The 178,389-nt window shown below is 74.4% G+C and carries 176 protein-coding genes, 4 tRNA genes and 1 pseudogene; 87 read left to right on the forward strand and 94 right to left on the reverse strand.

The annotated features are described in order from the left end of the window. The 3 genes and pseudogenes from HK417_RS08430 to HK417_RS25205 form a co-directional block, all read right to left on the reverse strand. A pseudogene (locus tag HK417_RS08430) lies at positions 1-218 on the reverse strand (endonuclease); the annotation flags it as partial. A gap of 117 nt (positions 219-335) precedes the next feature. Then, the gene (locus HK417_RS25200) at positions 336-593 is read right to left on the reverse strand and encodes a response regulator transcription factor (RefSeq protein WP_308123453.1); all 258 of its coding nucleotides are present in this window, start codon (positions 591-593) and stop codon (positions 336-338) included. Then, positions 590-1,003 (reverse strand): ATP-binding cassette domain-containing protein, encoded by a 414-nt coding sequence (locus HK417_RS25205; protein WP_308123454.1) that lies wholly within the window; start codon positions 1,001-1,003, stop codon positions 590-592. Before HK417_RS25205 ends, HK417_RS25200 begins: the two co-directional genes overlap by 4 nt. A gap of 182 nt (positions 1,004-1,185) precedes the next feature. Here HK417_RS25205 and HK417_RS08445 point away from each other — a divergent pair, with 182 nt between their 5' ends. From HK417_RS08445 to HK417_RS08460, 4 genes are all read left to right on the forward strand, one after another. After that, on the forward strand, positions 1,186-2,670 hold the full coding sequence (locus HK417_RS08445) for an AlkA N-terminal domain-containing protein (protein ID WP_308123455.1): 1,485 nt from the start codon (positions 1,186-1,188) through the stop codon (positions 2,668-2,670). Continuing rightward, positions 2,670-3,227 carry a methylated-DNA--[protein]-cysteine S-methyltransferase gene (locus tag HK417_RS08450; RefSeq protein ID WP_222265340.1) on the forward strand — a complete coding sequence of 186 codons (558 nt, stop codon included), beginning with the start codon at positions 2,670-2,672 and terminating at the stop codon, positions 3,225-3,227. The genes HK417_RS08445 and HK417_RS08450 overlap by 1 nt, the downstream gene beginning before the upstream one ends. 44 nt (positions 3,228-3,271) lie before the next feature. After that, positions 3,272-4,345 (forward strand): DNA recombination protein RmuC, encoded by a 1,074-nt coding sequence (locus HK417_RS08455; RefSeq protein ID WP_222265342.1) that lies wholly within the window; start codon positions 3,272-3,274, stop codon positions 4,343-4,345. Between the two features lie 248 nt (positions 4,346-4,593). Then, entirely contained in the window at positions 4,594-5,229 is a 636-nt protein-coding gene (locus HK417_RS08460; RefSeq protein ID WP_222265344.1) for a DUF6542 domain-containing protein, read from the forward strand. Positions 5,230-5,349: 120 nt separating this feature from the next. Here the strand turns inward: HK417_RS08460 and HK417_RS08465 are convergent, their stop codons facing one another. Next, positions 5,350-6,321, reverse strand: coding sequence for a 4-hydroxy-3-methylbut-2-enyl diphosphate reductase (locus HK417_RS08465; RefSeq protein ID WP_222265346.1), 972 nt, complete (start codon positions 6,319-6,321; stop codon positions 5,350-5,352). Between the two features lie 111 nt (positions 6,322-6,432). On the opposite strand from HK417_RS08465, the gene HK417_RS08470 reads away from it, so the two are divergent. The 3 genes from HK417_RS08470 to HK417_RS08480 are packed head-to-tail and all read left to right on the forward strand — an operon-like array spanning position 6,433 to position 9,030. After that, positions 6,433-7,533 carry a hypothetical protein gene (locus HK417_RS08470; RefSeq protein WP_222265347.1) on the forward strand — a complete coding sequence of 367 codons (1,101 nt, stop codon included), beginning with the start codon at positions 6,433-6,435 and terminating at the stop codon, positions 7,531-7,533. A 43-nt stretch (positions 7,534-7,576) separates the two neighbouring features. Beyond that, complete coding sequence (gene xseA, locus HK417_RS08475; protein WP_222265349.1) at positions 7,577-8,812, forward strand: exodeoxyribonuclease VII large subunit; 1,236 nt, start codon at positions 7,577-7,579, stop codon at positions 8,810-8,812. After that, positions 8,809-9,030, forward strand: a complete 222-nt coding sequence (locus HK417_RS08480) for an exodeoxyribonuclease VII small subunit (RefSeq protein ID WP_222265351.1) — start codon at positions 8,809-8,811, stop codon at positions 9,028-9,030. Before xseA ends, HK417_RS08480 begins: the two co-directional genes overlap by 4 nt. Positions 9,031-9,070: 40 nt before the next feature. Here the strand turns inward: HK417_RS08480 and HK417_RS08485 are convergent, their stop codons facing one another. Further along, positions 9,071-9,709: a DUF4245 domain-containing protein gene (locus tag HK417_RS08485; protein WP_222265353.1), complete on the reverse strand. Its 639-nt coding sequence runs from the start codon at positions 9,707-9,709 to the stop codon at positions 9,071-9,073. A gap of 69 nt (positions 9,710-9,778) precedes the next feature. Between HK417_RS08485 and glpX the strand changes: the two genes are divergently transcribed. After that, the gene (gene glpX, locus HK417_RS08490; protein WP_308123456.1) at positions 9,779-10,822 is read left to right on the forward strand and encodes a class II fructose-bisphosphatase; all 1,044 of its coding nucleotides are present in this window, start codon (positions 9,779-9,781) and stop codon (positions 10,820-10,822) included. A gap of 60 nt (positions 10,823-10,882) precedes the next feature. Here the strand turns inward: glpX and HK417_RS08495 are convergent, their stop codons facing one another. Beyond that, a complete protein-coding gene (locus tag HK417_RS08495; RefSeq protein WP_222265357.1) occupies positions 10,883-11,608 on the reverse strand; it encodes a DUF1707 SHOCT-like domain-containing protein in 726 nt (241 codons plus the stop codon). Positions 11,609-11,738: 130 nt separating this feature from the next. Here HK417_RS08495 and HK417_RS08500 point away from each other — a divergent pair, with 130 nt between their 5' ends. The 4 genes from HK417_RS08500 (at position 11,739) to HK417_RS08515 (ending at position 17,202) form a co-directional block, all read left to right on the forward strand. Next, entirely contained in the window at positions 11,739-13,133 is a 1,395-nt protein-coding gene (locus HK417_RS08500; protein WP_222265359.1) for a class II fumarate hydratase, read from the forward strand. A gap of 111 nt (positions 13,134-13,244) precedes the next feature. Further along, complete coding sequence (locus tag HK417_RS08505) at positions 13,245-14,546, forward strand: citrate synthase (RefSeq protein WP_222265361.1); 1,302 nt, start codon at positions 13,245-13,247, stop codon at positions 14,544-14,546. Positions 14,547-14,734: 188 nt separating this feature from the next. Beyond that, on the forward strand, positions 14,735-16,645 hold the full coding sequence (locus HK417_RS08510; protein ID WP_222265363.1) for a D-alanyl-D-alanine carboxypeptidase family protein: 1,911 nt from the start codon (positions 14,735-14,737) through the stop codon (positions 16,643-16,645). 41 nt (positions 16,646-16,686) lie between these two features. Beyond that, positions 16,687-17,202 (forward strand): hypothetical protein, encoded by a 516-nt coding sequence (locus tag HK417_RS08515; protein WP_222265365.1) that lies wholly within the window; start codon positions 16,687-16,689, stop codon positions 17,200-17,202. Between the two features lie 12 nt (positions 17,203-17,214). Here HK417_RS08515 and HK417_RS08520 read toward each other — a convergent pair whose 3' ends face one another. The 8 genes from HK417_RS08520 to HK417_RS08555 form a co-directional block, all read right to left on the reverse strand. Continuing rightward, positions 17,215-17,976, reverse strand: coding sequence for a hypothetical protein (locus HK417_RS08520; protein ID WP_222265367.1), 762 nt, complete (start codon positions 17,974-17,976; stop codon positions 17,215-17,217). Continuing rightward, positions 17,973-18,320, reverse strand: coding sequence for a hypothetical protein (locus tag HK417_RS08525; protein ID WP_222265369.1), 348 nt, complete (start codon positions 18,318-18,320; stop codon positions 17,973-17,975). Before HK417_RS08525 ends, HK417_RS08520 begins: the two co-directional genes overlap by 4 nt. Positions 18,321-18,666: 346 nt before the next feature. Next, a complete protein-coding gene (locus HK417_RS08530; RefSeq protein WP_222265371.1) occupies positions 18,667-19,761 on the reverse strand; it encodes a flagellar biosynthesis protein FliA in 1,095 nt (364 codons plus the stop codon). A 145-nt stretch (positions 19,762-19,906) separates the two neighbouring features. Next, positions 19,907-20,428, reverse strand: a complete 522-nt coding sequence (locus HK417_RS08535) for a hypothetical protein (RefSeq protein WP_261326192.1) — start codon at positions 20,426-20,428, stop codon at positions 19,907-19,909. Positions 20,429-20,565: 137 nt separating this feature from the next. Then, positions 20,566-20,817, reverse strand: a complete 252-nt coding sequence (gene csrA, locus HK417_RS08540; protein ID WP_222265374.1) for a carbon storage regulator CsrA — start codon at positions 20,815-20,817, stop codon at positions 20,566-20,568. 153 nt (positions 20,818-20,970) lie between these two features. Further along, complete coding sequence (gene flgL, locus HK417_RS26415; RefSeq protein ID WP_222265375.1) at positions 20,971-21,882, reverse strand: flagellar hook-associated protein FlgL; 912 nt, start codon at positions 21,880-21,882, stop codon at positions 20,971-20,973. A gap of 5 nt (positions 21,883-21,887) precedes the next feature. Further along, positions 21,888-23,285, reverse strand: a complete 1,398-nt coding sequence (gene flgK / locus HK417_RS08550; RefSeq protein WP_222265377.1) for a flagellar hook-associated protein FlgK — start codon at positions 23,283-23,285, stop codon at positions 21,888-21,890. Positions 23,286-23,322: 37 nt separating this feature from the next. Continuing rightward, positions 23,323-23,808, reverse strand: a complete 486-nt coding sequence (locus HK417_RS08555; RefSeq protein ID WP_222265379.1) for a flagellar protein FlgN — start codon at positions 23,806-23,808, stop codon at positions 23,323-23,325. A gap of 192 nt (positions 23,809-24,000) precedes the next feature. Between HK417_RS08555 and HK417_RS08560 the strand changes: the two genes are divergently transcribed. The 32 genes from HK417_RS08560 (at position 24,001) to HK417_RS08715 (ending at position 54,326) form a co-directional block, all read left to right on the forward strand. Beyond that, entirely contained in the window at positions 24,001-24,996 is a 996-nt protein-coding gene (locus HK417_RS08560) for a sigma-70 family RNA polymerase sigma factor (RefSeq protein WP_308123457.1), read from the forward strand. A gap of 130 nt (positions 24,997-25,126) precedes the next feature. Continuing rightward, on the forward strand, positions 25,127-26,272 hold the full coding sequence (locus HK417_RS08565; RefSeq protein ID WP_222265381.1) for a flagellin N-terminal helical domain-containing protein: 1,146 nt from the start codon (positions 25,127-25,129) through the stop codon (positions 26,270-26,272). A gap of 101 nt (positions 26,273-26,373) precedes the next feature. Further along, on the forward strand, positions 26,374-27,777 hold the full coding sequence (gene fliD / locus HK417_RS08570; protein WP_222265383.1) for a flagellar filament capping protein FliD: 1,404 nt from the start codon (positions 26,374-26,376) through the stop codon (positions 27,775-27,777). 46 nt (positions 27,778-27,823) lie between these two features. Further along, the gene (gene fliS / locus HK417_RS08575) at positions 27,824-28,207 is read left to right on the forward strand and encodes a flagellar export chaperone FliS (RefSeq protein ID WP_222265385.1); all 384 of its coding nucleotides are present in this window, start codon (positions 27,824-27,826) and stop codon (positions 28,205-28,207) included. Next, on the forward strand, positions 28,204-28,557 hold the full coding sequence (locus HK417_RS08580) for a hypothetical protein (protein ID WP_222265386.1): 354 nt from the start codon (positions 28,204-28,206) through the stop codon (positions 28,555-28,557). The genes fliS and HK417_RS08580 overlap by 4 nt, the downstream gene beginning before the upstream one ends. Positions 28,558-28,785: 228 nt before the next feature. After that, the gene (locus HK417_RS08585) at positions 28,786-29,721 is read left to right on the forward strand and encodes a peptidoglycan recognition protein family protein (protein WP_222265388.1); all 936 of its coding nucleotides are present in this window, start codon (positions 28,786-28,788) and stop codon (positions 29,719-29,721) included. A 191-nt stretch (positions 29,722-29,912) separates the two neighbouring features. Further along, entirely contained in the window at positions 29,913-30,260 is a 348-nt protein-coding gene (locus HK417_RS08590; protein ID WP_222265390.1) for a flagellar basal body rod protein FlgB, read from the forward strand. 1 nt (position 30,261) lies between these two features. Then, on the forward strand, positions 30,262-30,666 hold the full coding sequence (locus tag HK417_RS08595) for a flagellar basal body rod protein FlgC (RefSeq protein ID WP_222265392.1): 405 nt from the start codon (positions 30,262-30,264) through the stop codon (positions 30,664-30,666). A 2-nt stretch (positions 30,667-30,668) separates the two neighbouring features. Then, positions 30,669-30,992: a flagellar hook-basal body complex protein FliE gene (fliE, locus tag HK417_RS08600; RefSeq protein ID WP_222265394.1), complete on the forward strand. Its 324-nt coding sequence runs from the start codon at positions 30,669-30,671 to the stop codon at positions 30,990-30,992. Continuing rightward, positions 30,992-32,542, forward strand: coding sequence for a flagellar basal-body MS-ring/collar protein FliF (fliF, locus tag HK417_RS08605; protein ID WP_222265396.1), 1,551 nt, complete (start codon positions 30,992-30,994; stop codon positions 32,540-32,542). Before fliE ends, fliF begins: the two co-directional genes overlap by 1 nt. Before the next feature lie 150 nt (positions 32,543-32,692). Beyond that, positions 32,693-33,769, forward strand: a complete 1,077-nt coding sequence (gene fliG, locus HK417_RS08610) for a flagellar motor switch protein FliG (RefSeq protein ID WP_222265398.1) — start codon at positions 32,693-32,695, stop codon at positions 33,767-33,769. 154 nt (positions 33,770-33,923) lie between these two features. Further along, on the forward strand, positions 33,924-34,784 hold the full coding sequence (locus tag HK417_RS08615) for a FliH/SctL family protein (RefSeq protein WP_261326194.1): 861 nt from the start codon (positions 33,924-33,926) through the stop codon (positions 34,782-34,784). A gap of 47 nt (positions 34,785-34,831) precedes the next feature. After that, on the forward strand, positions 34,832-36,148 hold the full coding sequence (locus HK417_RS08620; RefSeq protein WP_222265400.1) for a FliI/YscN family ATPase: 1,317 nt from the start codon (positions 34,832-34,834) through the stop codon (positions 36,146-36,148). Further along, a complete protein-coding gene (locus HK417_RS08625) occupies positions 36,145-36,603 on the forward strand; it encodes a flagellar export protein FliJ (protein ID WP_222265402.1) in 459 nt (152 codons plus the stop codon). The genes HK417_RS08620 and HK417_RS08625 overlap by 4 nt, the downstream gene beginning before the upstream one ends. Further along, entirely contained in the window at positions 36,591-37,547 is a 957-nt protein-coding gene (locus HK417_RS08630) for an NlpC/P60 family protein (RefSeq protein ID WP_222265404.1), read from the forward strand. The genes HK417_RS08625 and HK417_RS08630 overlap by 13 nt, the downstream gene beginning before the upstream one ends. Beyond that, positions 37,544-38,761, forward strand: a complete 1,218-nt coding sequence (locus HK417_RS08635; protein ID WP_222265406.1) for a flagellar hook-length control protein FliK — start codon at positions 37,544-37,546, stop codon at positions 38,759-38,761. Before HK417_RS08630 ends, HK417_RS08635 begins: the two co-directional genes overlap by 4 nt. 15 nt (positions 38,762-38,776) lie before the next feature. Further along, positions 38,777-39,205, forward strand: coding sequence for a flagellar hook assembly protein FlgD (locus tag HK417_RS08640; RefSeq protein WP_222265408.1), 429 nt, complete (start codon positions 38,777-38,779; stop codon positions 39,203-39,205). A 47-nt stretch (positions 39,206-39,252) separates the two neighbouring features. Beyond that, the gene (locus HK417_RS08645) at positions 39,253-40,485 is read left to right on the forward strand and encodes a flagellar hook protein FlgE (RefSeq protein ID WP_222265410.1); all 1,233 of its coding nucleotides are present in this window, start codon (positions 39,253-39,255) and stop codon (positions 40,483-40,485) included. 157 nt (positions 40,486-40,642) lie between these two features. Further along, a complete protein-coding gene (locus HK417_RS08650; RefSeq protein WP_222265412.1) occupies positions 40,643-40,930 on the forward strand; it encodes a flagellar FlbD family protein in 288 nt (95 codons plus the stop codon). 3 nt (positions 40,931-40,933) lie between these two features. Further along, positions 40,934-41,704 (forward strand): motility protein A, encoded by a 771-nt coding sequence (locus HK417_RS08655; protein ID WP_222265414.1) that lies wholly within the window; start codon positions 40,934-40,936, stop codon positions 41,702-41,704. Continuing rightward, complete coding sequence (locus tag HK417_RS08660; RefSeq protein ID WP_222265416.1) at positions 41,701-42,687, forward strand: OmpA/MotB family protein; 987 nt, start codon at positions 41,701-41,703, stop codon at positions 42,685-42,687. Before HK417_RS08655 ends, HK417_RS08660 begins: the two co-directional genes overlap by 4 nt. After that, a complete protein-coding gene (locus HK417_RS08665; RefSeq protein WP_222265418.1) occupies positions 42,684-43,163 on the forward strand; it encodes a flagellar basal body-associated FliL family protein in 480 nt (159 codons plus the stop codon). Before HK417_RS08660 ends, HK417_RS08665 begins: the two co-directional genes overlap by 4 nt. 176 nt (positions 43,164-43,339) lie before the next feature. After that, positions 43,340-44,305 carry a flagellar motor switch protein FliM gene (locus HK417_RS08670; RefSeq protein WP_308123458.1) on the forward strand — a complete coding sequence of 322 codons (966 nt, stop codon included), beginning with the start codon at positions 43,340-43,342 and terminating at the stop codon, positions 44,303-44,305. After that, entirely contained in the window at positions 44,305-45,051 is a 747-nt protein-coding gene (gene fliN / locus HK417_RS08675; RefSeq protein WP_222265422.1) for a flagellar motor switch protein FliN, read from the forward strand. Before HK417_RS08670 ends, fliN begins: the two co-directional genes overlap by 1 nt. 154 nt (positions 45,052-45,205) lie before the next feature. Further along, the gene (locus HK417_RS08680; protein WP_222265423.1) at positions 45,206-45,634 is read left to right on the forward strand and encodes a FliO/MopB family protein; all 429 of its coding nucleotides are present in this window, start codon (positions 45,206-45,208) and stop codon (positions 45,632-45,634) included. Continuing rightward, on the forward strand, positions 45,631-46,461 hold the full coding sequence (gene fliP, locus HK417_RS08685; protein ID WP_222265425.1) for a flagellar type III secretion system pore protein FliP: 831 nt from the start codon (positions 45,631-45,633) through the stop codon (positions 46,459-46,461). The genes HK417_RS08680 and fliP overlap by 4 nt, the downstream gene beginning before the upstream one ends. Positions 46,462-46,477: 16 nt before the next feature. After that, positions 46,478-46,753, forward strand: a complete 276-nt coding sequence (gene fliQ, locus HK417_RS08690; RefSeq protein ID WP_222265427.1) for a flagellar biosynthesis protein FliQ — start codon at positions 46,478-46,480, stop codon at positions 46,751-46,753. Between the two features lie 6 nt (positions 46,754-46,759). Further along, positions 46,760-47,524, forward strand: a complete 765-nt coding sequence (gene fliR / locus HK417_RS08695; protein WP_222265429.1) for a flagellar biosynthetic protein FliR — start codon at positions 46,760-46,762, stop codon at positions 47,522-47,524. 1 nt (position 47,525) lies between these two features. Then, positions 47,526-48,701 carry an EscU/YscU/HrcU family type III secretion system export apparatus switch protein gene (locus HK417_RS08700; RefSeq protein WP_222265431.1) on the forward strand — a complete coding sequence of 392 codons (1,176 nt, stop codon included), beginning with the start codon at positions 47,526-47,528 and terminating at the stop codon, positions 48,699-48,701. A gap of 123 nt (positions 48,702-48,824) precedes the next feature. Continuing rightward, positions 48,825-50,867 carry a flagellar biosynthesis protein FlhA gene (flhA, locus tag HK417_RS08705; RefSeq protein WP_222265433.1) on the forward strand — a complete coding sequence of 681 codons (2,043 nt, stop codon included), beginning with the start codon at positions 48,825-48,827 and terminating at the stop codon, positions 50,865-50,867. Further along, a complete protein-coding gene (locus HK417_RS08710) occupies positions 50,848-54,096 on the forward strand; it encodes a hypothetical protein (RefSeq protein ID WP_222265435.1) in 3,249 nt (1,082 codons plus the stop codon). The genes flhA and HK417_RS08710 overlap by 20 nt, the downstream gene beginning before the upstream one ends. Then, complete coding sequence (locus HK417_RS08715) at positions 54,093-54,326, forward strand: hypothetical protein (protein ID WP_222265437.1); 234 nt, start codon at positions 54,093-54,095, stop codon at positions 54,324-54,326. The genes HK417_RS08710 and HK417_RS08715 overlap by 4 nt, the downstream gene beginning before the upstream one ends. A gap of 516 nt (positions 54,327-54,842) precedes the next feature. Here HK417_RS08715 and HK417_RS08720 read toward each other — a convergent pair. The 4 genes from HK417_RS08720 to HK417_RS08735 all read right to left on the reverse strand — a co-directional run bounded on the left by HK417_RS08720 (position 54,843) and on the right by HK417_RS08735 (position 58,743). Continuing rightward, positions 54,843-56,141: a PhoH family protein gene (locus HK417_RS08720; RefSeq protein ID WP_222265439.1), complete on the reverse strand. Its 1,299-nt coding sequence runs from the start codon at positions 56,139-56,141 to the stop codon at positions 54,843-54,845. Positions 56,142-56,459: 318 nt separating this feature from the next. Continuing rightward, positions 56,460-56,636 carry a hypothetical protein gene (locus HK417_RS08725; protein ID WP_222265441.1) on the reverse strand — a complete coding sequence of 59 codons (177 nt, stop codon included), beginning with the start codon at positions 56,634-56,636 and terminating at the stop codon, positions 56,460-56,462. Continuing rightward, positions 56,633-57,856 carry a DUF885 domain-containing protein gene (locus HK417_RS08730; protein WP_222265443.1) on the reverse strand — a complete coding sequence of 408 codons (1,224 nt, stop codon included), beginning with the start codon at positions 57,854-57,856 and terminating at the stop codon, positions 56,633-56,635. The genes HK417_RS08725 and HK417_RS08730 overlap by 4 nt, the downstream gene beginning before the upstream one ends. Positions 57,857-57,963: 107 nt before the next feature. Next, the gene (locus HK417_RS08735; protein WP_308123459.1) at positions 57,964-58,743 is read right to left on the reverse strand and encodes an isoprenyl transferase; all 780 of its coding nucleotides are present in this window, start codon (positions 58,741-58,743) and stop codon (positions 57,964-57,966) included. A 115-nt stretch (positions 58,744-58,858) separates the two neighbouring features. Here HK417_RS08735 and trhA point away from each other — a divergent pair, with 115 nt between their 5' ends. Beyond that, positions 58,859-59,686 (forward strand): PAQR family membrane homeostasis protein TrhA, encoded by an 828-nt coding sequence (gene trhA, locus HK417_RS08740; RefSeq protein WP_222265446.1) that lies wholly within the window; start codon positions 58,859-58,861, stop codon positions 59,684-59,686. 33 nt (positions 59,687-59,719) lie between these two features. Here the strand turns inward: trhA and HK417_RS08745 are convergent, their stop codons facing one another. The 4 genes from HK417_RS08745 to HK417_RS08760 form a co-directional block, all read right to left on the reverse strand. After that, entirely contained in the window at positions 59,720-60,970 is a 1,251-nt protein-coding gene (locus HK417_RS08745) for a geranylgeranyl reductase family protein (protein ID WP_308123460.1), read from the reverse strand. 137 nt (positions 60,971-61,107) lie between these two features. Next, complete coding sequence (locus tag HK417_RS08750; protein ID WP_222265450.1) at positions 61,108-61,770, reverse strand: maleylpyruvate isomerase N-terminal domain-containing protein; 663 nt, start codon at positions 61,768-61,770, stop codon at positions 61,108-61,110. 45 nt (positions 61,771-61,815) lie between these two features. After that, complete coding sequence (locus tag HK417_RS08755; RefSeq protein ID WP_308123461.1) at positions 61,816-62,412, reverse strand: hypothetical protein; 597 nt, start codon at positions 62,410-62,412, stop codon at positions 61,816-61,818. Positions 62,413-62,457: 45 nt separating this feature from the next. Next, positions 62,458-64,464 carry a thioredoxin domain-containing protein gene (locus HK417_RS08760; RefSeq protein WP_222265452.1) on the reverse strand — a complete coding sequence of 669 codons (2,007 nt, stop codon included), beginning with the start codon at positions 64,462-64,464 and terminating at the stop codon, positions 62,458-62,460. A 76-nt stretch (positions 64,465-64,540) separates the two neighbouring features. Between HK417_RS08760 and HK417_RS08765 the strand changes: the two genes are divergently transcribed. Together HK417_RS08765 and HK417_RS08770 are read left to right on the forward strand one after the other, a co-directional pair. After that, the gene (locus tag HK417_RS08765) at positions 64,541-67,036 is read left to right on the forward strand and encodes an ATP-binding protein (protein ID WP_222265454.1); all 2,496 of its coding nucleotides are present in this window, start codon (positions 64,541-64,543) and stop codon (positions 67,034-67,036) included. Beyond that, positions 67,033-67,707, forward strand: coding sequence for a response regulator (locus tag HK417_RS08770; protein WP_222265456.1), 675 nt, complete (start codon positions 67,033-67,035; stop codon positions 67,705-67,707). Before HK417_RS08765 ends, HK417_RS08770 begins: the two co-directional genes overlap by 4 nt. Positions 67,708-67,714: 7 nt before the next feature. On the opposite strand, the gene HK417_RS08775 is transcribed toward HK417_RS08770, so the two are convergent. After that, positions 67,715-69,676 carry an amino acid transporter gene (locus tag HK417_RS08775; RefSeq protein ID WP_308123462.1) on the reverse strand — a complete coding sequence of 654 codons (1,962 nt, stop codon included), beginning with the start codon at positions 69,674-69,676 and terminating at the stop codon, positions 67,715-67,717. 482 nt (positions 69,677-70,158) lie between these two features. Here HK417_RS08775 and HK417_RS08780 point away from each other — a divergent pair, with 482 nt between their 5' ends. Next, positions 70,159-70,731, forward strand: coding sequence for an AMIN-like domain-containing (lipo)protein (locus HK417_RS08780; RefSeq protein ID WP_308123463.1), 573 nt, complete (start codon positions 70,159-70,161; stop codon positions 70,729-70,731). 80 nt (positions 70,732-70,811) lie between these two features. Here HK417_RS08780 and HK417_RS08785 read toward each other — a convergent pair whose 3' ends face one another. Continuing rightward, positions 70,812-71,141: a hypothetical protein gene (locus HK417_RS08785; protein ID WP_222265458.1), complete on the reverse strand. Its 330-nt coding sequence runs from the start codon at positions 71,139-71,141 to the stop codon at positions 70,812-70,814. Next, positions 71,138-72,025: a mycothiol conjugate amidase Mca gene (mca, locus tag HK417_RS08790; protein ID WP_222265460.1), complete on the reverse strand. Its 888-nt coding sequence runs from the start codon at positions 72,023-72,025 to the stop codon at positions 71,138-71,140. The genes HK417_RS08785 and mca overlap by 4 nt, the downstream gene beginning before the upstream one ends. 191 nt (positions 72,026-72,216) lie before the next feature. Here mca and greA point away from each other — a divergent pair, with 191 nt between their 5' ends. Together greA and HK417_RS08800 are read left to right on the forward strand one after the other, a co-directional pair. After that, positions 72,217-72,723 (forward strand): transcription elongation factor GreA, encoded by a 507-nt coding sequence (gene greA, locus HK417_RS08795; protein WP_222265461.1) that lies wholly within the window; start codon positions 72,217-72,219, stop codon positions 72,721-72,723. Positions 72,724-72,731: 8 nt separating this feature from the next. Continuing rightward, on the forward strand, positions 72,732-73,064 hold the full coding sequence (locus HK417_RS08800) for an RNHCP domain-containing protein (protein WP_308123464.1): 333 nt from the start codon (positions 72,732-72,734) through the stop codon (positions 73,062-73,064). 109 nt (positions 73,065-73,173) lie between these two features. Here HK417_RS08800 and HK417_RS08805 read toward each other — a convergent pair whose 3' ends face one another. The 4 genes from HK417_RS08805 to ilvA form a co-directional block, all read right to left on the reverse strand. Then, entirely contained in the window at positions 73,174-75,258 is a 2,085-nt protein-coding gene (locus tag HK417_RS08805; RefSeq protein ID WP_222265464.1) for a M3 family metallopeptidase, read from the reverse strand. A 142-nt stretch (positions 75,259-75,400) separates the two neighbouring features. Next, positions 75,401-76,207, reverse strand: a complete 807-nt coding sequence (locus HK417_RS08810; RefSeq protein ID WP_222265466.1) for an ABC transporter permease — start codon at positions 76,205-76,207, stop codon at positions 75,401-75,403. Beyond that, positions 76,204-77,208, reverse strand: coding sequence for an ATP-binding cassette domain-containing protein (locus HK417_RS08815; RefSeq protein WP_222265468.1), 1,005 nt, complete (start codon positions 77,206-77,208; stop codon positions 76,204-76,206). The genes HK417_RS08810 and HK417_RS08815 overlap by 4 nt, the downstream gene beginning before the upstream one ends. Positions 77,209-77,381: 173 nt before the next feature. Continuing rightward, positions 77,382-78,617: a threonine ammonia-lyase gene (ilvA, locus tag HK417_RS08820; RefSeq protein ID WP_222265470.1), complete on the reverse strand. Its 1,236-nt coding sequence runs from the start codon at positions 78,615-78,617 to the stop codon at positions 77,382-77,384. Positions 78,618-78,691: 74 nt separating this feature from the next. On the opposite strand from ilvA, the gene HK417_RS08825 reads away from it, so the two are divergent. From HK417_RS08825 to HK417_RS08835, 3 genes are all read left to right on the forward strand, one after another. Continuing rightward, positions 78,692-80,158, forward strand: coding sequence for a magnesium chelatase (locus tag HK417_RS08825; protein WP_308123465.1), 1,467 nt, complete (start codon positions 78,692-78,694; stop codon positions 80,156-80,158). 2 nt (positions 80,159-80,160) lie between these two features. Next, positions 80,161-82,158: a VWA domain-containing protein gene (locus tag HK417_RS08830; RefSeq protein WP_222265474.1), complete on the forward strand. Its 1,998-nt coding sequence runs from the start codon at positions 80,161-80,163 to the stop codon at positions 82,156-82,158. 148 nt (positions 82,159-82,306) lie between these two features. Beyond that, entirely contained in the window at positions 82,307-82,786 is a 480-nt protein-coding gene (locus HK417_RS08835) for a GNAT family N-acetyltransferase (protein ID WP_222265476.1), read from the forward strand. Here HK417_RS08835 and HK417_RS08840 read toward each other — a convergent pair. Then, positions 82,764-84,134 carry a DUF2252 domain-containing protein gene (locus HK417_RS08840; RefSeq protein WP_222265478.1) on the reverse strand — a complete coding sequence of 457 codons (1,371 nt, stop codon included), beginning with the start codon at positions 84,132-84,134 and terminating at the stop codon, positions 82,764-82,766. The genes HK417_RS08835 and HK417_RS08840 overlap by 23 nt on opposite strands. Positions 84,135-84,214: 80 nt before the next feature. On the opposite strand from HK417_RS08840, the gene HK417_RS08845 reads away from it, so the two are divergent. Continuing rightward, positions 84,215-85,234: an SGNH/GDSL hydrolase family protein gene (locus HK417_RS08845; RefSeq protein ID WP_222265480.1), complete on the forward strand. Its 1,020-nt coding sequence runs from the start codon at positions 84,215-84,217 to the stop codon at positions 85,232-85,234. Between the two features lie 103 nt (positions 85,235-85,337). Continuing rightward, positions 85,338-86,558, forward strand: coding sequence for an acetyl-CoA C-acetyltransferase (locus tag HK417_RS08850; RefSeq protein WP_222265482.1), 1,221 nt, complete (start codon positions 85,338-85,340; stop codon positions 86,556-86,558). A gap of 78 nt (positions 86,559-86,636) precedes the next feature. Here the strand turns inward: HK417_RS08850 and HK417_RS08855 are convergent, their stop codons facing one another. From HK417_RS08855 to HK417_RS08865, 3 genes are all read right to left on the reverse strand, one after another. Continuing rightward, positions 86,637-87,452, reverse strand: coding sequence for a Bax inhibitor-1/YccA family protein (locus HK417_RS08855; RefSeq protein ID WP_222265484.1), 816 nt, complete (start codon positions 87,450-87,452; stop codon positions 86,637-86,639). Positions 87,453-87,572: 120 nt separating this feature from the next. After that, a tRNA-Leu gene (locus tag HK417_RS08860) sits at positions 87,573-87,646 on the reverse strand. An 11-nt stretch (positions 87,647-87,657) separates the two neighbouring features. Beyond that, positions 87,658-88,425, reverse strand: a complete 768-nt coding sequence (locus tag HK417_RS08865) for a uracil-DNA glycosylase (protein WP_308123466.1) — start codon at positions 88,423-88,425, stop codon at positions 87,658-87,660. Between the two features lie 67 nt (positions 88,426-88,492). Here HK417_RS08865 and HK417_RS08870 point away from each other — a divergent pair, with 67 nt between their 5' ends. Continuing rightward, entirely contained in the window at positions 88,493-88,852 is a 360-nt protein-coding gene (locus HK417_RS08870) for a DUF4235 domain-containing protein (protein WP_222265486.1), read from the forward strand. Positions 88,853-88,913: 61 nt separating this feature from the next. Here HK417_RS08870 and HK417_RS08875 read toward each other — a convergent pair whose 3' ends face one another. From HK417_RS08875 to eno, 4 genes are all read right to left on the reverse strand, one after another. After that, positions 88,914-89,864: a Ppx/GppA phosphatase family protein gene (locus HK417_RS08875; RefSeq protein WP_222265488.1), complete on the reverse strand. Its 951-nt coding sequence runs from the start codon at positions 89,862-89,864 to the stop codon at positions 88,914-88,916. After that, complete coding sequence (locus HK417_RS08880; protein WP_222265490.1) at positions 89,861-90,409, reverse strand: DUF501 domain-containing protein; 549 nt, start codon at positions 90,407-90,409, stop codon at positions 89,861-89,863. Before HK417_RS08880 ends, HK417_RS08875 begins: the two co-directional genes overlap by 4 nt. Positions 90,410-90,519: 110 nt before the next feature. Further along, positions 90,520-91,068, reverse strand: coding sequence for an FtsB family cell division protein (locus tag HK417_RS08885; RefSeq protein ID WP_222265492.1), 549 nt, complete (start codon positions 91,066-91,068; stop codon positions 90,520-90,522). A 10-nt stretch (positions 91,069-91,078) separates the two neighbouring features. Then, positions 91,079-92,359 carry a phosphopyruvate hydratase gene (gene eno, locus HK417_RS08890; protein ID WP_222265494.1) on the reverse strand — a complete coding sequence of 427 codons (1,281 nt, stop codon included), beginning with the start codon at positions 92,357-92,359 and terminating at the stop codon, positions 91,079-91,081. 103 nt (positions 92,360-92,462) lie between these two features. Here eno and HK417_RS08895 point away from each other — a divergent pair, with 103 nt between their 5' ends. After that, a complete protein-coding gene (locus tag HK417_RS08895) occupies positions 92,463-93,425 on the forward strand; it encodes a DUF3592 domain-containing protein (RefSeq protein WP_222265496.1) in 963 nt (320 codons plus the stop codon). Between the two features lies 1 nt (position 93,426). On the opposite strand, the gene HK417_RS08900 is transcribed toward HK417_RS08895, so the two are convergent. Continuing rightward, the gene (locus HK417_RS08900; RefSeq protein WP_222265498.1) at positions 93,427-94,362 is read right to left on the reverse strand and encodes a MazG family protein; all 936 of its coding nucleotides are present in this window, start codon (positions 94,360-94,362) and stop codon (positions 93,427-93,429) included. 33 nt (positions 94,363-94,395) lie between these two features. Further along, positions 94,396-97,995, reverse strand: coding sequence for a transcription-repair coupling factor (gene mfd / locus HK417_RS08905; protein ID WP_222265500.1), 3,600 nt, complete (start codon positions 97,993-97,995; stop codon positions 94,396-94,398). Positions 97,996-98,267: 272 nt separating this feature from the next. On the opposite strand from mfd, the gene HK417_RS08910 reads away from it, so the two are divergent. The 8 genes from HK417_RS08910 to HK417_RS08945 all read left to right on the forward strand — a co-directional run bounded on the left by HK417_RS08910 (position 98,268) and on the right by HK417_RS08945 (position 105,944). After that, on the forward strand, positions 98,268-99,293 hold the full coding sequence (locus tag HK417_RS08910) for a glycosyltransferase family 4 protein (protein ID WP_222265501.1): 1,026 nt from the start codon (positions 98,268-98,270) through the stop codon (positions 99,291-99,293). A 1-nt stretch (position 99,294) separates the two neighbouring features. Continuing rightward, entirely contained in the window at positions 99,295-99,804 is a 510-nt protein-coding gene (locus tag HK417_RS08915; RefSeq protein WP_222265503.1) for a serine O-acetyltransferase, read from the forward strand. Further along, positions 99,798-100,559, forward strand: a complete 762-nt coding sequence (locus HK417_RS08920) for a WecB/TagA/CpsF family glycosyltransferase (protein WP_222265505.1) — start codon at positions 99,798-99,800, stop codon at positions 100,557-100,559. The genes HK417_RS08915 and HK417_RS08920 overlap by 7 nt, the downstream gene beginning before the upstream one ends. Then, a complete protein-coding gene (locus HK417_RS08925) occupies positions 100,556-101,878 on the forward strand; it encodes an O-antigen ligase family protein (protein WP_222265507.1) in 1,323 nt (440 codons plus the stop codon). Before HK417_RS08920 ends, HK417_RS08925 begins: the two co-directional genes overlap by 4 nt. Beyond that, complete coding sequence (locus HK417_RS08930; protein WP_222265509.1) at positions 101,875-102,783, forward strand: glycosyltransferase family 2 protein; 909 nt, start codon at positions 101,875-101,877, stop codon at positions 102,781-102,783. The genes HK417_RS08925 and HK417_RS08930 overlap by 4 nt, the downstream gene beginning before the upstream one ends. 166 nt (positions 102,784-102,949) lie before the next feature. After that, positions 102,950-104,266 carry a hypothetical protein gene (locus HK417_RS08935; RefSeq protein ID WP_222265511.1) on the forward strand — a complete coding sequence of 439 codons (1,317 nt, stop codon included), beginning with the start codon at positions 102,950-102,952 and terminating at the stop codon, positions 104,264-104,266. Continuing rightward, positions 104,263-104,901 carry a hypothetical protein gene (locus HK417_RS08940; RefSeq protein WP_222265513.1) on the forward strand — a complete coding sequence of 213 codons (639 nt, stop codon included), beginning with the start codon at positions 104,263-104,265 and terminating at the stop codon, positions 104,899-104,901. Before HK417_RS08935 ends, HK417_RS08940 begins: the two co-directional genes overlap by 4 nt. Further along, a complete protein-coding gene (locus tag HK417_RS08945) occupies positions 104,898-105,944 on the forward strand; it encodes an aminoglycoside phosphotransferase family protein (protein WP_222265515.1) in 1,047 nt (348 codons plus the stop codon). The genes HK417_RS08940 and HK417_RS08945 overlap by 4 nt, the downstream gene beginning before the upstream one ends. 70 nt (positions 105,945-106,014) lie before the next feature. On the opposite strand, the gene HK417_RS08950 is transcribed toward HK417_RS08945, so the two are convergent. From HK417_RS08950 to HK417_RS08970, 5 genes are all read right to left on the reverse strand, one after another. After that, on the reverse strand, positions 106,015-107,595 hold the full coding sequence (locus tag HK417_RS08950) for a lipopolysaccharide biosynthesis protein (protein ID WP_222265517.1): 1,581 nt from the start codon (positions 107,593-107,595) through the stop codon (positions 106,015-106,017). Positions 107,596-107,774: 179 nt separating this feature from the next. Beyond that, positions 107,775-108,011 carry a hypothetical protein gene (locus HK417_RS08955; RefSeq protein WP_222265519.1) on the reverse strand — a complete coding sequence of 79 codons (237 nt, stop codon included), beginning with the start codon at positions 108,009-108,011 and terminating at the stop codon, positions 107,775-107,777. Positions 108,012-108,193: 182 nt separating this feature from the next. Then, positions 108,194-108,808, reverse strand: coding sequence for a maleylpyruvate isomerase N-terminal domain-containing protein (locus HK417_RS08960; protein WP_222265521.1), 615 nt, complete (start codon positions 108,806-108,808; stop codon positions 108,194-108,196). Between the two features lie 23 nt (positions 108,809-108,831). Further along, on the reverse strand, positions 108,832-109,437 hold the full coding sequence (locus HK417_RS08965; RefSeq protein WP_222265523.1) for an arsenate reductase/protein-tyrosine-phosphatase family protein: 606 nt from the start codon (positions 109,435-109,437) through the stop codon (positions 108,832-108,834). A gap of 55 nt (positions 109,438-109,492) precedes the next feature. Then, on the reverse strand, positions 109,493-110,869 hold the full coding sequence (locus HK417_RS08970) for a polysaccharide biosynthesis tyrosine autokinase (RefSeq protein WP_222265525.1): 1,377 nt from the start codon (positions 110,867-110,869) through the stop codon (positions 109,493-109,495). Positions 110,870-111,157: 288 nt separating this feature from the next. On the opposite strand from HK417_RS08970, the gene HK417_RS08975 reads away from it, so the two are divergent. Continuing rightward, a complete protein-coding gene (locus HK417_RS08975) occupies positions 111,158-111,988 on the forward strand; it encodes an SGNH/GDSL hydrolase family protein (RefSeq protein WP_222265527.1) in 831 nt (276 codons plus the stop codon). A gap of 169 nt (positions 111,989-112,157) precedes the next feature. After that, complete coding sequence (locus tag HK417_RS26115; RefSeq protein WP_222265529.1) at positions 112,158-116,504, forward strand: PKD domain-containing protein; 4,347 nt, start codon at positions 112,158-112,160, stop codon at positions 116,502-116,504. Positions 116,505-116,820: 316 nt separating this feature from the next. Here the strand turns inward: HK417_RS26115 and HK417_RS08985 are convergent, their stop codons facing one another. The 7 genes from HK417_RS08985 to HK417_RS09015 all read right to left on the reverse strand — a co-directional run bounded on the left by HK417_RS08985 (position 116,821) and on the right by HK417_RS09015 (position 123,317). Beyond that, entirely contained in the window at positions 116,821-117,285 is a 465-nt protein-coding gene (locus HK417_RS08985; protein WP_222265531.1) for a hypothetical protein, read from the reverse strand. 121 nt (positions 117,286-117,406) lie between these two features. After that, positions 117,407-118,912: a sugar transferase gene (locus HK417_RS08990; protein WP_308123467.1), complete on the reverse strand. Its 1,506-nt coding sequence runs from the start codon at positions 118,910-118,912 to the stop codon at positions 117,407-117,409. Between the two features lie 179 nt (positions 118,913-119,091). Continuing rightward, positions 119,092-119,817 carry an aminoacyl-tRNA hydrolase gene (gene pth, locus HK417_RS08995; protein ID WP_308123468.1) on the reverse strand — a complete coding sequence of 242 codons (726 nt, stop codon included), beginning with the start codon at positions 119,815-119,817 and terminating at the stop codon, positions 119,092-119,094. Continuing rightward, positions 119,774-120,442, reverse strand: a complete 669-nt coding sequence (locus HK417_RS09000; protein ID WP_222265532.1) for a 50S ribosomal protein L25/general stress protein Ctc — start codon at positions 120,440-120,442, stop codon at positions 119,774-119,776. Before HK417_RS09000 ends, pth begins: the two co-directional genes overlap by 44 nt. 275 nt (positions 120,443-120,717) lie before the next feature. Further along, positions 120,718-121,698, reverse strand: a complete 981-nt coding sequence (locus HK417_RS09005; RefSeq protein WP_222265534.1) for a ribose-phosphate diphosphokinase — start codon at positions 121,696-121,698, stop codon at positions 120,718-120,720. Positions 121,699-121,708: 10 nt separating this feature from the next. Next, positions 121,709-123,208, reverse strand: coding sequence for a bifunctional UDP-N-acetylglucosamine diphosphorylase/glucosamine-1-phosphate N-acetyltransferase GlmU (glmU, locus tag HK417_RS09010; protein WP_308123469.1), 1,500 nt, complete (start codon positions 123,206-123,208; stop codon positions 121,709-121,711). 33 nt (positions 123,209-123,241) lie between these two features. After that, positions 123,242-123,317: transfer RNA gene (locus HK417_RS09015), tRNA-Gln, on the reverse strand. 91 nt (positions 123,318-123,408) lie between these two features. On the opposite strand from HK417_RS09015, the gene HK417_RS09020 reads away from it, so the two are divergent. Next, positions 123,409-124,089, forward strand: a complete 681-nt coding sequence (locus tag HK417_RS09020; RefSeq protein WP_308123470.1) for a TetR/AcrR family transcriptional regulator — start codon at positions 123,409-123,411, stop codon at positions 124,087-124,089. Positions 124,090-124,144: 55 nt separating this feature from the next. Here HK417_RS09020 and HK417_RS09025 read toward each other — a convergent pair whose 3' ends face one another. From HK417_RS09025 to HK417_RS09060, 8 genes are all read right to left on the reverse strand, one after another. Further along, entirely contained in the window at positions 124,145-125,113 is a 969-nt protein-coding gene (locus HK417_RS09025) for a 4-(cytidine 5'-diphospho)-2-C-methyl-D-erythritol kinase (RefSeq protein ID WP_222265536.1), read from the reverse strand. A gap of 30 nt (positions 125,114-125,143) precedes the next feature. Further along, positions 125,144-126,022 carry a 16S rRNA (adenine(1518)-N(6)/adenine(1519)-N(6))-dimethyltransferase RsmA gene (gene rsmA, locus HK417_RS09030; protein ID WP_222265666.1) on the reverse strand — a complete coding sequence of 293 codons (879 nt, stop codon included), beginning with the start codon at positions 126,020-126,022 and terminating at the stop codon, positions 125,144-125,146. A gap of 115 nt (positions 126,023-126,137) precedes the next feature. Further along, positions 126,138-127,238 carry a resuscitation-promoting factor gene (locus HK417_RS09035; RefSeq protein ID WP_222265538.1) on the reverse strand — a complete coding sequence of 367 codons (1,101 nt, stop codon included), beginning with the start codon at positions 127,236-127,238 and terminating at the stop codon, positions 126,138-126,140. 353 nt (positions 127,239-127,591) lie between these two features. Further along, complete coding sequence (locus HK417_RS09040) at positions 127,592-128,425, reverse strand: hypothetical protein (protein ID WP_222265540.1); 834 nt, start codon at positions 128,423-128,425, stop codon at positions 127,592-127,594. Positions 128,426-128,558: 133 nt separating this feature from the next. Continuing rightward, entirely contained in the window at positions 128,559-129,425 is an 867-nt protein-coding gene (locus tag HK417_RS09045) for a TatD family hydrolase (protein ID WP_222265542.1), read from the reverse strand. Then, positions 129,422-131,224, reverse strand: a complete 1,803-nt coding sequence (gene metG / locus HK417_RS09050) for a methionine--tRNA ligase (RefSeq protein WP_222265544.1) — start codon at positions 131,222-131,224, stop codon at positions 129,422-129,424. The genes HK417_RS09045 and metG overlap by 4 nt, the downstream gene beginning before the upstream one ends. A gap of 38 nt (positions 131,225-131,262) precedes the next feature. Beyond that, complete coding sequence (locus HK417_RS09055) at positions 131,263-131,895, reverse strand: hypothetical protein (RefSeq protein WP_222265546.1); 633 nt, start codon at positions 131,893-131,895, stop codon at positions 131,263-131,265. 102 nt (positions 131,896-131,997) lie between these two features. Further along, a complete protein-coding gene (locus HK417_RS09060) occupies positions 131,998-133,575 on the reverse strand; it encodes an amino acid permease (RefSeq protein WP_222265548.1) in 1,578 nt (525 codons plus the stop codon). Positions 133,576-133,643: 68 nt separating this feature from the next. On the opposite strand from HK417_RS09060, the gene corA reads away from it, so the two are divergent. Together corA and HK417_RS09070 are read left to right on the forward strand one after the other, a co-directional pair. Then, positions 133,644-134,780 (forward strand): magnesium/cobalt transporter CorA, encoded by a 1,137-nt coding sequence (corA, locus tag HK417_RS09065; RefSeq protein ID WP_308123471.1) that lies wholly within the window; start codon positions 133,644-133,646, stop codon positions 134,778-134,780. A gap of 121 nt (positions 134,781-134,901) precedes the next feature. Then, positions 134,902-135,783 carry an endonuclease domain-containing protein gene (locus HK417_RS09070; RefSeq protein ID WP_222265550.1) on the forward strand — a complete coding sequence of 294 codons (882 nt, stop codon included), beginning with the start codon at positions 134,902-134,904 and terminating at the stop codon, positions 135,781-135,783. A gap of 53 nt (positions 135,784-135,836) precedes the next feature. Here HK417_RS09070 and rsmI read toward each other — a convergent pair whose 3' ends face one another. Then, complete coding sequence (gene rsmI / locus HK417_RS09075; protein ID WP_222265552.1) at positions 135,837-136,670, reverse strand: 16S rRNA (cytidine(1402)-2'-O)-methyltransferase; 834 nt, start codon at positions 136,668-136,670, stop codon at positions 135,837-135,839. 104 nt (positions 136,671-136,774) lie between these two features. Between rsmI and HK417_RS09080 the strand changes: the two genes are divergently transcribed. Further along, complete coding sequence (locus HK417_RS09080; RefSeq protein ID WP_222265555.1) at positions 136,775-138,298, forward strand: dolichyl-phosphate-mannose--protein mannosyltransferase; 1,524 nt, start codon at positions 136,775-136,777, stop codon at positions 138,296-138,298. Positions 138,299-138,302: 4 nt separating this feature from the next. Here HK417_RS09080 and HK417_RS09085 read toward each other — a convergent pair whose 3' ends face one another. From HK417_RS09085 to HK417_RS09115, 7 genes are all read right to left on the reverse strand, one after another. After that, complete coding sequence (locus HK417_RS09085; RefSeq protein WP_261326197.1) at positions 138,303-139,004, reverse strand: PIG-L deacetylase family protein; 702 nt, start codon at positions 139,002-139,004, stop codon at positions 138,303-138,305. Further along, positions 138,997-139,584 (reverse strand): hypothetical protein, encoded by a 588-nt coding sequence (locus tag HK417_RS09090; protein WP_222265557.1) that lies wholly within the window; start codon positions 139,582-139,584, stop codon positions 138,997-138,999. Before HK417_RS09090 ends, HK417_RS09085 begins: the two co-directional genes overlap by 8 nt. A 114-nt stretch (positions 139,585-139,698) precedes the next feature. Beyond that, positions 139,699-140,421: an HAD family hydrolase gene (locus HK417_RS09095; protein WP_222265559.1), complete on the reverse strand. Its 723-nt coding sequence runs from the start codon at positions 140,419-140,421 to the stop codon at positions 139,699-139,701. Continuing rightward, entirely contained in the window at positions 140,418-141,566 is a 1,149-nt protein-coding gene (wecB, locus tag HK417_RS09100; RefSeq protein WP_222265561.1) for a non-hydrolyzing UDP-N-acetylglucosamine 2-epimerase, read from the reverse strand. Before wecB ends, HK417_RS09095 begins: the two co-directional genes overlap by 4 nt. After that, positions 141,563-142,624 (reverse strand): ATP-grasp domain-containing protein, encoded by a 1,062-nt coding sequence (locus HK417_RS09105; RefSeq protein WP_222265563.1) that lies wholly within the window; start codon positions 142,622-142,624, stop codon positions 141,563-141,565. Before HK417_RS09105 ends, wecB begins: the two co-directional genes overlap by 4 nt. Beyond that, entirely contained in the window at positions 142,621-143,736 is a 1,116-nt protein-coding gene (locus tag HK417_RS09110) for an archaeosortase/exosortase family protein (protein WP_222265565.1), read from the reverse strand. Before HK417_RS09110 ends, HK417_RS09105 begins: the two co-directional genes overlap by 4 nt. Continuing rightward, positions 143,733-145,160 (reverse strand): glycosyltransferase, encoded by a 1,428-nt coding sequence (locus HK417_RS09115; protein WP_222265567.1) that lies wholly within the window; start codon positions 145,158-145,160, stop codon positions 143,733-143,735. The genes HK417_RS09110 and HK417_RS09115 overlap by 4 nt, the downstream gene beginning before the upstream one ends. A 278-nt stretch (positions 145,161-145,438) precedes the next feature. Between HK417_RS09115 and HK417_RS09120 the strand changes: the two genes are divergently transcribed. The 4 genes from HK417_RS09120 to HK417_RS09135 all read left to right on the forward strand — a co-directional run bounded on the left by HK417_RS09120 (position 145,439) and on the right by HK417_RS09135 (position 150,542). After that, the gene (locus HK417_RS09120; RefSeq protein ID WP_222265569.1) at positions 145,439-146,224 is read left to right on the forward strand and encodes an enoyl-CoA hydratase/isomerase family protein; all 786 of its coding nucleotides are present in this window, start codon (positions 145,439-145,441) and stop codon (positions 146,222-146,224) included. Positions 146,225-146,308: 84 nt separating this feature from the next. Next, entirely contained in the window at positions 146,309-147,376 is a 1,068-nt protein-coding gene (locus HK417_RS09125) for a LacI family DNA-binding transcriptional regulator (protein ID WP_222265570.1), read from the forward strand. 50 nt (positions 147,377-147,426) lie between these two features. Continuing rightward, the gene (locus HK417_RS09130) at positions 147,427-149,088 is read left to right on the forward strand and encodes a glycoside hydrolase family 13 protein (protein ID WP_222265572.1); all 1,662 of its coding nucleotides are present in this window, start codon (positions 147,427-147,429) and stop codon (positions 149,086-149,088) included. Between the two features lie 167 nt (positions 149,089-149,255). Then, a complete protein-coding gene (locus tag HK417_RS09135) occupies positions 149,256-150,542 on the forward strand; it encodes a hypothetical protein (RefSeq protein ID WP_222265574.1) in 1,287 nt (428 codons plus the stop codon). Positions 150,543-150,603: 61 nt separating this feature from the next. Here the strand turns inward: HK417_RS09135 and HK417_RS09140 are convergent. The 5 genes from HK417_RS09140 to HK417_RS09160 all read right to left on the reverse strand — a co-directional run bounded on the left by HK417_RS09140 (position 150,604) and on the right by HK417_RS09160 (position 154,881). Further along, a tRNA-Ala gene (locus HK417_RS09140) sits at positions 150,604-150,680 on the reverse strand. A 67-nt stretch (positions 150,681-150,747) separates the two neighbouring features. Continuing rightward, on the reverse strand, positions 150,748-151,500 hold the full coding sequence (gene sepX / locus HK417_RS09145) for a divisome protein SepX/GlpR (protein WP_222265576.1): 753 nt from the start codon (positions 151,498-151,500) through the stop codon (positions 150,748-150,750). Positions 151,501-151,732: 232 nt separating this feature from the next. Next, on the reverse strand, positions 151,733-152,299 hold the full coding sequence (locus tag HK417_RS09150; protein WP_222265578.1) for a GNAT family N-acetyltransferase: 567 nt from the start codon (positions 152,297-152,299) through the stop codon (positions 151,733-151,735). A 52-nt stretch (positions 152,300-152,351) separates the two neighbouring features. Continuing rightward, on the reverse strand, positions 152,352-153,836 hold the full coding sequence (gene glp, locus HK417_RS09155) for a molybdotransferase-like divisome protein Glp (RefSeq protein WP_222265580.1): 1,485 nt from the start codon (positions 153,834-153,836) through the stop codon (positions 152,352-152,354). A 106-nt stretch (positions 153,837-153,942) separates the two neighbouring features. Further along, positions 153,943-154,881, reverse strand: a complete 939-nt coding sequence (locus HK417_RS09160; protein ID WP_222265582.1) for a UTP--glucose-1-phosphate uridylyltransferase — start codon at positions 154,879-154,881, stop codon at positions 153,943-153,945. A 26-nt stretch (positions 154,882-154,907) separates the two neighbouring features. On the opposite strand from HK417_RS09160, the gene HK417_RS09165 reads away from it, so the two are divergent. From HK417_RS09165 to HK417_RS09175, 3 genes are all read left to right on the forward strand, one after another. Next, positions 154,908-155,498 (forward strand): 5-formyltetrahydrofolate cyclo-ligase, encoded by a 591-nt coding sequence (locus HK417_RS09165; RefSeq protein WP_222265584.1) that lies wholly within the window; start codon positions 154,908-154,910, stop codon positions 155,496-155,498. 111 nt (positions 155,499-155,609) lie between these two features. Further along, positions 155,610-156,848: a CaiB/BaiF CoA transferase family protein gene (locus tag HK417_RS09170; protein WP_222265586.1), complete on the forward strand. Its 1,239-nt coding sequence runs from the start codon at positions 155,610-155,612 to the stop codon at positions 156,846-156,848. Next, positions 156,845-158,362 (forward strand): acetyl-CoA carboxylase carboxyltransferase subunit alpha/beta, encoded by a 1,518-nt coding sequence (locus HK417_RS09175; protein WP_222265588.1) that lies wholly within the window; start codon positions 156,845-156,847, stop codon positions 158,360-158,362. Before HK417_RS09170 ends, HK417_RS09175 begins: the two co-directional genes overlap by 4 nt. 74 nt (positions 158,363-158,436) lie before the next feature. On the opposite strand, the gene HK417_RS09180 is transcribed toward HK417_RS09175, so the two are convergent. The 4 genes from HK417_RS09180 to HK417_RS09195 all read right to left on the reverse strand — a co-directional run bounded on the left by HK417_RS09180 (position 158,437) and on the right by HK417_RS09195 (position 161,136). Then, positions 158,437-159,465: an LLM class flavin-dependent oxidoreductase gene (locus tag HK417_RS09180; protein ID WP_222265590.1), complete on the reverse strand. Its 1,029-nt coding sequence runs from the start codon at positions 159,463-159,465 to the stop codon at positions 158,437-158,439. A 43-nt stretch (positions 159,466-159,508) separates the two neighbouring features. Then, positions 159,509-159,985, reverse strand: a complete 477-nt coding sequence (locus HK417_RS09185) for a MarR family winged helix-turn-helix transcriptional regulator (RefSeq protein WP_222265592.1) — start codon at positions 159,983-159,985, stop codon at positions 159,509-159,511. Positions 159,986-160,040: 55 nt separating this feature from the next. Then, the gene (locus HK417_RS09190) at positions 160,041-160,499 is read right to left on the reverse strand and encodes a DUF5313 family protein (RefSeq protein ID WP_222265594.1); all 459 of its coding nucleotides are present in this window, start codon (positions 160,497-160,499) and stop codon (positions 160,041-160,043) included. 79 nt (positions 160,500-160,578) lie between these two features. Continuing rightward, positions 160,579-161,136 (reverse strand): MarR family winged helix-turn-helix transcriptional regulator, encoded by a 558-nt coding sequence (locus HK417_RS09195; protein WP_222265596.1) that lies wholly within the window; start codon positions 161,134-161,136, stop codon positions 160,579-160,581. A 217-nt stretch (positions 161,137-161,353) separates the two neighbouring features. On the opposite strand from HK417_RS09195, the gene HK417_RS09200 reads away from it, so the two are divergent. The 3 genes from HK417_RS09200 to mscL all read left to right on the forward strand — a co-directional run bounded on the left by HK417_RS09200 (position 161,354) and on the right by mscL (position 162,960). Next, positions 161,354-161,677 carry an FmdB family zinc ribbon protein gene (locus HK417_RS09200; protein ID WP_222265597.1) on the forward strand — a complete coding sequence of 108 codons (324 nt, stop codon included), beginning with the start codon at positions 161,354-161,356 and terminating at the stop codon, positions 161,675-161,677. A gap of 110 nt (positions 161,678-161,787) precedes the next feature. Continuing rightward, positions 161,788-162,453: a Flp pilus assembly protein CpaB gene (gene cpaB / locus HK417_RS09205; RefSeq protein WP_222265598.1), complete on the forward strand. Its 666-nt coding sequence runs from the start codon at positions 161,788-161,790 to the stop codon at positions 162,451-162,453. A gap of 45 nt (positions 162,454-162,498) precedes the next feature. Then, complete coding sequence (mscL, locus tag HK417_RS09210) at positions 162,499-162,960, forward strand: large conductance mechanosensitive channel protein MscL (RefSeq protein WP_222265600.1); 462 nt, start codon at positions 162,499-162,501, stop codon at positions 162,958-162,960. A 12-nt stretch (positions 162,961-162,972) separates the two neighbouring features. Here the strand turns inward: mscL and HK417_RS09215 are convergent, their stop codons facing one another. Beyond that, entirely contained in the window at positions 162,973-163,146 is a 174-nt protein-coding gene (locus HK417_RS09215; RefSeq protein ID WP_222265602.1) for a hypothetical protein, read from the reverse strand. A 26-nt stretch (positions 163,147-163,172) separates the two neighbouring features. After that, positions 163,173-163,730 (reverse strand): YbaK/EbsC family protein, encoded by a 558-nt coding sequence (locus HK417_RS09220; protein WP_222265604.1) that lies wholly within the window; start codon positions 163,728-163,730, stop codon positions 163,173-163,175. A gap of 91 nt (positions 163,731-163,821) precedes the next feature. Between HK417_RS09220 and HK417_RS09225 the strand changes: the two genes are divergently transcribed. The 3 genes from HK417_RS09225 (at position 163,822) to HK417_RS26420 (ending at position 165,464) form a co-directional block, all read left to right on the forward strand. Beyond that, complete coding sequence (locus HK417_RS09225) at positions 163,822-164,181, forward strand: VOC family protein (protein ID WP_222265606.1); 360 nt, start codon at positions 163,822-163,824, stop codon at positions 164,179-164,181. Continuing rightward, entirely contained in the window at positions 164,178-164,594 is a 417-nt protein-coding gene (locus HK417_RS09230; RefSeq protein WP_222265607.1) for a PaaI family thioesterase, read from the forward strand. Before HK417_RS09225 ends, HK417_RS09230 begins: the two co-directional genes overlap by 4 nt. A gap of 225 nt (positions 164,595-164,819) precedes the next feature. Next, positions 164,820-165,464, forward strand: coding sequence for a phosphotransferase family protein (locus tag HK417_RS26420; protein ID WP_308123473.1), 645 nt, complete (start codon positions 164,820-164,822; stop codon positions 165,462-165,464). On the opposite strand, the gene HK417_RS09240 is transcribed toward HK417_RS26420, so the two are convergent. The 16 genes from HK417_RS09240 to HK417_RS09315 all read right to left on the reverse strand — a co-directional run bounded on the left by HK417_RS09240 (position 165,445) and on the right by HK417_RS09315 (position 176,132). Next, positions 165,445-166,371 (reverse strand): MSMEG_6728 family protein, encoded by a 927-nt coding sequence (locus HK417_RS09240; protein ID WP_222265609.1) that lies wholly within the window; start codon positions 166,369-166,371, stop codon positions 165,445-165,447. The two genes, HK417_RS26420 and HK417_RS09240, sit on opposite strands and share 20 nt — an antisense overlap. Positions 166,372-166,410: 39 nt before the next feature. Continuing rightward, complete coding sequence (locus HK417_RS09245) at positions 166,411-166,719, reverse strand: ParB/RepB/Spo0J family partition protein (RefSeq protein ID WP_222265611.1); 309 nt, start codon at positions 166,717-166,719, stop codon at positions 166,411-166,413. A gap of 3 nt (positions 166,720-166,722) precedes the next feature. Continuing rightward, entirely contained in the window at positions 166,723-167,568 is an 846-nt protein-coding gene (locus HK417_RS09250) for an NAD-dependent protein deacetylase (protein WP_222265613.1), read from the reverse strand. Positions 167,569-167,621: 53 nt separating this feature from the next. Then, positions 167,622-168,068: an SRPBCC family protein gene (locus HK417_RS09255; protein WP_222265615.1), complete on the reverse strand. Its 447-nt coding sequence runs from the start codon at positions 168,066-168,068 to the stop codon at positions 167,622-167,624. Between the two features lie 202 nt (positions 168,069-168,270). After that, positions 168,271-168,648, reverse strand: coding sequence for a hypothetical protein (locus tag HK417_RS09260; RefSeq protein WP_222265616.1), 378 nt, complete (start codon positions 168,646-168,648; stop codon positions 168,271-168,273). 66 nt (positions 168,649-168,714) lie between these two features. After that, the gene (locus tag HK417_RS09265; protein ID WP_222265618.1) at positions 168,715-169,425 is read right to left on the reverse strand and encodes a response regulator transcription factor; all 711 of its coding nucleotides are present in this window, start codon (positions 169,423-169,425) and stop codon (positions 168,715-168,717) included. A 196-nt stretch (positions 169,426-169,621) separates the two neighbouring features. Next, positions 169,622-170,029, reverse strand: a complete 408-nt coding sequence (locus tag HK417_RS09270) for an ATP-binding protein (protein WP_222265620.1) — start codon at positions 170,027-170,029, stop codon at positions 169,622-169,624. Position 170,030: 1 nt separating this feature from the next. Further along, entirely contained in the window at positions 170,031-170,360 is a 330-nt protein-coding gene (locus HK417_RS09275; protein WP_222265622.1) for an STAS domain-containing protein, read from the reverse strand. After that, positions 170,348-171,874, reverse strand: coding sequence for a PP2C family protein-serine/threonine phosphatase (locus HK417_RS26120; protein ID WP_222265624.1), 1,527 nt, complete (start codon positions 171,872-171,874; stop codon positions 170,348-170,350). The genes HK417_RS09275 and HK417_RS26120 overlap by 13 nt, the downstream gene beginning before the upstream one ends. 70 nt (positions 171,875-171,944) lie before the next feature. Next, positions 171,945-172,808: an LLM class flavin-dependent oxidoreductase gene (locus HK417_RS09285; RefSeq protein WP_222265626.1), complete on the reverse strand. Its 864-nt coding sequence runs from the start codon at positions 172,806-172,808 to the stop codon at positions 171,945-171,947. A gap of 14 nt (positions 172,809-172,822) precedes the next feature. Beyond that, a complete protein-coding gene (locus HK417_RS09290; RefSeq protein ID WP_222265627.1) occupies positions 172,823-173,236 on the reverse strand; it encodes a TIGR03668 family PPOX class F420-dependent oxidoreductase in 414 nt (137 codons plus the stop codon). A 29-nt stretch (positions 173,237-173,265) separates the two neighbouring features. Then, positions 173,266-173,339, reverse strand: a tRNA-Arg gene (locus HK417_RS09295). 666 nt (positions 173,340-174,005) lie between these two features. Beyond that, on the reverse strand, positions 174,006-174,353 hold the full coding sequence (locus tag HK417_RS09300) for a histone-like nucleoid-structuring protein Lsr2 (RefSeq protein WP_222265629.1): 348 nt from the start codon (positions 174,351-174,353) through the stop codon (positions 174,006-174,008). Positions 174,354-174,388: 35 nt separating this feature from the next. Further along, positions 174,389-175,168, reverse strand: coding sequence for a hypothetical protein (locus HK417_RS09305; protein ID WP_222265631.1), 780 nt, complete (start codon positions 175,166-175,168; stop codon positions 174,389-174,391). 14 nt (positions 175,169-175,182) lie between these two features. Beyond that, positions 175,183-175,824: a hypothetical protein gene (locus HK417_RS09310; protein ID WP_222265633.1), complete on the reverse strand. Its 642-nt coding sequence runs from the start codon at positions 175,822-175,824 to the stop codon at positions 175,183-175,185. Positions 175,825-175,958: 134 nt separating this feature from the next. Continuing rightward, positions 175,959-176,132, reverse strand: coding sequence for a hypothetical protein (locus HK417_RS09315; RefSeq protein WP_222265635.1), 174 nt, complete (start codon positions 176,130-176,132; stop codon positions 175,959-175,961). A gap of 735 nt (positions 176,133-176,867) precedes the next feature. Between HK417_RS09315 and HK417_RS09320 the strand changes: the two genes are divergently transcribed. From HK417_RS09320 to HK417_RS09330, 3 genes are all read left to right on the forward strand, one after another. After that, complete coding sequence (locus HK417_RS09320) at positions 176,868-177,026, forward strand: hypothetical protein (protein WP_222265637.1); 159 nt, start codon at positions 176,868-176,870, stop codon at positions 177,024-177,026. 23 nt (positions 177,027-177,049) lie between these two features. Then, positions 177,050-177,502 (forward strand): hypothetical protein, encoded by a 453-nt coding sequence (locus tag HK417_RS09325; protein ID WP_222265639.1) that lies wholly within the window; start codon positions 177,050-177,052, stop codon positions 177,500-177,502. Positions 177,503-178,176: 674 nt separating this feature from the next. After that, positions 178,177-178,389, forward strand: a 213-nt coding sequence (locus HK417_RS09330; RefSeq protein WP_222265641.1) for a helix-turn-helix domain-containing protein, incomplete at its 3' end; no start/stop codon positions are given.

The raw sequence follows: 178,389 nt of genomic DNA on the forward strand, positions 1-178,389 counted from the left end.
AGCCGACCATGCCCGCGCAGCCAGGCCGGCATCGTCTTCAGCCCGTCGAACTCCGCCGCACCCGCCTTCTCGCACTCCCGCACCGTGCGGGTCACCTCGGCGGCCAGCCGGTTCTGCACCTGCAAGAGATCCTTGAGCCGGACCAGCAACGGCGGGCCGAACATGCCCGACAGGTCCTCGGCCGCGAGGGCGTCCAGGGCCGACTGCAACTCGCCCACGACACCTCCCGACAGCTTCGAACGTGTGTTCGAGTATACCGGCCTGGAGTCGTCTCGGCAGGGTGAACCCGCAGGTCAAGGGCCTGTCCACAGAAGTTGGCGCGGGGTTGACAGGTGTCAGTGCGAGGCGCCACCGGGGCCGGGCAGCAGACCGCGCTCGACGGCGACCAGCACGGCCCGCGTCCGGTCGTCGACACCGAGCTTCGCGAACACCCGCAGCAGGTGGGTCTTCACCGTCGCCTCGCCGATGAACAGGTCCCGGCCGATCTCCGCGTTGGTCAGCCCGCGGGCCACGCCACCCAGGACCTCCAGCTCGCGCGCGGTCGGCGCCTCGGCTGCGGGCGCGCGCATCCGCGACAGGAGCTTGGCCGTCACCGGCGACGCGAGCACCGTCTCGCCGCGGGCAGCCGCACGCACGGCGTCGGCGAGCTGCCGCAGGGGCGTGTCCTTGAGCAGGTAGCCCGTCGCGCCGGCCTCGACGGCCCGGACGATGTCGCCTTCTCCTCCAGCCCGTCCGCGGTGAGCAGCTCGGCGGTCGGGCGCGGGTCGGCGTGGTGGGCCGCGAAGTGGTCCAGCGCCTCGCGGACGGTGAGCGCCTGCGCCGCGCCCTCCCCTTGGCTGACCACGCCGATCCGGGCCCGCCATGCGCGCCCTGCCGACGCCGGGTCCTCCCCCAGCACCACGACGTCCCCGCCGTCCCGGCGGCGGACGCCCTCCAGCACCTCGATCGTCGTGGTCTTGCCCGCCCCGTTGGGTCCGCACGCTGATCGCCGGGCCGGCTGCACCGGACCAGGCCGGCAGCGGCGCCACCTCTGTCGTCGTCATGGGGACGACCCTGTCGGCGCCCGGGCGTCCGCGGGACCGCCGAGCCGTGGGTCCGTCGTCCACCGGTCGGTGGACGCCGGAGGTCCACCGCGGCGTCCGGAAACCGCCAGTCGGGCACCCGGATCGGTGCGATGCTCGTCGCGTGGACGAGCTCCTGGACATCGAGCACTGCTACCGCGCGGTGGCCAGCCGGGACGCGCGCTTCGACGGCTGGTTCGTGACCGCGGTGCACAGCACCGGCATCTACTGCCGCCCCTCGTGCCCGGCCCGCACGCCGTTGCCGAAGAACGTCTCCTTCCACTCCACCGCGGCCGCGGCCCAGGCGGCCGGCTTCCGCGCCTGCCGGCGGTGCCGGCCCGACGCCGTCCCCGGCTCGCCGGAGTGGGACGTCCGGGCCGACGTCGTCGCCCGCGCGATGCGCCTCATCGCCGACGGCGAGGTGGAGCGGGCGGGGGTCGGCGGGCTGGCCGCCGCGCTCGGCTACTCCGAGCGCCAGCTGCACCGGCTGCTCACTGCGGAGCTCGGCGTCGGCCCCCTCGCGCTGGCCCGCGCCCAGCGGGCGCAGACCGCGCGCCTGCTGCTGGAGACCACCCGCCTTCCGGTGTCCGACGTCGCCTTCGCGGCCGGCTTTGCGAGCATCCGGCAGTTCAACGACACGGTGCGGTCGGTCTTCGGGACGACGCCCACCGGACTGCGCCCGGCCAGCCCCCGCACCGACGGCGGTGCCCCCGGCTGGCTCACCCTGCGATTGGCCGCCCGCGCCCCGTTCGCCGCCGACGAGGTGCTGCACTTCCTCGGCGCCCACGCCACCCCCGGACTGGAGGAGTGGGACGGGACGACGTTCTCCCGGGTGCTCGACCTGCCGCACGGTCCGGCCGTCGTCCGGCTGTCCCCGGCGCCCGACGGCGGGCCCGCGGTGCTGGCCCGGCTGCGGCTGGCCGCGCTGCGGGACCTCGGTCCCGCGGTGACCCGCTGCCGCCGGATGCTCGACCTGGACGCCGACCCCACCGCCGTCGACGAGGTGCTCGGCGCCGACCCGGCGCTCGCGCCGCTCATGCGCACCGCGCCCGGCCGCCGCGTGCCCGCCGCACCCGACGCCGCGGAGCTCGCCCTGCGCGCCGTCCTCGGTCAGCAGGTGTCGGTGGCCGGCGCGCGCACGCTCACCGCCCGGGTCGTGGCCGCCGCGGGCCGTCCGCTGGACGAGCCGGTCGGCACCCTCACCCACACCTTCCCGCGCCCGACGGACCTCGCCGGCGCCGACCTGACCGACGTGGGGCTGACCGGCGCCCGCCGGCGCACGGTGCACGCGCTCGCCGCGGCCCTCGCCGACGGAACGGTCGCCCTCGGGCCCGGGGTCGACCGGGAGGAGGCCGCCCGCGCGCTGATCGCCGTTCCCGGGATCGGACCGTGGACCGCGGCCCTCGTCGGCCTGCGCGGGCTCGCCGACCCCGACGTCTGGCTCCCCGGCGACCTCGCGGTGCGCCGCAGCCTCACCGCCCTCCGCATCGACGACCGCAACGCCGCCGCACGCTGGCGGCCGTGGCGGTCCTACGCCGTCCAGCACCTCTGGGCGCTCGCCGTGCCCAGCCTGTTCACCCGCGGCCCCTCCATCGAACGGAGCGCCTGATGAAGACCCCACCCGCCCGGTACGCCACCATCGCCACCCCACCGGGCCCCTTCACCGTCGTCGTCGCCACCGGCGAGGACGGCGAGGACGTCGTGCTGGCCTCCGGCTGGACCGACGACGTCGCCGAGCTCCTCTCCGTCGTCCACCGCTCGCTGCGGCCCACCTGGGTGGAACGGGCGGACCGGCTGCCGGTGCTGGCGGCCGTGGAGGCCTTCGACGAGGGCGACGTGACCGCCATCGACCCGGTGCCGGTGCGGCAGCGCTCCGGCCCGTTCCTGCAGGACGCCTGGGAGGTGCTGCGCACGGTGCCGGCCGGCCGGCCGGACACCTACGCGGAGTTCGCCGTGCGCTGCGGGCGGCCGTCGGCCGTCCGGGCCGCCGCCGGCGCCTGCGCGCGCAACGCGGCGGCGCTGTTCGTGCCCTGCCACCGGGTGCTGGCCACCGGCGGCAAGCTGGGCGGATACCGCTGGGGGACGCCGGTCAAGCGGTGGCTGCTGGATCACGAGGCGGCGCACGCCACGGAGCCCAGCGACACGCCCGAGCTGTACACCGTGTGACCGTCCGCCCGCGAACTGTCGGACTCGTCCGGCAGTCTGCGGGCATGGACGCCGCCTCCCTGGTCCTCGGGCTCCTCCTCGGGGCGCTGCTGGCCACCGCCGTCACCCTCGCCGCCGTCGCGCTGCGCGGCCGCCGACGACCCGCGGCCGACGCGCTGGAACCGGTGCACGAGTCCCTGGACCACCTGCACCGGCTGCTGGCCGGCATCGAACGCGACCGCGCCACCGCCCACGGGGAGCTGCGGGAGCAGGTCGGGGCGGTCGGCCAGACGTCGGTCCTGCTGCGCCAGGAGACGGCGGCGCTGGTGACGGCGCTGCGCACGCCGCACGTGCGCGGCCGCTGGGGCGAGCTGCAGCTGCGCCGGGTGGTCGAGGTCGCGGGCCTGCTCGAGCACTGCGACTTCGTCGAGCAGCCGACCAGCACCACCGACGAGGGCGCCCGGGTGCGCCCCGACCTGGTGGTCACCCTCGCCGACGGGCGGCACGTGGTCGTCGACGCCAAGGTGCCCTTCGCCGGCTACATCGAGGCGGTCCAGGCCATCGACCAGGCGGTGCGCGACCAGCGGGTCGCCGACCACGCGCGGCAGCTGCGGACCCACGTCGACGCCCTCGCCGCACGCCGCTACCCGACCGCCTTCGGCAGCGCCGCGCCGTTCACCGTGCTGTTCGTGCCCTCCGACGGCTTCCTCAGCACGGCGCTGGAGGCCGAGCCCACGCTGCTCGAGCACGGGTTCGCCCGGGACGTCGTGATCGCCACCCCCAGCACCCTGCTCGCCCTGCTGCGGACCGTGGCCTACTCCTGGCGGCAGGAGCGGCTGGCCCAGGACGCCGCCGCGGTCCTCGAGGTGGGCCGCACCGTGCACGCCCGGCTGAGCACGCTGTCCGGTCACCTGTCCCGGCTCGGCTCGGCGCTGGGCTCGGCGCTGACCCGCTACAACGAGACGGTCGGCTCCTACGAGCGGTCGGTGCTGGTGGCCACCCGCCGCTTCGACGACCTCGGCGTCGCGGCGAGCCCCGTGCCCGTCCCCGCCCCGGTGGAGGGGACGGTCCGCGCGCTGCGGCCGGTGCTGGACGACGAGCCCGGCCGGCACACGGACCGCGACGACCTGACCGGCTGACCGCGCCCGCCACCCTGCCGTTCCGGAACAGGAAGAGGACGATGGGACTCCTGAGGCCCTGATCCACACAATCCGCCACCGCGGTGCGTCGACACGAGCGACATCTGCCCCACCGCTCCCCGCAGGGTCCAGCGTTGACTCAGGACGGGCCGTTACCGTGGCCCGACCGGCGAGGGCGCTGCTCCTCGTCGTCGACGAGGAGGTGCACCATCGCTCCGGTCACTGTCGATGCCAGACGGGAGGATGCCGTGCGGCCAGAACGCGGCGATGCCGGCGCGGCCGCGCGTCGCGGCCATCCGTCGCCGGGCGCCGTGAACGGCACGCCCCGCGGGCGTACCGAGCGGGAGCGGCCGGCTCGCGACGTGGACCCGCGCACGCCCGGAGGGCGCGCACCGGAAGCCCGCGCCGGCCAGCCGCCGCGCCGCGGCTCGCTCCCTGACGTCCCGGGCCGCCCGCCGCAGCCCCGCGACGTCCACCGCAGTGGTGGGGGCAGCCCGCCGTCCCCGCGGTCCTACGGAGCCGCGCAGTCCGGCCCGCGCCTGCCCGGCGCGCTCGCCGTCCTGGGCGTCTTCCTGGTGACCCTGGCCGCCGCCGCAGCGGACAGCTACATCGGCATCGGGCTCGGCCGGATCACCCTGGTTGCCCTGACCGCCAGCTCCGCGGCGGCCACCCTGCTGGTCCGCCGCCGGGACCTGGTCACCACGCTGATCGCGCCGCCCATGGTCTTCATGGCCGTCGCCCTGCTGAACATCGCGCTCGCGCCGTCGGTCACCTTCACCCTGCCGACCATGGCCACCCTGCTCATCCAGGGGTTTCCGGCCATGGCGATCGCCACCGGCGTCGCCCTGGTGCTCACGCTGGTCCGGCTGGTCACCCGCCGCTGACCGCCAGGTCAGACGCGGGCAGGCCCGGTCCCCGCGGGGGGATCGGGCCTTCCTGCGCAGCCGGCCCCCTCCCGGGGCCCGCCCCGAGCTCGCAAGGGGCGGGGAGGACGGGGTCCTTCTTCAGTCGGTGTCGACGGCGAGCGCCGCACGGCGCGACTTGAGCTCGTGGGGTAGCGCGAACACCAGGCGCTCCTCGGCGGCCTTCACCGTCTCGACGTCCGGATAGCCGCGCGTGGCCAGCCAGTCGAGCACCTCGCTCACCAGGATCTCGGGGACCGAGGCGCCGCTGGTGACCCCGACCGTGCCGACGCCCTCCAGCCAGGTCTCGTCGATCTCGGAGGCGAAGTCGACCAGGTGCGAGTCGCGGGCGCCGGCCTCAAGCGCCACCTCGACCAGCCGCACCGAGTTCGAGGAGTTCGTGGACCCGACCACGAGGACCAGGTCGCACTCCCCGGCCATCTGCTTGACGGCCTGCTGCCGGTTCTGGGTGGCGTAGCAGATGTCGTCGCTGGGCGGGCTCTGCAGACCGGGGAACCGGGACTTCAGCGAGTCGACGGTGGCCAGCGTCTCGTCGACCGACAGCGTCGTCTGGGACAGCCAGACGACCTTCTCCGGGTCGCGGACCTGGACGTTGGCGATGTCCTCGACGCCGTCGACCAGCTGGGTGTGCGCCGGAGCCTCGCCCATCGTGCCCTCGACCTCCTCATGCCCCCGGTGGCCGATGAGCAGGATGTCGTAGTCGTCCTTGGCGAAGCGCTTGGCCTCCATGTGCACCTTGCTCACCAGCGGGCAGGTGGCGTCGATGGTGTGCAGCGACCGCGCCTCGGCCTCGGCCTTCACCGCCGGCGACACCCCGTGCGCGCTGAAGACGACGACCGATCCCTCGGGTACCTCGTCGGTCTCGTCGACGAAGACCGCGCCCCGGCGCTCGAGGGTGGCGACGACGTGCTTGTTGTGGACGATCTGCTTGCGCACGTAGACCGGCGCACCGTGGATCTCCAGGGCCCGCTCGACGGCCACCACGGCGCGGTCCACACCGGCGCAGTAGCCCCGGGGATCGGCGAGCAGGACGCGTCCGCGCGGTTCAGCCATGCCGCCATGGTAAGTGCGCGAACCGCCCGGGCCCTGGACACGAGACGGATACCACGCTCTCCCGCGCCCGGTCGGGCTGCCGTCGCCCTGCCGGTGCGGCACGCTGAGGACATGGCTCGAGAGATCCCCGAGGCCGTTCGCGCGGTCGCCGGCCTGGCCGCGACCGTGCTGGACGAGGCCCGCAAGCTGCCCGAGACCCTGCCCGGCCTGCCGGTGCGGCTGATCGGGCTGGCCATGCAGACCTCGCTCCGGCTGCAGCAGCAGTACTCCGGGCTCGTGGCCCGCGGGGACGAGGTGCTCACCGGGTTGCGCGGCGACGCCGAGCCCGGTCTGGCGACCTTCGACGAGGACCTCCCCGAGCCGGCGGCCCCGGCCTCGGTCCGCACCTCCGCCTTCGACCGGGCCGCTGACCCGGCGGTCGAGGAGGAGACCGAGGCGGACGCGCTCGCTGACGCGCTCGCCGACGACCTGGCGGTCGCGGACCTGCCGGTCGCCGACCCCGGGACGCTCTCCGGCGACGTCGAGTCCGCGGTGCTCGCGATCACCGCGGACGACGACACCGACCTCAGCCCCGGCGAGGTCGCGGCGCTGCCGGGCGACCCAGCGGCCGACGCGGTCACTGCCGTGGTCGACGAGCTGGCCGGGGCGGTCGCCGACGAGGTGGTCGAGGAGCTGCCCGACGCCGTCCCGGACGAGGTCCTCGAGGACCTCGTCGCGGACGTCGCCGAACCCGCGGAGTTCGGGACGGCGGTCCCGGACCAGACGACGGTCGAGGAGGCTGTCGCCGGCGAGCCCCCGGCGGCGACCGACGTCCCGAGCCTGGCCGACGTCACCCCGGACACGGCTCCGGAGGACACCGCCACCCTCGAGGACGCCACCATGGACGTGGCCGCGCTCGATGAGGCCGAGGAGGAGCTGGTCGACCTCGGCGGCCCCGACGCAGCCGCCAGCGTCACCCCGCCCAGCGCGTCGGACGACGGCGCCGCGCCGGGCGAGGGCGCCGAGGACGACGCTGCCGCCGCGGCGACGAGGCCCCCGGTCGCGGGCTACGAGTCCTTCAGCATCCCTGCGCTGCGGGGCCGCCTGCGCGCCTACCCGGCCGAGACGGTCGCCGACCTGCTCGACTACGAGCGGGCCACCCGCGCCCGCGCGCCGTACGTCACGCTGCTGCAGAACCGGCTGGAGAAGCTGAACGCCGACCGCGGTCGATGACGGGCCCCGCGACGCCTGAGCTGTGCATGGCACCCTCGACCGGGTGACGTCCCCCTCCTCCCCCGAGGCGCCGTGGCCGGTGCGCACCGTCGCCCGCAAGGTCGCCGAGTGGATCGGCCGGCTCGGTGAGGTCTGGGTCGAGGGGCAGGTCGCCCAGCTGTCCCGGCGGGGCAGCGCGGCGACGGTCTTCCTGACCCTGCGGGACCCCGCCGCCGACCTGTCCGTGCCGGTCACCTGCCACCGGGACGTCGCCGACCGGCCCGGTCTGGAGCTCACCGAGGGCGCCCGCGTGGTGGTGCGCGCGCGGCCCGACTACTACGTCGCCCGCGGCTCGTTCTCCCTCCGCGCGACCGAGATCCGCGCGGTCGGCCTGGGCGAGCTGCTCGCCCGGATCGAGCGGATCCGCCGGCTGCTGGCCGCGGAGGGACTGTTCGACGCCGCCCGCAAGCGCCCGCTGCCCTTCGCCCCGGCCGTCGTCGGGGTGATCACCGGCCGGGACAGCGCCGCCGAGCGCGACGTCCTGGTGACCGCCCGGCGACGGTGGCCCGCCGTCCGCTTCGCGGTGCACAACTGCGCCGTCCAGGGCCCCACGGCGGCCGAGTCGGTGATCGCCGGGGTCCAGCGGCTGGACGCCGACCCCACCGTCGAGGTGATCGTGATCGCCCGCGGCGGCGGCTCGGTGGAGGACCTGCTGCCCTTCTCCGACGAGGGCCTGGTGCGGGCGATCGCGGCGAGCCGCACCCCGGTGGTGACCGCGGTCGGCCACGAGACCGACACGACCCTGGTCGACCACGTCGCCGACGTCCGCGCCGCGACCCCGACCGATGCCGCCCATCGTGTGGTGCCCGAGATCGGCGAGCAGCGCCGCCTGGTCGACGGCCTCCGGGCCCGCGCCCGGCACCTGCTCGCCGCCCGGCTCGAGCAGCAGGAACGCTGGCTGGACTCCGTCCGCAGCCGGCCCGTGCTCGCCGACCCCACCCGGCTGCTGGCCGGTCGGGCCGACGACGTCGCCGCGCTGCGCACCCGCGCCACCCGCACCGTCACCCACCGGGTGGAGGTCGCCGAACGCGACCTCGAGCACGCGCGGGCCCGGGTCACCGCGCTGTCGCCGGCGGCGACGCTGCAGCGTGGGTACGCGGTGGTGCAGCGGGCCGACGGCGCGCTGGTGCGCGACCCGGCCGAGGTGGGCGACGACGAGCGGCTGCTGGTCCGGGTCGCCGGCGGGCGCCTCCCGGTGCGCGTCGACCGGACCGCCACCGGGGAGGATGGTCAGCCATGACCACGCCCGACCCGACCGCCGAGCCGACGCAGACGTACGAGCAGGCCCGCGAGGAGCTCGCCGACGTGGTGCGCCGGCTGGAGGCCGGCGGGCTCACCCTGGAGGAGTCACTGGGTCTGTGGGAGCGCGGCGAGCAACTGGCCGAGCTCTGCCAGCACTGGCTCGACCGCGCCCGCGAGCGCCTGGCCGCCGCCGCCCCCACCGACACCCCCCAGTGACCTCTCCGGCCTTGTTGGCCAACATGGCCGGAGGGACGGGTCAGGGCGTGTAGGGCTCCAGCGACCCGGCGAGGGTGCCGAGCTCCTCGTCCGACGCCGACCCGGTGACCGCGAGGGTCGCCGTCCCCTCGTCGCGGGTCAGCGCCGTCTCCTCACGTTCGGTGGTGATCCGCTGCCAGGTCTCGCCGTCCACCTGCTCCTCCCCCTCGAGCGTGGCGTCCTCGAGGACGTCGGTGAGCGCCTCGGCGGCCGGGTCGTCACTGACCACGTACTCGGCGTACTCGCCACCGGGGGTGTACCAGCCGATCTGCAGGGTGATCGGATCACCGGTGGACGCCGAGCCCGCGTTGGTGCGCACGCTGGTCGGGCGCCAGCCCTCGGGCAGGCCGCGGGGCACCAGCAACTCGTAGGAGGCCAGCTCGGCGGACGCGCGCTCGGCGCTGGTCGTGTCGACCTCCCGGACAGGGTCCTCGGGGTTCTGCCGGAGCGCCATGACCCCCACGATGAACAGGCAGATCAGCACGAGCGGGAGCAGCGACCGCAGCATGTTCGCCGGGGTGAACCGCCCCATGCGGTCGACCGCCGGCGGAGGTGGCGGCGCCTGTTGGGTGACGGTGGTGGCGGCGCCCGGCGGGATCTGCTCGTCGGGACGCTGGCCGGACTGACCGGGATGGGGCATGCCCCTAGGATCGCAGCAACGCTCCCCCACCCTGCCGGGCAGCGTCGCCGGCGTCGCCCAGGAGGTCCCGTGTCGCTGCCCTTGCCCGACGGTCCGCTGCCCTCGCGCCGGTCCACCGTCCGTGCCGACCGGCCCGCGCCGGACCGGAACCTCGCCCTCGAGCTCGTCCGGGTCACCGAGGCGGCGGCCATGGCCGCCGGCCGGTGGGTCGGCCGGGGCGACAAGAACGGTGGCGACGGCGCCGCGGTCGACGCGATGCGCGCCCTCATCGGCACCGTGAGCATGCGGGGCGTCGTCGTCATCGGGGAGGGCGAGAAGGACGAGGCCCCGATGCTCTACAACGGTGAGCACGTCGGCGACGGCTGGGGCGCGGAGTGCGACGTCGCCGTCGACCCGATCGACGGCACGACGCTCATGGCCAAGGGCATGCCCAACGCCATCGCCGTCATGGCCGTCGCCGACCGCGGGGCCATGTACGACCCCTCCGCCGTCTTCTACATGGACAAGATCGCGACCGGCCCGGCTGCCGCGCACGCCATCGACATCACCGCGCCCGTGGCCGAGAACATCCGCCGGGTGGCCGAGGCCAAGCGGATGCACGTCGGGGACGTGACCGTCGTCATCCTCGACCGGCCGCGCCACGAGCAGCTGGTCAAGGAGGTGCGGGAGGCCGGCGCCCGGATTCGGTTCATCACCGACGGCGACGTGGCCGGCGCGATCGCCGCGGCCCGTGAGGGCACCGGCGTCGACCTGCTCATGGGCGTCGGCGGCACACCGGAGGGGATCATCACCGCCTGCGCGCTGAAGTGCATGGGCGGCGCGCTCCAGGGCCGGCTGTGGCCGCGCGACGACGCCGAGAAGCGGCGGGCGATCGACGCCGGGCACGACCTGGACCGGGTGCTGACCATCGACGACCTGGTGCGCGGCGACGTCTTCTTCGTGGCCACCGGCATCACCGACGGCGAGCTGCTGCGCGGCATCCAGTACCGCGCCGGTGGAGCCACCACGCAGTCCCTGGTGATGCGGTCCCGCTCGGGCACCATCCGGATGATCGACAGCCTGCACTCGCTGGACAAGCTCAGCCAGTACTCCGCGGTGCCCTTCAACGAGTAGCGGCAGGCCCCCGCGCCCCCCGGGACGGGCTCGCGGCGGGACCCTGCACGGGGTCCCTCCTCAGAGGCGGGGCAGCGGCGGCAGCGGGGGCATGGGTGGCGTCGGCGGGAGCGGAGGCGCCTGCGGTCCGGGGAGGCGCCGGGCGGCCAGCCGGTCCAGGACGGCGCGCCACCGGCTCGCCGACTCCCCCGGGGCCAGGCTGCGCAGCTTCAGGTCACCGAACACCGTCCAGCCCCGCACGATCACGCGCGGCGTGCCGGCCAGCCGCGGGACCGCCGCCAGCTGCGTCTTCCGGTCGCCGAACACCGTCCAGCCCTCGATCTCGGCGGCGACCCCCTCACTGACGATCACCTCCACGTCCCCGAAGACGGTGCCCAGCTGCAGGTGCACCTCCTCGGCGGAGGTGCGCAGCCCGCGCAGGTCGATCCGCACGTCCCCGAAAACGGTGCTCGCCCGCTCGGGGACCCCGGTGGTCGCGGTCAGCTTGACGTCGCCGAAGACGGTGGCCACCTGTCCGGGGGTGCGTTCCCCGACGATCTCGCCCACCGCCGGGATCTCCGACGCGGGGGCCGGCAGGTCGGCCAGCAGGGCCTGGAGCTCGGCGCTCGTCGTGGCGGCGTACGCGCCGTCGACCCGCTGGCTGAACTCGTCGAGGTCGATCCGTCCCTCGCCGACCGCCGCCTGCAGCCGGGTGACGACCACCTCCCGCTCGGCGTCGGAGACGCGGAGCACCGGAGCGTCCGACGGCTGAACCCGTCGGGGCGGGATCTCGGGATCCTGGCTCATGCCCGGACCCTAGCGTCGGCCGCGGCCGGCCCGGTCCGACCGGGCACGCCCGCACGGCAGGGACCCCTCCGCCGGGTGTCCTAGGGTCCGTGCCGGAGCACCGACACCACACCACCACACGGGAGCACACGTGGCCACCGAGACGGACTACCGCGTCGAGCACGACTCCATGGGGGAGGTCCGCGTCCCCACCTGGGCGAAGTGGCGGGCCCAGACCCAGCGCGCCGTCGAGAACTTCCCCATCTCCGGGACCCCTATCGAGCGCGAGCTGATCGCGGCGCTGGCCTCCATCAAGGGCGCCGCCGCGACGGTCAACGCCTCCCTCGGGGTCCTGCCGCAGGAGACCGCCGACGCGATCTCCGCCGCCGCCGCCGAGGTGGCCAGCGGGAAGTGGGACGAGCACTTCCCCATCGACGTCTTCCAGACCGGCTCGGGGACGTCGAGCAACATGAACACCAACGAGGTCATCGCCACCCTGGCCACGGAGGCCTCGGGCACCGCGGTGCACCCGAACGACCACGTCAACGCCTCGCAGTCGTCCAACGACGTGTTCCCCTCGGCCATCCACGTCGCCGCCACCCGCGCCATCGTGCGCGACCTCATCCCGGCGCTGCAGCACCTGGAGGCCTCGCTCACCCGCAAGGCCGAGGAATACGCCACCGTCGTCAAGAGCGGCCGCACCCACCTGATGGACGCCACCCCGGTGACGCTGGGCCAGGAGTTCGGCGGGTACGCGGCGGCGGTCCGGTACGGCGTGGAGCGGCTGCAGGCCTCGCTGCCCCGCGTCGGCGAGCTCCCCCTGGGCGGCACGGCGGTCGGCACCGGCATCAACACCCCGCCCGGCTTCGCCGCCGCGATCATCGACAAGCTCGCCGCCGACCTGGACCTGCCGCTGTCGGAGGCCCGGGACCACTTCGAGGCGCAGAGCTCCCGGGACGCGCTGGTCGAGGCCTCGGGTCAGCTGAAGACCATCGCGGTCGGGCTGGTGAAGATCGCCAACGACCTGCGCTGGATGGGCTCGGGCCCGCGCACCGGCCTCGGTGAGATCCAGCTGCCGGACCTGCAGCCGGGCAGCTCGATCATGCCGGGCAAGGTGAACCCGGTGATCCCGGAGGCGGTGATCCAGGTGGCCGCCCAGGTGATCGGGAACGACGCCGCCGTCACCTACGCCGGCACCACCGGCGTCTTCGAGCTCAACGTGACCCTGCCGCTGATGGCCCGCAACGTCCTGGAGTCGATCCGGCTGCTGGCCAACGTCAGCCGGCTGCTGGCCGACCGCTGCGTCGACGGCATCGTCGCCAACGTCGAGCAGTGCCGGGAGTACGCCGAGTCCTCCCCGTCGATCGTGACGCCGCTGAACAAGTACATCGGCTACGAGGAGGCGGCCAAGGTCGCCAAGCAGTCGCTGGCCGAGCAGAAGACGATCCGGCAGGTCGTGGTGGAACGCGGCTACGTGGAGGAGGGCAAGCTCACCGAGGAACAGCTGGACGCCGCCCTCGACGTCCTCTCCATGACCCACCCCTGAGCGACGACCCCACCCCGGGCAGGCTCAGGACGGGCTGGGGACGGGGGCCGGGTGGCGTGCGCACGCCCCCGGCACCCCGTCCCCGGCGGTAGGCAGTAGCGTTCGCGGTTGATGAGCGAGACAGCGAGCACCGACGACGTGGCCCTGCGCTGGAGCGGCGGTGAGCTCCCCCTGCGGGAGGTCCCGGCCACCGAGGGCGCCTCGGGCCTGGACACCAGCAAGCTGCTGTCCACGACCGGCAAGGTCGCCCTGGACATCGGCTTCGTGAACACCGCGGCGTGCACCTCGGCGATCACCTACATCGACGGTGACGCCGGGATCCTGCGCTACCGCGGCTACCCGATCGACCAGCTGGCCGGCAAGGCGAGCTTCATCGAGGTCACCTATCTGCTGATCTTCGGCGAGCTGCCGAACGCCGACCAGCTGGCTGAGTTCGACAGCCAGCTGCGGCGGCACACGCTGCTGCACGAGGACCTGAAGCAGTTCTTCAACGGGTTCCCCCGCGACGCGCACCCGATGCCGGTGCTGTCGTCGGCGGTGAGCGCGCTGTCGACCTTCTACCAGGACTCGCTGGACCCCTTCGACCAGCGCCAGGTGGAGATCTCCACGCTGCGGCTGCTGGCCAAGCTGCCCACGATCGCCGCCTACGCCTACAAGAAGTCGGTCGGGCAGCCGTTCCTGTACCCGGACAACTCGCTGGGTCTGGTCGAGAACTTCCTGCGGATGACCTTCGGGCTGCCCGCCGAGCCGTACCTGGCCGACCCGGAGCTGGTCCAGGCGCTGGACATGCTCTTCGTCCTGCACGCCGACCACGAGCAGAACTGCTCCACCTCCACGGTGCGGCTGGTCGGCTCCTCCCAGGCCAACCTGTTCGCCTCGGTCTCGGCCGGCATCAACGCGCTGTTCGGCCCGCTGCACGGCGGTGCCAACCAGGCGGTGCTGGAGATGCTCGAGTCGATCCGCCGCGAGGGCGGGGACATCCCCCGCTTCGTCGAGCGGGCGAAGAACAAGGAGCCCGGCGTCAAGCTGATGGGCTTCGGGCACCGGGTCTACAAGAACTACGACCCGCGGGCGGCGATCGTGAAGCAGGCCGCCGACACCGTGCTGAGCAAGCTCGGGGGCAACAACGAACTGCTCGACATGGCCCGCCAGCTGGAGGAGATCGCCCTCTCCGACGACTACTTCGTCGAACGCAAGCTCTACCCGAACGTGGACTTCTACACCGGGCTGATCTACCGGGCGATGGGCTTCCCCACCCGCATGTTCACCGTGTTGTTCGCCCTCGGCCGGCTGCCCGGCTGGATCGCGCAGTGGCGCGAGATGATCGCCGACCCGGTGACCAAGATCGGCCGCCCGCGGCAGGTCTACACCGGGGAACCCGAGCGGTCGTTCCTGGAGATCGCCGACAGGTAGAGGACCCCGCACGTCACCTGGCCCCCGTCGTCCGAACCGGACGGCGGGGGCCTCGTCGTCTCACCCCCCAGGGTGAGAGGCACCCCCCGAAGCGGTGACGTCCCTCAGGACACGCCCCTGCCCCGTCGATGGCATCAGGACACCGGCTGAGCTGGCCGGGCCGATCCAGACGGACCAGGGGGACGACGGTGGCCGCACCGCGAGCACAGGGCGCTGTCCAGCGACCCGGTGCCCCCCGACCCCGCGTCCCGGCCACCCGCGCGTCGGCCGCCGCCCGGACGAGCGCCCCGCGCACCAGCACCGGCCGGACGACCGCACCCCGTGGCACCACCCCGCGCCCCCGGACGGCTCCCGCCCGCCGCCCGGCGCACAAGCGACGGCGCACGACCGCCCCCCGCCGCAGCGGCAGCGCGCGGCACTGGCTGCACCGCCTCGGTGTGGTCGCCGGCGCCACCCTCGCCATCGTCACGGCCCTCGGCACGCTCGAGCAGCCGCCGACCGAGGCCGGGCAGGTCCCCACCGCACCGACCGGCTCGGCGGTGGCCGCCGCGGCGACGCTGACCGACGCCGTCGCCCGCCACCGCGCCGCGCTCGCCGACGCCACCCGCTACGAGGAGCACGCCCGCCAGGAGCGCGACGCCGCCACCGCCGCCCAGGCCGAGGCCGCGGCGCAGCAGGCGGCCGTCGGCGAGTGGGTCACCGCCCTGTACCAGCGCAGCACCACCGAGCGCTGGCCGCCGGCCGCGCTCTCGGTGCACGACCCCGCCGCCACCCCGGACGTCCTGCACGCCCAGGGGCTCGCCGAGCACCTGGCCGACGAGCGGGACGCGCAGGTGGACCGGGCCGCCGAGGCCGCCGTCCGCGCCGCGGAGCACACCGACGCGGCCGACGGCTCGGCCGACGCCGCCGCCACCGCCCGGCAGCGGGCCGCCGCCGTGCTGACGGAGATCCGCGACCTCGTGGGCGATCTGGACCCCGCGGTCGCCGCCGAGTGGGCCGCGTCGAGCACCACCGCCACCTCCGCCGAGCAGGACGCCCGCAACGACGCCGCGCTGACCGGCTGGCAGGCCTACCTGGGCGCGCTCACCGCCGCCGGGGTGTCCCCGCCGGCGGCCGCCGACCTGCTCGACCCCTCCTCGCTGCCGACCGGCCTCGCTCCCGCGCAGGACGCCGCGGGCGCCACCGTGCCGGGCGTGGCGGCCACCTACGCCACCGGCCGCACCGTGACCGTGCTGCCGGCCGAGACGATCGCCGCGGTCAGCGCCGCCTTCGCCCAGCTGGGCAAGCCGTACGTGCCCGGGCAGGCCGGCCCCGACGGGTACGGCTGCGGCGGCTTCGCCGCCGCGGTGTGGACCACGGCCGGCCTCGGGCTGACCAGCGACCTGGCCGAGCAGTGGGCGCGCGGCACCCCCGTGGCGGCCGGTCAGCTGCAGGTCGGGGACCTGGTCTTCGCCACAGACGCGGCCACCGGGCTGGACGACGTCGGCCTCTACGTGGGCGGCACGAGCGTCCTGTCCGCCTCGGCCGACCGCTGGCAGGTCGCCGTCCACGAGGTGGCCGACCTGTCCACCGCCGTCCGGGTCACCGTGCCCGCCGGCTCCCCCACCGCCCTCCCGGTGGCGACGACGGCGCCCGCCACCTGCAGCGCCCCGCGCCCCGGAACGGCCGGGGGCGACCCCGCGCCGGTGAGCGGCGCGTGGGGCGGGTGGAGCAACGGGCAGATCTCCCGCGACCAGCTGTGCGCCGTCGGCCCCTCGCACCGCCTACGGTGTGACGCCGCCGCCGCCTACACGGCGATGTCCGCCGCCTTCGAGACCACCTTCGGCACGCCGCTGTGCATCACCGACTCCTACCGGTCGCTGGACGCCCAGGCCGACGCGCACCACCGCAAGCCGAGGATCACCGCGGTGCCGGGCACCTCGAACCACGGCTGGGGCCTGGCGGTCGACCTGTGCGGCGGGGTGAACGTGTTCGGCACCGCGCAGACCGCGTGGATGCAGGTCAACGCCGGGCACTTCGGCTGGGTGCACCCGGACTGGGCGGCGGCCGGCAGCTCCAACCCGGAGCCGTGGCACTGGGAGTACGGCGTCCTCGCCTGAGGTCCACGGAAAGCCGTTGACCGCCTCGCGACGATGTCCCCGTGCGGATGACCTACCGGCGCACGGCCGACCGGCGGCCGGTGGAGACCCTGGTCGAGCGGGACGACGGCGTCGTGTTCGCGATGCGCGGGGCAGGCGGTGGCGCGGGTCTGCCCCACGACCTGGTGCACGCGGTGGTCGAGACCGAGCTGCAGGTCCGGGACGGCGTCTGGGGCTGCGCCGCCGACGGCGTGGTGTGGGGCAGCATGCGGCACGTCTCCGGTCGTCGGCCCCCGCACGCTGCCGAACGGTCGGCGCGGCTCAAGCGGGAGCGGACGGCGGCCGTGCAGCGGGCCGAGCTCGTGGCCGACGTCGCAGCCCGGCTGGCCCGGGGCGCCGAGGTCCTCCCCAGTCAGCTCGCTGCGCTGGACGTGCCGCCGGCACGGCTCGAGGCGGCCGTGGCGGCGCTGCGGATCGCGGCCGAGCGGTGGGCCGAGCTCACGCCGGGCGAGGACCACGTGGTCGAGTGGCTGCCCGCCCCCCGGCGACGTGCCGTACCCGCGGGGCGGCGGCGCTGAGGCGCGGCGGACTCAGGACCAGCCGAGGTCGGTGAGCTCGCGCCAGGGCACCGTCGCGCACGCCTCGGTGGCCTCGGCGACCAGCCGTCGGGCCACGCCGGTCTCGGCGCAGGCGACCGGCCGGCCCGGCGTCACGACCAGGTGCGCCTCCCGCAGCCGCAGGCCGCGCGCGGCCATCTCGGCCAGCATCCGCTCGGGCTCCACGAGCAGGGCGGTGTCCCCGCCCGGGACGCCGGGCGCGGTCCACAGCGCGACCGGCCCGACGAGCCGGACGGCGGACTCCAGCACCGCGGACCGGCCGAGCGCGGCCGACCGGATGCGGTGCACCGCGGGCAGGGTGACCTCGCGCGAGGGGCGCCACGGCGCGAGCCGCCCCTCCCGGGCCACCACGACCCGCCAGCCCAGGACGCAGGCCTGCGGATCGGTCCAGTCCAGGACGGCGAAGCCCACGGCCGCGGCCACCGAGTCCGGGACCGGCCGGTGGGCCAGCCACGCGCCCAGGGCGGCGGAGACCCCCTCGGGAGTGGCCGGGACGGAGGCCCGGGCCATCTCGACGGCGAGCTCGGCGAGGTTCACGCGGGTGCGGCGGCCGGCCTCCTGGAGCTCCAGCAGCGGATCGCGGCCGGCGCCGTCCACGATCCCGAGCCGCAACCCGGACTCCGCGGCGACGTCCTGCAGCCCGGCCACGGCGTCCCGCAGGTCGGTCACCCCGACCTCGGTGCGCCGCAGCCGCTGCAACAGCCCCGCCGGGGCACCGAAGACCGTTCCGCTCACCTGCTCCGTCCTCCCGTCAGCGCGTCCCGGGCCACCGGCGCGAGGCCGGGCAGCGTGAGCACGCTGGCCAGCTCGACGGCGGACAGCCGCACCGGGATGACGTCCTCACCCCAGCCGGTGGCCCGCCGGACCCGCGCCACGGGCGCCGGCCAGACGGCCTCGCGGGCCGCCGCGACGTGCAGCTCGGTGAGCACCTCGCCCAGGTGGATGGCGGCGACCGGGTGCACCGGCGCCCCGGCCAGTGCGGCCCGGACCGCCCGCTCGACCTCGGTGCGGTCGGCTGCGCTGAGCCAGTGGGGCACCAGGACGGCGGGTGCCGCGTCCTCGACCGGGGGGATGCTCACGCGATCTCCTCACAGGCGCTCGCCGACGACGACCAGCGGCTCGGAGGACCGGTCGGGCGACCGCTCCCCGCGAGGCGGGCGAGGCGGTCCGGCGCGGTCACGAGGGAGATATCGGCAGGTCGACCTGCCGGTGGACCCGGCGCGCCCACATTTCGGGGCAGCGAGCCCCGAGCCCCCGAACGCGACCGTCCCCCTCCTCCGGGATCGGGGGAGGGGGACGGTACGTCGGGGTCGGCCCCCTTCCAGGGGCCGCCGCTCCTCGGCCCCGTCCAGAGGCTCGCTCTGAGCCTGCGAAGGGCGGGGGGACGGGGCCTTCCAGGAGTGGCGGGAAGAAAGGGGTCCTCCTTCAGCTGCCGAGCTCGACGAGCCGCTGCTTGAGGACCTTCTCGGCCCGGTCGGCGTGCACGTTCATGTTGCGCACCGAGGTGTTCAGCTCGGTGGACAGCTGGGTCTTGGTCCGGCCGCCCCAGGTGGTGAGGTACCAGGTGGTCCAGCCCAGCACGTTCGCCTGGGCGGCCCGCTGGTCACGCCGCGCGGTGGGGTCGGGGGCGCAGGCCGCGGTCAGCGCGTGCGAGAGCAGGGTCTGCTCCGCCTCGCCCATGATCTCGTCGGGCACCTCGGTGTTGTCGGGCACGACGAACTCGGCGCCGTCCGCGCCCCCGTCGAGCGACTGGAGGTTGCGCAGCCCATTGAGGGTCGCGACGGTCTGGGAGTTCCGGCGCAGGGTGGCCACGCTCTGGCCCATGAACGCCGCCAGCTCCCTCTCGCTGGGGCGCCGCTGGTGCTCGGCGGTGAAGGCGGCGATCGCCTTCTGCTGCTTGTTCTCCGTGTCCGCGGCGGTCCGGCCGTAGGCGTTGCGGCCGAGGTCGTGCACCCACTTGGACAGCTGGGTCGCCAGGTACGCGCCGAACGGGACCGACTTGGTCTCGTCGTAGGTCGACACGGCCTTGAGCACCCACTCGGCGACCTGCTGGTCGACGTCGTCGTTGTCGGGCAGGTGCAGCCGGATCGTGCTCATGTTGCGCTGCAGCCGCTTGAGGCTGACCCGGCAGTAGTGCCGGCACAGCTCGTCGAGGAACGCGGGAGGCAGGTCACGGGGAGCGCGGCGGCGGACATCGGTCTCCGGCCGCAGGCCGACGGTCCCGTACCCGGCGTCGGCGCACCAGTCGCGGATCACGCCGGCCAGGGACTCGGCGGTCCCCCGCGCGCCGTCGACGCGGTAGAGGCCCTCACCCTCGTCGTAGGTCACGGTGACCCCCGCGGGGAGGGCCGCCCGGAACCGGGCGAGCGGCAGCTCCCGGTCGGTGCGGAAGTGGACCCGGTCGCGCGGGGTGATCGGCGCCAGGGCCCAGCCCTCGGACTCGGTCAGGCCGCCGAAGACCAGCGGGTCGCGGGAGCGGGTGCGGTCGTCGACCGCGGGGATGGCAGCGTGCAGGGACACCGGTCCTCCTGAGGGGAAGTGCAGGTGGGCGTGGTGGGGGGGCGGCTCGTCGGAGCGAGCCGAACAGAACGGCGCCGGGTGATCTGGCCCCGCGGCAGGGGCCCGCCGCGAGCTTGCGAGGGGTGGGGGGCAGCGGGGTCCTTCTTCAGGCCGGGACGGCGAGCGTGGCGTGCTCGGCGAGGAGCTCCACCGGCAGCGGGGTGCGCGGGGCGGGGATGCGCGGGGCGGGGCTGCGCGGCGTGCTGCGCGGGCGGTCCGCGAAGGCCAGGACGCCGGCCGCGGCGGCCTGCTCGGTCCCGCTGGGCTCCCCGACGTAGACCGGCATGAAGTCGTAGAGGTCGGTGAACAGGCCGTCGACGAAGGCGTAGGCGGCCTGCGCCTCGGCGGAGAACTTCGCGATCTGCTCCCGCGGCCCGAGCTCGACGCCGACGGTGACCCGCACGGCGCGGGCGTCACCGGCGAGGCCGGTCAGGGCGAAGGACACCGTCTCGTGCCGGGCGGCCAGCGCGGACAGCGCGGCCAGGCAGCGCCGGGTCGCCGAACGACGGGGGCGCAGCTGCACGTGCACCACCACCGTGTCCGGGGTCGCGGACTCGGCAGCCGGCAGGCGCAGGTCGGTGGACAGTGCGACCTCGTCGGACCGACCTGCAGTTGCGCTGAGTTCCATCGTGCTCTCCCCCTGTGACTGGCGTTGGGGAGAGACTTGCGCACCATCACGTGCCGCAACGGCGAGACTCGCCGTTCTGTTACTACTGAGGCAGACGGGATTGAGCGGTAATTGGCCCGCTTTCGGGCTTTCCTATGTCACTTCTTGTCTGAAGCCCGGACGGAGTCTGGCGCGAATGTCGACAGGGCGCTCAGCGCGTCCGCGGCCACCTCGGCCGCCAGGCTGTTCGCCTCGGCGATCTGCCGGTAGACCTCCTCCCGGTGGATCGAGACCTCGCGGGGCGCCTTGAAGCCGAGGCGGACGGTGCCGCCGCGCACCTCCACGACGTAGACCTCGATGTCCTCCCCGATGCGGATGCTCTCGCCGACGTTGCGGGTGAGTGTGAGCACTGGTTTCCCCTCCATGGGTGTGTGTCGCCATCCGTGGCACGCCCCGCGCTCCGGCGGGGCACTCCCGGGGTCCCTACCCCGGCAGTTGGTGCAGTCCCTTCATCGGCGTCCCGGCTCCCGGACCGCACTGGCCGACGGGCCGGGACCGCCCGGTCAGCGGAGGAACTCCATGAGCGTCGGCTGCAGGATCTTCGCCGTCACCGCCAGCGATGCCTGGTAACCGAGCTGCTGGGCCGACAGTTCCATGCTGGCCTTGGGGATGTCGACGTCCTCGATGTCCTTCCGCTGCGCGTTCAGTGCCAGCTCGCGGGTGATGTTGAGCTCTGCAGCCTTCTGCACGCGGGAGCTGCGGGCGCCGACGGTCGCCTGCGCGGTGCTGATCCGGTCCTGGGCGGCGTCGAGCGCGGCGAGGTCGGCCGACAGCGCCGCGACGTCGACCGGGCTGGTGTTCAGCTTGTCCGCGATCCCCTGGACGACCGCGAACAGGTTCGCCCCGTCCGGGCCGAAGACCTCCGGCCCGGTGACGTCGACGCGCAGCACCTCGTTGTCGCTGATCCGCCGCAGGACCGGGTGGTCCTGGGTGGAGCCCTCGCCCTGCCCGAGCCCGGCGTAGCTGCCGTCGGGCTGGTAGGCGACCGCGCCGCTGGTGACCCCGCCGAAGATCGGCCGGCCGTTGATGCTCGTGTTGGCCACGCCGAGCATGTCCGCACGGAGAGCCGTGAGCTCGGTCGCCAGCGCCGCACTGGACGTGGCGTCGTTCCCGCCGGTGTTCAGGCCCTGGACCGTCAGCGCCTGGACCCGCTTCAGCAGGTCCTGCAGGCCCTGCAGCGCCGAGTCGGTCTGGTCGAGCCGGCTCTGCGCGTCGGTGATGTTGCGGTCCTGCTGCGCGACCCGGCCGAGGTCGGACCGGACCTGCATCGACTTGTTGGTGTCGATGGGCGAGTCCGAGGGCCGGTTCAGCACGCGGCCGGTGGCCAGCTGGTTCTGCACCTTGACGAGGGCGGTCAGGTTGTTGTTCAGCCCGGTGAGGCTGGAGTTCACCATCGCCTTCTGGGTGATGCGCACTCAGGTCACCGCCCCACGAGGCCGGTGTTGTTGATCAGGGTGCTGAGCAGCTCGTCCATCGCGGTGATCATCCGGGCCGCCGCCTGGTAGCCGTGCTGGAAGGTCAGCATCTGCGTCATCTCCTCGTCCAGGCTCACGCCCGAGACCGCCTGCCGGTTGGTGTCGACGGTGCTGGTGATCGTCGACTGGATCGTGACGTTGCGGGTGCTGACCGACGCCTCCACCCCGAGCTGGGTGATGAGCTGCCGGTAGTCGCTGTCCACCCCACCGGTCTCCCCCACCCGGGCCATCGCCAGCGCGTGGGTGCCGTCGGTGGACACCTTCCCGGGGACCGACGACGCGGCCAGCCGACCCGGGTCGGTGATCGCGACCGAGAGGTTGGCGGCCGTGACCGGCCCGCCGCCAGAGCTCACCAGCAGGTCGCCGCCCGGGGCGCCGTAGGCGTCGGTTCCCGTCGCGTGCGCCGCGTTGACAGCGGCGGCGAGGTCGGCAGCCGTCTTGTCCAGCGCGCCGCGGTACTGCGGGATGACCGTGCTGAGCACGTCCACCTCACCACCGGCGGTGCCGCCCACCCGCACCTTCGTCCCGCCTGGCACCGTGACGACGGCGAGCGGCGAGCCGGCCAGCTCGTCGGCGGTGGTGGCGCCGGTGACGGCGAGCTCGATCCGCGCGGTGCCGGACACCAGGGCGGACCCGCCCACCAGGACGTCCACCATGCCGTCGACCCCGGGACTGGCGGTGGCGCCGACCTTCTGGGCCAGCGACAGCACCAGGGCGTCGCGCTTGTCGGCCAGCTCGTTGGTGGTCACGCCGGCCTGGCTGGCCCGCTGGATCGACCGGTTCAGCGCGCTGATCTGGGCGGTCGCGGCGTTGACGTCCTCGACCAGCGTCGCGAGATCCTCGCGCGTCTGCCCCCACTGTGCGTCCAGCGTGGCCCGGGTGGTCTGCAGGCTGCCGACGACGGTGGCGGTGCTCTCCAGGACGGCGCGCCGCGCGGCCGGGATGTCGGTCGCGGTGGACAGGTCCTCCCAGGACGACCACATCTCGGTCAGCGAGGTCTGCAGGCCGTTCTCGCCGGGCTCGCGGAACGCGTCCTCGATCTGGGCGTACGCCGAGCTCTGGACCGTGTACCGCGCGTTGGTGGCGTGCTCGGCCAGCGCCCGGTTCTCCGCGAAGCTGTCCCGGATCCGCGCCACGGTGTCAGCGTTGACGCCGCCCCCGACGTTCTTGCTGACCGAGAAGAAGGCCGGCACGGTGCTCGCGCCGATCGACTGGAGCTCGGCGCGCTGCCGGGAGTAACCGTCGGTGTTGACGTTGGCGATGTTCTGCGCCGTCACCTCCAGGGCGCGCTGCTGGGCGGCCAGCGCGGTGTTCGCGGTGTTGAGGGTGGAGAGGGCGCTCACGCGCGTGCTCCCGTCGTCGTCGGGGCGGTCCCGGTCGTCACATCGCACCGTCCAGCGTGACGGCGCGGTAGGCGTTGCCCGCCTGGCGGCCGGAGTGGGTGTACGTGCCGGCCGAGGGCATCCGCGCGGCCAGCAGGGCGTCGCCGATGGCGGCCAGGCCGCCCTCGACGAGCTCGCGGTTGGCGTCGGACAGGCTGCGCAGCTCGGTGACGAGCACCAGCAGGGCCTCGTGGTGCTTGGTGTAGAGGTCGGCCCACGGCTCCGGCGCGGCGTCGGCCAGCTGCCGGAGGGAGGGGTTCGCGTCCAGGCCGAGGCGACCGGCGATCTGCTCGGTCGCCGCGGCGCGCTCGATCTCCAGGCCGCGCAGCTGGTCGAGGACGACCTCGATCTCGTGTGCGATCCGCGGCAGCCAGCGCGTCTTGCCGGTGAGGATCAGGTACTGCTTCTCCTCCGCCTTGAACAGCAGCAGGTCGAGCAGCTCGTGCTCGCGCCAGAGCAACGTCGACAGGTGCTGGTGGTCCATGCCGGCCGCCCTTCCGTCGTCGTGTGCGGTACGCCAGCGGCCCCGGTGGTGAGGCGCTGTCGAGATCCCATCGGCAGCGCGGCGCGGAGTGTTCAGCCGAGATCATCGGCGGGCGCCCGGATTTCGTCGCCGGACACGGTCCCGAGGGGGCTCCCCTGTGCCGAGAAGGAGGACGTGACAGGAGCCCGCCCCGTGGTCAGCGACCGCCGGCACCCCGATGCCGACGCGCTGGTGACCACCCACCTGCCGCTCGCCCACTTCGCCGTGAACGCGGTGGCCTCGCGCATCTCGCTGCCGGGTCACGTCAGCCGGGACGACCTCCTCTCCTGCGCCTCGGTGGCGCTGGTCGAGGTGGCCCGCCGGTTCGACCCGTCGGCCGGCGCCACGTTCGCGACCTACGCGCTGCCCCGGCTGCAGGGCGCGGTCCTCGACGAGCTCCGCTCCGGGGACTGGGCCAGCAGGTCCGTGCGCGCGGCCGCCCGGCGCACCGACGCGGCGGCCGACGCGCTGACCATGAGCCTGGGCCGGCCGCCGACCAAGGAGGAGCTCGCCGAGAGCCTGGGCGTCGCCCGCTCGGAGCTGGACTCCCTGCAGGTCGACGTGCACCGCGCGGTGATGGTCAGCATCGACGCCGAGACCGGTGCCGACGGCGGGTCGCTGGACCTGCCGGACACCGGGGACTCACCGGAGCGGGCGCTGATCCGCGGGGAGCGCACCCGGCACCTGCACGAGGCCATCCAGGCCCTGCCCGACAAGCTGGACGAGGTCATCGAGCGCAACTTCTTCGGCGGCGAGTCCCTGACCGACATCGCCGACTCCCTCGGCGTCACGCTGTCCCGGGTGTCGCAGATGCGCGCCCGGGCGCTGACCCTCCTGCACGCGGCGATGAGCGAGGTGTGGGAGGGCCGGCCGGTGGCCGCCGGTGGCGGCGTGCGCGCCCGCAACCAGCAGCGCGCCTACGTCGACCGGGTGGCCGCCCGGCAGCTGGCCGAGCGCCCGTCCGCCCACCCCGTGCCCGCGCCGGCCCGGGGGGTCCCCCGCCCGGCACCGGTCCCGGTCGGTGTCGCGGTCGCCACCGCGCTGGAGCCGGCCACCCCGCTCGCCGTCGCCGGCCCGGTGCCGGCCCCGCGGTTACGCGCCCGCTACGACTGGTCGGTCGCCGGCGGGAACGCGGCCCGACCGGCCTGAACGGGCCCGCCGGAAAAAGATCCGGCATTCGGGTCAAGTCCCACCCGTAACCAGCCGTTACCAGTCGTGTACCGCCCCGCAGCACGGATGCAGCGGGTTACCAGTAAGACCCCATCCAAGGAGGATCACCATGGGTCTGAGCGTCAACACCAACATCTCGGCGATGAACGCCTACCGCAACCTGTCGACCACCAACGACTCGATGAGCAAGTCGCTCGAGCGGCTCTCCTCGGGTTACCGGATCAACCGGGCGGCCGACGACGCGGCGGGTCTGGCCATCTCCGAGGGGCTGCGCTCCCAGATCGGCGGCATCTCCCAGGCCGTGCGCAACACCCAGGACGGCGTCAGCGTCGTGCAGACGGCGGAAGGTGGCCTGAGCACCACCACCTCGATCCTCCAGCGCATGCGCGACCTGGCTGTGCAGTCCGCGAACGACAGCAACGACGACAACTCCCGCGCCGCCATCAACGCCGAGACCACGGCGCTGAAGGCGGAGCTCACCCGGATCGCGGACAAGACCACCTTCAACAACGTGAACCTGCTCGACGGCAGCTTCACCGGCAAGCAGTTCCAGGTGGGCTATGCCTCCGGTGACACCATCAGCGTCGACATCAACTCGACGGGCGTCACGCCGGCCAAGACCAGCTTCGTCAACGGTGGCGCCACCGCCACCGCCGCGGCTGCGACCTTCGCGGTGGGCACGGTCAGCGTCACGACCGCTGCCCTGACGGCCAGCACCGACGCCAACGCGATCGCCACCGAGCTGAACGCCGACGGCAACTTCGCCGCGTCGTTCACCGCTGCGGTGGACTCGAACACCGGCGGTCTGACCATCACCGCCAAGGACGCTGCACAGACCGGTTCCATCACCATCGGCGGCGGGCTGGCCGCGACCGCCGGGGCCACGGCTCCGACTGTCTCGGCTGCGGGCACGGCCACCGGCGGCTTCGACGCCACCGACCTGGGCGTCGCCGGCATCACCCTGGCCACGAAGGCGGGCGCCAACGCCGCCATCACGGCCATCGACGAGGCGATCACCCAGGTCTCCAGCGCCCGCGCCAACCTCGGTGCGCTGCAGAACCGGTTCGAGCACACCATCAACAACCTGAACACGACGAACGAGAACCTGACGGCGTCGGAGTCCCGGATCCGCGACACGGACATGGCCCAGGAGATGACCAACTTCACGCGTACCCAGGTCCTCACCCAGGCCGGCACCTCGATGCTGGCCCAGGCCAACCAGTCCACCCAGAGCATCCTCAAGCTCCTGGGCTGATCCGGTAGCACGACCAGCACCACCCACTGAGGGGGGAGGCCCCGGCCTCCCCCCTCAGTGCGTGCACGACCGTCCCCCGTCGAGAGAGGAAACGCAGCCCCATGAGCGGCATGAGCGTGAGCGTCGGCCTCGCCTCCGGGACCGACTACAAGTCCTTGGTCAACCAGCTGATGCAGATCGAGGCGCAGCCGCAGACCCTGCTCAAGAACCGGCTGGCCACCGCGCAGAGCCAGGCGTCCGCGCTCCGCCAGGTCAACACGAACATGGCGGCCCTGGCCGGCGCCGCGAAGGCCGTCACCGCGGCCGCCGCCTGGACCGCCGCCAAGGCCACGAGCTCCTCCAGCGCCGTGACCGCCAGCGCCGCCACCGGCGCGGCGCCCGGCTCGCTCACCTTCGCCGTCGACCGGCTGGCCACCGCGCAGTCCATGGTCAGCGGCCAGAACTGGACCACCAGCAACGACGCCTTCGGCCTCAGCTCGCCGTTCACGGTCACCAAGGGCGGCGTCGCGACGGACATCCCCCTCACCGACGGCAACAGCGACGGCACGGTGAGCCTGGCCGAGGCCGTCTCCGCCATCAACAAGGCCGACGCCGGGGTGACCGCCACCGCGGTCAACACGGGGGCCGGTTACCGGCTGCAGCTCACCGCCACGGCCACCGGGGTGGCCAACGGCTTCTCACTCAGTCCCGCCACCATGACCGGCGGCGGCTTCACCGCGCTCGCGGCGGCCCAGGACGCCCAGATCACCGTGGGCAGCGGCAGCGCCGGCGCGTACTCGGTGACGTCCGGGACGAACACGTTCAGCGGGGTCCTGGACGGCACCACCTTCACCGTCGGCTCGACGACGTCCTCGGCCACGGTCACGGTGGGCAGTGACACCAGCGCCGCCGTCACCGCGGTGCAGGCCCTGGTGACCGCGGCCAACAACGTGCTCTCGACCATCGACAACCTCACCGACGCGACGGCCAACCCCAACGCCCCCCTGAAGGGCAACTGGTCGCTCACCAAGCTGGCCGGCGACGTCCTCACGTCGGTCTCCAGCGCGGTGGGCACCGCCGGCTCGGCCGGTTCCCTCGGGCTGCAGCTCACCAGCGCCGGCACGCTGAAGTTCGACGCCGGCGTCTTCCAGTCCAAGCTGGAGGCCAACCCGGCCCTCCTGAAGACGGTCTTCGGGGGCGAACTCGCCGCCGGCACCGACCTGATCGCCGGCACGGGGGACGACACCCTGGTGACCGACGGCGTCGCCGCCCGGCTGCAGCGGCTGGCCCTGCGCGCCAGCGACTCGGTCAGTGGCAGCATCACCAGCCTGGCCCAGGGGCAGGACACCCGCGTGGACGACCTGCAGGACCAGATCGACGCGTGGGACCTCCGGCTGGCCTCACGGAGGGCGACCCTGAACGCCCAGTACACCGCCCTCGAGACCGCGCTCGGCACACTGCAGAGCCAGTCGACGTGGCTCAGCTCGCAGATCAACTCGCTGCCCAGCTGGTCCTCCGATTCCTGAGTCGTCGAGCTCCCCGTCCGGCTTCCCCTCCCAGGAGACCCTCCCGATGACCGCTTCCCTCCGCGCCCGCTACCTCGGCAACTCGATCGCGACTGCGTCGCCGCAGCAGCTGCTCGTGATGCTCTACGACCGGCTCGCCCTCGACCTCGAGCGCGCCGAGTCCGCGCTGACCACGGGCGACCGCACCGGTGCCGACGAGCAGCTGAAGCACGCCCAGGAGATCGTCATCGAGCTGCGGGGGAGCCTCAAGGTCGACGTGTGGGAGGGCGCGCCCCGGTTGGCCGCGCTCTACGACTGGCTGCTGACCGAGCTCATCCAGGCCAACATCAAGGGCGACCTGCGCCGCGTCGGTGACTGCCGGCGGATCGTGGAGCCGCTGCGCGAGGCCTGGCGGGGTGCGGCCGCGGCCCTCGCGGCCGGCACCGCATGACCGGCGAGCGGCGCCGGTCGTCCGACCCGACGCCGAACCGGGCCTGGAACGAGGCGCTCGACGCGCTCGAGGGCGACGTCCTCGCCGCGGAGCAGACGCTCGCCCGCGACCGGGCCGAGGAGATCGCCGCCTGGGGCCGGCGGTCCACGGACTGGATCCCGCCGTCCGGCCTCGGCCCGCTCCCCGATGACCTGCGCGAGCGCGCGGCCCGGCTGCTGCAGCACCAGCTGGCGGTGGCCGAGGATCTGGTGGAGCGCATCACGCAGTCCCGCAAGCAGCGCGACGTCGCCGCGCGGATGAACTACGGCCCCTCGCGGCCGGTCGCCTCCTTCATCGACCGCGGCCTCTGACGCAGGGCCCCTCCCCTCCGGCGGTCGTCCAGCGCGCTGGCCCCTCCCCTCCGCCACGCACTGTGACGCAGGGCACCCGGTGGACGCTCGGATGGTGTAACTCCGCGCCACGGTCGGGTGGCGTCGCTCAGGTCCGCCGCTGGTCCGCCCGATGGTCTCGGTGCACCGCGAGGACGGGTCGACCGACCCGCGCCTCTCCGGGCACCACCGGCCGCACGGGAGGAACGCATGGCCCGCATGCCGGGCGCGATCTGGGATCCGCTGGCCAGCAACTGGTCGAGCCAGCCCCGGATGACCGCCCACGACGTGATCTGCATCCACACGATGGTCGGCAGCCTGGAGGGCACCGACTCGTACTTCACGACCGGGAACGGCGCCGGCTACCTCGGCACCGAGTCGCACTACGGCACCGGTGGCCACGGCGAGATCCGCCAGTGGCAGGACACGGCCCACCAGGCCGACGCCAACCTCAGCGGCAACCCCTACGTCATCAGCATCGAGAACGCCGACCGTGGTGCGCCGTTCCCGAACTGGGACATCGGCGACGGCTCCCAGGTGCCGCCGTTCACCGAGGCCCAGATCGAGGCCAACGCCAGGATCCTCGCCTGGGAGTCGTCGCCCGCGGCGCACGCCACCTGCCCGTCGACCTGGACGTGCCGCACGGCCGGCATCCCGCTGCAGCTCATCCCGAACACCCGGCGCGAGCACCGCGGCGTCGGCTACCACCGGCAGGGCATCGAGCCGTGGCTGGTGGACGGTGGCGTGCGGTGGAGCAACGCCACCGGCAAGGTCTGCCCCGGCAACGCCCGGGTCGCGCAGGTCCCCCGGATCATCGAGCGGGCCCGGCAGATCCGGGCCGGTGCCACCACCCCGATCGAGGAGATCAAGGAGTTCGACATGGCCGTCCTCATCACCGCCGCCTCGTCCGCCGACGGCAGGGTCAAGCGAGCCCCGGCGATCCACACCGGCCTGGGCGGCTTCATCGGCCTCGGCAGCGACGCCGAGATCAGGAACGCCCGGGCCGAGTTGCGTGAGATCTGGGTGGAGTCCTACACCTGGGACGCCCTGGCCCAGGAGAAGACCACCATGCTGGCCGGCGCCCGCGCCGCGGTCGAGACGGTCGAGCTGCAGAGGCAGATCCTCGCCGCGCTGCAGGCCGGCTGACGCACCACGTGACCATGGGCGCCCGCCTGGGCGCCCATGGTCACGGTCGTTCCCGGGACTGCCGAGAACGGCGGAGCACGGAGCGCACCACCCGCCACGGATCGGCGGACCCCACCCTCAGGACCTCCCTGAGGGTGCGTCCCGTCGTTCCCGGAGGTACCTGTGCTCCGACGCTCGCCCACGAGCGCCCGGTGATCACCGACACGACCATGACGGCGCTGCACGCCGCCCTCAGCGGCCTGCAGCAGCGTCAGGAGGTCACCGCCGACAACATCGCCAACATCGACACGCCCGGCTACCTGGCCGGCCGGGTCGACTTCGAGTCCACCCTGCGCAGCGAGCTGGCCAGCGGCCATTCCGCGACGGTCGGCGACAGCTCCGTCCGGCAGTCCACGGACCCGACCCGCACCAACGGCAACAACGTCAACCTGGACGCCGAGGTGACGATCGCCACCGAGACCGGGCTGCGCTACCAGTTGGCGCTCAACGCGCTCAACGGCAAGTACGACGTGCTGCGTTCGGCCCTGCGGACGTCGTGACATGAGCACCTTCGACTCGTTCCGCATCGCCGGGTCCGGGCTCTACGCCAACCGCAAGTGGATGGACGCGGTCTCGGACAACATCACCAACATCAACACCGCCACCTCGACCGATCAGAGCGCCTTCCAGGAGCGGATGATCGTGGTCGAGGCCGCCGACTACGGCTCCGGCCAGGGCGGCGTCCGGGTGGCCGGTGCCGAGTTCGGCTCCGCGGAGGGCCGGCTCGTCCACGAGCCGGACAACCCCCTCGCCGACGCCGACGGCTACGTCCGGTACCCGGACATCGACCTCGGCGACCAGATGACCCAGTTGATCATGGCCCAGCGCAGCTACCAGGCGAACCTGGCCTCGATCGAACGCGCCACCGACGCCTACCAGGCGGCGCTCCAGCTCGGGAAGGGCTGACCATGACCTCGCCGATCAGCGGCATCTCCTCCGCCCTCTCCGGGATCCAGGGACTGGGCGCGGCCTCGGCCCTGGCCGGGCCCACGTCGGCCGCCCCGACGTCCGGCACCGACTTCGCGTCGGTGCTGACCGGGGCCGTCGACGAGCTCAACAGCACCCAGGCCACGGCCGACTCCCTCGCCGCCCAGGCCGCCACCGGCGACCTGGACGACGTGCACGACTACATGATCGCCAGCGCTGAGGCCCGGCTGGCCACCGACACCGTGGTGACCCTGAAGAACTCCGCGGTCGCCGCCTTCACCGAGATCATGAGGATGAACGTCTGATGCCCGCCGCCCTCGCCGGCCCGCTCGACCGGGTTCGCTCGCTGTGGTCGACGATCAACGTCGGCCAGAAGATCGTCATCGGCCTGCTGGTCGTCGGGCTGGCCCTGGGCGGCGTCTTCTTCTACCGCTGGATCACCGCGCCGACGCTGTCGCCGCTGTTCAGCAACCTGTCCTCGGCCGACGCCTCGGCGATCGTCGAGCAGCTCAACGCCGAGGGCGCCAGCTACGAGCTGACCGACGGCGGCCAGACGATCATGGTGTCGCAGGAGCAGGTGTACGACCTGCGGTTGAGCATGAGCGGCCAGGGCCTCCCCGCCGGCGAGGACACCGGGTACTCCCTGCTCGACGAGCAGGGCATCACCACCAGCGAGTTCCAGCAGCAGGTCACCTACCAGCGGGCCCTGGAGGGCGAGCTGGCCAACACCCTCGAGGCGCTCGAGGGCGTCAGCTCCGCCGTCGTCCACCTGGCCATCCCCCAGGAGGACGTCTTCGCCACCGACGAGGCCGAGCCCACGGCGTCGGTGCTGCTGGACCTCAAGCCCGGCGCCTCGCTCAGCGGCGAGCAGGTGCAGGCGGTGACGAACCTGGTGTCCTCCAGCGTGGAGGGCATGACCCCCGAGCAGGTGACCGTCGCCGACTCCAGCGGCGCGGTGCTGTCCGCCGCGGGCGAGGGGATCACCGCCGGCGCCGGGGACGCGCAGTCCCAGGCCGAGCAGGACTACGAGGCCCGGCTGGCGGCCAACGCGCAGACGATCCTGGACACCATCGCCGGCCCGGGCAACGCCAAGGTGTCCGTCCGCGCCGACCTGGACTTCGACAAGACCAACACGACGTCGGAGACCTACGACTACAACGACGACACCCCGGCGCTGTCGGAGTCGACCACCGTGGAGAGCTACACCGGCACCGGCGCCGCGGTCGGCGGCGTGCTCGGGGCCGAGGACGTCGCCGCCGGCGGCGGGGACAACGCGTACGACAAGCAGTCCACCACCTCCAACAACGCCGTCGACAAGACCGTCACCACCACCGAGGGTGCGGTCGGCACGGTGGACCGGCTGACCGTCTCGGTGGTCATGGACAACGCCAACGTCGGCGGCGTGGACGTCAACACCGTGCAGGACCTGGTCGGCAACGCCGTCGGCCTGGACGCCGCCCGCGGCGACGCGATCACGGTCGCGTCGATGGCCTTCGACACCACCGCCGCCGACGAGGCCGCCGCGGACCTGGCGGCCGCCGAGGAGGCGGAGGCGACCGCCCGGATGTGGTCGATGGTCAAGACCGGCGGGATCGCGCTGGGCATCGCCCTGCTCGTGCTGGTCGTCTGGCTGCGCTCGCGGCGCGACCGCGAGGAGTACGAGGAGCTGGAGGAGGAGCTCGACTTCGAGCCGATCCAGGTGGAGAGCGTCCGCGACCCGTCCCTCGACGACCGCGCCGCCCAGCTGGCCGCCGCCCAGCGGGAGCGGGTCCGCGGCGAGATCTCCGAGATGGTCAGCGAGCGGCCCGACGAGGTCGCGACCATGCTCCGCGGCTGGTTCGCCGACGCGAAGTGAGCTCCGGTCCGGGGGCGCCGCACCTGTGGGTGCGGCGCCCCCGCCGCCTTCTCCGGACCCGTCCGCCGTGCCCGGACCGCCCCGTCCGGCGACCGGACTGCCGATGAAGAGAGCGGCGCCGACGGCGCCCGAGCACAGGGAGAGTGAGCAGTGAGCATCGCCAGCGTGGAACAGATGATCGGCATGCCCCCGGCGGTCGCCGGCGCTGCACCGGTCGCGCCGCGCAGGGAGATGCCCGGGCTCCGCAAGGCAGCCCTGTTCCTGGCCCAGCTGTCCAAGGAGGAGGCCGGCGCGGTGCTCGCCGAGCTGCGGCCCTCCGAGGTGGAGAAGCTGACCGGGGAGCTGATGCGGCTGCAGGGCGTCGACTCCTCCGACGTGGACGAGGTGCTCGGCGAGTTCCACCACCTCATGCAGGCGCGCCAGTTCGTCGGCACCGGCGGTCTGGAGTTCGCCCGCGAGGTGCTCGCCGCGGGGCTGGGCGAGGAGAAGGCCGACGGCATCCTGTCCCGGCTCAACGTCGTCTACACCGAGCTGCCCTTCGCCTCGCTGCGCAACAGCGACGTCCGGCAGCTGGTCACCTTCCTCAAGGACGAGCACCCGCAGGTGATCGCGCTGGTGCTCGCCCACCTCCCGGCGCCGCAGTCGGCCGAGGTGCTCTCCGGCTTCCCGCCCGACCAGCAGGCCGACGTCGCCTACCGGATCGCCGTCATGGACCGCACCTCCCCGGAGATGGTCCGGATGGTCGAGGAGGAGCTCGGCCGGCGCATGGGCTCGCTGCTCGCCTACCAGGACATGTCCACCGTCGGCGGGGTGGAGACCCTGGTCGAGATCATCAACCGCTCCGCCCGTCCTACCGAGCGGTCGATCCTGGAGTGGCTGGACAAGAGCGACCCCGAGCTGGCCGAGCGGATCCGCTCGCAGATGTTCGTCTTCGAGGACATCGTCACGATCGACGACCGCTCCCTCCAGCTGGTGCTCCGCGAGATCGAGGCCAACGACCTGGCCACCGCCCTCAAGGGCGTGCGGCAGGACGTCCGGGACAAGGTCGTCCGCAACCTCTCCGAGCGGGCCGGCGAGAACCTGCTCGAGGAGATGGAGCTGCTCGGCCCGGTCCGCAGCCGGACCGTCGAGGAGTCCCAGGCCAAGATCGTCGCCGTCATCCGCACGCTGGAGGAGCAGGGCGCTCTGACCATCTCGCGGGGTGGTGAGGATGACTTCGTCGCGTGAGAACGGACCCCGTCCCCCCCTTGAAGGACCCTCCTGCCCCCCGCCACTCGCAGGCTCGCGGCGGGCCCCTGCAGGACGGCCGATCGAAGCTCGGGGCGGGACCCTGGACGGGGCCATCGGGAGCATCGCGGCGAGCGCCGGCTCACGTGAGTCCTTGCTGCTGCGCGGGACCTCCGCGGCCGACGCCGTCCCGTACCAGCGCACCGGGGAGCAGCTGCCCTGGGGACGCCGCCGGTCGGACCGGCCCGCGGTGCCCACCACACCCGCCGCGCCTGCCCCCGAACCCGCCGTGACGGCGGCGGTGACCGCCGCGGTGACCGCCGCCGTCACCCGGTCGTCGACGGCCGCACCGGTCGACGAGCCGCGCCCGCAGGCCCGGTCGTGGGTGCTGCCGGGGAGCGCGAACGACGACGTCACCCCGAGCACCCGCACCGGCCTGCGGCTCGGCGAGGTCTACGCCGAGCAGCTGGCCCGGCTGCGCGAGGAGGCCCGTCGCGAGGGCTGGGCCGCCGGGCACGCCGAGGGCCTGGTGGCCGCCGAGCAGGTCGTCGCCGCCGCCGAGCGCGCCGCCGAGGAGCGCCTGGCCGCCGTCCAGGCCCGGTGGGAGGGCCGGCTGGCCTCCGCGACCGCCGCGATGGCGGCCGCCGCCGAGCGGCTGGACGGGGTCGCGGCACCGGTGCTCGACGACCTGCGCGACGGCGTCCTGGACGCGGTGACCGCGCTGGTCGGCGAGCTGCTCGGCCGGGAGCTCGCGATGGCCTCCGCGCCCGGGCTCGACGCGCTCCGCCGCGCGCTGACCCTCTCCCCCACCGACGTCCCGGTCGTCGTGCGGCTGCACCCGGACGACCTCACCGAGGTCCCCCCGGACGCGCTGGCCCAGCTGCCCGCCTCCGTCACCGTGCTCGGCGACCCGGGCGTGGAGCGCGCCGGCGCGGTCGCCGAGGCCGGCGCCACCCGGGTCGACGCCCAGCTCAGCAGCGCCCTCGAGCGCGTCCTGGCGGTACTCCGCTCGTGAGCGCCGGACTGGCTCCCTCGCAGGGTCCCACCGCGAGCTTGCGAGCGGTGGGGGGCGAGGGGGTCCTTCCTCTGCTCGACCGCGCCCGGGCCGCCGCCCGGCCGGTGGTCACCGGCGTCGTCACCGGCGCGATGGGGCTGACGCTGACCGCGGAGGGCGTCGCCGCCGCCGTCGGCGACCTGGTGGAGATCTCCCCCGGCCCGCGCGGCCTGCTCGCCGAGGTGGTCGCCGTCCAGCGGGAGCGGCTGACCTGCATGCCGCTCGGCGACCTCTCCGGCATCCGGTCCGGCGCTCCGGTCCGGCCCACCGGCCGGCCGCTGCAGGTGCCCGTCGGCGAGGCGCTGCTCGGCCGCGTGCTCGACGGCCTCGGCCGGCCGCTGGACGGTGGACCGCCGCTGGGCTCCCTGGTCTCCTGGGTCGACCTGACCAGCGAGACCCCCAACGCGCTGCGCCGGGCCCGGGTCAACCGGCCGCTGGCCACCGGCGTGCGGGCCCTGGACACCCTCGTCCCGGCCGGCCGCGGGCAGCGGCTGGGCATCTTCGCCGGCTCGGGCGTGGGCAAGTCGACGCTGCTGTCGCAGATCACCCGCGGCACCGACGCGGACATCCGGGTGATCGGGCTGATCGGTGAGCGTGGCCGCGAGGTCCGGGAGTTCATCGAGGAGGACCTCGGTCCGGAGGGCCTGGCCAACTCGGTGGTCGTCGTCGCCACCTCCGACCAGCCGCCGCTGGTCCGCCTCAAGGCCGCCTTCGTGGCCACCCGGATTGCCGAGGGCTTCCGCGACCAGGGCCGCGACGTGCTGCTGATGATGGACTCGATCACCCGCACGGCGATGGCCCAGCGCGAGGTCGGGTTGTCCGCCGGCGAGCCCCCGGCCACCCGCGGCTACCCGCCCAGCGTCTTCGCGATGCTGCCGAAGCTGCTGGAGAAGGCCGGCACGGCGACGACCGGGTCGATCACCGGCCTCTACACGGTGCTCGTGGACGGCGACGACCACAACGAGCCGATCGCCGACACCGCCCGCTCCATCCTCGACGGGCACGTGGTGCTCACCCGCAAGCTCGCCACCGCCGGCCACTTCCCGGCGATCGACGTCCTGGAGTCCATCTCCCGGGTCGCGACCGCGGTCACCCCGGCGCCGCAGATGACCGACGCCCGGGAGCTGCGCCGGATGCTCGGTGCGCTGCGCGACGTCCGCGAGCTCATCGAGATCGGCGCGTACCAGGACGGCACCGACCCGCTGGTCGACCGGGCCCGCCGGCTCAGCCCGCACATCGACGCGTTCCTGCGCCAGTCCACCGACGACTCCACGCCGCCGGCCGAGGCGTGGGCCCGCCTGCACGCCCTGGTGACCGGCGCGTGAAGCAGCCGGCCTTCCGGCTCGAGCCGGTGCTGCGGCTGCGGCGGACCGAGGAACGCGCCGCGTCCCTGGCCGCGGCGGCCGCCGCCCGGGACGCCGCCGCGGCGGCCGAACGGGCCGTGCAGGACGCCGAGGCGCTCTCCACCCGGTCGGTGCCCCGCGCCGCCTCGGGCGCCGCCTTCGTCGCCGCGATGGTCGCATCGGCCACCGCGGCTGCCGATGTGTCAGAGGCGCGGGCGATCGCCCGCGCGCGGAGCGAGCAGGCCGAGGCGGTCCGCGCCCGCTGGACCGCCGCGGCCCAGCGCACCAAGGGGCTCGAGCGGCTGCGGGAGCGGCACCTCGACGCGCTGCGGGCGGCGGCGGAGACCGCCGAGGCGCGCACGGTCGACGACCTGGTCACCGGTCGGCACGGCCGGCGGCCGCAGGACGGCGAGGAGGGGACGACGTGGACGGACTGAGCGCGGTGTACAGCCGGATCGGCGAGATCCAGGCCCGCTTCTCGGTGACCCCGGCCGCCTCCTCGAACGCCCAGTGGGCCAGCGCGGCGGCCGCCGCCGGGCTGACCGGCACCAGTGGCACGGCCGTGGCCGGCGCCGCCGGGAGCGGCAGCGGGTCCGCGGTTGTGCAGGCGGCCAGCAAGTACCTCGGTGTCCCCTACGCGTGGGGCGGCACCGACCCGAGCACCGGCCTGGACTGCTCCGGGCTGGTCCAGCGGGTGTACAGCGACCTGGGCGTCAGCCTGCCGCGCACGTCGTCCCAGCAGGCCACCGCCGGCCGGGCGGTCGCCTCGCTGGACGAGGCCCAGCCCGGTGACCTCGTCTTCTTCGACAACTCCGCGTCCCGCGGCGGCATCGACCACGTCGGCATCTACATCGGCAACGGCCAGATGATCGCCGCCCCGCAGGAGGGCGAGGTGGTCAAGGTGCAGTCCGTCGGCAACCCCTCGGTGATCCGCCGGGTGCTGCCGGACACGGCCGCCGCGCCGGCCGCCACCGCAGCCGTCAGCGGCGCGGGCAGCCTGGCCGGTGTCCCCTACGCCGACCTCTTCCAGCAGGCCGGCGCGAAGCACGGCGTCTCCCCCGCGCTCCTGGCGGCGGTGGCGAAGACCGAGTCCGGCTTCGACAGCGCCGCGGTCTCCCCGGCCGGCGCGCGCGGCCTCATGCAGTTCATGCCCGCGACCGCCCGCAGCCTCGGCGTGGACACCGGCGACCCGGCCTCCTCGATCGACGGGGCGGCCCGGTACCTCGAGGACCTGACCCGGCAGTTCGGCTCCACCGAGCTGGCGCTGGCCGCGTACAACGCGGGCCCCGGCACGGTGACCCGCTACGGCGGCATCCCGCCCTACGGCGAGACCCAGTCCTTCGTCCAGAAGGTGACGACCACCGCGGAGGCCTGGTCATGACGGCACCGACCGTCCTGCCCGCCCTACCGGCGGTCCCGGCGACCGCGGGACCGACCGGGTCGGCGACCACCGGCGGCGGCTCCCCCGCCTTCGCCAGCGTCCTCGACGACGCGCTCACCTCCGGCGGGCAGCAGTCCGGCCCGGCGGCGGAGGACACTCCCGAGGAGGACCGGGCTCCCGGCCAGGACGGCACCGTCGTCCCCGTCGCCGTCCTCACCCTGCCGCCGTGGCTGCTGCTGTCCGCGGCGCCGGCGTCCGCCACACCGGTCGTCGCCTCACCCGGCACCGCTCCGGACGCCGTCGCCTCGACGGCCGTCGCACCGGACCTCCTCCCCGCGGCCGGGGGCCCGGCCACTGCTCCGTCCGGTCCGGTGCCGGCGTACGCCGCCGTCGCGGACGCGGCAGCCCCGGTCCCCGCACCACCGGTCCCGACCGCCGTAGCCGCTGCCCTCGCCGGCGCCGTCGTGTCGTCGGGCTCCTCTCCCGCCGACGTCCCCGCCGGGCCGGCGACCGCCGCCGACGCGGTGGTCAGCGGACCGGCCCTGCCGCTCCCCGCACCCGCCGAGACCCCGGCCGACGCCGACGCGGACACCGGCGCCGACGACGGCGGCGGGGACCCCGCCGGTGCCGCGGCGCCGGAGCAGCCCGCACCCGACGCCGACCCGCTCGCCGCCTTCGGCACCACCAGTGCTCCGGCTCCCGCGACGGCGACCGCGGGGACGTCGACCGCCCCGTCGTCCGCCGACGCGGACCAGCCGGTCGCCACCCAGCTCGGCCGTCAGCTCGCCGTGCTGACCGAGGCCCCCGACGGCACCCAGACCATGACCCTGGTCATCACGCCCGACGAGCTGGGCCCGGTGTCGATCCAGGCCACGATCACCGACGGGACGATCGACCTGACCCTGCTCGGCGCGCACGAGCACGGCCGGCAGGCACTGGCCGAGGCCCTGCCCGACCTGCGCCGCGAGCTCGAGACCGCCGGCCTGTCCGTGAGCCGGCTCGAGGTGGGCACCGACGCCGGCCGCGACGGCGACTCCTGGCAGCGCGCCGGCCAGCAGCAGCTCCCCGACCCGCGGGGCGGCTCGCAGGGCCAGCCCGGCCGGGCGCCGGCCGACGGCCGCGGCTGGGTGCGGGACGACGACCAGAACGGTGCCGGCACCCCCGTCCGCACCGCCGACCCGTCCACGTCACGCGGCGTGGACGTCCGCGTCTGAGAGGGAGGTCCCAGGATGACCGACGCGATCAGCGGCAGCGCCCCCGTGGCCACCAGCACGGCCACCACGCAGATCAGCAAGAACGGGTTCGACTCGGAGACCTTCTTGCAACTGCTCGTCGCCCAGCTGAAGTACCAGGACCCGAGCAACCCGACGAGCAGCAGCGAGTTCATGGCCCAGACGGCCACGCTCGCGCAGGTGCAGAGCCTGAACGAGATCGCCGACCAGAACACGCAGGCGCTGACCCTGCAGCGGTCGCTGAGCGCCGGCGCGCTGGTCGGGCACACCGTCTCCTACACCGACACCGACGGCACCACGAAGACCGGGACCGTCACCTCGGTGAAGATCAGCAGCGACAGCAGCACGGAGTCGAAGGCGGTCGTCGACGGCGTCGACATCGCGCTCGGCCGCCTCTCCGAGGTGTCGCTGCCGGCCACCGACTGACGGCCGTCCCTCTCCCCTGACCCTCCCCTCGCCCGAGGAGCACTCCCATGCTGCGTTCCATGTTCTCCGCGATCTCCGGCTTGAAGACCCACCAGACCAAGCTGGACGTCGTCGGCAACAACATCGCCAACGTCAACACGGTCGGCTACAAGTCGAGCCAGACCGTCTTCCAGGACACCCTGTCCCAGGTGCTGAGCAACGGCTCCGCGCCGACGCAGGGCACCGGTGGCACGAACCCGGCCCAGGTCGGCCTGGGCGTCCAGCTGGCCGGCATCACCACCAACTGGACCCAGGGCTCCACCCAGAGCACCGGCCGCTCGACCGACTTCCTGATCAGCGGTGACGGCTTCTTCGTGACCCAGTCCGGCAACGAGCAGCTCTACACCCGCGCCGGCTCCTTCGACTTCGACGGGCAGGGCCGGCTGGTCACCCCCGACGGCGCGATCCTGCAGGGCTGGATGGCCAAGGACGGCGTGATCGACGCCAACGGCCCGACCGTCGACCTCACGGTGCCCTACGGCGCGGTGATGCCGCCCAAGGCGTCCGCCACCGGCGGGTTCAGCGGCAACCTCGCCAGCGGCACCAAGGCCACCGAGGGCATCGAGACCCCGATCACGATGTACGACGCGCTGGGCAACGCGCACCAGATCACCGCCACGTTCACCAAGACGGCCACCGACAACGAGTGGACGGTCGCCCTCACCGACGAGAACGGGGACGCCGTCCTGACGCCGGACGCCACCATCGCGTTCGACCCGGCCACCGGCGAGATCGACGACCCGGCCGCCGCCGTCCTCGACGTCACGCCCAACGCGCCGATGGACGCGAGCTGGCCGGGGCCGATCACGCTGGACTTCACCGGCATCACCCAGTTCGGGGCCGACAGCGCGGTGAAGGCCCTGCCCACCGACGGCTACGCCACCGGCAGCTTGCAGTCCTTCTCGCTCAGCGCCGACGGCACCATCGTCGGCGTCTACTCCAACAGCCTGCGGCAGGACGTCGGCAAGCTCGCGGTGGCCACGTTCGCCAACCCCAGCGGGCTGGAGAAGTCCGGTGGCTCCTCCTACCGGGTGGGCAACAACTCCGGCGTCGTCACGATCAGCGCCGCCGGCACCGGCGGGGCCGGCACGCTCGCCGCCGGCGCGGTGGAGATGAGCAACGTGGATCTCTCCGAGGAGTTCACCAGCCTGATCATCGCCCAGCGTGGCTTCCAGGCGAACAGCCGTGTGATCACCGCCTCCGACGAGGTGCTGCAGGACCTGGTCCAGCTGAAGCGCTGACCCCAACTCGACCCTGACCAGCCCGAACGGCCCGGTCCCCCCGTCGGGGTGACCGGGCCGTTCGGCTCAAGCAGGCGTCCGGGCACGCCGAAGACATCAGTGCGGCTGCGACGACGCCCCGCACCGGCGACCGCCGCCCCTGACCCTGGAGACACCCGTGATCCGTCTGACGCGCCTCAACGGCGAGCACTTCGTGCTCAACGCCGATCTGATCCAGCGCGTGGAGGGCCACCCCGACACCGTCCTCACGCTCGTCGACGACACGAAGTACGTCGTCACGGAGAGCGTCGACGAGGTGATCCGCGAGGTCCGCGACTACCGCGCCGGCATCCAGGCGATGGCCTTCCAGATGGACCGGGGCACGTACCGCCCGCCCATCGCCCCCGACCTGCAGGGCGCCGAGAACTCCTCGGTCGTGCCCTTCCCGAGCCGAGAAGAGCGCTGACCCATGGATCCCGCCACCCTGATCGGGTTCGTCATCTCGCTCATCGCCCTGGTCGTCTTCATGATCCTCGAGGGCGCCGACCCGACCTCGCTGATCTTCCTCCCGGCGATCGTCCTCGTCGTCGTCGCGACCTTCGGTGCGGCAGCGGCCAGCCAGACGATGAGCGACCTCACGAAGATCCCGGGGTGGTTCAAGATGGCCGTGCTGCCGGCCAAGGTGCCGCCGCCCACCGAGAACATCCAGATCCTGGTCGGCCTGGCCGAGAAGGCCCGCAAGGAGGGACTGCTCGCCCTCGAGGCCGAGGTCAAGAAGGTCGACGACGCGTTCCTCCGGCGCGGCCTGCAGATGAGCATCGACGGCACCGACCCCGAGGACCTCCGCGCCGTCCTGGAGAGCGAGATCGCCGCCAAGAAGGCGGAGGACAAGGTCGCCGCCAAGTTCATGAACAACATGGGCGGCTACGCGCCGACCATCGGCATCCTGGGCTGCATCGTCGGCCTGATGAACGTGATGGGCAACCTCAGCAACCCCGAGGCGCTGGGCCCGATGGTCTCCGCGGCGTTCATCGCCACGCTGTGGGGCGTCATGGCCGCCAACTTCTGGTTCCTGCCGATGGGGGCCAAGATCACCCGGGTCAGCGAGCTGCAGGCCGCGCAGATGGAGCTGCTCGTCGAGGGCATCGCCGAGATCCAGGCGGGCACCAGCCCGCGGACCGTGCGGCAGAAGCTCACCTCCCTCGTGCCGCCCAGTGAGCGGGAGCGCGAGGCGGCATGAGCAAGAGCGCCGGCCACGGCGGGGGCAAGCGCCGGGCCAAGAAGCACGAGGAGCACGAGGAGCACGAGAACCACGAACGGTGGCTGGTGTCCGGCTTCGACATGATGACGCTGCTGTTCGTGCTGTTCGTGGTGCTCTACGCGATGAGCTCGATCGACGTGGCCAAGTTCACCGCCTTCGCCGACGGCGCCCGCGAGGGAGCCGGCGCCCCCGTCACCATCCTCAACGACGGTGCGGCCATCGACGCGCCGACCGAGAACGACAGCCCGCTCAAGCCGGTGCAGGTCGCCGAGGAAGCCGCCATCGACGGCACCGAGCAGACCGACGCGGAGAAGGCCGCCGCGGAGGCGGTGGCCGCCCAGCAGGCCCAGCAGACCGCCGCGGAGGCGCGCGGCGCGTACGACCAGCTGGCGCAGGCACGGGACGCGCTCGCCGCGGCGCTGGCCGCGGCCGGACAGCCCGCTGCCGCCCAGTTCGTCATCGACGAGCGCGGCCTGGTGGTCCACGTGGTCTCCGACCCGGTGCTCTTCGCCCCCGAGTCGGCCGCGCTGCAGCCGCAGGGGGCCGTCGTGCTCGACGCGATGGCACGGACGCTGGACACGCTGCCCAACCAGATCCGGGTGGAGGGGCACGCCAACTCGCTGCCGGTCACCCGCGGCGGCCCCTGGCCGTCGAACTGGGAGCTGTCGGCGGTCCGCGCCACCACCGTGCTCCGGCACCTGTCCGAGGTCGACGGCGTCGCCGAGGACCGGATGTCGGCGGCGGGCTACGGCAGCACCCGGCCCCTCGTGCCGGACACCGACCCGAGCTACGTGACCGTCAACCGCCGGGTCGACGTCATCCTCCTGTCCACCGCCTCGGCCGAGGCCAACGCCCTGCTACCGGGCATCGAGGCCGCCGTGCAGTCCGCTGCCCAGGCCGTCACCGCCGCCGCCGGCGGCACCACCACCGACAGCACCGCCTCCGAGGGGAGCCACCCATGAGCAGCACGAAGAAGAAGCCCGAGCCGGCCGACGACGGCGAGGAGGCCCGCGGCGGCAAGAAGAAGTTGCTGATCATCGCCCTGGTGGCCGTGCTGGCCATCGGCGCGGGGGCGTACTTCTTCCTCTTCAGCGGCAGCGGCGAGGCCGAGGCGGAGGTCGTGCCCGAGGCCGGCAGCGTCGTCCTGAACGTCGAGCCGGTGGCCATCAACCTCGCCGGGGGCAGCTACCTCAAGCTGGGCATGGCGCTGCAGTTCTCCCTCGCCTACGACGAGGCCGCCGGCGGCGGCCACGGTGGCGGGGCGACGCCGGACGGCTCCAAGGCCCTCGACATCGCGATCGCCCAGTTCTCCGGCGCGGCGCTGCCCGACGTGCAGAACAACCGCGAGGCCATGAAGGCGACCCTGGAGCACGCGATCATCGAGGCCTACCACGGGGACGTGTACGAGATCTACTACACGGAGTACGTGACCCAGTAGAAGGAACCCCCTTCCCCCCAGCACTCGCAAGCTCGTGCTGGGCCCCTGTGAGGGGGCGTCCCTGCACCTCGGGGGCTTCCACCAGCCACAACCCGGACCAGCCGGTGCCGCTCTCCGCGGCACCGGCTGGTCCGCTCCGGTCAGGGTCGGCCCGCCGCCCGCCGATGAGGACATGCGTGAGCCTGTCCGACACCGTGGCCGAGGCGCCGCCCGTCCCCCGGGGCCCCGACGGGCAGGGGCGGGCCCGGCGACGGGAACCGCGCACCTACGACTTCCGTCGGCCGACGAAGCTCTCCCGTGAGCACGTCCGCATCCTGCAGATCGCCCAGGAGTCCTTCGCCCGCCAGGCGACCACCACGCTGACCTCCTTCCTGCGCACCGGCGCCCGGATGGAGCTGGTCGGGATCGAGCAGTTCTCCTACGACGACTACATCGCCACCCTGCCGCCCTCCTACTTCCTGGCGGTCTTCACCCTCGAGCCGCTCCCCGGCAAGGGCGTCCTCGCCTATCCGCTGGACACGGCCATGGCGATGGTCGACCACATGCTGGGCGGCTCCGGCGGCGACGAGCAGCCCAACAGGCCGCTGACCGGGATGGAGTCCGCCCTCACCGGGCACCTGATCGAGCGGCTCCTCGGCGAGCTGGCCGAGGCCTTCGCGGCCATCACGCCGCTGCAGCCGGTCCTGGACGGCGTCGAGTACAACCCGCAGCTGGCCCAGGCCGCCTCCGGCTCGGAGACGGTCATGGTCGCGACGTTCGGCATGCGGATCGGCTCCCGCGAGCCCGACGCGACGCTCCTGCTGCCCTTCACGTCCTTCGCCGCTGCGCTCAACAACGCCGCGTCCCCGCAGCTGTCGGAGTCCGCGCGGCACAAGCGGCAGCGGGCCTACGAGGCCCTCACCGAGCGGCTGGGCGACGTCCCGGTGGACGTGAGCGTCCGGTTCAACCCGCTCGAGGTGCCCTCGGGCGACCTGCTGTCCCTGGCCGTCGGGGACGTGCTGCTGCTGCGGCACGCCCAGGACAGCCCGCTGCAGGTCACCACGAACGACGTCACGTTCGCGCACGCCCTCCCGAGCAACCACCGGCGCCGCCTGGCCGCCGAGATCGTCCCCCACACCGCGCCCGGCGGAAAGGACCACTGATGACCACCGCCTTCGGCACCGACTCCTCGTCGGACTCCGAGACCATCGCCACCGCGGTCGCCGCGGCTGCCCAGGCCGCGGCGGCCGCACTGCCCGCCTCGCTCGACCTGCGGGCCGGGGCACCGGTCAGCGACCCGGACGCCGTGCCGCTGCCGGCCGAGCCGGGCGCCGCGGTCACCGCCGCCCTCGGCGGGGAGGTCAGCGGCGACATCGTGCTGGTCCTGTCCGCGGAGATCGTCGCGGCGCTGACCGGCTCGCCCGTGGGGCCGATGGACGTCGCCACCGCGCTGCGCCCGGCCCTGGAGGCCGCCGCCGCGGCGCTCGGCCGGGTCCGGGTCGCCGCCGAGCGCGTGGAGGACGTCCTCCCGGCCCTCGACGGCCTGCGCGACAAGGGCGTCTTCCTCGCCGTTCCGCTCGCCGCCCACGGCGAGGTGGTGGCCACCCTCGCGCTCCAGGTGACGCTGCCGCAGGTGCGCGAGCGCCGGGGCAGCCTGGACCTGCTCCGCAACGTGGCCATGGAGGTCACCGTGGAGATCGGCCGCACCCGGATGACGGTGTCCGAGCTGCTCTCGCTGCACCCCGGCGAGGTCGTCGAGCTCGACCGCGCCGCCGGTGCGCCGGCCGACCTGCTGGTCAACGGCACGCTGATCGCCCGCGGCGAGATCGTCGTCGTCGACGAGGACTTCGGGCTGCGGATCAGCGAGATCGTGACGGACGCCGGGGATCCCGGGAGGCCGACCTCATGACCGCGAGGACGACGGCGCAGCGAGCACCGCAGGGAGATGCCGGGAGCCGACAGGGCGTGAGCATCGCAGCGAGCGCCAGCGAGCGAGGAGCGGAGCGCGCGCGGAGGCGACTCATGACTCCGACCGAGGAGCGGAACGGAGGCGGAGTCGAGTCATGACGTGGATGGTCATCCGCCTGGTGCTGTCCCTGGCGTTCGTCGCCGGCGTGCTGCTGTTCGCGACCCACCTGGCGAAGAAGCGCGGGCTCGGCCAGGGCAGCGGGCTGATCGAGGTCGTCGCCCGCCAGCGCATGGGCCGGACGAGCAGCGTGTCCGTCCTCCGGGTCGCCGGCCGGGTGCTCGTCGTCGGCACCACCGACGACCACGTCACCCTGCTCACCGAGGTCGACGACGAGGACCTGGACGCCGCGCTCGCCGCGCAGGGCGGCCCCGCACTGCCCGGCTCGGCGGCCGAGGGGCACGCACCCCGGGCAGGCCTCGCCGCCCGCACCGGGTCCGGTCCGCTCGCCGGGTCGGTCCTGGACCGGGGCACCTGGACGTCGGTCGTCCAGGAGCTGCGGGAGCGGACGGTCCGGCGGTCATGACCCTCGCCCTCCGACCCCGGCGCCCGTGGCTGCTGCTGGCCGTCGCGCTGGCCGGGGCGGTCGTCGCGCTGGTCGCCCTGGTGGCGCTCGCCGGACCGGCCGCCGCCGCCCCGACCGCCCCGACCGCCCCGGTCGAGCCGACCGCGCCGATCGCCCCGGTCGTCGACAACGGCGGCGTGGACATCTCCGTCGGCGGCAACAGCCCGAGCACCGCGGTCACGCTGATCCTGGCGATCACGGTGCTGTCCATCGCCCCGTCCGCGCTGCTGCTGGTCACCTCGTTCACCAAGATGCTCGTGGTGCTCTCGCTGACCCGCAACGCGCTGGGCCTGGCGACCGCACCGCCGAACCAGGTCCTCACCGGTATCGCCCTGTTCCTCACGATCTTCGTGATGGGCCCGGTGTTCGGCGACGTCAACGAGGTCGCCGTCCAGCCCTACCTGAGCGGCGCGGTGACCGCCACGCAGGCCTATGACGCCGGCGTCGAGCCGCTGAAGACCTTCCTGCTGGACAACACCCGCGACGAGGAGCTCGAGCTGATGGTCGGGCTCTCCGGCGAGGAGAAGCCGGCCGACGCCGAGGCGGTGAGCATGCTGACCCTGATCCCGGCGTTCGTGCTGTCGGAGCTGAAGTCGGCGTTCATCATCGGGCTGGTCGTCTTCATCCCGTTCCTGGTGCTGGACATGCTGGTCAGCGCCGCGCTGATGTCCATGGGCATGATGATGGTGCCGCCCACGGTGGTCGCCCTGCCCTTCAAGTTGCTGCTGTTCGTCGTCGTCGACGGCTGGTCGTTGATCACGACGGCGCTCGTCGGCTCGTACGGATGAGGCGGGGTTCGTAGACATGTCCGATGCAGACGTCACCGAGATCGCGACCCAGACGATGATCGTGGCGGCCAAGGTGGCCGCTCCCATCCTCCTCACCGCCCTGCTGGTCGGCTTCATGATCTCGCTGTTCCAGGCAGCGACCCAGATCCAGGAGCAGACCCTCTCCTTCGTCCCGAAGATGATCGCCGTCGCCATCGCCATGGTCGTCACCGGCAACTGGGTGCTCTCGGAGCTGGTGTCCTTCACCAACCACCTCTTCGAGTCGCTGCCGCGGTTGCTCGGCAAGGGCTGAGCCGCGGTGGACCTCCAGGTCCCCTCCGTCACCCTGGCCGCGCTCCTCCTGGCCACCGTGCGGGCCGCGGGGTTCGTCATCATGGCGCCGCCGTTCAACTCCCCCGGGATCCCGGCCGCGGTCAAGGGCGCCCTCTCCCTGGCGTTCTCCCTGGTCGTCTTCCCGCAGCTCAGCGAGCAGATCCCGGAGGTCACGGCGGGGTTCCTGATCATCGCGGCGCTCACCGAGGCGATCATCGGGGCGGCGCTGGGCCTCGTCGTCCAGGTGCTGTTCACCGCCGTCCAGATGGCCGGCGACATCATCGACCTGGCCGGCGGGTTCTCCCTCCAGCCGGCCTTCGACCCGCTGTCGATGACCAGCCACTCGGCGATCGGCAAGCTGCACTACCTGCTGGCCGTCACGCTGCTGTTCACCAGCGGCGGGCACCTGATGCTGGTGCGCGGGTTCGTCACCTCCTACCAGGGCATCCCGGTCGGCGGGTCGATCCCCACCGACCAGATCGGGTCGGCCCTGGTGACGGCGTTCTCGATGATGTTCCTGGCGGCGCTGCAGATCGCCGGGCCGATGGTGGCCGTGCTGCTGCTCGCCGACATCGCCCTGGCGCTGCTCACCCGGGCGGCGCCGGCGCTCAACGTCTTCGCGATCGGCTTCCCGGTCAAGATCATGATCACCCTGGTGCTCCTGGGCCTGACCTTCCCCCTGCTGCCGCCCGCGCTGGACTCGCTGATGGACACCGCGGTGCAGGCCATGACCGCGTTCCGGAGCGGGTGACATGGCCAAGGACGGGCCGGGCGGGGAGAAGACAGAGAAGCCGACACCGAAGAAGCTCAAGCAGGCGCGCAAGGACGGGCAGATCCCGCGGACCCAGGAACTGGGCACCTGGGTCGGCGCCGCGGCGGCGAGCTTCCTGCTGCCGATGCTGGTGGGCAACGCGTTCACCTCCGTCCAGGAGCTGTTCCTGCACGTGGGCACGGTGGTCGAGCGCCCCGATCCGGCACAGCTCTCGGTGCTCCTCGGGCAGGCGCTGGGCGTCTTCCTCGCCGCCGTGCTGCCGCTGGCCCTGGGGATGATGCTGGTCGGCACGGTCGCCTCCGTGGCCCAGGGCGGCGTCACCCTGTCCGCGAAGGGGCTCAAGCCCACGCTGGGCAAGTTCAACCCGCTGCCGGGCCTGAAGCGGATGTTCGGCACGCACGGCGTGTGGGAGGCGATCAAGGCGGTCATCAAGACCGCCGCCATCGGCGTGGTCATCTACACGACGTCGGACAACGCCCAAACGCTGGTCTCCGCCTCCGGGTCGCTGCCGCTGTCGGAGATCACCCGGGTGTGCGCCGACTCGGCGGTGCTCATGTTCCGCGTCGTCGGCCTCACCGGCCTGGCCATCGCGCTGGCCGACTACATGGTCGTGCGGCACCAGACCATGCAGAAGCTCAAGATGAGCCGCTACGAGATCGAGCAGGAGCACAAGCAGTCCGAGGGCGACCCGCACATGAAGGCCGCGCGCCGGGCCACCCAGTTGGCCATGTCGCGCAACCGGATGATGGCCGAGGTCGCGGAGGCCGACGTCCTGCTCATCAACCCGACGCACGTCGCCGTCGCGCTGAAGTACGAGCCGCAGAAGGGCGCGCCCCGGGTCGTGGCCAAGGGCGCCGACGAGATCGCGACGAAGCTGCGCGAGCGTGCCCAGGAGGCCGGCGTGCCGATGGTCCAGGACATCCCGCTGGCCCGCGCGCTGCACGCCAGCTGCGAGCTCGGCCAGGAGGTGCCGGCGCAGCTGTTCACCGCCGTCGCCCGGGTGCTGGCCTTCGTCATGCAGCTGACCTCCCGGGGCGTGCGCGGCGGCGTCCACCGCCCCGGCTTCGAGCCGCCGGACACCGTGGACCTGCCCCGCGCCGGGCGTCGCCGCCAGCCACCGGCGTCCAACCTCGTGAGGCAACTGGAGCGCCAGTGACGGGCGGGACGACGCCCCGCCCCGGTCCCGGTGCCGACCGGTTCCCGCCCTGCCGAGAAGACCCGTACGGGGCGCTGCGTGCACCCCCGGTCACCAGCGTCACCGGCACAGGAACGAGGTCTCGTGGGCAAGCTGACGAAGGCAGCCGTCCCCATCGGGGTCGTCGCGATCGTCCTCATGCTGGTCGTGCCGCTGCCCGCGCCCGTGCTGGACCTCCTGCTGGGGCTGAACATCGTCGGCTCGCTGCTGATCCTCCTGGTGTCCATGCAGATCAAGCGGCCGCTGGACTTCGCCGTCTTCCCGTCGCTGGTCCTCATCGCCACGCTGATGCGGCTGGCGCTGAACGTCTCCTCCACCCGCCTGGTGCTCACCGACGGGTACGCCGGCAAGGTCATCGAGGCCTTCGGGCACTTCGTGATCGGCGGCTCGCTGATCGTCGGCCTGGTGATCTTCGTGATCCTCACGATCATCCAGTTCGTCGTCATCACCAACGGTGCCGGCCGGGTCGCCGAGGTCGGCGCCCGATTCACCCTCGACGCCATGCCGGGCAAGCAGATGGCCATCGACGCCGATCTGAACGCCGGGCTGATCAACGAGGCCCAGGCCCGCAAGCGGCGCAAGGAGGTCACCTCCGAAGCCGACTTCTACGGCTCGATGGACGGCGCCAGCAAGTTCGTCAAGGGCGACGCGATCGCCGCGATCATCATCACGCTGATCAACCTGATCGGCGGCTTCGCGATCGGCGTCATGCAGCTCGGCATGTCGATGACCGACGCCGTCGCCACGTACTCCCTGCTGACCGTCGGCGACGGGCTGGTCTCGCAGATCCCCGCGCTGCTCATCTCCACGGCCACCGGTCTGATCGTCACGCGCTCGGCCTCCGAGGGCGACATGGGCAGCGACCTGATCAGCCAGCTGAGCCGCAACAAGATGCCGGTGCGCATCGCCGGCGGCGCGTCCCTGGCGCTGTGCCTGATTCCCGGCCTGCCCAAGCTGCCGTTCCTGGTCATCGGTGGCCTCTTTCTCTTCCTGTCCGCCCGGCTCGAGGACACGCCGGACGAGGACCCCGACGAGGTGGCCGCCGCGCAGCAGGCCGACGAGCCCCAGCCGGACTCCCCCGAGGAGATCGCGGACAAGATGCGCGTGGACCCGCTGGAGCTCGAGGTCGCCTTCGACCTGGTCGAGCTGGTCGACACCGCCCGCGGCGGGGACCTGCTGGACCGGGTGAAGGCGCTGCGCCGGAAGGTCGCGATGGAGACCGGCCTGGTGATCCCGCTGGTGCGCACCCGCGACAACCTGGACCTGCCGGCGTCCCAGTACGTCATCTGGCTCAACGGCGTCCCCGCGGCCAGGGGGACCTCCCCGGCCGGGACGGTGCTCGCCATCGGCGACCACCTCGACGGCCTGCCCGGCAAGCCCACCCGCGAGCCGGTGTTCGGCCTGCCCGCGAAGTGGGTGCCGGCCGAGCTCCAGCGGCAGGCCGAGATGGCCGGGGCCACCGTGGTCGACCGCTCCTCGGTCATCACCACCCACCTGGCCGAGGTCGTCCGGCAGAACGCCTCGCAGCTGCTCGGCCGTGAGGACGTGAAGGTCCTGGTGGAGATGGTCCGCCGCACCCACCCGGCCGTCGTCGACGAGCTCACCCCCGCGCTGCTCAGCCTGGGCGAGGTGCAGCGTGTGCTGCACGCGCTGCTGGACGAGGGGGTGTCGATCCGCGATCTGGTGCGCATCTTCGAGGCGCTGTCCCTGCGGGCCAAGAAGTCCACCGACGTCGACGGGCTGGTCGAGGCCGCCCGCGCCGCGCTCGGTGCGGCCATCAGCCACCCCTTCGTGACGCCGGACGAGCGGCTGCACGTCATCACGCTGGAGCCCTCGTTCGAGCAGCGGCTGCTGGAGGCCATCCGCCCGACGGAGGCCGGCCAGGTGCTCGCCCTCGACGGCCACACCGTCGACGCCCTGGTGCGCGGCTGCACCAACCTGCTCGACGAGGCCGACCGGATGAGCCTCTCCCCCGTCCTCGTGTGCTCACCCCAGGTCCGAGCCGCACTGTCCCGCCTGGTCCGCCAGGTCCTGCCGCGGCTGTCGGTCGTCTCGTACAACGAGGTGTCCCGCACGGCCCAGATCGAGTCCCTGGGAGTGGTGAGCGGTGCCGTCGCAGTCCGTTGAGGCAGCCACGCGTGAGGAGGCCATCGAGGCCGCGCGCGAGAAGTTCGGGCCGTCGGCGCGGATCGTCGGCGTCCGCCGGATCCGCTCCGGCGGGATGCTCGGCTTCTTCGCGACCGAGCGGTTCATCGCCGAGGTCGAGGTGAGCGCGCGGCCCGCTGCGCCTGCACCGGCCGCCGCCCGGCCCTCCCTCGACGACCGGGCGAGCGAGCTCGCCGACCTGTTCCGCAGCGGCCCGGCGGACGAGCCCGCCGTCGGCCTGTACGGGCGGGCCGGCTCCGGCCGGGTCCCCGTGGCTGAACCGGCTGCCGCCCGCACCGCTCAGGCCGCCGGGTCGCTGGGCGATGCGCTGGTCGAGCGGATGTCGGCCATCCGCACCGCTGCGCCGCGCACCGGTGGCTTCCGTGCCGCGGCGGTCGCCGACCGCCCGGCGACGTCGCGCCCCGCCCCCTCGCCGGCCCGGTCAGCGGCGGCTGCGTCCACCGCCCGGTCCGCGGCGGCTGCGTCCTCGACCGCCCGGTCCGCGACGGCGCACCCGGCGGCGTCCCGGTCGTCGGCGGCGCGTCCGGCCACCGCCCGGTCCTCCTCCGCCGCCCGCCCCGCTGGCGCACGGTCCGGAGGCGGCACCGCCAAGCCGTTCACCCCGGCCCGGCACACGCTGATGCTGTCCCCGGAGGAGCTGGCCGGGCCCGTGGCGGAGCCGGCCGTGGAGCCGGCGGGCCCGGTCGATGCGCCGTCGCCGTTCGCGGCCGCGCTGACCCGCATGGTGACCAGCGACCAGCAGGTCCGGGCCGCGGTCGACGACGCCGCCGAGGCCGCCGCCGAGGCCGCGCGCCTGCAGGCGGAGGCCGAGGCCGCCGCGGTCGAGGCCACCCGCCAGGAGGCCCAGCGCATCCAGGCCGCCGCCGCCGAGGCCGTCGCCGCCGAGGCGGCCCGCATCGAGGCCGAGCGCATCGAGGCGGCCCGCCGGCAGGCCGCCCGGATCGAGGCCGTCCGCCGGGAGGCCGCGCGGCTGGAGGCCGAGCGCATCCAGGCCGAGGCCGCAGCCGCTGCCCGGGCCGCCGAGGAGGCCGCCCGCCTGCAGGCCGAGGCCGAGGCTGCTGCCGCCGTCGAGGCCGCGCGCCTGCAGGCCGAGGCCGAAGCCGCTGCCGCCGCCGAGGCGGCCCGGATCGAGGCCGAGGCCGAGGCCGCCGCCGCCGCGGAGGCCGCCCGGCTGCAGGCCCAGGCTGCCGCGGCCGCACGTGTCCAGGCCGAGGGGGAGGCCGCCGCCGCCGCGGAGGCGGCCCGGATCGAGGCCGAGGCCGAGGCCGCCGCTGCCGCCGAGGCCGCGTGGCTGCGCGCCGAGGCGGAGGCGGCTGCCGTCGCGGAGGCCGCCCGGCTGCAGGCCGAGGCGGAGGCCGCCGCGCGCGCTGCCGCGGCCGCCGCTGCGGAAGCCGCCCGCATGGAGGCGCAGCGGCTCGAGGCCGAGCGGGCCGAGGCCGAGCGGGCCGAGGCCGCCCGGATCGAGGCCGCCCGGATCGAGGCCGCCCGAGTGGAGGCGGCCCGCGCCGAGGCCGCCCGCGTCGAGGCCATCCGGCGGCAGGCCGAGGCCGCCGCCGAGGCCGCCCGCATCCAGTCCGAGGCCGAGGCCGCCGCCGAGGCGGCGCGGCTGCAGGCCGAGGCCGCGGCCGCCGAAGCCGCCCGCCTGGAGGCGGAGGCCGCTGCCGCCGAGGAGCTCGCCGCCGCGGAGGCCCTCGCCGCCGCCGAGGCGATGACCCCCGAGGAGGTGGAGGAGGTCTCGCTCTCGATGGTCGAGAGCGTCCGTAACCTCGACCAGGAGCGCGCCGACCTCGTCGAGGAGGTGCTCGCGGCCAACGGCAGCGGCCGTGGCCGGCACCGTTTCCCGGAGGACCTCGCCGACGACCGGGAGGCGGTGGCCGTCGCCGAGGCGACCGCGGTGATCGCCGCCGTCGCCACCGGTGAGCTCGCCGTCCAGCCGCCCGCCCCGGCCACCGCGCTCGCGGCCGAGCAGGTGCGCGACGTCCCGGAGCCGTGGCTCTACGACGACGGCACCCAGCACACCGACGCCTACGGCAACGCCTACGACACCGGGACGTACAGCTGGACCGACCCGTGGGGTCCGGCCGCCGCGGCCCCCCTCGTGGTGGACGCGGTCGTGGTGGAGGACACCCCTGCCGACCCGTTCCCGGTGACCGGCCCGGCGACCGCCGAGGCGGAGGCGGTCGTGTCCGCCTCGCTCGTGCGGACCGCCAGCGACCCCGCCCCCCTGCCGCTGGACGCCACGACGTTCTTGCCGGCGCTGTCGCTGATGCCGCCCAGCACGGGCGGTGCGACGAGCGGCCGCCCCGCGGTGCCGCCGGCCCGCCGGGGACGCCCGCCGGTCCCTGCGCCGCGGCCGAACGGCCGGATCGCGGAGACCCAGCCCACGCCGCTGCCCGCGGTCTCCGGGCCGGCCACCGGTGCCGGCCGGTCCGCCGACCCGGGGACCCGGCTGGCGACCGTGACCCGGCTGGTCCCGCAGCACGCCCGGACCCTCGTGCCGATGCACCCGCACGGCCCGGACGAGCTGCTCCTGCGGCTGCTGACGCTGGGTCTGCCCGGCTTCCTGCTCGGGGACGACTTCACCGCCGACGTCGCCGCGCACGGGGTGTACGCCGCGCTGACCCGGACCCTGGCCGACCGGCTGCCGCCCGCCCCTCAGGCGCCCACCGAGCCCGGTGAGGTGCTGCTGGTCGTCGGCCCCGGCGCGGAGACGCTGGCCGCGGCCCGGTCGCTGGCCGTGTCGCTGCACCTGGACCCCGAGACGGTGCAGTGGGCGTCCTCCGGTGCGCTGGCCGGACTCGCCCCCGAGCACAGCCGGATCACCTCACTGGAGACCGCGCTCGTCCGCCGGCGGGAGAGCACCTCGGCCGGGCGGGTCACCGTCGTCGCCGTGGACGCGCCGCTGCGCACCGCCGGGGGTCCCTGGCTGGAGCACATGCTCTCGGTCTGGGCGCCCACCGCGGTCTGGGCGCTGCTGGACTCGACGCGCAAGCCCGAGGACCTCGTTCCCTGGCTGGAGGCGATGCCGCGGGTCGACGCCGTCGTCGTGCAGGACACCGACGCCACCGCTGACCCGGCCGCCGTTCTCAACCATGTCGGCATCCCGATCGCCCTCGTCGACGGCGCCCGGGCCACGGCGCACCGCTGGGCCTCGCTGCTGTGCGAGCGCCTGGAGGAGATGCGCGGATGATCAGCCCGCTCCGCGGGGACGTGCTGCTCGTCGGCTTCGTGCTGGCGATCCCCGTCCTGCTGCTCGGGCTGCGGGGCGACATGGCACTCGCGGAGGTCGTCGCCCGGCTGCCGTGGTGCCTCGGGGCGGCCTGGGCGGCGGTCGCGCTGGTGCGGTGGGCCAGCACGCCGCGTCCGCAGGCGCCGACCCGTCGCGCGCCGGCCGAGGAGGAGCCCCGCCCCAGCGCCTGAGGCCGAGCCGGTGCACCACAGCGCCCCTCATTGCACGGTGATCACCCGCGCTGCAGCACGGGCAACGCGACGCAAGAGCGTGCAGTGCGGCGTCCACAGTCGATCCGCTCGTCCACAGAGTGCCGAGGGAGCCGCCGCGAGCCTAGCCGTGCGGCCACGTGGGCCGGTGAGCACCGGAGCCGAGCCCACGTGGCTGGTCCTGCAATCGCAGGCGCTGACCGACGACGAGATCAGGCGCCGGCGACGGCAGGGCGGGTGGTCGACCCTGCAACGCGGCGCCTACCTGCCGGGCGTCGAGCAGCCGGGAGGACGCCCTGCGGGACGAGGGGTGGGGCAAGGTGCGGTGCATCTGGGCCGACCTGGCCACGCCGTCCGCCCTCGTGGCCCGCTGGACCCGCGCCCCCGGGCGCGGGCCGCGCTGATCCCGCATCGCACGCTCTTCGTCCGCGTTGCTCCTGCCGCAGCTCGTGCAGAGCGCACAGAAGGCGTGCAATGCGGGCACGGCCCGCCCGGGCGTCAGAGCGGGAGGTCCTCCAGCATCTCGGTGACCAGGGCCGCGATCGGCGAGCGCTCCGAGCGGGTCAGGGTCACGTGCGCGAAGAGCGGATGCCCCTTGAGCGCCTCGATCACCGCGGTGACGCCGTCGTGCCGGCCCACCCGCAGGTTGTCCCGCTGCGCCACGTCGTGGGTCAGCACGACCCGCGAGTTCGTGCCCAGCCGGGACAGCACCGTGAGCAGCACGCCGCGCTCCAGCGACTGCGCCTCGTCGACGATCACGAAGGAGTCGTGCAGCGACCGGCCGCGGATGTGGGTGAGCGGCAGGACCTCGATCAGCCCGCGTGCCAGGACCTCGTCGAGCACTGCCGGGGACACCAGGGCACCGAGGGTGTCGAACACCGCCTGGGCCCAGGGCGCCATCTTCTCGCCCTCGCTGCCGGGCAGGTAGCCGAGCTCCTGGCCGCCGACCGCGTACAGCGGCCGGAAGATGACCACCTTCTTGTGCGCCCGCCGCTCCATGACCGACTCCAGGCCGGCGCACATCGCCAGCGCTGACTTGCCCGTCCCGGCCCGCCCGCCGAGCGACACGATCCCGACGTCGGGGTCGAGCAGCAGGTCCAGGGCGATCCGCTGCTCGGCCGAGCGCCCGTGCAGCCCGAACGCCTCCCGGTCGCCGCGGACCAGCCGGACGTGCTTGTCCGGGGTCACCCGGCCCAGCGCGGAGCCGCGCGCGGACAGCAGCACGAGCCCGGTGTGCGTGGGCAGCTCCGCGGCGGCGGGCACGAACACCGAGCCGGTGTCGTAGAGCGCCTTGATCTCGGACTCCTCGAGCGCGAGCTCGGCCATGCCCGTCCAGCCGGCGTCGATGACGCCCGAGTCGCGGTACTCCTCGGTCGCCAGCCCGACGGCGGCGGCCTTGACCCGCAGCGGGACGTCCTTGGTGACCAGGCAGACGTCCCGGCCCTCGGACCGCAGGTTCAGCGCGACGACCATGATCCGGCTGTCGTTGCTGTCGCTGCGGAAACCGGCCGGCAGCGCCGACGGGTCACTGTGGTTCAGCTCGACGTGCAGCGTGCCGCCCTGGTCGCCCACCGGGATGGGCGCGTCGAGCCGCCCGTGCTGCACCCGCAGGTCGTCGAGCTTGCGCAGCGTCTGCCGCGCGAACCAGCCCAGCTCGGGGTGGTCCCGCTTGGCCTCGAGCTCCCCCACCACGACCAGGGGGAGGACCACCTCGTGCTCGGCGAACCGCAGCAGCGCCCCCGGGTCGGAGAGCAGCACGGAAGTGTCGAGGACGTAGGTGCGGCGGCTTGTGCTCACGAGTCGGCTCCCCTGGGGCACACGGCGCGCCCCGGCTCGAAGGTGGCCGGGTCCCGGCGCAGGGGCCGGGACGCGGCCCCTCTGGTCGACGACGCGCTCGTCACCACCACCGGGCCTCCCGTGGACGGCGAGGCGGGCTCCCCGTCCACCGCGGACGTTAGGCCCTCCCACCGACAGGAACATCCCCTTGACACGCCAACGGGTGACACGTGAGGCGTCGTTCTCCAGCCGGACTCCTGCCGGAAACGTCGGACGGCGAACCCCGGCCCAGCACGCCGGGGACGATGGGGAGCGCGGCGGCGGGCGACGTCTCGGGGCTCAGCCGTCCCGGCGAGGCCGGGCGGCGACCGCGGCCCAGGCGACGGGGACCAGCAGCACCGGCCACTGCACGGACAGGTCGCCGAACCGGAGCACCCCGAGCAGCAGGAACAGGAACAGCCAGCCCGCCGTCCAGAGGCCCAGCCGACGGCACCGCGCGGGGTCGCGGCCCCTCACGCCGGTGCGGCGGCGAGCTCGGCGGTGACGACGGCCGGGGTGAGCGGCTCGTCGAGCAGCCGCAGGAAGCGGTCGGCGACGGTCTGGTCCGCGGGCCGCGCGTCCAGCCACCGGCTGAGCAGGGCGTGGCCCTCGACGTAGGTCGAGATGTAGGCCCGCCACAACGGGTCGGTGAGGAAGCGCAGCTGCTGCGCGGCGCGGTCGTGGCTGACCAGCGCCCAGCGCTGCAGGTGGGCGATCACCTCGTCGGCGTCCGCGCCGCGGTCGTGCAGCAGGACGGCGGCGTCCTGGCGCACCCGGTTCAGCGGTGCGGCGGCCGTCGCGATCCGCTCGGCGAGCTCGCCGTCGAACCGCAGTCCCAGGTCACCCAGGACCTCCGCCGACCACGCGCCCCACCGGTCGCCGATCGCGGCGTCGACACCGAGGTCGGCCAGGCCCTCGGCCATCAGGCACTCCGGGGTGTTGACCAGGAAGACGGTGTGCTCCAGTTGCCGGTCGCGCTCGACCAGGCCACGCTCCTTGCGGCAGTGCTCGGTGTGGTGACCGGGATAGGACTCGTGCGCCACCAGGTGCGGCAGCTGGCTCAGCCGGTGCGGCAGGTCGGCGTTGATCGCCACCCGGGACCGGTAGTCGCCCTCGTAGTAGTTGAACCCCGACCACGGCTTGTCGGTGACCACCTCGTAGCGGACCGTCTCGACCTCGGGCAGTCCGTACTGCCCGCGGACCCGGTCGCGCAGCGCGGAGGACAGCGCGTGGACGGCGACCTCCAGCCGCTCCGGCGGGCACTCCTCGCGCCGCCGGTACCGCGCGTACCGCTCGGTGAGGGTGCCGCTGCCCGGCAGGAGCCGGCCGAGCTCCTCGTGCGCGACGGCGTACTCCGCGGGGTCGCCGAGCTCGACCGAGACCTGGAAGTAGGCGCGCACCTCGTCGAGGTAGCCGACCGGCTCGCCGCCCATCCTGCGGGCCGTGCACTCCAGCCCGGTGAGCTGCCCGCGCAGGTAGGCGGTGCGGTCGGCGGGCAGCGCGGTCGAGTCCAGCTCGGCGAGCAGCGCGCGGGCCTGGTCGCGCAGCTGGGTGGGCGTGGGCGCCGGCTCGTTCCCGACCTGCGCCCGCAGCCGGGGGTCGCCGGTGTAGGCGTCGACGAAGCCGGGCTCGAGCCGGTCGAAGCGGAGTCCCAGCCGCACGTACTCGAGGGGGACGTCGACCGCGCCGGCTGCCATGTCCCGGAGTCTGTCAGCCGGGCCCTCAGCCGCCGAGCATGCGGGGCCACTTCCGCCCCGGCTCCGCTCCTCGGTCGCCGGCGCTCCCTGCGATGCTCACCGCGGCGTCAGCCGCCGAAACGGCGGTGCCGGGCCGCGTAGTCGCGCAGTGCCCGCAGGAAGTCCACCCGGCGGAAGTCCGGCCAGTACACGTCGGTGAAGTGGAACTCGGCGTTGGCCGTCTGCCATAGCAGGAAGCCCGACAGCCGCTGCTCGCCGCTGGTGCGGATGATCAGGTCGGGGTCGGGCTGGCCGCGGGTATACAGGTGCTGGGCGATGTGCTCGACGTCGAGGACCTCGGCCAGCTCGTCCAACGTCGTCCCCCGCTCGGCGTGCTCGGCCAGCAACGAGCGGACCGCGTCGGCAATCTCCCGGCGGCCGCCGTAGCCGACCGCGAGGTTCACGGTGGCCCCCGGCCGGCCGCGGGTGCCCTCCTCGGCCTGCTTGAGGACGGCGGCGGTCTCGGGCGGGAGCACCTCCAGGGACCCCACCGCCCGCAGCTGCCACCGCCGGTCCGGGCCGGCCAGGTCGCAGGCGACGTCCTCGATGATCCGCAGCAGCGGCGTCAGCTCCGCCTCCGGCCGGGATAGGTTGTCGGTGGAGAGCAGGAAGATCGTGACGACCTCGACGCCGACCTCGTCACACCACCCGAGGAAGTCCACCACCGTGACCGCACCCTTGCGGTGCCCGTCGTTGACGTCGTCCAGGCCACTGGCCCGCGCCCACCGGCGGTTGCCGTCGGCGAGGACCCCGACGTGCCGCGGGATCTCGGCTCCCACGAGCTCGCGGGCGAGGCGGCGTTCGTACAAGGTCGTGAGGACGCCGCGGACCTGAGCACGCACCCCCACGTCCTGAAGGGTAGGCGGCGCCCGGATTCCTGCCGAGTCGGGCGCACCGAGCGCGTCCGCACGGTCACAGTGCCGCACGTGGCGGGCAAACCTACGGTTCCGTAACCTCGGTTTCATGAGCGCTCCCGCCGACCACCGCGACAACGCCCGCGTGCGCGCGGACGGCGCCGAGCTGGAGGCGCCGCTCGACGAGGCCGTGCGGGCGGTCCGGGACGAGGGCGAACGCGTCGAGGCCGTCGAGACGGACGGGCAGTGGCGAGTCGCCGACTACGGCGACCCCGACTTCACCCACCCCGACACCCGCCCCCGGATGCGGGGTTGGCTGCACCTGTTCGCCTTCTTCGGCTCGATCGTGGCCGCGGCGGTGCTCATCCCGCTCGCCTCGGTCGAGGGGCTGCGGTCGGGACTGTCGGTCGCCGTCTACTGCGTGACCATCTGGGGCCTGTTCGGGATCAGCGCGCTGTACCACCGGCGCCGCTGGTCACCGCGGGCCTGGAAGCTCATGAAGCGTGCCGACCACTCGATGATCTTCCTGTTCATCGCCGGCACCTACACGCCGTTCTGCCTGCTCGCGGTCCCCGAGCCGCTCGGCTGGTGGATCCTCGGGATCGTCTGGGCCGGGGCGCTCGCGGGCGTCGCGCTCAAGATGGCCTGGCCGACGGCCCCCCGCTGGGTCGGTGTGCCGATCTACCTCGCCCTGGGCTGGGTCGCCGTCTTCGTGCTCGTCGACATCCTGCGGCTGGTGGGCGTCACCGTCATCGTGCTCATGACCGCCGGCGGGCTGCTGTACAGCGCGGGCGCCATCGCCTACGCCCTCAAGCGGCCCAATCCGGTGCCCCGGGTGTTCGGCTACCACGAGGTCTTCCACGCGATGACGATCGTGGCCGCGATCTGCCACTACATCGCCGTCTACTTCGCGATCTACAACTCGCCCTACGTCTGACGGCCCTCCTGCCCCCACCCTGCAGAAGGGCCGTCAGACGAACGGCTGGCGCTCGTCGAGCCGCAGCGAGACCCGCCCGGCGAGGCGCCAGGCGCGGGCCACGAGGTCGCGGTCGGCCTCGGTGACCAGGTTGCCCATCACCCGCAGCGCCACGGTCATCAGCACCCGCGAGCGCATCCCGACCGGGCCGGCGGCCGGCAGCAGCCGCGGCACGGTGAGCAGCCCGGCCAGCCGGCGCGCGATGGAGAACGCCTCGCCGTAGTGCCGTCGCAGGGTCGCCGGCCACGCCCGGGACCAGTCGCCCACCCCGAGCAGGTCGACGACCGACCGCCCGGTCTCCAACCCGTAGTCGATGCCCTCGCCGTTGAGCGGGTTGACGCAGCCCGCCGCGTCGCCGACCAGCGCCCAGTTCCGCCCGGCCACCCCGGAGACGGCGCCGCCCATCGGCAGCAGCGCGCTGGCCGGCGCCCGCACCTCACCGTCGAGCTGCCACTCCTCGCGCCGGGCGGCGGCGTACAGCCCGAGCAGGCTGCGCAGCCGCACGTCCGCCGGCCGCCGCGCGGTCGCCAGGGTGCCGACGCCGATGTTCACCTCGCCGGCGTCCGCGCCCAGCGGGAACACCCATCCGTAGCCGGACAGCAGCTCCCCCTCGGCGCCGCGCAGCTCCAGGTGGGAGGAGATCCAGCCGTCGTCCGCCCGGCCCGACCGGACGTAGCCGCGGGCGGCCACGCCGTAGGCGGTGTCGCGGTGCCATTCCCGGCCGAGGACCTTGCCGAGCGGGGAGCGCACGCCGTCGGCGACGACCAGGCGGCGGCAGCGCACCGTCGTCGTCGAGCCGTCGGGACGGCGGAACACCACGGCCCGTACCCGGTCGCCGTCCCGCTCGACGTCGACCGCGCGGGCGCCGTCCATCGGCGTCGCGCCGGCGTCCGTGGCGACGTCGCGGATCCGGGCGTCGAGCTCTGTCCGGGGTACCGCTCCCCCGTGGTCGGGCAGCGATCCGCCCGGCCAGGGCAGCAGCAGCTCCTGCCCGAACCCCGACGCCCGCAGCCCGCGGTTGCGGCCCTTCGAGCGCACCCAGTCCCCGAGGCCCAGCAGGTCCAGCTCGGCCATCGCACGCGGCGTGAGCCCGTCGCCGCAGGTCTTGTCCCGGGGGAAGACGGCGGCGTCGGCGAGGACCACGTCGGCTCCCCCGCGGGCCGCCCAGGTGGCCGCGGCCGAGCCGGCCGGACCCGCTCCCACCACGAGGACGTCGGTCGTGGTGGGTCCTGCGGTCTCCGGCACGACGTCCAGTGTCCCTGACTGTGGCCCTCCTGCAGGGGCCCGCCCCGGAGCCTCCATGGCCCTGTCCAGGGCACCGCCCTGAGCTTGCGAAGGGTGGGGAGGACAGGGTCCTTCTCGGGGGGCAGGCGGGTCCTTCTTCAGCCGAACAGCGGGAAGCGGGCGGCTCCCGGACCCAGTTCCAGCCGGTCGGCCGCGCTGAGCCGTTCCCGGCCGGTGCCGCGGCGGGCGGCGGTGACGTCGTCCCACCGGGGTGGGAGCGGGCCGGGGGCCAGCCCCTCCAGCACGCGCCGCACCTCGGCCAGCGGCTCGTCGGCCGGCCCCGGACGGTCCAGGTGGGCGACGAGGTCCAGGTGGTGGACGGCGGCCTCCACCACGAGCGTGGACAGCAGGTCGGCCACGGTCAGCACCCGGCCCTGGGTGCGCACACGGTCCGTGGCGCCCACCCGCCCGGCGGCCACGACCACGGCCGCGGCCGTCTCGGCGTACCGCTCGGCGATGGCGGCCAGCCCACCCTGGGTGCTGGCGGCGATCCGGGTGCTCCAGAGCTCGTCGTCGTCCCCCGGGGACGGTGGCCGCCACGCCGTCCAGTAGCTCACCGCGTCGGTGTCGGCGGGCGCCGTCGCGGGCGTGGCGAGCGCAACCAGCGCCCGGCGGGCGTCGCCGAGCAGGTGGAAGCCGAGGTCGACCGGGGTCCAGCCGGCACATCCGGTGGGCTGCCAGCCCTCGTCCTCGGTCAGCGCGGACAACAGCGAGGACAGGTCCTCGTAGGCGATGCCCAGGAGGGCCGTCGGACCGGTCATCGGCCCACCCTGGCACCTCGGCAGCCGGTCCGGAGCCCCGCCGGATCAGCTGACCTGCGGACCGCGGGCCCGGACCTCCTCGACCGACGCCATGGCCTGCCGCAGCTCGGCGAGCCAGTCGTCGGCGTGCTGCCCCACGAGGCGCACCGCCCAGACCAGCGCCTCGGAGCGGGACCGGGCCACCCCGGCGTCGACCAGCGTGTCGAGGACCAGCCGCTCGGGCTGGCGCAGCCGGGTCATCACCGGTACCGAGAGCGTGGTGAACAGCTCCCGGACGTCACCGCAGCTGGCGCCCCAGGCGACCGAGCGCCCGTAGCGGTCCTGGGCGGCGTCGGCGATGGCCATGCGCTGCCCCCGGGTCTGCTCGCGGAACCGGGCGATCCGGCCGGCGCGCGCGGCCGCCGGGTCGCCCTCTCCCGCGTCGGGCTCGGGGACGGCGCCGACGACGGTGATCTCGTCCCGGTCGATGATCAGCTCGACCGGGCCGGTGAACCACTCGTCGGGCAGCCGGCCGGCGAACCAGCCGGCGACCTCGGCGCGCTCGACCGGTGGCGACGCATCGGCCGCGCGGCCCCGCGCCCGGCCTCGGCCCATGCCCGGGAAGCCCTCGGGCGGGAAACGGTGGTGACGGTGTCCGTACACGGTGCCCTCCTCGTCGATGGCGACACCATCACTGTAATCGTGTAATCAGTAGCCGGACCCGGTCATCGCTGCGCTCAGAGCGGACACGTCGGTGACCGGTGCCGTGCAGACGAACCCGCGGCAGACGTAGGCCGCCGGCCGGCCGCCGACCACCGGCCGCTGCGCGAGCAGAGGCACGTCCGGCATGTCCGGCTCGCCCGCGACGACGACCGCCCCGGGGCTGGCCGAGGCGCGCGCCGCGGCGGCCAGCGCGTCCCGCTCCGGGCCGGCCGGCCCGCTCACCGCGACCTCCAGCGGGCCGGCGAGCAGCGCCTCGCCCACCGCCGCGGCCCAGCCGGCCGCCCGTGGCGCCTGTCCCACCAGCCGGGCCAGCGAGGCGAGCGCCTCCTCCGCGCGGGCCCGGTGGTCGGGGCGGCCGGCCAGCGCCGCGAAGGTGACCTGGGCACCGGCGGCCGCGGCGATGCCGGCCGGCGTCGGACCGTCGGCCGGGTCGAACGGCCGGTGCACGAGCGCCTCGGCGTCGGCCGCCGTGTCGTACCAGCGCCCGTCCGCGTCGACGAACTGGGTGGCGACGACGTCGAGAAGCTCCCCCGCCCAGGTCAGCCACCGCCCCTCGGCCGTGGCGGCGTGCAGGGCGAGCAGCCCCTCGGCCAGGTCGCCGTAGTCCTCGAGCACCCCGGCGTGCGCCCCGGCCCCGGCGTCCCGGGAGGCCCGCCGCAGCCGCCCGTCCACCCAGTGGACGTCGTGCAGCAGCTCCGCCGCCCGGCGGGCAGCGGCGACCAGCTCGGCGTCCCGCGTGAGCGCGCCGTGGTCGGCCAGCGCGGCGATCGCCAGCCCGTTCCAGGCGGTCACCACCTTGTCGTCCCGCGCGGGCTGCGAGCGCCGGGACCGCGCCTCGGCGAGGGACGCGCGCACCCGGGCCAGCCGGCCGTCGTCGTCCGGGTCGCGCAGCAACTGCAGGGTGGAGGCGCCGTGCTCGAAGGTTCCGCTGCGGGTCACGGCGAAGAGCTCGGCGGCCCAGGCTCCGTCGTCGTCCCCGAGGACGTCGACCAGCTGCTCCGGTGTCCACACGTACGTGAGGCCCTCGACGCCGTCGGTGTCGGCGTCCAGCGCGGACGCGAACCCGCCCTCCGGGGTGCCGAGGTCGCGGAGCAGGAAGGCGGCGGTCTCGTCGGCGACCCGGCGGGCCCAGTCCAGGCCGGTGGCCCGCCACAGGTGCGAGTAGACGCGGAGCAGCAGCGCGTTGTCGTAGAGCATCTTCTCGAAGTGCGGCACCACCCACTCGGCGTCGACCGAGTAGCGGGCGAACCCGCCGGCCAGCTGGTCGTAGATGCCGCCGCGCGCCATCGCCTCCGCGGTGTGCACGGCCATGCCCAGCGTGTTCTGGTCGCCGCGGCGGGCGTGCGCCCGCAGCAGGAACTCCAGCAGCATGGACGGCGGGAACTTGGGTGCGCCGCCGAAGCCCCCGTGCCGCCGGTCCGCGTCGTCGGCCAGCCGGGCGACCGCCTGGTCGAGCAGGTCCGCGGAGAGCGGGGCCGGCGCCCCGAGGTCGAACCGGCTGGAGATCCCCTCGACGATCCGCGTGCCGGCGTCCTCGAGCTCCTCCCGGCGGGTCGCCCACGCCTCGCTGACCGCGGACAGCACCTGCCGGAAGGCCGGCATCTGCGGGTGCGGGCGGGGCGGGAAGTAGGTGCCGCAGTAGAAGGGGGCGCCGTCCGGGGTGGTGAAGACGGTCATCGGCCAGCCGCCCTGGCCGGTGAGCGCCTGCGTGGCGGCCATGTACACGCTGTCGACGTCCGGGCGCTCCTCCCGGTCGACCTTGACGCAGACGAAACCGGCGTTCATCTGCGCGGCGGTCGCCGCGTCCTCGAAGGACTCGTGCGCCATGACGTGGCACCAGTGGCAGGCCGCGTAGCCGACCGAGACCAGCACCGGGACGCCGCGCTCCCGCGCCTCGGCGAAGGCCTCCTCACCCCACTCGCGCCAGTCGACCGGGTTGTCGGCGTGCTGGAGCAGGTAGGGGCTGGTCGCGTTCCGCAGCCGATTCGCCATGTCCCTCACCGTTCCCTCCCGGGTCTGCGTCCGAACCAGAACGCCGGTGCCGCCACGGCACCGCAGCCGGTCGATCATGGACGCCGTGGCCCGCGGAACCCTGCACGTCCACCTGGGCGCTGCTCCTGGCGTCGACACGGCCTCCGCCCTGCTCGGCGAGGCGCACCGGCGGCGGTCCCGGGGCACCGATGTCGTCGTCGGGCTCGTCTTGACCTCCGGCCGGCAGCGGACGACCGAGCAGCTCGAGGGTCTGGAGGTGCTGCCGCGCCGGGAGGTCCCCCAGCGCGGCGGGACCGTGACCGAGCTCGACGTCGACGCGGTGCTGGCCCGGCACCCGGAGGTCGTCGTCGTCGACGAGCTGGCGCACACCAACGCGCCGGGGTCGCGGAACCCGCGGCGCTGGCAGGATGTCGAGGAGATCCTCGACGCGGGCGTCCACGTGCTCTCCACGGTGAGCATCCAGCAGCTGGAGAGCCTCGCCGACGTCGTCGAGCAGATCACCGGCGTCACCCCGCACGAGTCGGTGCCCGACGCCGTGGTCCGCCGCGCCGGCCGGATCGAACTCGTGGACGACGTCCACCCCGGGCCGCAGGTGGACGCCGCGCTGAACGGCTGCGCCCGCGTCGGCAGCCCGAGCGCGCTGCGCGAGCTGGCCCTGCTTTGGCTGGCCGACCGGGTGGACGAGGGGCTGCGGCGCCACGAGGCCGAGCACCACATGGACCACGTCCGGGAGAGCCGCGAGCGAGTGGTGGTGGCGCTGACCGGGGGCGCCGAGGGCGAGACGCTCATCCGCCGGGCTTCCCGAGCTGCCCAGCGCTCCGGCGGCGACCTCGTCGCCGTGCACGTGCTCGCCTCGGACGGCCGCACCGGCGCCTCGCCCTCCGCCCTGCGCACGCTCCGCGAGCTGGTGGAGAGCCTGGGCGGCAGCTACCACCAGGTCGTCGGCGACGACGTCGGTCGGGCCCTCGTGGAGTTCGCCCGCAGCGTCGACGCCACCCGACTGGTGCTCGGCACGAGCCGTCGCTCCCGCTGGGCCCGCGCCCTCCGCAGCGGGATCGGCGCCCAGGTGATCGCCGACTCCGGCGAGATCGACGTGCACGTCGTCACCCACTCCGCGGCCGGCTCCCGCGGGTGGCGGCTGCCCCCGCTGACCGGGTCCCTCACCCCCCGCCGCCGGTGGCTCGGCCTGACGCTCGCACTGCTCGGCGTGCCGGCGGTGACCGCGGTGTGCCTCGCGGCCGGTCCCGCGGTCTCGCTGCCGGTCGTCGTGCTGGCCTTCCTGTTGCTCGTCCTCGCCGTCGCCCTGATCGGGGGGCTCGGGCCGGCGGTGGTGGCCGCCGTGCTGGGCGGGCTGGTGGAGAACTGGTTCTTCGTCGCCCCCACCCACCAGTTCACCGTGCACGAGGTCGACGACCTGGTGGCGCTCCTCGGCGGGCTGACCGTGGCCGTGACCGTGGCCACCGTGGTGGACCGTTCCGCACGACGGGCCACCGTGGCGGCCCGCTCGCAGGCGGAGACGGCGATGCTGACCTCCCTGTCGCGCGCCGTGCTGGCCGGTGACCGGGGGCTGCCGAGCATGCTGGAACAGATCCGCGAGGCGTTCGGGTTGCGGGCCGTGACGATGATCGAGCGGAAACGCGACGGGGACCTCGTCGTCGGCACGTGCGGCCAGGCCGACGGCGACGCCCCCGACGATCCCGTCGAGGACGTGCCCGTCACCGAGACCCTCGTGCTGCGACTCACCGGCCGCTGCCTGCCCGCCAGCGACCGGCGGGTACTCGTCGCCTTCGCCGAGCAGGCCGCCGTGGCACTCCAGCAGGGCCGGCTGGCCGCGCAGGCCGCCGAGGCCGACCGTCTCGCCGCCGGCAACAGCATGCGCTCCGCCCTGCTCGCTGCCGTCAGCCACGACCTGCGCACCCCGCTGGCCGGGATCAAGGCCGCCGTGTCGGCCCTGCGCTCCGACGAGGTCGACCTCGACGACGCCGACCGGGCCGAGCTCGAGGCGACCATCGACGAGTCGGCCGACCGGCTCTCCGACCTGATCGACAACCTGCTGGACATGAGCCGCCTGCAGGCCGGGGTCGTCAGCCCGGCGTTGAGCCCCTCGGACGTACCGGCCGTCGTGCACCACGCACTGAGCGGGCTCGACGGAGCCGATCGCGCCCGCGTCGAGATGGACTGGCCGGACGACCTACCGCCCGTCCGGGCCGATCCCGGCCTCCTCGAGCGGGTGGTCGCCAACCTCGTGAGCAACGCGGTGCGTCACGCCCCCACCAGCCCGGTCACCGTGGCCGCCGGTGCGTCCGGGGGGCTGCTCGAGGTGCGGGTCGTCGACCGCGGACCGGGCGTTCCCCTGGCCGACCGCGACCGGGTGTTCGCGCCGTTCCAGCGGCTCGGCGACGCGCCCGCCGGTCAGGGCGTCGGCCTCGGACTGGCGGTGGCGCGCGGCCTGACCCAGGCGATGGACGGAACCCTGACCGCGGAGGACACCCCGGGCGGAGGCCTGACGATGGTCGTCTCCCTGCACGCGGACGCCGTCCCCACCCCTGCCGCTCCCGTGGCGGCGCCATGAGCCTCGTCCTGGTCGTCGACGACGACCCCCAGCTGACCCGGGCCCTGCGGATCACCCTCCGCGCATCCGGGTACGAGGTGGTCACCGCGCCCGACGGGCGGACGGCGCTCCGTGAGGCGGCCGCGCGCCATCCCGCCCTCGTCGTCCTCGACCTGGGCTTGCCCGACCTGGACGGCACCGAGGTCCTCGCGGAGCTCCGCCCCTGGTTCACCGGGCCGGTGCTCGTGCTGTCGGCCCGGGCCGACAGCCGGGACAAGGTCGGTGCGCTGGACGCCGGCGCGGACGACTACGTCTCCAAGCCCTTCGACCTGGGCGAGCTGCTGGCCCGGCTTCGGGCGCTCCAGCGCCGGGGTGTCCCGGAGCCGGAGGCCTCGGTGGTGCGGTCCGGCGCCTTCACCGTCGACCTGACCGCCCAGCAGGTGACCGTGGACGGCGCTGTCGTCCGGCTCACCCCGACCGAGTGGGGCCTGCTCTCAGAGCTGGTGCGCGCGCCCGGCCGGCTGGTCGGCCAGCGACAGCTGTTGCAGGCGGTGTGGGGACCGGCGTACGAGAAGGAGACGCACTACCTGCGGGTCTACATGGCTCAGCTGCGCCGGAAGCTGGAGCCGGACCCGGCCCAGCCACGCCACCTGCTCACCGAGCCGGGGATGGGCTACCGCTTCACGCCGTGACGGCCGGTCAGCCCACGTGGACACGCGGACGGCGCGTGCGGTCGGGCTCGGCCTCACGGAGCACCTCGCGGGTCACCGGGGCCACCTCGCCCGCGCCGGTGAAGACGAACCGCAGCAGGTTGAGCAGCGGATTGCCCTCGGTCCACTCGAAGTAGATGTGCGGGACCCGGTTCGTCTCGTCCCGGACGTACAGCAGCAGTGCCGCCAGCGCGTTCGCGATGCTGGAGCTCCCCATCCGGAGCACGCGGTACTGGTCGTGGGCGATCTCACCCCGGACGTCGAGCGCCGTCTCGAACTCCGAGGGGTCGGTCAGCGTGACCTCGACGAAGATCATGTCGTCGTCGGGCAGGTCGTTGTCGCCCTGGATCTGCCGGAGCTTCTCCCGGTACTCGGCCGCGTCCAGGGCGCCCGGCTCGTTGGCGACCAGACGGATCTTGCGCCGGGCACAGTCCCGGACGAACAGCTCCGCCTTCGGGTCCAGCCGGACCTCGGTGACCCGCAACTCGAGGGAGCGCGCCAGCCGGGAGACGAGGGAGAGCACCACCATCCCGGCGATGAAGCAGGCGGCGATCATCACGCCGTCGGGACGTTCCACGACGTTGACGCCCGTGGCGTAGACGAAGATCGCAGCGATGACGGTGAAGCCGATGGTGAGCCGCCGCTGGCCCGCCCGGCGTGCGGCCAGGGTGACGGCGATCGCGGCGGAGGTGATCAGCGCCAGGACGCCGGTGGCGTAGGCGCCGCCCTGGGCGTCGACGTCGGCGTCGAAGATCCAGGTGACCAGGAACGCCACCGCGGTGAGGACCAGCACCATCGGGCGGACCGCCCGGGCCCAGTCCGGTGCCATGCCGTAGCGCGGCAAGTAGCGCGGGAGCAGGTTGAGCATGCCGGCCATCGCCGAGGCGCCGGCGAACCACAAGATCGCGACGGTGGCCGCGTCGTAGACGGTGCCGAAGCCCTCCCCCAGGTGCTCGTGCGCCAGGTACGACAGCGCGCGGCCGTTCGCCTCCCCACCCGGCTGGAACTGGTCCGCCGGGATGAGCAGCGTCGTGATCAGGCTGCTGGTGATCAGGAAGACGGTCATGGTCAACGCCGCGAAGGTGAGCAACCGCTTGGTGCCGCGGATCCGGCCGACCGGGCGCTCATCGGTGTCGCCCGGATCGCCCTGCACGTGTGGCGCGACGGCCACGCCGGTCTCGAAGCCGGACAGTCCGAGCGCCAGCGCCGGGAACACCAGCAGCGCGGCCGCGACCATCATCACCGGGCTGCCGTGCTGGGTGGTCAGCGCGGCCCACCAGTCGGTCACCAGCACCGGCGCCGTGGCCACCTCCCGCAGGCCCGCGGCCACCACGACCACGTTCAGCGCGAGGTACACGGCGACCAGGCCGACAGCCACCCCGATCGCCTCGGCAAACCCCTTGAGGAACACCGCCCCGAGCAGCGCGAGCAGTCCCAGGGTGACGGCCACCTCGTGCCCGTGCAGCGCCGAGGGCACGAGCGGGTTCTCCACGATGTGCGCCGTGGCGTCCGCCGCCGACAGGGTCATCGTGACGATCCAGGACGTCGCGGCGAAGCCCAGCAGGGCCAGGACGAACAGCTTCCCCTTCCAGAAGGGCAGCAGCCGCTCCAGCATCGCGATGGACCCCTCGCCGTGCGGACTCTCCTCGGCCACCCGCCGGTACACCGGCAGGGCTCCGAAGAGGGTCAGCGCCACCAGCACCAGCGTGGCGAGTGGCGAGAGCAGCCCGGCCGCCAGCGCGGCGATCCCGGGCTGGTAGCCCAGGGTGGAGAAGTAGTCGACCCCGGTGAGGCACATGACCTGCCACCACCGATGCGTCTTGTGCGTCGTGGCCGGGTGCGCGTGCGGGCCGGGGAAGCGGCGCCTCTTGGGTGCGTGACCCTGCAGCAGCCAGTCCCGCAAGGGTGACGGGCGTTCCACCGGCGCCTGTGTCTCGGTCGAGGTGGCCACCTGCGCTCCTGTCCCCGTCGGAGTGGGCACCGGACTCGGGTGGAATCGACGGTACGGCCGGCAGACGGCCAGGGACGTCCATCGACCGGGTCGCGGGCGTAAGGATTCCGTCAAGATCCGGCGTGGGGCTGATCGCCACGGAGCGCGACCGATGACCGTGGACGGCGCTCTCCCGATCCTTCGCGTACCGCCGTGACACGCGAGGACGGCGGCTGGATCGACCTGTCGGTCGGTGGCCCGGACACCGAGCTGGTCACTGCCGACGTGTCCGTCGGTACCGCCACCCACCGAGCCCCGCAGAGCGATGGCTCACCGCGCCGAGCGACGTTGTGGCTGCGATCCGTCAGGACACCCCGGCCGGCACAGAGAACTGACAGTCGAACTCGCGCGACTTCATCGCTTGTGGTGAGGGCCGACATCTGGTAATGGCTGGGCGTGTCTGCGGATGCTCTGGGTGGTTCGCATCACACCTGGAGGAACCCGTGAACCGACCCCGCACCCTCTCCACCCTGATGGTCGTCCTGACCGCGGTCGCCGCGGTCCTGGTCGGCCTGGTCACCCCCGCCGCCGCGGCTGCGCCCTACTGCGGCATCACCTGGGGCTCACTCACCAAGGTGAGCACCGCGGCCGACTCGGAGGTCCTCACCGACGTCCGCGCCGGCCGCCACGCCTGCTTCGACCGCCTGGTGATCGACCTGACCGGGCAGGACAACTCGTTCCGCTCGTACGACGTGCGTTACGTCGGCCAGGTCACCGAGGACGGCTCCGGCCGCGTCGTCCCGCTCCGCGGCGGCGCCGATCTGCAGATCGTCGTCCGGGCGCCCGCCTACGACGAGAACGGCGAGACCTACCGGCCCGGCAACCGCGCCGAGCTGGTGCGGGTCAACGGCTGGACGACCTTCCGCCAGGTCGCCTGGGCGGGCTCGTTCGAGGGTCAGACCACCCTCGGGCTCGGCGTCCGCGCCCGGCTCCCCTACCGGGTCTTCACGCTGGCCGGCGCGCCGTACTCCGACCAGGGTCCGCGGCTCGTCATCGACGTGGCCCACCGCTGGTGACCCCCGCCCGGCCTCCGGGCCGGTGCACGACAGGTCCCGCCGGTCCCGGCCCCAGGTCGGGGCCGGCGGTCCGTGCGGACTCAGGCCGGAGGTGGCTGGGAGCGGTCCGGCGTCCCGGACTCGTCGTCGCGCGGCGGCTCGATGGCCCGGGGGGCGCGGCGGAGGGTGTCCAGCAGCCCCTGCCCCGGGGGCTGCTCCTCCAGCAGCTCCGCGGGGGTGTCCGGCACCTGGTCGGCCGGGTCGAAGCTGGAGGGGACCTTCTTCAGGTGCCGGCCCATCGACCGGCCGAGCAGCAGGACGGCGATGAGCAGCAGCACGATCAGCAGCAGCCCGAAGGGGCCGCCCTTGCCGACGTCCTCGGGGAGCTGCTCCTCGGCGGCGGCCAGCACGTCCACCCAGGCGCCGGTCATGCCGCACGCTCCGCGGTGCGCAGCCCCGCGAACAGGTCGTCCTCGGGCACGGTCGCCTCGATCACGGACCGGGCCAGCTCGTAGTCCTCGGTCGGCCAGGTCTGGGTCTGCAGGTCGAGCGGCACGGAGAACCACCGGCCGGTCGGGTCGATCTGGGTCGCGTGCGCGACCAGCGCGGCGTCACGCACCGGGAAGTACTCCGCGCACGGCACCTGGGTGGTGACCCGGTGACTGATGTCGTGGGCCGGGTCCCAGCTCTCCAGCCACTCCGTGTAGGGCGACTCCGCGCCGGTGGCCAGCATCGCCTCGTGCAGCGCCTTGGTGCGCGGCAGCGTGAACCCCATGTGGTAGTAGAGCTTGCTCGGCTGCCAGGGCTCTCCGAGGTCGGGGTAGCTGTCCGGGTCATCGGCGGCGTCCCAGGCGTGCATGGTGATCTCGTGGACCTTGACGTGGTCCGGGTGCGGGTACCCGCCACGCTCGTCGTAAGTGGTGATCACGTGCGGCTTGAACCGGCGGATCAGCTCGACCAGCGGCGCAGCGGCCTCCTCGGTGGGCACCAGCGCGAAGCAGCCCTCCGGCAGCGGCGGCAGCGGGTCGCCCTCCGGCAGCCCGGAGTCGACGAAGCCGAGGAACTCCTGCTCGACGCCGAGGATCTCCCGGGCGTGGGCCATCTCCTGCTCGCGGATCTCCGCGATCCGCTCCCACACCTCGGGGCGGTCCATGGCCGGGTTGAGCACCGAGCCCCGCTCCCCACCGGTACAGGTGGCCACGAGCACGCGGTGGCCCTCGGCCACGTACTTGGCCATGGTGGCCGCGCCCTTGCTGGACTCGTCGTCGGGGTGCGCGTGCACCGCGAGCAGGCGCAACTGGTCCGGTTCGGTCACGCCGACATTGTCCCCCGAGCCCGCGCGAGCGTCGAAGGGCCCGGAGTGGGACCGGCCACTCCTCCCGGCTGCACCCGCCCGGCCGGGGTGCCGATCGATGCGACCCCCTCGAGATCGGTGTTAGGTTGCCCGGATTGACCAAACCGCCGGCTAGTTACCGCGGGCCACGCAAAGAGCACTGGGAGTCATCCGTGTCCACCCCCACTGACGAGCAGGACCAGGGCGTCTGGCTGACGCAGGAGGCCCACGACCGGCTGAAGGCCGAGCTCGACCAGCTGGTGGCGAACCGTCCGGCCATGGCTGCCGAGATCAACGCCCGACGTGAAGAGGGCGACCTCAAGGAGAACGGCGGGTACCACGCGGCCCGCGAGGAGCAGGGCAAGCAGGAGGGCCGGATCCGGCAGCTCACCGACCTGCTGCGCAAGGCGCGCGTCGGCGAGCCGCCCACGACGGCGTCCCGCGCCGCCGTCGGCACCGTCATCACGATCGCGTTCGACGGCGACGAGGACGACACCGAGAAGTTCCTGCTCGGGTCCCGGGAGATCGCCGGGACGACGCAGCTGACCGTCTACTCCCCGGAGTCCGCCCTCGGGGCGGCCATCATCGGCGCCGACCCGGGCGCGACGGTCACGTACACGGCGCCCAACGGCAAGGACATCTCCGTGAAGGTCCTCGCTGTCGAGCCGTTCGTCCCCTGAGCGCCGCGGTGACCGGCGGGCGCGCCCGCTCGCGCCGGGCCGAGAACACCGGCTTCGTCTGCGTGCACTGCCAGTCCCGGGTCCCGGCGAACACCGACGGGCACTACCGCAACCACTGCCCCCGGTGCCTGTGGTCGCTGCACGTCGACGACGAGCCCGGCGACCGGGCGAGCGACTGCCGCCAGCCGATGGAGCCGATCGGCCTGGTGGAGAAGTCCGGCAAGGGCTGGCAGGTGGTGCACCGCTGCACGCGGTGCGGCCACCGCCAGCCCAACCGGCTGGTGCGGGACGGCGAGGCCCCCGACGACCTGGACCTCGTCCTCTCCCTCCCCTGGCTGTGAGCGCCGGGCGTGAACCCAGGTCACCTGATGGAACCCGTCCTCCTCACCAACACTGGGGCGGGAGGACCGGTGCTGACCAGGAACCTGATCCACGCTGCGCGGGGGCGGGTCAGGTGGTGGGGGCGAGGCCGCGGCGGCGGAGCAGCGGGCCGGTGTCGGCGTCCCGGCCGCGGACGGCGCGGAAGGCGCCCAGCGGGTCGACCGAGCCGCCGCGCGACAGCAGCCGGCTGCGGAAGAGGTCACCGTTCTCCCGCCGCAGGCCGCCGTTCTCCTTGAACCACTCCACGGTGTCGGCGTCGAGCACCTCGGACCAGATGTAGGAGTAGTAGCCGGCCGAGTACCCGCCGGCGAAGACGTGCTGGAAGTAGGTCGTCCGGTAGCGCGGCGGAACGAGGTCGTAGGCGACGCCGGCGGCCTGCAGCGCCTCGGCCTCGAACGCCTGCGGGTCGGGGACGACGGTGTCCGGGCCGATCCGGTGCCACGCCTGGTCGAGGAGGGTCGCGGCCAGGTACTCGAGCGTGGCGAAGCCCTCGCCCCACAGCGCCGCCGCCTCGATGGCCTGCACCGTCTCGGCGGCCAGCGGCTCGCCCGTCTCGACGTGGGCCGCGTAGTGCGTGAGGACCTCCGGCCACAGCGCCCACATCTCGTTGACCTGGCTGGGGTACTCGACGAAGTCGCGCGGGACGCTGGTCCCGGAGAAGCGGGGGTAGGTCACCGACGAGAACAGCCCGTGCAGCGCGTGCCCGAACTCGTGGAAGAGCGTGGTGACCTCGTAGAGCGTGAGCAACGTCGGCTGCCCGGCGGCGGGGCGGGTGACGTTGAGGTTGTTGAAGACCACCGGCCGGGTGCCCAGCAGCGCCGACTGGCTGACGAAGGAGCTCATCCACGCGCCGCCGCGCTTGCCCTCCCGCGCGTAGAAGTCGCCCAGGTACAGGCCCACCGGCTCCCCGTCCGGCCCGGCGACCTCCCAGACCCGGGTGTCCGGGTGGTAGCCGACCAGGTCCGGCCGGGGGGTGAAGGTGTAGCCGTAGAGCAGCTCCGCGGCCCGGAACACGCCGTCGACCAGCACCCGGTCCAGCTCGAACCACGGCCGCAGCGCGGCGCTGTCGACCGCGTAGCGCTCCGCACGGACCCGCTCGGAGTAGTACGCCCAGTCCCAGGCGGCCAGCTCGACCCCGTCGGCGGCCGCGAGCCCGGCGAGTACCTCCGCCTCGGCCTTCGCGTTCGCCACGGCCGGCGGCACGAGCTCGGCGAGCAGCGCGTCGACGGCGGCCGAGCTCTTCGCGGTCTGGTCGGCGGCGATCAGGTCGGCGTGGGTGTCGAACCCGTGCAGGCGGGCCCGGACCGCCCGCAGGTGGGCGATCTCGACGGCCACCGGACCGTTGTCGTGCTCCCCGGCCGAGGCGCGGGTCACCGAGGCCTCGAACAGCCGCCGGCGCACACCCCGGTCGCGGAGCTTGGCCAGCGCCGGTTGTCCGGTGGGCAGGACCAGGGTGAGCAGGTACGCGCCCTCGTGCCCCCGCTCGGCCGCGGCGCCGGCGGCCGCGGCCACCTCGGCCTCGGACAGCCCGTCGAGCTCGGCGGCGTCGCGCACGAGCACGGCGGCCGCCTCGGTGGCCAGCTGCAGGTTCTGGTCGAAGCGGGTGTCCAGCTCGGCCAGGCGCTGGTTGAGCTCCCGCAGCCGGTCCCGGCCGGCGTCGTCCAGGCCGGCGCCGGACAGCACGAAGTCCAGGTGGTAGCGCTCGACCAGACGCAGCGACTCCTCGTCCAGGCCGGCCTCGGCGCGCCCGGCGTGGACGGCATCGACCCGGGCGAACAGGGCGGGGTCGAGCCGCAGCGCGTCGGAGTGCGCGGCGGCCAGCGGCGCGTACTCCCGCTCGATCTCGCGGATCCGCTCGTTGGAGACGGCCGAGGTCATGTTGGCGAAGACCCGCGCGGCGCGGCCGAGCAGCTCACCGGACCGCTCGAGGGCCACCACGGTGTTCTCGAAGCTCGGCTCGGCGGGGTCGGCGACGATCGCGGCGACCTCCTCCCGCTGCTGGGCCATCCCGGCCAGCAGCGCCTCGCGCACGTGCTCGGGGGTGATCTCGGCGAACGGCGGGAGCCGGTACGGCAGCGCCGACGGGGCCGCCAGCGGGTTCGACGCGGACAGGGGCGCGGAGGCCGGCGCGGAGGCCGGGACAGCGGTGCTCATCACCCGCCATCCTCGTCCTCCGTCGCCGGGTGGCCTCTCTGCAGGGTCCCGCCGCGAGCCTGCGAGCGGTGGGGCCCGGCCCCGGCCAGGAGCCCGCCCCGAGCGTGCGAGGGGTGGGTGGGACGGGGTCCTTCTACCTTCCTCAGCGCGTGGAGGTGCGCACGTACAGCCGCACCGACAGGGGGACGAAGACGATCAGGATCACCACGGCCCACAGCAGGCTGTAGAACACAGGGTGCTGCAGTGACCAGGCCTCGGCCAGCGGCGCGCCGGCCGGCACGTTGCCGAACAGCTCCCGGGCGCCCTGCACCACCGTGGACACCGGGTTCCACTCGGCGAAGGTGCGCAGGACCGAGGGGAAGCTCTCCAGCGGCACGAAGGCGTTGGACACGAACGTCAGCGGGAAGATCACCATGAAGCTGGCGTTGTTCACCACCTCCGGGGTCCGCACCAGCAGCCCCACCACCGCCATCAGCCAGCTGACCGCGTAGGCGAAGGCGAGGAGCAGGACGAAGCCGCCCACGGCCTCGCCGACGGAGGTGTTGATCCGCCAGCCCACCACCAGGCCGGTCAGCGCCATCACGACGATCGAGATGGCGTTGAGCCCGAGGTCGGCCACCGTGCGCCCGATGAGCACCGCCGAGCGGCTCATCGGCAGGGACCGGAAGCGGTCGATCAGCCCCTTCTGCAGGTCCTCGGCGATGCTCGCCCCGGTGATCGTGCTCCCGAAGACGACCGTCTGCGCGAAGATCCCGGGGAGCAGGAACTCAGCGTAGCTGACGTCGCCCGGCACGTCGATCGCGCCGCCGAAGACGTAGCGGAACAGCAGCACGAACATGATCGGCGACAGCGTCGCGAAGACGATCAGGTCGGGCACGCGCTTGACCTTGATCAGGTTGCGGCGGGTGATCGTGACGCTGTCGGAGACGGTCTCCGCCAGGGTGGTCATCGGTTCGCTCCTGCACTGACGGTGGTGGCGGACTCGTCCTGCTCGTCGGACGGCTCGTCGCCCTCGGCGGCGTGCCCGGTGAGGGTGAGGAAGACGTCGTCGAGGTCGGGGCGGCGCAGTCCGATGTCGAGGACCCCGGCGCTGTGGCCGTCCAGCCGGCGCAGCGCCTCGGCCAGCGCGTCGACGCCCCCGCTGACCGGCACGGAGAGCCGGCGGGTCTGCGCGTCCAGGCGCGGCTCACCATGGGTCAGTGGCCGCAGCGCCTCGGCGACCGCGCCCAGCTGCCCGGCGTCGGCGAGGGTCATCTCCAGCCGCTCGCCGCCGACCTGCGCCTTGAGCTCGTCGGCGGTGCCGCGGGCGATCACCCGGCCGTGGTCGATGACGACCATGCGGTCGGCGAGCCGGTCGGCCTCCTCCAGGTACTGGGTGGTGAGCAGGATCGTCGTCCCCTCCCCCACCAGGTCGGCGATGAACTCCCACATCCCCAGCCGGCTGCGCGGGTCGAGCCCGGTGGTGGGCTCGTCGAGGAACAGCACCCGGGGACGGGCGATGAGCGAGGCACCGATGTCGAGCCGCCGGCGCATGCCCCCGGAGTAGGTCTTGGCCGGCCGGTTGGCCGCGTCGGTGAGCTCGAACCGCTCGAGCAGCTGCTCCGCCCGCCGGCGTGCCTCCCGTGCGCTGAGCCGGTACAGCCGGCCGACCATCTCCAGGTTCTCCCGGCCGGTCAGGTACTCGTCGACCGCGGCGTACTGGCCGGTGAGCCCGATCATCGAGCGCACCTGGGCCGCCTCGGTGACCACGTCGAGACCGGCGACCTCGGCCCGCCCGCCGTCGGGCAGCAGCAGCGTGCTCAGCACCCGGACGATCGTGGTCTTGCCGGCTCCGTTGGGGCCGAGCAGACCCAGGACGGTGCCCTCGGACACGGTGAGGTCGACCCCACCGAGCGCGGTGGTCTTCCCGAACCGCTTGAGGAGCCCCTCGACGACGACGGCGTAGCTCATGCCGGCGACCGTAGGCCGGGAGTCCGACGGTTCCGACCGCTTTTCCGCGATCCACCGGGAACCGCTAGGACCCGCCACCTAGGCGCTCACCCTCCGTCATTCGCTGGCCGCGCACCGTGATGATATGGGGCGGCTCAGACGGGTCGGGCGGACGGAACTCGTCGGCGGGGCGGTCAGTCCGTCCGGACCGGGTACCCCGCGGCGACCAGCGCCGCCAGCACCTCGCGGGCGTGGTCGGGGCCGCGGGTCTCCAGGTGCACCGCGACCTCCACCTCGCCGAGGTCCAGTTGCGCCGTCGTCCGCTCGTGCTCGACCGTCAGCACGTTGGCCTGCAGACCGGCCAGCTCCTGCAGCAGGGCGGCCAGCGAACCCGGCCGGTCGGGCACGTGCACCCGCAGGTTGAGGTAGCGGCCCGCCGCGGCCATGCCGTGCTGGACGACCTTCAGCATCAGCAGCGGGTCGATGTTGCCGCCGGAGACCACCGCCACCACCGGGGGCGCGAACGCCGCGGGGTCGGCGAGCACGGCGGCCACCGCGGCCACCCCGGCCGGCTCGACGACGAGCTTCGCCCGCTCCAGGCAGAACAGCAGTGCCCGGGACAGGTCTGCCTCGCTGACGGTGCGCACCTCGTCGACCAGCCCGGCCACGTGGGCCAGGGTGAGGTCCCCGGGCGCGGCGACGGCGATGCCGTCGGCCATCGTGCTCATCGCGGTGAGCGGCACCGGGTGGCCGGCCGCCAGCGACGCCGGGAACGCGGCCGCCGAGGCGGCCTGGACGGCGACGACCCGGACGCCGGGACGGCGGTCCCGCACCGCCGCGGCGATCCCCGAGACGAGCCCGCCGCCGCCGGTGCAGACCACGACGGTGGCCACGTCCGGGCACTGGTCGAGCAGCTCGAGGCCCACCGTGCCCTGCCCGGCGATCACGTCGGGGTGGTCGAACGGGTGGATGAAGACCTTCCCGGTCTCGGCGGCGAGGTCGATCGCGGCGGCGAGCGCCTCGGTGAGCGTCGCGCCGACGAGCCGGGCGTCGGCGCCGTAGCCGCGGGTGGCGGCGACCTTGGGCAGCGGCGCGGACTGCGGCATGAACACGGTGGCCTGGGTGCCGAGCTCGCGGGCGGCCAGCGCCACCCCCTGGGCGTGGTTGCCGGCGCTCGCCGCGACCACCCCGCGGGCCCGCTCCTCGAGACTCAGCCGGGAGATCCGGGTGTACGCCCCGCGGATCTTGAACGAGCCCCCGCGCTGCAGGTTCTCGCACTTGAGCCACACCGGGCCGCCGACCCGCTCGGCCAGCGCCCGCGAGTGCTCCAGCGGGGTCCGCCGCACGACGCCCTCGAGCAGCCGGGCGGCAGCCTCGACGTCCGCGCCGCTCACCAGGGGGACCGCACCGACCTCATCGACGTCCGACACGTCCCGATCCTCGCAGTCGGGAGGGAGGACGGGAGGACACCCGGCTGTCGCAGCCCCGTCGTACCGTGGTCGAGGTGACGGACGCCGCACCGCTCGGGACCGCTCCGGCCCCGGCTCCCCCCGCTTCCACGACCCTCGGCGAGCTCCGCGAGCGCGGGGCCGCCTTCCGGCCCGTCAAGGCCGAGCTCCGCGACAACCTGCTGGCCCGCCTGGCCGCCGGGCAGCGCTCGCTCCCGGGCATCGTCGGGTTCGAGGACACGGTGGTGCCCGAGGTCGAGCGCGCCCTCATCGCCGGACACGACCTGGTCCTGCTGGGCGAGCGGGGGCAGGGCAAGACCCGGCTGATCCGCACCCTGGTCGGCCTGCTCGACGAGTGGACGCCGGTGCTGGTCGGCAGTGAGCTCAACGAGCACCCGCTGCACCCGATCAGCGTCTGGGCGCACCGGCAGATCGCCGAGCACGGCGACGACACCCCGGTCGGCTGGCTGCACCGCAGCGAGCGGTTCGGCGAGAAGCTGGCCACGCCCGACACCAGCGTCGGCGACCTCATCGGCGACGTCGACCCGATCAAGGTCGCCGAGGGCCGCACGCTGGGCGATCCGGAGACGGTGCACTACGGCCTGGTGCCGCGCACCAACCGGGGCATCTTCAGCGTCAACGAGCTGCCGGACCTGGCCGAGCGCATCCAGGTGGCGCTGCTCAACGTGCTCGAGGAGCGCGACATCCAGATCCGCGGCTACCGGGTGCGGCTGCCGCTGGACCTGTTCCTGGTCGCCAGCGCGAACCCCGAGGACTACACCAACCGCGGCCGGATCATCACCCCGCTCAAGGACCGGTTCGGCGCCGAGGTGCGCACCCACTACCCGCTCGAGCTCGCCGACGAGCTGCGGCTGCTGCGCCAGGAGGCGCACACGACCTGGCTCGGCGGCGAGGGCTTCGACGCCCCGATCGTGCCGGAGCACCTGGTCGAGATCATCGCCCGCTTCACCCGTCTGGTGCGCGAGTCCACCCACGTGGACCAGCGCTCGGGGGTCAGCGCCCGGTTCGGGATCGCCGGGCTGGAGACCGCGGCCGCCTCCGCCGTCCGCCGCGCCGCGGTGGCCGGCGAGAGCCGGCCGGTGGCCCGGGTGGTCGACCTGCCCAGCATCGTCCCGGCCAGCCGCGGCAAGGTGGAGTTCGCCGACTCCGGCAGCGACCCCGACGACGACCGGGAGCTCGAGGTGCTCGAGCACCTGCTGCGCCAGGCGACGGCGCAGACCTTCCGCGCCCGCTGCGGCGGGCTCGACCTCACCGGCCTGCAGGAGCACTTCACCAGCGGGGACACGGTGGAGTCCGGCGAGCTGGTGCCGGCCGCAGCGCTGCTGGGGCAGCTGGGCACCGTGCCCAACCTGGCTCAGCTGCTGGGCCGGCTGGGGGTGCCCGAGGGCGAGGAATCCGCCGAGCAGGCCGCGGCCGCGGTGGAGTTCGCGCTCGAGGGGCTGTGGCTGACCCGGCGGCTGGCCAAGGACAGCGACGGCACCCGCACGGTGTACGGGGCCTAGCGATGGCCCGCGGACGCCCGGGCCGGGGGTACCGGTACGGGAGGTGGCACGGCGGCCCGGACCCGCTCGCGCCGCCGTACGACGTGGCCGCCGCCGTCGACGAGATCGGCGACCAGGTGCTGTCGGGCAGCGGTGTCCGCGAGGCGCTGCGCGACCTGCTCCGCCGCGGCCTGGACGGGCGCCGGGGCCTGGACGCGCTGCGCCGGTCGGTCCGCGACCGGCTGCGTCAGGCGCGGCAGGCCGGGCGGATGGACGGGACGCTGGAGCAGGTCCGGGAGCTGCTGGACCAGGCGGTGGAGGCCGAGCGGCGGGCGCTGTTCCCCGACCCGGACGACGCCGCCCGGCTGGCCGAGGCCGAGCTCGACGCGCTGCCGCAGGACACCGCCGGCGCGGTGCGGGCGCTCAAGGACCACCAGTGGCGGTCCCCGGAGGGCGAGGCCGCCTACCGGCAGATCGAGGACCTGCTCCGCCAGGAGGTCCTGGACAGCTCGTTCCAGGGCATGAAGCAGGCGCTGCAGGCCATGCAGGACGGCGACAGCGCCGCCATGCAGGCCGTCAAGGACATGATCGCCGACCTGTCCGCGCTGGTTGACGCGCACAACCGGGGTGAGGACACCGAGCAGCGGTTCCGCGAGTTCATGGACAAGCACGGGCAGTTCTTCCCCGACGACCCGCAGTCGGTCGAGGAGCTGATCGACTCCCTCGCCCGCCGGGCCGCCGCCCAGGAGCGGATGCTCGCCGGGATGTCGCCCGAGCAGCGCGCGGAGCTGCAGGACCTGATGGGCCAGGTGATGGAGGACCTGGGCCTGCAGAGCGAGATGGCGCACCTCAACGACGCGCTGCGCCGGGCCCGCCCCGACCTGCCGTGGGGGCAGCGCGGCCCGGTGCCCGACGGCGAGCAGTCCCTCGGGATGGGCGACGCGACGACGGCGGTCGCCGAGCTCGCCGACCTGGAGGCGCTGTCCCAGCAGCTGTCCCAGGGGTACGCCGGGGCCTCGCTGGCCGACGTCGACGAGGAGCTGCTGGAGCAGGCGCTGGGCCGCTCCGCCGTCGACGACCTGGCCGCGCTGCGCCAGCTGGAACGCGAGCTGGAGCGGCAGGGCTACCTGCAGCGGTCCGACGGGAAGATGCAGCTGTCCCCCAAGGCGGTGCGGCGGCTGGGCGCCACCGCGCTGCGCCGGGTGTTCGCGAAGCTGTCGGCCACCGGCCGGGGCGAGCACGACGTGGCCGACGCCGGCGCGGCCGGGGAGCTCACCGGCGCGTCCCGCGAGTGGCTGTTCGGCGACGAGCAGCCGCTGGACGTCGTCCGGACGGTCCGCAACGCGGTGCTGCGCACCGCCGGCCAGCCACGTCCCGAGCATCAGCGGCGGGTGCGGATCGCCGTCGAGGACTTCGAGGTCGTCGAGACCGAGCGGCGGACCGGCGCCGCGGTGGCGCTGCTGGTCGACCTCTCCTACTCGATGGCGCTGCGCGGCACCTGGGGTGCGGCCAAGTCGACGGCGATGGCCCTGCACTCGCTGGTGACCACCCGCTTCCCGCAGGACGCGATCGAGATCATCGGCTTCTCCTCGACGGCGCAGGTACTGCGTCCCGAGACGCTGGCCGAGCTCAGCGTGGACACCCTGCAGGGCACCAACCTGCAGCACGGGCTGATGCTGGCCCGGCGCTTCCTGGCCCGGCACCGCGACGCCGAGCCGGTGGTGCTGGTGGTCACCGACGGGGAGCCGACCGCGCACCTGGAGGACGACGGCACGCCGTACTTCTGCTGGCCGCCGATGCCCGAGACGATCGCCCGCACCGTCGCCGAGGTGGAGCGGGTGGCCCGCTCGGGCGCCGTCCTCAACGTGTTCGCCCTCGACCCGGAGCCGGGGCTGGTCGAGTTCGTGCACGAGATCACCCAGCGGGCCGGTGGCCGGGTCTTCCAGCCCGACAGCGAGCGGCTGGGCGAGTACGTGGTGGCCGACTACCTGCGCGTGCGGCGCGGCTCCCGCCGCCGCTGACGGAAGGACCCCCTTCCCCCCGCCCTTCGCGAGCTCAGGGCGGGCCCCTGGAAGGGGGCCGTCTCCCCCACCGCTCGCAGCTCGCAGCGGGACCCTGCAGAGGGGGCCACCTCCAGGACGCGCCTCGGCGGTCGGGGACACTGGGCCGGTGAGCACGGAAGCCGGCCGGGCCCTGCAGACGGGCACGATCACCATCGAGCAGGTCGACGCGGCGGCCACCTACGAGCTGCGCGCGCAGGAGCTCCGCGAGGGCCGGGCGGCGGAGATCGAGGAGGACGACGCCCGGTACACCCTGCACCTGGCCGCGCGCCTCGACGGCGGCGAGATCGTCGGCGTGGTCCGGTTCCACCCGCGCGACTGTCCCTGGGTGGGCGCGGCCGAGGCGCCGTGGCAGCTGCGCGGCATGGCCACCGACCCGCGGGTACGCGGGCACGGCGCCGGCCGGGCGCTGGTCGCCGAGGGCCTGTCCCGGGTGGCCGCGCGCGGCGGGGACCTGGTGTGGTGCGACGCGCGCGCCTCGGCGGTCGGCTTCTACGCGAAGCTGGGCTTCACGATCGTCACCGACGAGTACGACCTGCGGCCGGTCGGCCCGCACCGGGGCATGGTCATCGAGCTGCCGATCCGCTGACCGGATAGGCCCCGCTGGAGCTGATCCCGGGGATCAGGCCGGCCCGGAAGGCGTCGACGAACAGCCGGTGGTCCTCCTGCGTCCGCCGGGCGTAGGAGTGCGCGAACCGGACCAGGTCCTCGACGAACTCCTCCCGCCGCGCCCCGATCAGCGCGGTGATCGCCTCCTCGGTCTGGAAGGGCACCAGCGTGTGGTCGCTGTCTGCGTCGCCCACGCAGTGCAGCTTCGCCGTCGCCCGGCCGAGCTGGACGAGCACCGGGCGGATCTCCTCCGGCTCGTTCAGGTCGTCCCACTCCAGGTCGCTCTCGTAGGGCGAGAGCTCCTGCACCACGAAGCCGACCCCGCCGATCTCGGTGTGCCCGAGGAACTGGGAGGCGTTGGCCTGCAGCGCCCGCTGGCTCACCGCCGTCCGGTGGCCGTGGTGCTCGAAGTACCCGCTGACCTCGGGGTCGTCGACCACCCGGCTGGGCGCGGCGACGTTGCCCTGCTTCAGCGACAGGACGACGTCGTTCTCCAGCGCCTGGTCGTAGCCCTCGATGAGCACGCTGTACGCGGGCAGGCCGGCACTGCCGATGCCGAAGCCGCCGGTGCCGACCACGTCCTTGACGTCGTAGGCCACGTCCCGCGCGCGCCGCGGCGGGTACACGGTCCCCCGCCAGCGCTCCAGTGCCCGCAGCACCTCGGCCCGCTCGCCGTCCTCCAGCCGGCGGTTGCGCGGCAGGTCGGCGAAGCGCCGCTCGTGGCGCTCCACGACGGTCAGCCGGTCCAGCAGGCCCACCCGGGTGCGGGACGTCGTCCCCAGGATCAGCTCCTGCACCGCCCCCTCGGTGTTGTCCCGGGTGAGGGCGAAGGAACGGTCCTCGTCCGACCGCGTGAACGCGTCCACCTGATCGAGGTAGCTGCTCAGGTACACCCGCAGCAGGTCGCCGATGACGTCGTCGCCGAGCGCCTTGCGCCAGGCCAGCAGCGCGAAGCTCGCGCAGAACCGCCGCAGGTCCCAGCTGACGTGCCCGACGTAGGCCTCGTCGAAGTCGTTGACGTCGAAGACGATGCGCCCCTGACCGTCCATGTAGGTGCCGAAGTTCTCGGCGTGCAGGTCACCCTGGATCCACACGCGCGACGTCCGCTCGTCGGACCAGGGATCCTCCTCGGTCGCCACATCGGCGTAGAACAGGCAGGCGGAGCCGCGGTAGAAGGCGAACGGGTCGGCCGCCATCTTGCGGAACTTGCTGCGGAAGGCATCGGCGTCGGCAGCCATCAGCTCGGCGAAGGCGTCGACGAGGACGTCGACGATCTGCTGCTGACGCTGTGCGTCGTCCGTCGGGGTGAGGTCAGCTCGGGCGGCCACGGCCCCACGCTAGGCGGTGGCTAGCCTGGCGATCAGCAGCTCCGCTGTGGGTTCGCGGACGAGGCGAGAGGACGAGCCGGGTGACGCGTGCGAGCAGGGCGCGGCGGCTCGCCGCGGGCGCCTTCTACGGGGGCAGCGGCCTGGGCCTGGCCGGCGCGGGGCTGGTGACCCTGCTGCGCCACGAGGCCCGGTCGGCTCGACGCCGGGTCGTGTCCCGCACCCCGAAGGCCGATCCGCCCACCGGCAACGGTCTCTACGGCCGGGGCCGCGGCAAGCCGATCGTGCTCGCCGTGCTGGGTGACTCCAGCGCCGTGGGACTGGGCGTGCACTCGGCCAACGAGACCCCCGGGGTGCTCGTCGCCGCGGCGCTGGCCGAGCTCGCCGAGCGCCCGGTGCGGATGGTGCGGCTGGCGGTCTCCGGAGCGCAGTCCAAGGACCTCGCCGCCCAGGTCGAGCAGGCGCTCCCGGAGCGGCCCGACGTCGTGATGATCATGATCGGCGGGAACGACGTCACCAGCCGCACCCGGCCGGCCACCTCCGTGCGCCACCTCGCCGAGGCGGTCCGCGCGCTCGTCGGCGCCGGCTGCCACGTGGTCGTCGGCACCTGCCCGGACCTCGGCACGATCCGGCCCATCGCCCAGCCACTGCGCCTGGTGGCCCGGCGCTGGAGCCGCAACCTGGCGGCGGCGCAGACGATCGCCGTCGTGGCGGAGGGCGGCCGCACCGTGTCGCTGGGCTCGGTGCTCGGCCCCAGCTTCGCCAGCGACCACGGCCTGTTCAGCCCGGACGAGTTCCACCCCTCGGCCCCCGGCTACGCCGCCGCGGCCGCGGTCATGCTGCCGTCGGTCGCCGACAGCATCGGGGTCTGGCCGGCCGCCGCCGACCGTGGCCTGCGGCTGCGCCGGGACACCGTGCGGCCGATCGCGAAGGCCGCCGCCCGGGCCGCCGGCCACACCGGCACCGAGGTGCAACCCACCGAGGTGCGCGGCCAGGAGAGCGGGCGGCGCGGGCCGTGGGCGCGGCTGCGCCGACGCCGGCCGCCGGAGATCCCCACCCCCAGCCAGGCCGACCAGGCGGCCCGGGCCGGCGCCGAGACCTGAGCCGCGGGGCTGCGGGGCGGGCCGGCTACCCGGGGGTAGGTTCGGGGCAGATCCGTCGTCCGCCGCCGTCCCGCCGGTGGCGTCCCTCACCGTGGAGGACCGCATGCCCGAAGCCGTCATCGTCGCCGCCGCCCGCTCGCCGATCGGCCGCGCGTTCAGGGGCTCCCTGAAGGACCTGCGGCCCGACGACCTGACCGCGACGATCGTCCGGGCGGCGCTCGACCAGGTGCCCGCGCTCGACCCGACCGACATCGACGACCTCATGCTCGGCTGCGGCCTGCCCGGCGGGGAGCAGGGCTACAACATGGCCCGGATCGTCGCCGTGCTGCTCGGGATGGACCACCTGCCCGCCACGACGATCACCCGCTACTGCTCCTCGTCGCTGCAGACCAGCCGGATGGCGATGCACGCGATCAAGGCCGGCGAGGGCGACGTGTTCATCTCCGCCGGGGTGGAGATGGTGTCCCGGTTCGTGAAGGGGACCTCCGACTCCCACCCGGACACGCAGAACCCGCACTTCGACGCCGCCCAGGCCAAGGCGGCCAAGGCCGCCGAGAGCGGCGCCGACTCCTGGCGCGACCCGCGGGAGGACGGCGAACTCCCCGACGCCTACGTCGCGATGGGGCAGACCGCGGAGAACCTGGCGCTGCTCAAGGACGTCTCCCGCCAGGAGATGGACGAGTTCGCGGTGCGCAGCCAGAACCTCGCCGAGCAGGCCATCGCCGACGGCTTCTGGGAGCGGGAGATCACCCCGGTGACGCTCGCCGACGGCACCGTCGTCAGCAGGGACGACAGCCCGCGGGCCGGCACCACGCTGGAGGGCATCGCCGGGCTCAAGCCGGTCTTCCGCCCTGACGGTCGGGTGACCGCCGGCAACGCCTGCCCGCTCAACGACGGCGCCGCGGCGCTGGTGATCATGAGCGACCGCAAGGCGGCGGAGCTCGGGGTCGCACCGCTGGCCCGGATCGTCTCCACCGGGGTCACCGGCCTGTCGCCGGAGATCATGGGCTACGGCCCCGTCGAGGCCTCGAAGCAGGCGCTCGCCCGGGCGGGGATGACGATCGACGACATGGACCTGGTGGAGCTCAACGAGGCGTTCGCCGCCCAGGTGATCCCCAGCTACCGGGACCTGGGCATCGACATCGACAAGCTGAACGTGCACGGCGGCGCGATCGCCGTCGGCCACCCGTTCGGGATGACCGGCGCCCGGATCACCGGCACCCTGGTGAACGGCCTGCGCGCCCGGGACGGCCAGTTCGGCCTGGAGACGATGTGCGTGGGCGGCGGCCAGGGCATGGCGATGGTCATCGAGCGGCTGTCCTGAGAACGGCCCCCTGCAGGGGGTCGGGACGACGAAGGCCCGGCCCCCTCGGGGGGACCGGGCCTTCGTTCGTTCAGGAGGTCACTCGCGGAAGTAGCTCAGCAGCCGCAGGATCTCCAGGTACAGCCAGACGACCGTGACCAGCAGGCCGAAGGCGATGTACCAGGCGAACTTCGGCGCGACGCCGCGGCGGATCGCCTCGTCGGCCATGTCGAAGTCCAGCAGCAGCGAGAACGCCGCGACACCGATGATCAGCAGGCTGAAGCCGATGGCGAGCGCGCCGCCGTCCCGCAGCCCCAGACCGCCCGGGGTGAAGAACGAGGCGACCAGGTTGACCAGCATCAGCGTCAGGACGCCGAACATCGCGCCGACGACCCAGCGGGTCAGCTTCGGGGTGACCCGGATGGCGCCGGTCTTGTAGACGACCAGCATCCCGAAGAACACACCGAAGGTGCCGATCACCGCCTGCATGACGATGTTGCCGCCGAAGTTGGCGTTGTACAGCTCGCTGATCGCGCCGACCGCGACGCCCTGCAGCGCCGCGTAGGACAGCGTCGCCGCCGGGTTGGCGATCTGCTTGAACGAGATCACCAGGCCGAGGACCAGCGCCGCGATGACCGCGGGGAACACGAGGGCGAGGCCGGTGTTCCCGGGCATCGCCCAGGTCAGGGCGGCGGCCAGCACGGTCACCAGGAAGGTGACGCCGGTCTTGGTGACGACGTCGTCCATCGTCATGTAGGCGCGACCGGTCGCCGCGTACGGCGACGGGGCGGCGTAGGGGTCGTACTGGGTGGGCGCCCCGCCGTACGTCTGCTGCGGGCCCGCGCCCCAGCTCGCGTACTGGCCGGGGCCCGCCGCCGGGAACCCCCGGCTGAAAGCGGGGTTGCTGCTGGGCATCGTCATCTCCTCGAGGTGACTTGTCGGTCCGTGGGGTACAGCCTCGTACACCCCACGCTGTCCGGTCCAACGCCGGCACCCCCCGGGTAGTTCCGAGTGCCTCGGCACCACCCGGACGGGTGCCCCCGGTCGGGTTCGAACCGACACTGGGACCCTTTTAAGGGGCCTGCCTCTGCCGATTGGGCTACGGGGGCCGGCCCGGACCCTAGCCGCCGGCGGCGGCCAGCTGGCGCGCCCGGGCCAGCACGGCGTCCAGCATCGGCTCGGTGAGCCTGCCGGTGAAGGTGTTCTGCTGGCTGACGTGGTAGCTGCCCAGCAGGGTCAGTGTTCCCCGCGGGCCGGCGAGGGCCACCTCCACGCCGTGCCCGAAGGCGGGCCGCGGGCGCGGCAGCTCGTAGCCGGCGGCGCCGAGGACCGGCCACAGCGCCGTCCACCCGAACCCCCCGAGGACGACGACCACCCGCAGCCGCGGCAGCAGGGACAGCTCGCGCGCCAGCCACGGCGAGCAGGTGTCCCGCTCCTCGGGGGTCGGGGCGTTCGCCGGCGGCGCGCACCGCACCGCGGCGCAGACCCGCACGTCGGTGAGCTGGAGCCCGTCGTCCTTGTGCACCGAGGTGGGCTGGTTGGCCAGGCCCGCCCGCCACAGCGCGGCGAAGATCCAGTCGCCGCTGCGGTCCCCGGTGAACACCCGGCCGGTGCGGTTCCCGCCGTGGGCGGCCGGCGCCAGGCCGACGACGGCGATGCGGGAGTTCGCGGGCCCCAGCCCGGGCACCGGCCGGCCCCAGTACTCCTCGGACCGGAAGGACGCCCGCTTGACCCGGGCCACCTCCTCCCGCCAGGTGACCAGCCGGGGGCAGGCGCGGCAGCCGGAGATCCACTCGTCGAGAACCGGCAGCTCCCGCGTGCTCCGCGCCGCCCGCACCACACCGGCCGCGCTGCGGGTCACCGGGTAGCCGTCTGCGTCGCGTGCCACGGCGGTCAGCAGACCACGACGGCCCACCCGGTCCGCACCGGCCCCCGGCGCCAGGCATGATCACGGCATGGCGACGAAGGGCACACGGCAGCCGGTGCGGGAGCTGGGGACGGGGCGGACGGTGGAGAAGGCGGCGAAGGTGAAGCCCCCACTCCTCTACAAGCTGCTCGGCCCGGCGATGGCCATCCCCTCCGGGATCCTCGTGAAGAAGGCCGCCGACACCGCGTGGCTCAAGGTCCGCGGCTACCCGCCGCCGAAGAACCCGGCGGCCCCGGGCGTCACGTGGCCGGATGCGCTGGCCTGGGCCGCCGTCTCCGGCGTGCTGTACGCGTCGGGCCGGTTGGTCGCCGCGCGCGGCGCCGCCGCCGTCTACACGAAGCTGACCGGGCACGTCCCGCCCGGCGCGAACGCCGCCAGCGCCGCGTAGCCCACCGGCCCCCTCCAGGCCGTCCCCGAGCCTGCAAGGAGCCCAGGCGCGGGTCCTCCCGCTATGCCTCGGAGAGGCGGAGGGCGATGCCGTCGAGGATGTCGTGCTCGCTCACGACCACCTCGTCCAGACCGAACCCGTCCATGATCTCGCGGAGCACCAGCGCACCCGCGCCGATCACGTCGACCCGGCCAGGGTGCATCACCGCGTACGCCGCGCGCCGCGCGCGGGTGTCGGTGAGCAGGGCGGCGGTGACCGCGCGGACGGCGTCCACGGTGATCCGGGAGCCGTGGATCGCCTCCGGGTCGTAGGCGGGCAGCTCGAGGGCGAGCGCGGCGACCGTCGTCACCGAGCCGGCCAGGCCTACCAGGCTGGCCGCCTGCTCGACCGGCACGACCGCGCGCACCAGGTCCAGCGCGGCGCGGATGTCGGCCTCGGCGGCCTGCACCTCGGCAGGCAGCGGCGGGTCGCCGTGCAACCGGCGCTCGGTGAGCCGCACGCACCCGACGTCCACCGAGTGGGCCGCCCGGACGCCACCGGCGTCGCCGAGCACGAACTCCGTCGACCCGCCGCCGATGTCGACCACCAGGAACGGCGGCCGCGGCGCCGGGGAGCCGTGCGCCCGCGCGGCCGCGGCGAGCGAGGCCGTGGCGCCCAGGTAGGACAGCTCGGCCTCCTCCACGCCGGTCACCACGTCCGGGAGCTGGCCCAGCGTGGCCAGCACCATCTGCTCGAAGTCCGACCGGTTGGCGGCGTCCCGGGTGGCGCTGGTGGCGACCATCCGCACCCGCTCGGCACCGAGGTCGCGGGCCTGCTGCACGTACTCCGCGAGCACGGCCCGGGTGCGCTCGATCGCCTCGGGCGCCAGCCGCCCGGTGGCGTCGACACCCTGGCCGAGCCGGACGACCTCCATCCGGCGGAGCAGGTCGGTGTGCGGCCCCTCCGGCGGCACGTCGGCGACCAGCAGGCGGATGGAGTTCGTGCCGCAGTCGACGGCGGCGACGCGGCTCATCGGATGTCCTCCGGGTCCTCGGGGGACGGCTGGGCGCAGGGTCCCGCGGCCCACCACTCCCCCATCCCGGCGACCGCCCGGTCGCCGATCGGGTTCACGCCGGGGCCGGCCGCGAGGGCGTGACCCGCCAGCGCGTGCAGGCACTTCACCCGATCGGGCATCCCGCCGGCCGTGGTGCGGGTCGGCAGCACCCCGCGGTCGTCGCGGGTGGCCAGGTAGGACTCGTGGGCGGCCCGGTAGGCCGCGGCGAGCTCGGGGTCGGTCGCCAGCTCGGCCTGCCACTCCTTCATCCGGCCGCCGGACTCCAGCCGGCTCGCGGCCGCGGACGCCCGGGGGCAGGTCAGGTAGTACAGCGTCGGGAACGGCGTGCCGTCCTCGAGCCGCGGCGAGGTCTCCACCACGTCCGGCTGGCCGCACGGGCAGCGGTGCGCCACTCCGACGAGGGCACGGGGCGGGCGGCCCAGCTGGCGCGCCACGACCACGCGCTCCTCCGGGGTCACCGGCGGTGAGAGCGGGGTGACGGCGGGGTCGACGGGCTTGTCCACCCGTCGAGTCTGCGGCAGGGCGTCAGCGCCTCGAGCACGACCCCCCACCGGCTCTCCTGCAGGGGCCCGACCCGAGCGTCAGCGAGGGGTGGGGGCAGGAGGGTCCTTCCTCAGCTGCCCGGCGGCGTGGGGTCACCGTCGGCCGCGGCCAGCGACCCGAGCAGCCCCTCGTACCAGGGGACCTCCGCGTCGGTGCCGGCCTCGCCGGCGGGGGGGTCCGCGGTGTCGCCCGGGTCGCCGGCGTCACCGACGACGACCAGCCGGTCCCCGGGCAGCACGTAGGTGAGCCGTTCCCGGGCCCGCTGGGCGATGTAGGCGGGGTCGGACTGCCGGTCCAGCTGGGCCTGCAGCTCGGTCGCGCGGCGGGACAGGTCCTCCCGCTCGGCGGCGAGCGCGGCGAGCTCCTGCCGGCCGGCGACGTACTGCCGCACCGGGCCGGCCAGGGTGAGCGCGAGCAGCAGCACGAGCACACCGAGGACCACCGCCCGCCCGCTGAAGCGGGGACCCCGACGGGTCGCGGTGGACCGGGACGCGCTGCGGGTGGTGCGCCGTCCGGGCCGGCTGTCGGCCGCGGCACGCGAGCCCGCCCGCACCGGTCGCGAGGTGGTCCGGCGGCGTGGGCCACCGGACCGGCCGCGGCGGGTGCGGGCGGTGCTCATCCGGCGCCGGTCAGCCGCGGGCGAGGCGCGGGAACGCAGCGGCGCCGGCGTAGCGCGCGGCGTCGTCGAGCTCCTCCTCGATCCGCAGCAGCTGGTTGTACTTGGCCACGCGCTCGCTGCGGGCCGGGGCACCGGTCTTGATCTGCCCGCAGTCGGTGGCGACGGCGAGGTCGGCGATCGTGGTGTCCTCGGTCTCGCCCGAGCGGTGGCTCATCATCGAGCGGTAACCGCTGCGGTGGGCCAGGTTGACCGCGTCGAGGGTCTCGGTGAGCGTGCCGATCTGGTTGACCTTGACCAGCAGCGCGTTGGCCGCGCCGCGCTCGATGCCGTCGGCCAGCCGGGCCGGGTTGGTGACGAACAGGTCGTCGCCGACGATCTGCACCCGGTCGCCGAGGGCCTCGGTGAGCGCCACCCAGCCGTCCCAGTCCTCCTCCGACAGCGGGTCCTCGATCGAGACGATCGGGTAGGCGTCGACCAGGCCGCGGTAGTACTCGGTCAGGTCCGCGGAGCTGAGCGTCTTGCCCTCGAACGCGTAGCCCGCCTCGCTGTGGAACTCGGTGGCCGCGACGTCCAGGGCGAAGGCGATGTCGGTGCCGACGGCGTACCCGGCCTTGTCCACCGCCTCGGTGATCAGGTCGAGGGCGTCCCGGTTGCTCGGCAGGGAGGGCGCGAAGCCGCCCTCGTCGCCCAGCCCGGTGGCCAGTCCGCGCTGCTTCAGCACGGACTTCAGCGCGTGGTAGGTCTCCGCGCCGACCGCCAGCGCCTCGGCGAAGCTGGCCGCGCCGATCGGCGCGATCATGAACTCCTGCACGTCGACGTTGCTGTCGGCGTGGGCGCCGCCGTTGAGGATGTTCATCATCGGCACCGGCAGCAGGTGGGCCGACGGACCGCCGACGTAGCGGAACAGCGGCAGGCCGGCGGACTCCGCGGCGGCCTTGGCCACCGCCAGGCTCACCCCCAGGATCGCGTTCGCGCCGAGCCGGGACTTGTCCGGGGTGCCGTCGAGGTCGATCAGCCGCTGGTCGATCAGCCGCTGCTCGGCGGCGTCGTACCCGACGAGCTCGGGACCGATGACGTCCAGGACGCCGTCGACGGCCTGGGTCACCCCCTTTCCGCCGTAGCGCTCGCCGCCGTCACGCAGCTCCACGGCCTCGAAGGCGCCGGTGGAGGCGCCGCTGGGGACCGCCGCGCGGGTGATCGTCCCGTCGTCGAGGGCGACCTCGACCTCCACGGTGGGGTTGCCGCGCGAGTCGAGGATCTCCCGCGCACCTACTGCATCGATGCTGGCCACGGCGAGCAGCCTAGTCAGCCCGGCGGGTCGACCGGGACCCCCGCGTCCCACCCGGTCGCGCGTCGTCCGGCACCCCCGCCCCGGCCTGCGACGATGACCAGCGATGACGACGCCGACCGCACTCCGCCCGCACCGCCGGGCCGTCCGCCAGCTGCTCCTGGGGCTGGTCCCGGTGCTGGTCGTGGGGCTGGTCGCGCTGGGGGTCCTGGGCGCCCGGCTGCCCGCGCTGCGGGCCCCGCTGGCCGCCGCGTCGGCCACCGCCACCGCGACGGTCACCGATGTGGGCGGCCCACCGGACGGCCGCGGGCTGACCGTCTCCTTCCCCGACGCGGAGGGGCGCGAGCGCACCGGACGGCTCGAGCTGCCCAGCGCCCTGGCCGTTCCGGTCGGCGCGCAGCTGACGGTGCGGTACGACCCCGACGCCGCGCCGGGCGGGACGACGACGGTCCACGCGGACGGCGACGCCGCCTCCGCTGCCGTCGCGGACGTCGTCTTCGGGCTGGTCGCGGTGGTGCTCGTGCTGCTGGTGGTCGCCGGCGTCACGCTGGCCCGGATGGCCGGTCGGGCCCGGCTCCGGCGCCGGCCGGCGACCCGGGCGACGGCGACGCACGTCGTCGTGCGGCGCGGTCTGCTGGTGCGCAGCTGGCTGGAGCTGACCACCCCCGCCGGCCTGCGCCGGCTGCCGGTGTACTGGGCGCCGGAGGTCGACCGGCTCGCGCCCGGCGCGGTGGTGGAGGTGCGCGGCGACCCGGCCCGCGACCGGCTGGTGCTGCCGGTGCTGGACGGCGCGGAGGTGTGGCCCTCCGGGCGGGTGCGCCGGGACGAGCCGGCCGGCGAGGTGCGCCCGGCGCCGGTCGACCCCGCGGCGGCCGAGGTGGGGATGGGCCGCCAGGCCCGTGCCGACGGCGTCCTGCCGTTCCTCGCCCCCGTCTTCGGGCTGCTGTGGGCCTACGTCGACGGCACCGGGGTGGGCGGCTTCGCGACGGCGACGGCGCTGTCGGCCGCCGTCCTGTTCTGGCTGCCGCAGCTGCTGGGCTCCGACCCCCACGCACCCGGGCGCGGGTGAGTCACCCCTCGGCGGCGCGGGCGTGCGCGGCGGCGTCCAGCTCACCGGCGTAGCGCCGCACGGCCTCGCGCAGCGCGTCCTCGACGTCCCAGCCGCGCTGCTCGGCCGCGACGACGACGCCCAGCAGGCGCTCGCCGAGCGCCTCCGGGCTGTCGACGGTCAGCTCCCCCGGCGGCGGCGTGGGCAGCCCCGCGCGGGTCGCCCGGCGGGCGAGCGCCGCGCCCCAGGACGCGGCCGGCTGCGAGCGGGAGACGCCCTCGGTCGGCGACCGGCGCTGCTTCTCGGCCTTCTTGATCTCCTCCCAGCCCGCCTCGACCTGCGCCACGTCCCGGGGACCCGCGTCGGCGAACACGTGCGGGTGCCGGCGGACCAGCTTGCCCACCAGGTCCCCGGCCACGTCGTCGACGTCGAAACCCGCGCCGGGCGCGGCCTCCGCGGCGACGCGGGCGTGGAAGACCACCTGCAGCAGGACGTCGCCGAGCTCCTCGCGCATCGCCACCGGGTCCTCGTCGACGATCGCGTCGTAGGCCTCGTGCGCCTCCTCCAGCAGGTAGCCGCGCAGCGAGGAGTGGGTCTGCTCGGCGTCCCACGGGCAGCCGCCGGGTGAGCGCAGCCGGTCCATCACGGCCACGACGTCGAGCAGCCGGACACCGGGCGGCTCGGGGGCGCCGTCCACCCGGGGCACGCCCTCGAAGCCGGCGGCCTCCTCGGCGGTGGCCAGCAGCACCGTGCCCGGCACCGGCGCGGCGGCCGCGGCGGCCTCCGCCGGGTCGGGCACGTCGGTGACCGGCTCACCCGCAGCCCGCAGCGCGGCCGCGGTGCGCGCCGCACCCGGCAGGGCGAGGACCAGCGGGGCACCGGTCACGGCACGCCAGCCGGCGGGCCCGAGGAGACCGGGGAGCCGGGGGCTGACGGTGACGAGGAGCGCGACGGGCACCCGGCCAGTCTCCTCCGGACGCGGCGACGGCCCTCAGGCCCCCTGCAGGGTGCCGGCGCGAGCCTGCGAGTGCTGGGGGGCAGGGGGTCCTTCGGGCTCGAGCACCGCGGACAGCAGCGCGTGCAGCTTCTCCAGCAGGGCGACGTCCCGCAGCGGCGTCCGCCGGTCCGGGCCCACCGGCACCTTGATCGACACCGTGCGCACCGCGGGCTTGTAGGTCGCGCCGTCCGCCAGCCGGTTGAGCTTCATCTGCTGGGACTCGCGCAGCTCGACCGGGCTCACCCGGACCGCCTTGCCCTGCATCGACACCTCGGTGACCCCGAGCCGGCGCATCGCCGCCCGGAACCGGGCGACCGCGAGCAGGTTGAGCACCGGCGCCGGCGGGGCGCCGTAGCGGTCGGTCAGCTCGTCGAGGACGGCCTGCGCCTGGTCCTCGTCCTGCACCGAGGCCACCTTGCGGTAGGCCTCCATCCGCAGCCGCTCCCCCGGCACGTAGTCGTGCGGCAGGTGCGCGTCGACCGGCAGGTCCACCCGCACCTCGACCGGCTCGGCGGGCGCCTCCTCGCCGGACAGCTGCGCCCGGTAGTCGGTGACCGCCTCGCCGACCAGGCGCACGTAGAGGTCGAAGCCGACCCCGGCGATGTGCCCGGACTGCTCGCCGCCGAGCAGGTTGCCCGAGCCGCGGATCTCCAGGTCCTTCATCGCCACGGCCATGCCCGCGCCGAGGTCGGTGTTGTGCGCGATCGTGGTGAGCCGGTCGACCGAGGTCTCGGTCAGCGGCCGCGACGGGTCGTAGGTGAAGTAGGCGTAGGCCCGCTCCCGGCCACGGCCGACCCGGCCGCGGATCTGGTGCAGCTGCGAGAGCCCGAAGGTGTCGGCCCGGTCGACGATCAGGGTGTTGGCGTTCGGGATGTCCAGACCGGACTCGACGATCGTGGTGGCGACCAGGACGTCGTACTCCTTCTCCCAGAAGCCGACCATGATCCGCTCGAGCTGGTGCTCCCTCATCTGCCCGTGCCCGACGGCCACCCGCGCCTCGGGCACCAGCGAGCGGATCTTCGCGGCGGCCTTCTCGATCGACTGCACCCGGTTGTGGATCACGAACACCTGGCCGTCGCGCAGCAGCTCGCGGCGGATCGCGGCGGCCATCTGCTTGTCGTCCCAGGCGCCCACGTAGGTGAGCACCGGGTGCCGCTCCTCCGGCGGGGTGAGGATCGTGGACATCTCGCGGATGCCGGTGAGGCTCATCTCCAGGGTGCGCGGGATCGGCGTCGCGGACATCGACAGCACGTCGACCGCCGTCCGCATCGTCTTCAGGTACTCCTTGTGCTCGACGCCGAAGCGCTGCTCCTCGTCGACGATCACCAGCCCGAGGTCCTTGAACCGGGTGGTCGGCTGCAGCAGCCGGTGGGTGCCGACCAGGACGTCGACCTGCCCGTCGGCGAGCTGGCGCAGCGTCTCGGCGGTCTCTGCGTCGGACTGGAACCGGGACAGCACCTTGACCGTCACCGGGAACTGCGCGAACCGCTCGGAGAAGGTCTTGAAGTGCTGGTTGGCCAGCAGGGTCGTCGGCACCAGGACGGCGACCTGCTTGCCGTCCTGCACGGCCTTGAACGCCGCCCGGACGGCGATCTCGGTCTTCCCGTAGCCCACGTCGCCGCAGATGATCCGGTCCATCGGGACCGGGTTCTGCATGTCCACCTTGACCTCGTCGATCGCGGCGAGCTGGTCGGGGGTCTCGTGGAACGGGAAGGCGTCCTCCAGCTCGCGCTGCCACACCGTGTCCGGGCCGAACGCGTGGCCCGCGGTCGCCATCCGCGCCGAGTACAGCCGGATCAGCTCCGCGGCGATCTGCTTGACCGCCTTGCGGGCCTGGTTCTTGGTCTTGGTCCAGTCCGCGCCGCCGAGCTTGGACAGCGCCGGCGCCTCGCCGCCGACGTAGCGGGTGAGCTGGTCGAGCGAGTCGGTGGGCATGAACAGCCGGTCCGGTGGCTGGTTCCGCTTGGACGGCGCGTACTCGACGATCAGGTAGTCGCGCTGCCCGCCGTTGACGGTGCGGCTGACCATCTCCACGTACCGGCCGATGCCGTGCTGCTCGTGCACCACCAGGTCGCCGGGCTGCAGCTGCACCAGGTCGACGGCGTTGCGGCGGCGGGCCGGCATCTTGGTCGCGTCGCGCATGCTGGTGCCGCGCTGGCCGGTGAGGTCGTGCTCGGTGACCAGCGCCAGCCCGACGCCGGGGAAGGCGAACCCCTCCTCCAGGTTGCCCTGCGTGACCAGGACCGGCCCGGACTCCGGCGTGGACTCCACCCCGGGCACGAGGCGGGCGCCGAGGTCGGCCTCGGTGAGCTGGTCGGCGGCGCGCTGGGCGGGGCCGGGGCCGGCGAAGGTGAGCACGACCCGCCAGCCGTCCCGGCCCCAGCGGCGGAACTGGTCGAAGGCCCGCTCCTGGTCGCCGTGGAACCGCTCGACGCCGGTCGCGTCGAGGGTCACCTGGGCCGCGTCGGCTCCGTCCTCCCCCAGCCCGCCGCGCAGGGTGAAGACCCCGGTCGTCCACCACGGCAGCCCGCGGCCGCGGGCGGCGGCCTCCACGTCCGCGAGCTCACGGAAGGACGAGGCACCGAGGTCGACCGGGGCGTCACCGGCGGCCGCGGCGGTCTGCCAGGAGGCGGCGAGGAACTCCTCGGCGGTGCGCACCAGGTCCGCGGCCCGGCTGCGCACCCGCTCGGGATCGCAGACCAGCACGTGCGTGCCCCGCGGCACCAGGTCGGTGAGCAGCTCCATGGCGTGCCCGCCGATCAGCGCGGGGATCAGCGACTCCATGCCCTCCACGGCGATGCCCTCGGCGAGCTTGCCGGCCACCTCCGCCAGCTCCGGGTGGTCGACGGCCAGCTGGGCGGCGCGGGCGCGCACCTCCCCGCTGAGCAGCAGCTCCCGGCAGGGCGGTGCCCACAGCCGCTCGGGGCGCTCGTCGAGCGAGCGCTGGTCGGCGGCGGAGAAGTAGCGCAGCTCGTCGACCTCGTCGCCCCAGAACTCCACGCGCACCGGGTGCGGCTCGGTGGGCGGGAAGACGTCGAGCAGGCCACCGCGGACGGCGAACTCGCCGCGCTTCTCGACCAGCTCGACCCGGGTGTAGGCGGCGTCGGCCAGCGCCCGCGCGACGTCCTCGAGGTCCGCCTCCTGCCCGGGTGCCAGCTCCACCGGGATCAGCTCGCCCAGGCCCGGCGACAGCGGCTGCAGCACGCTGCGCACCGGCGCCACCAGCACGTCGATCCCGGCGCCCTCGGCCGGGTGGGCCAGGTCGCGCAGCACCGCGAGCCGGCGGCCGACGGTGTCCGCGCGGGGGCTCAGCCGCTCGTGCGGCAGCGTCTCCCAGGCCGGGAACACCTCGACCCGCTGACCGGGGACGAAGCAGCGCAGCAGGGTGGCCAGCGCGTCGGCGTCCCGCTCGCCCGCGGTCACCACGAGGACCGGCACCCCGGCGCCCGGCCGGCCGGCGGCGAGGGCGGCGGCGATCAGCGGCTGCACCGGCGGCGGCGCGGTGACCGCCAGCTCGGCGGAGCCGGCCTTGTCCACCACCGCGGTCAGGCCGGGATCGGTCAGGACGACGTCGAGCACGCCGCGCAGGCTCACGGTTGAGGTCCACTCCCGGATCGGTGGCCGCACACGACGCGCCGGGTGCGCGCGGGGGCCGCCAGCCAGGTTAGCCCCGCCGCAGGTCACCCGCGCGGCTCGCTCGGGAGCCGCGGACCACGTCCCCGGCCGTTCCCGGGCCCGGCCGCTCTCCCCGAACGGGGGAAATAGCCCCGCAACTGCTCACCCATCGTGGTGGTGAGCAGCGACAGAGGGTCACCGCCGTTCCTAGCGTCCTGTGGACGAACTGATCGACTACGGGGGAACTCCAGGTGAACAACCGACCATTGCACGTCCTGCACGTGGGTCCCGACGTGGACAGCACGGGTGGGATGGCGTCGGTCATCGGCCTGCTCTGCGGCGCCCCGGGCACCGACGTCCGGAGCTCGTCCGCGACCACCTGGAGCCCGGCGTCCCGCACCCGCGGGCTGGTCCCGACGGCCCGCCTGCTCGGCCGGCTGGCCTTCGGTCCCCGGACCGCCCGGCCGGACTGGGTGCACGCGCACCTGAGCGAGGGCGGCTCCTTCGTCCGCGAGGGCGCGGTGCTCGTGGTCGCCCGGCTGCTGGGCATCGGCACGGCCGCGACCCTGCACGGCGCGCAGTTCATCGTCTTCTCCCGGCGCCACCCGCGCCTGGTGCGGCGCGTGCTCGCCGGCTGCCGCACGGTGTTCCCGCTCGGCCCGCACGCGGCGGCCCGGGTCGCGGAGCTGTCCCCGGCGACGCGGGTGCGACCGGTGCTCAACCCGCTGGACCTGGCTGAGCTGGCCGGCGTCCCGGCCAGCTCGCGCGCCGCGGACGTCGTCTTCGGCGGTGAGGTGGGCCTGCGCAAGGGCGTGGACCGCCTCGTCGCCGCCTGGCCGGAGGTCCGGCGCGCGCACCCGGAGGCCACCTGTGTGCTGTGCGGCCCGCTCGGCGACGTCCCGGTGACCGACCTGCCCGAGGGCATGACCTACCTGGGGGCGCTGCCCCGCACCGAGCTGCTCGGCGTGCTCAAGTCGGCCCGGGTCGCCTGCCTGCCGTCGCGGGACGAGGCGCTGCCGATGTTCGTGCTCGAGAGCCTCGGGCTGGGCGTCCCCGTCGTGACCACGCCCGTCGGGGAGATCGACCAGCTCGGCGAGGCCCAGGGGGTGGCCCTCACCGACGGCGACCCGGCCGGCCTCGCGGCCCGGCTGGTCGCCCTGCTCGCCGAGCCCGACGAGCGCGCCCGCTGGGGCGGCCGCGGCGCCGGCTGGGCGCGGGAGAACTGCAGCGTGGAGTCCGTCACCCGGGTGCTCGCCGACTCCTACCGGGCGGCCTGAGATGAGCCAGAAGAGCGTTCTGCAGGACTGGAGCGCGAACCGCGGACGCCCCGGCATCCAGATCGTCCTCGCCCTGTTCCGCACCGCCCAGCTCGCGCGGGGCGAGGGCGGGGCGCTGCGGCGGCTGGTCAGCGCACCGGTGCTGCTCCTCTACCGGATCGTCGCGCTCCGCCTGTTCGCCGTCGACATCCCCGTCTCCACGGAGGTGGGCCCCGGCCTGGCGATCCACCACGGGATGGGGCTCGTCGTGAACCGGGCGACCCGGATCGGCGCCGGCGTCACCCTCCGCCACAACACGACCCTGGGCGCGCGTCGCACCGACGACGACTGCCCGGTCCTCGGCTCCGGCGTCGACGTCGGACCCAACAGCGTCCTGCTCGGCCCCATCGAGATCGGCGCACACGCCCGCATCGGCGCAGGGAGCGTGCTGCTCCGAGACGTCCCGCCGGCGGCGACCGCCGCCGGCAACCCGGCCCGCGTCCTGCCCACCCGAGGAGACACCCCATGCTGACCTTGTCGACCTCCCTCCCGCAGACCCGGGTCGCCGCGTTCTGGCGCGCGTGCCAGGAGGAGGGACGCCTCGCCCGCACGCTGGACGACGTCTTCGCCACACCGTTCGAGTACCGGCCGGTGCGCGTGCAGACGGTGAACCTGCAGCACGTGCACCAGATCGTCACCTCCGACGTCGCCGTGGAGGCCGCCCTCCGCGCCGACCTGATCACCGCGGACGGCTGGCCGCTGGCCGTGCTGGCCGGTCAGATCGGGGAGCACTGCGAGCGGGTCACCGGCCGTCAGGTCGTCGACGCCCTGCTGCGGGACCGGGCCCAGGACGGCCGCCGGGTGGCGCTGCTGGGCTCCCGGCCCGAGGTGGCGGCCAACTTCGGCCGGATGCTGGCGCGCAACGGCGTGACGCTGGCCTACGGCCGCCACGGGGACGCACGCACCTGGGACGTCGCGGAGATCGCCGCCGAGATCAACCGGCAGGACTGCGACGTCGTCCTCATCGCCCTGGGCGCCCCCAAGGGCGAGGTGCTCGGGAACGTGCTGGCCGGTCAGCTGACCCGCGGTCTGATCGTGGGCGTCGGGGGTGCCGTGGAGATGGCGACCGACGACATGCCCGCCGCACCCGAGTGGGTCGGGAAGACCGGCCTGGAGTGGGCCTACCGGCTGCTGCACGAGCCCCGGCGGCTGGGCCGGCGCTACCTGGTGGAGAGCCCCCTGGCGCTGCTCGCCCTGGTGCTGGTGCTGACCCGGGTCTGGCGGTGACCGCTCCTGCGGAGCCGCGCCTGCGGATGGGGGCGCTCTGGCCGCTGGTCCCCGCGGTCGCCGTCGTCGCCGTCGTGGCGGGCGCGCTGACCAGCCCGCTGCTGACCGCGGTCGGCGCCCTCGGCCTGGGCGTGCTGGTGGTGAGCGTGCGGTGGCCGCTGGCCACCGGCATCGCCTTCCTGATCGCCGGGCCGATGTACCTGTCCGAGTTCGAGGTCGGCCCGATGACGCTGGACAACGTCGCGGTGCTGTACGGATCGGCGCTCGCCGTCGTCTGGCTGCTCGGCCGGACCTGGCAGGTGCCAACGGTCGCGGCGTGGCCGATCTCCCTCGCCGTCGCCGCCGCCGTCGCCGCGGTGGCCAACGGTGGCGCCGGCGCCGCCGGGATCGTCCGGTTCGCGTCCCTCGCGGTCACCGCCGTGGTCGTGGCCAACGCCGGGCCGCACGCCCGGCGCATGGCCGCGGCCGGGCTGGAGGCGGCGGTGACGCTGGGGGCGCTCGTCCTGCTGGCGCAGCCGCTGACGAGCTTCCCGGACCCGTACCAGACCTGGGGTGAGGGCGTCGGGCTGCGCTACGGCGGGCTCTTCGGGCACCCGAACTTCGCCGCCTACACGGTGAGCCTCGTGCTGCTCTACCAGCTCTACACCCGGCGGTTCACCGCGTGGCGCGCCGCGTCCGCCGTCAGCCTGCTGCTCGCCCTCGTGCTCACCGGCAGCCGGGCCGCCCTGCTGGTGTTCGCGCTGCTGATGGTCCCCGCGCTGTGGCTGCGCGCCCGGCGGTTCTTCCTGCTCCTGGTGCCCGCCGTCCTGGCGCTGCCGTTCGTCGGCCAGACGATCATCACCCGCTTCGAGGTCATCAGCCAGACCGGCGGGCTGTCGGGGAGCAACGCGTCGGGATGGCGTTTCGGGCAGTGGGCCGACGCCCTGGCGGCGACGCGGGGCCACGAGTTCCTCGGCATCGGCTGGGGTCAGACCCGGGAGGTGCTCACCGACAACCTGGGCGCCCACAGCACCTACATCCAGATCTGGCTGGAGGTGGGCCGGGTCGGCGCCGCCCTGGCCGCGATCGGGCTCGTGCTGCTGATCCGGTCGGCCCGCTCGCACGTCGCCCGGATCCTGGTCGCTTACGCCGCCCTGACCGGGATCTCCGACCCGGTCCTGGTCTACCCCTGCTGCGCGACCGCGCTCCTGGTCCTCCTCGCCGCCCTGCACACGCCGGCCGGCGAGGAGGCCACCGCCCCGGACGGCGGGGAGGCCGCCGCGCCGGACACCCCGACGCCGTCCGTCCCCGCCCGCCGACCGGAGGTCCTGTCCCGATGAGCCTGACCTGGGACGTCCTGATCCCGGCGTACAACGCGGAGGCCAGCATCGGCGCCGCCGTGGCGTCGGCGCTCGCCCAGCCGGTGCCGCCGCAGCGCGTCCTGGTGTACGACGACGGCAGCTCCGACCGGACCGTCGACGCGGCCCGGGCGGCCGGCGCCGAGGTCCTCGTCGGCCCGGAGAACCGCGGGGTCGGTCACGCCCGGCAGGAGCTGCTGGAGGCCGCGCAGGCACCCTGGGTGCACATGCTGGACGCCGACGACCGGCTCCTCCCGGGGGCGTACCGGCTCTTCGAGCAGGCCGACGCCACCCACCCCGACGCCTGGCTGCACGGCTTCGGGGAGGTGCCCGCGACCGGCCCGGGGGCGGAGGCCGGCGGGCTGCAGGGTGACCGGCCGGTCGACGTGCTGCAGCTGTGGCTGCGCAACCGGTTCATCACCTCCTCCACCCTCATCCGCCGCGCCGCGGCGCTGGAGGTCGGCGGCTTCCCCCGCACCCGCCAGGTCGAGGACTACGCCCTCTGGCTGACCCTGGCGGCCGCGCCGGGCGCGCAGGGACGGCTGTGGACCTACGACTCGCCGGTCACCGCGCGCACCTACGACGGCGGCTCGCTGACCGGGGACGTCACCGGTGCGGTCCGCGCCGAGCGGCAGCTGCTCCCGCAGCACGCGGCCGGCGCCCTGGCCGGGGTGCCCGGCGTCCTGCGCCCGACGCTGACCGCCGCGCGGCTGAGCACGCTGTGGTGGCGCGGGCTGTCCCGGCACACCGACTACGGGCGGCCCGCGTCGTCCTACCTGCCGGCGCGTGAGGTGGTGCCGGGCACGGTCCTCCCGGCGGTCCTCGGGTTCGTCGGCTCCGGACCGGCGCGCCGGTGGGTCCGGGCGGCGGCCGGGCTCGCGCGGTAGCGCGGATCGCCTCCCCCTTTGGGCTGACCACACCCCGGCGCGCCCGGGCTGGGCTGTCCTGCCCGATTAGTGTTCGAAGTGGACCAGTCCGGTCACCGTGAGTGACCGCTGCCGCCGCCGCCAGCGCGGCTCCTGCCGTCGGTCCGCGGCGCGGATCGGAGGATCGATGAACGACATGGTGCGGAACGCCGTCGCCCCCGGCGGGCCGACGGCGCCCGATCGTCCCGAGCCGCACCCCGTGCTGGCCCGCGCCTTCCGGGCCCTCGACCACGGCGGGGTCGCCTGGGCGCTGGTGCGTGGAACGGACGACCTGGCCCGGCCCACGGGAGACGTGGACCTGCTCGTCGACGCCGGGTCCCTGCCGCTCCTCGACGGCCTGCTGGCGACCGCGGGCCTGCGCCGGCTCGGGGTCCGCGGACACGGCAGCCACCGCTTCTACTTCTCCTATGACCCGGCCGCCGACCTGTGGATCAAGCTCGACGTGGTGACCGTCGTCGCGTTCGGCCGCCACCAGCAGCTGCACTCGCCGCTCGCGGCCGGCTGCCTGAGCCGCCGCCGGCGGGAGGGCTCCCTCTGGCGGCTGGCGCCCGCGGACGAGGCGTGGCTGTTCCTGCTGCACCTGCTGCTGGACAAGGGGCACATCGCCCCGGCCCGCCGGGACCTCGCCAGGGCCGCCGCCGGGCACGCGCCGCTGGGCACGCCCGTCGCCCGCGCCCTCGACGAGGTGGCCGGACCCGGGTCCGCCGCACTCGTCCTGGCGGCCGTCGACGGCGACGGGGTGACCGCCGGTCGTCAGCTGTTCCGGAACTGGACGCGGCGGTCCCCGGTGCCGGTCGCCGCCCGGTACGCCGCCCGGCGGCTGGCCCGCCGGCTCGCCGTCGCGGCGCCGGGCCACCCGGCGGGTCTGGTCGTCGCCGTCCTCGGGCCCGACGGGGCCGGGAAGAGCACGCTGACCGACGCCGTCCGCAGCACCTTCCCCACGCCCGCCGAGACCGTCTACATGGGCCTGTGGCAGGAGAGCCCCTGGGACGCCCGGCTCCGGCACCTGCCCGCGGCCCGGCTGGCCACCCGGATCGGCCGGGCGCTGCGCACCAGTGCCACCGCCCACCTCCACCGGCGGCGCCGGCGCCTGGTGCTCCTCGACCGCGCTCCGCAGGACGCGCTGCTCCCGGGCGCCCCCACGCCGGGACGCGGCGGCCGGATCGTGTCCGCGCTCGCTCTGCGGCTGGGCCCCCAGCCGGACCTCGCGCTGGTGCTGGACGCGCCCGGCGCGGTGATGTTCGCCCGCAAGGGCGAGCACTCCGTCGAGGTCCTCGAGGCCCGGCGGCACGACTACCTCGCCCTGGCCCCGGCCTTCCGCCACAGCGCCGTGCTGGACGCGACGCAGCCGGCGGACCAGGTCCGGCGCCGGGCGCTCGCCGCGATCTGGGACGCGCTGACCGGCCCCGGCACGGCCGCGCGGGCCCGCGGCGGGTCGCAGTGACCGCCACGCCCGCAGTCGGCCACGCCGGCACCGGCACGGCCGTGGCGCCGTCGCCCACCGGCGGGACGCCGCTGCGCGCCTGGCACCGGCTGGACTGGCGGTTCCTGCTCCCGGAGTGCGAGCCGCAGGTGATCGCCTGTTCGGGCGCCCTCGACGAGGACCTGGTGTCCGGCCTGCCGTTGATCGCCCCGACGGTGCACACCGTGACCTCCCCGGCGGGATGGGCCGCCCTCGCCGGGACCTGCGACCTGGTCGTGCTGGCCTCCCCTGCGCCGGCGGACCTCCGCCCGGCCGTGGCGGCGCTGCGCCCCGGCGGCTGGTTGTACGCGGAGGTCCGGCGGGGCCGGCCGTCGTCCCGGGGACCGTGGACGGTGCGGGGCTGGCAGCGGGCCGTGCGGCGCGCCGGACTGGGAGAGGAAGCGGCCCACTGGCACGTCCCCACCATCGCGACGTCCTCCCGGATCATCGCCCTCGACGCGCGGGTCGTCCTCCGGGACGTCCTGCTGCGCACCCGGCGCCGGCGGTTCGGGACGGTGCTGTCGCTGGCGGCCCGCGCGGCGCTCCGGCTGGGGCTCGTCCCGGTCCTGGTGCCCGAGGGCAGCGTCGTCGCCCGGCGCGCCGAGGAGGAGCAGTGAACCTGATCGAGCGGGTGCTCTCCGAGCGGTACGACGAGCTGGGCCTGGCCGCGGTCGGGATCCCCCGGCGGATGCAGACCGCGCTGCTCACCCCGCGGTTCCCTGCCTCGCGGCACGTCGTCGCCCTGGTCTTCAGCCCCGGCGACCCCCGGCCGCGGGCGGTCGCCAAGCTGCCCCGGCGGCCCGGGGACAACCTCGGCGTGCTCCTCGAGGCCGACGTGCTGCGCCGCGTGGCGGAGCTCGCGCCGAGCGCCGGCACGGCCGTTCCCGTCGTCCTCGGCACCGTCGACGTCGGCCAGCAGGTGCTGCTGGTGGAGACGGCCGTCGACGGCGTCGAGCTCGACCCGCCGGCGGTCCGGCGGGACCGGGACCTGGCCGTGCGGGCGGGCACCGCCTTCATCGACGGCCTGCCGGTGATGACGCCCGCCGAGCAGAACCGGAACTGGTACGACGCGGCCCTCACCCGGCCGCTGGACGCCCTCGCCCGCGCGGTCCCCCTCGGCGGGGAGACCGCGGACCTCGTCGCCCGGACCCACGCCGTCCTCGAGCCGCTGCGCGAGGTCGCCCTCCCCGCGGTCTTCGAGCACGGGGACCTGAGCCACCCCAACCTCTTCCTCGGCGCCGAGGACGGCCTGCGCGTCATCGACTGGGAACGGGCGACCGCGGCCGGGGTGCCGGGACACGACCTGGTCTTCTTCCTGCAGTACATCAGCGAGTCCAGCCGCTCGGCCGTCGACCGCGACGCCCAGCGCGCGGCCCTCGACGCCGATCTCTGGGCGCCGGACGGCTGGGCCCGCGCCGTCCTCGCCGCCCACCTCGAGCGGCGCGGCGTGCCGGTGGAGTTGCTCGACGCGCTCGTCGTCGGCAGCTGGGCCCGGACGGCGGCCGGCCTGGTCGCCCGCCTCGTCCCCGAGGACGACGGGCCCGGCGACGGCGAGCCCCTCAGCCCGGCCGCGCTCGCCGGGACGGTGCGCGAGAGCCGCGACGTGGACCTGTGGTGGCACGTGCTGGGCCGGGCCGAGGAACAGGCCGTCCGCAGCTGACCGTCCGGGGCCCGACCCCGGCCGACGGCAGGGCCCGGGGCGGCGGCGCCACCCGGGGTCCTGCGCGGTGCTACTCCGGCTCGGCCACCCCGGACGGCTCCGGCGACGGAGTGGTCCGGCGGCGGGCGACCACGTCGCGCAGCTGCCGCACCAGCGACGGGCTGACCAGGGAGAGGACGGCCACCCCGGTCGCGGCACCACCGACGACCACCACGGCCAGGGCGGCAGCGGGTGGCAGCGGCAGCCGGGCGAGCAGCAGGCCGACGACCACGATCGCCGCCCCGGTAGGCAGCGCGGGGGCGATCGCGGCGGCGATGTCCCGCCAGCGCAGCCGCAGGACACGCGCCGCCACGCCCTGCATGAGCAGGGCGAAGGCGAACGACGTGACCACCTGTGCCCAGGCCACGCCCTCCATCCCCCACCACCGGGCCGCCAGCAGCAGCGCCGGCACGAGCACGGCGAGCCGGATCAGCGAGAGGTACACCGACACGCTCGGCCGGCCCAGCGCCTTGTAGATCTCGGTCGCGCCACCACCGCCGACCGCGCGCAGCGCGGTGTAGATGGACAGGGCGACGAGCGGGACCACCGCGGCGTCCCACTGGTCGCCGAACAGGACCGGGACGACCAGGGGGGCCGCCACCGCGAGCCCGGCGCCGGCGCACACGCCGTAGAGCGAGAAGACGCGGACGCTGAACAGGTAGCCCTCGCGGAGCCGGTCCGGGTCGTCCCGCATCCGGCTGTAGAGCGGGAAGACCACGGCGGTCAGCACGTAGAAGACGTTGAGGATCACCAGCTCGGGCAGCCGGAACGCCAGCGTGTAGTAGCCCAGTGCCACGGCGCCGGCGATCCGGCCGACCACCAGGTAGTCGATGTCGAAGATCAGCCGGGCCAGCAGCGAGCTGCCCGCCACGGGGAGCCCGTAACCGAGGACCGCGCGCACGTCCTGCCGCGTCGTGCGCCAGAGTGCGAGGTCGGGCCGGTTGTCGAGCAGCAGCCAGCCGGTGACGGCGTAGGTGGCACTGCCGGCGACGGTCCCCCAGGCCAGCGCCCACGCGCCGTACCCGGCGAAGGCCAGGCTGACGGAGACCAGGCCGGTGGCGAGGGTGCGGAGCACGGTGGCCACCGACACCCGGTGGAACAGCAGCTCCCGCCGGAGCAGGGCCTCGGGGACGGCGCCCAGGGACGCCGTCAGCAGCGAGCAGGCCAGCAGCCGTACCAGCGGGGTCATGTCCGGCCGGCCGAAGAAGGAGGCGATCAGCGGGGCGCCGGCCACCACGATGGTCACCAGCACGAGGCCGGCGACGAGGGAGCACAGCATCGCGGCGCGGGCCACCGCCCGCGAGCGCGGCAGGTAGATCAGTGCCTGCGCGACCCCCGCGTCGGCCACGGCCTCGGCGTAGACGATGAGCACCAGCGACAGGGCCACCAGGCCGAACTCCTCCGGCGCGAGCAGCCGGGCGAGGACGATCGTGGTGAGCGCGACCGTCAGCTTGCTCAGCACCTGGGACATGCCCAGCCAGGCCGCGCCCCGGGCTCCGGCGCGGAGCAGGCCGGAGGTCCCGCCGGTCCGCGTCGCGGGCAGGGCCGGGGTGCCGGCCGGGGGCGGGGTGCCGGCCGGGGGCGGGGTCGCCGTCGTCTGGTCGACCGTCATGCCCGTCCGACCTCGTCCCACCGACCGTTCAACCGACCCGGAGAAGCCGCGCATGGGCGGGAACGTGCAGGTGAGCAGCCCATGGAACCGACCCTACGCAGCACACCGGCCGATCGGTCGGTCCCCGGCGGAGCCCTCACCCGTCGGGATGACGCCCCTTGGAGCCCGGATCCGGTCGGTCAGCGGTCCGCCGTCAGCAGACCGGCACGGGCCCGGGACCGGCCACCCGGGGGCAGCAGCGGCACGTGCGGGCCGGGGCGGTCCCAGGGGCAGGTGAAGCTCCCGCGCACGTACCCCTCGGCCAGGCCGCGGCGCTGCACCGGCACGTGGTGCACCCGGCCGAACCCGCCGCAGCGGCAGAGGACCACCCGGTCCGCGTCCCGGCGGACGGCGTCCAGCACCTCGACATGATCCATAGGGATCGCACCGTCCATGAGGTCACTCTCCGTGATCGCAGACTCCGCCGGGGCCGGCCGGTCGGTCGGTCCCACTACCCACGGTAGGGGCCGCGGCCGGTTGCACGGGCTCCGCTCAACCGATCGGAGGACGTCGTCCGGACCGGATCCAGCGGGTTCACACGCCCGGGTGACGGGCGGCGCTAGAGGACCGACAGGCCGCCCGGCGGGACCGGTCGTCCCGTGGCGGCGAGCAGCAGCGGCCCGGCCCGTCCGTCGGCGACGGCGAGGTCGGCGATCAGCTGCAGCGCCTGCGCCGCCGCCGTCGCGGGGAGGTCCAGCGGCACCCCCAGCGCGGTGGCCAGGTCGGCCGTGTGGACGACCAACTCGAACGTGCGCGTCGGCAGGTAGTCCGACAGCCGCATGCCGCCCGCGATCGTGGTCAGGAGCTCGCTGCCGGTCCGGGCCTCGACGAGCGGGAGCACCCGCCCGGCGATCTCGGCCACGGCCTGGGCGGGCTCCACGCCCAGCGCGACCCCGGCCTCCCGTCCGCGCGCCGCGACGGCCGGGCCGGCGGCGGCCTCCCGGGTCACCCGGAAGTAGTCACCGGCCGAGGGGACCTCGACGGCCGCGGCGGGGCGGGCCAGGTAGGTCTCGACCGTCAGCAGGGAACGGCTCGTGTGGCCGACCAGCGCGCGGACGTCCCACTCACCCAGGCCGGGCTGCTGCCACCGGTCGCCGACCAGCGACGTCGTCCGCACGAACCACCCTGCGGCGTCGGCGAACGCCCGGCGCGAGTCGTCCCACGGGAAGGGCATGCGCGCAGGCTAGCGCCGGCAGCTCAGTCCGCGGCGGTGAGCCGGGTGCCGAGGTCGACCGCCCAGACCCGCAGCACCGGGTGCAGGTACCGCTCGATGGCCTGGACGACGTCCTCGTGGACCTCCGGCGACCCGTTGATCGGATCGGGGACGTCGTCGGCCTCGTCGCTGCGGCGCCGGGTGCGGGCCGCGGCCAGCCGCCGGGCCAGCGGCTGGTCCGGCGCGGGGGTGTCCCCGAGCAGCCCGACCAGCTCCGCCGCCTCGGCCAGGGTGAAGGTGCGGGCCAGCGCCCGCGGGTCCACGCCGAGGACCAGGCGGCGGTGCTCGCGGGTCATCGTCAGCACCAGGTCGGCCTCGGCCACCATGGGCCGGGTCAGCCGCCGGGCGGCGTAGCCGTCGACCTGCCCGCCGAGCCGCCGCACGACCGCGGCGCTGTGCGGGTGGACGGGCGCGCCGACGACCGCGCGGGTGCCGGCGCTGTGCACCTGCACCCGATCGGCGGCGTCCCCCAGGAGCTCCGCGAAGTCGCGCCGGGCCAGCCGCTCGGCCGCCGCGGAGCGGCAGATGTTGCCGGTGCAGACGAACAGGAGCCGGCCGGCCGGCGTCCCGCCGGGAAGGGTGCCGGTCACGGCAGCAGCCCCCCGCGCGTCGCGCCGAGGGGCTGCTGCCGTGGACTGGGGAGCGTCATCCGGCCGGCGCCGGGGTGGGCTCGGCGGCGTAGTCGTTGTCGTAGCCGTAGGTCGAGCTGATCTCGTCCCGGGGCGGGACGATGTTCAGCACCGTGCCGAAGGTCTTGGCGCCGACCCGCTCGAGCGTGGCCCGCGTCTGCTTCAGCTGGTCCTGGGTCGTGCTGCCGTGCCGGACGACCAGGAGGACGCCGTCGGTCAGCAGGGCCAGGCCGGTGGAGTCGGCGACCGGCAGGAGCGGGGGCGCGTCGACGATGACGTAGTCGTAGTCGGTCCGCAGCTTCGCCAGCAGCGAGGCCATGCTCGCCGAGGCCAGCAGCTGCGCCGGGTTGGGCGCGGCCGGCCCGGCGCCGATGACGGTCAGGGCGCCGTCACCGAAGGGCTGCAGGACGTCGTCGAGGTCGGCCTGCCCGGTGAGCACGTGGGTGAGGCCGACGCCGGCCACCAGGCCGAGGTAGCTGGTCACCCGCGGACGCCGCAGATCGGCCTCCACGATCGCCACGCGCTGACCGGCCTCGGCGAGGGTGATCGCCAGGTTCACCGCGACGGTCGTCTTGCCCTCCCCCGCCACCGAGCTGGAGACCATCAGCACCCGCGGCGGCTGGTCGACGTCGAGGAACTGCAGGTTGGTCTGCAGCTGGCGGTAGGCCTCCGCGGCCCGGGAGCTGCTGTGCGGCTCGATGTGGTGCTGGTCCTTGAGCTCCTCGTCCTTGAGGACGACGGCGATCACCGGCGCGCCGCTGAGCGCCGCGGCGTCCTCGGGCTCCTTGACCGACCGGTCCAGCCGCGCCCGCAGGACAGCGGTGCCCGCCCCGAGGAGCAGGCCGAGGACCGCGCCGACGGCGGCGTTGACCAGCGGTCGCGGCGCGCTCGGGGAGCCCGGCAGGTCGGCGGCGCCGAACACGGTCACCTTGACCGGCGAGACGGTCGACCCGGCCGGGGTCTCCAGCTCCTGCACGAGGTCGATGAACTCCGCGCCGACGGCCTGGGCGATCGCCTGGGCGCGCTCGGGAGAGGGGTCGGTGACGCTCACGTCCAGCACGACCGTGCCGGCCACCGGGGTGGCCTCGATCCCGCCGGCCAGCGCCCCGGGCGTCAGGTCCAGGCGCAGCCGGTCGACGACCCGGCCGGCCAGCTCGCCGCTGGTCAGCAGCTCGGCGTAGGAGGCGATCCGCTTCTCGGCGAACTGGTTGCCCTGGTACACGTCCGACGTCGAGGACGAGTCCGTCGTCGAGACGAACAGCTGCGTGTGCGACGTGTACACCGGGGTCGCCGACAGCGTGATCGCCGACGCCGCGGCGGCCCCCAGGACCAGGCCCAGCACCGGCAGCCACCAGGCGAGCCGCAGGGCCCGCGTCATCTGCTTGAAGTCCATCTCACGTCCTCGATCGTTCCCATGGCAGCCGGCGGACGAGCAGTCACGCCGGGCCTCGCACCGTTTCGGACGATAGGGGCGCGGAGCCTCCCCGCCCCGCCGTTCGGCCGGCTTGTCCTCCCATGGGGTGGTCCTCGGCGGCGGAGGACCCCCCTGGTGGTGGCCGCGCCTTCCCCGGGTCGTCTCCCGTTGCGAGCATCGCCGGGCGGTGCGTGCCACGGGGACGCACCGCCTCCCGGCCGCCCGCGCGGCCGACCCCGTCGTCGCCTCTCCCCGGATTGGGTGTCCATGAAGATCACGGTTGCCGGTTCCTACCTCTCGGTGGGCCGTCTGATGCGGCTCCGGCTGCCCTCGAGCCGGCCGCCCACGTGGGCCGTGGTCGCGCTGGTCTGCTGCCTGGTCGCCCTCGCGGTGCTGCTGCCTCTGGCGTTGCGCACCGCGTCGGCCCCGCCGGCCTCCGCCGCCGCGGCCACCCGGCCGTCGACGACGGCACCGGCCACGACGGCACCGGCCCTGTCCGCCGCCGCGACGTCGGGCGAGGTGCCGGTCGTCCGGCCGGCCGACCGGCCGCTGCGGGTGCTCTTCATCGGCGACTCGCTCATGTGGGGCTCCTTCGCCAGCGACGAGAGCCTCACCTATCGGGCGCGGATCACCGCCGCCCTCGGCGCCGGTGGCCCCGTGGACGCCGTGTCGGTGGCCCGCCCGGGTCTGCGGGCGGCGAAGGCGGCCGTGGCGCTGCAGAAGCACCAGGGACCCTTCGACCTGGTGTTCGTCGAGATCGGCGCGAACGACTCGGTGGCGATCACGCCGGCGCAGTTCGGTGCCGACTACGCGGACCTGCTCGACCAGGTGCGCGTGCTGGCCCCGCAGGCCGGGCTGGTCTGCGCCGGGGTGTGGAACGGCATCGACGAGGCGACCCCCTTCGACCGCGAGCTGCGGCCGGTGTGCGCCGAGCACCAGGGCGTCGTCGTGCCGATGACCCGGCTCTACGTCGACGAGACGCTGCGCGGACCCGAGGGATCGGTGCTGCCCGACGGCGCCGTCCGCGACCAGTTCCACCCCAACGACCTCGGGCACGAGGCGATCGCCGCGGCCGTCCTCGCCGTCGTCGGTCACTGACCGTCACCCGAGTGGGTGCGTGACCTGCACGAACGGGTCCCCTCACCCTCCTTGGGGACGATCCGGTGACTCTCGGTCGCCTAGCTTCGGAGAGATCAAGCGGCATCCGGGGACGCGACGTCACACGACGTCCCGCACGGGGCCGGCTGGAACGGGGAGTTCGGTAACCGTGGGTGTGCTGCGCAGATTCGTCGTCACCGTCATCGTGACCCTCCTGGCCGGAGGTGCGGTCGTGGGAGCGGGGGCTGCCTCGGCCGCGACCGGTGACTACGGCCACCAGGGCCCGTCCTACAGCGGCGCGACGTACGTGCCGACCTCGGACAAGCCGCAGAGCAAGCTCTGGTACGCCCAGGGGTCGTGGTACGGGGTCATGTTCGACACCGTCTCCACGACCTGGCACGTCTTCCGGCTGGACCGGTCGACCCAGAAGTGGTCCGACACCGGCGTGCAGGTCGACGACCGGCGCGACACCCTCGCCGACGCCCTCTGGGACGGCACCCACCTGTACGTCGCGTCGCACGTGGTGACCATCTCCAGCGACACCGGGGGCAGCGCCTCCCGGTCCAGCAGCCCCGCCCGGCTGTACCGCTACAGCTTCTCCGGCGGGACGTTCTCGCTCGACGCCGGCTTCCCGGTCGCCATCAACGACCACTCGAGCGAGTCCCTCACGCTCGACAAGGACAGCACCGGCACGCTCTGGGCGACCTGGACGAAGGTCACCGCGAGCGCCTCCGGCGGGTTCACCGCCGCGGTCTACGCGAACAGCACGGTGGGCAACGACGCCACCTGGGGCACCCCCTTCGTGCTGCCGGTCACCGGCAGCGCCGTGTCGCAGGACGACCTCTCCAGCGTCGTCGCCTTCGGCCAGAACAAGATCGGCGTCCTCTGGAGCAACCAGCTCGACGGCAGCGTCTACTGGGCGGTCCACGACGACGGCGCGGCGCGCGACACCTGGCGCGGCAGCGCGGCGATCCGGGGTAACAAGGCCGCCGACGACCACCTCAACATCAAGGCTGTCCAGTCCGACGCGTCCGGTCGGGTCTTCGCCGTGGTGAAGACCAGCCTGGACGGCGCCGCGGGCTCGCTCTCGACGGACCCGCAGCTGCGCCTGCTCAGCTTCAAGCCCGGCACCGGCTCGTGGTCCGCCACGACCGTGGGCACCCTGGCGGACTGCCACACCCGGCCGCTGCTCATGCTCGACGAGGAGCACCAGTCCGTGCACGTCCTCGCCACGGCCCCGACCAGCGGTGCCTGCGCCTACCCGGGCGTGCCGGGGACGATCTACGACAAGACCGCCTCGATGGCCGACCCGGTCTTCGCCGCCGGCCGCGGCACCCCGGTGATCCGCGACGTCGCGAACCCCACGATGAACGATGTCACCTCCACCAAGCAGAGCGTCTCCACCGCCACCGGCCTGGTGGTCCTGGCCAGCGAGAAGACCACGCAGCGGTACTGGCACGCCGACGTCCCGCTCACCGGCGCCCCCGCGGTGGCCCCCACGGCGAGCTTCACCGCGTCGCCGGCCAGCGGGACCGCTCCCCTGCCGGTGCAGTTCGGTGACACCTCGACCGGCGGCGCCAAGTCCTGGGCCTGGGACTTCGGCGACGGCACGACGGCCACCACGCAGAACCCCTCGCACACCTTCACCGCGCCCGGCACGTACACGGTGACCCTCACGGCGAGCAACGCCGCGGGCACCAGCGCCCCGTTCTCGCAGACGGTGACCGTGACGGCCGCGCCGACCCCCTCGGGGGCGGTCTCGGCCGGCGCCTCCTCCACCGCGCTCAGCCTCACCGCCGAGACCGCGGTGACGATCCCGCGCCCGGCCGGCGTCCGCGCCGGTGACGTGCTCGTCGCGCAGATCACCGCCGACGGCACCCCCACCATGGCCACCGTGCCGAGCGGGTGGACCTCGGTGCTCGCGGCGCCGCTGGGCGTCAGCGCCGCCCGGGTCTTCGCCTACTACCACGTGGTCACCGACCCCGCGGCCGAGCCGGCGAGCACCACGTGGCAGCTGTCCGTGGCCCAGAAGTGGGGGGCGGGCATGACGGCCTTCTCCGGGGTCGACCCGGCCGCGCCGTTCGACACGGCCGCCCGCACCAAGATCGACGTCAGCTACGCCAGCACCACCCTGACCGTTCCGGGCACCACCACGGTCACCGACGGCGCGATGCTGATCGGCGGCGTGGGGCTGGACAACATCTCGAACCCGGTCACGGCGCCGTCCGGCTGGGCCGAGGCGTGGGAGAGCACCGGCGCCCAGGTGTCGGAGCTGGCGCACCGCCAGACCGGCACCGCCGGCCCGTCCGGTGACATCACGTGGACGCTGAGCAAGGCGACCGCCGTGGGCGGCTGGGTCCGCGCCCTGAAGCCGCTCGCGGGGGCGGCGCCCGTCGCCGCGCCGACGTCGTCGTTCACCTCGTCGGCCACCACCGGCCAGGTGCCGCTGCCGGTGCAGTTCACCGACACCTCCACGGAGTCCCCGACCTCGTGGACGTGGGACTTCGGTGACGGCACCGGGTCCAACGAGCAGCACCCGACGCACACTTACAGCACCGCGGGCACGTACACGGTGTCGCTCATCGCCGGCAACCGCGCGGGCACGGGCGCCAAGGTCACCGCGACGCTCACCGCGACCCCGGCCGCGGTGGCGCCGACGGCGGCGTTCACGCCGTCGGTGACCACCGGGCAGGCGCCGCTGCCGGTCCAGTTCACCGACGCCTCCACCGGCAACCCGACGGCGTGGGCCTGGGACTTCGGGGACGGCGGCACCGCCACCACCCAGAACCCCGCGCACACCTACACCGCCGCCGGCACCTACACGGTGACGCTGACCGCCACCAACACCACCGGCGCCAGCACCCCGGCCCGGCAGACCGTCACGGTCACCGCCGGCACCACCACCCCGCCGCCTGCCGGCGGCGCCGGGATCACCACCGGGGCGTCGACCACCGCGGTCTCGGCCACCGCCGTCCAGGGCGTCAGCATCGCCCGCCCGACCGGCCTGCGCGCCGGGGACGTGCTGATCACCCAGATCACCGCCGACAACGCACCCAACCTGAGCACCGTGCCCACCGGCTGGACCTCGGTGCTCACCGCACCGGTCAGCATCGGCGGCGCCCGGCTGTTCGTCTACTCCCACCTGGTCACCGACCCCACCGCCGAGCCGGCGAGCTACGCCTGGCAGCTGTCCGCGGCCCAGAAGTGGGGCGCGCTGACCACCGCCTACTCCGGCGTGGACACCACCACCGTCTTCGACACCGCGGCCACCACCGCGGTCGACAAGACCTACGCCGCCGCCAAGCTCACCCTGCCCGGCGTCACCACCACCACCAACGGTGCGGTGCTCATCGGCGGGATCGGCATGGACAGCGGCTCGGCCGGGGTCACCGCCCCGACCGGCTGGACCGAGACCGCCGAGATCAGCGGCGGGCAGACCACCGAGCACGCCGCCAAGACCCAGCCCACCGCCGGGCCCAGCGGCACCGCCACCTGGACCCTGCCCAAGACCACCGCCGTCGGCGGCTGGCTCCGCGCCCTGCGCCCGGCCGCCGGTGGCGGCACCACCCCGGTCCCGGTGGACCCGGGCCCGGGCACGCCGACCCCGTCGGCGCCGACGGCGGCGTTCACGCCGTCGGTGACCACCGGGCAGGCGCCGCTGCCGGTCCAGTTCACCGACGCCTCCACCGGCAACCCGACGGCGTGGGCCTGGGACTTCGGGGACGGCGGCACCGCCACCACCCAGAACCCCGCGCACACCTACACCGCCGCCGGCACCTACACGGTGACGCTGACCGCCACCAACACCACCGGCGCCAGCACCCCGGCCCGGCAGACCGTCACGGTCACCGCCGGCACCACCACCCCGCCGCCTGCCGGCGGCGCCGGGATCACCACCGGGGCGTCGACCACCGCGGTCTCGGCCACCGCCGTCCAGGGCGTCAGCATCGCCCGCCCGACCGGCCTGCGCGCCGGGGACGTGCTGATCACCCAGATCACCGCCGACAACGCACCCAACCTGAGCACCGTGCCCACCGGCTGGACCTCGGTGCTCACCGCACCGGTCAGCATCGGCGGCGCCCGGCTGTTCGTCTACTCCCACCTGGTCACCGACCCCACCGCCGAGCCGGCGAGCTACGCCTGGCAGCTGTCCGCGGCCCAGAAGTGGGGCGCGCTGACCACCGCCTACTCCGGCGTGGACACCACCACCGTCTTCGACACCGCGGCCACCACCGCGGTCGACAAGACCTACGCCGCCGCCAAGCTCACCCTGCCCGGCGTCACCACCACCACCAACGGTGCGGTGCTCATCGGCGGGATCGGCATGGACAGCGGCTCGGCCGGGGTCACCGCCCCGACCGGCTGGACCGAGACCGCCGAGATCAGCGGCGGGCAGACCACCGAGCACGCCGCCAAGACCCAGCCCACCGCCGGGCCCAGCGGCACCGCCACCTGGACCCTGCCCAAGACCACCGCCGTCGGCGGCTGGCTCCGCGCCCTGCGCCCGGCCGCCTGACGCACGACCCGCACCACCGGGGCCCGTTCCCCGTTCCCGCCCACCCGGCGGGGACGGGGAGCGGGCCCTCCGGCGTTCCGGGCCCTCCCTGAGGCGCACTGCACGCGTTTCCCACACTCTGCTCGTGTGGCAGCACGGGCGATGCGGAGGGAGCACGTGCAATGAAGGTCTGCCGGGGGGACGGGAGGCCGGCCACGCTGGTTGCCGGGCCCGTCGGACCCCTCGAGGGCGCGGTGCACGCGCTCCCTGGGCGTGGCATGTGCCGCAGGGCGTGCGATGCGGAGGAGGTGCGTGCGATCGGGCCCGCGGCGGCGGGTCAGCGGGCAGCAGTCGCCGGTGAGCTGGTCGCAGCCTCCGGGACGACGGCGCCCCGGCGGCCCAGCCACCGGTCGGCCAGCCGGACGGTGACCACCGGGACCAGGGCGATCGTGACGAAGACGGCGGCGGTGCCGGCGCCCACACCCAGCCACTGCGCGAGCCCGAACCCGGTCGTCGCGCCGATCTCGGCGCCCGCCACGCCCACGGCGGGCACGCACAGGAACAGGGCCCCGGCCACGGGCAGCAGCCACCGCGCCCGGTGCGTGGTGAGCCCGGCGACCGCGCCGCCCGGGATCATCGCCAGCACGTAGACCAGCAGGATGAAGAACGTCCCGCTCACGGTGAAGGAGCTCGACCCACCGGACGTGAGACTCACCAGCGCCATGAGTGCCCGGGAGGCCACCCCCAGCGCCGTCCCGGCGACCACCGCCGCCGCCACCCCCGCACCCAGCCTGACGAGCACGCGGCACCCCTTCCCCGATCCGATGGCGGCGGGACGATACCGGTGTCGCGGCGGTCCCGGGGCGAGAACGACGACGGGGCGGCGCCGGCAGTTCGCCGACGCCGCCCCGAGGACGGTGCGATCAGTACGCGCCGCGGGACGCCAGCACGGCGGAGACGGTCTTGCGCAGGATCGACAGGTCCAGGGCCAGCGACCAGTTCTCCACGTACCGCAGGTCCAGCCGCACGGCCTCCTCCCAGGGCAGGTCGCTGCGACCGGAGATCTGCCACAGTCCCGTCAGCCCGGGCTTCACCAGCAGGCGGCGGCTCACCGAGCGCTCGTACTGGGCGACCTCGCGCGGCAGCGGAGGCCGCGGACCGACCAGGGACATCGTGCCGTTCAGCACGTTGACAAGCTGCGGCAGCTCGTCGAGCGACAGCCGGCGCAGCACCCGGCCGACCCGGGTGACCCGCGGGTCCTGCCGCATCTTGAACAGCAGCCCGTCGGAGATGTTGGCGTCCTGGATCGCGGCCAGCCGCTGCTCGGCGTCCACGACCATGCTGCGGAACTTGAGCATCGTGAAGTGCCGCCCGTTCAGCCCCACGCGCTCCTGGCGGTAGAGCACGGGGCCGGGGCTGTCGAGCCGGACGGCGAGCGCGAGGCCGAGCAGCACCGGCGAGAGGACGACGAGGGCGCCGGCCGCCGCGAGGCGGTCGACACCGCCCTTGACGACCCGCCGCCAGCCCTCGAAGTGCGGCTCCTCGACGGAGAGCAGCGGGAGGCCCTCGAACGGCCGGATGTGCAGCCGCGGGCCGGCCACCTCGATCAGCCCGGGGGCCACGAGGAGCTCCAGGCCGGAGCCCTCGAGCTCCCAGGACAGCTCGCGGAGGTACTGCGCCGCCGTCTCACTGGAGGAGGTGACCGCGATCGTGTCGGCGCCGACGCTGCGGGCCATCTCCAGGACGCCGTCCAGACCGCCGACCGGCATGCCGGTGATCTCCCCGACGCGGATCCGGTCGGGCTCGGTGACGCACGTGGCGACGACCTGCAGCCCGGCGGGCCGCTCGGCCTGCAGCCGGTCGACCAGGCTCAGCACCGCGCCGCCGCGTCCCACCACGACGACCCGCTTGAGGCAGGCCCCGCGCCGGCGCAGTGCCCGCAGGGCGGAGCGCGCGGCGACGCGGAACCCGAGGGTCATGAGCACGAGGCCGGGGATGCCGAACACGACGAAGAAGCGGCTCAGCTCCAGCTCCGCGGCGTAGGACACGAAGCTGAACAGGGCGAGCACCACGACACCGGCCCGCACGACGCGGCGGAACTCGTCGCTGCCGGCGCCGATGACCCGCTCGGCGTAGGCCCCGGTGGCGGCGAGCAGGGCCGGCCACAGCGGCACCAGCGCCAGGCAGGCCGCGATGAGGACGGGGGTCGCCACGCTGGACTGGCCGTCCCGGGTCGCCAGGACGGCGGCACCGGCCACGGCGGCGGCGGTCGTCTCGAGCGCGACCAGCGCGGCGACGAACCATCGGGTCCACGCCGTTCCGCTCCGGCGGACCGGATCGGCGTCGGACGGCCTCGACCGGACGCCGGCCGGCTCGTCCGGACCTGCCTCCAGAGGCAGTCCGACAGATGCGCCAGCGGTGTCCAGCACGGCGCGTCCCCCCTCATCAGTTCTCCATGTCCGCTGCCGGCGAGGTCCAGGCGCCCCACCCGCACGCGATGGTGGGGCGGGCTGAGCAGCGGGACCCCGACGGCTCGGTGCAACGATCACGCTCGGTCACCGCAACCTCAAGCGAGGGCTGGGCATTTCACCCGATCGGGAGAGGTCGATCACCCGCGGGCGGTCGCCCCTGGAGTCCGGGGGTGGACGACGTTCTGCGCCGCCTCGAGCCCCTGCGCGAGCAGCAGTTCGGTCGCGTCGGCCGCCTCGCCGACCAGCAGGTCGAGGGTCTTCCGCTCGGTGGCGGAGAAGTCCTTGAGCACGAAGTCGGCCGGGTCCTGACGTCCGGGCGGGCGGCCGATGCCCACCCGCACGCGCAGGTAGTCCTTGGTGCCGGTGGCCCGGGTGACCGAGCGCAGGCCGTTGTGGCCACCCTCTCCCCCGCCGCGCTTGAGCCGGACGGCCTCGAAGGGGATGTCCAGCTCGTCGTGCACGACCACCAGGTCGGCGACGGGGAGGTGGTGGTAATCCAGCAGCCCGCGCACCGCACCACCCGACTCGTTCATGTACGTCAGCGGCTGGGCCAGCACGACGCGGCGACCCGCGAGCCGCCCCTCACCGGACAGCGTCCGCGCCCGCGGGCCCTTGCCGGCGGACAGCTTCACCCCGGCGCGGGTCGCCAGCTCGGCCAGCACCATCGCGCCGACGTTGTGCCGGTTGCCGGCGTAGCCGGGCCCGGGGTTGCCGAGGCCGACGACGAGGAACGGCCCCTCGGACGCGGGAGCAGGAGACGCCGCAGGGGCGCCGGCGGTGCCGGCGCCCCTGCGGGTCGGGCTGTCGGTCAGGAGTACCTCAGGCCTCGTCGGCGTTCGCAGCCTCGATCGACTCGCCGCCACCCTGGTCGGAGGGCTCGCCGACGACGTCGCCCTGCGGCGCCTCGGTGCCCTCGCCGGCCAGGTCGGCCTCGAGCTCGGCGGCCGACGGCGCGCCCAGGAAGCCGATCACGAGGGCCTCCGGGTCGGTGACCAGCGTCGCGCCGGCCGGCAGGGTCAGGTCGCCCGCGGTGATGTGGCTGCCCGCGGTGCGGCCGGTGACGTCGACCTCGATGGACTCCGGCAGGTTCGTGGCGTCGGCCTCGAGCGAGACGGTGTTCAGCTGGTGGTTGGCGATGGAGTCCACACCGGGCTCGCCGACGACGACGATCGGGACCTCGACGGTGGTCTTCTCGCCGCGGCGGACCAGCAGCAGGTCGACGTGCTCGTGCACGCGGGTCAGCGGGTCACGCTGCACGGCCTTGGCCAGCGCGAGCTGCTCGGTGCCGTCGAGGACGACGGTGATCAGGGCGTTGCTGCCGCCGTTGCGCAGCACCGCGGCGAACTCGCGGGCCGGCAGCGACAGGTGGACGACGTCCTGGCCGTGCCCGTACAGGACGGCGGGGATGCGGCCCGCACGACGGGTTCGGCGGGCGCTGCCCTTGCCGAACTCGGTGCGGGGCTCGGCGACGAGGCGGAAGTCAGCCACGGTGGTGTGCTCCTCAGCAGGTGGATCGGGTCTGGGTGCTCAGCGCACGAGCGCGGCACACCCTTGCCGGGGCACACGCACGTCGATCACGGAGCACGGTGGAACCGTCTCCCTCGCCGGGCAACGACCCCACAGTACCCCAGCCAGGAGAGCACCCTCCCCGCCGGGGACGAACCGCCGTCACCAGCGAGGGAATGCCGGACCCCGAACGGGCAACGGCTCAACTCACCAGGGGGACGGCACCTGGCCGCGGTGCGATCCGGAGGATCGCAATGTCACGAAGCCCCGCCGAAGAGGCTGGTGACGGAGCCGTCCTCGAAGACCGCCTTGATCGCCTTGGCGAGCAGCGGGGCGATCGAGAGGACGGTGAGCTTGTCGAAGTGGCGCGCGGGCTCGATCGGCAGCGTGTTGGTGACGATGACCTCGCTGACCTGGCTGTTCTTCAGCCGGTCGACCGCGGGGCCGGAGAGGACGCCGTGGGTGGCGGCGATGACGACGTCGGCTGCTCCCTCGGCGAACAGCGTCTCGGCGGCCTTGGTGATCGTGCCGCCGGTGTCGATCATGTCGTCGACGAGGATGCAGACCCGGTCCTTGACCTCACCGACGACCCGGTTGGCCACGACCTCGTTGGGGCGGGTGATGTCGCGGGTCTTGTGGATGAAGGCCAGCGGCGTGCCGCCCAGCTTGTCGCTCCACCGCTCGGACACCCGGACGCGGCCGGAGTCCGGGGAGACGACCGTCAGGTCGCGGTCACCCCACTTGCGCTTGACCTCCTCCACCAGGACGTCCATGGCGAAGAGGTGGTCGACGGGCCCGTCGAAGAAGCCCTGGATCTGCGCGGTGTGCAGGTCGACGGCCATGAGCCGGTCCGCGCCGGCGGTCTTGAACATGTCGGCGACCAGCCGGGCGGAGATCGGCTCGCGCCCGCGGTGCTTCTTGTCCTGCCGGGCGTAGGGGAAGAACGGCGCGACGACGGTGATCCGCTTGGCCGAGGCGCGCTTGAGCGCGTCGACCATGAGCAACTGCTCCATCAGCCAGGTGTTGATCGGCGCGGTGTGGCTCTGCACCACGAAGGCGTCGCAGCCGCGCACCGACTCCTCGAACCGCACGAACAGCTCACCGTTGGCGAACTCGTACGAGGCGGTGGGGGTCGGGGTGACCCCGAGATGGCCGCCGATCTCCGTGGTCAGCTCCGGGTACGCGCGCCCGGAGAAGAGCATCAGGCTCTTGTTGGTGGTCTGCCGGATGGCGCTCATCTGTCCGCCCCTACTGGTCGGCACCCGGTGCGGTGGCCGAGGACTGCTCCCCGCCCGCGTCCTGTGCTCCTGCTGCTCGCTCCGCCGCTGCGGCGGCCTCGGCCGCGGGCGTGCCCGGACGCCGGCGGCTCACCCAGCCTCCCACATTGCGCTGTGCGGCCCGGGCCACGGCCATGGACCCCGGGGGGACGTCCTTGGTGATCACCGAGCCGGCGGCGGTGTAGGCACCGTCGCCCACCGTGACCGGCGCGACCAGCATCGTGTCGGAGCCGATCCGCACGTGGTCGCCGACCGTCGTGTGGTGCTTGGCGACGCCGTCGTAGTTGACGAACACGGTCGCCGCGCCGACGTTCGATCCGCGACCGATGGTGGCGTCGCCGACATAGGACAGGTGCGGCACCTTGGAGTCCTCGCCGACCTCGACGTTCTTGGTCTCGACGAACGCGCCGACCTTCGCGCCGCGTGCCAGCCGGGTGCCCGGCCGCAGGTAGCTGAACGGTCCGACGGTCGCCGCGGCACCGAGGACGGCGAGCTGGCAGTGCGACCGGACGACGGAGGCGCCCTCCCCCACCTCGCAGTCCAACAGGGTGCTGTCCGGGCCGACGACGGCGCCCGCCGCGACGGTCGTGGCGCCGAGCAGCTGCGTGCCCGGGTGCAGCACGGCCTCCGCGGCGACCTCGGCGGTGACGTCGACCCAGGTCGTCCGGGGGTCGACGACGACGACGCCGGCCCGCATCAGGTCGTCGAGGACCCGGTCGTTCATCGTGCGGCGGCGGGCGGCGAGCTCACGCTGGTCGTTGCAGCCCAGGGTGTCCTCGGCGTCCTCGGCCCGGTACCCACCGACCTTCGCGCCGTCGGCGACGAGCAGGCCGAGGACGTCGGTGAGGTACTGCTCCCCCTGCTGGTTGCCCGACCCGACCCGGGTGAGCGCCTCGCGGACGGCGGCGGCGTCGCCGACGTAGACCCCGGCGTTGACCTCGCGGACGGCGCGCTGCACGGGGTCGGCGTCCTTCTCCTCGACGATCGCGCCGACCGCCCCCGCGTCGTCCCGGACGATCCGGCCCAGACCCGTCGGGTCGTCGACCTCGGCGGTCAGCACGGTGAGCACGTTGCCCGCCTCGGTGTGCGCGCCGACCAGGGCGGTGAGGGTCTCCACGCGCAGCAGCGGCGCGTCGCCGTTGACGATGAGCACCGCTCCGTCGACCGGGCCCAGCGCGTCGAGCGCGACGGTCGCCGCGTGACCGGACCCGCGCTGCTCCTCCTGCACGACCGGCCGGGCGTGCGGGGCGACCTGCGCCAGGTGCTCGGCCACGGCCTCCCGGCCGGACCCGACGACGACGACGGTCTGCGTGGCACCGAGCGGCTCGGCCGCGGCCAGCACGTGCCCGAGCATCGACCGCCCGCCGAGCTGGTGCAGCACCTTGGGCGTGCGCGAGCGCATCCGGGTGCCCTGGCCGGCGGCGAGGACGACGACGGCGTCCACGGTGGTGGTCGGGTTCTGCTGGGTCACGGGACTCCTCGCGACGAGTGTTCGGTGCGGACGTGGCTGGGGGACTCGGACTCGAACCGAGACTTCCCGGCTCCAAAGGCCGGCGGGCTGCCGATTACCCCATCCCCCATCGCCGGCCGCGCGAGCGCGCCTGCGTCCTGAGCCTAGGGCGCACCGCCGGGCGGGACACTCCCGGTGGCGCCCAGGGGCACGATGGGGCGGTGACCACCTCGGGGACCCCGGCCGGCGACGCTCCCGCGGCCCCCGCCCGTCCCCGGGTGCGGATGACCGGCGCGCAACGGCGGCAGCAGCTGCTCGACGTCGGCCGCGAGCTGTTCGCCGAGCGCGGGTACGAGGCCACCTCGATCGAGGAGATCGCCGCCCGCGCCGACGTCTCCAAGCCGGTCGTGTACGAGCACTTCGGGGGCAAGGAGGGGCTCTACGCCGTCGTCGTCGACCGGGAGATGCAGCGCCTGCTCGAGCGCTTCACCTCCGCGTTCTCGATCGGCGGGCACCCGCGGGAGCTGCTCGAGCGCGCCGCCCTCGTGCTGCTGGACTACATCGAGGAGGAGACCGACGGCTTCCGGGTGCTGGTGCGGGACTCCCCCGCGACCGGCACCGAGGGCGGCTTCAACTCGCTGATCAGCGAGGTCGCCAGCAAGGTCGAGCACATCCTGGGCGACCACTTCCGGCTGCGCGGCTACGACCCCCGGCTGGCCGAGCTGTACAGCCAGGCCCTGGTGGGCATGGTCGCGCTGACCGGCCAGTGGTGGCTGGACAGCCGCTCACCGGGGAAGCGGGAGGTGGCCGCGCACCTGGTCAACCTCGCCTACAACGGGCTGTCGCACCTGGAGCCCGAGCCGGCGCCGGTCGGCCTGCCGTGGCTGGCCTCCGGGGACTGAGGTCCCGCCGTCCGGCAAGGTCCGCCGCGAGCTGGCCAGTGGCGAGGGTCCTTCGTCAGCCGACGAGGCGGGCGCCGGGCACCGGGCCGTGCACGGCGCGCACCGTGCGGAACACCCCGGCTCCGGCCAGCTCAGCCGCCAGCCGCACGGCGGACTGCTCGTCGTCGGCCAGCGCGGCCACCGTCGGACCCGATCCGCTGATCAGCGCGGCGCGCGCTCCGGCGTCCGTGGCCGCCCGCATCGCCCGGCGGAGGTCCGGCCGCAGCCGCAGCGCCGGAGCCTGCAGGTCGTTGCTCAGCGCCGCGGCCAGCGCGGCGGGCGGCCCGCTGCGCAGCGCCGTGATCACCGGCTCGGTCGGCACGGCGGCGTCCCCGGCCGGCAGGGTCCCGGCCGCCCGCAGGCTGTCGAGCTCGGCGTAGACCGTCGGCGTCGACAGGCCCTCGCCGGCGATGCCGAGCGCCCAGTCCCACCGGCGGCGGGCCAGGACGGGCGAGAGCTGCTCGCCCCGGCCGGTGCCCAGGGCCACCCCGCCCAGCAGGCTGAAGGGCACGTCGCTGCCCAGCTGGGCGGCCAGCCCCGCCAGGTCGCCGCGGGTGGCGTGCGTGTTCCACAGCGCGTCCAGCGCGACCAGGGTGGCGGCGGCGTCGGCGCTGCCACCGGCCAGCCCCGCGGCGGCGGGGATGGACTTGTCGATCTCCAGGTGCGCGTCGGCGCGGACGCCCGCGTGCCGGGCCAGCAGCTCGGCGGCCTGCCACACCAGGTTCCGCCGGTCGCTGGGCACGCTGGCCGGTCCCCGGCCGGACGCAGCGCCCTCGCCGCGGACGGTGAGGGACAGCCCGTCGCCGGGCCGCACCGTGACGGTGTCGAACAGCGAGACGGCCAGGAACACCGTCTGCAGCTCGTGGAAGCCGTCGGCGCGCAAGGGCCCCACCCCGAGGTGGACGTTGACCTTCGCCGGGGCACGGGCGGTGACCGCGCCGTTGCCGGCGATGCGGCCGGGTCCGCCGGACGTCGCGTTGCTCACCAGCTCACCCTGCCACGCCGCCGGGCCAGGTCAGCGGGGTTCCGGCGGCACCGGGTCCGTCGCCGCGAGCCGGGCGAAGTCCTCGACGGACAGCTGCTCGCCGCGGGTGGTCGGCTCGATGCCGGCGGCCCGCAGCCGCTGCTCGGCCGCGGCGGGGCTGCCGGCCCAGCGGGCCAGGGCGGCCCGCAGGCCCTTGCGGCGGGTCGCGAAGGCGGCGTCGATGGCGGCGAAGGTCGCCGTCCGGTCGCCCGGCGGCGGAGGACGGCGGGTGAGGGCCACCAGTCCGGAGTCGACGTTGGGCACCGGCCAGAACACCGGCCGCGGGACGTTGCCGGCCCGGCGGACCGTCCCGTACCAGGCCGCCTTCACGCTGGGCACCCCGTAGGCCGCCGTCCCCGGGCCGGCCGCCAGGCGATCGGCCACCTCGGCCTGCACGAGCACCAACGCGGTGCGCAGGGTGGGCAGCAGCTCCAGCAGGTGCAGCAGCACCGGGACGGCGATGTTGTAGGGCAGGTTCGCAACGAGCGCGGTCGGCGGGGGTCCGGGGAGGTCGGTCACCCGCAGCGCGTCCGCGGTGACCACGGTCAGCCGGTCGGCCAGGTGCGGCAGCCGGTCCGCCACGGTCCGCGGCAGCTGGTCGGCCAGCCGCGGGTCGATCTCCACGGCGGTGGTGTGCGCCGACGCCGGCAGCAGCCCGAGGGTCAGCGAGCCCAGGCCCGGGCCCACCTCCAGGACGACGTCGTCCGGTGACAGGTCGGCGGTCCGCACGATCCGTCGGATGGTGTTGGCGTCGTGCAGGAAGTTCTGGCCGAGGGTCTTGGTCGGCCGCAGATCGAGCTGCTGGGCCAGGTCCCGGATGGCGGCCGGGCCCAGCAGTCCGTCCGGCTGCTCGGGAGTGCTGCTCAGGATCGGCCCTGCCGCAGGGGCCGGCCGCGAGCGTCCGAGGCTCCCTTCAGGGCACCACCCCGAGCGTGCGAAGGGTGGGAGGAAGGGGGTCCTTCCAGGGGGGCCGTGGGGGCCTTCATCAGCCGAAGAGGTGGCGGCCGCAGCCCCACTGGCCGGCGCCGCTGCGGGCGTAGAGCGCCTGGGCGCGGGCGGTCTGCTCGTCCGCCGAGGCGTCGATCGGGTTGCCCGAGCCGCCGACCGAGCGCCAGGTGCTCAGCGAGAACTGGTAGAGGCCGTAGTAGCCGGCCGGGTTCACCGCCCGGGGGTTGCCGCTGGACTCGCACCGGGCCAGCGCGGCCCAGTTGAGCCCGTCGGCGGTCGCGGAGACGGCGGTGGCGGTGGCCGCGGGCTTCGCCTTGGTGCCGACCGTGACGTGCTCCTCGACCGGCGGCGTGGTGACGGCGGTGCCGACCTGCTCGCGGCCGGTCTCGACGCCGTCGGTGACCGTGACCCGCCAGGTGACGGTCTGCTCGCCCTCGACGCCCTTCTGGGTGACCGTGCGGGTCCCGACGAAGGCGTTCGGGTCGGGGGTCTCGACGGTCCGGTAGTCCACGGACTGCACGTCGGTGACGTCGGCGACCTGCACCCGGGTGACCTGCAGGACCATCTGGTCCAGCAGCGGCTGGTCCGGGTAGAGGGAGGTGCGGTCGGTCTCCGACAGCGCGATCCCCTGCTCGGCCAGCAGGTCGGCGGCGGTGGCGGCGGTCGTGGTGAGGACACGCTGCTGGCCGTCGGCGAGGAGCGTGACGTCCTTGCTCGTGGTGATCGCCAGGTCCATCCCGTCCAGCGGGAGACGCTCGGCGCGGCTCGCGGACAGGACGAGGTCCTCGGCACGGTAGCCGAGCTCGTCGAGCAGGCCGTCGACCGACAGGGCGGTCGTGTAGAGGTCGCTGCGCACGCCGTCGACGGTGAGCGCGAGCGGACGGGCCCGGTTGAGGACGATCGTGTCGCCGTCACCGACCACGCTGTCCACGCCGGGCAGGACGACGTCGTGGGAGGCCGGGTCCAGTCCCTCGTCGGCGAGCACCTCACCCGCGGTGTCGGCGTAGGTGTCGACCTCGCGGGCCTGACCGTCGACGGTGAGGGTCACGGTCTTCTGGGCGAGGAAGTAGGCGGCGGAGCCACCCACCAGGCCCAGCAGGACCAGGACGAAGAGACTGAGCTTCAGCGTTCGGCGCACGACACATCCACAGGTCAGGGGACCCGGGCAGGGGAACGCGGGCAGCAGCCAGCGCACCCCACCCGAGGCGGGTGCTCGTCACCGTGCTGCCCGATGGTCTCCCGGGCCCGTCGGACGGGCCCTGCGGAGCGCCTGGGTGTTCCCCACCCCGGCTGATCGGTCACAACACGGTAACGAACACCTGACGGAAGCCAACGGTGCGACCACAGGAAACCAACATGTCGACCCAGCTCTCCGCAGGCACGCCGACACGTTCGGTGATGCACACGCCGTTGTGACGCCTGTCAGGTCCTGTGACAGGAGTGACGATGCCCACAGAGTGACGTACGCCCGGGTGGGTTCCGGGCGGCTCCTCAGGTCAGTGCCGGGGAGTTCTGCCGCACCGGCCGCAGCCAGGTGAGCAGGAACGCCGCGACCGCCAGCCCCGCCGCCAGCGCGGAGAACCCGCCGGCGACCAGGGCGACGGGCAGCAGCCCGCTGCCGTCGGAGGACACCCGGTCGTCCAGGCCGATCGCCGCGCGGAGCAGCAGGGCACCCAGCGGCAGCAGCGCGAGCACGCTCGTCGCGGCCACCACCAGGTGCGCGGTCCAGGTGCGCTGGGCCTCGTCGATCGGGACGTCGGCGCCCTCGGCCGGCAGCGGCCGGACCAGGATCCGCAGCAGCGCGGCCTCGGCGATCAGCCAGCCGGCCACCGGCAGCGCCACGGCGGTCGCGGTGACGGCGGTCCCCAGGTCGTCGGCCAGCAGGACGGCGGCCAGCACCACCCCGGCGACGGCGGCCCGCATGGTCCACAGCAGCCACAGCGAGATCTGGTCGCGCCGGGCCGGGCGCCGCGCGGGGGACGTGACCGTCCAGCGCGGCCGGGGCCGGGTGGCCTCGGCGAGCAGCACGCCGGCCAGCAGGCCCGCGGCGAGTGCGGGGACCCAGAGGAAGACCGAGGCCTCGGCGAACAGCACCACGGTGGTGATCACGGCGGCCACGCCGGCCAGCCAGCCCAGCCGGCGCACGCGCCGGGCGTGCGTCGCCTGCCGGGTCAGGTAGGCGGACGCCCCGGGGCTGGCGGGGACGAACTCGACGGCCGCGGCGGCGACCGCTCGACGGTCGGCGGCGAGCACCCACCCGCGGACCAGCAGCGCGGCGGGCGCCATGAGGGCGATGAAGAGCACGACGGCGATGAGGCGGCCCACGCGCTCAGTGTCCCCCGAATCAGCTCGAGTGGCGCCATCGGCCCCGCTGCAGGGCTCCCGCCGAGGTGCGGGACCGGCCACCCTCCAGGGGCCCGACGCCAGCGTGCGAGCGTGGGGGAAGGGTGACCTTCGGCTACCAGCGGCCGAAGACCCGCTCCGCGGTGGCGGTCAGCGCGGCGCACAGCCGCCCGAGGTCGGTGCCGGTCACGTCGGCCAGCGCGCGGACCGTGTGCGGCACCAGCCGGGCGGCGTTGGGCCGCCCCCGGTACGGCATCGGGGTGAGGAAGGGCGCGTCGGTCTCCACCAGCAGCTGGTCCAGCGGGACGAGCGCGGCCGCCTCCCGCAGGGAGCCGGCGTTGGCGAAGGTCAGCGTCCCGGCGAAGGACAGCACGTAGCCCCGCTCGACGCACCGGCGGGCGAACCCGGCGTCCCCGGAGAAGCAGTGCAGCACGGTGTGCTCGGGGGCACCCTCGTCCTCGAGCACCCGGAGCACCTCGTCGTGCGCGTCCCGGTCGTGGATCACCAGGGCGACGCCGTGCCGCTTCGCGATGTCGATGTGCGCCCGGAAGGACGCCTCCTGCGCCGCCCAGCCGTCCGCCCCGGTGCGGTACCGGTCCAGACCGGTCTCCCCCACCGCCCGCACCCGCGGCAGCGCGGCGAGCCGGTCGATCTCGGCCAGCGCGTCGTCGGTGGCCGCCCCCGCGCCGGCCTCGTTCGGGTGCAGGGCGACCGTGGCGAGCACCTCGGACCGGCGGGCGGCGAGCGCGGCCGACCACTGGGAGGAGGCGACGTCCACCCCCACCTGGACCAGCCGTGGGACCCCGACCGCGACCGCCGCGTCGATCGCCTCGTCCACCTCGGCGTCGGTGGGCGCCCGGTCCTCGCCGCCGACGGCGATGTCGAAGTGGGTGTGGCTGTCGACCGCCGGGGACGGCAGCGGCTCCGGGGACGGCGGCAGCTCACCGCGGCGGTTGGCCCGCGAACCCGCCGACCGGCTCACTGCCCGCCGCCCTGCTCCAGCCGCGCCAGCTCCTCCTCCACCACCGACTCGTCGAGCTTGGTGAAGACCGGCTTCGGCGGGGCGAGCGGGGTGCCCGAGGGCGGCAGCGGGGTGGGGCCCCAGACCGCCTGCCCCTCGTCGTAGTCCCCGGTGATGATCGGGTAGGGCGAGCCGTCGTCCAGGTCCTCGGTCTCGACCACCTGCGGCTGGGGTGACCACACGCCCGTCCCCCCGAGCAGCTCGTGCACCTGCTGCGCCGAGTGCGGCAGGAAGGGCGTCAGCAGCGTGTTGCAGTCCTTGATCGCCTGCAGCGCGGTGTGCAGCACGGTGTCCCGGCGGGCCGGGTCCTCCTTGAGCTTCCACGGCGCCTGGTCGGACAGGTACTTGTTCGCCTCGCCGACGATCCGCATCGCCTCGGTCACGGCCGCCTTCTGCCGGTTGCGGCCCAGCAGGTCGCCGATCGTCCCGAACGCGCTGCGGGTGGTGTCCAGCAGCGCACGGTCGGCGTCGGTCAGCTCGCCCGGGGCCGGGATGGCGCCGACGTTCTTGGCCGCCATCGACACCGAGCGGTTGACCAGGTTGCCCCAGCCGGCGACCAGCTCGTCGTTGTTGCGGCGGCGGAACTCCGCCCAGGTGAAGTCGGTGTCCTGGTTCTCCGGGCCGGCGACGGCGATGAAGTACCGCAGCGCGTCGGCGTCGTAGCGGGCCAGGAAGTCCTTGACGTAGATGACCACCTGGCGGGAGGAGGAGAACTTGCGTCCCTCCATGGTCAGGAACTCGCTGGAGACCACCTCGGTCGGCAGGTTGAGCCGGCCGTAGGAGCCCGGCGTCCCGCCCTTGTCCCCCTCGCCGTTGTAGCCCTGCAGCTGCGCCGGCCAGATCTCGGCGTGGAAGACGATGTTGTCCTTGCCCATGAAGTAGTAGGCGTCGGAGTCCGGCGACTGCCACCACTGCCGCCACGCCTCCGGGTCCCCGGAGCGGCGGGCCCACTCGATGGACGCGGAGAGGTAGCCGACCACGGCGTCGAACCACACGTAGATGCGCTTGTCCGGCCGGTCCCGCCAGCCGTCCAGCGGGATCGGCACGCCCCAGTCGATGTCCCGGGTGTAGCTGCGCGGCTTCAGGTCGTCGAGCAGGTTGACCGCGAAGTTGTGCACGTTGGGCCGCCAGCTGTCCCGACTGGCCAGCCAGTCGCCGAGCGCCCGGGTGAAGGCCGGCAGGTCGAGGAAGTAGTGCTCGCTCTCGACGAACTTCGGCGTCTCCCCGTTGATCCGGCTGACCGGGTTGATCAGGTCGGTCGGGTCGAGCTGGTTGCCGCAGTTGTCGCACTGGTCGCCGCGGGCGCCGTCGTAGCCGCAGATCGGGCAGGTGCCCTCGATGTAGCGGTCGGGCAGGGTGCGGCCGGTGGACGGGCTGATCGCGCCCAGGGTGGTCTGCGGGAAGACGTAGCCGTTCTTGAGCAGGCCCAGGAAGATCTCCTGGCTGACCGCGGCGTGGTTGACCGTCGTCGTCCGGGTGAACAGGTCGTAGCTCAGCCCGAGGCTGGCCAGGTCGTTGACGATGACCCGGTTGTTGCGGTCGGCGATCTCCCGCGGTGTCACGCCCTCCGCGTCGGCCGCGACCGTGATCGGCGTCCCGTGCTCGTCGGTGCCGCTGACCATCAGCACCTTGTCGCCGCTCATCCGGTGGAACCGGCTGAACACGTCGGAGGGGACGCCGAAGCCGGAGACGTGGCCGATGTGCCGCGGGCCGTTGGCGTAGGGCCACGCGACGGCGGTCAGGATGTGCCGATCACTCACGGGACGAGACTAGTGAGCGCGGTCCAGTCTGTTCGCCGTCAGGGGACGTCGGTGACCGCGGCGGTGCTCGGGGCCACGGGCTCCGCGGGCGCGCCGACGACGGCGACCCCGGCCAGCGCCAGGCCGATGCAGGCCACGGTGATCCCGCGCAGCAGGCGGTGCTGCGCGACCGGAGCCGGCCGCGGCGGGAGGGGACGGCCGCCGGCCGCCAGCCAGGCCGACGCCGACGGAGCACCGGCGAGCAGCAGCTTGCCGGTGGGGACGGCGAGGGCGAGAAGCGCGAGCGCGGGCAGCGGGAGCCCGGCGAACGGGTCCAGGCCCGGGACCTGCACGCCGGCCAGGCCCGCGACGAAGAGGACGAGGACGAGGACGATCTCCGCGGAGGCGACCGTGGTCAGCAGTCCGCGGCCGGCGCCGTCCAGCAGCGAGGCCCCGCCGCCGGCGCACGCCACGACCCAGCTCGCCAGGACCAGCAGCGTCCCCGCGACCAGCCAGCCGGAGGGCCGGATCGCCGTCCCGAGGACGCCGTCGAGCCCGGTCAGCCCGACGGCGAGCAGCCCGAGCGCCTCGACGACGGAGAGCCCGGCGACCGCGAGGACCGGAGCCGGCACCCGCGGTGGGGTGGCCGGGCGCGGGGTCGGCGCGGCGACGTCGGGGGTGGTGCTCGGCACGGTGAACTCCCTGACCGGGGACGGGTGTCACCGATCAGGTCGGGCGTCGGCGGGGTGTCCAGCAGGGTGCGGCGGTGGCGCCTCACCCTCAGGGGTGAGGGTTCAGTCGGTGGCGCGGTTGCGCGCGGTCTCCCGCTCCCCCGCCGTCGCCGGGTCGAGGCTGCCCCCGGCCGCCAGCCGGCTGCGCCGCCGTCCGTAGACGAAGTAGAGGCCGATCCCGAGGGCCATCCAGACGACGAACCGGAGCCACGTCTCGCCCGGCAGGTTCGCCATCAGCCAGAGGCAGGCCGCCGCCGAGACCCACGGCAGCACCTGGACCATCGGCACCCGGAAGGTGCGGGGCAGCTCCGGCCGAGTTCGACGCAGGACCCAGACACCGATCGACACGAGAACGAAGGCGAACAGCGTGCCGATGTTGACCAGCGAGGCGAGCTCCTCCAGCGGCACCACGGCGGCGAGGAACGCGACGAAGACCCCGGTGACGATCGTGATCTTGTAGGGCGTGCCGTAGCGCGGGTGCACGGCGGCGAAGGCGGGGGGCAGCAGGTGGTCGCGGCTCATGGCGAACAGCACCCGCGACTGGCCGAGCATGAGGATCATGACCACCGACGTCAGCCCGGCCAGTGCGCCGAGGGAGATGATCCCGGCGAAGATCGGCAGCCCGACGCTGGAGAAGGCCTCGGCCAGTGGTGCCTCGGCCGACAGCTCCGAGTAGCGCTGCATGCCGACGACGACCAGCGAGACCGCGACGTAGAGCGCGGTGCAGATGACCAGCGAGCCGATGATCCCGCGGGGCATGTCCTTGGCCGGGTCCTTGGTCTCCTCCGCCGCGGTGGCCACGATGTCGAAGCCGATGAAGGCGAAGAACACGATCGACGCACCGGCGATGACCCCGCCCCAGCCGAAGGTGCCCGGCATGAAGCCGAACAGCGTCTGGACGAGCGGCGCGTCCCAGCCGCTGGCGTCCGCCGCCGGGGGCTGCGCCGGTGGCACGAACGGCGTGTAGTTGGCCGCCTTGACGAAGAAGACGCCGACGGCGATCACGAGCAGGACGATGGCCACCTTGATCGCCACGATCACCGACGTCACCCGGGAGGACAGCTTGATGCCGAGCACCAGCACAGCTGTCATCACCGCGACGATGACGATGGCCGGGATGTTGAACCTCGCTTCGTCCCCGGCGATGGACGTCGGAAGCGGGACCCCCAGGTCGCCCAGCAGCTGGTTGAGGTAGCCGGACCAGCCGACCGCCACCGTGGCGGCGCCCAGCGCCAGCTCCAGGACCAGGTCCCAGCCGATGATCCAGGCGACGAACTCGCCGAAGGTGGCGTAGGAGAAGGTGTAGGCCGAGCCTGCCACCGGGACGGTGGAGGCGAACTCGGCATAGCAGAGCGCGGCCAGACCACAGACCACACCGGCGATCACGAAGGAGATGGCGACGGCGGGGCCGGACTGGTCACGGGCGACGACCCCGGTCAGCACGAAGATGCCGGTGCCGATGATCACCCCGACCCCGAAGACAGCGAGGTCCAGGCCGGACAGGTGCCGCTTGAGCCGATGACCCGGTTCGTCGGTGTCCCGAATGGAGTCCTCGACGCTCTTGACCCGCGCCCGGTTGGTGGCCACCCGGTCCCCCTCTCGAGCGGCCGGCGTGCGGGACGCCGCCCGGCTGGTGATCATGGTCTGGAGGCAGGGTCCCACGGGTCCCGCCGTCCCGCACGGCGCGCGACGGACCGGGCCACCGGCAGGTGACCGCCCGCCACGACGAGGAGGTCCCGGTGCCCGACACCGAGCGCACGACCAGCACGACGACCGCTGCACCCACCGCGCTGGCGCCGACGCTCCGGCCCCGGCCGGCGCGCGCGCCGCGGGAGGAGCTCCGGACCCGGCAGAGCGACGACCCGGTCGTCGACTGCGCCGTGTACGTGGGCGGCCAGCGGCAGGACGTCGATCCCGCCCGTGCCCTGGAGGTGGCCCGTGAGCGCGGCGGCTTCGTCTGGCTGGGGCTGCACGAGCCGACCGAGGACGAGCTCACCGCGATCGCCGCGCACTACGGCCTGCACCCGCTCGCCGTGGAGGACGCCGTCTACGCCCACCAGCGGCCGAAGCTGGAGCGCTACGACGACCAGCTGTTCATGGTGTTCAAGACCGCCCGCTACGTGGAGCACGAGGAGCTGACGCCCACCAGCGAGGTGGTCATGACCGGGGAGATCATGACCTTCCTCGGCCCGGACCACCTGATCACCGTCCGGCACGGCAGTCACGGTGAGCTGGCCGCGCTGCGGCGCGCGCTCGAGCAGCAGCCGGAGCTGCTGTGCCACGGGCCGGCCGCCGTCCTGTACGCGATCGCCGACCACGTCGTCGACGACTTCGTCGAGGTGGCCGAGGCCGTGGAGGACGACGTCGAGGAGCTGGAGGTCTCGGTGTTCAGCCCGTCCCGCTCCGACGACACCGGGCGGATCTACCAGCTCAAGCGCGAGCTGATGCAGCTGCGCCGGGCGGTGGGACCGCTGGAGGTGCCGCTGACGACGCTCGCCGAGCGTCCGCTGGACCTGGTGCCCGAGGCGATGCGCTCCTACTTCCGCGACGTGCAGGACCACGCACTGCGCACCCGCGACCAGGTGACCGGGCTCGACGAGCTGCTGTCGAACATCCTGCAGGCGTCCCTGGCGCGGACGTCGGTGTCGCAGAACGAGGACATGCGGAAGATCTCGGCCTGGGCCGGCGTGATCGCGACCCCGACCCTCATCGCCGGGATCTACGGGATGAACTTCGAGCACATGCCGGAGCTGACCTGGCGCTTCGGGTATCCGCTGTGCCTGCTGCTCATGCTGGCGATCTGCGCCGGGCTGTACTCCGGCTTCAAGCGCAGCGGCTGGATCTAGCGCGGGGGCCGCCGTTGTGCGCTGATGGCTGCCTCATCCCGGCTGAGGCACCTCCGAGCGCACGACGGCGGGCTGTGGACGGCGCCGGCGCGGCTCCCGCCCGATCCGTCACCGTGGTCGGGTGCCCGTTCCGGCTGTCGTGCCCGACCCGCTGCGTCGACGCCCCTTCCGCGGCACCGCGGCGATCTCCCGCGGACTGCTGACCCGCGCGCAGCTGCGCAGCAGCCCGTGGCGGCGGCTCTTCCGCGACGTGTACGCGCACCAGGACCTCGAGCCGACCCACGAGCTGAGGATCCAGGCGGCGGCGCTGCTGTACCCGCACGCCGTGGTGAGCGGCCGCAGCGCCGCCGTCCTCTGGGAGGTGCCGCTGGCCGGTCCGGACGACGACGTCGAGCTCTCCTCGTTCCCCGGCGCCACACCGGTGCGCACCGCGGGGATCCGCATGCGCCGCGCCGACCTGGAGGAACGGCACGTCCTCCGGCATGCGGGCATGTGGGTCGCCAGCCCGGAGGCGACGGCGGTGGAACTGGCGGGCGGACGGGACCTCGACGATGCCGTGGCCGCCGTCGATCAGCTGGTGGTGCTGGGCGGTGCGGACCTGACCGACGTGCGCCGGCTGGCGGACGCCGCCCTCGGCCCCGGGTGCCGTCGGGCGCGCCAGGCCTGCGCACTCGCCGACGGCAAGGCAGAGTCACCGCAGGAGACCCGACTCCGGCTGCTCATCGGGCGCAGCGACCTCCCGACCCCCGTGGCCCAGTACCGCGTGCGGGCCGGTTCGCGGTTCGTGGCGAAGGTGGACTTCGGCTGGCCGGAGCACCGCGTCGCCGTCGAGTACGACGGGCTGTGGCACAACGACCCCAGGCAGTTCGTCCTCGACCGGCAACGGCTCAACCGGCTCACCGCAGCAGGCTGGCGCGTGGTCTTCGTGACCGCGGCCGACCTGCACCGGCGGGACCAGCTCATCGCCCGCATCGCCCGCGCGCTGACCACCGTTGTGCGCTGATGGTCGCCTCGAGCCCGGATGAGGCAGCCACCAGCGCACAACGGCGCGCGCCCTCAGGGGGACTTGGCGGCGACGACGGCGTCGTAGACCACCCGGCGCGGCATCCCGGTCCGCTCCACCACCGCGCGGATCGCGTCCTTGCGGGTGGCCCCGGCGGCCTCCTCCGCGGCCACGTCGGCGGCGAGCTCCGCCGGCCCGAGCGTCACCGGCGCGGGGGTCGCGCCGGCCACCACCAGGGTGACCTCCCCGCGCACGCCGTCGGCGGCCCACGCGGCGAGGTCCGAGAGCGAGCCGCGGCGCACCTCCTCGTGGGTCTTGGTGAGCTCCCGGCAGACGGCGGCGGCCCGGTCGTCGCCGAAGACGGCGGCGAGGTCGGTGAGCGCGTCGGCCAGCCGGTGCGGCGACTCGAAGAACACCATCGTGCGGCGCTCCCCGGCCAGCGGCGCCAGCGCGGTGCGCCGCCCCTTGCGCGGCAGGAAGCCCTCGAAGCAGAAGCGGTCGCAGGGCAGGCCGGACACCGCCAGCGCGGTGACGACGGCGGAGGGCCCGGGCACCGAGGTGACCTCGACGCCGGCCTCGATGGCGGCCCGCACCAGCGTGTACCCCGGGTCGGACACCGAGGGCATGCCGGCGTCGGTGAGCAGCAGGACGGTGGCCCCCTCGGTCAGCGCGGTGACCAGGCCGGGCAGCCGCTGCTTCTCCACCGACTCGTGGAAGGTCACCACCCGCCCGGTGAAGGTGACCCCGAGGTCCTGGGCCAGCCGGTGCAGGCGCCGGGTGTCCTCGACGGCGAGCACGTCGGCCTCGGCCATCGCCGTCCGCAGCCGGGAGCCCACGTCGCCGGGCTGACCGAGCGGAGCGCCGCCGAGCACGAGTCGTCCGAGCACGCGCCGAGCCTGTCACGCCGGTTGCCGTGACCCCGCCTGCAGGGGCCAGGCGCGAGCTCGCGAGTGCCGAGGGGCAGGCGGGTCCGTTCACTACCCTGGCCGTCATGGCGGTGCTGGCCCCGGAGCGGCTCGACGAGGCTCCCGGGGACCCCTGGCCCCGCCGGTTCCCGCCGCTGCCGCGCCGCCGCCGGCAGGTCGTCCCACCGCTGCCGCACGACCGCCTGCTGGCCGCGGTGCTCACCGCGGTGCTGGGCGTGGCCACGTTCGTCACCCGGCTCTGGGACCTCGGCTACCCGGCCGACCGGGTCTTCGACGAGGCCTACTACCCGCCCGAGGCGCACGAGATCCTCGAGCTCGGCTACGAGTACAACCGCGGCTACACGTTCATCGTCCACCCGCCGCTGGGCAAGGTCCTCATCGCGGCCGGGGAGCAGCTGTTCGGCTACAACTCCTTCGGCTGGCGGGTGCCGAGCGCGGTCGCCGGCACCATCGCCGTCGTCATCCTGGTGCGGCTGGCCCGCCGGCTGACCGGATCGACCCTGCTCGGGCTGGTCGCGGGCCTGCTGCTGGCGCTGGACGGCTTCTCGTTCAGCCTGGGCCGCATCGGTCTGCTCGACGTCTTCCTGCAGGTCTTCGTGGTCGGCGCGGTCGCCTGCCTGGCGGTCGACCGGGACGCGGTGCGCCGGCGGATCCGGAACGGCGCTGACCGGGTCACCGCCACCGGCTTCCACCTCGGCCCCCGGGGCTGGCGCCTCGCGGCCGGCGTGCTGTTCGGCTGCGCCGGGGCGGTCAAGTGGAGCGGCGTCTACTTCCTCGCCCTCTGCGCCGTGCTGTCGCTGTGGTGGGACCGGTCGGCGTGGCGGGAGGCCGGGGTGGCCCGGCCGGCCGCGGTGGCGCTGCGGCGGGGACTGCCCGGCGCGACGTGGGCACTGGCCGTGCTCCCGGTGCTCACCTACCTGGCCACCTTCACCGGCTGGTTCCGCGGCGAGAACGCGCAGGGCCGGCACTGGGCCGCGCTGCACCCGGACACCGCCGTCCCGTGGGTGCCCGACGCGCTCCGGTCGCTGTGGCACATGCACGGTGAGTGGCTGCGCTTCCACAACGGCCTGTCCAGCCCGCACCCCTGGGAGTCCGGCCCGTGGTCGTGGCTGGTCACCGGCCGGCCGATCCTGCTGTGGAACCCGCAGGGACTCACCGCCGCCGACGGCGGCCAGGTGGTCCGGTACATCCTGATGGTCGGGACGCCGACGCTCTGGTTCCTCTTCGTCCCCGCGATGCTCTGGCTGCTGTGGCGGATCGTCGCCCGGCACGACCCAGCCGCCCTGGTCGCGGCCACCGGCATCGCGGCCGGCTGGCTGACCTGGTTCGTCAACCTCGACCGGACGATGTTCCTCTTCTACATGGCCCCCGCGGTGCCGTTCTTCGTGCTCGCGGTGACCCTGCTGCTGCAGGACGTCATCGGTCCCCGGGAGGCGAGCGCGTTCCGCCGTCAGGTGGGTTTGGCCGCGGTCTGCCTCTACCTCGCCGTCGTCGCGATGACCTTCGCCTTCTTCTACCCGGTGCTCACCGGGCAGCCGCTCTCGCACACCGAGTGGCTGCAGCGGATGTGGTTCCCGTCCTGGTTCTGACCGGTCAGTACAGCGCGACCGACAGGGGTGCCGAGCGCGGCCGCCGGGAGGCGTGCGACAGCTCGTCGACCGGCGGCAGCGGTGCGGGCGCCAGGTCGATGACCATGCGGGTGGGCGCGAACGCCTCCGCGTAGCCGATCCGGGCCTGCGCTCCCCAGTGCCGGGCCGAGGCGACGACGGCGTCGGGCTCGACCATCGCCGACATCTCCACCTGCGAGGCGTGCGCCCGCAGCGCCGCGAGCTTGCCGGACAGGAAGGCCGTCACGTCGACGAACGTCGTGGGGCTGAACGTCAGCGTCGACGGGCTCTGGTAGTGCAGCACCCGCGAGAGCCGGCGGGCGGCCGACAGCGTCGCCGCGGCGACCGCGCGGTGGTCCTGGTGGCTGTCGTCGGGGGCGTGCACGTACACGACCTCGGCGTCGGTCTCCTCGATCGCGCGCTCCACGATCGCGACCGTGGCGGCGTCCGGGGTGACCGTGCAGTCGCGCAGCCCGCCCCACATCAGCCGGGCACCCAGCGTGCGGGCGGCCTCCTGCTGCTCGGCGCGCCGGCCGACGACCGCGGCGTCGTCCCCGGGCCCGTTCTCGCCGCCGGTCATCACCAGCATCGTCACCGCGTCACCGGCGGCGGAGTGGGCGAGCAGCGTCGCGCCGCAGCCCAGCTCGACGTCGTCGGGGTGCGCCCCCACCGCGAGGACCCTACGCATCGTCGCCACCGTCCCGGACCGGCGCGCCGACCCCCGCCAGCGCCCGCCGGCGGGCCCGGTGGACGGCGAACGCGCCGACCAGCCCGGCGACGGCCACGGCGATCGCCGGCCCCGTCCCGTTGCCCTCCTCGGGCAGCTCGGTCGACGGCGGGCAGGTCGTCACGCCGTTGGTCCAGGCCCAGCCGAAGAACACGAACTTCCCGTCGAGGTACCAGGAGGGACCGCCCATGTACTCGGACTTCGTCAGCGTCACGGAGAAGGCGCCGTGCCTGGTACCCGACACGAAGCTGGTCGGCTGGCCGCCGTTGTACTTCGCGGGCGAGATGGTGTTCCAGGTGCCGACGGGGATCGGCTCGGTGCTCCGCGCGGAGTTGGTGTAGCCGAGGACGGCCGTGTACGTCCCGTCGGGGTTCTGCCGGAGGCAGTCGAGGACGGGCGTGATCGTCCCGTCCCCCGGGGCGGCCGAAGCCGTGCCCGGGACGGCGAGCAGCCCCACGAGGGCGAGGACCGCGACCAGCGCGGCACGGGCCAGGCGGGCGCGTCCACGCCGCTGCCTCGATGACCTTCTCGGGCCGTCCATCACATGCGTCCTCGGCTCCGGGGCGGTGGACCCGCCCGACCTGGACCCATCGGCACGTCGGGCGGGCGGCTCGAGGCCCCGGTCCGGGAGCCCCCCGATCGGGGGACTCGTCGGCTACCGGGCGGGGACCGCGCCCAGCACACCCAGGGCGAGCGCGGCGGCCGCGGGGAAGGAGTCGGTGACCGCCCAGGCGGGCGGCTCGTCGGGGGCGGACGCGTACTCGCCCTGCCGGACGCGGATCGCGCGGGCCCCCACCGCCGCGGCGACGGCGACGTCCTTGCCGGGCCGGTCGCCGATCACCAGCAGCCGGTCGGGGGGCAGGCCGAGCCGTGCCGCGACCGCGAGGAGCCCCGCGGGGTGCGGCTTGCGGGCCGGCCGCCCGCCGACCGCGTCGGAGACGACGACCACCGGGAGCAGCGGCTCCAGGCCGGTCGCCGCCAGCTTCGCCGCCTGGATGCGCGGGTGGCCGTCGGTGAGGCACGCCAGCGGCGCGGCGGCGGCGAGCGCGCGCAGCGCGTCCTCGGCTCCGGGGTAGGGCGTCAGCCGGGCCGGGGTGTGCGCGGTGAACGCCGCCACCAGCGCCGGGACGTACCCGGGCAGGTCCGCGGCCGGCACGCCGACGGCGAGCAGGGCGCGGTCGATCGTGCCGCCGGTGTCCGAGCCGGCGGCGAGCTCCTGGCGCAGGGCGGCGGTGACGGCGGCACCGTCCAGCCCGGCGCGCTGCGCCTCGGCTCCGACCGCGGTGGCGGCGGAGGCCAGGTAGTCGGCCTGCGGGTAGAGCGTGTCGTCGAGGTCGACCACGACCCCCAGCGGCGGCGGTCCGGTCCAGCCGGTCACCACGGCAGCCGGCCGTCGGTGAAGTCGGGCTCCTCGAGGGCCAGCAGCGCGTCGGTCCGCTCGTCGGCCAGGACGGCGGCCACCTGCGCGCCGGTCGTGCCGTCGCCGTACGGGCACGGGACCGTGACGGCCCGCCGCTGTCCCTCCGCGCTGGTGTGCGCGGCGGCCGCGCTCAGCACGGCGGCGGCAGCGCGGTCGTCGGTCAGGCCGGCGAGGGTCGTCGTCCCCGCCTCGACCCCCTCCCAGCGCGGGGTCGAGCCGCGCAGCACCACGACCGGGACGCCGAGGTACGCGGCCTCCTCCTGGATGCCGCCCGAGTCCGTCACCGCCAGGCGGGCCGACGCCAGCGCCGTGAGCAGCTCGTCGTGGTCGACCGGCCCGGTGCGGGTGATGCCCGGGTGGTCGAGCGCCCCGGTGAGACCGGCCGCGGCGAGCCGGGCGGCCGTGCGCGGGTGCACCGGGAAGGTCACCGGCCCGACCTCGTCGGCGAGCGCCCGCACCACGCGGACCAGGCGGCCCAGCCGCACCGGGTCGTCCACGTTCGTGGGCCGGTGGGCGGTGACCAGGACGCCGGCGCGCTCGGCCAGCGGCACGCGCCGGACGCCGCGCGCGACGAGGGTGTCGATGGCCGGGTTGCCGACGACGAACACCCGCTCCGCGGGGACGCCCTCCGCGGCCAGGAAGGCCGCGGCCCGCCGGGTGGGCGCGAGGTGCACCTGGGCGGCCGCCGCGGCGACCCGCCGGTTCACCTCCTCCACGCTGCGCGGGTTGAGGCTGCGCAGCCCCGCCTCGAGGTGCGCGAAGGGCCGGCCCGCGGCGCGCGCGGCGAGCGCGTAGGCCGGCACGGTGTTGGTGTCCCCGAGGGCCAGCACCACGTCTGGCACGAACCGGGCGACCGCCCGGTGCGCATCGGCGTGCAGCGCCCCGGTCCGCTCGGCCGGGTCGGCCGGCAGCCGGAAGCGGTGGTCGGGGGCCAGGCCCAGGGCCGCCTGCAGTCGCGAGCTGAGCGCGGGGTCGGTGTGCTGGCCGGTGTCCACCACGCTCACCCGGTGGCCGGCGCCGCGCAGGGCGGCGACGACGGGGGCGAGCTTGACGACCTCCGGCCGGGTGCCGAAGGGCACGAGCACGTGCCGGTTCCGGCTCACGCGGTCACCACCACCGGCGCGCAAGGGTCGACGACCGGGCTGCCGTCCTCGCTGGCGTACGTCTCGGCGAAGTAGCGGCTCATCGAGACGCCGGGCCGGAACGACAGGTCCGGTAGCGGGGCGTCCGGCTCGCGCACGCCGGCGAGGTACGCGCTGACGAGGTCGGCGCCGGCGGCGAGCGTCAGCGGCAGCCCCCCGGAGAATCGGGGGTTGATCTCGACGACGGTCACCTCGCCGTCGTCGGCGACGAAGCCCTGCACGTTCGCCGGCCCGGTGAGCCCGACCGCGGCCAGCGCACCGGCGACGACGTGCACCACCGCCGGGGACTCGAACGTGCGGCCCTTCACCGAGATCCCGGCCTTGATCTCCTCGCGCCACCGCGGCACGGCGGTCCGCAGCCGGCCGTCGCGGCCGACGAGGGCGTCGGCGGTGAACTCCCGGCCCGGGATGCGGGTCTGGGCGATGAGGTCGGCGTCCTCGCGGAGCGCGGTGGCGACGTCCGCCCGGTGGTCGAGCAGCCGCACGCCGCGGCTGCCCCGGCCGGCCTGGGGCTTGACGATCCACGGGCCGGGGACGGCGGCGACCTCCTCGGCGCACGCCGCGGTCGCCGGGTGCGGCACCCCGGCGGCCACCATCCGCGCGGCGAAGGCCGCCTTGTCGCAGCACAGGTCCGCGGCGGCCGGTGCGGGCAGCCAGGTGGCCACCCCGGCCGCGGCCAGCCGGTCGGCACCGGCGGTCAGCCGCGGCAGCTCCTCCGCGACGGTGCCGACCAGGGCGTCGGCCCCCCACGTGGTGGCGACGCCGACCAGGGCGTCGACGAAGCGCGGGTGGTCCCCGCGGGGCACGGTCACGGCGACGTCCGCCAGGGCTCCCCCGGCGGCTGCGGGGTCGGCGTCGGCGGCGACCACGCGGTGGCCGAGGGCGACCAGGCGCCGGATCACCGCGACGCCCGCCGGTCCGCCGGCCCCGGTCACGAGCACGGCGGCAACGCGGCCGGCCGGGTCTCCCGTCGGCGGGAGACCCGTGGCCGGGCGGGGCTGGGGCAGGGCGGAGGTCATCGGTCGTCCCGGGTCGTCGGAGGGAGGAGGGTCGTGGCGGCGGGCACCCCGACGGCGGGGCGGGCCGCCAGGAAGGGCAGCGTGTCGTCGGCGGGCCAGGTGGCCGCGGGTCCGGGGTGCTGCAGCAGCCATCCGCGGGCCCACAGCCGCAGGGCCGAGACGTCGGGCCCGGTCACCGGCTCCCACTGCCGCGCGGCGATCGCCTCGGCCAGGACGTCGAGGACGAGGGGGTCGTCGTCGTAGGTCGCGACCGCCACGAGGGAGGCGGCGTGCGCCCCCAGTCCGTCGCCGGCCAGCGCCCGGACCCGGTCGGCCCGCTCCGCGGAGGGCAGGTGACCGATCCGGTAGTCGATGCGCCCGGCCTCCCGGCGCGCGGCCAGCCACCGCGCGACCCGCCGGGGCAGCACGTGGCGGTACATGATCCCGGTGAGGTTCCACCGCCGGGAGATGTCCGGCGTCCGGCCCTCCGGCAGCCGGTAGCCCAGTCCCGGGCGGGCCCAGCTGTCCGGCCGCTGGGCGGTGTGCCGGCCGGCGACGTCCTGCTCGGCGCGCTCCGCGGTGGGCAGGGTGATGCACACCATGAGCAGGAAGCCGCCGAGGGTGGCGGCCAGGTTCCACACCGTCCCCACCCAGTCGTGGAACAGGACCAGCGCGGGGGTGCCCCAGAACAGCCCGGCGAGGGTGGAGCCGGCCAGCCGGAGGTTGTTCAGCGCCAGCAGCGCGGCGACGGCGACGACCAGCCCGGCGATCGCGTGGTGGCGCCGGCCCCGCAGGACGGTGACGGTCAGCGCGGTCAGCCCGAGCACGGAGAGGATCGACGAGCAGGACTCGGTGACCTCGGCCAGGATGATCTCGCCGTCCGGACGGAAGACGAGAACGTGCCGCGCCAGGCCGTCCGACACCGACTCCACGCCGACCAGGTTGAGCACGCCGGCCACCCATCGGGCCTCCAGGACCTGCAGGAAGCCGGCGCCGTACCGGAAACCGACCGCGCAGATCAGCCCGGCCAGCACCAGGTCGAGCAGCACCGGCACCAGACGCCGTGCGCTCAGCCGGTTCCGGTGGTCGCGGTGGCGACCCTGTGCCGCCGGGTCCACGGCTGCGCTGGTCATGACGCACGGCCTCTCGTCGTCGCGGCGGACACGGCCAGGGGCGCGGGCGCGTCCACCTTGACCGTGGAGGTCGCCCCCGACCGGGAGGTCTTCACCCAGCTGTAGGGGCGCCCGAGCATGCCGTCCAGGTAGGCCCGGGTGGTGATCCAGATGGAGAGCGCGAACGCCGGGAGGAAGCCGATCAGCCGCCAGGCGGCCCGCCGCTCCACCCGGCCGATGAGCAGCCCCACGGAGAGCTCGGCCAGCGGCCCGATGAACAGCAGCATCGACAGCGGCAGCAGCCCGACGATCGGCAGCTCGCCGATGTCGAACGCGCGCAGCACGGTGAGCAGCAGGCCGATCCCGGCGAGCAGCGGCACGTGGTAGACGAGGAGGAAGAGCGTCGTCTCGATCTTCTCCACGAGGGACAGGTACGGCGACCGCATGAGCGGGCGCCAGTAGTCCCGGAAGCACTTTTGGTGGCCGCGGGCCCACCGGTAGCGCTGCGTCCAGAAGCGCCGGGCGCTGACCACCGCCTCCTCGAAGTCGACGGCGGAGAGGTCGTAGCGGACACGCTGGCCGGCCATCAGGACCCGGAGGGTGAGGTCGGTGTCCTCGGTGACCGTGTGCGGGTTCCACCCGCCCAGGGCGCGCAGCGTCGACATGCGCACCGCGCAGTTCGCCCCGCCGTACGCGGGCAGCTCGAACAGGGCCTGCCGGCCGTACTCGTTGACCAGGTAGCCGGAGAGGAAGTCGACGAAGACCGTGCCGGCCAGCTGGGAGTCCCGGCCGTTGCGGATGACGCAGCGGCCCATCACCGCGCCGACGACCGGATCGCGGAAGTGCCGGACCAGGCGGCGCAACGCAGCCGGCTCCGGCTCGTGGTCGGCGTCGAAGACGACGGCGATGTCGGCGTCGACCAGGCTCAGGGCGTCGTTCAGCGCGCCGGACTTGCCGCCACCGGAGCCGAGTGGGCGGTGCAGCACCCGCAGGCGCGGGTCGCGCGCGGCCCAGGCGTCCAGCCGGGCGCCGGTGCTGTCGTCCGAGCCGTCGTCGACGACGACGAGGGTGAGCCGGTCGGCCGGGTAGTCTAGCGCGAACAGCGCGGTCACCATCCCGTCGACGACGAGCTCCTCGTTCTTGCAGCCGACGAGGACGGCGACCGACGGCGTGTACGTGGTCAGCCCCACCTCGGCGGCGAGCATGTCGCGCTCGGCCCAGCGGGCGGCGGCCACCGCGAAGGCGAGGTGCCGGCAGAAGTAGATGCCGAAGACGACGTTGAGCACACCGGCGACGACGCCGAGCGTGCGGTCGAGGCCGAAGCAGAGCGCGACCAGGGCGAACCCGACGGCGTAGGCCACGAGCACGAGCCGCCGCTGTTCCGGTGGTGCGGCGTGCGTGCTCCGGGGCTGCGCGTCGTCGACCACGGCGGTTCCGCTGACCACCGCATCCCCTTCCGCCGTCGAGAGAACCCGAGGTCCGCCGCCCAGACCTCGTCCGGTCGGGTCATCGGCACCTGCGGCGGGGAACTGAAGCCCAGGTCGTCCCCCGCGCCGGTCCGGAGCGGTCGTGTCTGGCCGGTCCCGGTCCTGTCGCCCGGGCCGACGCAGAACTGACCGGCCCCGGGCCCGGAGGCAGCCCGCCGCGCGTCCCTGAGCAGGGCACCGTCCGGCTCGGGAGGCCCTAGCGTGAGGGCCACGCGACTCGCCCCGGGAGGACGACGATGACCAGCCCAGCCCTGGTGACGACGGCGGTCGACGGGGACGTCTGGCGGATCACGCTCGACTCCGCCGCCACCGGCAACGCCTTGGACCTGCCGATGACCGAGCAGCTGCTGGCGGCACTGGCCGGCCGCCCGGGAGAGGCCCGCGCGCTGCTGCTGCTCGGGACCGGCCCGCGCTTCTGCGTCGGCGGCAACGTGACCGCGCTGGCCGCCTCCGACGAGCTGCCGCAGCTGATCGGGCAGCTGGCGCAGCGCTGGCACGAGGTGGTCCGGACACTGCTCTACACGCCGGTGCCGGTGGTCGCCGGCGTGCACGGGGAGGTGGCGGGCGCGGGGATCGGGCTCCTGGGCGCCTGCGACATCGTCGTCTGCGGCCGGAAGACCAGGCTGCGGCCCGCCTACGGCAGCCTGGGCCTGTCCCCCGACGGCGGCACCTCCTGGGCGTTGACCCGCGCGCTGGGCGCGCCGCGGGCACTGGAGCTGCTGCTCACCGACGGCTCGCTCACCGCCGCCGACGCGCACCAGGCCGGCCTGGTCGCGCGGCTGGTGGACGACGAGCGGCTGACCGACGCGGCGGTGGCCCTGGCCCACGAGGTCGCCGCCGGGCCGATCCGGGCGATGGTGCGCACCCGCGGGCTGGTCCGCCGGGCGGCGATCCGCACCCTGGAGGAGCAGCTGGACGAGGAGGCCCGGCTGATCGAGGAGTCCGCCGCGGACTCGGAGGGCCGGGAGGGCGTGCGCGCCTCAGCCGAGAAGCGCCGACCGGACTTCCGCCTCGCCACGTAGCGCGCGACGGCGCTTCTCAACCGGTACAGTGGAGGTGAGTTCTCAACCGGTACAGAAGCCATCGTCGAGGGGGTGCTCCGCACCATGGGCCGAGCGACCCTGCAGACCATCGCCGACCGGGTGGGGGTGAGCCGCGCGACGGCGTCCAACGCGTTCTCCCGGCCCGACCAGCTCTCCGCCTCGCTGCGGGCGACGATCCTCGCGGCGGCCGAGGAGCTCGGCTACACCGGCCCCGACCCGACCGCGCGGATGCTGGCCCGCGGGACCACCGGCGCGGTCGGCGTCCTCCTCCCCGAGTCGCTGCGGCACGCCTTCACCGACGAGGTGCTGACCGCGTTCCTCGGCGCCGTCGCCGACGCCCTGGCCCCCACCGGACTGGCGCTGACCCTGCTGCCGCCGAGCGGGGCGGGGGACGCCGCACCCGCCCGGGACGTCCCGATGGACGGCGCCCTGGTCTGCTCCTGCGAGCCGGGGTCCCCGCCGGTCGACCGGCTCGTCCGCCGCGGGATCCCGCTGGTGCTGGTCGACCAGCCGGCGGCCGCGGACGCGGCGGTGGTCCACGTCGACGACCGGCAGGGCGCCCGCCGCGCCGCGCAGCACCTGCTCGACCTCGGGCACCGGTCCGTCGGCGTCCTGACGGTCGGGGTGGACGACGGCCCGCGGCTGCTGACCCCGGCGCGGGCGAAGGACGCGGTGACCGGCCACGTGGCCCGGGAGCGCCTGCGCGGCTGGCTCGACGTCCTCCGGCCGGCCGGCGTGCGGATGACCGTGGCGGGCCAGTCCCGCGCCTACGAGGACGCCTCCCCCGCCGCCCGCCTGCTGCTCGACGTCGAGGACCCGCCGACGGCGGTGCTGTGCTTCTCCGACGCGATGGCCGCCGACCTGGTGCGCACCGCCGGGCAGCTCGGGATCCGGATCCCCACCGACCTGTCGGTGGTCGGCTTCGACGACAGCCCCCTGGCCCGCCGGCTGCAGCCGGCGCTCACCACGGTCCGGCAGGACGTCGACGCCAAGGGCCGCGCCGCCGCGGCCGCCCTGCAGAGCGCCATCGAGCAGTCCCGGGCCGGCCGCCCGGGACCGGTCCCGCAGGTCGTGCTGCCGGCCGAGCTGGTGGTCCGGGGGACGACGACCCCACCGGCGCGGTCGGCCTAGTCCCCCTGTTCTCCCGAACCCGTCCCCGCACCACCCCACGAAGGAGCCCCGTGCCCCCCACCACCCCCGACCGGTCCGCCGACTGGTGGCGCCAGGCGGTCGTCTACCAGGTCTACCCGCGCAGCTTCCGCGACCTGGACGGCGACGGCCTCGGCGACATCGCTGGCGTCACCGAGCGACTCCCCTACCTCCAGCGGCTGGGCGTGGACGCCGTCTGGCTGAGCCCCTTCTACCCCTCGGCGCTGGCCGATGGCGGCTACGACGTCGACGACTACCGCGACGTCGACCCCCGCCTGGGCACCCTCGGGCAGTTCGACGAGCTGGTCGCCGAGGCCCACCGCCGCGGCATCAAGGTCATCGTCGACATCGTGCCGAACCACACCTCCGACCGGCACGCGTGGTTCCAGGAGGCGCTGGCCTCCCCGCCCGGCTCACCGGCGCGCGACCGCTACGTCTTCCGGGACGGCTCCGGCCCGGACGGCAGCCGGCCGCCGTCGGACTGGATGTCGCACTTCGGCGGCCCGGCCTGGACCCAGGTGCCCGACGGGCAGTGGTACCTGCACCTGTTCGCCCGGGAGCAGCCCGACCTCAACTGGGCCAACCAGGAGGTGCGGGAGGACTTCCTGCACACGCTGCGCTTCTGGTCCGACCGGGGCGTCGACGGGTTCCGGGTCGACGTCGCGCACGCGCTGGCCAAGGACCTCAGCGAGCCGCTGCGCAACTACGGCGGCACCCACCCCGATGCGCTGACCGAGCTGCCGCTGGACGGCTCGCACCCGCTGTTCGACCGCGACGAGGTGCACGAGATCTTCCGCGAGTGGCGCAAGGTCCTCGACTCCTACGACCCGCCGCGGTCCGCGGTCGCGGAGGCCTGGGTGACCACCAGCCGCCGGGTGCTGTACGCGCGACCGGACGAGCTGGGGCAGGCCTTCAACTTCGAGTTCCTGGTCTCCCCCTGGTCGGCGGCGCAGTTCCGGGTCGAGATCGACGGCGCGCTGTCCGCGGCGGCTGCCGCCGGCGCATCGGCGACCTGGGTGCTGTCCAACCACGACGTCGTGCGGCACCGGTCGCGGTACGCGCTGCCGGCCGGCACCGACCTGAACGCCTGGCTGCTCAGCGGGGGCACCGCCCCCGAGCCGGACGACGAGGCGGGCCTCCGCCGCGCGCGGGCGGCGACCCTGCTGATGCTCGCGCTGCCCGGCTCGGCCTACGTCTACCAGGGCGAGGAGCTGGGCCTGCCGGAGGTCGCGGACCTGGCCCCGGAGGTCCTGCAGGACCCGATCTGGGCCCGCACCGGTCAGGTGGAGAAGGGCCGGGACGGCTGCCGCGTGCCGCTGCCCTGGACCCGGACGGGGGCCTCGTTCGGCTTCGGCGGCGAGCACCCGTGGCTGCCGCAGCCGGCCGGGTTCGGCGAGCTGTCGGCGGAGGCGCAGGACGGCGTCGCGGGGTCCACGCTGGAGCTCTACCGGGCCGCGCTGCGGTTGCGGCGCGAGCTCGGCGGGGACGAGTCGCTGCAGTGGGTCGACGCCGGCCCCCCCGCCCTGACCCACCTGCTGCACCTGCGCCGCTCCACCGGCTGGGAGAGCGTCACCAACCTCGCCGACGCCGACGTGGCGCTGCCGGCGGGCGAGGTCGTGCTCGCCAGCGGGCCGCTGGGCGAGGGCACCCTGCCGCCGGACACCACCGTCTGGCTGCGCCGCACCAGCGACTGAGGCGACGCCGGCGGCCGGGACCACCCCGGCCGCCGGCCGACCCCGGAGACCACTGGGTCCGGACACCTGGGTGACGACGGGCCGGACGGCGGCGTCACCCGGAGCAGCGGGTGCGACCGCCCCCGACCGCGTCACTAGCCTGCGGGCTCCGTCGTCGGGGGGTCTGCATGACCGCGTCGCCGAGTGATCCGGCCGAGGCCCGCTCCGCCGCCCTGGCGGCCGCGCGCGCCGGCGTGCCCCAGACCTCGAGCAGGCCGCTCGAGGGCACCCTGGACGCGAGCGGCGGCCCCGGCCACCTCGCCTCCTGGACCGCGCGCCTGGCGCTCCTGTCGGTGGCCGGGACGGTTGCCGACGCCATCGCGACGGCCGTCCGGGGATCGACCGGCGGATCCCGCCGGGTGCTGCTCGTCGAGGACCGGGCCCTCGCCCAGCGCGACTGGCCGTACGGCCACGTCCTGGCCGACCTCGCCCGGCACCGGGTCACGCTGGCCCGACAGGAGGACGTCCTGGCGACCGTGATCGACGCCCTCCTGCCGGCCGGGCGGCCACCGGCGACCGGAGGACCCGCCGACCGTGAGCGACGGAGGGAGCTGGGCGACACGGTCGCCGTCCCCTTGACGGAGGGAGTGGCCGCGCACGCGGCGTCCGCTGCGGACCTCGTCGGCCTGCTGTGGTCGGGCCACACCGTCACGAGCGCGAGCACGGAGACCTCGAGCAGCGTCCTGACCGCGGCGGTCGCGGCCCGGCTGGCCGAGCAGTCCGACCTGGAGGTGCTCGTCGAGGGCTTCCACCTCGTGCCGGCGCGGGGCCCGGTGCACGAGGCCCTCGATCGCGTCCTGGCGGCGGACGCCGACCTGGCCCGGGCGCAGGCGCGGCTGCGGACCCTGCTGGCGGCCCGTCCGGCCGACGATCCGGACCCGCAGCTCGAGCACGCCCGGGAGCGCGACCGGGAGACGACGGACCTCCGAATGTCCTGGGCGGCGGCTCTGGCCGGTCTCATGACCGCGCCGGAGGACGGCCTCGCGCCGCTCGCCGCGGCGGCGGTCCAGGCCGCCGTCCGCGGGGTCGCCGGCACGCACGTCGTCCACCTGTCCCTGGACAGCAGCGGGACCGACGTGGTCAGCCGCCGGAGCCTCTTCGGCCCGAGCGGCCGGCTCTGGTTGATCGGCGGCGTCACGGTCTCCTGGCTGCTGCTGAGGCCGACGGGTGACGCCCTGCGGGAGGCGGGCAGCGCCCATCAGGGCTGGCGCACCGAGTACGACCTGAGCACCGGGGCCTCCGTGGGTGCGGAGATCCCGGACCCCCCGGGCGGGACGACCGGCCGGCTCAAGACGCCCGGGCTGTTCTCCGCGTCGCCCGAGCGGGCTCCTCGTCTCATCGTCAGCGGACTCGCCCTGGTGGGCGGGCTGTGGCTCCTGGCCGATGCCTTCAGCAAGGTCTTCCTGACCGGCTGAGTCTGAGCCGACGGGCCCCGGAACGACTCAGGCCGGGCCCGTACGGGCCCGGCCTGAGTGCTGGTGGAGCTGAGGGGATTTGAACCCCTGACCCCCTCGATGCGAACGAGGTGCGCTACCGGTCTGCGCCACAGCCCCGTGGTGCGGCACCAGACTACCGCCCGACCGCGCCGCCCCTGCCAGGGGGGCAGGGCCGGCGTGCCGCTCAGCCGTGGGCCACGCGTCGCGGCTGGTAGTAGTCGATGTCGGCGAACCCGATGTCCTCGTCGTCCAGCCCGACGACGGCGCTGTGCTGCCATCCGGCCGGCGCCGGGGTGCGGGCCGCGACCACGCGGCCGGGGCGCAGCGGACGCACCGGCGCGAGCGGCACGCTCCGGTGCGGCTGCGCGCCGGGCGCCTCCGCCTCCTCGGCGGGGGCGACCGAGTCCGGAGCCGACCGCGCCGCCGGAGCGGCCGGACGGGCCGCCGGACGCTGCTGCGCCGGGGAGGCCGCCGGACGCTGGACCGCGCGCTGGGCCGGACGCGGGGCGCGCTGGGCGACCCGGGCGGCGCGACGGGCGGCAGCACGGCGCTCCCGCTGCGCGGCGGCACGGGTGACCATGAGGTACGCGACCACGGCCAGGTCGAGCAGCACCTGAGGAGCCCACAGCCAGGCGCTGTAGGTCAGCGCGCCGACCAGCGCGAGCAGCGCGAGAGCGGCCAGCCCGGCCAGGGTGCGGCGGCGCACGGCGTGGACGTCGACCTGCAGTTCACCGGTGCCGCGCAGCGCGTCGCGGTCGATGCTGACCCGGTCGGTCGCGGCGTGCAGCACGGGGTCCACCGGACGCCGTCGCTGCAGGGTCCGCCCGGAGTCGGCCGCTCTCGCTGCGCCGTGGGAGTCACCGCGGGTGACCACCATGGGCACCAGGACGACGAACCACAACACGACGAGAGCGGCAAGGAGCACGCCCGATCCCATCCCAACACCCCGATCCATCCCTGGCCCTGCGGAACGACCCCATCCCTGGGGCCACACGAGTCACACGAGCAACTCGGGACTCACCGTAAGGGCGGGGTCCGCCGATGACCGGGACGTCTTCCGGTGTGTCGGCGCAGAGATCGAGCTGCACCGGCGTGTCGACATCCGGGATGGGGACACGGAATGTAACGGATCGTCATCACGCAATGACGAGGAGTCGACAAGCGGTCTCTCAGCGGGGTGCGCGGTTCCGCCACCGGGCCAGCACGCTGTCGGGCAGGTCATCGGCCAGCAGTGCGTAGGCCACGTGGTCCCGCCAGGCGCCGTCGATGTCCAGGTAGTCGCGGAACAGCCCCTCCGGGCGGAAGCCGAGCCGCTCCACCAGGCGGCGGCTGGACCGGTTCTCCGGCCGGATGTCGGCCTGCAGCCGGTGCAACCCGGCCGGCCCGAAGGCGTGGTCGCAGGCCAGGGCCACCGCCAGCGACGCGACCCCGCGACCGGCGACGGCGCGGTCTATCCAGTAACCCAGGTGCCCCGACCTCATCGCGCCCCGGACGATGTTGTCCACGGTGACCTGGCCGGCCAGCCGGCCCTCGTAGTGGACCGCGAACGGCAGCGACACCCCGATCCGGGCCCGCCCGCCCGCGGCGCGGCGCATGGCGCGGTAGGTGGTCGGCGTGTGCCGGTCGGCCCACGCCACCGGGGCGGAGGGTTCCCACGGCCTCAGCCAGGCCTCGTTCTCCAGCCGCAGCCGGACCCACTCCCGGGCGTCGGCGCGGCGCAGCGGGTGCAGCTCCACCGGACCCCAGGCGAGCCGGGCCGGCCAGCCGGGGTGCGGTACGGGGTCCGTGTCAGCCCCCGAGGAGCATGGGCATGACGGTCACCAGGCCGCCCGCGGCGACCTCGGTGACGTCCTCGTCCACCACGATGAGGCAGTTGGCGCGTGCCATCCGGGCGAGCACGGCCTGGTCGCCGTCGCCGATCGGCTCGACCACGTAACCCCCGTCGGGGTGGCGCAGGACCTGGCCGTGCAGGTACTGGCGGTAGCCCAGCGGGGAGAGCAGCCGCTGCGCCGAGACCGCCTGCACCGTGCGGCGGAACAGCTGCCGCTTGCCCAGCATGAGCCGGATCGCCGGCCGGACGAACACCTCGAAGGCCACCAGCGCCGCGACCGGCTCGCCGGGCACGCAGATGACCGGGACGTCGTTCGGACCGAGCTTCCCGAAGGCGTGCACGGGTCCGGGGTGCATGGCCACCTGGGTGAACGCCAGTCCACCGAGCTCGGCCAGCGCCTCCTGCAGCACGTCCGGCCCGCCGGTGGCGAACGTGCCGGCGATCAGCACGACGTCGCTGCGCAGCGTCTGGCCCTCGATCAGCTCCACCATCCGGCGCCGGTCGTTGGGCAGGATGCCGGCCCGGTACGCCTCGGCCCCGGCGTCCCGGGCGGCGGCGGCCAGCGCGTAGCTGTTCACGTCGACGACCTGCCCGGGGGCGGGCGCGGTGTCGATGTCGACCAGCTCCTCCCCTGCGCAGAGCACGGAGAGCCGCGGCCGGGGACGCACCGCCACCCGCTCGCGGCCCACCGCCGCCAGCAGACTGATCTGGGCCGGGCCGATGGGAGTGCCGATCTGCACCGCGGTGTCGCCGTGGGCGACGTCGTCCCCGACCCGGCGCACGTAGCTGCCGGCGGCCAGCGCGGCGTACACCTGCACCCGGGCAGCGCCCTGGTCGGTCCAGGCAGCCGGCACGACGACGTCCGCGCCGGTCGGCAGCATCGCGCCGACGGCGACGCGTACCGCGGTGCCCGGCGTGATCGACAGGCGCTCGGCCCGGCCGGCCTCCACGTCCCCGACGACCGCGAGGTCGGTGGGCTGCTCGACCGTGGCGGTGGCGACGTCCTCGGCGCGGACGGCGTACCCGTCCAGCCCGGCCTGGTCGAAGGCGGGCAGGGAGCGCTGGCTGGTGACCAGCTCAGCGCAGAGCAGGCCCTGCGCGTCGAGCACCGCCAGCTCGATCGGCTCGGGCTGCGGGACCGCGCTCAGGATCGCGTCGAGGTGGTGCTCGACGGTGCGCAGCCGCACCCCGGAGACGTCGACCGACCCGGTGTCGGCGTGCGGGTCGGGCGTGCGGTCACCGGTCGCGATCGCCGGTGAGGGCACCCGCTCGGAGTTGAAGACCGAGCGGTCGACCTGCACGGTGTCGTGCGCGACCTGCGGTGCCGGGCCGGAGATCCCGGTGTCGCGCGGCGGTGGCACCGGCTGCCCCGAGGTCAGGTCCAGCTGGGTCGTCTCCCGGCTCCCGCCGGGGAACCACCCGCCTGTGTTGTCGTCGCTCATCCCCACCACCGTCGTGACACCGTCACCGGTCCTCCTCCGCGACCGGGAACCGGCCGGAGCCGCCGCTCGACGGACCTGTCCCGATGGTGCCCTGTCCGACGTCGGGTCAGGCCGGCGACGCGCCCTTGCCGTCGAGGTCGGCGGCGAACTCCCGCAGCCACGGGGCGAACGCCGGGCCGAGGTCCTCGCGCTCGACGGCCAGCCGGACGACGGCCTTGAGGTAGTCCAGCTTGTCGCCGGTGTCGTAGCGGCGGCCGGAGAAGACCACGCCGTGCACCGGCACGCCGTCCTCCACGAGCCGGAGCAGCGCGTCGGTCAGCTGGATCTCCCCACCGCGGCCGGGCGGGGTCTGCCGGATCGCCTCGAAGACCTCCGGCGGCAGCACGTACCGGCCGATGATCGCCAGCGAGCTGGGCGCCTCGTCGGCCGGCGGCTTCTCCACCAGGCCGGTGACCCGGAAGACGTCGTCGCCGGTGGCCTCACCGGAGACGGTGGCGTCCTCGACGGCGACCGCGCCGTACTTGGAGATGTTCTCCGCGCCGACGTCGAGCAGGGCGATCACCGCCCCGCCGTGCTCGGCCTGCACCGCCAGCATCTGCTCGAGCAGGTGATCGCGGGCGTCGATGAGGTCGTCACCGAGCAGGACGGCGAAGGCCTCGTCGCCGACGAACGCCGCGGCCTGCAGCACCGCGTGCCCCAGCCCCCTGGCCTCGCCCTGCCGGACGAAGAAGACCTGCGCCACGTCGGTGGACTCGTGCACCGACGCCAGCCGGGCCTGGTCGCCCTTGGCCTCGAGCGCGGTCTCCAGCTCCGGGGTCCGGTCGAAGAAGTCCTCGATGGTGCCCTTGTTCCGGCCGGTCACCATGAGCACCTCGCCGAGACCCGCGCGGGCCGCCTCCTCGACGATGTACTGGAGGGCGGGCCGGTCGACGACCGGCAGCAGCTCCTTCGGCACGGCCTTGGTGGCGGGCAGGAAGCGGGTGCCCATCCCGGCGACGGGGATGACCGCCTTCGTGGTCGGGCGCGGAGGAGTCGGGCTGGGCATGCGGGGAGCCTAGCTAGCCTGCTCTGGTGCCGGACTCCCCCCGAGTGGTGAGCGAGAAGGCGACGCTGCGCACACTCCTGCTGGCGCAACGGGCCGCCCGCCCGCCGGCGGACCGGGAAACGGCGGCCCGGGCGCTGGCCGCGGCGCTGGCCGACCGGCTCGCCGGGGCCGGAGTGGTCGCCGCGTACGTGCCGACGGCGGAGGAACCCGGCCACGGCCACCTGGTCGAGGCGCTGGCCGACCGCGTGGACCGGCTGCTGCTGCCCGTGGTGCCACCCCGGGGCCGCGAGCTCTCCTGGGCCGAGCACGACGGCGGGTTCGCGCCGGGCCGGTTCGGGCTGCTGGAGCCGACCGCTCCCCCGCAGCCCGCGGTGGCGCTCGGCCGGGCCGACGTCGTCGTCGTCCCGGCGCTCGCGGTCGGCCGGGACGGCACCCGGCTGGGCCGCGGCGGCGGCTACTACGACCGCGCGCTGGCCTGGGCCCGGCCGGACGCCGTCCTGGTCGCCGTCCTCTTCGACGGGGAGCTGCTCGACGCGGTGCCGGCCGGCGAGCACGACCGCCGGGTCTCCGCGGTCGTCACGCCGTCGGCCGGGTGGCAGGAGCTCGGCCCGGCCTGACCCGGCGGGGCGGTCGCCCCCCGGCTGCGGACCAGGCCCGCCGGGCGTGCCGCAGGTCACTGGCAGACTGCCGCTTGGCTGCACCCGACCCACCTTGAGGAAAGAGGCATCGTGAGCGGACCACTGGACGGCGTCCTCGTCGTCGACCTGACCCGGGCCCTCGCCGGCCCGCACGCCGGGATGATGCTCGGCGACCTCGGCGCCCGGGTGATCAAGGTGGAGACCCCGGCCGGCGGGGACGACAGCCGCGGGTGGGGCCCGCCCTTCGTCGACACCCCCGGCGGCGGGCGCGAGTCGACCTACTTCTTCTCCGCGAACCGGAACAAGGAGTCGATCGCCCTCGACCTCAAGGACCAGGCGGACAAGGCGGTGCTCACGGACCTGGTGCGCCGCGCCGACGTGCTGCTGGAGAACTTCCGGCCCGGCACCCTGGCCAAGCTCGGCTTCGGCACCGACGTGCTGGCCGACCTCAACCCCCGGCTGGTCACCCTGGCGATCAGCGGCTTCGGCCACGACGGCCCCGAGGGCGGGCGGGCCGGCTACGACCAGATCGCCCAGGGCGAGGCCGGGCTGATGTCCATGACCGGCTCCGGTCCCGACGACCCGCAGAAGGTCGGCGTCCCGATCAGCGACCTGCTGGCCGGCATGTACGGCGCCTACGGCGTGCTGGCCGCGCTGCTCGAGCGCGAGCGCACCGGCCGCGGGCAGGTGGTGCGCACGTCGCTGCTGTCCGCCGTCGTCGGCGTGCACGCCTACCAGGGGACGGCGCACACCGTGGGCGGGATGGTGCCGCGCGGGCAGGGCAACCACCACCCTTCCATCTCCCCCTACGGCCTGTTCCACTGCGCCGGCGGCAGCGTGCAGCTGTCCTGCGGCAGCGAGGGGCTGTGGCAGCGGCTGTGCACCGAGTTCGGGCTCGACCCGGACGCGCCGGGCATGGCCACCAACGGCGAGCGGGTCGCCCGGCGCGGTGAGGTCATCGAGCTGCTGGAGCGGACCTTCGCCGACATCCCGGCCGAGGAGCTGCTCGCCCGGCTGTCGAAGGCCGGAGTCCCGGCGGGCAAGGTGCGCACCCTCGACGAGGTCTACTCCTGGGACCAGGTCGAGTCGCAGGGGCTGAAGATCTCGGTCGAGCACCCCACGGCCGGGACGCTGACCCTGCCCGGGCCGCCGTTGCGGTTCTTCGCCGCCGGCCCGGACGGGGAGTCCGAGACCACCCGGCGGGACCACCGGCCGCCGCCGGTGCTCGGCGCCGACGGCGAGGCGATCCGGGCCTGGCTGGCCGGCTCCGACGGCGTGCCGCAGCCGGCGGACGACGACGCCGACGTGGAGGACGGGCACGCCACGTGAGTCGCCGCCTGGACGCCCGCGCGCTGCGCGACCTGGTCCTCGACCCCGGGTCGTGGCAGTCCTGGGACACCCCCGTCCCGGCCCGGGACGCCGAGGACGACTACGGCCGCGAGCTGGCCCGGGCCGCGGAGAGGTCCGGGCAGGACGAGGCCGTCGCCACCGGCGAGGGCACGCTGCGCGGACGGCGGGTGGCGGTGGTGGCCGGCGAGTTCGGCTTCCTCGCCGGGTCGATCGGCATCGCGACCGCCGAGCGGCTGATGGGCGCGATCGAGCGGGCCACCGCCGAGGGACTGCCGCTGCTGGCCGCCCCGGTGTCCGGCGGCACGCGGATGCAGGAGGGCACCGTCGCCTTCCTCCAGATGATCGGCATCACCCAGGCGATCGCCCGGCACAAGGAGGCGGGGCTGCCCTACCTCGTGTACCTGCGTAACCCCACGTTCGGCGGGGTGCTGGCGTCCTGGGGCTCGCTCGGGCACGTGACCATCGCCGAGCCGGGGGCCGCGGTGGGCTTCCTGGGTCCCCGGGTGTACGAGGCGCTGTACGGGGAGCCGTTCCCGGAGGGCGTGCAGACCGCGGAGAACCTGGCCGAGCACGGGCTCATCGACGGCGTCGTCCCGCACGAGGAGCTCGCCGACGTCGCCGACCGGGTGCTGAGCGTGCTCGCCGCCCGGGAGACCTGGCACCGCGGGCTGCACGTCGAGGGTCCGGTCGAGGGCGACGGCACGGACCAGGACGACCCCGAGGACGGCCGCAGCGCCTGGGACGTCGTCACCGCCTCCCGCCGTCCCGACCGGCCGGGAGTGCGGCAGCTGCTGCGCACCGCGGCGACCGACATCGTCACGCTCTCCGGCACCGGCGCCGGCGAGCGGGACCCGGGGCTGCTGCTGGCGCTGGCCCGCTTCGGCGGAGCGCCGTGCGTCGTGCTGGGCCAGGACCGCCGCGGGCAGTCGCTGTCGGCGCCGCTGGGGCCGGGCGCGCTGCGCGAGGCCCGCCGGGGCATGCGACTGGCCGCGGAGCTCCGGCTGCCGCTGGTCACGCTGATCGACACCCCGGGCGCCGCGCTGTCGGTGGCCGCCGAGCAGGGCGGGCTGGCCGGGGAGATCGCCCGCTGCCTGGCCGACCTGGTGGTGCTGGAGGCCCCGACGCTCGCGGTGCTGCTCGGGCAGGGCACCGGCGGCGGGGCGCTGGCGCTGGTGCCGGCGGACCGGGTGCTCGCCGCGGCGAACGGGTGGCTCGGCCCGCTGCCGCCGGAGGGCGCGTCGGCGATCGTCCACCGCACCGTGGACCGGGCCGACGAGATGGCTGCCTCGCAGGGGGTGCGGGCCACCGACCTGTGGCGGGACGGCATCGTCGACCGGGTGGTGCCCGAGCGGCCCGACGCCGCCGACGAGCCGGTGGAGTTCTGCCTCCGGGTGGGCCGGGTGCTCGCCGAGGAGCTGGCCGGTCTCCTGGGGCGGGACGAGCGGGAGCGGATGCGCAGCCGCTCCCGCCGCTGGCGGCACCTGGGCCGCTAGAGACCCCGCTGCCCCCACCGCTCGCGCGGCCCCGTCCAGGGCGCGCCCCGAGCCTGCGCGGGGTGGGTCCCTCGTCAGGCGGCTCGCTCGGCGGCCGGCAGGCCCCAGGCGGCGGCGACCAGCTCCAGGCTGCGCAGCCGCTCGGCGACCCCGTGCGTGGACGCGGTGACCATCAGCTCGTCCGCGCCGGTGTCGGCGGCGAGCCGGCGCAGCCGGGCGACCACGGAGCCGGGGTCGCCGATGAGCGCGTTGCTCGGCATCGCCTCGGCGGCCGCCCGCTCGGGGTCGACCTGGGCCTCCTCCGGGCTGGGCACCGGGCGCAGCCGGTTGGTGCGGATCGCCAGCCGCATGAGCTGCCCGGGCAGCGCGAGCCGGCGCGCGTCGTCCTCCGTCTCGGCGGCCAGGGCGTTGGCCGTGACGATGGTGTACGGGCGCTGGAGGACCGGCGAGGGTTCGAACGACTCCCGGTAGAGCTCGACGGCGGCCACGGTGTTGGGGCTGCCGAAGTGGTGGGCGAAGGTGAACGGGAGCCCGAGCTGCCCGGCCAGCTGGGCGGAGTAGCCGCTGGAGCCGAGCAGGACCACCGACGGCGCGCCCACCGGCGCCGGGGTGGCGGTGAACCGCTCGCTGAGGCCACCCTCGACCCGCTCGTCACCGAAGAGCCCGAGCAGGTCCAGGAGGTCCTGCGGGAACTGCTCGGCGGAGAGCAACGCGGGGTCGCGGCGCAGCGCGAGGGCGGTGTGCTGGTCGGTGCCCGGGGCGCGCCCGATGCCCAGGTCGATGCGGCTCGGGTGCAGCGCCTCCAGCAGCGTGAACTGCTCGGCGACCACCAGCGGCGCGTGGTTGGGCAGCATGACGCCCCCGGAGCCGACGCTGATCCGCTCGGTGACCGCGGCCAGGTGGGCGATCAGCACCGGCGGGCTGGTGCTCGCCACGGCCGGCATGTTGTGGTGCTCGGCGACCCAGATCCGGCGGTAACCCAGCCGCTCGGCGGCCCGCGCGACCGCGACGGTGTGCGACAGCGCCTCCGCCGTGCTCTGGCCCGTGCCGACGGTGGCCAGCTCGAGGACGGACAGGGGCAGCGGTGCGGTGGACTCGGACATCGAACCGGGCAACGCGGCGGCAGGGCGGTGCCTTCCCCCGGGATCAGTCGACGGCGCGCAGCGTGTGGTCGGGGTCCAGTCGCTCGATGACGGCGGTCAGGGCCTCCTCCAGCGCCAACGTCTGCTCGCGGGTGAGGGCGGCGAACACGCCCTCCCGCACCGCGGCGACGTGGCCGGGCGCCACTCGCTGGACGACGTCCCAGCCGGCGTCGGTCAGCACCGCGACGTTGCCCCGGCGGTCCTCGGTGGCCCGCACCCGGTGCACCCAGCCGCGCTCCTCCAACCGGGCCACGGTGTGCGAGAGCCGGCTCTGCGACTGGTTCGCCACGCGGGCGAGGTCGCTCATCCGCCGGCTGCGGTCCGGGGCCTCGGAGAGCATCGCGAGGACGACGTACGCGGCGTGGGTGAGCCCCGCGTCACGCTGCAGCTGGGCGTCGAGCGTGCGGGGCAGCAGCTCGGCGACCGCGAGCCAGGCACGCCAGGTGCGCTGCTGCTGCTCATCGAGCCACTCGGTGGACACAGCGGAACGGTAGACCGGCGGAAGCCAGCGGGACGGCGGGCCTGCTGTGGATCGGTCAGCCCCCGGCGCGCCGCCGGTAGCGGTCGGCGCGCTTGGCGGCCGCGACCCGCTTGCGTTCGGTCTCCTCCTGCTGCCGCATCAGACCGGTGCTGTCCCGGGCGGCCTGCGCAGTTCCCGCCGGATAGCCGGCCTTCATGACCCGGTGCTCCGTGGTCTCGTTCATGTAGGCCAGCGAGTAGAGCATCCCGAGGAAGAGCCCCCCGCCCGCCGCGGCGAGCCGCAGACCCCACGGGGCCGGCAGGAGCACCACCACCGCGACGATCGGGACGCTCATCTGGACGAGGCTGCGGACCACGTGGCGCAGCCACCACGTGTCGGTGGTCGTGTCGTGCAGCACCCAGCCGCGGTGGCGCTCGGGCAGCCGGCCGCCGAAGGCGTACCAGAGCCACCGGTGGGGAGCCGGGCGGACGACGGGCCCGGTCGACGCGCCGCGCCCCCCTGCGGGACCTGTCATGACGACTCTCTCCTGCTCGACCGTGGCCACGCCTCGATTGTCCCCAGCCCAATCGTTGGGGTACCAAGTGTCACCCGGATCACATGCTCTCTCCGCCGGCGGCTGCCGGTCCCCGGACGGCGCGGTCTACCCGGGCCGCCCCGGCGGTCGCCGGTGTCGCCGCCAGCGCCCGCTGGCTGGCCGCGATCACCCGGGTCAGCGCCCCCTGGAGCGCGACCAGCTCCTCGACCGGCATGCCGAGCCGCTCGACGATGCCGGCCGGGACCGCCTCGGCCTCGGCCCGCAGCGCGCTGCCCTTGTCGGTCAGCGTCAGCGCCAGGTTCCGCTGGTCCCGCGGGTCCCGCGGGTCCCGCTCCCGGCGGAGCAGGCCCGCCGCCTCCAGCCGCTTCAACAGCGGCGAGAGCGTGCCGGGGTCCAGTTGCAGGAGACCGGACAGGTCCTTGACCGATAGCGACCCGTGCTGCCCCAGCGCGAGCATCACCAGGTACTGCGGATGGGTCAGCCCCATCGGCTCGAGCACCGGCCGGTACACCGCGACGACGTTGCGGGCCGCGACCGACAGGGCGAAGCACACCTGACGCTCGAGGACCAGCAAGTCCACGGCTCCCGGTGCGGCCGACGGATCGTCGCTCGTCATCGGCCCAGCGTAGGACGGCGAGGAGCCGGGCACCGGCGCCGAGCAGGCCCGACCCCTCCGCCACCTCGACGCGCACGCGCCTGCACCCGGGCCAACCACGCCGGGGAGTGACACTCGCCGACACACGTGGACGACCACCACCACGACGGCGCACAATTGGCAGTCGACGGGGTCGAGTGCCAGCCCGGCCCAGCATCGGACGAGGAGCGCCACCACCGTGCCCACCTACCAGTACGTCTGCGCCAACCCCGAGAGCAAGCACGAGTTCGAGGTCGTGCAGTCGTTCAGCGACCCGGCCCTGGCCACCTGTCGGAACTGCGACGCCCCGGTGCGCAAGGTCTACGGATCGGTCGGCGTGGTGTTCAAGGGCTCCGGCTTCTACCGGACCGACAGCCGCAAGTCCGAGAGCTCGTCGACCAGCACCACCTCGTCGACCCCCAGCTCGGCAGGCTCCTCGGGCTCCGGCTCGTCGTCGAGCAGCACGTCGAGCTCCTCATCGGGCGGCACCTCCTCCGGCAGCGGCGGCAAGGCCGCCAGCTGAGGACACCACGGACGGCGGCTCCGCGCCGCCGCCCGTCCACAGGCCGACCGGTTCTCCACAGGTCCCGGCGCCGGCCGGACGGCGGATCCCCGGCTCCCTAGCGTCGCGGCATGCCCCGCTTCCGCCGCCCCCGCTCCCCGGCCCGCCTGCTGCGGCAGGTCGCCGCGGCGACGCTCGCCTGCCTGGCGCTGGTCCTCGCGCTGCGGCCGCCCGGCCCGGGCTCACCGGCCCCGCGCCCGCTGGTGCAGGTCGCCGTCGCGGTGGCCGACCTGCCCGCCGGCGCGACGCTCGGCCCCGGCGACCTCACCACCGCGGCGCTGCCGGGCGACGTGGTGCCCGACGGATCGACCCCGCAGCCCGGGACGCTCACCGGGCAGGTGCTCGCCGCGCCGGTGCGCAGCGGTGAACCGGTCACCGACGTCCGCCTGATCGGGCCGGGACTCTGGGCCCAGGTGCCGCCGGGCGAGGTCGCCGCCCCCGTGCGGCTCGCCGACCTGGCCGTCGCCACCCTGCTGCGCGCCGGTGACCGGGTCGACGTGCTGGCCGCCACGGCCGTCCCGGGTGAGCTGGCCAGCGGACCGGACGCCGGCGGCACGACGGTCGTGGTGGTCGCTTCCGGCGCGCTCGTGCTCGCCGCGCCGCCCGCCGCCACCGACCCGGGCGGGGAGGCGGCCGGCGACGGCCTGCTGGTGCTCGCGGTCCACCCGGACACCGCGGCGCGCCTCGCTGCCGCCGCGGCCACGTCCACCCTCACGGTTACCCTCGGCCGGCCGTGACCGAGCGGACCCGCAGCGTGCCGGTCCCGACCGAGGGGTGCGTGGGTGTTCAAGGGCTTCAAGGACTTCCTGCTGCGCGGGAACGTCGTCGAACTGGCCGTCGCGGTGGTGATCGGCACCGCGTTCACCGCGGTCGTCACCTCGTTCACCGAGTCGTTCCTGCAGCCGCTGATCGGCCTGGTGGGTGGCGGCGGCGTGAAGGGCGGCACCGTGACGGTCGACGGGCAGGACTTCACCTGGGGCTCGTTCGTCAACCAGATGATCACGTTCGTGCTGACCGCGGCCGTCATCTACTTCGTCGTCGTCCTCCCGCTGAAGACGATCACGGAGCGGCGCAGGCGCGGCGAGGAGGCGGGACCGGTGCCGCCCACCCAGGTGGAGCTGCTCGCCCAGATCCGCGACCTGCTGCGCGCGCAGCAGGACCAGCCGGCGGGCCCGGCCCGCTCGCCGGGGCGGCACGCCGACCCCCCGGGCCCCGGCACGACCACGCTGCCCGGCCGGGGCTGAGCCGGTGGAGGCTCAGTCGCTGCCCCAGTGCGGAGGCCGGTCCTCCAGGTAGCGGCGGTCCTCGTCGTCCGGCTCGGTCCGCCGTTCCCCCCAGCCGACGTCGCTGTCGTCCGGTGCCCGCTCGGCCCGCGCCGGGACGACGGTGCGGGGACGTTCCTCCCCCAGGGGGTGCTCGGGGACTGCCACGGCCCGAGCCTAGGCCGGGAGCCGGGTCAGTCCACCGGCTGGCCGAGGCCCTCGAGGACCTCGGCGCCCGGCAGCGCGGCGAGCACCTTCCCGGAGACGGCGAGCTTGCTGCCCCGCGTCCCCGATCCGATCACCACCAGGTCGCTGGCGGCGACGGCGGCGTCCACGAGCACCGGCCAGTCCGCGGGCAGCCCGATCGGCGTGATCCCGCCGTAGGCCATGCCGCTCTCGGCGACCGCGACGTCCTGCGGGGCGAACGACGCCTTGCGCGCCCCCAGGTGACGGCGCACCAGGCCGTTGACGTCCGCCCTGGTGGTGGCGAGCACCAGGCAGGCGGCCATGGTCGTCTGCCCGGACCGGCGGGCGGCGACCACCACGCAGTTGGCCGACGCCGTGAGCGGCACCTCGTAGACGTCGGTGAACGCCGCGGTGTCGGCGGCCTCGTCGTCGATGGCGGCCACCCAGACGGGCTCGGCCAGCGACGGGACCGCGGCGGCGACCGGAGCGCCGAGCAGGTCCAGGTGCTCGGCGGCGGGCTGCCAGGTGAGGGTGCCGAGCTGCGGGGCGGGGAGGGGTTCGGCCATGGCCCGATCGTGCCCGAGCCGCGCGCGCCGCCCCGCCGGGGGGCCGGATGGCGAGTGGTCGCCGCTCCACCGGGCGGGAGAGGATGCGGCCATGATCGGTCAGCTGCACTCGGTGGTCCTGGACGCTCCCGACGCCCACGCGCTCGCGACCTTCTACGCCGGCCTGCTCGGCATGGATGTCCACGGGCAGCCCGGCGACGACTGGGTCACCATCACCGGGGCCGGCTACCGCATCGCCTTCCAGCAGGCGCCGGACCTGCAGCCGCCGGACTGGCCGGACCCGGCCCGCCCGCAACAGTTCCACCTCGACATCCGGGTCGCCGACGTCGACGCCGCGGAGCCGCAGGTCCTCGCGCTGGGCGCACGCCGCCTGCCCGGTGGCAGCGGGGACTTCCGGGTCTACGCCGACCCGGTCGGACACCCGTTCTGCCTGGTGTGGGACGCCCAGTGAGCGGACTGCCGTCGGTCGACCCCACCACGGCCAGCGCGTTCACCACCGCGACCGGCCTCGAGATCACCGAGGTCACCGGCACCCGGGTCGCCGGCCACGTCGACCTCGGGCCCGGGCACCACACCCCGTGGGGCATCGTCCACGGCGGCGTCTACTGCGCGATCGTCGAGTCGGCGGCCAGCGTGGGCGCCAGCGCCGCGGTCGCGGACCGGGGCCAGTTCGCCGTCGGGGTGTCGAACCAGACGGACTTCCTGCGGCCGATGACCGCCGGGCGGCTCGACGTGCTGGCCGAGCCGATCCAGCAGGGCCGGACGCTGCAGCTGTGGACGGTCACGCTCACCCGCGCCGAGGACGGCAAGATCGTGGCCCGGGGCCAGATGCGGCTGCAGAACGTGCCCCTGCGCGGCGCGTGAGCCACCGCCCCGCCCGGGCGGTCGCCGCCGCGGTCGCGGTGGCGCGGTCGCACGGAGTGCGGGCCGACGACCCGGTCGTCCTCCACGACGGGGTCAACGTCGTGGCGTGGCTGCGCCCGGCGCCGGTGGTCGCGCGGGTGGCCACCCTGACCCCGCTGCTGCGGCCCGCGATCGGCCGGCCGTTCGCCCGGGAGGTCGAGCTGGCGCGAGCCCTGGCGGCCGCGGGTGCCGCCGTGGTCGCGCCGTCGGACCTGGTGCCCCCCGGGCCGCACGAGCACGACGGGCTCACCCTGTCGTTCTGGGAGCACGTCGAGGTCCTGCCCGACAGCGCCACGGCGGTACAGGCGGGCCGGTCACTGGCCGACCTGCACGCCGCGCTCGCCGGGATCCGCCCGCGGTGGGACGGCGCCGCGCTGGACACCCCCTTCGACGACCTGGGCACCTTCGCGGCACGCGGCGCATCGCTGGGCGCCGTACCCCGCCCTGCTGCGCGAGGTCCCCGCCCTCGCCGGCGCGCTGCGGCCGCGGGTCGCCGGCCCGGACACGACCCTGCACGGCGACGCGCACCCCGGGAACCTGCTGCTCACCCGAGCCGGCCTGCGCTGGACCGACCTCGAGGACACCTCCCGGGGCCCGCGCGCCTGGGACCTCGCCTGCCTGCGGTCCACCGGCCGGCTGGACGGCCGCGCAGCGCTGGACGCGATGCCCGACCCGGTGAGCGAGGAGGAGCTGGCGCCGTTCCGCTGGCTGCGGCTGCTCCACGCCGGCGCCTGGTGGTTCGTGCACGCCGCGCGGGTGCCCGGGCACCTGCCCGAGGCCCGGACCCGGCTGGCCGCGGCCGTCGCCGAGGTCAGCGCCGGGCTGCGCTGAGCCGCTCAGGGACGGCAGCCGGGTCCAGCACGACCCGGAACAGCGCGCGGGGGTCCTGCAGGGTCGCCGGGGGCCGGGCCGCCGAGCGCGGCACCACCCGGTCGAACCGGGCCGGGCGGCGGTGCGGCAGCAGCTCCGGCCCGGCGAACAGGTAGTCGCCCACCACCTCACCGAGCAGCAGCCCCGCGCCCATCTCGATCGGCAGGCCGACGAGGTTCCCCGGCTGCACGTCGTCGAGGAAGGCCGACAGCTGGCGCAGGTCCTTGGCGGGCCGCCGGCCGGACAGCTCCTTGGACAGCGCCCGCAGCTCAGCCGGGGAGAGCCCGGTCGCGTCCACGTCCACGCCGGCCTGCGTGCCCAGCCCCACGATGCCGCTGGCCAGCGCGGCCCCGAGCTCGCTGTGCGCCCGCGGCCGCACCACCCAGACCGGCACGCCCTCCGGCGCCGCGGCCGGGGGCACGTCGTCCGCGCCCGGCCACTTGTACGGCAGGTCGTCCGGCTCCCCCGGGAAGCGGTCGCGGTAGTACACCGGGTCCTTGGCCAGCAGGTTCGACCGGTGCGAGAGGTGCAGCTCCGCGTCACCCACCCAGCTGGGCAGCAGGCCGGCCGCGGCCGCCTCGGCCTGGGTCATCCGCGCCGCGTCGGGCGCGAACTCCGCGATCAGCGTCTCGGTGCTGTCGGCGAAGCCGCGCTCCTTCCAGGCCTTCACCATCGCCAGGCCGTAGACCACCAGTCCCGCGGTGTGCCCGCGCCACATGGTGACCACCGGGTGCGACACCCACCCGTAGTCGGGCAGCTCGAGGGCGCGCAGGACCTGCAGCGTCTCGACCCGCTGCTTGCCGAGGCGGGGGCTGTCCAGGAGCCGGGCGGTCTCGGCGAAGTCGGGCACCGGGAGGAACGTCTGCATCGCCGTCCATCCTGGGGCAGCGGCCGACCGCCCGCCGGGTCAGCCGTCCAGTTCCCGCAGCGCCTCCTCCCAGCGGGCGCGTCGCGCGGCGTCGTCCTGGTCCCACCAGGCCGGCCCCCGCTCCCCCAGCCCGGTCTTGGCCGCCTGGACCCGTGCCCGGGCCGCCGCCACCGCCGCCTCGTCACCCGCCCGGCGACCGTTGCCGACCGCGGACCGCGCGACGCCGAGGTGGTGCAGCAGTCGTGCGCGGACCTCCGCCGGCTGGGCCGGGTCGGCGGTGCGCCAGCGGCGCCCGTCCACCACGACGTACCGCCCGTCCGGGGTGCGGTCGACGTCGCGCCCGGCCACCGGTCAGACCAGCCGGAGGGCCAGCTCCGGCAGCACCTGGCCGAGCGGTGCGTCGACGCGGACGTCGGCCTTCGCGTCGCCGCGGGTGGGGCCGACGTTCACGATCCCCACCGGGATGCCCCGCTTGGCCGCGTGGATGACGAACCGGTAGCCGCTCATCACGGTCAACGACGAGCCGAGGACCAGCAGCGACCGGGCCCGGTCGACCAGGGAGAAGCAGCGGTCGACCCGGTCGCGGGGCACCGTCTCACCGAAGAAGACGACGTCCGGCTTGAGCGGGCCGCCGCCACAGGCCAGGCAGTCGACCATCACGAAGCCGTCCAGCGCCGCCTCGGGCAGCTCCACGTCGCCGTCCGGGTTCACCTCCTCAGTGCCCTCCCGGCGGAAGCCGGGGTTCACCGTCCGCAGCCGCGCGTCGAGCTCCACCCGGTCGGCGACGTCCCCGCAGGCCAGGCAGACCGTGCGGTCGAGCCCGCCGTGCAACTCGGTGACGTCCCGGGCGCCGCCGGCCTGGTGCAGGCCGTCGACGTTCTGGGTGATCACCCCACCGACCGCCCCGGCCGCCTGCAGCGCCGCGACCGCGCGGTGACCGGCGTTGGGGCGGGCGGTGGCGATCTGCCGCCAGCCGACGTGGCTGCGCGCCCAGTAGCGGCGCCGGCCCCGGGGGTCGCGCGTGAACGTCTGGTAGGTCATCGGCGTGTGCCGGCGCAGTGAGCCGGTGGCGCCGCGGTAGTCGGGGATCCCCGACTCGGTGGACAGACCGGCGCCGGAGAGCACCAGCGCTCCCCCGGCGCCCAGCAGGTCGGCGAGCTCGTCGACGCCGTCGACGGTGGCGGGTGCGGCGGTCACCGGCCCATCGTCCCCGCTGATCGCCGCCCGCGCCCGTGCCGCCGCCGGCGGGGTCAGCGGACCGCGACCTCCCGGTCCAGCCGTTCCAGCACGGCGTCGTGGATCCGGCCCAGGCCCTTGGGCGCGAAGGTCCGCTCGAAGAACCCACCGATGCCCCCGGCGCCCTGCCACTCGCTGCGCACCCGGACGGTGGTGGCGTCGGCCCCGGCGGGGTGCACGCTCCAGGTGGTGACCATGCTCGAGTTGGCGTCGGCCTCGACCAGCTCGCCGGAGGGCCCCTCGGTCACGACCACGTCCTGCACCCGGACCCGCTTGGACGTCGCCTGCAGCCGCCAGTGCGCGCGGGTGCCCGCGCCCTGACCACCCTCGTCCACCCGGTACTCGCTGAACTGCTCGGGCAGGACCTTCGGGCGCATGACCTCGTAGTCGGCAAGCGCGGCGCGGACGACGTCTGCCGGCGCCCGCACGACCCGTTCGGTGGTTGCGACGACCTGAGCCATGCCCCCATCCTGCCCCGCGGAGTCACCAGCGCCCTCGTCGAGGCACCCAGGTCGCGCACGGCCGGGCCGACCCGGCGCGCACCCCGGCACACGGTGGCCGCTGGCCGGGCCGGTCGAGGTCGCCGTCCCGGCGGCGGACGCCGTCCGTGCGCGTCCACAGCGGGGGGCGCTCTCCACAGGGACGCCCGCGGGTTGCCGGGAGCTACTCCTGTGCGTCCTCTGCGTTGAGGTACTGACAGCGGAACCGGGCACCGGCCATCGCCTCGGTGAACCGGCCCTCCCAGAGCGGGTCCTGCGCCGGGAAGCTGGCGAAGACGCGTTCCTCCAGCACCTCGGGCCGCCCGTCCAGGCCGGTGCAGGCGCGCCGGAGGAGCACCCGGGTCACGCCGTCCACCTCGTCGTGCGCGGTGGTCCAGCGCGCCGCGGCGATCGACCGCTGCCGGAACTCCCGGTCCCGCGCGGAGATCCGCCGGGCCGGGACGCCGCCGCCCAGCGCCGGGGACCGCAGCTCGCTGAGCGCCCACACGGCCAGGCCGGCCAGCAGGGCGACCACCAGCAGCGCGGCGAGCAGACCCACCATGCAGGCACGGTAGTTCGCCGGACGCCGGTGCGGCAGTCGTCGCTCCGCGCCCGCCGGACCGGGGCGTCAGACGGTCTCGGGAGCCAGCGCGGGGGTGTGCACCCCGCAGGTGCAGCCGGGGCTGCGCGAGGAGAGCACGAGGGAGACCGCGTGCGCCCGGTCGCGGGCACCGAGCTTGCGCAGGATCGCCTTGACGTGCGACTTGACGGTGTCTTCGCTGATGAAGAGGTTCTTGCCGATCTGCCGGTTCGACTGGCCCTTGATGAGCTCGTCGAGGACGTCGGACTCGCGGCGGGTCAGCGGCACCTCGGGGGTGAGCACCGCGGACGGCGCCTCGGCCGCGGCCTCGCCCCGGCGGATCTGCGGGTCGACGACGGTGCGGCCGGCGCGGGCGGCGAGGACCGCCCAGCCGAGCAGCGTGGGCGAGGTGTTCATGAGCAGGTAGCCGCGGACACCGGCGGCCAGCGCCTCGTTCACGACCGCCGGCGACTCGGAGGTGGCCACCGCGACGATCGCGATCTGCGGAAAGCGGCGGCGGAGGTCGCGGCAGGCGTTCAGGGTGGCGGCCAGGCCGGAGCCCAGCTCGACGACGACGGCGTCCGGGCGGGCCGACTCGGCCAGCGTCAGCGCGCGGCGGGGCTCGCCGGGAGCACCCACGACCTGCAGGCCGGCGGTCTCGTTCACCATGCCGAGGAGGCCGCGGCGCAGGACCGGCGCGTCGGCCAGGATCAGGACGCGGGTGACACCGCGCGGGGCACTCGACAGGGGTGCGGACACAGCTGGTTCTCCATCTCGGTCTGGGTGACTCTCATGAGTGACATCGACCGGGTGGGTGAACTGCTTGAGCACCGGACTGAGCGGGATCCAGACATTTCTCCGCGAACTGGAATGGAGGTCGCGGAACCGGTCGGGAATGGTGCCGCGCGGACCGGGGAACCGTTGTCCGCGCCATTCCCGATGCTGGTGAACCGGGTCAGGTCCCGAGGCGAGTCGGCGCCGCGGGTCGGGCGCTCAGCTCGAACCACACCGTCTTCTCATCCGTCCCCCGGCGCCGGCGGACGCCCCACCGGTCGGCGAGCGAGCCGACCAGTTGCAGGCCGCGTCCGCGCTCGGCGGTGACCGCGGGCCGCCGCAGCACCGGGAGCCCGGGGCTGGCGTCGGTTACCCCGATCCACACCCGGCCGTCCTCGGCGGTGTACTCCACGGCGACCGCGAACTGCCCTCCGGCGTACCGCACGGCGTTGGTGACCAGCTCGGACACCAGCAGCGCCACCGTCTGGCTCGTCTCCACCGGCAGGTGCTCCGGCTCCAGCACGTCGGTGACGTAGCGGCGGGCGACGGGCACCGAGACCGCGAAGGCGGGGAAGGACCGGCTGAGCACCTCAGGCACCGTCCAGGCCGAACCGGTCGGCGAGCCCGAGCACCTGCACCACGCGGGCCACCACGGGGCTCGCGTTCCCGGCGGTGACCGGCTCGAAGTGGTTGGCGATGCGGATCAGCACGGTGACGCCGGAGGAGTCCATGAACTGCAGCCCCGCCAGGTCCAGGTGCACCGGCTGCGCCTCGCGTGCCAGCAGGGCGTCCAGCTGCGGAGCCACGTCGGACAGGCTGGCGATGTCCAGCTCACCCGCCAGCCCGACCACCAGCGCGCCCCCGTCGGGATCGGCCGTGACGGTCAGCGTGGCCCGGGGGGCCTCGGTCAGCCGGTCCATCGAAGCCCCAGGATCACCGTGTCGTCCTTCCTGCCGTCCGCGGTCATGGTCTCGAGGAGGTCGTCCAGCATCGGCTCCAGCGGCCGCGCCCCGGTGGCCTCCGCTGCCCGCCGGAGTCGCTCGAGCCCGGTGTCGACGACCTCACCCCGGCGTTCGACCGCTCCGTCGGTGAACGCCAGCAGCGTGGCGGGACCGCGGACCTGCACGGTCGTGGCGCGGGGCGCGACCCGGCTGGGGACGCCGATCGGCGGGGTCACCGGGCAGTCGACCAGCCGGGCGCCGTCGGCGGTGACCACGACCGGGCCGAAGTGCCCGGCGGACACCAGCCGCAGGCGGCCGGCGGCCGCGTCCAGCTCGCCGAGCAGCACGGTGGCGAACTGATGGTCGACGTCGACGTCGAGCAGGCGGCGCAGCCGGGTCAGCACGCCCTCGATGTCGTGGCCCTCGGCGAGGTAGGCGCGCACGGCGAACCGCAGCGAGGCCATCGTCGTGGCCGCGGGAAGCCCCCGGCCGGAGATGTCGCCGACGACGAACACGCAGCACCCGGGCCGGTGCTCGATGACGTCGTACCAGTCGCCGCCGACCTCGAGCTCGTCGACGCCGGCCACGTACCGGGCGGCGACGTCGACCCCGGTGAGCTCAGGCACGACCGGCAGCAGTGCGAGCTGCAGCGTGCCGGCGATGCCGCGCTGCTGGCGGTAGAGCCGCTCGTTCTCGGCGGCCAGCCGCTCGGCGACCACCCGCCGGCGGGAGACGTACTCGACCGTGCCCGCACTGCCGAGGGCCAGCGCCCCGCCTACGCCGAGCACGATCCACGGCAGCGCCGCGGACAGCGGGCCGGCCAGGTGGGCCGGGGACGCGCCGACGATGGTGACCGTGGTGGTGCCGAACGGCACCTCGGAGCGGTGGGTGTCGCCCTCGACGGGGGTGGGCCCGGTGGCCTGGAGCAACTGCTCGGGCTCGGTCGTCCGCCCCAGGTAGAGAGCGAGGTCCAGACCGGCCATCGGGGAGTCCGGCGGCGCCGCCAGCTCGCCCCCGTCCGGCAGCGGTGACTCGGCGTAGACGAGCAGGTCGGTGTCCACCGGCCTCAGTCCGTAGGCCAGCCGGTCCGGCTCACTCGGGACGATCCCGAGGATGACCAGCTCCCCGGTCGGTTCGAGGACGGACAGGGCGCCGGCGCCCTCGGCCGGCAGCCGCGGGTCCACGCCCTGCACGGCCAGCTGCTCGGCCTGCCCGTCGGTCATCCGCCACAGGGACAGCGACTGCCCGGTCTGCTGCAGCTGGGTGGCACCGAACCGGGCGAACGCCGCGGGGTTGGCGTCGGTGTTGACCGCGACCTGGGCGATGTCGGCCAGCTGCACCTGCAGGACCGCGGCCTGACTGGTGAGCAGCGAGCCCACCAGCGCCATCTGGCGGCTCAGCAGCCGCTGCTCGCTGTGCTCACTGACCCGCCAGGTCAGGAAGGTGAGCACCGCGGTGACCACCAGGAGCAGCACGGCGACGACAAAGCTCACTTTGCGTAGTCGCGTTTTCTCCATGGCGTGACGAGAGTAACTGGTGCACGGGACACGTCGGCAGGCCGCTTCAGGCGAGCGCGACCTCCGCGAGCAGGTCGACCTGGGCAGGGTCGGCGACGGTCGGGTCGAGGATCAACTCGTCCACGCCCGCCTCCACGAACGCGGCGATCACGTCCGCGATGGCCTGGGGCGAGCGGTGTGCGCCGGCGGCGATCATCTCGGCGGTCTCGCGGCCGAGGCCCCCGTAGTAGTCGAGCAGGTAGTCCCGCGACCGCTCCACGGTGTCGCCGAGCGAGAAGTAGTTGAGCGCCACAATCCGGGCCGAGCCCTCGCGGCCTGCTTCCTGCCAGGCGGCGCGGACCCGCTGCACGAACGGCGCGACCATCGGCGGTGGAGCCCCACCCGCCGTCCACCCGACGCCGTGCTCCACGGTCCGGCGGATCGCGGCGTCGGACGTGCCGCCGACCAGGATCGGCACCCCTCCACGCACGGCGTCCGGCACCACCGGCCGGGAGTCCGCCACGAGCGCCTCACCGGCGAACGCTCGCTGAAGATCGGCCAGCTGCTGGTCGAAGAGCCGCCCACGGGCGGAGAAGTCCCGTCCGGTGAGCCGGTAGTCGTCCTCCCGCCCGCCGACGGCCAGCCCCAGCGTCAGCCGCCCACCGGTCAGCTCCTGCACCGAGGCGGCCTGCTTCGCCAGCTCGGCACTGCTACGGGTGGGCCCGAGCAGGATGTCCGTGACGAACCTGATGCGCTCGGTGACTGCGCCGGCGGCGGCGAAGACGGTCAACTCCTCGTAGCTCGGGTAGGCCACCCGCCCTATCGTCCCCAGGCTCGAGAAGCCTGCCGCCTCCGCCCGCCGTGCCCACTCCAGCAACTGGGCGCCGGTCGCGCCCCGGACGCTGTTCGGGATGCCGATGCCGATCTCCACGAGGTCCCCTCTCGTCAGGACGAACCCGACCACCCCGTCCAGTGGTCGACGGTCACGACGAGGAGCGCCCCGGAGGGCGGCTCCTCCCGGTACTGCGGGAACCGTGCCACCAGCGCCCGGATCCCGGGGTGGTCCGGCGACGGCTGCTCGACGATCTCAGCGTGCCCGTCGGCGCGGACCCACCACAGCCGCGCCCAGTCCTCCTCGTAGTGGTCGACGAGCAGGGCACAGCGGGGCTCGGCGCGGACGTCGGTCAGGCGCTGCAGGCGCGCCGACCGCTTCGGTTTCGCGTCGACCGCGGTGTACACGGTGTCGCCGAGGAGCGCGAAGACGCACGGGACCACGTGCGGTCGCCCGTCCGGCCGCACGGTCGACAGCCGGGCCACCGGACGGGACGCGAAGCGCGCGCGCAGGTCGGCGGTGTCCATCGCCGCTGTTGTACCGCGCCCGTGGGTGCCCCCGGCAGGATTCGAACCTGCGGCACACGGTTTAGGAAACCGATCCGGGCGTGGTCCTGACCTGGGCTCCGGTCGGTCATTGCGGCTTTGACCTGCGGTGTTGTGCCGAGCTGATGAGTGCTGTCGACGGCCCTCAACGGACGTTCTGCTGACCGAGTGCTGACCGTATGTCCGCAAGCACGAGCAGCCGTGCGTCAGACCCCTTCGCCTTGGGACGCCTTGCCAATGCTGGAGGTGCCGCCTCCCACCCGGCGGCAGTCTTCCGCCTGTCTCGGTCGCCGGAAGGGCGCTCCGCGTCCCTGCGGGATGGGCCTCCGGCCCACCCTTCCCCCGCCCTGCGACAGCCGGAGGGACGCCGGTTGTAGGGAAGCAGGCAGGGGTGGGGAGGCGCCCAATCGTCGAGATTCAGGACGCGGCCACTGACGCGTTCCGACGCACAGTTAGTTCCGGTGTCCGGCGGCCCCTCGCACCTGAGGCCATCCGGGCCATGAACTACCGACACCGCCAGCCCGCGTATCAGCGCAGATGGCGATAGCTCGGCAGGCGCCACTGACGGGTCGCTGGGGGAACCGCGGCCTGCGCGCCGGCCAGTTCACCGACGTCGCGCTGGCTTACGCCGAGCCTCCGACTCAGACTCCAGCTCCAAGAGCATCCGCTTGGTCAGCTTGAGGCTCAGCCGGAACTTGGTCGGCGCGAGACGCCAGACGACGGCCAGCACAATCAGGAAGATGAGGAGAGGTCAGTTGCCGGCGGCCTTGAACTGGGCGATGACGCTCTGCGGGATGCGGCCCCGCGCCGACAGCTCGACCTTGTTGGCCTTGGCCCACTCACGAACGGCCTGAGGGCTGACGTCCGACTTGCTGGCGGTCCCGCTCGGCTTGCTGGCGGTGGACTTCTGACCACCGGTCTTGCGGGCCGCCTGGACGTAACGCGAGAACGCCTCGCGGAGCTCGTCGGCGTGCTCGTTGGTCAGGTCGAGCTCGTAGGCCGTGCCGTCGAGACTGAACTTCACGGTCTGGCCGGCGCCCTTCTCGATGATGGTCTCGTCCAGGTCGTCGACGAGACGGGTGAAGGTCTTTTGTGCCACTACAGCTCCCCATAGTTGGCCTAGCTTCAAGATACTCAAGTACTGGTCTCAGCGGTAGTCACCCCTTCCTCCTTCTTGGGGGTAAGGGTTATCTCGACGGCCTTCACTGAGACCTTGTAGTGGAATGGCTTGAGGGGCGGGGTGTACTTGGACTCCTCGAGCGCCTTGAGCATGACCCTACTCGACTCAAGATATTCGTGGAGCCGTCGCGCGAGGAGTCGCTGGAGGTGGGGCAGTGTCTTGAGGTCCTTATTTTGAATCACGCCTGGCACGTAATCGTGGATCCGGGCGGCAGCAAGATCAGCAATAGCTACGGACACGGCTGGCTCAAAGCTGTTGAGGATGGGGACGAGGCCCCGGTACTTCTCCTGGAATCTAGACTCCATGCCCGCAAGTCTTCCCTGGATGTCGACGTTCTCCCTGGCGAGAAGGTCCCAGTCGGCTTCCCGGAGGCTTTTGTGAATCTCCTCCTCACTAACGTCGTACCTGGCTACCGCCGGACCTGTTAGCGCGAGAACATGCGCAACCATGTGGGCCGGGGTCCGTGCCAGGTCGTCGAGTGAGTTCCAGGCAGCCTTGTAGTACCCGCGCAAAGCGCGCTCTTTCGGTACCTCGACGATGATCCAGTTGAAGATGTAGGCACCCAGGAAGGCGAATGCTAGCTCGGACAAGAAGGTTCCGACCTCATGTCCGGGGTAGAACCCCCACAGACCGATCGATTCCTCAATGTCGGATAAGGCGGTAATCATCACAGCGACGAGGATGGAAAGAAGTAGCCAAACTTTAGGCGGTATGCGTGAGAGCCAAGTGAGCACGCGACGAGCTTGCCTCATCGCAGCTCATCACCAAGCGACTCCACCAACTCATCGGCGGGTCGCAACCACCGCGGCGGCTCAAGGCCCATCAGATGGGATACCTCAGCCAGCACGGCGCTGACGGTAGTTAGGACATGACGCGCCTGGTCGGGCTCCCAGTCAAAGGGGAACGGCGGCTTCGGATGGACGCAGCTATCCCGTAGCGCGATAGCTTCCAGGAGGTCCTGCCACAGTTGGCCGCCGCGGGGGAAGGGCTGGCCGCTGAGGAAGGCGGTCAGGAAGCTGAGCCGTGCCGTCATGCTGATCCGGCGTGGTCGCTTGTGGATGCGACCCTGCTCATCGAGGACTGTCTCGACTTCGGTAAGCACGTCGTGGACGAACGGCGTCAGCAACTCCTGGTGCGCGACGGCATGGTTGAACGCGGTCAGGTTCAGCTGAGCCTCGAGGGCGGAGAAGGCGGCGAGAATCGACGCTCGAACGTAGCGGCCTGTCGCCTCGATGGCACCGTAGGCCCGAGACTCGTCGTACCTCCTGGCTGTGGCGTAGAAGACGGCGGCATCCTGAAGAAGCAGCGAAGGCGTCCTCCAGTCCCCCTGATCGACAGACTCGTTGACGTGGGCAACGCCTGGCGTCGGCGGAGGTAGTTCATGAGCCACAAGAGGAGCATGTCACCCCGGTATGGGGCTGCCGCCGAGCTACCCGCACTCCGCATAGCTGTCGCGACCATGGCAGAGGTAGCCGGCGCGGGCCTTGGGGCAGAGGCGAAGCCTATGGAGAAGTGCTGTGAACGTCATGTCGGCTCCCATGTCGAGCCCGTGTAGCGCTTGACGGGTTTCGCCATCCAGTCAGTGCCGATGCGCACCTTGGATGGCCTGCTCACCCAGGAGGTGCCGTCCCAGACGTTGACTGTGCTTCCCGTCCCGGCCGCCATGAACAGCCAGCCGAGGTTGTTGCCAGAGTCCACGAAGTTCACCCCGGCGTACCAGGTGGCGCCGCCGGTGGCGTTGCTGTCTTGGATTGTTGAGATAGTCGGCGGAAACGATACCCGAGGCGTTGCTGATGCTGCGGCGGGTACCTGCCGCAGCGGATTTGATGGTGATGAGGTTGCCGGTAGCGCCGACAGCGTTCAGGGTCATTACCGTCACCGTATTGCTATAACTCATCGTCATGCCGGGGTGTAGGGTCAAGACGCCGATCGTTGAACTGGCGGCATTCGATCTCCTTGACCACGGCACCGAGCCAGACGGTCTCCGTAGGTGGGAACGGGTAGGCGCGCTGGTCGTCGTAAATTGCGGAGTCTGCACTGTGCGAAATACTGACATGAACGTAACCATAAAATAGCTCGTGCTTGTCAGTCGGGGGAGTTCCTGACCGAGCACATCGCCAAGCGCTTCGGCATCACGCCGCGGCGGGTGCAGCAGATCGCCAGGGACTACGGGGTCGTGCGGACCCGGGCCGAGGGCAACCGGACAGCCACGCCGCTCAAGAGCCAGCGCCGGCTGCGGTTGCAGTAGGTGCGGCAGACTTTGGCTGCGCGACGGCGATCCCATGGGGGATGGGGACTTGCATCAGTCGCCTAGCCTAGCGCTCGGAGGCCGGGAGGCCGTCGACTGGCAGCTTAGGAACCGGGAACGTCAACCCGGCAGGGGCCACGGCATCGCCAGAAGCTTAGCGACCGCTTCGCTTCTGGGAGACGACCTTGGCAATCGCCCTCGCAGCCCTCGTGGCACTGGTCATCATGGTGCTCGGCGTCCTCATCTGGGCGGTCCGGCACAAGCCGACCAAGTTCCGGCTCACGCTCAAGCTGTGGAAGCTGATCCACTTGGAGCTGGAGTCGGAGACCCGCGCGCCGCGGTGAGGTGCCACCCCTAGGGTCAACTGGTGTCTCAAGCCGTCGTCGCACTTCTCGCCGCCCTCGTCGGTGCCGGCGCTGCCGTGCTGGGCCAGCTCATCGGGCCGGTCGTCCAGTCGCGCCGCGCGCACAGGCATTGGCTTCGTGACAAGCGCACGGAGGTGTACGAGGACTTCATGGCTGACGCCGCGTCGGCCAGCGGCCACTTGCATTCGTTGATGGGCTCGGACCGCTCAGTCAGGAATGACGAGACCTATAAGAAGCTGATGCGCGATCTCAGGGCCGGAGCGAGTCGAATCGATCTGTATGCCATGGCCGAGCTCCGAGAGGCCGCCTCTGATGTGTGGGTCAACTATCAGCTGGCCTATTACGCCTACTACCACGAGAGCCCGGAGCAGCAGTCCGGTGAGATGCGGCAGGTCTTCGTGGAAGATGTCGAACGAGTCAGGCAGCTGATCAGGAAGGAACTAGGCGTCGACTGACTGCTGCAGCGGCGTCCAGGCGAAGTCGGCCAGCTACCGCGGCCCGCGCTTTAGGTCCTTGGCCTCTAGGTCCAGCTCCTCCTAGTACTCGTCGTACGGGCACCACTTGAGGCCGTGCTGCACGAAGCGTTCGGACGACTGGTACAGCTCGATCAGCGTCAGGTCGGTCCGCCGGCCCCAGTCCTCGTACTCGTCCATCTGCTCGCGCCAGGTCTTAAGATGTGTCGCACCAGCCGAGCGGCGTAGATGACCCAGAACTGACCCGGGATGCACGGCTGCGTGCGGTGATCGATGAAACGCGGACGTGACCTGCAGTTTCATGGTTGGAAGCCGTTGGGGGACGACGACCGATGCTGGCTGAGTTGCGGACTTTTTGCGGACTCCGCGGACTGTGTGCGGACTGAGATGGCGTGATCCACGGGTCCACCCGCGCCGTCCTGACTGACCAGGCAATCACTCCCCAACCGATCGAGGGTGCCGGCTGTGGGGAGTGCCCAGGAGTTGTGTCGATGGACGGCGAAGGCCCGGTCGAGCTCGTCGCCGATGGGGCGCGGGAGGAGACCGGCACCCACGGGCGGACGTGGCAGCTCTGGACCAGCACGGTCAGCGCGCCTCACTAGTGCTCCGTCGCGGTGTTTCTTGAGGTCATCCCTGGTTCGGGTGGACCATTTCTCATGGCCGCGCACGTGCGGACGGTCGAGGTCCCGGAGGCCGATCGGCGGGAGCTGCAGCGGCGGGTCCGGGACAAGGGCGCGCCGGCCCGCGTGGTCGAGCGCGCCCGGATCGTGCTGCTGGCCGCGGATGAGGTGCCGGGCAAGGAGATTGCGGAGATGGTCGGCTGCGCCGAGGGCACGGTGGTGACCTGGCGCGCCCGCTACGCCGAGCGC

It is taken from the genome of Modestobacter marinus (assembly GCF_019799945.1).
Classification (GTDB): domain Bacteria; phylum Actinomycetota; class Actinomycetes; order Mycobacteriales; family Geodermatophilaceae; genus Modestobacter; species Modestobacter marinus_B.

Bases quoted from the DNA above. Each gene is read 5' to 3' on its own strand.
- HK417_RS08730 (WP_222265443.1), bottom strand. From the start codon at position 57,856: ATGGCAGCCGGCGCGGTCGACGTCCCCCTCGAGTACGTGCGGCTGGGA.
- HK417_RS08770 (WP_222265456.1), top strand. From the start codon at position 67,033: ATGAGCCTCGTCCTGGTCGTCGACGACGACCCCCAGCTGACCCGGGCC.
- HK417_RS08480 (WP_222265351.1), top strand. From the start codon at position 8,809: ATGACCACGCCCGACCCGACCGCCGAGCCGACGCAGACGTACGAGCAG.
- HK417_RS08850 (WP_222265482.1), top strand. From the start codon at position 85,338: ATGCCCGAAGCCGTCATCGTCGCCGCCGCCCGCTCGCCGATCGGCCGC.
- HK417_RS08700 (WP_222265431.1), top strand. From the start codon at position 47,526: ATGGCCAAGGACGGGCCGGGCGGGGAGAAGACAGAGAAGCCGACACCG.
- HK417_RS09220 (WP_222265604.1), bottom strand. From the start codon at position 163,730: ATGGCCGAACCCCTCCCCGCCCCGCAGCTCGGCACCCTCACCTGGCAG.
- cpaB (WP_222265598.1), top strand. From the start codon at position 161,788: ATGCCCCGCTTCCGCCGCCCCCGCTCCCCGGCCCGCCTGCTGCGGCAG.
- fliP (WP_222265425.1), top strand. From the start codon at position 45,631: ATGACCCTCGCCCTCCGACCCCGGCGCCCGTGGCTGCTGCTGGCCGTC.
- trhA (WP_222265446.1), top strand. From the start codon at position 58,859: ATGAGCGCTCCCGCCGACCACCGCGACAACGCCCGCGTGCGCGCGGAC.
- fliQ (WP_222265427.1), top strand. From the start codon at position 46,478: ATGTCCGATGCAGACGTCACCGAGATCGCGACCCAGACGATGATCGTG.
- HK417_RS08715 (WP_222265437.1), top strand. From the start codon at position 54,093: ATGATCAGCCCGCTCCGCGGGGACGTGCTGCTCGTCGGCTTCGTGCTG.
- HK417_RS09090 (WP_222265557.1), bottom strand. From the start codon at position 139,584: ATGGACGGCCCGAGAAGGTCATCGAGGCAGCGGCGTGGACGCGCCCGC.
- HK417_RS08645 (WP_222265410.1), top strand. From the start codon at position 39,253: ATGCTGCGTTCCATGTTCTCCGCGATCTCCGGCTTGAAGACCCACCAG.
- HK417_RS09085 (WP_261326197.1), bottom strand. From the start codon at position 139,004: ATGCGTAGGGTCCTCGCGGTGGGGGCGCACCCCGACGACGTCGAGCTG.
- HK417_RS09195 (WP_222265596.1), bottom strand. From the start codon at position 161,136: ATGACGAGCGACGATCCGTCGGCCGCACCGGGAGCCGTGGACTTGCTG.
- fliD (WP_222265383.1), top strand. From the start codon at position 26,374: ATGAGCGGCATGAGCGTGAGCGTCGGCCTCGCCTCCGGGACCGACTAC.
- HK417_RS08950 (WP_222265517.1), bottom strand. From the start codon at position 107,595: ATGACGGTCGACCAGACGACGGCGACCCCGCCCCCGGCCGGCACCCCG.
- HK417_RS08595 (WP_222265392.1), top strand. From the start codon at position 30,262: ATGAGCACCTTCGACTCGTTCCGCATCGCCGGGTCCGGGCTCTACGCC.
- HK417_RS09105 (WP_222265563.1), bottom strand. From the start codon at position 142,624: ATGACCTCCGCCCTGCCCCAGCCCCGCCCGGCCACGGGTCTCCCGCCG.
- HK417_RS09005 (WP_222265534.1), bottom strand. From the start codon at position 121,698: ATGAGCGCCATCCGGCAGACCACCAACAAGAGCCTGATGCTCTTCTCC.
- HK417_RS09135 (WP_222265574.1), top strand. From the start codon at position 149,256: ATGACCGCGTCGCCGAGTGATCCGGCCGAGGCCCGCTCCGCCGCCCTG.
- HK417_RS08810 (WP_222265466.1), bottom strand. From the start codon at position 76,207: ATGACCACCCTGGCGGAGACCGTCTCCGACAGCGTCACGATCACCCGC.
- HK417_RS09240 (WP_222265609.1), bottom strand. From the start codon at position 166,371: ATGCAGACGTTCCTCCCGGTGCCCGACTTCGCCGAGACCGCCCGGCTC.
- sepX (WP_222265576.1), bottom strand. From the start codon at position 151,500: ATGGGATCGGGCGTGCTCCTTGCCGCTCTCGTCGTGTTGTGGTTCGTC.
- HK417_RS08635 (WP_222265406.1), top strand. From the start codon at position 37,544: ATGACGGCACCGACCGTCCTGCCCGCCCTACCGGCGGTCCCGGCGACC.
- HK417_RS08870 (WP_222265486.1), top strand. From the start codon at position 88,493: ATGGCGACGAAGGGCACACGGCAGCCGGTGCGGGAGCTGGGGACGGGG.
- glp (WP_222265580.1), bottom strand. From the start codon at position 153,836: ATGAGCGACGACAACACAGGCGGGTGGTTCCCCGGCGGGAGCCGGGAG.
- HK417_RS08970 (WP_222265525.1), bottom strand. From the start codon at position 110,869: ATGGACTTCAAGCAGATGACGCGGGCCCTGCGGCTCGCCTGGTGGCTG.
- fliE (WP_222265394.1), top strand. From the start codon at position 30,669: ATGACCTCGCCGATCAGCGGCATCTCCTCCGCCCTCTCCGGGATCCAG.
- HK417_RS08920 (WP_222265505.1), top strand. From the start codon at position 99,798: ATGCTGACCTTGTCGACCTCCCTCCCGCAGACCCGGGTCGCCGCGTTC.
- HK417_RS09275 (WP_222265622.1), bottom strand. From the start codon at position 170,360: ATGGACCGGCTGACCGAGGCCCCCCGGGCCACGCTGACCGTCACGGCC.
- HK417_RS08955 (WP_222265519.1), bottom strand. From the start codon at position 108,011: ATGGATCATGTCGAGGTGCTGGACGCCGTCCGCCGGGACGCGGACCGG.
- HK417_RS08495 (WP_222265357.1), bottom strand. From the start codon at position 11,608: ATGAGCCAGGATCCCGAGATCCCGCCCCGACGGGTTCAGCCGTCGGAC.
- HK417_RS08975 (WP_222265527.1), top strand. From the start codon at position 111,158: ATGAAGATCACGGTTGCCGGTTCCTACCTCTCGGTGGGCCGTCTGATG.
- HK417_RS09110 (WP_222265565.1), bottom strand. From the start codon at position 143,736: ATGACCAGCGCAGCCGTGGACCCGGCGGCACAGGGTCGCCACCGCGAC.
- HK417_RS08750 (WP_222265450.1), bottom strand. From the start codon at position 61,770: ATGACCGGTCCGACGGCCCTCCTGGGCATCGCCTACGAGGACCTGTCC.
- HK417_RS08485 (WP_222265353.1), bottom strand. From the start codon at position 9,709: ATGCCCCATCCCGGTCAGTCCGGCCAGCGTCCCGACGAGCAGATCCCG.
- HK417_RS09120 (WP_222265569.1), top strand. From the start codon at position 145,439: ATGACCAGCCCAGCCCTGGTGACGACGGCGGTCGACGGGGACGTCTGG.
- HK417_RS09290 (WP_222265627.1), bottom strand. From the start codon at position 173,236: ATGGACACCGCCGACCTGCGCGCGCGCTTCGCGTCCCGTCCGGTGGCC.
- HK417_RS08885 (WP_222265492.1), bottom strand. From the start codon at position 91,068: ATGAGCACCGCCCGCACCCGCCGCGGCCGGTCCGGTGGCCCACGCCGC.
- HK417_RS09060 (WP_222265548.1), bottom strand. From the start codon at position 133,575: ATGATCACCAGCCGGGCGGCGTCCCGCACGCCGGCCGCTCGAGAGGGG.
- HK417_RS08805 (WP_222265464.1), bottom strand. From the start codon at position 75,258: ATGAGCACCGCTGTCCCGGCCTCCGCGCCGGCCTCCGCGCCCCTGTCC.
- HK417_RS08680 (WP_222265423.1), top strand. From the start codon at position 45,206: ATGACGTGGATGGTCATCCGCCTGGTGCTGTCCCTGGCGTTCGTCGCC.
- fliS (WP_222265385.1), top strand. From the start codon at position 27,824: ATGACCGCTTCCCTCCGCGCCCGCTACCTCGGCAACTCGATCGCGACT.
- HK417_RS08450 (WP_222265340.1), top strand. From the start codon at position 2,670: ATGAAGACCCCACCCGCCCGGTACGCCACCATCGCCACCCCACCGGGC.
- fliF (WP_222265396.1), top strand. From the start codon at position 30,992: ATGCCCGCCGCCCTCGCCGGCCCGCTCGACCGGGTTCGCTCGCTGTGG.
- HK417_RS09160 (WP_222265582.1), bottom strand. From the start codon at position 154,881: ATGCCCAGCCCGACTCCTCCGCGCCCGACCACGAAGGCGGTCATCCCC.
- HK417_RS08535 (WP_261326192.1), bottom strand. From the start codon at position 20,428: ATGGAACTCAGCGCAACTGCAGGTCGGTCCGACGAGGTCGCACTGTCC.
- HK417_RS08470 (WP_222265347.1), top strand. From the start codon at position 6,433: ATGGCTCGAGAGATCCCCGAGGCCGTTCGCGCGGTCGCCGGCCTGGCC.
- HK417_RS09190 (WP_222265594.1), bottom strand. From the start codon at position 160,499: ATGACAGGTCCCGCAGGGGGGCGCGGCGCGTCGACCGGGCCCGTCGTC.
- HK417_RS09225 (WP_222265606.1), top strand. From the start codon at position 163,822: ATGATCGGTCAGCTGCACTCGGTGGTCCTGGACGCTCCCGACGCCCAC.
- HK417_RS08585 (WP_222265388.1), top strand. From the start codon at position 28,786: ATGGCCCGCATGCCGGGCGCGATCTGGGATCCGCTGGCCAGCAACTGG.
- HK417_RS09180 (WP_222265590.1), bottom strand. From the start codon at position 159,465: ATGTCCGAGTCCACCGCACCGCTGCCCCTGTCCGTCCTCGAGCTGGCC.
- HK417_RS08815 (WP_222265468.1), bottom strand. From the start codon at position 77,208: ATGAGCTACGCCGTCGTCGTCGAGGGGCTCCTCAAGCGGTTCGGGAAG.
- HK417_RS08660 (WP_222265416.1), top strand. From the start codon at position 41,701: ATGAGCAAGAGCGCCGGCCACGGCGGGGGCAAGCGCCGGGCCAAGAAG.
- HK417_RS08640 (WP_222265408.1), top strand. From the start codon at position 38,777: ATGACCGACGCGATCAGCGGCAGCGCCCCCGTGGCCACCAGCACGGCC.
- HK417_RS09125 (WP_222265570.1), top strand. From the start codon at position 146,309: ATGGGCCGAGCGACCCTGCAGACCATCGCCGACCGGGTGGGGGTGAGC.
- HK417_RS08655 (WP_222265414.1), top strand. From the start codon at position 40,934: ATGGATCCCGCCACCCTGATCGGGTTCGTCATCTCGCTCATCGCCCTG.
- HK417_RS08765 (WP_222265454.1), top strand. From the start codon at position 64,541: ATGGACGCCGTGGCCCGCGGAACCCTGCACGTCCACCTGGGCGCTGCT.
- HK417_RS08960 (WP_222265521.1), bottom strand. From the start codon at position 108,808: ATGCCCTTCCCGTGGGACGACTCGCGCCGGGCGTTCGCCGACGCCGCA.
- HK417_RS08760 (WP_222265452.1), bottom strand. From the start codon at position 64,464: ATGGCGAATCGGCTGCGGAACGCGACCAGCCCCTACCTGCTCCAGCAC.
- HK417_RS09255 (WP_222265615.1), bottom strand. From the start codon at position 168,068: ATGGCTCAGGTCGTCGCAACCACCGAACGGGTCGTGCGGGCGCCGGCA.
- HK417_RS08935 (WP_222265511.1), top strand. From the start codon at position 102,950: ATGAACGACATGGTGCGGAACGCCGTCGCCCCCGGCGGGCCGACGGCG.
- HK417_RS08465 (WP_222265346.1), bottom strand. From the start codon at position 6,321: ATGGCTGAACCGCGCGGACGCGTCCTGCTCGCCGATCCCCGGGGCTAC.
- HK417_RS08505 (WP_222265361.1), top strand. From the start codon at position 13,245: ATGAGCGAGACAGCGAGCACCGACGACGTGGCCCTGCGCTGGAGCGGC.
- HK417_RS08665 (WP_222265418.1), top strand. From the start codon at position 42,684: ATGAGCAGCACGAAGAAGAAGCCCGAGCCGGCCGACGACGGCGAGGAG.
- HK417_RS08565 (WP_222265381.1), top strand. From the start codon at position 25,127: ATGGGTCTGAGCGTCAACACCAACATCTCGGCGATGAACGCCTACCGC.
- HK417_RS08785 (WP_222265458.1), bottom strand. From the start codon at position 71,141: ATGACCGGCGCCTGGGTGGACGTGCTGGCCGCCGCCGAGGAGCAGCTC.
- HK417_RS08915 (WP_222265503.1), top strand. From the start codon at position 99,295: ATGAGCCAGAAGAGCGTTCTGCAGGACTGGAGCGCGAACCGCGGACGC.
- HK417_RS09260 (WP_222265616.1), bottom strand. From the start codon at position 168,648: ATGGTGGGTCTGCTCGCCGCGCTGCTGGTGGTCGCCCTGCTGGCCGGC.
- HK417_RS08555 (WP_222265379.1), bottom strand. From the start codon at position 23,808: ATGGACCACCAGCACCTGTCGACGTTGCTCTGGCGCGAGCACGAGCTG.
- HK417_RS08930 (WP_222265509.1), top strand. From the start codon at position 101,875: ATGAGCCTGACCTGGGACGTCCTGATCCCGGCGTACAACGCGGAGGCC.
- fliN (WP_222265422.1), top strand. From the start codon at position 44,305: ATGACCACCGCCTTCGGCACCGACTCCTCGTCGGACTCCGAGACCATC.
- HK417_RS08895 (WP_222265496.1), top strand. From the start codon at position 92,463: ATGACGACGCCGACCGCACTCCGCCCGCACCGCCGGGCCGTCCGCCAG.
- HK417_RS08455 (WP_222265342.1), top strand. From the start codon at position 3,272: ATGGACGCCGCCTCCCTGGTCCTCGGGCTCCTCCTCGGGGCGCTGCTG.
- HK417_RS09080 (WP_222265555.1), top strand. From the start codon at position 136,775: ATGGCGGTGCTGGCCCCGGAGCGGCTCGACGAGGCTCCCGGGGACCCC.
- HK417_RS08855 (WP_222265484.1), bottom strand. From the start codon at position 87,452: ATGCCCAGCAGCAACCCCGCTTTCAGCCGGGGGTTCCCGGCGGCGGGC.
- HK417_RS08830 (WP_222265474.1), top strand. From the start codon at position 80,161: ATGGCCCGCGGACGCCCGGGCCGGGGGTACCGGTACGGGAGGTGGCAC.
- HK417_RS08875 (WP_222265488.1), bottom strand. From the start codon at position 89,864: ATGAGCCGCGTCGCCGCCGTCGACTGCGGCACGAACTCCATCCGCCTG.
- HK417_RS08580 (WP_222265386.1), top strand. From the start codon at position 28,204: ATGACCGGCGAGCGGCGCCGGTCGTCCGACCCGACGCCGAACCGGGCC.